The sequence below is a fragment of the Arthrobacter sp. RAF14 genome, from assembly GCF_052114185.1.
In the GTDB taxonomy this organism is placed as follows: Bacteria; Actinomycetota; Actinomycetes; order Actinomycetales; family Micrococcaceae; genus Arthrobacter_E.
In genome coordinates this window covers 1-225,570 of the sequence record NZ_JBFREG010000002.1, presented here as the reverse complement: position 1 = coordinate 225,570, position 225,570 = coordinate 1, and the positions used below count along the sequence as shown (strand labels likewise).

Below are 225,570 nucleotides of genomic sequence, written 5' to 3'. Positions count from 1 at the left end.
CGGGCTCCGTGAGCCGGAGCCGGAGCCCACGGGCCCGAACGATATCGCCCGGATGACGCAGACCATCAAGGCGGCCGCCGATCTGCTGGCGATCGAGCCGCCCCGCAAGCCGTGGCTGCCGGTGCTCCAGTCCGCCTACGACTTCTCGGAGCTGCAGGGCCCGCTCACCGATGAGGAGCTGCTGCTGGGCGTCGGGGACGACGCCGCGCACCAGAACCAGCCGCTCGTGTTCTACCGCCCGGACCGGGACGGCAACATGGCGATCTTCGGCACCGGTGGTTCCGGCAAGTCCTCGGCCCTGCGCAGCATCGCCGTGGCCGCCGCCGTGACGCCCCGCGGCGGCCCCGTGCACGTGTACGGTATCGACTGCGGTTCGGCCGGTCTGACGATGCTGGAGGTCCTGCCCCATGTGGGCGCGGTGATCGACGGCGACGACGAGGAGCGCGTGGGTCGTCTGCTCCGCTGGCTCCGGGACGTGACCGAAGAACGGGCGCGCCGCTACTCCGAGGTCAAGGCCTCCACGATCGTGGAGTACCGGCACCTCGCCGGAAGGCCGGAAGAACCCCGGATCTTCGTGCTGGTGGACGGCATCAGCGCCTTCCGTGACTCGTACGAGTACTCCAGCAGCGCCGGGATCTGGGAGATCTTCCTGCAGCTCGCCACGGACGGCCGTCCGCTCGGCATCCACCTGGTGGTGACCGGCGACCGGCCTGGCTCGGTGCCCACCGCGCTCCTGGCCTCCATTCAGAAGCGCCTGATCCTGCGTTTGTCCGCAGTGGACGACTACATCACCCTGGATGCCCCGAAGGACGTCCTGGACGCCACGTCCCCTCCGGGCCGCGGCATGCTGGACGGACTGGAAGTGCAGCTGGCCGTGCTAGGCGGCACCCCCAACCTGGCGCTTCAGGCCCGCGGGGTGCAGAAGCTCCGCGAGGCCATGCTGCGGCGCGGGATCCCACAGGCCCCCGGGATCCAGCGCCTGCCGGAGTCCGTGGAACTCGGCATCCTGCCGGTGGCGGGCCCGGGCATGGCGGCGTTCGGCGTGGACAACGAGACCCTCACCTCGTCCCAGGTGCCGTGCGAGGGCGCGCTCATGGTGTCCGGCCCTCCCGGTTCCGGCCGCACGACGGCCCTGGTCACCCTGGCCCACGCCTACAAGAAGGCCAATCCCGGCGGCACGGCCGTGTACCTCGGGTCGCGGCGCTCCGCCGTGGGCTCGCTGAAGGTCTGGGACAAGGCCTTCGTGGGGACCGACGACGTCGAGATGGGCGTGGATGAACTGCTCGAGTTCGCGCAGGTACGGCCGGGCAAGGTGGCCTTCTTCATCGAGGGCCTGACGGAGTTCACGGACTCGATGGCCGAGCCCGGCCTGGCCCGTCTGGTCACGGAGTCCGTGAAGTCGGGCCAGTGGGTGGTGGCCGAATCGGAGACCTCGACGTGGTCCTCCGCCTGGCAGCTGGCCCAGCCCTTCAAGTCCGGCCGCCGCGGCCTCCTGCTCAACCCGGGCGACATGGACGGCGACTCGCTCCTGAGCACGAGCCTCGGCCGGATCAAGGACCAGTTCATCCCGGGCCGCGGTTACGTCATCGCCCGCGGCAAGGTCCGCAAGGTCCAGGTGGCGCTGCCCCCGGAGGCCTAGCACCAGAGAACGCCAAGGCGGAGGGGACGGGAGACCCTGACAGCGCCGTTGTTGCGTGAGCACGCCCGCGCCCCATCGCAGACCGGAAGGTCCGCGATGGGGCGCGGGCGTTCGAGCGCAGGCGCCGAAGGGTCTCCCGTCCCCTCCGCACTTCACCCTCCTCCGATGTCAGTGCCGCGTGGCAGGATGGAGGGGTGAGCGAGAATCCCAAGGCACCCGTGATGAAAGACGACGTCGTGGAACCTTCCGAAGGCACCCCGGCGGAGGCCCTCCGCGAGGAGTACCAGATCCTGGCTGATGAGGTCCGCCGGTACCGGCACGCCTATTACCAGGAGGACGAGCCGCTCATCAGCGACGCGGAGTTCGACGAGCTGTATCTGCGCCTGGAGCGTTTCGAGGCGCTGCACCCCGAACTGGTGTCCAATGACTCGCCCACGCAGGAAGTGGGCGGCGAGGTGTCCTCGGCGTTCGCCGCCGTCGAGCATCTGAGCCGCATGTACAGCCTGGAGGACGTCTTCTCCCTGGAGGAGCTGACGGCATGGGTCGAGAAGACGCTAGCCAGCACGCAGACCCTCGGCCTGGCGACGCCGCGCTGGCTCACCGAGCTGAAGATCGACGGCCTGGCCGTGAACCTCCTGTACCGCGATGGCAAGCTGGTCCGTGCGGCCACTCGTGGCGACGGCACGACGGGTGAGGACATCACCCACAATGTGCTGACCATCAAGGAGATCCCGCGGGAGCTGTCCGGAACGGGTCATCCGGCCGAAGTGGAGATCCGGGGCGAGGTGTTCATTCCGTCGAAGGCGTTCGAGGAGTACAACGAGGTCCTGATCGCGGCGGGCAAGGCCCCGCTGGCCAACCCGCGCAACGCCGCTGCGGGATCGCTCCGGCAGAAGGACCCTGCGGAGACGGCCAAGCGTCCGCTGTCCATGTATGTGCACGGCATCGGCCGGCACGAGGGTCTCGACCTGAACTCCCAGTCGGAGTTCTACGCTCTCCTTCAGGAGTGGGGCCTGCCCACCAGCCCGTACTTCAAGGTGCTGGAGACCCTGGAGGAGGTGCTCGCGTTCATCGCCGAATACGGCGAGAAACGGCACAGCCTGATCCACGAGATCGACGGCATCGTGGTGAAGGTCGATCAGCTGGCCGTGCAGCGCCAGCTGGGCCACACGTCGCGGGTGCCGCGCTGGGCGGTGGCGTACAAGTACCCGCCCGAGGAGGTCCACACCAAGCTCCTGGACATCCGGGTCAACGTCGGCCGCACCGGACGAGTCACCCCGTACGGCGTGATGGAGCCGGTCAAGGTCGCCGGGTCCACCGTGGAGATGGCCACGCTGCACAACCAGGATGTGGTGAAGGCCAAGGGCGTCCTGATCGGGGACACCGTGGTGCTCCGGAAGGCCGGAGACGTGATCCCGGAGATCGTCGGACCGGTCCTGGCACTGCGGGATGGCACCGAGCACGCCTTCGTGATGCCGGAGACCTGCCCGTCCTGCGGGACCCCGCTCGCCCCGGGCAAGGAGGGCGACGTCGATCTCCGCTGCCCCAACGCACGGTCCTGCCCTGCCCAGCTCCGCCAGCGGGTGGCGCACCTGGCCGGCCGCGGAGCCTTCGACATCGAGGCCCTGGGCGACGAGGCCGCGCTGGCGCTGACCGCGGGGCCGGGTCCCGATCCGGCGGAGACCGGGGGACTGGTCCAGCCGACCGGGCCGGGGGTTCTGACGGACGAGTCCCGGGTGTTCGACCTGGCGTCGGAGACGGCGGGCGCCGACCTCCGCGCGGCCCTGGGCGAGGTGAAAGTGTGGCGGGAGAAGCGTGTGAAGGGCGCCGGCACCGGGGTGTGGGAGCTCAAGCCGTACTTCTGGACCCAGGGCACGGCGAAGACGCCGGCCGGACCGAGCGCCAACACCAAGAAGCTCTTCACCGAGCTGGAGAAAGCCAAGTCCCAGCCGCTGTGGCGCGTGCTCGTGGCGCTGTCCATCCGTCACGTGGGCCCCACCGCGAGCCGGGCACTGGCCACGGCCTTCGGCACCATGGATGCCATCCGGGCGGCCTCGGAGGAGGAACTGGCCAATGTGGACGGCGTGGGCCCCACCATCGCCGCCGCGGTCAAGGAATGGTTCGCGGAGGACTGGCACGTGAACATCGTGGAGGCCTGGGCCGCTTCCGGCGTCCGCATGGCCGACGAGGTGGACGAGTCCATGCCGAAGACGCTGGAGGGCTTGACCGTGGTGGTCACGGGCACGCTGCCCACCCTCAGCCGGGATCAGGCCAAGGAGGCCATCATCACCCGGGGCGGCAAGGCCGCGGGGTCGGTCTCCAAGAACACCTCGTACGTGGTGGCCGGCGAAGCCGCGGGTTCGAAACTGGAGAAAGCCGAGCAATTGGGCGTCCCCGTCCTCGACGAGGATGCATTCCTGCTCCTCCTGGAGAAGGGGCCCGCCGGACTGCCGGGAGGAGAGACCGAGCCTGAGGCTGCGGTCGCCGACGAAGCCGCGGAGAACGAGGCATGAGCGAGCCGCGGAATCCGGTCGGTGCGTCCGATGAGTCGCCTGCTACGGAAGAACTTCTGGCCATCGCCCTGGAGGCCGCCGCGGCCGGTGCGGCGGTGCTGTCCCGGCGCGCGACGCTGAGCCAGGAGGATGTGGCGAGCGGGGCGGACAACAAGTCGAGCGACAACGACTGGGTGACCGAGTACGACCGTCAGGCCGAAGACGCCGTGCGTGCCGTCATCACTCGGCACCGGCCCCATGACGTCATCACCGGCGAGGAACACGGCACCACGTCACCCGTCGAGGCGAGCGGGTACCGCTGGTCCATCGACCCCCTGGACGGCACCACGAATTTCATCCGCAACATCGTCTACTTCGCCACGAGCGTGGCCGTGGCGGCGCCGGACGGAAGCTGGGTGGCCGGCGTCGTCAATGCTCCCGCACTCCGGCGCGTGTACTGGGCGACGCGCGGCGGGGGTGCCTGGCTCCTGGACGAGGCGAGCGGGAACCCGGAGCCGCGTCGCCTCGCCGGCCCGCCCGAAGGCTCGCGTGGCCGCATCCTGGCCAGCGGATTCTCCTACGACGCCGGGGTGCGCGCCGAGCAGGCCGTGACCCTCGTCGATCTGATGGACGGTCTGGCGGACCTCCGGCGGCTCGGATCCGCCGCGCTGGACCTCTGTCTGGTGGCCGACGGAACGCACGACTGCTACGGCGAACGCGGCCTCAACGAGCACGACTGGGCCGCCGGTGCGCTGGTGGCCGAGGAAGCCGGGTGCTGGGTGCGGCGGCCGAATCTGCGGAGCCCCCTCGACGGCGGACCCGCGGACACCGAACGGCTCGAAGCGTGGACGTGCGCCGGAGCCCTCGAGGACGCGGCGCGGTTCCCTCTGTAGGGACGACGGCGGTCCAGCCCACGGTTCTGTTGTTCACCCACCGATGTTCTTGTGGGTGAACAACAGAACCGTGGGTCCTCAGTGCCGGACCATGCGCGCTTCGGTGATGCCTCCGAAGTCCTCCAGCACGTCCTCCGCGCCGTCCAGGGCGAAGCCGTTGCGGCGGTAGAACGCCTGGGCCCGGGGATTGTCCTTCGCCACCCACAGGAAGGCCCGGCCCGGCGGCAGGACGGAGTCGAACAGCGCCTGACCTGCGCCGCTTCCGTGGAAGTCCCGGCGCAGGTACAGCATCGACAGGTTCTGGCCGAAGGACGCCTCCTCGGGATCGAGGGGTTCGCCGCCTCCCGCGAAGCCGACCACCTCGCCGTCCGACTCGGCCACCATGATGGTCCGGCCCGGCTGCGGCGCGGCGGTCAGCATGGCCCAGAGCCGTCGTCGTCTGTCGAGCCGTTCCTCGGTGAAGAAGTCCTCGGAGAGCAGATGTCCGTAGGCCTCACGCCAGCAGCGCACATGAAGGATCGCGAGGTCCTCGGCGTCGGACGGCCGGGGCGGTCGAAGTGTGAAACTGGGCACCATCGGCCCATGGTAGCCCGAATGTCAAGCGAGCGCTTCACGAGACGACTACCATTGATGGGTGCCGTCCGAGATTCTGATCCGCCCCGCCCAGCCCGCCGACTACGCCGAGATCGCCCGCATCACGCAGGATGCGTATCTTGCCGCCGGGTACTTCACGGACCCCGAATTCCCCTACCTGCAGCACATCCGCAAGGTGGACGTCCGGGCGCAGGAGGCGGAGATCTGGGTCGCGGAGCGCGACGGCTCCGTGATCGGCTCCGTGACGCTCGCGGTGCAGGGCGAGCCGTGGGCGGACATCGCCCGCGAAGGCGAGCTGGAGTTCCGCCTGCTCGTCGTCGACCCGGGGGTGCAGCGCAGCGGTGCCGGCCGGGCCATGGTCCAGGCGATCCTGGACGAGGCACGACGCCGTCCGGGCATCTCCGCAGTCTCGCTCACCACAGGCGAAAGCTGGGAGAGCGCGCACGGCCTGTACCGCGCCTTCGGTTTCGATCGCGTCCCGGAGCGCGATTGGTGGACCCCCAACGGTGAGGTGAAGCTCCTCGTCTACCGGATGGACGTCACCGGCCAGACCGGATCGGAAGCGGACAGCGCGGACCAGGCATTGCAGCCCGGGGCCGCGGCCTCGCTGTAGCGCTCTTCGCCCGTTCCCCGGAGCGCAGGCTCACGCGCGCCGCGCGTAGCGGTGCTCGGGCCGTCCTGTGGTGCCGTACCGCAGCTGGATCTCGACGGCGCCGTCGTCGGCCAGGGATGAAAGGTACCGCTGCGCCGTGGCCCGGGAGACGCCCACCCGCTCCGCGACCTCGAGCGCCGAGAGCGCCTCGCCCGCCGTCTCACCCGTGCCGCCGCCGAGAGCCTCCAGGATCGACTGTTCGGTGGCGCTTCGCGTCCTCGCGGGTGATGTGGCGGCCGGACCGTCCGAGCCGAGCAAGGCACGGCGGGCGCGTTCCACGGCGTCCTGGTCCAGACCGGTGGTCCTCTCCAGCAGCCGGCGGTACCGCGCATAGGCCCTGAGCCGCTGGGCCAGCTCCTCCCCGCCGAACGGCTTGAGCAGATACGCCAGAGCACCCCGCCGGAACGCCATCCGGAGGGAGAGCGGGTCGGCCGCGGCGCTGAGCATCATGACGTCGCAGTCCAGCTGCCGGAGCACATCGAGCCCCGAGCCGTCGGGAAGATAGACATCCAGCAGCACCAGGTCCGGGCGGAGCGAGTGGAACGCCTGCAAGGCCTGCTGGGCGTTTCCGGCGTGGCCCACCACCGTGAAGCCGGGGACCGCCTGGACGTAGTTGGAGTGCAGCGTGGCGACGTGGAAGTCGTCGTCCACGATCAGCACGGTGAGGTCGTGACTCATGTGTCCTCCCCGGACGTGGTGGTGAACAGCATGGCGGTGGGCAGCCGGACGGCGAACACCGCGCCGGAGCCCTGGCCGCCGGAACCCTGACCGCCGGAACCCTGACCGCCGGAACCCCCGGAACTCCCGGGCCCTCCAGCATCCAGGAGCGTCAGCTCGCCGCCGCGGCGCTGCGCGAGCTCCAGGGCCAGCTTGAGGCCGAGCCCCTGCCCCGGGACACGGGAAGCCGTATAGCCTTCCTCGAACAAGCGGCCCGGTTCGGCCACGCCGTCGCCGGAATCGGCGACCACCGCGTGCAGGGTGCCCAGCCGGGCGGAACCGTCCTCGGTCACCGGGCCGGGCTCGTCCAGAAGGTCCACCCTGACCCAGCGCTCGCCGTCCCCACGGGTACCGGAGACGGCGGCATTGATCGCATTGTCGATCAGGTTCCCCAGCACCGTGGTGACGTCGTGCGGAGCCTTGACGGACCCCCGGATGAACGTGTCCTCGCCCACCCGAAGGGTCACGCCGCGCTCGCGGGCCCGGATCCCCTTGGCCCCGATGAAGGCCTGCAGATACGGTTCCGGCAGGCGTTCCAGGCCGTCGACCGGGAACTCCAGCGGGCCCGTCTCCACCAGGCGGTGCGCGTACTCCGCGGCCCGCGCCGTGTCACCGAGGTCGAGGAGACCGGAGATGGTGTGCAGCTGATTGGCGAACTCGTGGCGTTGCGCGCGGAGGGCCGAACTCATGGTGCTGACCGATTCCAATTGCCGGGTGAGCTGCGCCAGCTCCGTCCGGTCCCGGAGGAAGACCACCCAGCCCAGGTCCTCGCCGTCGTGCACGGCCTTCCGCGCGGTGGCGAGCAGGACCCGGGCGCCGGCCACGAGCTCGAGGACATCGTCCTCGGCTGCCTCCCGCCGGGTCAGCTGACGCAGGGGCTCGGGCACGGGGGCGTCGGCCCACGAGGTGCCCTGCAGGTCCGGGAGGCCGAGGAGATCCTGGGCCGTCGCATTCACCACGGTCACCCGGCCGGTGGGGGACACCCCGATCACCCCCTCGTGCGTGGTCTCCAGCACCGCCACCTGGTCCTGCACCAGCGTCGTCAGCTCCTCGGGCTCCATCCCGAGGGTGAGCCGCCGGAGGCGCTTCCGGAGCAGCATGGAGGCCGCCACCCCGACGGCGAGTGCGCCGCAGGCCGTGACGATCACCGGTCCGGAGGCTCCGAGCAGCGCGCTGCCGAGCGGTTCGCGCGCGAAGCCGACGCTCACGACGCCGACGACGGCGCCGCCCGCCGTCGTCGTCGCGCCCGGAGCGTAGACGGGCACCTTGGCACCTGCCGAAGGACCCAGCGTCCCGGTGTTGCGCGTGACGACCTCCTTGCCCGCGAGGGCCTCGGACGGGTCGGTGCTGACCTTTTCGGCGAGGCGCTGCGGGTCGGGGTGGGCCAGGCGGACGCCGGTCTCGTCCGTGATGACGACGAAGAGCGCCGAGGTCCTCTGCCGTGCCGATTCGGCGATGGACTCCAGGGGTCCGCGGTCCAGGACGGTGGACGGGGGAGTGCCGGTGGCCGCGCTGATGCGGGACACCTCCTGCCGGACCTGTGGCTGGGAGGCGATGGTGCGCGCCAGGGTGAGGGCGCGCTGTTCGGCCTCCTGGGTGATCCGTTCCACCATGATCGTGGCGAAGGCCAGGGCGAAGAGGAGCACCGTCAGCAGCACCACCGCGATCTGCAGCAGCAGCGTCTGCGTGGAGAACTTCAGTGTTCGCATGGCACTCCCTTCGGCGGCGAGCCTACCCCAAAAGCGCTCTGAGCTAAATGAGCAGAACGCGCTCAACAAGCACAAGCGGCATCAAGCGGGCTTAAGGCCCTCGAGTGATGCGCGCCACCTTAGCGTCTATGGCGAGCGTCACATCGGTGTGATGCACCCGACACTTTCACCTAAGGAGCGCAGCGATGCTAGTCCTGCTCGGCTTCGCCATGATCGCAGTCTTCATGGTTCTGATCATGACCAAGAAGATGACGCCAGTGCTGGCGCTCATCCTGGTGCCCACCATCTTCGGCCTCTTCGCCGGGGCCGGTCTGGGCATCGGGGACATGGTCATGACGTCCATGAAGTCCATGACCTCCACGGCCGCACTGCTCATGTTCGCCATCATCTACTTCGGCACCATGATCGATGTGGGGCTGTTCGACCCGCTGGTCCGTTTCATCCTCCGCAAGCTGGGCAACGACCCCGCCAAAGTGGTTCTGGGCACCGCGATCCTCGCCATGGCGGTCTCGCTGGACGGCGATGGCTCCACCACCTTCATCCTCACCACGGCCGCCATGCTGCCGGTCTACCTGCGCCTGAAGATGAGCCCCGTGGTCCTGACCTGTGTGGCGGGTCTGGCCAACGGCACCATGAACATCCTGCCCTGGGGCGGTCCGACGGCCCGCGCCGCCTCCGCTCTGAAGATCAACGTCTCCGACGTCTTCGTCCCTATGGTCCCCGGCCTGGTGGCCGGCCTCGTCGTGGTCCTGATCTTCTCCTGGAGCCTGGGTCTCATGGAGCGCAAGCGCCTCATGGTGGCCGAGCCGGAGCGCTGGGGCGCTGCCGCGTCGTACGACGGCGGCACGGCCCTCGATGTGGCCGACGTCAAGAACGGCTCGGCACTGTCCAAGGCGAGCGGTGGCCGCATCGGCACCCGGACCGCGCTGCTGGAGAAGATCACCCCCGGTGGCGGCTCGTCCGACGGCTCCGGCACCCTGGCCGAGACCGCGCTGGATCCGACGCGTGAGACCCTGCGTCCCAAGCTCATCTGGTTCAACTTCGCCCTGACGCTCGCCATCATGGTCCTGCTGGTCATGGATGTCCTGCCGCTGCCGTACATCTTCATGGTCGGCGCGGGAATCGCCCTGCTGGTGAACTTCCCGCACGTCAAGGATCAGGCGAAGGCGCTCGTGGCCCACGGCCAGTCGATCGTGGCCGTGGTCAGCATGGTCATGGCGGCCGCCGTCCTGACGGGCGTGCTGAACGGCACGGGCATGGTGAAGGCCATGTCCGAGTGGCTCGTGGACATCATCCCCTCCAGCATGGGGCCGTTCATGGCGATCATCACCGGTCTCCTGAGCATCCCGATGACGTTCTTCATGAGCAACGACGCCTTCTACTTCGGCGTGCTGCCGATCCTGAGCGAGACCGCCGGTCACTACGGCCTGAGCGCCGCCGACATGGCCCGGGCCTCCATCACCGGTCAGCCGTTCCACATGCAGTCCCCGCTGGTCCCGGCGATCCTGCTGCTGGTCTCCCTGGCGAAGGTGGAGCTCGGCGACCATCACAAGAAGGTCCTGTGGCGTGCCGCCGTCGTGTCCCTGGTGATGCTGCTGGTCGGCGTCCTGACGGGGGCCATCGGCATCGGCCACTAGGCGCCTGCGCGCGTCCCCTCTGAAATGCGGGGTCACATGAGGCCGGATGACGAACGTTCATCCGGCCTCATGTGACCCCGCATTCGTGGGTCCGGGTCCGGCGGGGCGGCAACCGGCACCGCGTTGCTGCGCGGAGACATATTCCGACGGAATCTGGTTACTCACGATAAACATTGGTTTACTAGCCGACGTGACATGCGTCACCGTGATCAAGGAGGGCCCATGGGAATTGAACGCCGGACCATGCTGAAGGGGCTGGGCGCAGGCGGAGTGGCAGGAGGCCTGGCGCTGTTCACCGCCGGTCCCGCCAAGGCCGAAGCGTCGCCGGAAGTGCAGAACATTCTTTCCGCCGCAGTGGCGTGGCGGGTCACCGCGGCCGAGCGCGACATGCTGTACCGGCAGGCTTTCAACATCGCCCGTGACCGTCTCGACGATGTCCTCCGGGGCGTCGGTCAGCGGCGACGGGGCGCCAAGCCGCTGGCGTTCATTTCCGACGTCGATGACACCGTCCTGTCCTCCAACCCCTACTGGGAGATGCTGATCGCCGCCGGCAAGCAGGCGTTCGACGACGAACTGTGGGACGCCTGGGTCCGGGAGAACGGCCCCACCGCAACGCCCGGCGCCGTCGAATTCTCCCGGTACGCGGAAAGCCGCGGCGTCGAAATCTTCTACGTCTCCCAGCGCGATCAGGGCCCGGACACCCAGCAGATCGGCGTCGCAAACCTGCGGCACGCGGGCCTGGCCTTCGCCGATGACAAGCACGCCATTTTCCAGCGAGAATCCTCCAACAAGGAACCGGCCCAGCAGGCCATTGCGGACAAGTATCAGGTCATCGCGTTTCTGGGCGACAACCTGAACGACTTCCGGCGCCGGTACTACGTGAAGTCGGTCCAGGAGCGCCGTACCCTCGCCGCCGAGGACGCCGAGCGCTTCGGACGTGACTTCATCCTCTTCCCGAACAACACGGACGGCCATTGGGTGCGAGCCATCTTCGGCACCAGCGAGCCGGCGGACTCCCCGGAATACCGGGCCCGGATGCTCCTGGCTGCCCAGGGCAAGGTTCTCTGAGGACTTCCGGGAACGCGGCAGGACGGCGGGTGCGAAGAAGCACCCGCCGTCCTGCCGCGTTGAAGGCCCGTCGGATCACATGAGGCCGGTGGGCACCAGGAGGGCCCATGCCAGTGCCGGCCCGGTGAGCACGACGGCGCCCGCGTACATCATGAGCTGGCGGTAGACGCGCTGCCGGTCCTCCTCGCGGGCGTTGGCGACCACGAGTGCGCCGTCGGTCGAGAACGGCGAGACGTCCACCACGGTGGCGGCGATGGCCAGTGCGGCCACCGTGCCCGAGGCGCTCAGGGAACTCGTGGCCAGGAGCGGGCCGGCCAGTGGGATGAACGCGGTCAGCAGGGCGGTGGACGAGGCGAAGGCGGAGCCGACGCCGATCACGTAGCAGAGCACCAGCGCCACCAGGAGCGGGGCTCCCAGCGCGAGGGCCAGGTCGGCCAGGGTGTCGATGACGCCGAGGTGCTGCAGCAGGGAGACGTATGTGATCATCCCGGCCACCAGCAGCACCGTGGACCAGGAGATGCCGCCGATGAAGGTCGTGTGCTCCTTGATGTTGACGAACGCGAGCAGCAGCCCTGCGGACAGCGCGACGAATCCGATGGGCAGGTGGAATCCCAGCGTGCACACCAGGATGACGAAAATCAGCGCGAGCGTGAGGATCTGCTGGCCGTGCGGGCGGGTGCGCCGTGTGGTTTCAAGGCCGGTGTATCCGTTGGCGTGGTGGTCGCGCAGTCTGCCCATCAGGCCGAACGCCACCAGCGTCAGCGCGGACAGGATCACGTTGACGGCGAAGCTCGCCAGGAACAGCGCCTCCTGGGAGACGGGGAATCCGTTCTTCTGCGCGATGTCGTGAACCAGCACCCCGGCCACCGAGAGCGGGGAGAAGCCTCCGGCATGCGCGCCGTTGATGACGAACGCGCCCATGACCACCGGATGGATCCGTGATTCGTAGGCGAGGCCCAGTGCGGCCGGTGCCAGCAGCGCGACGGCGGCGGGGGAGAAGGTGCCCAGCGACGTCAGCGCGGCGGCCATGAGGAAGAAGACCCAGGGCATGAGCATCGTCTTGCCGCGGATCAGCCGTACGCAGGCCTGGACGATGATGTCGATGGTCCCGTTCCGCTGGGCCATGTTGAAGAAGTAGGTGACGCCGATGATGGTCAGGACGATGTTCGCCGGGAACTCGGCCAGGATCTCCTTGTCGCTCATCCCCAGCATGAAATAGCCGACGCCGAAGGAGGCGACGAGCCCCATCACGCCGATGTTCAGGGGCCACTTGGTGGCGACGACGAACATCACCACCAAGATGATGAGCGGGACGATCTGCGTGGCGGTCATGGTCTTCTCCGATCCCGTGGCCGCCGCGGGGCCGGAGAAGACGCCTCCGAACAGGAGGGCGAGCAGGCCTACGGCCGCGATCGCGGCCACCGTCACCAGAAGGATACGGCGGCGCCGGTCGGGGCGGGTCGGCCGGGTGCCCCCGGTGGAGGTGGGTCTGGTCTGTTCTGCGGTGTTGCTCATGGCTTTCTCCTCATTGAGTGGCGCCGGCGAAGGAGGCGTCGACGGCGCTGCCGAGGACCTCCGGAAGGTGGATGACGGTGCTGGCGATGGTGCGGGCGGTGCGGTCGACGCCGATGAGCAGCGAGCCGTTCCGTTCCTCGGACCAGGTTTCGATGACCCCGGCGGGTGTCCTCAGCCGGAGGGTGGCGCCGGGGGCCACGTGGACCGCTTCGGCGGGCAGGGTGCCGGGCGTCCGCGCGGCGAGAGTCAGGGCGATGCTGCCGGTGATGGCCAGCGCCGGGTGGGGCTTGCCCATCGAGAGCATCATGACGCTGAGGTCGCTGTCCGCGTCGGAGGATGCGGGGGGCGCGACGACGGCGAGCTTGGGCACGGCCCGTGCCGCCTCCTCCGGGGTGCGGGCCATGCCCATGCGCACCGCGGCAGCGCGTCGGATGCCGTCCAGAACATCCAGTTGCGGGACGACCGCGTCGCTCCAGCCGTCGTGGCGCTCCGGGTCCAGGCCGAGATCCTCGGCACGGAGGATGACGAGCGGCGCTCCGGCGTCGACCATCGACACGGTCCAGCGGATGCCGGCGACCGTCAGGACATCCGACGGCGATCCGGTGGGAAGCAGTGCGCCGGTGGTCTTGCCCGCGGGATCGCGGAAGCCGAGGCCCACCCGGTAGCCCGGGAAGGGCACGCCCGGCATCTCCGCCTGGGGGACGATCGGCAGCGCCCCGGACGGGGTGGACACGTCCTGGACGATGATCTGCCCGGTGTTGGTGTTGCGGGTGACGATCCGGGTGACGTCCCCGGTGGGCACCACCCACCCCTTTTCGATGGCGTACAGCCCGACGACGGCGGAGCAGTTACCGCAGTTGCTGCCCCAGTCGACCGAGGCCTCTTCGATGCCGACCTGGGCGAAGGTGAACTCGACGTCCACGTCTCCGCCGACGGGGCGATCCAGGATGACCGCTTTGCTGGTGGTCGAGGTGGCGCCGCCGACGCCGTCGATCTGGCGGCTGTCCGGGCTGCCGAACAGTCGTGGAAGCAGCACATCCGGTCCGGCGGAAGCCGCACCGAGCTGCGCGCTCTCGAAGACCCAGCATTTGCTGGTGCCTCCGCGCATCCACTCTGCTTCGATCTTCATGAGATGGTCCTTGCCTTCAGTGATGGTCAGTGAAATCCCGGGTGATTCGAGATTGACGCAGATCACACTTGAAGACAATGTTGGATAGTTGAGGGGTTATGTAGAACTTCTTCATTCACTGGTGGTGTGAGGTGTCCACGTCCTCTTTTCGACGTTCCTTTGTGTAAAACGTCCCCTGACGGAGGTGGACAGTAGGCCGGAATGCATAGAATGAAACGAATCTCGAGGAGGGTGAAGCAATGCTGAACGATCGAAGTGACGACCTGTTCGACATCCGCCGGTTGGCGCTCCTCGTGGAAGTCGTGGAGCAGGGGTCGGTGACGGCCGCGGCGGAGACTCTGATGTACACGCCGTCCGCCGTCTCACAGCAATTGCGCAAGCTGGAGCAGGAGGTCGGTCAGCCCCTGCTCAGCCGGAAGTCCCGGGGCGTGGTGCCCACGGAGGCGGGGCAGCTCCTGGCCGGCCACGCCCGGAAGATCATCGCTCAGATGCAGGCGGCGCACGCGGACCTCGCCGAACTCGCCGGCTTGAAGCGCGGATCCCTGACCATCGGGACGTTTCCCACGCTGGCGGGTTCCTTCCTGCCCGTGGTCATCCGGACCTTCAAGAAGAGGTATCCGGCCATCAGCCTGTCCGTCCGGAGCGCGCGGTTCGACGAGCTGCTGGACGGGCTGCACTCGGGGGCCATGGGGCTGTGCCTCCTGTGGGACTACCCGTGGAACCGGTTCGAGGACGATTCGATCCGGATCACCGAGGTCTTCGACGAGGGGACCGTCCTCCTGGTCTCCCGCAGCCATCCGCTCGCCGACCGGGACGAGGTCTCCATGGAGGAACTCCGCAAGGAGTCCTGGATCGTCCGTGCCGACGCGCATCCCGTGGTCGAGGTGCTGCAGCGTTCGGCTCACGACGCAGGATTCGAGCCGGCCATCGGATTCCTCGCCAATGATTACCAGGAGGCCCAGGCGATGGTCAGCGTCGGCATGGGAGTGGCGATGGTGCCCAGGACTGCCGTGGCCCTCCAGCATCCCGACGTCAAAGTGATCAGCCTGGGACCCTCCGCCCCGAAGCGCAGGGTGTTCCTGGCCCAGCGGCAGGACAAGGTCTACGCGCCTGCGGAGGTGGCCTTCCACTCGACACTGCTCGAGGTCGCCCGCGAGCGGGCCGCGGACTACCGGTAGCCGCATCCTGCACAGCGGCCGCCGTGTCCCGTGATTGACTGGGCGTGCCGGCGGGTGCCGGGTGAACGCCGTCGTCGTGGGCGGCGCAGGATCGTCAGTGGAGCGGGGTGCGGTGTGGCGGGACAGGCGGCGATGAAGCCGTGGCGTCTGGCTGTGGACTCGGTGCTGCTGGTGCTCCTCCTGGCCTCGACCTGGATCCTTGTCGCCCTTACCCTGACGGGGACCTCCGTGGCCGTGGCATCGGCCGGGAGGACGGTCTTCACGGTCGGGGGCCTGGCCCTGCTGAGCGCGCTCGTGACCCGGAGGCAGGGCGCCGGCACGGGTGGTCGCGTGGCCGTCCCGAGAATGCGGCGCGGCACCACCGTCATCCTGGCTCTCACCGGGGTGAGCGCTTACACGATCTTCTCCACCGCGGCGATCCACTTCGCGGGCGCCGCCGTCGCCGCCCTGATCATGGTCGGCACCCCGCTGACCGTCATGGTGGTCGAGGCAGCACTGGACCGGAGGTCTCCCGGCGTGTGGTTCCTGGCCGTGGCGCTGGTCGCGATGGCAGGCGCGGCCCTTTACGTGATCCAGAAGCCACCGGGGGAGAACGGGGAGTCCCTCGGGCTCGGCATCGCCGCGGGTGTCGCGGGAATGGCGTCCATGGCCTGGTACGGCGTGCACTTCGCCCGTGCCAACGCCGGGTACTCCGGCCCGATGGCGCCCCGGATCCTCCCGATCTTCGGGTTCGGTTGCCTGCCGTTGCTCGTATGGGCCGGGGCTGATCTCCTGGGCGGAGGGACGATCACCCCGGGCGCGCTGTTCTCCCTCGTGATTCTCGGGGTGGTGGTCTACGTCCCTGCGTACCTCTTGCAGCATCGGATCCTCGCCGCGGCCGGCGCCACGTACTCGGCCTTGCTGGGCCTGGCGGTCCCGCCCGTCGTGGGGGCCGCTGCGGCGCTCGCGGGACTCGGACCGTGGCCGTCGCCCGGCCAGTGGGCGGCGACGGCGCTCACGCTGTCCGCCGTCGTGCTCGTGGTGCTGCGCACGTCGCTTGCCCGGTTCGGGCGCCCTTGTTGACGTCGGGCGCCCCCATTGAGGAGCCCGACGTCAACAAGGGCGCCCAGCCAAGGCCGTTCAGTGGCCCAGAATGAGCCTCACCTTGGCCGGGTCCAGCGGCCGGTCGGCGTAGAGGAGCCGGACGGCGGATGGGTCCGGGTTGCCGACGTCGAGGCCACGGAACTGGAGCGTGAGCCCTGCGCGGACCGCCACGGCGACCGAAGCGCCGTTGTGTTCGAGGATCGACGCCACCCGCGGAATCCCGGGATCCTTCTCCCACGCCGCCGCCAGCGCCAAGCGAGCTACCCGGGTGGCGATGCCCCTGCCCTGCGCCGCGGGAGCGAACCGGTATCCCAGGTTCCAGTGGGCGCCGTTCCGCAGGGAGCAGCCTGCGTTGCCGAGCAGTTCGCCGGTGACGGCGTCCTCCACCAGCCACGAGCCGAGTCCGTGGTTCTCCCAGTCCGACACCCACCGTTCGACCATGCGTCGTGTGGTCACCACCGCGACGTGCCGTCCGTGGGGCGCATGGCGCCAGACGTCCGGGTCGCTGTAGAGCTCGTGGACACGGCCGACGTCGTCCGAGGTGGGGACATGGAGGGCGATGTCGTCCGGCAGAGGCTGCATGGTCCACATCCTAGGGGTGCGCCGAGCCAGCCCCGGTTGCGAGAACCGGCCGTGCCCACCCCTCCTCACCCGTCTCCCGGTTTCGGCGCCCGAGTTTCCTTTCGGTGCGCCAATGGGGGCACCGAAAGGAAAACAGAGCACCGAAACCGGCAGTCCGGCGTCCCGCCCACCTCGCACCCGCGCCACGGTCGGTCGGGGCGTGGCGGAGTGACTAAACTGGACTGGAAACCTTTTCACCAATTGCAGGGGAGATCCATGGCTGCGATCAATCGTGACGACGTCGCGCATCTGGCGCGTCTCGCTCACATTGAGATGAGCAATGAGGAGCTTGACCGTATGGCCGGCGAACTGGCCGTCATCGTCGACTCCGTCAAGTCCGTCAGTGAGGTCGCCGGTGCCGATGTGCCCGCCACCTCGCACCCCATCCCGCTGAGCAATGTGTTCCGCGAGGACGTGGTGGGGCATGTACTGACCGCTGAGCAGGCACTCTCCGGCGCGCCCGACGCCGACGAGAACCGCTTCAAGGTCCCCGCAATCCTGGATGAGGAGTAAGCCATGACCCAGGAGATCATCCACTCCACCGCCGCGCAGCTCGCTGAGAAGCTCGCCGCCAAGGAACTGTCGGCCGTCGAGGTCACGCAGGCGCACCTGGACCGCATCGCCGAGGTCGACGGTGAGGTGAACGCCTTCCTGCACGTCAACACCCAGGAGGCGCTCGACGTCGCCGCCGAGGTGGACGCCGCCCGTGCCGCAGGCGAGGAGCTCCACGCGCTCGCCGGTGTCCCGATCGCCGTCAAGGACCTGATCGTCACCGTGGGCCAGCCCACCACCGCCGCATCCAAGATCCTCGAGGGCTGGCACAGCCCGTATGACGCCACGGTCGTGAAGAAGCTGCGCGCCGCGAAGATGCCGATCCTCGGCAAGACCAACCTGGACGAGTTCGCCATGGGCTCCTCCACGGAGCACTCGGCCTACGGCCCCACTCGCAACCCGTGGGACCTGGACCGCATCCCCGGTGGTTCCGGCGGCGGTTCCGCTGCCGCCGTCGCCGCGTTCGAGGCGCCGCTGGCCCTCGGCACGGACACCGGTGGCTCCATCCGTCAGCCCGCCTCGGTGACCGGCTCCGTCGGCGTGAAGCCGACGTACGGCGGCGTCTCCCGCTATGGCGCCATCGCCATGGCCTCCTCGCTGGACCAGATCGGCCCGGTGTCCCGCACCGTGCTGGACTCCGCTCTGCTGCACGAGGTGATCGGCGGGCATGACCCGTATGACTCCACCTCCCTCAAGGAGTCCTGGACCGGCCTGGCCGCCGCCGCTGCGAGCGGTGACGTCAAGGGCCTGCGGATCGGCATCATCAAGGAGCTGCACGGCGAGGGCTACCAGGCCGGCGTCGAGAACCGCTTCAACGAGTCCCTGGAGCTGCTCAAGGCTGCGGGCGCCGAGATCGTCGAGGTCTCCTGCCCCAACTTCCAGTACGCCCTGGGCGCCTACTACCTGATCATGCCGTCCGAGGCGTCCTCCAACCTGGCCAAGTTCGACGGCGTGCGCTTCGGTCTGCGGGCTCTCCCGGAGGACGGCCCCATGACCATCGAGCGCGTCATGGGCGCCACCCGCGCCGCCGGCTTCGGTGACGAGGTCAAGCGCCGCATCATCCTGGGCACCTACGCCCTGTCCGCCGGCTACTACGACGCCTACTACGGCTCGGCGCAGAAGGTCCGCACGCTCATCCAGCGTGACTTCGACGCCGCGTTCGCCCAGGCCGACGTGCTGATCTCTCCGACGGCGCCCACCACGGCGTTCAAGCTGGGCGAGAAGGTCGACGACCCGCTGGCCATGTACCTCAACGACGTGGCGACCATCCCGGCGAACATGGCCGGTGTCCCGGGCATCTCCATCCCCGGTGGCCTCGCGGACGAGGACGGCCTGCCCGTGGGCATCCAGTTCCTCGCCCCGGCGCGTCAGGACGTCCGTCTGTACCGTGCCGCCGGTGCCCTGGAGAAGCTGCTGGAAGAGAAGTGGGGCGGCCCGCTGCTGGCGCAGGCCCCTGTACTGGGAGGTGCCAAGTAATGTCCGCCGACGAGATCCTGGACTACGACTCCGTCTTCGAGAAGTACGAGCCCGTGCTCGGCTTCGAGGTGCATGTCGAGCTGAACACCAAGACCAAGATGTTCTCCTCCGCCCCCAACGAGTTCGGGGACGAGCCCAACACGAACGTCAACGAGGTGGACCTGGGCCTGCCCGGCGTCCTGCCCGTGGTCAACAAGGCCGCGGTGGAGTCCTCCATCAAGATCGGCCTGGCCCTGAACTGCCAGATCGCCGAGACGTGCCGCTTCGCCCGGAAGAACTACTTCTACCCGGACACCCCCAAGAACTTCCAGACCTCGCAGTATGACGAGCCCATCGCCTTCGACGGGTACCTCGACATCGAGCTGGAGGATGGCGAGGTGTTCCGCGTGGAGATCGAGCGCGCCCACATGGAGGAGGATGCCGGCAAGCTGACCCACATGGGTGGAGCCGCGGGCCGCATCCAGGGCGCCGACTACTCCCTGGTGGACTACAACCGCGCCGGTGTGCCGCTCGTGGAGATCGTCACCAAGCCGATCGAGGGTGCGGGCAAGCGCGCTCCCGAGCTGGCCAAGGCCTACGTGGCCGCGGTCCGCGAGATCGTGAAGAACCTGGGTGTCTCCGATGCCCGCATGGAGCGCGGCAACGTCCGCTGCGATGCGAACGTCTCCCTCAAGCCGATCGGCCAGGAGAAGTTCGGCACGCGGTCCGAGACCAAGAACGTGAACTCGCTGCGCGCCGTCGAGCACGCGGTCCGCTTCGAGATCCAGCGCCACGGCGCCGTCCTGGAGTCGGGCGAGAAGGTCGTGCAGGAGACGCGCCACTGGCACGAGGACACGCGCACGACGACGTCGGGCCGCCCGAAGAGCGACGCCGACGACTACCGCTACTTCCCGGAGCCCGACCTGGTTCCCGTCGTCGCCTCGCGTGAGTGGGTGGAAGAGCTGCGCGCGACCCTGCCGGAGCCCCCCGCCGAACACCGCAAGCGTCTCAAGGCCGCCTGGGGCTACTCGGATCTGGAGTTCCGTGACGTGGTGAACGCAGGCGTCATGGACCTGATCGAGGAGACCGTGGCCGCAGGTCTGAAGCCGTCGGCCGCCCGCAAGTGGTGGATGGGCGAAGTGGTGGGCCGCGCCAAGGTCGCCGAGGTGGATCCCGGCGAGCTGGGCATCACCCCGGACGTGATCGTGCAGGTCAACGGTCTGGTCGAGGCCGGCAAGATCAACAACAAGATGGCGTCCGAGGTGCTGGACGGCGTCCTGGCGGGCGAGGGCACGCCCGAGGAGATCGTGGCGGCCCGTGGGCTGGCCGTGGTCTCCGATGACGGCCCCCTGCTGGAAGCCATCGATGCAGCCCTGGCCGCTCAGCCGGATGTCGCGGAGAAGATCCGCGGCGGCAAGGTCCAGGCGATCGGCGCGATCGTCGGCGGCGTCATGAAGGCCACGCGTGGCCAGGCGGACGCCGGGCGTGTGCGCGAGCTGATCCTGGAGAAGCTGGGCGTGGAGGGCTAGTCCTTCCCGGAACGACGTGACGGCCGGTGGGCCGGAGATGATCTCCGGCCCACCGGCCGTCGGCGTTCCCGGACCGGCCGCGGCGTTTCGCCGAGGGGAGGTCCCTCAGCCCATCGTGCCGCGGGTGATCCGCACACCGGCGCCGACCGTGGTGACGGTGGTGTTGCCGTAGCCGAGGCAGTCGCCGTACTCCTTGACCCAGGTGGTGCTTCCACTCAGGGCCCCGGACGACGGCGCCCCAAACGTCACGTCATATTTCTGCTGCTTGGAGCAGCTCGGCACGTCGTAATACTCGACGAATCCGGACTGCGTCGGCTTCAGGTTCCCGGAGCCTGCGGGCAAGGTGTAGCTGCCGATGTGGGTGCCCCGGCCCGTGGTGGTGTCCACCGCGGTCCCGCTCCAGGTGTCGGCGCCGGTCTTCTGCACCACCATGTTGTAGGTGTGGCCGTAGACGGCGTTGAATTCCAGCCCGCAGCTCACGCCGGGACCACCGTCGGCGCCGGGCGTGCAGTTGGGGTCGGTCGAGGTGGTGCCGGGGATGAAGGACGAGAAGACCCCGCGGAGACGGCCGGATCCCTGGGAGTCGGGCCGGGGCTGCAGGCCGGTGTAGCCGACGTCGTTCTGGCCTGTGAAGCCGTATTGCATGGCGAAATAGGTGCCCGCCCGGCGTGCCGTCGCCGGTGCCACGGTGATGGGGAAGGTCACGGAGCTCAGGCCCGCGCTGGGGGCGGAACTGACCGTCCAGGACAGCAATTCGTTGCCGCCGAAGGTCTGGGCGTGGGCGGGGATTCCGGGACTGCCGGCGACGGCTGTGAGGCCGAGCGCGATCACTGCACTGAGACGTTTGTGGATGGTCAACCGCATGTCTTCTCCCTGAGTGCTCTCGATGGAACGGTCCGTCGTCGGGCCGTCGAGGAATTATCGTCACGCTCGTCACTCACTTGTCAATCGTTTAACAAGAATGCTCGCAAGCCACCCCTCTTCGCCCCGGCAACTTCATGACCTTCCGTGACGCGGCAATGGGCGGGCCGCCCAAGCGAGCGTAACATTGGAGCCAATACAGGCTTCGGCTTGCAATGTAACGTGAAAAGGATTATGCGGTGGCTCTCGAAACTTTGCCCATCCTCGATTTCTCCCGTCTGAGCGCCGGACCGGAGGAGGCGGCCCGCTTCCGCGACGATCTGCGGGACGCGATGCACGAGGTGGGGTTCCTCTACCTGTCAGGCCACGGCGTTCCTCAGGAGCTCACGGATGCCATCCTGGACATCTCCCGGCGCTTCTTCGAGCTGCCGGAGGAGCAGAAGCTGGCACTGGAGAACATCCACAGCCCGCAGTTCCGCGGCTACACCCGCATGGGTGGCGAACTGACCGCCGGTGAGGTCGACTGGCGCGAGCAGATCGACGTCGGGGTGGACCGCGAGACGGTCCCCGCGGGCGAGGGCGTCGCGGACTACTGGCGGCTCGAAGGCCCGAACCTCTGGCCCGAGGCGCTGCCCGAGATGCGCGGCATCGTCACCGAGTGGATGGACCGGCTCAGCGAGATCTCCCTCGAACTGCTCCGGGCCCTGGCGCTCTCGCTCGGCGCGCCGGAGGACACCTTCGACGAGGCCTTCGCCTCCCGCGCCTTCCCGGTGCTGAAGATCGTCCGGTACCCCGGTGAGTCGGACCCGGACCCCAAGCAGGGCGTCGGTTCCCACCGCGACGGCGGCGTGCTGACCCTGCTGCTCGTGGAGCCGGGGAAGGGCGGTCTCCAGGTGGAGCATGACGGCGCCTGGATCGACGCGCCGCAGGTGCCGGGAAGCTTCGTGGTGAACATCGGCGAGATGCTCGAACTCGCCACCAACGGTTACCTCAAGGCCACGCTGCACCGCGTCATCTCGCCGCTGCGCGGGACCGACCGGATCTCGGTGCCGTTCTTCTACAACCCGGCGCTCGACGCGCGCATGCCGCAGTTGGCCGTCAGCCCGGAGTTCCAGGAGAAGGCACGGGGTCTCTCGGTGGACCCCAATGACAGCCCGATCCTCGAGACCTACGGCGACAACGCCCTGCGTTACCGCGTGCGGGCGCACCCGAATGTGGTCGCCGCTCAGCATCCGGACCTGCTCAAGGGCTGATCGGACCTCGGGCGGCGCGGCACCTCCGGGCGCCGCGCCGCCCGGGCCTTTAATGGAGCCATGAGGCATACCTGGGAAGTCGTGGCCCGCGTCCAGTCGGAGGGCGACGCCCATCCCCAGGAGGACGGCTGCGGATTCGCCGGTCCGGACGCCTGGATCATCGACGGGGCCACCACGCTCCTGGAGCCTCTGGGGCTGCCGGCCGCCACGGATCCTCAATGGCTGACGCAGGCGCTGACGACTTCGCTGTCCCGAGTGGGCACGGGCGAGATGTCCGGTTCCCTGAGCGCCCGGGACCGGCTCGCCGCGGCGCTCCGGAGGATCGACGCCGTGGCCCAGCCGCTCGTGGGTGGTGAGCGGCTGCGGTTCCCGAGCGCCGCCGTCTCCCTGGCGCACCTGAATGACGACGGCGTGGAGATCGCGTCCCTGGCCGATTGCCGCGTGCTCGTCCGCGGCCAGGAAGGCGGCACCACGGTCGTGCTGGCGGAACAGGCCGACCGGAGGGTCGACGCCGAGCTGGCCGCGCAGGATCCGGACCCGGAGGAACGCCGCCGGCTGCTGCGCCGCGACCGCGAGCTGCGCAACACCGAGGGCAATCTCTGGGTGGCCCGCCGCGAACCCGAGGCCGCCCAGCACGCCGAGGTGGTGCGGCTGCCCCGGCCAGCGCTCGTGGCACTCGTCAGCGACGGCGCCTGGCGCGCCGTCGACCTGGCCCTGGTGAGCTCGCCCGAGGAGTTCCTGGACCGCGTCGGCACGCCTGTCGGAGCCCTCGAGACACTGACGGAGCTGCGCCGCGAACAGGCCCGGATCGGAGAGGTGGCGGACGACGCCACCGTGCTCGTCCTGCGGCCCGCGGCCCTGGACTGAGCCTGTGCACCGACCTCCGCGAGGGAACAGCTCGTGCCCTTTCCCGGGGTTTTTACGGGCATCAACTGCTCCTTCGCGGCGGGAGGGGCCCGGCGTAGACTGCCAGCATGGACGCTGACGTCATCGTGGTGGGCCACGGATTGTCCGGGCTGGTCGCCGCCCGCGAGCTCTCCCGGTCCGGAAAACGCGTGATCATCCTCGATCAGCAGGGGCCTCAGGATCTCGGGGGCCAGGCCTGGTGGTCCTTCGGAGGGCTCTTCCTGGTGGACAGTCCCGAGCAGCGCCGTCTGCGCGTCAAGGACTCCTTCGACCTCGCCTGGCGCGATTGGCAGGGGAGCGCCGCCTGGGACCGCACGGACGGTCCGGGTGATCAGGATGCGTGGGCGCAGCGCTGGGGGCGTGCCTACGTCGAATTCGCCACGGGGGAGAAGCGGGCCTGGCTCCGCGAAGCCGGGATCGACCTCACCCCGGTGGTGGGCTGGGCGGAACGCGGTGACGGCCATGTGGGCGGCCACGGTAACTCCGTTCCCCGCTTCCACATCGCCTGGGGGACCGGGACGGGCGTCGTGGCGCCCTTCGCCTCGGCGGCCCGCGCCGCCGCCGAGGACGGGACCACCACGCTGCTGCACCGCCACAAGGTGCGCGGCCTGCTCGTGGAGGGCGGCGCCGTCGTCGGCGTGCAGGGCGATCTCCTGGCCGACGACGCCGGGCCGCGCGGCGCAGCGAGTCCAGCCGGGACGGTGGGGACCTTCGAGCTGCGGGCTCAGGCGGTGGTGCTGGCCAGCGGTGGGATCGGCGGAAATCACCGGCTGGTGCGGCAGTTCTGGCCCGCACGGCTGGGCACGCCGCCGCGGGAGATGATCACCGGAGTTCCCGCCTATGTGGACGGAAGCATGTACGCCCCGGCGGAGGCCGCCGGCGCCCGCCTGGTGAACCGTGACCGGATGTGGCACTACACCGAGGGGATCCGGAACTGGGACCCCGTCTGGCCGTCTCATGGGATCCGGATCCTGCCGGGTCCGTCGCCCCTGTGGCTCGACGCCCTCGGCCGCAGACTGCCCGTGCCGGGGCTCCCGGGGCATGACACGCTCGGCACGCTCCGCCTGCTGCGCAGCACGCCGGAACTCGCGGAGCACGACCATTCCTGGTTCATCGTGAGCCGGAGCATCCTGGCCAAGGAGTTCGCGCTGTCCGGCTCCGAGCAGAACCCTGACATCACGAACCGCGACCGGAAACTGCTGCTGAAGACCCGATTGGGTGGCGGTCTCTCCGGGCCCGTCCAGGCGTTCCTGGACCACGGGCCGGACTTCGTGTCGGCGGATTCGGTGGCGGGCCTCGTACGGGCCATGAACCGGATCGCTCCGGAGGCGCCGGTGCGTGAGGACGCGCTCATGGACGCCATCCGGCAGCGCGACGCGGAGTTCCGCAACCCGTTCTCCAAGGACGCCCAGGCGCAGAGTGTCCATAACGCGCGCCGGTACCTGGGGGACCGGCTGGTCCGGGTGGCCCGGCCGCATCTGTTCCTCGACGAGTCAGGTCATCCGAGGGACGGGCTCGTCGCCGTGAAGCTCCACATCCTGACTCGGAAGAGTCTGGGAGGTCTGCAGACGGATCTCGCCTCCCGCGTGCTGGGCGGGGACGGCCACCCCGTGCCCGGGCTGTACGCCGTGGGGGAGGCGGCCGGATTCGGCGGCGGAGGGGCTCATGGCTACAACGCACTCGAAGGGACCTTCCTGGGCGGTTGCATCTTCACGGGCCTGAAGGCCGGACGGGACCTCGCCGGAAGGCTCTGAGCCGGGCACCCTCCCATCCCGTTGTGTGCTCAGTTGTTGCGGATGTTGTTCCGGAACACCCGCAACAACTGAGCACACAACGGTGACCTCGGCGCCGTTCCCAAACTCCTTCACGTCATCTCTTGCGCCTGAGACCTGCGTCACATACGATCAGTTAATCGATTAAGTAATTAATCGATTAACAACGTTTTGAGAGCGCAGGCTGCATCCCCGGCAGCCCTGGACTCACGAGGAGCCCCATGACACTCGCAGCCCAGCGGAAGGGTCCGCCGCCGTCGTCGTCGACCACGGACCGCGGCGGCAAGAAGCCGTTCCGCGTCCGCCTCCGGCAGGATCGGCAGATGCTGCTGATGATGGTGCCCGGCATCGTCTTCCTGCTGCTGTTCTTCTACATCCCCATCTTCGGCAATGTGATCGCCTTCCAGGACTACCAGCCGTATCTGGGCATCCCGGACAGCGAATGGGTGGGCTGGCAGAACTTCATCGATCTGTTCAACAACCCGGACTTCCTGCACGCGCTCTGGAACACGCTCTACCTCGCCGCCTGGCAACTGGTCTTCCTCTTCCCAGTGCCGCTGGTCCTCGCGCTGATCGTGGACTCGCTCATGAGCATCCGGGTGCGCCGCATCTTCCAGAGCATCGCCTACCTGCCGCACTTCCTCTCGTGGGTCCTGGTGATCGCGCTGTTCCAGCAGATGCTCGGAGGCGCGGGATTCGTGAACAACACGCTGCGCCAGTTCGGGATGGACCCCATCCCCTTCATGACCAACCCGGACACCTTCCCGGTGCTGGTGGTCGCCCAGATGATCTGGAAGGACGCCGGCTGGGCGATGATCATCTTCCTGGCCGCGCTCGCGAGCATCGATGTCTCCCTGTATGAGGCGGCCGCCGCCGACGGCGCCGGACGCTGGCGCCGGATGTGGCACATCACGCTGCCCGGCCTGCGGCCCGTCATCATCCTCCTGCTCATCCTCAGGATCGGCGACATCCTCTCGGTCGGCTTCGAACAGTTCATCCTCCAGCGCGACGCCGTCGGCGCGGGCGCCGCGGAAGTGCTGGACACCTTCACGTACTACACCGGCGTGGTCGGCGGCGGCTGGAGCTCCGGCGCCGCCGCGGGCCTCGCCAAGGGCCTGGTCAGCCTGCTGCTCATCTGGGGAGCCAACTCCCTGGCCCACAAGTTCGGCGAAGACGGGATCTTCGCCAGGAAGGTCGGCTGATGACCACGCTCACTTCGCAGAATACGGAGACGGCTGAGGAGACCGCCCCGCGCGGAAGCCTCGCCGCCCGCCGGGCCGCGCGCTCTCGGGCCGCCGCCGAACGCGACACCCGCCGCCCCGCCTGGAAGGAACGTCCTTCCGTCCTCTACCAGCTCATCAAGGCCGTGGTCCTGGTGCTGTTCAGCGCCTCGATCCTGATCCCCATCCTGCTGGTGGTCGCCACCTCCCTGGCCGATGACCAGCAGCTCGCCCAGGCCGGAGGGTTCGTCCTCTGGCCGGAACGCCCCACCATCAAGGCGTACCAGACGATCTTCGCCGGGCCCATGGTGATCGGTTCCCTCGGGGTGAGCGCCTTCATCACGATCGTGGGCACCGCGCTGGCGCTCTTCGTGACCATCACCATGGCGTACGCCACCAGCCGTCCCGTGCTCTTCGGCCGCCCGGTCATCCTGGGTGTCCTGTTCACCCTGCTCTTCGCTCCGGGCCTGATCCCCAGCTTCCTCATGATCCGGCAGCTCGGGCTCCTGGATTCGTTGTGGTCGCTGATCCTTCCGGGCATCTTCGGCGCCTTCAACTTCGTGGTGATGCGCTCCTTCTTCATGAACATCCCCACGGAGCTCATCGAAAGTGCGCGGATCGACGGCGCCAGCGACTGGCAGATCCTCTGGCGCATCGTGCTGCCGCTCTCCAAGGCCGTGATCGCCGTCGTCGGGCTCTTCTACGCCGTGGCGTTCTGGAACTCCTTCTTCAACGCCCTCCTCTACATCAACGACCACGCCAAGTGGCCCATCCAGCTCCTGCTCCGCAACTTCGTGGTCCAGGGCTCCGGTGCCGCGGACGGACTGGGAGTCTCCTCGGTCCCGCCGAGCCAGTCGATCCAGATGGCCGTGGTGGTCGTGGCGCTCGTCCCGATCCTCCTGGTCTACCCGTTCCTCCAGAAGCACTTCACCAAGGGCGTCCTCACGGGCGCGGTGAAGGGCTGACCGTTCCTCCCTCCCACCCAGCTCACCTGTCAATGAAAGGCACTCCTATGAGCACTCTCGCATCCCCCGGCGTCAGCCGCCGTGGCTTCCTGGGCCTGGCGGGCCTGGCCGTCGCCTCCGTGGGTCTCTCGGCCTGTGGCGGCGGCAGCTCCAGCGGAAGCGGCGGCGCGGCCGCCTCCGCCGGGGTCAAGCTCCCCACCTACAAGGAATTCACCGGGGTCACCCCGGACCTGGCGGGCGACGCCAAGGGCCTGCAGGCCGCCTTCTTCAAGCTGCCCAAGTCGGTGGTCTCCGTGAAGGAGAAGCCGCTCAAGGGCAAGGTCACGGGTCTCACCGAGACCTTCGAGACCATGAGCCCTGGCATGAAGGACAACGCTTTCTGGCAGCGTCTCAACCAGGCGCTCGGCGGTGAGCTGGAGCTGCAGATCGCCGAGGACATCGGCGACGGCTACCCGGCGAAGTTCGCCACCGTCCTCGCCAGCGACGATCTCCCGGACATGATGTGGGTCCCGCCGAACCAGGGCATCCCGAACGTCGGCCCCATGCTGGAGGCGAAGTTCCAGGACCTCACCAAGTACCTCTCCGGTGACGCCGTCCTCGAGTACCCCAACCTCGCGGCCCTCAAGCCCGACTCTTGGAAGACCGCCGTCGTCAACGGCAAGATCTGGGGCGCACCCATCCCGAGCACCCCGTTCGGCCAGATCATGGCCGGCCGTCGGGACGTCTGGGGCAAGGTGGGCGGCCTGACCGCCGCCTCCGCGGACGAATTCCTCGAGAAGGCCAAGGAACTGACGCGGCCCGGGGAGAAGAAGTACGCCCTGGAACCCGCCTACGTGAACGTCCTCCACATGGTCACCGAGTGGTACGGAGCGCCCAACAGCTGGGCCGTGAACAAGGACCGCACCCTGACCCACCTCTACGAGACGGACGAGTACCAGGCCGGCGTGGAGTTCGTGGCGAAGATGTTCTCCGCCGGAGTGTTCTACCCGGACGTCAACGTCCCGGACATCCGTAACCGCGTGGCCAACGGCAGTGTCGCCGCGCAGGTCCTGGTGGGCCCGCACGACCTCAAGGCGTACCGGGCGTTCAACAAGGATCAGGCGTTCGACATCCTGGTGCCGTTCAGCGCGGACGGCAAGGTGAAGCCGACCTACGACATGGGCTACGGCACCGTGGGCTTCACGCCCTTCAAGAAGGCCGACGAAGGCAAGATCCGCGAACTGCTCTCCCTCATCAACTACCTGTCCGCGCCGTTCGGCACGGCCGAGTACATGCAGAAGAACTTCGGCACCGAGGGCCAGGACTTCACCGTGGACTCCGAGGGCAACCCGGTGTTCACCCAGTCCGGCGGCACCAACATCCCCGGTCTGGCCTCGGCCCTGAACATCATGTCCAGCCCGGAGAACGTGGTCTTCAACCCCGGCTTCGATGACGACACCAAGTACATCTACCAGCAGGAGAAGAAGCTGCTGGAGCTGGCCTGGCGCAACCCGACCAACGGCACCTACTCGGACACCAACTCCAAGGTGGGCGCCAAGATCACCAAGCAGCTCCGGGACAAGGTGGTGGACATCATCACGGGCCGCGCCAAGGTGGGCGATCTCAAGGACGCGGTGAAGCGCTGGAAGAACGACGGCGGCGACAAGATCCGGGACGAGTACCAGTCCCAGCTGCCGTCCGACGTGCCGGTCTTCCGGCAGTAGGCATGGCGTGACACCCGTGCGGTGGAGCCTGTGGCTAGAGTTGCCGCAGGTCCACCGCACGGGCGGGGCGAGTCGGTTCCGGGGCATCCGGGGGGAAGAGGTCAGATCATGAGCGAACGCACGGCGACAGGAACGGACACCACGGCCGGGTCCGGGAATGCTCCGCACACGGCGGTCCGGCCCACGATCCGCATGGTGGCCGACCTGGCCGGTGTCTCCACCGCCACGGTCTCCTATGTCCTCTCCGGCCGCGGCTCGGGCGCCAAAGGCCCCGGGGTGAAGGAGGAGACCACCCGGAAGGTGCGGGATGCGGCCGAGGAACTCGGCTACCGCCCCAACCAGGCGGCGCGAGCGGTGCGCACCGGGAAGACCCAGACGGTGCTGCTCTCCATGACGATGCTTCAGGACCCCTGGTCCCTGGAGGTGGTCGACGCGGTCAGCTCCCTGGCACGGCAGCACGGTCTGACCCCGCTGATCATGGCGGACGATGACTGGAACGTCGCCCTGGAACGGACTCAGGCGGACGCCGTGTTCATCGATGCCGTGAAACCGGCGCAGCGCAGCGCACTGGCAGGTCTCGCCAGCCGCGGTCTGAAGCTGCTGGTGTTCGACAGCACGGTGGAACCGGACGGCTACGACGTGGTCCGCTCGGACGATCTGCACGGCTGCCGGGCGCTGGTGGACCACCTGCTGGACGGCTGGGACGACGTCGCGTGCCTGGGGCCGGGCGCCTCCCGGACGGACCGAGGGCGGCCCGGGGTGTTCCACGCCGCACTGGCCGACCGCGGCCGGGTCGCTCCGGTGAACCGCGTGGCGGACATCGACGGATCCCCGGAATCGGCGTATGCCGGGGCTCTGAAGCTCCTGACCCCGGAGGACCGGCCCCGCGCCGTGTACGCCACGAGCGACTACATCGCCATCAGCGCCGTGCACGCGGCCCAGAGTCTGGGCCTCGTGGTCGGCGAGGACATCGCCATCGCCGGGGTGGGCAACACCCTGGCCGGCGAACGGCTCACGCCGGGCCTCACCAGTGTGGGCCCCCGGAATCTTCTGGGCCGGGTGGCCGAGCTCATGGTCGAGCTGGCCACGGAGCGGCGCCCCGTCGGGGAGCTGCATGACTTCCCCTGGGAAGTCTGGGAACGCGCATCAACAGGAAAGCCGGTCTGAACGGACCGGCGACATCACCCGCCTCCGCACCTGGATCGCGGGCCAACAGCAAAGGAACTACCCTCATGGATCTCTCCGTAGCCGTCGTCGGCTTCGGCCTGCGCTCCGGCCTGTGGCGTCACGCCCACAAGCCTGGCGAAGGATCGCGCGTCACCATCATCTGCGACACGAGTGAACGTGGCCGGGCGGACGCCGCCAAGGCGCTCCCCGGTGTCACGGTGACCGGCGACCTTCAGGACGTGCTGGATTCCGGCGTCGACGCCGTCCTGGTCCTGACTCCGGACAGCCAGCACGCCGCCGTCGCGGTCCAGACGCTCAAGGCCGGCATCGCGACGTTCTGCGAGAAGCCGCTGGACATCTCCCTGGAAGCCGCCGATTCCATCCTCACGACGGCGCGCGAGACCGGCACCCGGCTGTATGTGGGCCACAACATGCGGCACATGCCGGTGGTGACCCAGATGCGGGACCTGATCAAACAGGGTCTGATCGGTGAAGTCAAGGCCGTGTGGTGCCGGCACTTCGTGGGCAACGGCGGGGATTACTACTTCAAGGACTGGCACGCCCAGCGCCGCAATGTGAACACCCTCCTGCTCCAGAAGGGCGCCCACGATCTGGATGTGATCCACTGGCTCGCCGGGGGTTACACGGCTCGGGTGTCGGCGATCGGGAAACTGGCGGTCTACGGCGACGTCACGAGCCGCCGGGACAACTCGGACCGCCGCATGGGGGACTGGTTCTCGGTGGACAACTGGCCGCCCGCGGCGCAGACGGACCTGGCCGAGGAGATCGACGTCGAGGACATCTCCATGATGAACATGGTCCTGGACAACGGGGTGCTGGCCTCCTACGAACAGTGCCACTTCACCCCGGACTACTGGCGCAGCTACACCGTGATCGGGACCGAGGGCCGCATGGAGAACTTCGGGGACGGCCCGGGGGAGACCATCAAGGTCTGGAACACGCGGTCCAGTTACGGTTTCGTGGAGCCTGACCTCGAGGTGGAGATCCTCGACGGCGACGGCGGTCACGGCGGCGCGGATCCGCTGCTCATCGGGGAGTTCCTGCGCTTCGTCCGCGACGGCGGCCAGACCCAGACCTCGCCGGTGGCGGCGCGCCAGGCGGTGGCGGCGGGCATCCTCGCGGCCGAATCGCTGCGCGGCGACGGCTCGGCGCTGACGGTCCCGCCGCTGGACCCGGACCTCGTCGAGTACTTCGAGCGGGGCCAGACGGCCTGATCCGTCGGGCTCAGGCGTTGTGTGCTCAGTTGTTGCGGGTGTTGCCGAGAAACACCCGCAACAACTGAGCACGCAAGTTGATGGGGCGGTCTCAGCGCGGGTGGGCTCTGTGCGGGCGTCCTCAGCCCACCAGCGCCCCCATGACCTCGCGGAACGCCTCGGCCACTCGTCGCACGCTGCGGCGTTCGAGCGCCTCCGGACGGGCCAGGAGGTCGATGCAGCGGCGGGTGTCCAGCCCTTGCAAGGGGCGCAGCACGATTCCTTCCGGCAGTGACTGACCCAGCGCCGCACGCGAGGTGTAGCGGGGAAGCAGGCCGAGCACACCGCCGTCGGCGACCAATGCCGCGACGGTGGAGTAGTCGTTGATGCGGTGCACGATCTCCAACGGCCTGCTGGCCAGGGCCGCCACCGCGGTGAGGACGTCGTCCGGCGAGTAGCCGGGGCGGCTCGTCACCCAGGGCTCATCCGCCACGTCCGCGGCGGTGAGTTCCGTGCGCCGTGCCAGGGGATGGTCCGCCGGAAGCGCCACATCCAGCGGCTCACGGGTCAGCTCGATCACCGCGACCCGGTCCCGCGGCCATGGCGGGCTGTGCTCCATGCGATGGGCCAGGACCAGATCGTGCCGCGCCGTCAGGGCGGGGAAGTCCTGCTGCGCCACGTCCTCATCGGTGAAGCGGACGCGCGGCTGCCCCTCGCCGGACAGCGCCCGCGCCAGGGGAGCGAACAGCGCCTGCCCCGCGGAGTGGAAACCGCTCACCGTCACCGACGCGTCCGGCGCCTCCTGGAAGGCGTCGATCGCGGCATGCGCCTGAGCCATGGCGGCGACGACGGCGGCCCCCGCGTCCGCGAGCACCTCACCGGCGTCGGTGAGAACCAGAGTCCGGCCCTCCTTGCGCGTCAGGGGCACCTTCACGCTGCGCTGCAGGAGCATGAGCTGCTGGGAAACCGCGGAGGGCGTGACCATCATGGTCTCCGCCACCGCTTTGACGCTGCCGAGTGCGCCCAGCTCGCGCAGGACCTGAAGCTGTCGGATATCCATGAGCACATCCTAAATCGTTCCAGCGCACGATTTAGGAGAGCTGAAGTGTGGGGTGTCCGTCCGGCCGTCCGTGAGGCCGACCTTTCTCCTTCGCCTCGCCCGCCATTCACCGGCTCGGCCGAGTCCGCTATGGACAGCGCGAATCAGCTACGAGTGGTAGCGGACTCGCGGCGTCCGTAGCGGACTCGGCGACCAAGGGGGCGGGGCCGGCGACCCAAGGGGGCGAGGTCGGCGGGACGGCCGCGCCCGCCGCCGAACCGCCCCCGAACCACCTCAGAGGCCGTTGCGGACCACGACCCCCTGGGCCACCACGGAGTTCACCTTCTCCAGGGCGGTGCCGTCGCTGAGCGGATCGGCGTCCACCACGACCGCGTCGGCGAAGGAGCCCGGGGCGAAGCGGCCGGCCTTGCCTTCCAGACCGAGAAGGCGCGCGGAGTAGGTGGTCGCGGCGCGGAGGGATTCCAGCGTGGACAGTCCCGCCTCGTGCAACCGGCGTACCTCGGTGCCCAGTGGCGTCACCTCGGTGCCGAAGGAGTCGGTGCCGGCCACCACCGTCACGCCGGCTTCGTGGGCGGCGCGGACGGCGGCCTGGTGGATGGGCGTGTATTCCTTGCCGCGGGCCGCGAGGATCGGATTGGGGTCATCCGCCATGCTGTCCACCGCCTGCAGGGTGGGGGTGAAGTAGGTACGACGGCGTACCATCTCGGCGATCGTGGCCTCCGTGAGGTAGACGCCGTGCTCGATGCTCTTGACCCCACCGCGGACCGCGCCGTCGATTCCCTCGGCACTGTAGGCGTGGCAGAGCACGCCCGCGCCACGGGCTGCTTTGACGATCGCGGCGATCTGGTCCCGGCCGTAGACGAGCTCGCGGGGATCCTGCTCGGGGATTCCGGCACGGGGATTCGCGCGGGTCTTGATCACGCGCGCACCACGGGCGAGATTGATCCGGGTGAAGTACGCCAGGTCGTGTACGTCCCGGATGCCGTTCTTGAGTCCGGCCAGGGGCGCCAGATCCGGGTCGGCCAGGATCGAGTCGCCCTGATCCGGGGAGACGAACAGGCCGGCGGCGAGCATGCGCGGGGACAGGCCCGGCGCCCACTCGGGCAGCGCGGCGAGGGCCACGTCCTGGTAGAAGCTGCTGCTGCCGCTCCGGACGCTCGTGGTGCCGTTGTGCAGGTGCAGGCGGACGTCCTCGAGGCCGTTGGCGTGGACGTGCGCGTCGACCAGACCGGGCACCACCCAGCGGCCGTGCGCGTTGAGCCTCTGTGCACGCCGGGCGACGGCGGCCACCGCCTTGCGAGTGGTATCCCGATTTCCGACGGCGGTCACCTCACCGCCGTCGAGGACCAGGACGCCGTCTTCGATCGCGCCGCCCGTGAGCGGGTCCACGATGGTGCCGCCCTCGATGATGATCGCACCCGGGGTGCGGGGGCGTCCGGGGTAGGCGAGGGCGGAGGTTTGCGGGGCGGCTTCGGCCGAGGAGGCTCCCGCCAATTGTGCGGCGATGCCGGCCGCCGTGATGCCCGCGAGGGCGGCGGCTCCGGCGAGGATGCCGCGCCGGGGGAGGTTGCTGGGCGGCTGGACGGTGCTGTTGTGGTCATGGGTGCACATGGGGAGTCTCCTCGGGGAGGTGAGGCTCGTGTGGGTAAGCTCACTTAGTTTGGAATACCAAAGTTACGACATGAGCATGAAGTCGCGCCAGCCCCCGCGAGGACGGTTAAGTAAATCCTTAACTCAGGAGTGAGATACTTGAGCTTGTTCTAAGCCATTTCAGGGCTTGTAATGGGACTCATGAAGGCTCTGTACAAGTCCGGCGCACACCCCGGCTTCGAACTCGTGGACCGCCCCGAACCCGGCACCGGCGCCGGGGACGTGAAGATCCGCGTGCACACCACCGGCATCTGCGGCACCGATCTGCACATCCAGTCCTGGGACGCGTGGGCTGCGAGCACCATCAATGCCCCGCTGATCGCCGGCCACGAGTTCTACGGCGAGGTCGTGGAGGTCGGCGAGGACGTCCGCGACGTCAAGGTGGGGGACCGCGTCTCCGGCGAGGGTCACGTGGTCTGCGGCATCTGCCGCAACTGCCGGGCGGGCCGCCGGCAGATGTGCATCCACACCTCCAGCGTGGGCGTGCAGCGCGACGGCGCGTTCGCCGAGTACGTCGTCATCCCGGAGGAGAACGTCTGGGTCCACCACGACCCCAGCGTGACCCCGGAGCTCGGCGCCATCTTCGACCCGTTCGGCAATGCCGTGCACACCGCCCTGAGCTTTCCCCTGGTGGGCGAGGACGTTCTCATCACCGGCGCCGGCCCCATCGGGCTGATGGCCATCGCGGTGGCCCGCCACGCCGGCGCCCGCAAGATCGCCATCACCGACGTCTCGCCGAGCCGCCTCGAACTGGCCCGGTCCATGGGCGTCGACCTCGCCGTCGACGTCTCCAAGACCCGCATCAGCGAGGCCCAGCGTGAGCTCGGCATGCGGGAGGGCTTCGACATCGGCCTCGAGATGTCCGGTCATCCCACCGCGCTGCCCGAGATGATCGAGAACATGAACCACGGCGGCCGGATCGCCATGCTCGGTCTGCCCAGCCAGTCGATCGACATCGACTGGGGCAAGGTCGTCACCCACATGCTGACCCTCAAGGGCATCTACGGGCGCGAGATGTTCGAGACCTGGTACGCCATGAGCGCCATGCTCTCCTCCAACCCGGTCCTGCACCGCAACATCTCCGCGGTCATCACCGACGTCCTGCCCGCCACCGAATGGGAGAAGGGCTTCGAGGCGGCCCGCGGTGGGCACGGCGGCAAGGTCGTGCTCGACTGGCGGAACATCTAGCAGCCCTTCGCCGACGACGACGGCGCGCGGCCGCCTCCGCGCGCCGTCGTCCTCCGCGGGACGGACCTTCCCGCACGCACCTCATCCTCGTAAGCTCGCAAGGGGGCGCCCACCCCGCGGGCCACCGCCGAAAGGACCATCATGTACGGCCTCATCAAGGACCAGCTCGCCACGGAGCTCGACGACATCCGCAGCGCCGGCCTCTTCAAGGAAGAGCGCAACATCACGTCGGCCCAGTCCAACCGGATCACGGCCGGCCCGCTCGGCCGGCCCACGCGCGAGGTGCTCAACTTCTGCGCCAACAACTACCTGGGCCTGGCCGATCACCCCGAGATCATCGCCGCCGCCAAGGACGCCATGGACAGCCACGGCTTCGGCATGGCGAGCGTCCGGTTCATCTGTGGCACCCAGGACCTCCACCTGGAGCTCGAACGCAAGGTCTCCGAGTTCCTCGGCACCGAGGACACGATCCTCTTCTCCAGCTGCTTCGACGCCAACGGCGGCGTGTTCGAGTCGCTCTTCGGCCCCGAGGACGCGATCGTCTCCGACGCACTGAACCACGCCTCCATCATCGATGGCATCCGGCTCTCCAAGGCCCGCCGCTTCCGGTACGCCAACCAGGACATGACCGATCTCGAGGCCAAGCTCCGCGAAGCCACCACGGACGCGCCGGGTCAGCCCGCCGCGCGCCGCGTGGTGATCGTGACGGACGGCGTGTTCTCCATGGACGGGTACCTCGCACCGCTGCGTGAGATCTGCGATCTGGCGGACAAATACGGCGCCCTGGTCATGGTGGACGACTCCCACGCCGTCGGCTTCATGGGCCCGACGGGAGCCGGCACCCCGGAGCACGCGGGCGTCAGCGACCGCGTGGACATCTACACCGGCACCTTCGGCAAGGCGCTGGGAGGCGCGTCCGGCGGTTACGTGTCGGGCCGCTCCGAGATCGTGGCGATGCTGCGCCAGAAGGCCCGTCCGTACCTCTTCTCCAACTCCCTGGCGCCGGCCATCGTCGCCGCGACGCTCAAGGCGCTGGAACTGGTCCGGGATTCCGGGGAACTCCGCGAGAAGCTCTTCGAGAACGCCGCCCTGTTCCGCCGCCGCATGACGGAGGAGGGCTTCGAACTGCTCGACGGCGAGCACGCGATCATCCCCGTCATGTTCCACGATGCCGTGGTGGCGGCGAAGGTCGCTTCGGCCATGCTGGAGCACGGCGTGTTCGTGACCGCGTTCAGCTTCCCGGTCGTCCCCCGCGGTGCGGCCCGGATCCGCGTCCAGCTCTCCGCACGGCACAGCGCCGAGGACGTGGAGGCGTGTGTCCAGGCGTTCGTGGCGGCCCGCGCCGCGTCCGCCTGACCCTCGCCCTTCCATTCATTGCTCCGTAGGTGTCGTTCTGAGCCCTCAGAACGACACCTACGGAGCAATCGATGGTTAACGAGGGCGGCAGCTGGTCCGGGATCCCGGACACGGGTCCGGGGGAGACCGGGACGGGACCGAGCGGCCCCGGCAGAATGGAGACCATGAGCCTCCTGATCACCAACATCGCCGAACTCATGACCCAGGACGGTGAGCGCCGGGTCCTCAAGGACGCCGCCGTCGTCGTCGAGGGGGAGCGGATCTCCTGGATCGGGCAGGCCTCCGACGCCCCGGCAGCCGACACCGTGAACGACGCCGAGGGCCGCGCGCTGCTTCCGGGCTGGGTGGACTCGCACACGCACCTCGTGTTCGCCGGGGACCGCACGGCCGAGTTCGAGGCCCGCATGGCGGGGGAGAGCTACAGCGCCGGCGGCATCGGCGTGACCATGAACGCCACCCGCGAGGCCTCGGACCAGGAGCTTCTGGACCTCGCCCGCACCCGACGTGCCGAAGCCCTGCGCGGTGGCACCACCTACTTGGAAGCGAAGACCGGCTACGGCCTGAGCACCGAGCACGAGGAGGCCCTGGCCCGGGTCACCGCCCAGGTGGCGGATGAGGTCACCTTCCTCGGAGCACACCTGGTCCCGAAGGGTACGGACCCCGAGGCCTATGTGGACGAAGTGGTCGGGCCGATGCTCGCCGCCGTCGCACCCCACGCGCGCTGGGCCGATGTGTTCTGCGAACGCGGAGCCTTCGATGAGGCCCAGTCGCGCCGCGTGCTGGAGGCCTGCGCCGCGGCCGGTCTGGGGCTGCGCGTGCATGGCAATCAGCTGGGCCCGGGCGCCGGGGTGCGCCTCGCGGTCGAGCTCGGCGCCGCGAGCGTGGACCACGTGAACTATCTGGAGGACGCCGACGTCGCCGCCCTCGCCGCGAGCTGGGAAGCGTACGACGGCGGCCACGGCCCCCGCGGCACGGTCGCCACGTGCCTGCCCGCCTGCGATCTCTCCACCCGGGAGCCCCTCGCCCCGGCACGCCGTCTGTTGGATGCGGGCGTCGAGGTGGCGATCGCCTCCAATCTGAACCCGGGCACGAGCTACACGAGCGCCATGAACTTTTGCGTGACCACCGCGGTGCTGCAGATGGGCCTGAGCGTCCACGAAGCCGTGCGCGCCGCGACCTTCGGCGGGGCGCTCGCCCTGCACCGCGAAGTGGGCGAAGACGTGGAGGGGCGTCGTGCGGTCGGTTCGATAGCCGTCGGGCACCGTGCGGATCTTCATCTGCTCAACGCCCCGAGTGCCACCCACCTCGCCTACCGCCCGGGCATGCCGCTGACGCAGGCCGTCTGGCAGGCGGGCGTCCAGGTGGTCTGACACGCCACGACCCTCGCGAGAGAACAGCTGACGCCCCTAAAACGAGGTTTTAGGGGCGTCAGCTGTTACTTCGCGTGCCGTACAGGGGAGGGACGGGTCAGCAGGTGAAGCGGGCGTTGGCCCAGTCACCCCAGTCGTCGCCGCCGTCGTCCCCGTTGGTCAGGGCCTTCAGCTCGACCCGCGAGGCGCCCGTGATGTCCACGGTGACCGGCGCCGCGGCATCAGGGGCGCTGAGGACTGCACTGCGGAATTTCTCCACGCCGTCCACCAGCACCACGAACACCACGGAGCCCTGCAGCCCCTTGCCGAGCTTCTTGTCATCCACTCCCACCAGGGCGTTGAAGGCCGTGCACTTCTTCTGCACGTCGATCACCACCGACGAGTCAGCGTGGACGCCGATGCCTTTGGCGTACCGGGTCCCGTCCAGGGTCAGGGCGGGGCCGTCGCCAGGGCTGTCCTCGCCGTTGGCGGTGTCCCGCTCGGCGGGGCCCCAGCCGTTCGCTTCACTCACCCAGGGGAGGTCGGAGGCGTAGACGGTGCCGGAGAGCTCGACGGCGGGCGCGTCGTGCCGCTGATCGGAGCAGCTGAAGCGGGCCGCTCCCCAGTCGGCGTGGTCGTTGCCGTTGCCGTCCGCGGTGGGATCCGCCACGAGCTCGACGTACTGGGCCCCGGTCAGGTCGACGTCCAGCTTCGCGGTCGCCGAATCGGGCCGCATCACCGGGGTGACGGTCTTGACCTTGCCGTCCGCCACCACGCTGAAGATGACCGAGCCGCGGCTCTTCTGCACGTCGTCGATCCCGACGTCAGCCGTGAACCGGGTGCAGTAGCCGCCCAGGAAGTACTTGACCGTCGAGGGGGCGTGAGCGCCGAGGCCCTTCGGGTACACGACGCCGTTGAGGGTGATCGGGGTGCCGTCGCCGGCGCCCTGCTCCCCGTTGGACTTGTCCCTCTCCACGGGACCCCAGCCGTTGCTGGAGCTGACCCAGTCATGGTCGCTCGCGTAGACGTCCGCCTGGGGCGGCCTGGGCAGCGTCTTGACCGCGACGGCGGTGCTCGTCCTGCGGGGACCCTTCGGATCCACGGTGGTCCGGTAGCTTCCCGTGACGCCGATCGAGTAGTTGCCGTCCGCGCTGCCGGGCGCCGTCACGGACCAGGTGGTGGTGAACTTCGCGCCGGCGGCGACGCTGCCCGCGGTGGCGGGGGTCTTCGCCTCGGCGGTCCAGCCCTCGGGGAGCTGGAGGCTCACGGACACGTCGCTCACGGCTGCGGGCTCGTTGTTCTGCAGGACCGTGGTGAAGTCACTCGCCTTGCCCTGCTGAAGCACGTCGCCGCCGAGTTCCCCGGACACGGTGGCACAGGCCGGGACCTCCGTGGCGGGACCGAGGTCCTCCATCAGGAAGTCGTCCAGGACGAAGTCCGCCCCGTCCGCGGAGCCGGTGCGGCTCAGACCGGTGAAGTAGCGGCCGCAATCGCCGGCCGTGAACTCCTGGGCGAAACGGGTGGTCTGCGTCTGGGCCGGGAGCGGCTTGCTGTCCACCGTCACGGGCGACTTGGCGTCGTAGCCCCACACCCAGCTGTACTGGCCGGCCAGGGAGTTCTGGTAGTCGAACGACACCCGGTAGCGATGGCCGGGGGTGAGCTTCACGGTGGAGTCCGAGGTCCGGTACACCATGCCGTCGTTCTCTTCGTGTGCCACCAGTGAGAAGTTCCCGTTGAGGGTCTTGTCCACGGCGTTCTGGTACCAGCCCTTCTGCGTGAACGGCGCGTTGCGGATGCTCAGGTGAGTGCGCGGGTCCGTGGAGCCGCCGGCGTCGCCCTTGATGAAGGGCCACCACCCCTGGTCCACGTTCTCAAAGTCCTCCTGGACCACTCCGCCGCCGGGGGCGCGGACGGTCTTCACGGCCCGGAAGTCGTCCACCCGGACCTTGGCGTCGCCGTCGCCCGCGGAGAGCTTCACCGTGGGCTGTCCGCCCTGCGGGACGTCCACCAGGACCCGGACGCGCTGGAAGGAGGTGCCGTTCTTCTCGTCCCCGGCCACGTAGTTGCGGGCGGTGGAGCGGTCCAGTGAGTACTCCTGGGCTTTACCCTGACCCGTGTCCACCGTGAGGCGGGTATCCCGGGTCTTGCCGGGTTCGATCTCCACCCAGGCGCTCACGGAGTAGGTCCCGGCCTCGAGCCGGCCCAGTTTCTGCGAGATCGAGGAGGCTCCGGATCCGAGTTCGGCGTAGCGCCGGCCCTTGGCGTCGCGGATATGCTGGACGGCGCCCTGCGGATTCCAGGCGGCGAGGCCGTCACCGTTGAATCCGGGGTCCTGGAACGGTGTCCCGGAACCGAACTGAGCCTTCGCCGGCAACTGCGTGGCCTTGCCGCGAGGCACCAGGACATACGGCTGGCCCGCCTCGGCGGTGAGCGTGACCTTCCCGTCGACCACCGGGACGGTGGTGACGAGGGTGCGGCCGTTGTCCCCGAGCTTGTAGACGCTCAGCTCGCGGGCGTTGGAGAAGCCCTTGCCCAGGGTCCACGTGCCGGTGCCGCCAGCGGCGCTGTAGTGGTACAGCTTGTCGGCCTTGCCGTTGTCCTTGGAGGACCAGGGCAGCAGGTAGTCGCGGCCCTGGAGGACCGTGACGCCGTCCGCGGTGATCGTGCGGTTCTCGGCCGTGGTTCCCGCGACGGAAACCCCGTCGGTGAGGTCCACGCGGTCCGGGGTCCAGCGCATGATCTCGTGGTGCTGCAGGAACTTGGTGGGCAGATTGGACTCCCAGACGTTCTTGGTGAACGCGTTGTAGTCGTTCTGCCCGGTCCAGCCTTCGAATTCGACGATGTGGCTGCCGCCGAGCCGGACGTCCGGGTTCCAGACGTCGGCCTGGCTGTTGTTCACGAAGCGGAGGATCTGGGAGTTGATGCCCTTGTTGTCCGTGCCGCCGTACTTCTCGTCGTTCGCCCAATGGGACCAGGTGTTGTTCCGGTTCAGCGAGTAGGCCCATTCGGAGCCGACGCGGAAGCCGTTTTTGACGAGTTCGTCCTGGATCTTCTGGGCGACCCAGCCGTACGAGTAGTAGACGTCCACGTAGACGAAGTCGAGGTTCTTGTCCGTGGCGTCGCGGAGTTCCTTGATGCGGGTGGCGAGCTTGCCGGTGTTGACGTCCGCGCGCTGGTTGATCCCGTAGGACTGATCCAGCCAGTTCCAGCCCTTGCTCTTGTCCGCGTTGAGGAGGTCCTCGCTGAAGGATTTGGCCTCGGGGTAGATCTCAGTGGCGTTGACATGCACGCCGAGGTGGGCGTTCCACTTCGCGCTTTCGGAGGCCAGCGTGTTCAGGTCCTTGAGCCCGCCGGCCCGTTCGTTGAAGTTGTTCCCGTAGTCCGTGTTGGCGGAGTCGTGGCCTTCGGAGGTGTAGCCCTTGAGCATGGCGACCTGGCCCAGACCGTCCGTGGCGAGGGAGATGCGCTTCACGTCGTCCAGGGTGCGGAGGAAGGGGTGCGTGGCCTGGGAGGCGAAGTTGAAGGGGATGTGGGTGATGACGTTGTCGGCGGTCTGGTCGCCCTTGTTGGGGCGGACGGCGATGGAGCGGAGGGCGATCGCGGCGTCCTGCCAGTCCACCTGCCGGTCGGCGTTGGCGTCGGCTGTGATGGCGACTTTCGCCCAGGGGAGTTCCTCGGTGGTGCTGGAGCCGGCCGCCCGGTGGAGCCACGCTCCGCTGGCGACGGAGGCCTCGCGTCCGCCGTCCGGCGTGGTGGTGACCTGGCTGAAGAACCGGCTGCCGTCGAGGTTGGCCGGGCCGGAGGAGGCATCGTAGAGGGAATTGCTCTCGACGGCGGCCGCCAGCGTCCCGGTGCTTGCCAACGCATAGGCCGAGCCCTTGGGTTTGGCGTCCGTGAGGGTGGTGGCCGTGATGGGGGTGAAGGTGTCCCCGGTGGCGTTGCGGTCGGTGGAGAGCCGGGTGGTGGACAGCTGGGCGCCGGGCTCCGCGGAGGAGACGGTGACGAGCTTGAGCCCGGGGATCTCCACGGTGGAGACCCTGTTCTCCGCGGTGTCCCGGATGTCCGTGATCCGGAAGGTCACCTGATTGCGGCTCAGGGAGATCGAGGCATCCAGGGCGACGCCGGGCAGCCCCGGTGCCGTGAGCGTGTACGTCATGGAGGTGTCACTGCTCTTGCGGGAGGTGACGCTGACGGCCTGATCCGTGCCGTTGATCTTCACGCTGGTGACGGCCTGGCGCGTGCCCGCGAGGGTGCCGCCGCTGTCCCGGTCCAGGTAGCTGATGACCTGGGGGAACGTGGTGGAGACGATGGCGGCCAGTTTCCCGGTGACCAGGACCTCCTGATCCTTGCCCGGCGTGGGAGGTCTGGTCTTGGTGGCGGGGGAGGCGGTGAGCTGCGCGGGGGCGGACGACGGCGTCGACCCCCAGGCGGGCAGGGCGCCGGTCAGGCCGGCGAGGGGTAGTGCGAGTGCCCCTGCCGTGCACCAGGCCAGGCCGCGCCGCGTTGGTCCGTGAATCCTCAAGGGATGCTCCTCTCTGAGCGAAAAAGTGCGGTATTGGTAACTATTGTTCAATGTGGGTCAGATCACAAGCCCAATGTGACATGTTTTGATTGATTTCCGCTCGGAGTGCTTACATTCCCGCAGAATGACGGGTGTGCTGAGCGCTGCGCTCACTCGCGTCACCCAGGTGCCAGGGGCCGCCCGATCCACCGGCCCGCCCGGACCCTTGGGTGGGATCGGAAGCCGACGCGCCCGCCGATGCCAGGCGTTGCAAGGGGTGTGCCCGTTCTTTCGTGTGCGCCGGACGAAACGTTATGCGTGTTCTGTGGACGTTTGGCCGGTCATGGAGTAGCGTAAAACTGATTGATTGAACCCTGGTCCAAGCATGTTTGATCACTCGTTCGTGATTACCACTCAAGGACCGGGGTTCGTCTCCTCAGACGATCACCACAGAGAAGGAGTCAACGATGACGGAACCCGTCCTCGGCGCCTACATGGACGAAGAACTCAGCTCGCAGCCCCAGGTCTGGGCGCAGGCGCAGGCACAGAGCCGGGAGGAAGAGCTGCTGCCCGCCAAGGGCCAGAAGATCGCCGTCATCGGCTGTGGCACGTCCTGGTTCATGGCCCAGAGTTACGCCGCCGCACGCGAAGCGGCAGGCCACGGCGTGACCGACGCGTTCGCGGCGTCGGAGGCCTTCCTCAACAGCAACAGTCCCGAGCGCGGCTACGACGCCGTCGTCGCCATCACCCGCTCCGGCACCACCACGGAAGTGCTGGAAGTCCTCGCTCAGCTCAAGGGCACCGTGAAGACCATCGCCCTGATCGGCGACATCAACTCGCCGATCGTGGATCTCGCCGACGTCGTCATCGGCCTGCCGTACGCGGACGAGCAGTCCGTGGTGCAGACCCGTTTCGCGACCACCGCCCTGGTGTACCTGCTGGCGAGCCTCGGCGAGAGCTTCGACGTGGCGATCGAGCAGGCGAAGGGCGCCGTGAGCGCACCCGTGGACCAGGAACTCCTCGACGCGGAACAGTTCACCTTCCTCGGACGCGGCTGGACCGTGGGCCTGGCCCACGAGGCCGGCTTGAAGATGCGGGAGGCCGTGCAGGGCTGGACCGAGTCCTACCCGGGCATGGAGTACCGCCACGGTCCCATCTCCATCGCCGCGCCGAACCGTGTCACCTGGCTCTTCGGTGAGGAACCGGACGGCCTGGCCGCCGACGTCGCCAAGACCGGCGCGCTGTACATCAACTCGGGCCTGCACCCCCTGGCCGATCTGGCCCGGGTGCACCGCGTGACGCTGGAACGCGCGCGGGTCCGCGGTCTGAACCCGGATCTTCCGCGTAACCTCACGCGGTCGGTCATCCTCGACGAGGCCTGAGCCGCACGGCCCGCGCAGCACCCTGCGCGGGCCGTCGCCTCACCAGCAGGACAGACCTCACCAGCAAGACAGCGCAGGACAGAACGGTCAGAGGACGGACGGGCAGGAAGCATGGCACTGGGATTCGCGGACGCAGGGGTACTCGCCTTCGACGTGGGCGGCACGGACATGAAGTCCGGAGTCGTCAACGCGGCGGGCTCCGTGCTGGCCTTGCGACGGCATAAGACGCCGCTGGATCCGGACCGTCCGGGGGAGGCCATCCTGGAACGGATCGTCGAGCTGTTCGGCGAATACAGCCGTCAGTACCCTGTGGGGACGTTCGAAGCGGTCGGCATCACGGTGCCCGGGCTAGTGGACGAGGCCCACGGGATCGGCATCTACTCGGCCAATCTGGGCTGGCGGAACTTCCCGTTCCGGGAGCGGGCGGAGCACCTGCTCGGCATGCCGGTGGCATTCGGTCACGACGTCTCCAGTGCCGGGGCGGCCGAGATGGAGCTGGGCGCTGCGCGCGAGTTCCAGGACGCCATGGTCATGGTGGTGGGCACCGGCATCGCCGCCGCGATCTTCACGGGAGGCCGTGCCGTCTCCGCCGGCGGATTCGCCGGGGAGATCGGCCATTCGATGGTGCCGGACCCCGAGGGGCAGGGCAGCGTCATCCTCGAGTCCGTCGGCAGCGCCGGGGCGATCGCCAAGCGCTATGTCCGCCTCACCGGCACCCCCGTGGACGGCGCACGGGAGGTCCTGGAACGCGCCCTCACCGGAGAGCCCGAAGCCCTCCGGATCTGGAACCAGGCCGTGGAGGCGCTGGCCTTCAGCATCTGCCAGTGCGTCTCGATCCTCGGGACCGAAGCCGTGGTGATCGGGGGAGGCCTGTCTGCCGCCGGGGAAGCCCTGCTGGACCCGCTGCGCCACGCCGTGGACCACGCCCTCGACTTCCAGCGCCGCCCCGTGATCCGCGCGGCGGCCCTCGGCCAGGACGCCGGCATGCTCGGCTCGGCGCTCAAGGCCCGCGCCCGGCTGCTGGAGGTGCGGCTGCCGTGAGTGACACGCCGCTGACACGGAACACCGCAGACCGGACGACGCCGGGACGCGTCGTCACCGTGACCCCGAACCCCGCCCTGGACACCAGTTACTTCCTGGAACGGATCGAGCACGGCGCCAGCCACCGGGTGGCCCCGCCGCTGGCCCGCGCGGGCGGCAAGGGACTCAACGTCTCCCGGGTGGCGCACCAGCAGGGCCGCCGCACCCTGGCCGTGGCCCCCGTGGGAGGGTCCACGGGCGAGGTCTTCGCCGCGGAGCTGGAGGCCAGCGGGGTGCCGCACCGTCTGGTCCCGGTGGAAGCCGAGACCCGGCGCAGCATGGCCTTCGTCGAGGAGGCCCTGGGGGACACCACCATCTTCAATGAGAGCGGCCTTCCACTGGCCGCCGCCGACTGGCAGCGGCTCGCGGCCGCCGTCGTCGACTCGCTGCAGGACGCCGCCGTGCTGGTGGGCTCCGGCAGCCTGCCGCCGGGCGCGCCCGCCGACTTCTACCCCGCCCTGGTCACGCTGGCCCATCAGCATGGCGTCCCCGCCATCATCGACACCTCGGGACCCGGCATCCTCGCCGCGGCCCGGGCGGGCGCCGACATCCTCAAGCCCAATCATCACGAACTGCTCGACGCGTTCGGCGGGGACGATCTGCCGGCCGCCGCGCTGCGGCTGCTGGAGCTGGGGGCCCGCACCGTCGTCGTGAGCTCCGGGAGCGACGGCATGCGGCTCTTCTCCGCGGACCACCCCCGGCACAGCTGGCGGGCCCGGCTCGCCGAACCCCTGAGCGGGAACCCGACCGGGGCGGGGGACGCCGCGGTCTCGGCGCTGGCGACGGCGCTCGCCGAGGGCCTCACCGACCCCGAGGGCCTGCTCCGGAGGGCCACCTCCTGGTCGGCCGCCGCGGTCCTGATGCCCGGGGCGGGGGAGATCTCACCCCGGCACACCGAACTGGAACAACACCTGATCATCACCCTGGAGGAACTTGCATGAGCCTGGTCAGCACCCGCACCATCATGGACCGCGCCACCGGGCGGGGCAGCGGTCAGGGAGCCTTCAACGTCATCCATCTGGAAACCGTGGAAGGTCTGATCGCCGGGGCGGAGGAGGCCGGGCTGCCTCTCATCCTGCAGATCTCGGAGAACTGCGCGAAGTACCACCGCGGCCTGGAACCGCTCGCTCTTGCGACGCTGTCCGCGGCGCGCTCCGCCGGGGTGGACATCGCCGTCCACCTGGATCACGCCGAGAGTGAGGATCTGGCCCGGCAGGCCGTGGACCTGGGCTTCGGCTCCATCATGTACGACGGCGCGCATCTGGACTACGCGGAGAACGTCGCCTCGACCGCGCGGGTGCGGGAGTACGCGCACGCCGCAGGCGTCTACGTCGAGGCGGAGCTGGGCAAGGTGGGCGGCAAGGACGGAGCCCATGCCCCCGGCGTCCTGACCGACCCCCAGGAGGCCCGGGACTTCGTCGCCGCCACCGGGGTCGACGCCCTGGCGGTGGCGGTCGGATCCTCTCACGCGATGACCAGCAGGGACGCCCAGCTGAACCTGGAACGCATCGCCGCCTTGCACGCCGCGCTGGAGGTTCCGCTGGTGCTGCACGGCTCGTCGGGGGTCTCCGACGCGAACATCCAGGCGGCGATCCGTTCGGGCATGACGAAGATCAACGTCTCGACACACCTTAACGGTTTCTTCACACGGGCTGTGCGCGAGTACCTTGAAGCTCATCCGGATATTGTGGATTCCCGGAAATACCTGGGGGCAGGGCGGGCCGCGCTGGTTCCAGAAGTGGCCCGGCTTCTGACTCTCTTCAACACTGCGGAGCGTACTTCATGAACCGGACTGACCGATTGACGGCGATCCTCGACCTCCTGGCGGAGCGCGGCCAGATCGAGGTGGAGGACATCGTCACCCAGCTGGGTGTCTCTCCCGCCACGGCACGCCGTGACCTGGACTCCCTGGCGAAGCAGCGCCTCCTGAGCCGTACCCGGGGCGGCGCCACCACGGGCTCCGTCTCCTATGACCTGCCGGGCCGCTACAACCGGGACGACAACGCCGAGGCGAAGCAGCAGATCGCCCTGGCCGCGTCCTCCCTGGTGGAGCCGTACATGGTGGTGGGCCTCGGCGGCGGAACCACGAGCACCGCCCTGGCACAGGTCCTCGCGACGCGGGACGACCTCAACGCCCCGTCCAATCGACCCACCCTGACCGTGGTCACCAACGCGATCAACATCGCCTCCCAGCTGGCCGTGCGCCCCAACATCAAGATCATGGTCACGGGCGGCATCCTGAATCCGCGCTCGTACGAACTGGTGGGCCCGTTCACGGACACCATCATGCAGAAGGTGGCGCTGGACATCGCGTTCATCGGCGTCAACGGGGTGGACCCCGTGCTCGGCCCGACCATCAACGATGAGGGAGAAGCCCAGGTCAACTCCCTGATGGCCAAGCGCGCGCTGGAGGGCTACATCCTGGCCGACTCCTCCAAGATCGGCAAGCGGGCCTTCGCCACCATGCACGGCTTCCAGATGCGCAACCTCATCACGGACGAGGGGATCTCCGCCAAGGACCTCAAGGCGTTCCAGGACCGTGGCACCAAGGTGCTCGTGGCCCGGGAGGGTGTCGCGGACCACCGCCACGCCGCCCCGGTCGCGCCCGAGGAGGACTCGGCGCACTAGGACTGTTGCGCCTGGACAGGCGCACCTGGACTGGTGCGCCGGGACCGGAGCGCGCCGCGGCGCGGCGTCCGGCCTCAGAAATGCAGGGGCGGCGCGTCCAGCACGGTGGCCGCCTCGCCGCACTGTGTCCACTGGCTGAACGGCGTGTCCAGGCGGTACTTGCCGTGGTCCTCGCGGATGAGCGTGCGGATCTCCGCGTTGCCCGGATTGTTGAGGGACTCGAAGTACTCCACTGACCAGTGGAACCAGCGCATGCAGAACAGCCGCATGGTCAGGCCGTGCGTCACCAGCAGGGCGTTCGGGGCGTAGCTGGGCTTGGACCAGTGGCGGTACAGGGTCTCCATGAAGCTGGAGATGCGGTCGTAGACATCCGAGCCGGACTCGCCCTCGCGGAACCGGTAGAAGAAGTGCCCGTAGGCGTTCCGGAGTTCCTTCTGGTCCGCGATGTCCCCGGCGATCTGGAAGTTGGCCCAGTCCTGTTCCCGGAGCCGCGGCTCTTCGATCACCCGCTCCGTCAGGTCCTCCAGCCCCAGGGCCTCCAGCGTCTGGTACGCCCTCAGATACGGGGAGACATAGACACAGACCTGCTGGCCGTCCAGCTGGCGGCGGATCTTCTCACCCGCCTGGCGGGCCTGCTCCACTCCGAGCTCGGTGAGCGGGATCCGGTAGTCCGGGACCCGGTTGTAGATCCCGGTGTCCACATTGGCCGCCGACTGCCCGTGCCGGATCATGATGATTTGCTGCGGCGCACTCATAGGCCCAGCTTAGGCGCACCCCGGGGATGCCGGAGCCCGGGGACCGGCGAAGGGTGCGCGTGTCCACGGCGCGTCACTACAGTGGTGACATGCCACGCCTGAAGCCGCCCGCGCCGTCGTCGTCCCTGGATGGGGAACCCCTGGCCGATGGCGCGCGACGCCGGCGGCTCCGGTGGGAGATCACACTGGTGCTGGCGCTGTCCCTGGGGCAGTCCGCGGTGTACTCGGTGGTGCAGCTGGCCGACAAGCTCAGCCGTGGCCCGCTCTCCTCTGCGACGTCCACCCTGAACCCCTCCCGGAATCAGCGGGAGCTTTTCGACCTGCTGTACCAGCTCCTGGACATCGTGTTCTCCCTGGTGCCCGTCCTGCTCGCCTTCTACCTGCTCGCCACCTTCCTGCCCTGGCACGGTGAAGCCGGGCGGAAGCCGTGGCGCGGGATGGGTTTCGATCTGGCGCGTCCGGTGCGCGACGGCGGGACGGGCCTCGGGCTCGCCTTCGCCCTGGGAGCCGGGACCCTGGGCCTGTATGCGGTGGGCAGGGCGCTCGGCATCACGACGGCGATCATCCCGGCCGCGCTCGACGCCCACTGGTGGACGGTGCCGGTCCTGGTGCTCTCCGGGATCCGGCACGGCGTCCTGGAGGAGACCCTGGTGGTCGGCTACCTGTTCCGTCGACTGGGTCAGCTGGGACTGTCGCCGTGGTGGATCGTCCTGGCGAGTTCCCTGCTGCGGGGCAGCTACCACCTGTATCAGGGTTTCGGGCCGTTCCTGGGGAACGTGGTGATGGGGCTCGTGTTCGGCTGGGTGTACTTGAGGTGGCGGCGGGTGATGCCGCTCGTGGTGGCTCATGCCCTGCTGGATGTGGGCGCGTTCGTGGGCTACGACCTGTTCGGCAAGGCGATCGGGCTGGGCTGAGCCCTGCCCGGCCGCCCCGCCCTGCTCGGCCATCGCAGTCCGACCGCGATGCCGGGTGGCCGCCGTCAGCGCGCTCCCAGCAGCTCCCGGGTCAGGGTGGTGGCCAGGTCGTCGAAGCCGTTGAGCCGTTCACTCACTGCCGGTGAGGTGGTGCCGGTGCCGGTGCCGGTGCTTTGGCCGCGGTCCGGGAAGGCGGACATCTCGATCAGGAGCAGGCCCGGTTTGTCCGCCGTGGTGTCCGCGACCAAGGCCGTCCGCCGGGTGTCAGGAGCGCCCCGGAGTGCTTCCCCGCTGGTCGTCTTCGCGGCATGCCCGGCGAGTTCGGTGTCCTTGGCGTAACGGGTTTCGGTGAGTAGCAGCTTGCTGTTCAGGGGTAGCGCGGCCACCGCTCCGACCCGGACGACCAGGCTGTGAGTCGGTTCCACGAATTCGCACAGCACAGGGAGCACACTGGCGTTGAGCCCGCCGGACCCCTGGGGGACGACCGTGACGGGTTCCAGACCCGATCCCGCGAGCTTGCGGACCGTGGGAGCCGCGGCGGTGCACAGGGTGTTCGCATCCGCGGCGCCGTGAGCCACGGTCTGGCGCTGATCGGATGGCGCCGCGGCGTCCGTGGCGGGAGCGCACTTCCGGAGATCCTGGTCCTGCACGTGGGCGCAGGCGCCGAGGCCGGCGACGTCCGGCTCCGACGCGGCGTACACGAGTGAGGACTTGCCGGGAGCCTGCGGCGTGGCTTTGGCGAGCGCGGGAATGAGCTTCTCCGCCAGCGAGACAGCGCCGTCGCAGTCCGCGGCCTCGGCCTGTGCCTGGACCACGCGGTCAGCCACGGGAGTCTGTTCCGGCCAGGCGTCCCAGAGCAGCGTGCATCCGGCCCCGGAGTCCTTCCAGAAGAGGACGTCGGTCCCGGCGATTTTCCGCACCTCGTCGTCCTGCCATCCGCCGCCTGTGCGCATCTGCGCCAGCGGCTGCCGGTAAGCGAGGGTGAGGGCCTTCCTGGTGTAGACCGGCGCACCGAGGGAAGCTGCGGCGTCCCGCCACACACCGCATTCACTCAGGTTGCTGTCGAAGGTCTTGCGGGGCGCCACGGACTCGCCCGGAGGCAGTTCGCCGAGCGCCGTGGCCAGCACGTCGCATACGGCGACGCCGGGGCGAGAATCCTTCCGGGCGAACGACGCCGGGTCATCCCGCAGGCGCGGCGCGATGGACTTGGCATAGGCCTCGGGCTGGGTGCAGTCGTAGGCGGACAGCGAGTCCTGGGCCAGGGTGATGGCGTGCTCGAAATCGACGGGCAGGCTGATCGTGCAACGACCGGTCGACCGGCTGGAACGGTACGCCACCACACCGCCGAGTTCGACCCGGTCCTGCCAATGCCGCTGGGACGCGCTGCTGTTCCGATAGATCACGGCCTGCACCCCGTCGTCCTGGACCCGGCAGTCGGACGGGGTGGAACTGACGAGCTGGGGCCGCAGGCCGAAACCGGCGGTGATGCGCGGGTCGAGCAAGGCGCACGGGTCGACGGCGGCCAGCCGGCGGCGCACCTCGGCCTGATCACGGTCCGGGTTCCCTGCCGGCACGGACCGCTGCGTCGGAGACGGCTGGGCCGGTCCGGGCTTCCCGCCGTCGGGGGTGCACGCCGTGACCAGTACGGTCAGCGCGGTGAGCAAGGCTGCGAGTGATTTCTTCTTCATGGCCCTCCCTCTGGGCTATGACGCCACACCCGTCGGAGCGGGGTGGCGGGGTCCACGGCGGCACCGCTGTCCGGCACGGCCGGTTCGGACCGTACGGGAAATGGCACCGTCGCCTGTGGACCCATGGTACTGATGCGAGTGGTGACGTTAAGGCTCCCGGCATGGACAGCCCGCACCAGGGGGTCAGACGAAAGAGGCCGCCGCTTCCGAGAGATTCGGAAGCGGCGGCCTGAACCCGGACTGAGCCGGTGGGACTCAGAGGGTCACTGAACCCTTGGCCGTTTCGAAGGTGACGGACATGATGCCGGGGGTGCCGTGCGGAGCGATCCACTCCACGGCGACGTCCTCCAGCGGGTTCTCCACTTCCTCGCCGAGCCATTCGGTCACGCGCTCCGCGGAACCGGCGATGGTGAGGCTGGAGACCCGGACGTCACTCGGGTACACGAGCGACGGATGGAGGGTGGAGTCACCCTCCCACTTGAGCATGTACGGCACCTGCGGGTCCGCGAGGAGACCCAGGATGCCGATCTGCTTCCAGATGAGCTCGCGGCCGTCGGGGAACTTCCGGTTCCCGGGGACGGCTTCGCGGCCCAGACGTGATTCAAAGGGGGCCAGGTCGTCCACGGCGACGCACCAGCCCATCCACCCACCGCCCATCGCGGAGCGCGCACGGACGGCTTGGCCGAAGGGCGCCTTGTCCGATGCGGGGTGGTCCAGGACTTCCACGACCTCAAGGTATTTGTGGTCGGCCAGGGGGAAGATCATGTTGCGGGTGCCGAAACGGGGGTGTACCCCACCGCGCACCGCGTGCAGTCCAAGAGCGGCAGAAATGCGCTCCGCCGTGGCCTGTAGGCCATCGCGTTCACAAGCGTAAGAAACGTGATCCATGCGCATGGCATCATCCTTGCACTTTGTGACAAGGCACTCAGCTTAGGGTTACCTAAGTCACTCGGCGGCAGTGGTTTTCCGGGAGTCCGTGCGGATTTCCCGGGTTCCGGGCTTGGGTGGGCATGGCCGGAAGGGGCGACCAGGGGCCGCAGCGGTGAGGCGACGCACCTGCCGCGGCTCTGGCCACGGCAGAGTCATCGGCTCAGTTGCAGACCGTGACGTGGCGGTAGCCGAGCACCCGGTCGCCCGCCCGGTTGTACACATTCGCGGCGATGCCGACGCACTTGCCTCTCATGTTCGTCAGCTGGACTCCTCCGGCGTAGTACTCGTAGATCCCGTGGTCGTAGGAGTACACCGAGCTGGTGGCGATGTTGAGGCCCAGATTGCTGCTGCCGGCCTTGTTGTCGTACAGCATGGCGCACGCCGTGCCGCCGTTGTTGCTCGAGTACCAGTACTGAATCGTCGCCGTCGTACCCGGAACCGCGTAGGTGTTCTTCTTGATCCCCGCGCACTGTTTCACGATCTGCCCGTGCTGTTCGAGCGGTCCGGCGGATGCCGGAGCGCTCGAGGCCAGCAGGCCCGCGACGGCGAGGCCGGCGGTGGTGACAGCGGCCAGCAAGCGGCGGCCGAAACGTGGTGTGTGGTCTGTCTGAGTGCTCATGATGAAACTCCTCGGTGATGCAGGTGAGTGATGGTTCAGAGTCAACCTCACAGGTCCGCGGAGGGGAATGGGCAGACCTCCCCATTCGCGGGGATCCCGGCGGAGGGAAGCGTGCTCCGGGACGTACTGTGACGCACGCCTTTCCCGCGCCGCTCCCGGCCCTTTACCCTGATTCTCAGGTCATGAGTGCCAGCACTGAGCCCCGGCTTGCTGGCCGGCAACCCTCCGTCCGCGGCGGGGTGCCCCGGGTGAAGACCGGGCGGGTCGGCATGCACGCCGGCACGCAAGCGCGGGCCGTGGGCGCCGTCTACCTCCCTTCCGGGAAGGCTGACGCCGGCGATGGTGGGGGAGACCGTTCCTGGCCCTTGAAATCTAAGGAATGCCATGACCAACAACTGGTCCTTCGAAACCCGCCAGATCCATGTCGGTCAGGAGCCGGACGCCGCCACGGGCGCACGGGCCCTGCCGATCTACCAGACCACGTCCTTCGTGTTCCCGAGTGCCGAGAGTGCGGCCAACCGCTTCGCGCTCGCGGAGCTGGCCCCCATCTACACCAGGATCGGAAATCCCACCCAGGATGCCGTGGAGCAGCGCATCGCCAGCCTCGAAGGTGGCCTGGCCGCCCTGCTGCTCAGCTCGGGTCAGGCCGCGGAGACGTTCGCGATCCTCAACATCGCGGAGGCCGGCGACCATGTGGTGGCCAGCCCCAGCCTGTACGGCGGCACGTACAACCTCCTGGCCAACACCCTGAAGAAGTTCGGCATCCAGGTCACGTTCGTCGAGGACCCGGACAACCTGGACCACTGGCGCGCCGCGGTGCAGCCGAACACCAAGCTGTTCTTCGCCGAGGTGGTCTCCAACCCGCGGCAGGACGTCCTGGACATCGAGGGCGTCGCCTCCGTGGCCCACGAATCCGGTGTCCCGCTGATCGTGGACAACACCCTCGCCACCCCGTACCTCATCCGGCCGCTCGAATGGGGCGCCGACATCGTGGTGCACTCCGCCACCAAGTACCTGGGCGGCCACGGAGCGGCGATCGCCGGCGTGATCGTCGACTCCGGCAAGTTCGACTTCGGAGCGGACCCGGAGAAGTTCCCGGGCTTCAACACCCCGGACGAAAGCTACAACGGCCTCGTCTACGCCCGGGATCTCGGCGCCGACGGCGCTCTGGGCGCCAACCTCAGCTACATCCTCAAGGCGCGTGTGCAGCTGCTGCGTGACCTCGGATCCGCCGTCAGTCCGTTCAACGCCTTCCTCATCGCCCAGGGTCTGGAGACTCTCAGCCTGCGCGTGGAGCGGCATGTGGAGAACGCGCTCAAGGTGGCCGAATTCCTGGAGGCCCGCGACGACGTCGAGCGCGTCGCCTATGCGGGACTGCCGAGCAGCCCGTGGTTCGAGCGGGGGCGCAAGTATGGCCCGAACGGCATCGGCGCCGTGGTGGCGTTCGAGATCGCCGGTGGGCTGGAGGCCGGCAAGGCCTTCGTGGACGCCCTGGAACTCCACTCCCACGTGGCCAACCTGGGCGACGTGCGCTCCCTGGTCATCCACCCCGCCTCCACCACCCACGCCCAGCTGAGCGAGGAGCGCCAGCGCGCCGCGGGCGTCACCCCGGGCCTGGTCCGGCTCGCGGTGGGCATCGAGCACATCGATGACATCCTGGCGGACCTGGACGCCGGCTTCCGGGCGGCCAAGGCTGCCGTCTGAGTCCCTCGGGACATCTGCAGGGCCGCGTATTCTTCGGAATGCGCGGCCTCCTGCGCCCTCCCGGCGAACATAAATCGCGGGGAACCGTCTCATGAGACGTCATCTTCAGAAACGGTCCCAGCGCATCATTTAGACTGGTCCCAGAGTCACGAGTGCCAGTGCCAAACCCCGGTTCGCTGGCCGGCAACCCTCCTCCTGCGGCGGGGTGCCCCGGGTGAAGACTCGGCCCGGCACCAGACGGTGCGGGCAAGCGTCAGGAAACGAGGCCCCATGACCATCGCTGCATCCCGTCCTCTGTCCACCGTGCGGGAGGCCCCCGCCCATGAGCCGGACCGCGACGCCGGCGCACGCCACGGCGTGCAGCGCACCGCCGTCGTCGGGCCGCTGGAGCTCGAAGCCGGTGGCAAGCTGCCGGAGGTCACTCTCGCCTACGAGACGTGGGGAACCCTGGCGCCGGACGCCGGCAATGCCGTCCTCATCCAGCATGCGCTCACGGGAAGCGCCCACGTGGCGCAGGGCGATTCGGACGAGGAAGGGTGGTGGGACGGACTGGTGGGACCGGGCCGTGCTATCGACACGGACCGGTTCTTCGTGGTGTCCGTGAACATCATCGGCGGCTGCAATGGGAGCACCGGGCCGTCGAGCCCCGCGCCGGACGGCAAGCCGTGGGGCTCGCGATTCCCCTTCATCACGCTCCGCGACGCCGCGGCGGCCGAGGCCCGGCTGGCAGACCGGCTGGGGATCCGTCAGTGGTTCGCGGTGGTCGGCGGTTCCATGGGCGGCGCCCGGGCCCTGGAATGGGCTGCGGGATTCCCGGACCGGGTCCGCAAGTGCGCCGTGATCGCCGTCGGCGCCCACAGCACGGCCGAGCAGATCGCGCTGGCCCAGGCCCAGACCCTCGCCATCCGCCAGGACCCGGCTTTCCGGGACGGCGACTACTACGGCGGTCCGGCCCCGGAGGCCGGACTGGCCCTGGCCCGCAGGATCGCGCACATCTCCTACCGCAGTGAGGCGGAGCTGGAAGCCCGGTTCAGCCGGAAACCGCAGGACGGCGAGGAGCCGCTCAGCGCGTCGGCCCTCGCCGAGCGGGGCCGGTACCAGGTGGAGAGTTACCTGGACCACCAGGGCTCCAAGCTGGTCCGCCGCTTCGACGCCAACAGCTACATCGCCCTGACGGAGGCGCTCATGAGCCACGACGTCGGCCGGGGCCGCGGGGGAGTGGAGGCCGCCCTCGCGGACAGCCCGGTCGAGTTCTTCGTGGCTGCGGTCGAGTCGGACCGGCTGTATCTTCCGTCCCAATCCGAGGCCCTCGCCGCAGCCCTGCCCGGCGACGTCGCGGTGCACCGGATCGCCTCGGAGATCGGGCACGACGGGTTCCTCACCGAGGCCGGCCAGTTGGGCGCGCTCCTGGGGACGACCCGCTACATCTGGTAGCGGATTCACCACCTGGATAGCGGACTCAGCGATGATGGATCGGCTGAGGGCACAGGGGCAGGTTCGTCGTGCACAGGGGCAGGCTCGTCTCGGACGGAGACCGTCCGAGGGCGGTGAGTCGCCCGGTGTAGGCTCCGAACATGGCTCTGGAACCACTTCTGCTCCGCCTGGACCGCATCGCCGGAGGACGCCAGGCAGGCGTCCTCATCGAGGAGCATCAGCGGCTCCATCCGAAGACGCGCCGCGCCTTCACCTGGGTGCTGTGGCTCCTGGTGGTCGAGCTCGTCCTGGGGGTGGGGGCCGTCGTCGTCGCACTCGTGCTGGCGAGCAGCGGCGAGCCCGTGCCGTTCGCCGTGTGGATGCGCACCGTGGTGGTGCTGGCCATGACGGCCACCCTGTTCTATTTCGCGTGGCGCGCGACCAAGGGCTGGTACTGGGCGTACCAGCGGCTCCGGCTCTTCGCGCAGATCTTCCCCGTGGTCACGCTGGTCATGGCCGCCATTCCCGGGCTGTACCCGCTCTGGATGGTGACCGAGCAGATCGTGTTCAGCCTGATCATGATCGGCATCGGGGACTTCCTCACGAGCGATCACATGAGGAACGCGTTCCGGAAACCGGCGCCGGCGGAGAACTCCTGAGTCAGAGCTCCTGACCCGGGAGGAACACCGGCCCGGGGACGGGGCGCTTCGGCTGGATGCCGTCGCCGGAGGACTGGTGGCGCAGACGGCGCAGAACCCACGGGAACAGGTGCTCCCGGGCCCAGAGGAAGTCCTCCGTGCGGGCGGTGCGCCAGGTCTTCTCCGGCAGCGGCTTGGGGGAGAGCGGTTCCAGATTGTGCCGGACGTTCAGCGCGTCCAGGACCATGGTGGCGATGGTGTGGTGGCCGAGCGGCGAGAAGTGCAGCCTGTCCTGATCCCAGTACTGCCAGCCGGCCAGCTGGCGCAGGGACCACATGTCCGCGATCACGGCGTCGTGCCGCGCGGCCACCGTCCGCAGGTTCTCGTTGTAGATGGCCACTTTGCCGCGGAGCGGGCTGAGCACCGTGGACACCGTGTCCGGGCCGTTGAAGAGGACCACCGTGGCGCCGTCGGAGGCCAGACGTTCGACGGCGGCATCCAGCGTGTTGGCGAGGGCGTCGGGATCGCCGCCCGGCCGGATCAGGTCGTTGCCGCCTGCGGAGATGGTGATCAGGTCCGGTTTGAGGTCCAGGCAGGGGTCCACCTGCTCGTCGATGATCTGCTGCAGCAGACGGCCCCGGATGGCGAGGTTCGCGTAGGCGAAGTCGGGGTGGCCGGCGCTCAGTTCCTCCGCCACGCGGTCGGCCCAGCCACGGTGACCGCCGGGACTGGCAGGCTCGGGATCGCCGATCCCCTCCGTGAACGAATCGCCGAGGGCGACGTACCGCGTCCACGGATGACCGGGGTCGCCCTGCTCGGGAGCCTGCGAGGATGAAAACTGAGAGGTGTCGCTCATTCTTCCCATCATGCCCCTGGGCCGCCCGGTTACGCCACCGTAGCTTCCGGGTGGCCTGGTTCTGGCGCTCGCCTCTTCGGCGGGACCGTTCGGTTTGTGATGGCAGAATACGAGCCATGACTTCTGACGCTCCCGCCTTCCCCGAGCCCACCGTCCTCTGGTCAGTCCCCGAAGAGCAGCGGCATGGCAGGCCCCTGCTGGTGCTCCTGCACGGTTACGGCGCGAATGAGGCCGATCTGTTCGGCCTGGCGGATCAGCTCCCCGAGGAGTTCGTGGTCGCGAGCGTGCGCGCGCCGCTCGCCATGGGTCCGGGCTTCACCTGGTTCCCGCTCACCGGCTCCCTGGACTACTCCTTCGACGCCGTCAAAGCCGCGACGGAGTACGTCCTCGACTGGCTGGACGGGGTCCAGGAGGACTTCAGCTCTGTGAGCCTGCTCGGCTTCTCCATGGGAATGGCGATGGCCACCAGCATGTGGCGGCGCCGTCCGCAGGACTTCGCGGCGATCGTGGGACTGTCAGGGTTCGCCGTGGAAGGCGGCTCCGAATGGTTCCGGGACGCGGAGCTGGACGGCGCCACGCCGTTCTTCTGGGGCCGTGATCCACAGGACCCGGTGATCACCCGCGACAAGGTGGACTTCACCGCGGCCTGGCTGCTGGGCAAGGCCCGCGCCACCAAGGTGCAGTACAGCGGCGTGTGGCATGGCATCAGCCCTCAGGAAGTGGGGCACGTCGCCGAATTCCTCGGCTTCGAGGTCCTCAGCCCGCAGCGGTGATGCGCACGCTCTGGCCGTTGACGGTCACCACATCGCCCGCCGTCAGCTGACGGCCCCGGCGGTCCTCGATGTCGCCATTGACCTTGACCAGCCCGTTCTTGATCAGCTCGGTGGCCTCCACGCCGTCATCGGCGAGGGAGGCCAGCTTGAGGAGCTGTCCCAGACGGATCATGGAATCCCGGATCTCGATGGTGTCCATGCCGGCCGGTTCAGGAGAAGTCATATCCCCATGATGCCTTACCCCACGGAGGAACGATGAACATCCAGCTCTATCTGGGCAGCTACACCGAGGACGGTTCCGGACAGGGCCCCGGCGTGCAGCGGGTGTCGGTGGATCCGGTGGCGGGCGAGCTGACCGTGCACGCCACCAGTGCGGGCGTGCGCAACCCGTCGTTCCTGCACCGCTCCTTCCTGCGCCGCTCCTTCCTGAACGGCGGGTCCTCGCTGGACGGAGGGTCTGAAGGCCGCCTTTTCGCGGTGGAGGAGCTCGACGCCGGCCAGGTGGTGGAGCTGGATCCCGACACGCTCGCGGTGATGGCCCGGGTGAGCAGCGGCGGGTCGTTCCCGTGCCACCTCGGCGCGGTCGGAGGGCTCCTCCTGGTGTCCAACTACGGTTCGGGGACCGTGTCCGGCCTTCCGCTCGACCGGCCGTGGGGCGCGGAACCGCTCTGGACCGTGGGACAGGAGGGGAACGGGCCGGTGACGGACCGGCAGGAGGGCCCGCACGCCCATTCGACCCTCGCCCTGGGGGAGGACCGCTTCGTCGTGGCGGATCTGGGCCGGGACCGGGTGGACGAGTACTTGCTGGGCGAGGACGACGGTGTGCCGGACCTCGTGGGCGGTCTCGACCTCCCGCCCGGCACGGGGCCGCGGCATCTGCTGCTGGAGCCGCAGGGCGAGGACGGAACCGTGGACCTCTGGATCGTCGGTGAACTCGACGCCGCACTGCACCGGGCACGGCGCACCCCGGACGGGTCCTGGGCCCTGATCGGATCGCCCGTGGCGTTGGCTCCCGGCCAGGAGGCGGCCTTTCCGAGTGAGATCACGGCCCACCCCGGCTCCGGTGAGCGGGCGCTCGTGGTGGGGGTGCGCGGGAGCGACACGCTCGCCGTCGTCGGGCGTGGGGACGGAGAGGAGCGACTGCTCCGGACCATTCCCTGCGGCGGCTCCTGGCCGCGCCACCTCGCCTGGGCGACGGACGACGACGGCGCGCCGCGCCTCTGCGTGGCGGCGGAACGAGGGCACCGGCTGAGCGTGTTCGTCCCCGGCCCGGACGGAATCCCTGTGGCGCAGGCCTCGCTGGAGACATTGAGCCCCACCATGGTGCTCCCGGTAGGCTAGATCGTGTGTCCTCTTTCAGGACATCTACCGCAGTATCCGCACCCGGACCGCACCCAGCGGCCCGCTTCCCCTGGAGTTGTTCATATGGCAGCAAAGTCCACCCTCGATTCGGTCATCTCCCTCGCCAAGCGGCGCGGATTCGTTTTCCAGGCCGGTGAGATCTACGGTGGATCGCGCTCCGCATGGGACTACGGCCCCCTCGGCGCCGAGCTCAAGGAGAACATCAAGCGTCAGTGGTGGCAGACCTTCGTCCGCGGCCGTGCCGACATGGTGGGCCTGGACTCCTCGGTGATCCTGCCCTCCAAGGTGTGGGAGGCCTCCGGTCACGTCGCGACCTTCACCGACCCGCTGGTCGAGTGTCTCTCCTGCCACAAGCGCCACCGCCAGGACCACCTCCTGGAGGCGTACGAGGAGAAGAAGGGCCGTGCCCCGGAGAACGGCATGGGCGACATCGTCTGCCCGGATTGCGGCACGCGCGGCGAGTGGACCGAGCCCCAGAACTTCTCGGGCCTCATGAAGACCTACCTGGGCCCCATCGACGATGAGTCCGGCAAGCACTACCTGCGCCCGGAGACGGCCCAGGGCATCTTCGTGAACTTCGCCAATGTGGTGACCGCCGCCCGCAAGAAGCCGCCGTTCGGCATCGGCCAGGTGGGCAAGGCGTTCCGCAACGAGATCACGCCCGGCAACTTCATCTTCCGCACCCGCGAGTTCGAGCAGATGGAGATCGAGTACTTCACGCCCCCGGCGGAGGCTCCCGCCGCGTTCGACGAGTGGGTCGAGGCCTGCTGGAACTGGTTCGTGGACCTGGGCATCAACCCGGAGAACATGCGCCGCTTCGACGTCCCGGACGGCGAGCGCGCCCACTACTCGGACCGCACCATCGACATCGAGTACAAGTTCGGCTTCGCCGGTTCCGGCTGGGGCGAGCTCATGGGTGTGGCGAACCGCACCGACTTCGACCTCAAGAACCACATCGAGCACTCGAAGCAGGACCTCTCCTACTTCGACCAGGCCTCTGGCGAGCGGTACGTCCCGTACGTGATCGAGCCGTCCTTCGGCCTGACCCGTTCCATGATGGCGTTCCTGGCCGACGCGTACACCGAGGACGAGGCCCCCAACTCGAAGGGCGGCGTGGACAAGCGCACCGTCCTGAAGCTGGACCCGCGCCTGGCGCCGGTCAAGGCCGCCGTGCTGCCGCTGTCCCGCAACGAGCAGCTCTCCCCGCTGGCCCGCGAACTGGGCGACAAGCTGCGCAAGCACTGGAACATCGACTTCGACGACGCCGGCGCCATCGGCCGCCGCTACCGCCGCCAGGACGAGATCGGCACGCCGTTCTGCATCACCGTGGACTTCGACACGCTCGAGGACAACGCCGTGACCATCCGCGAACGCGACACCATGAGCCAGGAGCGTGTCTCCCTGGACCAGCTGGAGGCCTACCTGGCCGGAAAGCTGCTGGGCGCCTAGCATGACCATCCAGTACCGTCCCTGGCGGGAAGGCGATGACCTGGAACTGCTCCAGCTGTGGGGGGATCCCGATTCCCCCGCGGCGGGGCAGTTCCGGGCCTCCTTCGCGCCGTCCGTGGGCAGCATCGACGGGGACACCGCACCCGGTGAGCCCTGGCGGCAGTGCATCGTGGCCGAGGACGTGGTGGACGGTGTGTCCATCCCCGTGGCCGCGGGCGTGGTCTACGAGACCGCACTGCACAGCGAACGGCTCTGGTCCTACATCGAAGTGGCCCGCGATCATCGCGGCCACGGCATCGGGTCCAGCCTGCTCGTGATGCTGCGCCGGGAGGCCGAGCTGTCCCCGTCGGGTGTCCGCGCGCTCCGGTCCAAGGTGGCCGCGGGCACGGACGGCGCCGCGTTCGTGGAGTCCGCCGGCTTGGAGACCATCCAGCGCTCACGTCTGGTGGAGGTCTCCGCCGGCGCTCTGAAGCTCCCGGTCTTCGACGGCGAGGGGGAGGACGCCGGCAGCGACGTCATCATGGACCTCGCCACGGGCTCGGTGGAACTGACCCAGCTGGTGGGCCGGTACTACCGGGAGGTGCACTCCTGGGACGATCCGGGCGAGCTGTCCCTGGGCACGGTCCAGCGGCTCTTCCTCGATGACCTCTCCGGCGCCCACGGCGCGATCGTGCTCCGGGCCAAGCCGGAGTCGGCCTTCGGCAGCACGGTCTCGCCCACCCGCAAGGGGAAGATCCGCGCGTTCGCCATCAGCTACGCCGCGCCGGTGACGGGGGAGGAGATCCCGGAGGGCGCCACCGAGGTGTTCCTGGGCCACGATCCCGCGCTGGAACCCGAGGACGCCGCCGAGGCGGTCCGCGACCTGCTCTCCCTCATCGCCTACCAGCACCCTGTGCTGCTGGAAGTGGACGATTCGATGACAGCCTTGCGTGCCGCCGTCGAGCCCCTCCTGGAGACGGGCGGGGCCCGGCAGCTGGGCGCCGACGTCCTGGTGGTCAGCGACAAGTAACGGCGGAACCGACAGAGCGGAGCGGGCCCATGGGAGCCGGACATTCACACGGCGGGGGCCACTCGCACGACGACGCCGCGCCGCCGTCCGCGGAAGCGGCGGCGGCCAGGCGCCGGGCGGGGTGGATCCTGGCCGCCATCCTGGTGCCGGTCACCTTGCTGACGGTGCTGGGCATGGTGCTCCTGTGGCCTTCGGGCAAGCATGAGGACCTGCGTCTGAGTTCGCCGTACTCGACCGCGCCCGGCGTCAGCTTCGACACGGGCAAGGTCATGAGCGTGACCAAGGGGTCCTGCTCCGGGAACTCGCCGGACGCGCAACAGGGTTCGGGCCAGGAGGGTGCAGGTCAGGGCGGCTCAGGCCAGTCGTCGCCAGGGGCCAGCAGGCTCACGTCCTGCTTCTGGGCCGTCACCCAGCCCGACGCCGGTGGCTCTCCCGTCCAGGTGGTGTTCAACCCGGAGGTGTCCGCCTCGGACTCCGTGCACCCGGGCGACGGCATCCGGTACCTCAACCTCTCGCAGGTCCAGGGAGCCTCGGCCGGCCATTCGCCGTCCTATGTGTTCGTGGACTTCGTCCGGTCCGCACCCATCGCGATCCTCGCCGTGTTGTACGCCGCCGTGGTGATCCTGGTGGCACGCTGGCGGGGATTCCGGGCGCTGCTCGGCCTGGGAGTGGCCTATCTGGTGCTGGCGTTCTTCCTGCTGCCCGGGCTCGTGGACGGCAAACCGGCCATGCCCCTGGCGCTCACCGCGTCCACGGCGATCCTGATCGCGGTGCTGTACTTCGCGCACGGCTTCTCGGCCCGGACGTCCACGGCGCTCCTCGGGACGATCTTCGGCCTGCTCGTCACGGCCGGTCTGGCGATGTGGGCCACCGATGCGGCCAAGCTCCTCGGCATCGGCAGCCACGAGGCATCCACCCTGGTCAACACGAGCGGGACGATTTCGATCTCGAGCGTCGTGCTCTGCGGGCTGATCGTGGCCAGCCTGGGCGCGCTCAACGATGTGACCATCACGCAGGCCTCCGCGGTGTGGGAGCTGTACGAATTCTCGCCGGAGACCTCGGCGCCCAAGCTGTTCGCCTCGGCCATGCGGATCGGGCGGGACCACATCGCCTCCACGGTCTACACGATCGCCTTCGCCTACGCGGGCGCCGCCCTGCCGGTCCTGATCATCGTGATGCTCTACGAGCGGCTCTTCCTGGACACCCTCACCAGTGCCGAACTGGCGGAAGAAGTGGTGAGGACCCTGATCGGCTCGATCGGGCTGGTGCTGGCGATTCCGCTGACCACGCTCGTGGCGGTCCTCGTGGTCAAAGCCACCAATCTGCACCGGCACGCCGTGGAATCCGAGCAGCCCCTGACACGCAGGGAACGGCGCGCACTGGGCCGCTGACCTCCCTGGAGCACACCGCGAGTTCGTTGCGTGCTCAGTTGTTGCGGGTGTTTCCGGAAAACACCCGCAACAACTGAGCACGCAAGGTGGTGCGACCCGGGGGAGGTCCTAGAAGTGGGTGCCGCCGTCGATCCGGATCTCGGTGCCGGTGATGAAGGCTCCGTCCTCACTGGCGAGCATCGCGACCACGCCGGCCACGGTCTCGGGGCCCGCGAAGCCCTGACCCAGTGCGGGGGCGAGCTTCAGGAACAGGCTCATGTCGGCGTCGTCGGGCAGGCCGGGGCCGGTGCTCTGGCGGCTCTGGCCGCTCCCGTCGGTCATGCCGGAGGAGATGGAGCCCGGCTGGACCGCGGTGAAACGGATGCCGGCCTTGGCGTACTCGGCGGCCAGGGCGTGGGTCATGGACTGCACGCCGCCCTTGCTGGCCGCGTAGGCCGCCATATAGGGGTGCGCGAAGCCCGCCGAGGTGGAGCTGAAGTTCACGACGGCGGCGCCGTTGCCCTCCTTCAGGGCCGGGACCGCTTCACGGATCACCAGGAACGTCCCCACCAGGTTGATGCGGATGACCTGTTCGAACGACTCCAGCGTCGTCTGCTCGGTGTGAGACGAGCGGAGGATGCCCGCCGCGTTGACCAGGGCGTCCAGGCCGCCCAGGAAGCCGAGGGCGGCTGCGACACCCTCCTTCACGGAGGTCTCGTCGGCGATGTTCATGACGACGGTCTTCAGGCGCTCGGCGTCGGCGCCGGCCCGGGTGACGGTGTCGGCCAGTCCGGCCTCGCTCACATCGGCGGCCACCACGGAACCCCCTTCGGAGAGGATGCGCAGCACGGTGGCCTGGCCGATCCCGGAGCCGCCGCCCGTGACGAGGGTACGGCGGTCTGCATAGCGAAGCATGATGATCCTTTCGATCCACGGGGCCGGGGGAGGGATCCGGCCGATCCTGGGAAGCCAGGGCCGTTCGGCCCTGGCGATGCCTCCAGCCTACGCTCAATGGCACGGCGTGCCAAGATGGCAAAAAAGGTCATGGTCAAGACGGTTGAGATACCATCACGGAGTGGAAGCAGAACAGCCCAGCCTGAGGGAGCGTCGTCGCGCCCAGACACGGATGGAGCTCGCCGCGGCGGCGGCCGAGCTCTTCACCGCACAGGGGGTGGTCGCCACGACGGCCGAAGAGATCGCGGCGCGCGCCGGCATCTCCCTGCGGACCTTCTACCGGTACTTCCGCACCAAGGAGGAGGCCATCGCGCCCCTCCTGGAGATCGGGGCCGAACAGTGGCAGGCTGCCCTGCGTTCGGCGCCCGCGGACTCGGACGGCAAGGACGCCGTGGCCCAGGCCATCCGTCATGTGCTCAACCCGCAGGACCGGGAGGCCGCGGAGGGGATGGAGCTCGTCCGTGACCTCCTGATCGCCGCGGAGGAGGACCCGGAGCTGGCAGGGGTCTGGGCGGTGGTCAACGCGCGCTCGGAGAATGAGCTGCTGGCCGTCATGGCGGAACGGCTCGGATCCGAGGACTGCCTGCTGGTCCGGCTCCACGCCACCGCCGCCACGGCGGCCATCCGCGTCGCGCTGGAAGCCTGGGCGGCGGGCGTGACCCCCGCCCCGCCCGGCGACGACGGCGAGCCACGCCACCCGGCGTCGTCGCTGGCGGTCGAGGCCTTCCGCAGGCTGTCCGCCGGACTCTGACACCCGTCCCCTGACCAGGGGCCGCGCACGCGATTTGCGCCGGTGCGGGACCGGTGCGGGACAATGGTGGGGTGACCCTTGAAGCGCTTCCCACCAGAATCGAGCTGCCACCCCTCACGCTCGGCGACATCACCGTTGACACCCCGGTGGTGCTCGCACCCATGGCCGGCATCACCAACAAGGCCTTCCGCCGCCTCTGCCGCGAGTTCGGCGGCGGCCTCTACGTCGCGGAGATGGTCACCTCCCGGGCGCTCGTGGAGCGCTCGCCCGAATCGCTGCGGATCATCGAGCATGACGACGACGAGTCGGTCCGCTCCGTGCAGCTGTACGGCGTCGATCCGGTCACGGTCGGCGCGGCCGTCCGCATGCTGGTCGAGGAGGGGCGGGCGGATCACATCGATCTGAACTTCGGCTGCCCCGTCCCCAAGGTCACCCGCCGCGGCGGCGGCTCGGCGCTGCCCTGGAAGATCGACCTCTTCACCGCGATCGTCCAGACCGCCGTGCGCGAGGCCTCCAAGGGCGGCATCCCGCTGACCATCAAGATGCGCAAGGGCATCGACGAGGACCACCTCACCTACCTGGAAGCCGGCCGCATCGCCCGCGACGCCGGGGTGGCGGCGGTCGCGCTGCACGGCCGCACGGCGAGCCAGTTCTACTCCGGCAAGGCCGACTGGGACGCCATCGCCCGTCTGCGCGAGGCCCTTCCGGACATCCCCGTGCTGGGCAACGGCGACATCTGGAGTGCCGAGGACGCCGAGCGCATGGTGCGCCAGACCGGCGTCGACGGCGTGGTGGTCGGCCGTGGCTGCCAGGGCCGTCCGTGGCTCTTCGGCGACCTGCAGGCCGCCTTCGACGGGCGCGACGACCGCATCCGCCCCGGGCTCCGGGAAGTGTCGGAAGCCGTGTACCGGCACGCCGAGCTGCTGATCGACACCTTCGGGGAGGAAGGCAAGGCACTGCGGGACATCCGCAAGCACATGGCCTGGTACTTCAAGGGCTATGTGGTGGGCGGGGACCTGCGCGCCAAGCTAGCTGCCGTCCCGGACCTGGCGACGCTGCGCGAACTGCTCGATCAGCTGGACCTGGAATCCCCGTACCCGGGCGTCGACGCCGAGGGCCCCCGCGGCCGCGCCGGCACCCCGAAGCGGACCGCGCTTCCCGACAAGTGGCTGGAGAGCCGCAGCCTGAACGACGAGCAGCGCGCCACCATCAAGGCCGCCGAGCTGGACGTCTCGGGCGGCTGACCGCTGTTCTCACTCGGCCGGGGCCGCCGCGGCCATGACGGATGTCATGCCCCGGTCGTGACGCACGGCCGGGGTCCTCGCACCCGGTCCGAGGTCGAATGGATCTCAGGAAGAGCACTCGCTCTTCGGATCCATCCGGCAGACGCGGAATGCGAGGACATGATGAGCCAGTTACTGGCTGTGGACGCCCAGGGCCTTCACAAGAGTTTCGGGACGGTGCACGCCGTCCGCGGCCTGGATCTCCAGGTGAAGCCCGGCGAGGTGGTGGCCTTCCTGGGTCCCAACGGCGCCGGCAAGACCACCACCATCGACATGATCCTCGGGCTCTCTGAGCCGACGAAGGGCAGCGTCAAGGTGTACGGCGGGACACCGCGTCAGGCCATCGCCCGCGGTCAGGTCGCCGCGGTCATGCAGACCGGTGGTCTGCTCCGGGACATCACCGTCAAGGAGACCGTCCAGCTCACGGCCGCCATGTTCGACTCGGCCCGGCCCGTGGCGGAGGTCCTGGAGCGTGCCGGGATCGCGGATCTCGCCGACCGCCGGGTGGAGAAGTGCTCGGGAGGCCAGCAGCAGCGCCTGCGCTTCGCCATGGCGCTGGTCTCCGACCCCGGCCTCATGATCCTGGACGAACCGACCACCGGCATGGACGTGACCGGTCGCCGCGAGTTCTGGCACGCCATCCGGCAGGACGCGCAGCGCGGCCGGACGGTGGTGTTCGCCACCCACTACCTCGATGAGGCGGACGCCTACGCGGACCGCATCGTCCTGGTCCGTCAGGGCCGTGTGGTCGCCGATGGCACCGCCGCCGAGATCAAGAATCTGGCCGCCGGACGCACCATCCGTGCGGCGCTGAGTCACGAGGACCCGCGGCTGGTCCGGCTGCCCCAGGTGGACTCCGTGGAGTACGACGGCGCCCGGGTCACCATCCGCTCCCAGGATTCGGACGCCGTGCTCCGCTTCCTCCTGGCCGAGACCGACGCGCATGACGTCGAGGTCAGCGCGAACAACCTCGAGGACGCCTTCGTGGCCCTCACCAGCGACGATGCCGAACCCGCCGTCGTCGGCCAGCACCACACCGGAAGCGAGGCCCAGGCATGAGCGTTCCCAGCAGCACCGCGGCAGACCCTCTGGCGGAGATCCAGCTGGTGGACCGCAAGCCCGCCGCCGGCGGGATCAACGGCACCTTCCTCTGGATCGAGATCAAGCGGCTCCTGCGCAACCGCCGGACCCTAATCTTCACCATCGCCATCCCGGCCCTCTTCTTCGCCATCTTCGGTCTGTCCAACAAGAACCAGATGCTCCCGGGCGGCACGCACAGTTACGGCGAGTACATCCTCATCAGCCTCACCGTGTACGCGGCGATGACCTCGGCCACGGCGTCCGGCTCCCAGGTGGCGGTCGAACGGGCACAGGGCTGGTCGCGGCAGCTCCGTCTGACGCCGCTGCGCCCCGGAGCCTACATCATGGTCAAGGCCGCGGCGGCTCTGGCCATGAGCCTGATCGCCGTGGTGGCGCAGTTCGTGATCGGATCCCTGTTCGGCGTGCACCTGGACGCCGGGACCCTGGTGGTGGCCGGCCTGGCCGCCTGGCTGGGCTCGCTCGTCTTCGCGGCTCTCGGCCTCATGGTCGGCTACCTCATGCCGAGCCAGAACGTCATGCAGCTCCTGGGTCCGGTGCTGGCCATCATGGCGATGCTCGGCGGGCTGTTCATGCCGGTGGAGATCATGGGGGACACGTTCGTGGGGATCGCCAAGTGGACCCCGGCGTACGGCATCGGGCAGATCGCCCGGAGCCCTCTGACCGGGAACTGGGACTGGCTCTGGGTCCTGAACGCGGTGGTATGGCTCGCTGTCTTCGTGACCGGTGCGGCCCTGGCCTTCCGCAAAGACACCCAGCGCGTCTGAGCCCTAGATTGGTTCTCATGGAAAAGACTCGGGGGAAGCCCGGCGGACTGGTGACCTGGCGTTCGGGGGCGGGGCCCCGGAACTGGCTCATCGGCGCCGGGTTCTCCCTGGTCCTGTGGACCTGGCCCACGTACACCACGGTCTGGGCCGATCCCACGCACTCCTTCGGCGACAAGATCCTGATCACCGGGCTGACGGTGCTGTTCTTCGCCTGCTATGCCGTGGGACCGCTGTACGCCTGGTCCCGGAAGACGACCGAGGACCGGGTCAGAGCGGCCGTCCTGGTGGTGCTCGCTCTGCTGCTCAGCAACGGACTGGTGGCGGTCGCTCTGGGGCTGGCCGCCCTGTGGACCTGGACCTTCCTGGCGTGTGCCGTGGCCATGATGCCGTTGCCGGTGCGCTGGAGGTTCCTGATGATCGCAGGCCTGGCCGTCGGTTCGCTGCTGGTCCAAGGGCTGAACGGCCAGGCCGAGGCCGGGTTCTTCCAGGCATCGCTCGTCCTGTCCCTCGGCTTCATGATGATGGCGTTCGCCCGGCAGATCGAACTCCGTCAGCAGCTCGAGGCCACCCGGAAGGACCTGGCCGTCGCTGCCGTGGCCGCAGAGCGGGACCGGATGGCACGGGACATGCATGACATCCTGGGGCACTCCCTGACCGTGGTGGCCGTGAAGGCCGAACTGGCGGGCCGGCTCCTGGACGCCGACCCCGGCCGTGCCGCCCGGGAACTGGAGGAGATCGAGGACCTGGCCCGCGGCGCCCTCGCCGATGTGCGGGCCACCGTGGCCGGGTACCGGGGAGTGAACGTCGTGGCCGAGCTGGCCCAGGCGCGCGGCGCGCTCGCATCCGCCGGGATCGACGCGGAACTGCCGGGCTCGGTGGACCAGGTGCCGGCCGCCCACCGCGAGCTCTTCGGCTGGGTGGTGCGCGAGGGCGTCACCAATGTGGTCCGCCACTCCCAGGCGGCGCGCTGCCGCATCACCCTCTCCCCGGACGGCGTGCAGGTGGACGACGACGGCGCGTGGCGCCCTGCGGTCCCGGCGGGCTCCGCGGAACCGGAGCCGGCGCCCGGAACCTCACCGTGGAGCGGCCAGTGGAGTGGACGGGGCACGGGATTGGACGGCCTGGCCGAACGGGTCAGGCAAGCGGGCGGGACCCTCAGCACGGGTCCCTCGGAACTGGGCGGATTCCGCCTCACGGTGGTGATGTAGACGATGACGCAGGACGGTGCGATCCGCCTGGTGATCGCGGACGACCAGGCCCTCGTGCGGGGTGCGCTCGCCGCCCTCCTGGGACTGGAACACGACATCGAGGTGGTGGCCGAGGCGGAGGACGGCGAAGCGGCGCTGGTGGCCGTGCGGGAGCACAGCGCCGACGTCGCGCTCCTCGATGTGCAGATGCCGGGCCTGGACGGGCTGGCCACGGCGGAGCGGCTGCGGAGGGAGGTGCCGGGCTGCCGGGTGCTCATGGTGACCACCTTCGGCCGGCCCGGTTACGTGCGCCGTGCGCTGCAGGCCGGCGCCGCCGGATTCGTCGTCAAGGACACCCCGGCCCGGCAGCTCGCCGAGGCCGTCCGCAAGGTGCGCGCCGGACTGCGGGTGATCGACCCTTCCCTGGCGGCGGAGTCCCTCGTGGCGGGTGAGTCCCCGCTGACCGCCCGCGAGGTCGACGTGCTCCGGGTGTCCGCCGGGGGCGGGACGGTGGCCGACATCGCCCGCGAGGTGTTCCTGTCGGAGGGGACGGTGCGGAATCACCTGTCGTCGGCCATGGCGAAGACCGGGGGCCGGACCCGCAGCGACGCGGCGCGGATCGCCTCGGAGAACGGTTGGTTGATCTAGCCGAACGACCCTGGCTCCGCCGGTGCGGCTCATGGCATGATGTCGGCACCCGGGCGACGACGCCGGCGAAGGAGCTGATGACCATGACCACGTGGAAGATCCGTGATTTCCATGCCTCCGATGTCGAGGGGATCCTGCACCTCTGGGAGTCCCTCAAGGCGTCCGGCATCGAGTCCGTCTACGACCTCGCCGAGGTGCTCGCGTCCTGCGAGAAGGACCATGCCGTGGTCGCAGTGCACGGCGAGACGGTGGTGGGGGCCGCCGTCGGGCGCGCGGCTCATGATCAGGGCTGGATCGTCTTCCTGGCCACACTGGATTCCTGGCATGGACAGGGCATCGGGACCTCGCTGCTCGCCGCCGTCGAACAGCGCATGGCGTCCCTCGGCCTGAATAAGCTCTCCGCCCTCATGCCCACGCAGGAGACGCGCGTGGAGGCGTTCCTCAATCGCGGTTTCGAGGTGAAAGCCGATCTGCGGTACTACGAGCGGAGGATCCCCATCCAGCGGGCCGAACTCGGGGCGCTGGAGCAGCTCGGCGGCCGGATCCTGCCCCGCGATCTCTGGGAGAAAGTGGCGGGCATGACCCGGGAGAAGCAGCTCCTGGAGCGGCGGCTGGTGCTGCCGCTGGCGGAAGGCGAGCTGGCGGAGGAGTTCGGCGTGGTGCCGCCGCGCGCCGTCGTGCTCTTCGGCCCGCCGGGAACCGGCAAGACCACCTTCGCCAAGGCCATCGCCTCCCGGCTGGAGTGGCCGTTCGTGGAGGTGTTCCCGTCGCGGCTCGCCGCCGATCCGGCCGGTCTGGCCGGTGCCCTGCGGGAGACGTTCCTGGAGATCGCCGAGCTGGAGCACGCCGTGGTGTTCATCGACGAGGTGGAGGAGATCGCCGCGCAGCGTTCGGGGGAGCCGCCGTCGCCTTTGCAGGGGGTGACGAATGAACTGCTCAAGATCATTCCGGCATTCCGTGATCAGCCCGGCCGTCTCCTGGTGTGCGCCACGAACTTCATCAGGTCTCTCGACTCCGCCTTCCTGAGGCACGGCCGCTTCGACTACGTGATCCCCATCGGTCTTCCCGATGAAGAGGCCCGGACCGCCATGTGGCAGCGGTTCATCCCGTCCAGCGTGCTGCCGGAGGTGGACGTCCAGGCCGTGGTGGACCGCAGCGAGGGCTTCTCCCCGGCGGACATCGAGTTCGCGGCGCGCAGCGCGTCCCAGCGTGCGCTGGAGAAGGCGGTGTACGACGGCGGCGCCACGCCCGGCGCCACGTCCGCCGGTGGCGCGGGGCGGCGCGGTCCCACCACGCGGGACTATCTGGAGACCATCGCGGACACCCGCGCCACGGTCAGCGAAGAGGTCCGTGAGGCGTTCCTGGAGGACATCGGGACGCTCGCCCGGACCTGAGCACCCCGGGTCCGTTCCGCTCAGAGGTGAAGTCCGCGGAAAATCCGCGCGTTGCCGCGTCACAGGCCGGGGGAGAAGGCCCTGCTCTGACTAGACTGAGGGCGTGAGTGACGCACAGTACCCGGCCCACGCTTCCGAACGCTGGGTCGCGGAGCCTGCCAAGAACACCTACCGCTCCGATTTCGAACGGGACCGGGCCCGGGTGCTCCATTCCTCCGCCCTGCGCCGTCTCGGGGCGAAGACCCAGGTGGTGGCCCCCGACACGGATGATTTCGTGCGGACCCGGCTGACCCACAGCCTGGAGGTGGCCCAGGTGGGCCGTGAACTCGGCCGGGCCCTGGGCTGCGATCCGGACGTGGTGGACACCGCCTGCCTCTCGCACGATCTGGGGCACCCGCCGTTCGGCCACAACGGCGAGTCGGCCCTGAACGACATCGCCCACGACATCGGCGGCTTCGAAGGCAACGCGCAGACCCTTCGGCTGCTCACCCGCCTGGAGCCGAAGGTCGTGGCGCCGGACGGAACGCCTGCCGGGCTGAACCTGACGCGCGCCAGCCTGGACGCCTCCTGCAAGTACCCCTGGCAGGCCGTGGACGCTCCTGTGATCAACGGACGGCGGACCAGCAAATTCGGCGCCTACGAGGACGATCTCCCCATCTTCGACTGGGTGCGGGACAACGCCCCCGCGGGCCAGACCTGCATCGAGGCGCAGGTCATGGACCTGGCCGACGACATCTCCTATTCCGTGCACGACGTGGAGGACGCCGTGGTGGCGGGCCATTTCCAGCTGCGCTGGATGGACAATCCCGATCATCGGGCCCGCGTGGTGGGGTACACGCGTCAGTGGTACCTCCCGCAGGCCGACCCGGCGGAGGTGGACGAAGCCCTGAGCCGTCTCGAGAAGACCGCCGTCTGGGTGCGGGAGGCCGACGGCAGCCGGAAGTCGATGGCCGCCCTGAAGAACATGACGAGTCAGCTGATCGGACGGTTCTGCCAGAGCGCGCTCGAGGCCACGCGGTCCGTCTACGGCCCGGACCCCCTGACCCGGTACAACGGACAGCTGATGGTGCCCGAGGAGACGGTCATGGAGATCGCCGTCATGAAGGGCCTGGCCACCACGTTCGTCATGACCACGGACCACCGTCAGCCGATCTACGAGCGGCAGCAGGAGGTGCTCCGGGCTCTCGTGAGCGCGCTGACCGCCACGGGGGACAAGCATCTGGAGCCCATGTTCGCCGCCGACTGGCGCGCCGCGGACAGCGACGACGCGCGCTTCCGAGTCGTCATCGACCAGGTGGCGTCGCTGACGGACGGATCGGCGCTGAGCCTGCACGAACGCCTGGTGGGCAGCCTGCCGTCGCTCTGGTGATCCCGCGGGCGGCCGTCCCCGGGCCGCCCCACCCCCCGCGGCCATCCCGGCTTGCCAGCCGGACTAGGATGGAACCGTGGCTGGACTGATCAAAAGGGAAGACATCGAGGCGGTCCGCCAGCGCACCGACATCAAAGAGGTGGTGGACGGGTACGTCACCCTCCGCAGCGCGGGCATCGGCTCTTTCAAGGGGCTCTGTCCTTTCCATGACGAGCGGAGCCCGAGCTTCCACGTCCGCCCTCAAGTGGGCACGTACCACTGCTTCGGATGCGGTGAGAGCGGCGACGTCATCTCCTTCGTGCAGAAGATGGACCACCTCTCCTTCAGCGAGACGGTGGAGAAGCTCGCGGCCAAGGTCGGCATCGAGCTCCGTTACGAGGACGGCGGCACCGGGCCGCGCCGCGAGGATGTGGGCAAGCGCCAGAAGCTCCTGGACGCCCACAAGATCGCCGCGGAGTTCTTCGCCGCCCAGCTCCTGACGCCCGGCGCCATCGAGGGCCGACGGTTCCTCGCCGAACGCGGTTTCGACCGCGCCGCCGCCGGGTCCTTCGGTGTGGGGTTCGCCCCGCAGGGCTGGGACGGGCTGCTCGGCCACCTGCGCACCAAGGGCTTCCGCGACGACGAACTGGTGCAGACCGGCATGTTCTCCACGGGCCGCGAAGGGTCTGGACGGCTGTACGACCGCTTCCGGGGGCGCCTGATCTGGCCCATCCGGGACATCACGGGCGACGTCATCGGCTTCGGCGCGCGCAAGCTCTTCGAGGACGACAAGGGCCCCAAGTACCTCAACACCCCGGAGACCCCGCTCTACAAGAAATCCCAGGTCCTGTACGGGATCGACAAGGCCAAGCGGGACATCGTGCGCGGTCGGCAGCTCGTGGTGGTCGAGGGCTACACGGACGTCATGGCCTGTCACCTCGCGGGTGTCACCACCGCCGTCGCGACCTGTGGCACGGCCTTCGGCGGGGACCACATCAAGATCGTCCGCCGTCTCCTCTCGGACGACGGCACGGGCGGCGAAGTGGTCTTCACCTTCGACGGCGACGCCGCGGGCCAGAAGGCGGCCCTGCGCGCTTTCGAGGAGGACCAGCGATTCGTGGCGCAGACCTACGTGGCGGTCGAGCCGTCCGGCGCGGACCCCTGTGAACTCCGGCAGCACCGGGGCGACCAGGCTGTGAAGGATCTCATCGACAGCCGCAGGCCGCTGTTCGAGTTCGCCATCCGAGTGGGCCTGAAGAAGCACAATCTCAACACCGTGGAGGGACGGGTCCAGGCCCTGCGGGAGGCCGCGCCGATCGTGGCCCGGATCCGGGACGGGTCGTTGCGTCCCGCGTACACCCGCGAACTGGCCGGCTGGCTGGGCATGTCCATGGAGGAGGTGTCCCGCGCGGTGCAGACGGCCGCGCGGCGGGCCTCGGCGGCGCCGTCGTCGTCCGATCACGGGGGAGCGGCGGCACAGGAACCGGCGGAGAGTTCGTCGCTGTACGGCCGTCCGGATCCGCGGGACCCGGCGGCGGCCATGGAGCGTCAGTCGCTGGAGGTCGCCCTGCAGCAGCCCCAGGTGCTGGACGAGCGTCACTGGCGGATGTTCTCCGAGGCTCATTTCGTGGTGCCCGCCTACCAGGCCGTCCACACGGCCATCCGGGCCGTCGGCTCCGCACGCGGCGCCGATCCGGTGACGTGGGTGGAGACGGTCCGTGAAGAGGTGCCGGAGCCGCTGCGGGGCCTGGTGTCGGAGCTGGCGGTCGCGATGATCCCGGCGCCCGACGAGGACGCCCTGCTGCGGGCCTGCCGGGACATCCTGGCCCGCCTGTTCGAGCTCGGCATCACGCGGCAGAAGGCCGACCTGCTGGGTCAGTTGCAGCGCATGGGCGCCGACGCCGACGCGGCCACCGTCCAGGATCTGAACCGGCAATTGCTCACCCTGGAGATGCAGCGCCGGTCACTGCGCCAGAACGCCTGAGGTACGGCGCCGGTCCGGTCGGATGAGGAGTTCCGATTTCATGTTCGGGCCCCGGCTCTGGTAATGTCTTACTCGCTTCGATCCTCCTTAGCTCAATTGGCAGAGCATTCGACTGTTAATCGAAGGGTTGCTGGTTCAAGTCCAGCAGGAGGAGCTTTCGCCCCGGGTGGGCGGCCTGAAAACGGCCGCTGACCCGGGGTTTTTCTTTGCCCGCACCACGGGTGGGGCCGGCGCCTCAGCGGTCCGCCGGCCTCTGCCCCGGAGCCTCCGACGGCTTCCTCGCGTCCTGTGCGGCCCGTAGAGCCCCGACCAGGCGTTCGGTGCAGCCCACGACCACCAGGAGCCCTCCGAGGATGGAGACGCGGAATCCACCGGTCACGAAAGCATCCATCGCCACCAGCAGCAGCCCGACGCCGACCAGCAGTGGGCCGAAGGTCCCGTCGCCTTTCGGCCGGTGGGTAGGTTCGTGCGTGGTGTCCGTCTCATGTCCCGTCATGGGCGTCAGACTACCCGCCCGGTTCAGCGGCCGCTTGTCACGCGTTCTTCGAAAGCCGACCAGCCCGGCTCCAGGAGCTCGAACGTCGCCTTGAGGGATGCCGCCGGGTCGTCCGTGCGGTCCAGGAAGGCCCAGGTCTCCAGGGCGTAGTGGGAGAACACCTGGATGAACGGATCGGCGGCGGGCCGGCCCAGCTCGTCGGCGATGGTCTGCACCAGGGCCTTCTCGTGCCGCATCCACATGGACCGCTCATACTCCCGGAGCGACGGCGCGGCCTGGACCATCGCGTCGAAGGCGGCCACGTGGGCCGCGTACTTCTCGTGTTCCTCCATGACCTCGCGGAGCCACTGGTGGATCGCCGCGCAGATGGTCATCCCCGGCTTCCGGTTCCTGACCGCGGCCAGCAGGGCGTCCCGGATCTCGTCGTCCTCGTCGTAGACCAGGGCTTCCTTCTGGGGGAAGTGGGCGTAGACCGTGGCGAGGGAGACGTCGGCCCGTTCCGCCACCTCTTTGATCGTGACGGAATCGAAGCCTCGGTCCAGGAAGAGCTCGAGTGCCGCGTCTGAGATCGCTTTGCGGGTTGCCGCCTTCTTGCGTTCCCGGCGTCCGGGGACTGATGTTCCGACCATGAATACAGCATAGTTGCTCTAAAACTAGAATGACTCTAGTTTCAGTGTTACTCTGACTTCATGCCCTCGGAATCCTCACTCCCCGCCTCGCCCCCGCCCTCACCGCAGGCGTCGCGGCGCGCCTGGTTCATGCTCGTGACGCTGACCATGCTCTCCGTCATCGGCTTCACCGTCGTCCTGCCCGTCATGCCGTTCATCGTGCAGGACTATCTGCCGCACGGCGATCCGAACCTCGCCATCTGGGTGGGTGTACTTGAAGGTGTGAACGCTCTGTGCGCTTTCCTGGCAGCCCCCTTCCTCGGGGCGCTCTCGGACCGGGTGGGCCGCAGGCAGGTCATCATCATCGCGTCCCTCGGCGCGGTGGTCGGTTACCTGGTCTTCGGCTTCGGGGGAGCCCTGTGGATCCTCCTGCTCGGACGCATCATCCAGGGCATCACCGCGGGTGACATGCCCGCGCTGTTCGCCTACACGGCGGACATCACCCCGGCGAAGGACCGCGCCAAACGCTTCGGGCTCCTCGGCGCGCTCAACGGCGTCGGCTTCATGATCGGCCCGGCCCTCGGCGGCCTGCTCTCCGCGATCGACATCCGCCTGCCGGTCTTCGCCACGGCCGCCGTCGCCCTGCTGGTGGCGATCCTCTCGATCTTCCTGCTGCCCGAATCGCTGACCCCGGAGAGCCGCTCGCCGAAGCTGACCCTGGAGGAGCTGCACCCCGTGAAGGTCATGTCCGATGCCTTCCGCCGCCCCGGCCTGCGCGGACTGTTGCTGGTGTTCGCGCTGATGATGATCCCGTTCGCGTTCTTCACGAACAACTTCAGCGTGCTGGCCATCGACTCGGTCGGCTGGAGCGCGGCGCAGATCGGTTTCCTGGTTGCCGTCATCGGCGTCCTGGACATCGCGGTCCAGGGCGGACTGCTGGCTGTGCTGCTGCCCAGGATCGGCGAGAAGAAGACCATCGTGATCGGCATCCTGGGGCAGGCCGTCGGCTGCGCGTCCCTCGTCATCCTCGCCTCGGTGCTGGCGCAGCCTTGGCTGCTCATCGTCGGCGTGCTGATGTTCGGCGCCTCCCAGGGCCTGACGCAGGCGCCCTTGGACGGGCTGATCTCCAGCTCAGTGGGCGACGACGAACAGGGCCGGGTGGCCGGAGCGCTCCAGGCGGTGGGGTTCGCCATTCAGATGGTCGCGCCGATCGTCGCCGGTCTGCTGTACAGCGGGATCGCGCATGTGGCGCCCTATCTGCTCGGGGTGATCTTCATCCTGGCCGCCGCGGTGCTCTTCTCCCGCCTGACGTTGCCACGGCGGGCCTCGGAGATTCCTGTGGGTGAAAGTGCAGTGTTGTGAGTGAGGGCCCCGCGGGGGAGTGAGTACGTGGTGGAGGGCTCCCGATTTCATGTTCGGGCCGAAGCTCTGGTAACGTCTTACTCGCTTCGATCCTCCTTAGCTCAATTGGCAGAGCATTCGACTGTTAATCGAAGGGTTGCTGGTTCAAGTCCAGCAGGAGGAGCTTTCGCCCCGGGTGGGCGGCCTGAAAACGGCCGCTGACCCGGGGTTTTTCTTTGCCCTGGGACGTCAGTGGGAAGCGGTGAGGGCTGAGGACCCACGTGGACGGCGGCGGTCACCCGAGGGTGCGTTGCTTCTCCCAGTCGCGGCGCAGCAGCCCGTAGACCCAGGAGTCGGAGACGACGCCGTTGACGATGCAGTCCTCGCGCAGCGTGCCCTCCCGGACGAACCCGAGTTTTTCGAGCACCCGGGCCGAGGCTCCGTTCCGGGTGTCGGCCTCCGCCTGCACGCGGTTGAGGTCCAGAGCCCCGAACGCCCATCCCAGGAGAGCGCCGGCGGCCTCGGTCGCGTATCCCTGGCCCCAGGCGGTGCGGCTCAAGCAGTAGCCGAGGGAGGCGCTGCGGAAGGTGGGATTCCAGCCGTTGAACGTGCACCAGCCGAGGAATGCCTGGTCGGAGCCCCGTTCGATCACGAGGCGGGCACCTGTGCCGTCCTCCGCCATGCGGCGCGATCCTGCGAGGAAGCGCTCGACGGCGGACCGGTCCGTCCAGGGTGGGGAGTCCCAGTAGCGCAGCACCTCGGCGTCGCTGTTCAGGGCGAAGAGGTCGTCCGCGTCGGTGTCCGCGACGGGCCGCAGACGGAGCCGTGCGGTGTCCAGCGTGGGGGTGGGAAGAGCCATGCCGTCATCCTGCCACGGCGTCGGCGCGTCAGGGCTGAGGCGGTCCGCCGGGGTCCACGCTCGGGTCCATCCCTCGGTCCACGTGCGGGTTCACTTCCGGTTCCCGCCCCGCGGGCCCGGGTTGAGCCGGTAGAGGACCGCGGCGCCGATGAGCGCGCCGAAGACGATCCCGAGGGCGCCCTGGCCGATCGCCCGGCCCGCGAAGTAGCCCAGCGCGCCGCCGATCACCGCGCCGACGAAGAGGCCACGTCCGTTGCGGTGGGGTTTCTTCCGGGCCGTGGAGTCGGTGGGGTCGCGACGCCAGGGGGCCGCCACCCGGGCTCCCGACGCACGCAAGGCCCGCGCACGCTCCCTCGCCCCGCGCAAGGGGGAGGGGCGGCGCCGGCGGGGTGCGTCGTCGTCGGTCATGTGGCCAGCCTAGGCGATCGCCGGGACCGAACGGGGCCGGATGACCAGCCAGAGACTCAGAATGCCGACGCCGATGCAGGCGATCATGATCGCGGCCATCGGCACGGCCGAATCGGTGCCGAGCAGCCCGACCGCGGGGGAGAGGAGACCCGCCGTGAGGAAGGTGCTGGCGCCCAGCAGCGAGGCCGCGGTCCCGGCGCGGTCGCCATGGCTGGCCAGCCCCAGCACCTGGACGCACGGGAAGCAGAAACCGGTGCACATGATGTAGAACCACAGCGGGATCGCCAGGCCGAGCAGCCCCGCATGGGAGACGTCCGACACGATGATCAGCAGAGCGGAGACGATCTGGCCCACCGTGGCGAACGCCAGGATCCACTGGGGCCCCACCTTCTTGATGAGCCGCGAACTGATCTGCACGCCGGCCACGATGCCCAGCGAGTTGATGCCGAAGAGGTAGCCGTACTGCTGCGGGGTGAAGCCGTAGATCTTCTCCAGCAGGAACGGGGAAGCGGAGAGGTAGGAGAACAGGCCCGCGAAGTTCATGCCGGCCATGATGAGCACGCCCACGAAGATCCGGTCGGTGAACAGCACGCGGTAGTGACTCAGCACGCTGGTGCCGGTCGCGCGACGGCGTTCCGCGGGCAGTGTTTCACGCACCAGGAACAGACAGCCCAGGAGCACCAGGGCGCCGTAACCGGCCAGGAAAACGAAGATGCCCGGCCACGGGGTGATCAGGAGCAGCTGCGAGCCGATCACCGGCGCGAGGATGGGCGCCAGTCCGTTGACCAGCGACATGGCGGCGAACATCCGCACCATGGAGTATCCGGCGAAGAGGTCGCGGACCATCGCCATGGAGACCACGCCTCCGCCGGCCGCGCCGATGCCCATGAGGACGCGGAAGATGCCCAGCGGCACGATGTCGTGGGAGAAGGATGCGCCGACCGAAGCCAGGATGTGGAGGGCGGTGGCACAGAGCAATGGGACCCGCCGGCCCACCTTGTCACTGAGGGGACCCACCAGCAGCTGTCCCAGGGCGAATCCGACGGTGGTGCCCGTCAGCGTCAGCTGCACGGCCGCCTGGCTCACGCCGAGGTCCCGTTCGATCGCGGGGAAGGCCGGAAGGTAGAGATCGATGGTGAACGGACCCAGCGCGGTCAGGGCGCCGAGAATCAGGACGTAGGTGATCTTCTGGCGTCGGGACATGGCGGAGCCAAGGGAAAGGGTGGGGGTGGTCACCCCCACTATCTTAAGCGGCTGATGCGGGCCTGAAAGGTGTGAGGGAAGGCTGCGGCGCAGGTGAACGCAGATGAACATGCCCACGGCGGAACTGCCGCCACCGTGGCGCAATGATAGTTTTGTCCAAGGCGGGGCCGTCCTCCAGCGGTCGGCATCCCGCCCCCGTGATCACGGTCACGGCCCTTTCTATCCGTCGAGTCGATGTGAGGCGAAACTGATGAGCGGACGCCATGCGAGCACCGTACGGCCCCAGACAAGCCTCAAGGCGCTTCCGGCGACGGCCAGGAGCGCGGCCCAGCTGCTGCCCCGCCAGATCCAGGACGAGATCACGCTGGCCCAGCTGGAGCTCAAGGACAAGGGCGTCAAGGTAGGCATCGCCTCCGCCGGCTTCGTCGCAGCCCTCCTGTTCGTGGGCCTGCTGGTGATCGCACTGGTGGTCGCCGCGATCATGGGGCTTGCCACCATCATGCAGGCGTGGCTCGCGGCTCTCATCGTGTCCGCCGCATTCCTGATCATCGCCGGGATCGGCGGGCTGTTCGGGTTCCTCAAGCTCAAGTCCGCCATGCCGCTGATGCCGGCCGAGGCCATCCGTGGCATCAAGCACGATCTCGGGATCGTCAAGGAAGGCAGCGCCTACGACGCCAGCATCCTCGATCCGGAGTCGCCCGCCGCCAAGGCCGCCGCCGCGGCGAAGGCGGAAGCCAAGGCCAAGGCCCGCGAAGAAGCGGAGGCCAAGGCGAAGCAGAAGCTGGCGGAAGAGGGTCCCGCCCCCACCCAGCAGCAGATCCTGGCACGGCTGGACGAGCGCCGTGCCCACCTGACCGGCATCCGCGACGACCTGGGCGCCCAGCTCGATGTCAAGACCCAGGCACAGGGCCTGGTGGCCGATGTCAAGGAACGGGCCGAGTCGGTCCGCGAGTCCGCACAGCAGCGCTTCGCCGGCGCCACCAGTGGGGAGAACGGCGGAATCGCGGGTGAGCTGGCCCAGCGCTGGAAGCCCATCGCCGTGGCCGTGGCCGCCGGAACCGCCTTCGTGGTCCTCCTGCGCAAGCTCATCAAGTCCTGACGCCTTCCCGGCTGAGGCCGGGCTGGTTCATCGGATTCGCACTGAGGAAGGGGGAGGATGAAGCTCATCGGCGCTGGCGCACGCCCTGGCGTGCCGCAAGTCGACCATGACCGCATCCTCACGGTGCCCAACATCCTCACGGTGGTGCGATTCCTGGGTGTGCCGCTCTTCATGTGGCTGGTCCTGGGAGTCCACGAATACGGCTGGGCCGTGGCGGTCCTGGCCATCATGGGCTCCACCGACTGGGTGGACGGTTATGTGGCCCGCCGCTTCGACCAGACCTCGAGACTGGGCCGGATCCTGGACCCGGCCGCCGACCGCCTGGCACTGATCGCCGTCGCCGTGACCCTGGTGCTGGCTGGCGTGGTGGCCTGGTGGTACCTGGCCGCGCTGCTGGTTCCTGATCTGATTCTGGGCACGGCGTCCCTTCTGTACTTCCGCAGCCACCCCGACCTTCCCGTCAGCGTGGTGGGCAAGGTCCGGACTGCGCTGCTCCTGGTCGGCACCCCGCTGCTGGTCCTCTCCGAACTCACGGGTGGGCCCGCGCTCGCGGTCACCGCGTGGATCCTGCTCGGTCTGGGTCTGGTGGGTCACTGGATCGCGGCCATCGGCTACTTCTCGGCGATCATCCGCAAAGGCCGCCCCGTGCGGGAGGCGCGCGTCGCCGGCCACCGGGACGCGGCTGACTCCGGCACCACGGCACCTGACGACGACGGCGGTGTGTCCGGCGGCGTCGTCGGGCGCCCTGAGACGGGGGAGAAGGACGGTGAGGGCCGGTGATCTGGTTCGCAGTCATCCTGGCGATCCTGGGCGCCTTCTGCCTGGCGATCGGCGCCCAGCGCCAGGGAAGCGCGGTCAAGGCCGACACCGGTGGCCTGGCCCTCGGGTCCAGCAGTTTCGTGCGGCTTCTGCGCAATCCCCGCTGGCTTCTGGGCCTGGCGCTGCTGGCCGGCGGCATGATCATGAACTGCATCGCCTTGATCTCCGCGCCGTTGACGGTGATCCAGCCGATCGGGGCGATCGCGCTGGTCATCACCACGATCGTCAACTCCAAGGATCAGGGCCTCAAGATCAACCGCGCCACCGTGGTGGCCATCTCGGCCTGCGTCACCGGCTCCGCCCTGTTCGTCCTGCTGGCCGTCAACGCCACGCAAGAGAACCACCATGTGGCGGCGTCGGACGAACTGGCGGTCGTGCTGCTGCTGGTCCTGGCCGTGGGAGTGTTCGGATCCCTGGCAGTGGGATTCCGGCATCGGCTGAACGCGTTCGTCTACATTCTCGGCGCCGGCGTGCTGTTCGGTTTCGTGGCGGTGCTGACCCGCATCATCGGCCGCCATCTGCTGGATCCGAACGGACAGTTCCTGCTCAACGTGCCGTGGTACACGGTGGTGGCCATCGCCGCCGCGGGTGGCCTGGGGTCCTGGTTCGTGCAGAGCGCGTACTCCGGGGGACCGCCGGACCTGGTGATCGCCGGCCTGACCGTGATCGATCCCATCGTGGGCATTGCGATCGGCGTCACCATTCTCGGTGAGCTGCGTCCCGATGTGCAGCCGGTCATCGGGATATCCATGATCGCGGCGGCCTGCCTTGCTATCGTTGGGGTGATCGCCTTGTCCCGTCACCATCCCGAGGTGACCAAGCGCAAGAAGGAAGCTGCACGGAAATCGGCCGGTAAATCGGCTTAGGGCCACAGCCCGCGACCCACCAACGCCAGGAGAACCTCACCCATGACGTCCACCGACGGCAGTAAGCCCCTGACCATCCTGATCGCCGCGGACACCTATCCGCCGCATGTGAACGGGGCCGCGCAGTTCGGCTACCGTCTGGCCAAGGGCATGACCGCTCGTGGGCACCAGGTGCACGTCCTGGCCGCTCGCGCGGACAAGGGCAAGAGCTACACCGAATTCCGTCCGGAGGGCACGGTGCACCGGATCCGCTCCCACGCGGTTCCTACGCACGACTCGTTCCGCATCACCTTCCCCTGGGAGATCAAGAAGGAGATCGCGCTCCTCTTCGACAAGGTGCAGCCGGATGTGGTCCACATTCAGAGCCACTACATGATCGGCGAGCACGTGCTGTACGAGGCGGTGAAGCGCGGCATCCGCGTGGTGGCCACCAACCACTTCATGCCGGAGAATCTGAACCCGTTCCTGCCGTTCCCGCAGTGGTTCAAGGACATCGTGGGGCGCATCTCCTGGAAGGACATGGGCAAGGTCATGGGGCAGGCCAATGTGGTCACCACCCCGACGCCGCTCGCGGCCAAGGCCATGCACCAGCACGCCTTCCTGCGTCAGGTGCTGCCGCTCTCCAACGGCATCGACACCCCGGCGTACGAGCTGCAGCCCGGCGAAGTGGTGGAGAAGAACCCGTACCCCACCATCCTGTTCGCAGGCCGCCTGGCCGAAGAGAAGAACATCGACGTCCTCATCAAGGCGGTCGCCCGGCTCCCGAAGGAGCTGAACGTCCACCTGGAGATCGTGGGCGGCGGCGAGGTCCGTCCGGCGCTCGAGCAGCTCGTGGCCTCGCTGGGCCTGGGGGACCGTGTCCGGTTCCTCGGACTGGCGCCCGACGACGAGCTGCGCCGCGCCTACATCCGCGCCGATCTCTTCTGCATGCCGGGCACCGCCGAGCTCCAGTCCCTGGTGACGCTCGAGGCCATGAGCGCCTCCACGCCCGTCGTGCTGGCGAATGCCATGGCGCTGCCGCACCTGGCCGAGGACGGCGTGAACGGCTACCTGTTCGAGCCGAACAACGTGGTGGACCTGACGGAGAAGATCCGCCTGGTCTTGGACCAGCCGGAAGAGGCCCGCAAGGCCATGGGCGACGCCAGCCACGAGATGGTCCAGAAGCACAGCCTGGAGAACACGCTGCAGACCTTCGAGGACATCTACCGCGGTGCCGCTTACGAGGACCTCCAGGTCTGAGTCTGTGCGCCCTTCGGGGCGCGTCTCCGTGACAGGTACGACGGCGGCTGCCGGGTAGACTGTCCGGGTGCCGTTTCGGGGTCTGCGACTCTGTGGCGGCGCCCCGAGGGGGTATAGCTCAGCCGGTTAGAGCAGGGGACTCATAATCCCTTGGTCCTGGGTTCAAGTCCCAGTGCCCCTACCTTCAACGGCCCCGGAATCACGGCGATTCCGGGGCTGTTGCGCGTTTCGGGTGTTCGCGGACCCCGTTCGACTCGCCCTGTGACAAGCCCCGGTCCTACCCTTGCCCCAAGCCGTCGCGATCACGCGCGGCCCGGCCGGGGTCCGGTCCGCTGAACCGTCACGAGAGGGAGCCGATATGCCGGAGAGAATCCAGTACGGACCGGGAAAAGACCAGTGGGGAGACCTGTACCTTCCCGCCGGGGAACCGCGCGGTGTAGTGGTCGCGATCCATGGCGGTTTCTGGCGTGAGCGTTACACCGCGCTGGACACCGTGGACGAATCGGAGGACCTGGCGGCCCGCGGGTTCGCCGTGTTCAACCTGGAGTACCGCCGTGTCGGTGACTCCGAGAGCGAGGGCGACGGCGGCTGGCCCGCGACGGGCGAAGACATCGTCGCCGGGATCCGCGCCCTGGAGGGCACCTCGGTGAGCGGGCTCCCCGTGGTCCTTCTCGGTCACTCGGCGGGAGGACAGCTGGCCGCCTGGGCTGCGGGACACGTCGAGGTGGCGGGGGTGGTCAGCCAGGCTGGTCCCCTGGCCCTGACGGAGAGCGCACGTCTGGGGATCGGCGACGGCGCCACCGTGAACTTCCTCGGCGCCACGCCAGAGGAGAACCCGGCGGTGTACGAACAGGCGGACCCGCTGAAGAACCTCCCCTTGAGCGTGCCGCTCATCGCCCTGCACTCCGGCCTGGACAAGATCGTTCCCTTCTCCCTGTCCCAGCAATACGTCACAGCAGCGCAGACGGCAGGTGCCGATGCCCGGCTGATTCAGGTCGAGGGAGACCATCTCGCCATCATCCGGCCGGGTTCAGAGGCCTATCAAGTCAGTGTCGACGCGATTCAGGCGATCCTCGGCCATTGAACCCGGCAACCTAGGGCGAACACGCCCTGTACCCCGCCCTGCCGTCATGCCATGCTGGCTTCATGGAACGCGTGACAGGCATCGGCGGGCACTTCGTGCGATCGGCCGGCCCCGAGACATTGACCGCTTGGTACCGGGACGTCCTGGGTCTGGACTTCGACCAGTACGGTCTCTGGCGGCAGGAAGCGGGTCCCACGGTGTTCGCCGCCTTCCCCGCGGACACCGAGTACTTCGGCTCCGCGACCCAGCAGACCATGCTGAACTTCCGTGTCCGGGATCTGGACGCCATGATCGCACAGCTCAAGGAGCAGGGCGCGAACGTCGCGGACGAGGTCCAGGAGATGGAGGGGGTCGGCCGCTTCGCCTGGGTCACGGACCCGGAGGGCAACCGCATCGAGCTGTGGCAGGCGGAGTGAACCCCGCACGCCCACACCGGCCACGGCACTGAACGCCACTCACTGCACTGACGACGACGGCGCCGCTCACCTTGAAGGTGAGCGGCGCCGTCGTCGTTCGCAGAGAAAGCGCGGAGGAGTGTGATGAGCCCCTCACGAGTAAAAGATTGCACCAGGCAACCAATAGTGCAAAAATTTACTTTGTGAGTAATAGTGCAAATTCTGACGGAGGCCTGCGGGAGCGCAAGCGCGCGGCCACACGGCAGGCGATCACCGCCGCCGCCCGGTCCCTCACGGCAGCCCGAGGCCTGAACGGTTTCACCGTGGAGGAAGTCTGCGAACAGGCCGACATCTCCCGGCGCACCTTCTTCAACTACTTCCACACCAAGGAGGACGCCGTGATCGGCGCCTTCTCGGACGAACTGCCCCACGATGCGCTGGAAACCTTCGCGGCCAACCCTCGCCGCGAGGAGGGCCGGATCTCCGGGACTCTGCTGCAAGCCCTTTTCCGCTTCACGGTGGACATCGTGACCCGTTCCGCCGTCAGCCCGACGGAGATCCGGCAGCTGATCGCGGCCATCGCCGCCGAACCTCAGCTCCTGAGCCGCCTGACCGCGGAGGGGGAGTCCCGCGAACGGCAGTTCACGGAGCTCGTCGCCGCCCGGGAGGGCCTTCCTGCGGACCATCCAGAGATCGTCATGGCCGTCACGGTCTTCAGCGCCGTCTGCAAGAAGACCAATCAGAGCTTCTTCTCCGAGGACAACACCACTCCGTACGGCGAGCTCCTGGAGCGGAATCTCCGGGCGGCCCGCGCACTCTTCGACCAATCCTTCGACACCACGTCTTCTGACACCCCCTCTCCTGACACCACCGAGGAACGCCCATGAGCACCATCACCAAGGCAGCGCAACCCCTGCTGCTGACCCAACGAAGAATCTGGATCATCTTCTCGGCCCTGATCGCCGGGATGCTGCTGTCCAGCCTCGACCAGACGATCGTCTCCACCGCGATGCCGACCATCGTCGGCAAGCTCGGCGGCGTGGAGAACCAGGCGTGGATCACCACCGCCTACCTGCTCGCGACCACCATCGTCATGCCCATCTACGGCAAGTTCGGTGACGTCCTGGGCCGTCGCAACCTCTTCCTCGTGGCCATCGGCCTGTTCACCGCGGCATCAGTCGGCTGTGCCTTCGCCACCGATTTCTGGATGTTCGTGGTCTTCCGCGCCATCCAGGGCCTGGGCGGCGGCGGTCTCATGATCCTCTCGCAGGCGATCATCGCGGACATCGTCCCGGCCAAGGACCGCGGCAAGTACATGGGCCCGCTGGGCGCCATCTTCGGCCTGTCCGCCGTCGCCGGTCCGCTCCTGGGCGGCTTCTTCGTGGACCACCTCACCTGGGAGTGGGCCTTCTACATCAACATCCCGATCGGCATCGCCGCCTTCGCCATCGCCTGGTTCACGCTGACCCTGCCGAACAAGAAGGCGGAGAAGCGCATCGACATCCTGGGCGTGCTGCTGCTCTCCGCCGCCACCGCCTGCCTCATCTTCTTCACCGACTTCGGCGGCAAGAAGGACGAGGGCTGGGATTCGCCGACCACGTGGCTGTTCGGCGCGGGTCTGCTCGTGGCCGCGGTCCTCTTCGTGCTCGTCGAGCGCAAGGCCGAGGATCCGATCATCCCGCTGAGCCTGTTCAAGAACCGCATCTTCATCAACGCCACGGCCATCGGCTTCACCCTCGGCCTCGGCATGTTCGCGGCCATCGCCTTCGTGCCGACCTTCCTGCAGATGTCCTCCGGGACCTCCGCGGCGGTCTCCGGTCTCCTGATGCTGCCGATGATGGTGGGCCTGATGGGCACGTCCATCTACTCCGGCATCCGGATCTCCAAGACCGGGAAGTACAAGATGTTCCCGATCCTCGGCGCCGCGCTCACCATCGCCGCGATGCTGTGGTTCACCACCCTGACCGCGGCGACCCCCATCTGGGTCATCTGCATCCAGCTGTTCATCTTCGGCGCGGGCCTCGGTCTGATCATGCAGGTGATCGTCCTGGTGGTGCAGAACGCGGTGCCCGCGGAACAGATCGGCACCGCGACCAGCACGAACAACTACTTCCGCGAAGTGGGCGCCTCCCTCGGCGTCGCCGTGTTCGGTTCGCTGTTCACCACGCGCCTGGCGGATTCACTGACCAAGGCCTTCACCGGCGCCGGCGCCTCGACCGAGCAGGCGTCGCACGCCACGAGCACGCTGGATCCGCAGACGCTCTCCCAGCTGCCCTCGGCCGTCCGGGATGCGATCGTGAACGCCTACGCCGACTCCCTGGCACCGGTCTTCTGGTACCTCATCCCGTTCATCGCCGTGGCGCTGCTTCTGGCCATCACGCTGAAGCAGATCCCGCTCTCCGACACGGCCGGCATGGTCGCCCGCGGTGAGGCCGTGGGCGGCGAGGAGGCCGAGCGTCTGGAGGCCGAACGCCTCGGCGGCGCTCCGGCGTCGGACGCTCCGGTCCCGCTGGTGGAGGACGGCCACGAGAAGGACGACGACGCCGAGCTCGCCTCTCCGCGCAGCTGACGTCGTGCTCGTGACGCGCAGCCCGCGTCACGTCGGAAGGGCCGCCGCACCGTGGGTGCGGCGGCCCTTCCGTATTTCCCGGGGGAGTGCGGACCCGCCGTCGAGCCGGTCGTGGAGGTCCTGCGGTCAGAGCACGATCGACATCTCCGGGCGATCCGACCCAGGAGTGTCCTGTGAGGCGAACCCCACGCCGTACGGCAGTGTTCCGGAGGGGTCCTTGGGGTGGTCGTCGCCGGCCAGGCGCGTGGTGACGTCGCCGATGAGGGCCGGTTCCCGCCGTGTCTCCTTGAGCAGCAGCGGCCCGGTCAGCGGATGCGCATCGTCCTGATGGGCCCGCGCCGTCTTGCGTTCCTCATGGCGCTTCTCCACGAAGTCCCGGAACCGCTCGAGATCCTCGCGCACGCTCGCCGGTTCCAGCCGGAACAACGAGACGGTGTGTTCCGACGGTTCCCGCGGATCCCAGATGACGTCCACGGTGATCCGCGTGAGCTCCGGCTCCAAGGAGTCGAAGAGCAACTGACCATGACTTTCGAGGCCATCACTGCAGTCCCAGCGGATCAGGCGATCCGGGCGCTGTTCCTCGATGGTCGTGTTGACGGTCCGGTGCTTGCCGTCGACCTCGGCGGTGAGGAGGACTGGCGCCTCGTCCTGCCGCTCGACCGACACCAGGTGCTTCAGGAACCGTGGAAGGAGTTCGAACTCGGCCCATTGCTCATAGCTGAGCCATAACGGGGCTCTGACGTCGATCTCTTCCTGTATCTGTGCCAACTGCATCATCTCCTTGAAAACTGTGGAGTGCGCTCCGCTCGGCCGGGCAAGGTGTTTCGGCCGGACCCGACGGAGTGCCGGGGTGAACGGATCAGGCGCTCAGGGACATCTCCCGCTCGGGCCGGGGAAGACGCAGTTCCTCCGCCATGGACCGCGAGGTGATGTCGATCCGCAGATGCCGGTGGTGGGCGTCCCGGATCGCGGACAGGTAGAAGGACCTTCTTTCAAGCCGGGAGCAGGCAGGACTGGTCTGGCAGAGCATGAACACGATGCGGTCTCCTCGCATCTGGTATCGGGCCACGCCGATGACCGTGCCATTGCGGTACATCTCGAATTGAGACTGCACGATGTTGTCGAACACGTGGTCATTCCGGTTGATAAGGCGCATGATCTCTACTGACTTTCTGTGCTCGTTGATCGGGTGGGTTGAAGAGGTCACATGCCGGTGGCGATGTCCGAGAGACCGTCGTCGGACACGTCGGGACCCAGGCCCTTGACGGTGTGCATCAGGCCGTGCGGCAGGGATCCCTGCTCAGTCTCACCGCCGTGGGATGAAGAGTCCCGTGAAGGCGTGGTCATGATGTGCCTCCTTGACGTTGAATACCGTGGGCGGGCGTACGGCGGTGATCAGGTGGACGAGGTGCGCATTTCCGGCTGTTCGGCCATCGGCGCCCATTCACACGGCAACGGCGCATTCTCCTGCGCCTCACGGCGCTGAATTCCCCGAGCGATGAGATCGGCCGATACCGCGTGGACGTGACGTCCGCATTCGGGTGATGCCTTCATGCTCCGATCCCTCCTTTAAGAATCAAGCCGACTGTTGGAAGGTAACGTAACTGGCACAACGGTAGCTTGACAAGCTAGTAAAAAACAAGGATTCGACATAGGCTCGCATCATGGGACACCACGAGAAGGAAACCGACCGAGATCCCCGCCCTCAGGACGAGGGGCATGACGTGGGGAAACACTCCTGGGACCGCGCGAACGGCAGCATCCAGCCGGAAACCGGGGCGGATCGTGACCCAGAGGACGTGCCGGATGGTTCCGGGACGGACCTGGATGAGTGCCGCGAGCCGGAGTCAGACCGATTCGACGCCGGCTGAGCCGTCGGCCCCGGCGCGGGTCAAGCGCGGGCCGTTCCGCGACTCCCGAACTTTCAGGAAGGAGAAATCATGCCTGATAAGAAGAATCCATCATTGAAGGACCCGGAGCTGTATGAAAAGCTCCGGGATGACGGGGCGTCCAAAACGAAGGCCGCCCGGATATCCAACGCCGCCGCCGCGAAGGGGCGCAGTGCCGTGGGCCGCAAAGGCGGACAGTCAGGGGATTACGAGGACTGGACGGTGAAAGAGCTCAAGTCCAAGGCCAAGGAAATCGGTCTGAAAGGCTATTCCGACAAACGTAAAGCGGAATTGATCGACGCGCTCCGCAACTCCTGATCGTCTCTCACGGCAGACGGTGCGGAAGGGCCCCGAATATTTCAGTTCGGGGGCCGTTCCGCGCCGTCCTCGTCAATGGCCAGTTGCGCCGTCGTCTTCCTCCTTCACGTCTTCGACGGCGGCGTGCACGCGAGGGCCGATGAATGCCACCGCCAGAAAGAGGAGCGCCAGCACCCCGCCCGCGACCACGGCACACACGGTGGCCGCCGTCCTGCCGGCCACCACATCGACCGTGAACGTCAGCGCACCCGCCACCAGCAAGTGGAGCAGCACCAGGACGGTCTTGCTCGCGCGGTCCGCCAGGCCCACCAGCGAGCCCCGCTGGTGGTGGCGGAACACCCGACGGTGTACAGCCACCGGGAGGAGCGTGATGATCGTGATGGCGGCGGCCAGCAGGACCAGAGCAAGGTACAGCCCCTTGTCCCAGTCGTCGAGAGAACTGAAACGCTGCTGGAATGGCAGCGTGAACAGGAAGCCGCCGATGATCTGAGCAGCCGTCTGCGTGACGCGAAGCTCTTGAAGCAGCTCACTCCAGTGCCGGTCCAGACGATGAGTCTCGGACTCGCGGCGCCGGTAGTCGTCGTCGCTGTCGTTCATGATGCACCTCCTCGAGGCCGCGGCCGCGGCCCATCTCCCTGGCCCCCATCTCCCTGCCCCGGCGCTATGGGCTCGGGATGCCACCGTTCGCATTGAGGGTCTCGCCCACCACGAAGCTGGACTCCGAGGATGCCAGGAACACGTAACACGGAGCCATCTCGGCCGGGTGTCCGGCCCGGCCGAGCGCGGTGTCCTTACCGAACTCCGGCAGACTCTCCTTCAACTGGCCGCCGCTGACCTGCAAAGCCGTCCACACCGGGCCGGGCGCCACAGCATTCACCCTGATGCCCTGGGGGGCGAGCTGCTGCGCCAGGCCTTTCGTGAGGTTGTTGATGGCCGCTTTGGTCGAGGCGTAGTCCAGCAGATCGGACGAGGGCTTGTACGCCTGAATCGACGTGCTTGCGACGATGCTCGACCCGGGTGGCATATGGGGCACCGCCGCCCGGATGAGCCGGATCATCGCGAAGACATTGATCTGAAACGTCTCCTCGAATTGCCTGTCGTCGATCTCCTCGAGTTGCGCGGTGGCCACCTGCCGGCCGGCGTTGCTGACCAGGATGTCCAGGCCGCCCAGGCCATCGACGACGTCGGCGACGAGCGCCGCTGGAGCGTCAGGGTCGCGGAGGTCTGCAGGCAGCTTGAGGGCTTTGCCCCCGGCTTTCTCGATCAGCTCGATGATCCTGCTCGCATCGTCCTCCTCCTCCGGGAGATACGAGATCGCCACATCGGCGCCCTCCCGCGCGAAAGCGATCGCGACTGCGGCTCCGATGCCGGAGTCCCCGCCCGTGATGAGGGCCTTGCGGTTCTGGAGACGGCCGAGCCCTCGGTAGTACTCGGCGCCCAGATCGGGCCCAGGGGTCGTGAGCACGTCAAGGCCGGGCGGCTCCTGGTGCTGGATGGGCGGGGTCACTTCCGGGAAGAGTGTGACGGGATCGCGGAAGGTGTACTGATCACTCATGAGTCATTTCCTCCATACTGAGTTCGGATGATCGTCGGGTCGGGCCGGGCTGGGTCGCAGAAACCTCGGAAAAAGGCGAGAAAAATACAGAACCGTCCGTTCGCCAGGCCGTCCGGAGCATAGAATTGCGAGCAGGGGCGACTTGTCTAGATTGACTAGTAACTAGTAGGCGGAGAACGGAAGGGACATGGTGTCTCATGGCACTGGAACTCATCAACAGAAGCTGGCTTGAAGCGAACGATGAGGACCGTGTCCTCTCCGCGCTCCACTTGCTGAGGGAGTTCGTGGTGGTGGAAGCCGAGACCCGGACCAGCCTGATGGCCGACCTGAAGATCAAGAGCAATGACCTCGCGGCCCTGCGCTTCGTCCTCGACGGCTCCGACAAGGGTGTGGTCAGCCCGCGGGCGCTCGGGCACCATCTGGGCATCACCTCGGCCTCGACCACAGCGCTCGTCAACCGGCTCGAGCACGCCGGGTATCTGCGCCGTGAGCCCGATCCGAACGACCGTCGGGCCCTGGTGCTCCACACGACGCAGGCGGCAAAGGTCCTGCTCGAGTCGAGCCTCCAGCGGCAGGTCTCGTCCCTCCTGAATGCCGCCGGATCCTTCACGACGGATGAACTCACGGTGGTCGAGGATTTCCTCACTGCGGTCACCGACGCCCTTCGTAGCTGATACCGTCGCTCCGGTCCGCCTGAGCCGGGCCGGAGCGCCCTTCCCTGTCTCGTCAGTCGTCATTCGGCCAGTCGGTGCGGTCGCCCCGGTGGCTCTTCTCCCCACCGCGGACCTTGGCCTCATGCGGTTGGGCTTCGGCACCCTTGCGGCCTGCTTCGCGAGGATCCGCACCGTGCTCTGAACCGAACTTCCCGGTACTTGCCTGCCCACCGCGGCGTGCCTGTTCTTCCGTGTCCGCGCGGTTCCCGAACCGTCCGGGGTTCTGTGTGTCAGCCATGCTGTTCTCCTTTCGAATGCCGTGCCGGTGGCCGCGTGCTGCGACCATGATTCCAGCCAAACAGTCACCCGGGGCTGGACGGAACCCCTGTGGTTCCAGGCGTCTCAGCGGTACACTATGGTGCTCGGTTTTCGGCCCTCCGGACGGCGTCTCGACCGTGTCCGGGCTGCTCCTGGAGCGCGGCCGGGCGCTGGTCCACGGGTAGGTTCCCGGCGGCGAAGTGGCAGAATGCGTCCATGACGGAACACCCGATTCCCCGGGCGCTGGACGCGCCGCTCGCTGCGGTGCGTGCCTCGTGCAACGCCCGGAAAGACATCGAGGCAGCCTGGCTGGAAGGATCGATAGCCCGTGGTGAAGCGGACGAGTGGAGTGACATCGACCTTCATCTCGTGGTCACCGACGAGGACTTCGATGTCCGGGCCTGGGCGGCTGAATTGTTCGACGTCGTGCTGGCGGATGCCATTCCCGGCACGCGGCGAGGGCACATCTTCCTGTCCTCGGAGTGGGTCCACCTCGATGTGATCCTTCATTCTCCGCAAGATGCAGCCACCGGCAGTGCGGAACGTCTCTACCTCTTGGACCGTGGCATTCCGCACGGGGCGTCCGCGGACATCCGCGCCGATCAACCGGACCCTCCGAGTGCCGATGACGGCGTGAGCAGTGTGCCCTACTTCCCGGACCAGGATTGCCGGGTGGTCCTGTACCTTCTGGGAAATGCAGTCGGCCTGGCCGCGCGGGACGATCTTCTGGCGTTGTCCACGACAGTTTCGGGGCTCCGTGACGCCTACCTGCCCAGGCTGATGCTGGCTGAGCGAGGAATGCGCCCCGGGCGCGGAGCCAAGCGGATGCTGGAGCAAGTGAGCCGGGACCAGCGGAGCTCACTGCAGTCTCTGCCCGCTGTGGGTTTGGACCGGAGATCTCTGTTGGGTGCGCTGACGGCGGTGGCTGCCCAGTATGTGCCCCGGGCGCGATCGCTTGCTCACGCGACGGGGGCCGAGTGGCCGCAGGGCCTCGAGGAAGCACTGCGTTCGCTGTGGGCCCGGGAGATGGGACATGAGCTTCCATGAGCGATGTCAAGGCGCTCCGTGACCACATCCTGGGTGCTCTGCACCCCGGTGACGGGTCGGCGCCGTTGTTCTCCGCCGTCGTCGTGCTGGTGAGTGAGGCGGGGGAGCGGATCGCCACCGAGGCCCACGGACTGATCGCGGACTATGCGGATGAGCACGGCATCCGACGACGGGGTGTTCCGGTCACGCCGGACACCCTCTTCGATCTCGCCTCGATCACCAAGGCGTTCGTCACCGCGACGGCGCTGGCAGAATTCTCGGACCGGGGATTCCTGGACGACGGTGTCGAGGGGCTGCGGATCCCCGTGGCGGAGTGGCTGCCGGAGTACCGTGGATTTCCCGAGGTGACACTCCTTGACCTGCTGACGCATCGGGCGGGGCTGCCCGGCGAATGGATCGACAACCGACCCGGAGCGGACGCTCTGGAGCGATTCCGAGCGGTCGTCCCGGAGAGGCCCGTCGGGTCGGAGCACGCCTATTCCTGCGTGGGATTCATCTGGCTGGGCCTGTGCCTGGAGGCGATGACGGGGCGGTCACTGGAGAGGTTGTTGGACACACGGATCCTGCGGCCACTGGGTCTTTCCGATACGGGCTATCGGCCCACACGGACCTTGGAGTCCATCGCCGCCACGGAGATTCAGCCGGGGCGGGGACTGGTCCATGGAGAGGCGCACGATGAGACCGCCTGGGCGCTGGGTGGAGTGAGCGGCAACGCCGGCCTCTTCAGCACCGCTGGGGATCTCCTGACATTCGCGGAGATGCTGCGGAACGACGGCCGGCATGACGGGGAACAGGTGCTTGCCCCGGAGACCGTCAGGCTCATGACCACGCCCGTACCCGGACCCGTTTCGGGGACGTACGAGCAGGCGGTCGGCCTGCGAGTGGGCGAACCCTGGCTGCGGGCGCTGGCCCCGGACGGTGCGCGGATCCCTGCAGGTCACGGTGGTTACACCGGCACGGCCTTCGGTTTCGAACCGGGCGGTCTCAGAACCGTCGTCCTCCTGAGCAACCGGGTGCACCCGCACCGCGGCAATGACGAGCGGTTCGCCGCCTTCCGTCAGGAGCTGATGGAGCTGGCCGGAAGGCTGTGACCGCGGATCAGGAGGACGTGCCGCTGATGACCGGCAAGGCGCGTGAGAAGTCGCCCGACTCGAGCAGCTGCACGACGGCGGCGGCCACCCGTGCGCGCGGCGTGAACAGTTCCGCGGGGCCGTGGGGAGTGAGGTCCACCCGGCCGTGGTGGCTTCCTGCGGTCAGCTTCAGGACGCGGATGATCGTGTAGTCCACGGGGCTCTTCTGGAGGATCCGCACGTGCTCCTTCCCATCGGCGATGCGCTTCGGATCCACGACGCCGATGGCGAAGTTGGCCGCCCGGTCGACCAAGGAGATGCGGTCTCCTGGGAGACGCACGCCGGTGCCGGTGAGGGAGATGAGCCGGGTCTTCGGCTGGCGAACGGCGATGATGTCCACGCAGTGCCGAATCGCCACGGACTGCACGTCCGCGCTGGAGCGCCGGTTGTGGCCGATCATGCTGACCACCGCGGAGACCCCCTCGAGGAGTGCGCTCACGTCTTCCCTGTTCCTGGCGTCGCAGCGCACGACCTCCAGATTCGGGTGGGCGTCAAGGGTCGACTCGGACCGGACCCCTGCCCGGACGCGGAAGCCGGCCTCCAGCAGCGCGGCCAGGCAGGCCTGACCGGAACGTCCTTGGGCGGCGAGTACAGCGATCAAAGGCTTCATCGTCCCAGCGTATCGGTGCCGGGCCTGCTCCGGGCAAGGGGTGTTCCGGGGCTCGGCGTGCTGTCGACGGCACAGAGGCCGGCCCCGGGTGTCCGGGGCCGGCCTCTGTGCAAGGGGCGGAAGAGTCTCAGCGGGTGAGGACCCAGGAGACCGCGTCGAAGGCGTTCACGGTCCAGAGCAGCTTCTCGCCGTCCTGGGGCGTGGGCCAGCTGGAGAGCTTTGCGGCCACGACGCCGGCGGACCGGTTCACGTAGACCATCTGGCCGTGGATCCCGAGAGCGAGGAGCGGATTGGAACCTTCACGCGGGAACCAGAAGCCGTTCCGGTACATGCCGCCCGGCATGAGCGTCGGCTCCGGGGCGTTCGCGAAGGCCTCCCGGCTGTCCGGTCCGCCACCGAAGGTGTCGGCCACCCACCACGACGGGAGCACCGGGGTGTCGTCCAGGGCGAAGCCGTCCCGCAGGAACAGGTTGCCGAAGCGTGCCAGATCCCGCAGCCCGGCGGAGACGCCGCCGTCGAACATTCCTTCGCCCGCGCTGTCCACGCCGACGTGCGCACCCAGCTCGGCGCCCATGGGCTGCCAGAGCCGCTCGGACATGAGGTCCGCGGCGTGGCGGCCGGTCGCGCCTTCCAGGACGAAGCCCAGAGCATCGGTTTCACACGACTTGTAGTCGAAGGCCCCGCCGTGATCACGGTCCTTGCCGAGGCCCGCCAGGAAATCCAGGAGGGTCGCAGGTGCGTTCGGATGACGACGCGGCGCCCAGCCGATCGCCTGTTCCAGGAGGCGTACCTCGGCATCAGGGTCGAGGTACTTCTCCGAGAAGTGGACGCCGGTCCGCATGTCCATGAGGTGGCGGACGGTTGCCCCTTCGTAGCCGGAACCGGCCAGCGCGGGGACATAGCTGGTCACGAGTGCGTCGGCATCCAGCTCGCCGCTGCCCTGAAGAGAGCCCGCCACCGAGGTGGTGAGGGACTTGCTCACGGACATGAGGAGATGCACGCTGGCAGGCGTCATGGTGTTGAAGTAGCCCTCGCCCACCAGGGCGCCGTCCTTGGTGACCACCCAGCCGTCGGTGAAGGTGTTCTCCAGAACCTCGGCGAACGTCGCGGTCCGGTCCTCCCACGGATGGGGGACGGACACAGCGGACAGATCAACCGGTGCTGGAGGGAGAACAGTGGCGCGAACGCCCCGGGGGATGGACCGCACCGGAAGGAAAGTGGCGATGTTCTGCATCGACCAATTCAGGTGCGGAGCCAGCTGCCACTGGTCCAGAGGAGGGGCTGCCGGAGGGCTCGGTTGACCGGTGCTCATGCCGTAGCTCTCGTCTGCAAACATTCCACCAAGTATGGCATGGGTAATTTAATTCCCTTTCGCGGGAGCGGGCCATTTCACCGGCTCGGACTCCGGCAGAGGAGTGGCGCGGTACATGGACCGGATCGACTCGATGAGGTGGCGCGCGTGGATGGTCAACCCGCCGTGAGAACCCTGGAGGCGGCCCTTGGTGACGAGGATTCCGAGGTCCGCGCCCTTCCACCGGTAATCACCCGGACCGTAAATCCGCAGGTAGAACGCTTCCGACTCGTTATTGACCAGGTGCCAGTCCAATTCGCGGTGTGCGAAGACGAAACGGCCCTGTCCGTCCAGCACGTAGAGGCCTGTGGTGGGTGCCGCGTCGATGTGCTCCACGGCCTTGTCCGTGTGTTTGATCACCATGTGGCTCCACTCGTCCTCCGAGGCGAGTTCCTCCCACCGCGCATTGATCTCATCCACATCCAGGGTGAACTCGACCCCCGAGTATTCGAGAAGGTGGAAGACGAAGAGCGGCACATCGGCGTAGGCGCCCGCCGTGACGTTGGTGATGGCGGACGCGCCACTGATGCGGGGATTCAGTTCGCCCAGGTAGACCTCGTCCGTATCCGTGTCCAGGAGGACGTCGACTTCGAAGAAGCCGCGGTAGCCCTCCTCGGCGAGCCGGTCTCCGAGCTTCCGGACCAGCTCCGTGGTGGCGTGACGGGCCTTTTCGGCCAGCACGTCCGGGTACATCTCATTGCCGGCCCAGCCTCCGCGATACGGGGTGAGGGCCTTGTGACCGGTGATCTCAGTCATGCACGGGCCCACGATGGTGCCGTGGTGGGTGATGACGGCCTCGACGGCGATGGGCCGGTTGTTGATCCGCTTCATGATCTTCACCTCCTCGCCCCGGAGGTGCTCCGCCACGGAGTTGAACTCCTCTTCCGACGTGACGAAATAGGTGGTCTTGCCCGAATCGCCATAGGCGGTCTGAATCACCAGATCAGTGCCCAGCTTGGCCGATTTGGTGACCTTGAGGACGTCGGCCCAGCTGTCCACCGTGGTCATCACGTTCGGGACGCTGTCGACGCCGGCCGAGCTGGCGATGCGGGTGGTCTCCATCTTGGAGTCGAGGCGCTCGCGCAGTGCAGCCGGAGGAAGGATCAGCTCGTAACCGAGCTCCTGGCAGATGTGCTCGGTCTCCTCGTTGAAGAACACCATGACGATCTTCGGGTGCACTCCGGCCGGTGTCCGCTGCTCGATATGCGCCCGGACCTCGTGGTTGGTGAGGAGCCAGTTGTTGATCTCCTCGCCGCTCTCGAACTCGATGTACGGCTTGTCGGCAGGGGTGAACACGCGAGGATGAGTGCCCTCCCAGCTGTCGTAGTACGTGATGTAGGAGAAACCGCGGACCCAGCGGTCGAGTCCCAGGAGGTTGAAGGCCGAAGCGCCGACGAAGAAGATGGGGGACGGGTCCGTGCGGAAGAAGTGCCGGATCTCCGACATGTTGTTCAGATGCCGGCCGTCGCCTGCGTTGCGGCTCCTATTGCGCGGAGCGGGCTTACTGGTCCGTGAGCGGCGTGGCGCAGGGATGCGTTTGGTGAGGGAACCCCGTGCGCTGGATGACTTGGTGGCGCCGGTCTTGACGGCCGGGGTCGCGGCGACGCTGATCGCCGGTTCGAGGGTGGGCTCCACAGGCTCAAGAGTGGGTGTGGCCACGGGCGGGACGGCCTTGGCAGAGGCTTTCCTGACGCGTGTCGGCACGGTGGCCGCCGTGGGGTCCTGCTGGCTGACTGCGCCGCTGGATGCTGCTTTCCGGACCATTGCGAATTCCTTCCCTCGGGGGGTTCGTAGCGTCATCTTGGCATGTGACGCAAGTCGCACCAAGAATGTTCCTTTCCCGTCCGGTTTATGTCGGCGGCCCGGCGATTCTTACGGTGCGACAAGGGATTCCTTCGCCCTTTACCAGGCTCGCAAAGTGGGATAAGTTACTCATGAGTAACATCAATTCCTGTGGAGGGATCATGGCCAAGGCCGAGCTGGACATCAACAATCTGCCGTATGCGGATGGCGACTTCTTCGCCTTCGAGCAACTGCTCTCCGACAAGGAGCGGGACCGTCTGAGTGAGATCAGGACGTGGCTCGACCGCGAGGTCCGGCCTATCGCCGTGGACTGCTGGAACCGCGGCGAATTCCCCATGGAACTCATTCCGAAGCTGGCCGAACTGGACGTGATGAGCCCGGTGCGGCGCCAGGGGTATTCGAACCTCTTCGCAGGCATCGTCCACGCGGAGTTCACGCGTGCGGACACCTCGATCGCCACCTTCATGGGTGTGCATGACGGCCTCTTCACCGGGTCGATCGAAGCCCTCGCCTCGGAAGAGCAGAAGGAGGCGTGGCTTCCTGACATCTATGCCATGAAGAAGATCGGTGCTTTCGGTCTGACCGAACCTCTGGGTGGCTCCGATGTGGCGGGTGGCACCAGGACCACCGCGCAGAAGGATGGCGACACCTGGATTCTCAACGGCGCCAAGCGGTGGATCGGCAATGCCACGTTCTCGGACTACGTGGTCATTTACGCCCGTGATGTGGCGGACAACCAGGTGAAGGCGTTCCTGGTCGACACCACGCTTCCGGGCTACCGTGCCACCAAGATCGAGAACAAGATCTCCCTGCGCACCGTGCAGAACGCAGACATCGTGCTGGAGAACGTGGTGGTCCCCGACAGCCACAAGCTGGCCGGCGGCAACAGCTTCCGCGACACGAACAAGGTCCTCAAAGTGACTCGCCTGGCGGTCGCGTGGCAGGCCGTGGGGCAGCAGCTCGCCGCGTTCGATGTCGCCCGCCGCTACGCCGTGGAGCGTCATCAGTTCGGGCGCCCCCTCGCCTCGTTCCAGCTCGTTCAGGAGCAGCTGGTCAAGATTCTGGGCAACGCCGTCAGCTCCATGGGCATGATGGTCCGCCTCGCCCAACTGGAGGACGCCGGGGTGGCGAAGGATGAGCAGTCCGCTCTGGCCAAGGCTTTCACCACCGCGCGGATGCGGGAGTCCGTGGCGATCGGACGCAGTCTCCTGGGCGGCAATGGCATCGTGACCGATTACGAGATCGCCAAGATCTTCGCGGACGCCGAAGCCATCTACTCCTACGAAGGCACCTACGAGATCAACACCCTCGTGACGGGCCGCGCGATCACCGGTATCTCCGCCATCGTCTGAAATCCGGGCGCCTCTGAGCCCCACAGGCTGGATGCGCGTGCGTGTGAAGTCCAGGTGCTCGAAGGCGCGGGGCGGCCGTGTCGATCCGCTCCTCCGAAAGGCCGGTCCCTTCTCGTGGGACCGGCGTTTCGGCTGCCCGGGCGGCACCTCCGGCTCGACCGGCCGTGATCGGGTCGGGTGCCCCATCGCCGGGTCACGACCAGGGCAGGAGGATCGACGGGCGGAGGTCCTGAATGAATCGGAGAGGATCCACATAGTCACCGTCCTGGCGCACTCCCCAGTGGACGCAGACTGAGATGGCGCAGTGACCGGGGCGGAGTGAGCCGATGCGCTGGCCGCGGCGGACGGACTGCCCCACCTTCAGATCGCTCTCCACCGGCTCGAAGCTGCTCTTGACGTCATCGCCATGGTCGATGGTGATGACGGGGCGGTCCACCACGGTGCCCCGGAAACTCACCACGCCATCGGTGGGGGAGAGGATGGCGGCTCCGTCGCCGTCGGAAGCGCGGAGGTCCACGCCGCGGTGCCCGCTCAGCCACGGCTGGTCCGGCGGATCGAAGGATCGCAGGACGTCCCGGCGCAGCGGCCTGGAGGGATGCGTCAGCGGCCAGCTCCAGTGCTCGATGGTTCTGGGTTGAGCACCCCGGCTTCCCGCGCCGTCTGTTCCCGCGGCGGTGCCGGGCGCTCCTCCCGCGGCCGCGCCGGGCGCCTGGGCGGGGGTCGCCGTCCGGGCCGACGGTGGCTCCGCCTGGGCGGATGCCGGCACTGCGATCAGCAGCAGTGCGGCCAGGGTGGCGCATCGCGCTGCTGGACGCATGGTGACGCCTCGCCGTCGTGGAGGGTGGATGGTCCGTAGGGTCGTCATTCCTCCACCCTCACCGGGTCGGGGCGGCGCGGGAACAGGGCGTGCGATGTATGTGGATGGCCGCCGCGCCGCACCGTGTGGAGAGCCGCGCGGACAACGGGACGGGTAGTGCCCGTGTAGTACACTGGGAACTGCAGTCTTCTGTGCCCTGCGCCCATTGGGCGGAGGTCGCGCCGACTGACTTCGCGTGTCCATCCTCGCAGCCCCCTCAATCCGTTCGCGGAGTGATCGCTGTGGGCTGGAACCGCTCACGGTCCACGATTCCGGGTTCACCGGAACCGCGGCGAGTGGTTTCTGGGGCACCAGGAGCCCGGATGCACGTCCGGACTGATAACCGACAAAACACTATGGCAGGGTAAGAGCGGCCTCTCGAAAGGCCCTCTCACGAGAATGCGTGACCTGCCGGAAGGAGCGATGGCATGCCCGTCGTAACCATGCGCCAGCTGCTCGACAGCGGTGTCCACTTCGGCCACCAGACCCGCCGTTGGAACCCGAAGATGAAGCGCTTCATCCTCACCGAGCGCAACGGCATCTACATCATCGACCTGCAGCAGGCTCTGTCCTACATCGACCGTGCTTACGAGCACGTCAAGGCCACTGTCGCCCACGGCGGCACCGTGCTCTTCGTCGGCACCAAGAAGCAGGCTCAGGAAGCAATCGCCGAGCAGGCCACCCGCGTGGGCCAGCCCTACGTGAACCAGCGCTGGCTGGGCGGTATGCTCACCAACTTCCAGACCGTCGCCAAACGTATCCAGCGCATGAAGGAGCTCGAAGAGCTCAACTTCGACGACGTCGCCGGCTCCGGCTACACCAAGAAGGAGCTCCTGCTCCTCAAGCGCGAGCTGACCAAGCTCGAGGCCAACCTCGGTGGTATCCGTAACCTCACCAAGACCCCTTCCCTCCTCTGGGTGGTTGACACCAAGAAGGAGCACCTGGCGGTTGACGAGGCGAAGAAGCTGGGTATCCCGGTCGTCGCGATCCTCGACACCAACTGCGATCCGGATGAGGTCGACTTCCCGATCCCGGGCAACGATGACGCCATCCGCTCCGTGAACCTGCTGACCCGCGTTGTTGCCGACGCTGTCGCCGAGGGTTTGATCGCTCGTAACAACCGCGCAAACGGCACCGCCGAGACTGCTGAAGAGCCCCTGGCCGCCTGGGAGCGCGAGCTCCTGGAAGGCGAGAAGGCCGCTGAGGCTCCCGCTGCTGAAGCTGCTGCCGAGGCTCCCGCTGCTGAAGCTACTGAGGCTCCCGCTGCTGAGGCTCCGGCCGCCGAGTAAGTCCCTGACTGCGACCGTTCCGGGCTCACCGCCCGGAACGGCTGGTGACAGGATGGCTGCCTTCGGGCGGCCATCCTGTCACGCATGTCATACCCAGATCTTTAGACGCAACAACACATTTGAGGGGTTCCCATGGCGAACTACACTGCTGCTGACATCAAGGCCCTGCGTGAGCGCACCGGCGCCGGCATGATGGACGTCAAGAAGGCTCTTGACGAGGCCAACGGTGATGCCGAGAAGGCCATTGAAATCATCCGTATCAAGGGCCTGAAGGGCGCCACCAAGCGCGAAGGCCGTTCCACTGCCGAGGGCCTGGTCGCCGCCAAGGTCGTGGGCAACGTGGGCTACATGGTCGAGGTCAACTGCGAGACCGACTTCGTCGCCAAGAGCGACAAGTTCATCTCCATCGCTGACAAGGTGCTTGCAGCCGCCGTGGCCGCCAACACCGGTGACCTGGAGACCCTGCTCGCCGCCGACGTCGACGGCAAGCCGCTGTCCGAGGTCGTCGTCGAAGAGGGCGCCGTGCTCGGCGAGAAGGTCGCCGTTCGTCGCGTGGCCCGTGTCGAGGGTGGCACCGTCGACGCTTACCTGCACAAGACCTCCAAGGACCTCCCGGCTCAGGTCGGCGTGCTGTTCGCCGTCTCCGGCACCGGTGAGGCCGCCGAGACCGCCGCTCACGACGTCGCCGTTCACGTGGCCGCCATGGCCCCGAACTACCTGACCCGTGAAGACGTTCCGGCCGAGCTGGTCGACAACGAGCGCCGCATCGCCGAGGAGACCGCCAAGGCTGAGGGCAAGCCCGAGGCCGCGCTGCCGAAGATCGTCGAAGGCCGCGTGACCGGTTTCTTCAAGGGCGAGGTTCTCGTGGACCAGGCATTCGCCAAGGATGCCAAGAAGTCCGTGGGCGCAGTGCTCGAAGAGGCAGGCGTCCAGGCTGTCGCCGTCGCACGCTTCCGCGTCGGCTCCTAGTCAGACATTCAGAAGGGGTGGCTACTTCGGTAGCCGCCCCTTTTGTGTGCGCTCCGGCAACCGGATTTCGCCGTCCGGAGCAGGGCACACAGGCGGCGCCGCTGGCGCCGGGCTCCGCAACATATAGTGAAGACAGAACCGAGCCAGGGAGGCCCCATGGAAAACACCACCATCGCCAACGATCCGTCGCCGCGCCGCCGTCGAGTGCTGCTGAAGCTCTCCGGTGAGGTCTTCGGGGGCGGCAAGCTCGGCGTCGATCCCGAGACGGTGCGGGGCATCGCCACCCAGATCGCCGAGGCGGTCAAGAACGAGGTCGAGGTGGCAGTCGTGGTGGGCGGCGGCAACTTCTTCCGTGGAGCCGAACTTTCCCAGAGTGGCATGGACCGTTCCCGCGCCGACTACATGGGCATGCTCGGCACCGTCATGAACAGCCTGGCTCTGCAGGACTTCCTGGAACAGGCCGGAGTGGACACCCGGGTGCAGTCGGCGATCTCCATGGCCCAGGTGGCCGAGGTCTACATCCCGCGCCGTGCCATCCGCCACATGGAGAAGAACCGCGTGGTGATCTTCGGGGCCGGCGCCGGTCTGCCGTACTTCTCCACGGACACCGTGGCCGCTCAGCGTGCCCTGGAGATCCATGCCGACGAGGTCCTCATGGCCAAGAGCGGCGTGGACGGTGTGTACACCGCGGACCCCAAGACCAACCCCGACGCCGAGAAGCTGGACGTCCTCAGCTACGACGAGGCCCTGCGCCGCGACATCCGTGTCATGGACCAGACCGCGATGACGATGTGCAAGGACAACAAGCTCCCCATGCTGGTGTTCGGTATGGAGGGCGAAGGCAACGTCACCCGGGCCATCCTCGGCGAGGACCTGGGCACCCGCGTCACCCCGTAGCACCTGCATCATCCCGCGCAGCACCTCGGCCGGAGCGTTCCGGTTCCGGACGGACGGCCGGGTGCTGCGGCTGCGGCTAGGATACTTGTAGTTGTGCCTGGATCTCAGGCACGTTTCACCCATGAGTTCACAGGAGTAACCGTGATCGAAGAGACCCTGCTCGAAGCGGGCGAAAAGATGGACAAGGCCATTGAGGTGGCCAAGGAAGATTTCGCCTCGGTGCGCACGGGTCGCGCGAACCCGGCTCTCTACAGCAAGGTGATCGTGGAGTACTACGGCACTCCCACCCCGCTGCAGCAGCTGGCGTCCTTCGCCGTCCCGGAAGCCCGCACCATCCTCATCACGCCGTACGACAAGACCGCGCTGCGTGACATCGAGAAGGCCCTGAGCGATTCCGAAGTGGGCGCCAACCCGTCCAACGACGGCAATGTGATCCGCGTGGTCCTGCCGGAGCTGACCCAGGAACGCCGCAAGGAGTACGTCAAGATCGTCAAGGGCAAGGCTGAAGACGCCAAGGTCTCGGTCCGTTCCATCCGCCGCAAGGCCAAGGACACCCTGGACAAGCTCGTGAAGGACGGCGAAGCCGGCGAGGACGACGGCGCCCGCGGCGAGAAGGAGCTCGACGCCCTGACCAAGCAGCACGTCGACGCGATCGACGAGCTGCTCAAGCGCAAGGAAGCTGAGCTCCTCGAAGTCTGATGACTGAGCACGCCGGGCGGCGCCGTCCCCCGCGAACAGCGCGTCCCAACCCCACTCCGAAGGCAGGCCGGGATCTCCCGGCCGCCATCGGCGTGGGACTCGGGCTGCTGGTCGTGGTGCTGGGCACGCTGTTCTTCCTCCCACTCGGCTTCGTGGCCGTCGTGACGGGATTCGCCTGTCTCGGCGTCTGGGAAGTCTCCCGCGCCCTGGAGAGCTACGGCATCCGGGTGACGATCGCGCCGCTCATGCTGGCCTCGGTCGCCTTGCCGTTCGTCTCCTACTTCGGGGGACTGGAAGCCTTGCTCTACGGAGTGGTGGCCGGAGCGTTCGCGATCCTCGTGTGGCGCAGCGCCGAATCGGCGGAAGGCGCCGCGCCCAGCATCTACGCCGGCATCTTCATCCTGGCCTGGGTGCCGTTCTTCATCAGTTTCGCGGTCCTGGCCCTGCACACCGGCGTGGGGCAGGCCAGCCTGGGGCTCTGGCCGGGTGGTGAAGCGCCGCAGGGTGTCTTCCAGCTGATGACCATGCTGCTCCTGGTGGTGGCCAATGACACCTTCGGCTATCTGGTGGGCGCCTCGCTGGGCAAACACCCCATGGCGCCGAAGATCAGCCCGAAGAAGTCCTGGGAGGGCTTCGCGGGTTCCGTCGCGGGTGCGGTCCTCATCGGCGTCTTGGCCTGCGTGTTCGTTCTGGACAAGCCCTGGTGGCTCGGCGTGGTGCTCGCCATCGGCATGGTCGGAGCCGCCACGGCCGGTGATCTGGCGGAGTCCATGGTCAAGCGCGAACTGGGGGTCAAGGACATGAGTTCCATCCTGCCCGGGCACGGAGGCGTGATGGACCGGCTGGACTCGGTTCTCTTCGCCTCACCGGTGGCCTTTATCCTGTTCCATGTCTTTGAAAACGCACATTGATGCCGGATGAAGACACCGCATCACGTACTTTCCGTAAGGGGAAATCCATGACAGAAGCGAGCAGCGGCAAGATCCCCGCGACCTTCCGCCGTGTAGAACGCTCCGGCTATGGCTACAGCGTGGCGCAGGTGGACGACTTCATGGAGCGCGGACGCGCCGTGTTTGAGGACCCCGCGCATGATCGCCCCCTCACCAGCACCGATGTGCGCAAGGTGGCGTTCGACCCGGCCCGCGGAGGCTACGAGGCCGCGCAGGTCGACCACGCTCTGGACATCCTCGAGGACGCCCTGGCCCGCCGCGAGCGGGACCGGCTGATCTCGGACCGGGGCGAGGAAGCCTGGCTGGGTGAGGTGGGGCGGCTCTCAGCCCTCCTGCGCCAGCGTCTCTACCGGCCCGACGGCGAGAAGTTCCGTCACCCGTCCAAGTCCCGCACGCAGGGGTACGCGGTGCCCGAGGTGGACGCGCTCTGCAAGGACATCGTGGACTACCTCGAACACGACCACGCCCTGAGCGTCGACGACGTGCGCCGTGTCTCGTTCCCGCCCGCGAAGGGCCCGGAGGCCTATGAAGAGGCACAGGTGGATGCGTTTCTCGACCGGGTGGTCGAGCTGATGGCTGCCATCGACTGACACGGGTTCGGCGCTCAACGACGTCCGGAGCGTGGCGTCACGCTGCTGCCGGTCGCAGACCGAGCCCGGGCGGCAGGAAGTCAGCGGTTCCGGCGTCGCATGACAGTCCTGAACGACTGGACTGGATAGACCAGCGCGGCCGCTGCCAGCACGACGCCGGCGACGAGCATGGCGATCCGGTAGCCGTTCGCTCCAGCGGCCAGCGCGATCGTCCCGAAGACCGCCACTCCGATGCCGTTGCCCAGGGCGAAGCTGACCTCCTGGACAGCGCCCACCTGACCCGCCTGGGGCGGCGTCGTGTAGTCGAAAAGCGCGGCCGCGGCCAGGGTCCCCACCGCGCCGAAGCCCGCGCCGATCAGGCCCAGCGCCACGGGAATCCCCGGGAGCCCGGAAGCCAGCCACAGCTGGCCGAGAAGCGCCACGGTGAGTGCGAGCGTAGTGATGGTCTTCCGGCCCCACCATCTGAGGGCGAGCGGTGCGGCTGCGCCGACGATCCCGGTGAGCGCGGCCAGCGGAAGCAGCACGAGCCCGGACTCCGCAGGGCTCAGGCCCTGTCCGGACTGGACGTGGAGACCGACCAGGTAGAGCGTCGCCGCCGTCGTGCCGGTGATCAGGAGGATGTGGCCGTACGCGATGCTGAACTCGCGGATGCGGAAGATCCCGACGTCGATCAGCGGGTTGTCGAGCCGCTCCTGCCGTCTCACGAAGAAGATCCCCGACACGATGGCGACGGCGGCCAGTGCGGCCGCGGTCACCGGTTCCGCCAGCGCGTGCTGGAGGGCGTAGACGAGGCCTCCGATGGCGAGCACCGACGTGCCGATGCTCAGAGGATCCCAGCGGGGACGGACGGGGGCGCGGCCTTCCGGGACGAACCGGAGGGCGGCGAGAACAGCCAGCGCGGACAGCGGCACACAGCCCAGGAACACCCATCGCCAGCCCGGTCCCTCGGTGAGCAGGCCGCCCAGGATCGGGCCGAACGCGCTCCCGGCCCCGAACGCCGCCGTCCAGAAGCCATAGGCGAGAACCCTTTCGCGTGCATGGAACTGGGTTCCGATGGTCGAGACGACACTCGAGATGACCATGGCCTCGGACACGCCCAGGAGAGTCCGCAGCGCGATCAGGGTGAACCCGTCCGACGCCAGTCCGGCGAGGAGATTGAAGACGGCGAATCCGCTGAGCCCCAGAAGCATGATGCGCCTGCGTCCCCAGTGGTCGCCCGCGCGGGCCGCCAGCACCAGGGTCACCCCAAGCGTGAGCGGGTAGATGTCGATGATCCAGACGCCGGCCGCAGGCTCCAGCCGCAGTTCGGCCAGCAGCGCGGGGAGGGCGGTGATGATCGAACTCAAGCTCAGGCTGCCGATCAGCACGCCGAGCAGCATGGGGATCAAGGCCAGCCATCGGCGGGGGGACAGTGCTGTGATGGGTTCGGTCGGGCAAAGCGTCATGGTTTTAGGCTTGTTGCTACGCATTGGAAGAGCAAGTACTGACTTTTTCTGCCCGTACTGACAAATATGTAAGTGATGAAACACCCCGGGAGGAACCATCATGCGTGAGCGTACGGAGAAAGTGATCCGTCAATGGCCTGCCGAATGCGCCGCCGAAGTGGCGGTGGTGGTGCTCGGCGGCACCTGGAAACCGGCCATCCTGGGGCTGCTGCACCGGGACGGCGCCATCCGGTTCGGCGAGCTGGGCCGCCGCCTGGGCGAGCCGCCGGCCCGGGTCCTGACGCGTCAGCTCCGCGAGCTGGAGCAGGACGGACTCGTCCTGAGGACGGTCTACCCGCAGGTGCCGCCGAAGGTCGAATACTCCCTGACCGAACTGGGCCTCAGTGCGATGCCGATCATCGACCAGCTCGCCAACTGGGGAGCGGACTACGCCGACAGGATCGGCGACGAGGCTTGAGCAGAATGCCCAGTGACGCGGCACTTGACTGGGCATTCGACATGCTGTGGCGAGAGTCTGGGAGTTCGAACACCGCATTCCGCGCAATTGCCGGGGAAGTGCTTGTTCGGGCTTTTCAATGTGAGTAGCCTCACAGTAAGAGCTGCATGTGACGATGGCGTCCGGTAGGGCTCCGGGTGATCCCCGGAGTGACTCGGCCGCAGCGAAGGGAAGTTGAATATCGTGCCTGACGTGAATCCCCACAACCCGGGGGAAGAATTGCTCCAGGTTCTCGCTCCGGATGGAGAGCGGGTCCCGGAACCGCACCTGGACCTCTGGCTCCAGGACCTGGACGGCGGCGACGGCGCCGCTGTTCTGGCCGGACTCTATGAGGACATGGTGGTGATCCGGCGGATCGACGCCGAGGCCACCGCCCTCCAGCGTCAGGGTGAACTGGCGCTCTGGCCGCCACTGCTCGGTCAGGAGGCCTCCCAGATCGGCTCTGGCCGGGCGCTGCGCCAGGACGATTTCGTCTTCTCCAGCTACCGCGAGAACGGGGTGGCCTACTGCCGCGGCGTCGACCTCAGCCAGGTCCTGCGGGTCTGGCGGGGCAACGCCTCGTCCGGCTGGGACCCCTTCGCCATCAACATGGCCACGCCGCAGATCATCATCGGGGCGCAGACGCTGCACGCCGTCGGCTATGCGATGGGCATCCAGTTCGACGGCGCGGACGCCGCTGCGGTGGCCTACTTCGGCGACGGCGCCACGAGCGAGGGCGACGTCAACGAGGCGATGGTGTTCGCCGCGAGCTATCAGGCGCCGGTGATCTTCTTCTGCCAGAACAACCATTGGGCCATTTCCGAACCGGTGAGCCTGCAGAGCCACATCACGCTCGCCGAGCGCGCGGGCGGCTTCGGCATCCCGCACCTGCGGGTGGACGGCAATGACGTGCTGGCGGTCCTCGCCGCCACCCGGATCGCGCTGGACCGCGCCCGGCAGGGCGGTGGCCCGAGCTTCATCGAGGCGGTGACCTACCGTATGGGACCGCACACGACGGCGGATGACCCCACCCGTTACCGTGACGCCAATGAGCTGGAGGACTGGGCGGCCAAGGACCCGATCGTGCGGCTGGAGCGTCACCTGGCCTCGCGGGGCCTCCTGGACGACGCCTTGCGGCAGCGGGTGGCCGATAAAGCAGACGAGGTGGCCGCCGTCGTCCGCGCCGGAGTCATCGCCATGCCGGAACCCGAGCCGATGGACGTGTTCAAGCACGTCTACGCCGCGCCGAACCCCTGGCTGGAACGCCAGGAGGACCACTACCGGCGGTATCTGAGCCAGTTCGAGCATTCCGCCGCGGCAGCCGGCGGCACCACTGAGGGAGGGCAGCGCTGATGGCGACCATGACCTTCGCCCGTGCGATCAACGCGGGGCTCCGGCGGGCCATGGAGGCCGATCCCAAAGTGCTCCTGATGGGCGAGGACATCGGGGCCCTGGGCGGCGTCTTCCGGATCACCGACGGGCTGCAGAAGGACTTCGGAGCGCACCGCGTCCTGGACACGCCGCTGGCCGAGTCCGGGATCATCGGCACCGCGGTCGGCCTGGCCTATCGCGGCTATCGCCCGGTGTGCGAGATCCAGTTCGACGGCTTCATCTACCCGGCCTTCGACCAGATCGTCTCCCAGGTGGCCAAGCTGCACTACCGGACACAGGGGCTGGTGAAGGTCCCGCTGACCATCCGGGTGCCGTTCGGCGGCGGCATCGGCTCGCCGGAGCATCACTCCGAATCGCCCGAGGCCTACTTCACGCACACCTCCGGTCTCCGGGTGATCTCGGTGTCCAATCCGCAGGACGCGTACACGATGATCCAGCAGGCGATCGCGAGCGACGACCCCGTGCTCTACTTCGAACCGAAGCGCCGCTACCACGACCGCGGCGAAGTGGACGAGTCCGTGGACCCGGCCGCGGCCCTGCCGCTGGGATCGGCCCGGGTTCTGACGGAAGGCCGGGATGTCACTCTCGTCGCCTACGGGCCCCTGGTGAAGACCGCGCTGGACGTGGCGGTCGCCGCCGGTGACGAAGGCGTCTCCGTGGAGGTCATCGACCTGCGCTCGCTGTCACCGGTGGACTATCCGGTGGTGGAGGCCTCCGTCCGCAAGACGGGCCGTCTGGTGATCACGCACGAGGCGGGCCAGAACGGCGGCCTGGGCGCGGAGATCGCCGCGAGCATCACGGAGCGGTGTTTCCACTACCTGGAGCACGCGCCGGTCCGGGTGACGGGCTTCGACATCCCATACCCGTACTCCAAGCTCGAGTCCCATCATCTGCCGGACCTGGACCGCATCCTGGACGGCGTGGACCGGGCCATGGGGCGCGCCAATTCCCTCTCGAACCTCCCAGGAGCGGACGACTGACATGATCAAGGTTTTCAACCTGCCGGACCTGGGCGAAGGACTCACGGAATCCGAAGTGGTGGCGTGGAAGGTCACCCCAGGCCAGGCTGTCGCGCTCAACGAGATCATCGCCGAGGTGGAGACCGCCAAGGCCGTGGTGGAACTGCCGTCCCCGTTCACCGGCACCATCTCGGCTCTGCACGCGGACCCCGGCACGGTCGTGGAGGTCGGGCGTCCGCTGGTCTCCTTCGAGGTGGCCGGCGCGGACGACGACGGCGCGCAGCAGCCGCGGCGCGAAGCGAACCTGGTCGGCTACGGCGCCCTCGTGGAGACGGGCGGGCGACCGGCCCGTCGGGCGCGGGTCACGGCAGCGTCTCCCGTGGAATCCCGGGTGGCCACCACCGCCACCGACCCGGCCACAGCCGCCGCCTCGTTGGCAGCCCCGGCCGCCGCTCCGGTGGCGGCTCCGGACGAGGACGCCGCCGCGGCGCCCACGCCCCGGGAGGAGCGGCCCCGCTCCACGCCGCCGGTGCGCAAGCTGGCCAAGGACCTGGGGGTGGACCTGGAACTCGTGGCGGGCACGGGGGAACGTGGACTCATCACGCGCGAGGATGTTCTGGCGTTCTCCGGGGCGGGCACGAGTGCCGGCGCCGACGCCGCGGGAGGGCCCACGGACGGTCCCGGCCCCGTGCCTGCTGGGGCGGGCGCGACCGAGGCGGAGGGCGGCGTCGTCGGTCGGGAGACCCGAAGCCCCATCAAGGGGGTCCGCAAGCACACGGCGGCGGCCATGGTGGCGAGCGCTTTCACGGCGCCGCAGGTCACCGAGTTCCTCACCGTCGATGTCACGCCCACCATGGAGCTGCTGACCCGGCTCAAGGCCGACCGGTCCTTCGCCGGGCTCAGGTTCACGCCGCTGACCCTCGTGTCCAAGGCCGTGCTGGTGGCGCTCGCGAACAACCCGACGCTCAACAGTCATTGGGATGAGGCCGCCCAGGAGATCGTCCAGTACCACTACGTGAATCTGGGCATCGCGGCCGCGACGCCGCGCGGTCTGACGGTGCCGAACATCAAGGACGCCCACCGGCTCAGCCTGCGGGAACTCGCCGTGGCGCTCGCGGAACTGGCGGAGAAGGCCCGGGCCGCCCGGACGACGCCCGCCGAGCTGAGCGGCGGGACGTTCACCATCACGAACATCGGGGTGTTCGGGATCGATGCCGGAACGCCGATGCTGTACCCCGGCGAGGCCGGGATCTTGGCCGTCGGCGCGGTGCGCCGGCAGCCGTGGGAGCACGAGGGCGAGGTGGCGCTGCGTCAGGTGCTGACCCTCAGCCTGTCCTTCGACCACCGCTTGGTGGACGGCGAGCAGGGTTCCCGGTTCCTGGCCGACGTGGGCCGGATCCTGGCGGATCCGGGCATGGTCCTCACCATGATTTGAGGCGCCGGGCTGACGCGGAGCACGGCGCCTGGAGGAGCGGGCGGAACCTGCGTCAGTCCGCGTCGCCGGGTGCCGTGAGCGCGGCGTAGGCCATGGCCTCCAGCACGGGGCGCGCGGTCCGGGCGGGCACGGTCCGGCCGCGCTCGCGGAGGGAATGCGGGGTGGAGTTGATCAGGCCGAAGCAGGCGTGGACCCGCAACCGGCGTTCGCTGGGTCCCACCCCGGGCAGCGCCGTGCCCAGTGCCTGGACCCACAGTTCCACATAGGCGCGCTGCAGTTCCCTGACCTGCTTGCGGCTGTCCTCGGGGAGCGACTGGAAGTCCCGGTCCTGGATCCGGATCACCTCCGGCTGGGAGAGGGCGAAGTCCGTGTGGAACCGCACCAGACTGCGGAGCGCGTCGCCGCCGTCCTGATCCTGGGCCGCCATCACCTCCCGCCCGCCGTCCAGCAGACGCCGGCTCACACCCAGCAGGAGTTCCTCCAGGACGGCCTGTTTGGAAGGGAAGTGCCGGTACACGGCCGGCCCGCTCATCCCGACCGCCGCTCCCAGCGTTTCCAGGGACACCTTGGCGAATCCGGCGTCGGCGAAGAGCCGGGCGGCCTGGGACACCAGCGCCTTCCGGCGTTCCTCCTTGGCCACGGATCGCGCCGTGGCGGGACTTTCGCTCACCTGTTCCTCCCGAGTGGTGGACATCACGCTCATTCGAGACTAACCTCAAACTCAGTTATACGTCACTAACTGAAATGTGACGTACCCGCTTCGGAAAGAGCAGGTCAATGGAGATTCTGTCCACCACCGTGGAACCGGCCTCCGCGTCGTTTGAAGCCAATGTGTCAGCGCAACGGGCGCTGGTGGCGGAGCTCCGGGAGAAACTGGCCACCGCCGCTCTGGGAGGCCCGGAGAAGTCGCGCGAACGCCATGTGGCGCGCGGCAAGCTGTTGCCCCGTGAGCGCGTGGACCTGCTCCTGGATGAGGGAAGCCCCTTCCTGGAGGTCGCGCCGCTGGCCGCCCACGAGATGTACGACGGCGCGTCCCCGGCGGCCGGTGTGATCGCCGGGATCGGCGTCGTGCAGGGCCGGCTGGTGATGGTGGTCTGCAACGACGCCACCGTGAAGGGCGGCACGTACTATCCCCTCACGGTGCGCAAGCACCTGCGCGCGCAGGAGATCGCGCTCGAGAACGGCCTGCCCTGCGTCTACCTGGTCGATTCCGGCGGCGCCTTCCTTCCGATGCAGGACGAGGTCTTCCCGTCCAAGGATCACTTCGGGCGGATCTTCTACAACCAGGCACAGCTCTCCGCGCGGAAGATCCCGCAGATCGCGGCGGTCATGGGTTCCTGTACCGCCGGTGGCGCGTACGTCCCGGCCATGAGCGATGAGACCGTCATCGTCAAGAACCAGGGCACCATCTTCCTGGGCGGGCCGCCCCTCGTGAAGGCGGCCATCGGCGAGGTCGTCACGGCCGAGGAACTGGGCGGGGGAGAGGTCCACGCCAGGATCTCCGGTGTGGCCGACCATCTGGCCGAGAACGACGAACACGCCTTGCAGATCGTACGGGACATCGTCTCGACCTTGCCGGAGACCCCGGCCCGCGCCTGGGACGTGCTGCCCGTCCGGGAGCCCGTGGTGGATCCAGCCGAACTGTATGGAGCCGTTCCTGTTGATGTGAACGCCTCCTACGATGTCCGTGAGGTCATCGCCCGCCTGGTGGACGGGAGCGAGTTCCACGAATTCAAGAGGGAGTACGGGGACACGCTGGTCACAGGCTTCGCGCATGTGATGGGCCACCCGGTGGGCATCGTCGCCAACAACGGTGTCCTCTTCTCCGAATCAGCCCGCAAGGGCGCCCACTTCATCGAACTCTGCGATCAGCGCGGTGTGCCGCTCCTGTTCCTGCAGAACATCACGGGCTTCATGGTCGGCAAGGATGCGGAGCACGGGGGCATCGCCCGCGACGGCGCCAAGATGGTCACGGCCGTCGCCACCGCCCGGGTGCCGAAGTTCACCGTGGTGATCGGCGGTTCCTTCGGCGCCGGGAACTACTCGATGTGTGGCCGCGCCTACAGCCCGCGGTTCCTCTGGATGTGGCCCGCGGCCCGGATCTCCGTCATGGGCGGCGCCCAGGCGTCGAGCGTCCTGGCCACCGTCAAGCGCGATCAGCTCGAGGCTGCCGGCCAGGAATGGAACGCCGAGGATGAGGAGGCCTTCAAGGCCCCCATCCGCGAGCAGTACGAGACGCAGGGCAGCCCCTACTACTCCACAGCACGGTTGTGGGACGACGGCATCATCGACCCTGCGGACACCCGCCGGGTCCTGGGGTTCGCCCTCGACGCGGCATCACGGGTTCCTCTGCCCGAGACCTCCTTCGGCCTTTTCAGGATGTGATCATGGACTTCGCTTTCCGTCTCGGGAGCCATTCCGGCCCGCCGGCCGCCCCGGAATCCGCCCCACCGCCCTTCGGCTCGGTGCTCATCGCCAACCGCGGCGAGATCGCAGTGCGCATCATCCGCACCCTCCAGCGCCTGGGCATCCGGTCCATCGCCGTGTACAGCGACGCCGATGCGGACGCCCTGCACGTCCAGCTGGCCGATGAAGCGGTCCGCATCGGTCCGGCTGCCGCCACCGAGAGTTACCTGAACATCGACGCCGTCGTGCGGGCCGCCGTGGAGAGCGGCGCCGACGCCGTGCATCCGGGGTACGGCTTCCTCAGCGAGAACGCACGCTTCGCTGAAGCGCTCGCCGCTGCCGGGGTCACCTTCATCGGCCCCGGGGTGGACGCGCTCGCCGTGATGGGCGACAAGATCACCGCCAAGAACCACGTGGCCGGCTCCGGCGTGCCCACCGTTCCCGGCTATGCCGGCTCGCCGGGCCGTCCGCCCAGCGACGACGAACTGCGGGAGCACGCCGCCGACGTCGGCTACCCCCTGCTCATCAAGCCGTCCGCGGGCGGCGGCGGCAAGGGCATGGTCGTGGTGGAAGCGCCGGAAGACCTCGACGCCGGCCTGGCCACCGCGCGCCGCGTGGCCGCGAGCGCCTTCGGCGACGACACCCTGTTCATCGAACGCCTCGTGCGGAATCCCCGCCACATCGAGGTCCAGGTGCTGGCCGACATTCACGGGAACGTCATCCACCTGGGGGAGCGCGAGTGCTCCTTGCAGCGCCGTCATCAGAAGGTCATCGAAGAGGCTCCGTCGGCCCTGCTTGAGAGTCTGCCGAACGGTGCCGAGATCCGGGAGCGGATGGGGCAGGCGGCCTGCGACGCCGCCCGGAGCGTCGACTACGTGGGCGCGGGCACCGTCGAGTTCCTGGTCTCGGATGACAACCCGGACGAGTTCTTCTTCATGGAGATGAACACCCGGCTGCAGGTGGAGCACCCCGTCACCGAGGAGGTGACCGGCATCGATCTGGTGGAGCAGCAGCTGCGGGCGGCGGCGGGGGAGACCCTGTCACTGGCGCAGGACGACGTCCGGCTGAACGGCCACGCCATCGAGGCCCGGGTGTACGCGGAGGATCCGCGCAACGGCTTCCTCCCGGCGACGGGCACGGTGCTGTTCCTCGACGAGTATCACCGGCGGGGTCCGGCCCCGCGGTTCCTCGGCGTGCACAACTCTGCCCCCGAATGGCCCCGACGCCTGAGGATCGACTCCTCGCTGTATGAAGGCCAGACCATCGGCTCGGACTACGACCCCATGCTGGCGAAGGTCATCGTGCACGGGGAGGACCGCGCGGACGCCCTGCGGCAGCTCGATCTGGCTCTGGCGAACTACCGGTTGCTCGGGCTGTCCACGAATGTCGAGTACCTGCGGCTCCTTCTGGCGGACGAGGATGTCCAGGCCGGGCGCCTGGACACGGGTCTGATCGAACGGAAGCTGGACGGCTTCCCCTTCCACGAGGTGGACGACGCCGATCTGGCCTTCGTCGCCGTGCTCGCCGACCACGTGGGAACGGCGGCCCGACGCGCACAGTCCGACGGCAACGGCCGTGGGCTGGGACCGGAGTGGGGCACGACCGATGGCTGGCGTCTCGGCGTCCCCAGGCCACGCCGGGTCCACGCGACCGTCGACGGCGTGGAGCTGGAAGCGTTCGTGACCGGCGACCGACAGGACCAGGCCATCTTCCACCGCGCGGAACGCGGTGACAATGTGGTCACCCTTGCGGGAGGCCGGGTGGTGCGGATCGAGACGTCGCAGATCTTCCACGGTCCGGTGGAGGCCACCGTGGAGGGCGAACGGCGTGAGTACGTCCTCGGCCAGCCGCGGTTCCTCAGCCCCGAAGGTCCGGTGCCCCGCGAGTTCACTGTCTGGATCGGCCGGGACGGCTGGTCCGCCGAGGTCGAGCTCCTGGGCCGCGAAGAAGTCCTGACCCGCAGGCTGGCCCGGCTCGACCGGGTGGACGGCGAGGCGGATCCGCGCGTCGTGACGCCCATGCCGGGGACCGTCGTCGCGGTCATGGTGCAGGACGGCGAGCGGGTGGAGGCCGGCCGCCATCTGCTCAGCGTCGAAGCCATGAAGATGGAGCACCAGTTGACCGCACCCCTCGGGGGCATCGTGCACCTGAACGTCGCACCCGGCGATCAGGTCAAAGCCAAGGCCGCAGTGGCCACCATCCATCCCGAAGATCCGGGACACGAGAACTAGGACAGCACATGCCTGATTTTGAACTCAGCGACGAGTACCAGGACCTCAGTGACACGGTCCGCGAGTTCGCGGACGAGGTCGTGGCTCCGGTCGCGCAGAAGCACGACGAGGAGCACAGCTTCCCCTACGAGGTGGTGGCCGGCATGGCTGAGCTGGGACTCTTCGGCCTGCCGTTCCCGGAGGAGTACGGCGGCATGGGCGGCGACTACTTCGCCCTGGCCCTGGCCCTGGAGCAGCTCGGCCGGGTGGACCAGTCGGTGGCGATCACCCTGGAGGCGGGCGTTTCGCTGGGCGCGATGCCGGTGTACCGCTTCGGGACCGACGCCCAGAAGGAGGAATGGCTGCCGTCGCTGGCGTCAGGCCAGGCTCTCGCAGGCTTCGGCCTGACCGAACGTGAAGCGGGTTCCGACGCCGGCGGCACGCAGACCAAGGCGCGTCGCGAGGACGGCCAGTGGGTCATCAACGGCAGCAAGGAGTTCATCACGAACTCGGGGACGGACATCACCCGCCTGGTCACCGTCACGGCCGTTACAGGCAGCACCGAACGCCCCGACGGCACCGTGAAGAAGGAGATCTCCACGATCCTGGTCCCCACGGACACCCCCGGCTTCACCGCGGAGAGGCCGTATAACAAGGTCGGCTGGAACGCTTCGGACACCCACCCTCTCACCCTGAAGGACGTCCGTGTCCCGGAGGAGAACCTCCTGGGTGTCGAGGGCCGCGGCTATGCGAACTTCCTCTCGATCCTCGACGAGGGCCGGATCGCCATCGCGGCGCTCGCCACGGGTGCCGCCCAGGGCTGCGTGGACGCCTCCGTCCGCTATGCCCGCGAGCGGAGCGCCTTCGGGAACATGATCGGCAAGTACCAGGCGATCCAGTTCAAGATCGCCCGGATGCAGGCTCGCGCCCACACCGCCCGGCTCGCCTACTACGACGCTGCGGCCCGTATGCTGGCCGGCAAGCCGTTCAAGTCCCAGGCGGCCATCGCCAAGATGGTGGCAGGCGAGGCCGCGATGGACAACGCCCGGGACGCCACCCAGGTGTTCGGCGGCTACGGCTTCATCAACGAGTTCCCCGTGGCCCGGCATTACCGTGATTCCAAGATCCTGGAGATCGGGGAGGGCACCACCGAGGTGCAGCTCATGCTGATCGCCCGCGAGCTCGGCCTGTAGCGCGCCCCTGGAAATCGACGACTCCACAGGAGAGGATCAGAGCATGATCGACAAAGTGGTCGGCAGCGTGGAGCGTGCCGTGGCTGACATTCATGAGGGAGCGTCCCTGGCGGTGGGAGGATTCGGGCTGTGCGGGATCCCCGTCGGCCTGATCGATGCCCTGCACCGCCAGGGGACCGGCAACCTGGAGACCATCAGCAACAACTGCGGGGTGGACGACTGGGGCCTGGGCATCCTGCTGTCCGATGGCCGGATCCGCCGCACGATCAGCTCCTATGTGGGCGAGAACAAGGAGTTCGCCCGCCAGTACCTGGCCGGTGAGCTCGAAGTGGTCCTCACTCCGCAGGGCACGCTCGCGGAGAAGCTCCGCGCCGGCGGCGCAGGCATCCCCGCCTTCTACACGGCGGCCGGTGTGGGCACCCAGGTGGCCGAGGGTGGATTGCCGCAGAAGTACGACGACGCCGGCGGGATCGCGCTCGGTTCGGCGCCGAAGGAGGTGCGTGCGTTCAACGGTGCGGACTACGTGCTGGAGGAGTCCCTCACGCCGGACTTCGCTCTGGTGCATGCCGCGAAGGGCGACCGTCACGGGAACCTCGTGTTCCACGCCACCGCCCTGAACTTCAACTCCCTGTGCGCCATGGCCGGCCGGATCACGATCGCCGAGGTGGAGGAACTCGTGGAACCGGGAGAGCTGGATCCGGAGCACATCCACGTGCCGGGCATCTTCGTCCAACGGGTCGTCCATGTGCCCGCGGGAAGCCCCCTGGCGGAGAAGCGGATCGAGAAGCGGACCGTCCGGAAGGACCAGGCCCCCGAGGCTGAGGGGACCGGCGCGACGCCGGCGTCGCAGGCCACGGAATCCGCGGCCGCCCCAGCGGCGCCCGGGCTCGACCGTAACCAGCTCGCGGCCAGGGTGGCCCGCGAACTGCGCAACGGGCAGTACGTCAATCTCGGGATCGGCATGCCCACGCTCATTCCGAACCACATCCCGGACGGCGTCGAGGTGGTCCTCCACTCGGAGAACGGGATCCTGGGCACCGGTCCGTACCCCACTGAGGACGCAGTGGATCCGGACCTCATCAACGCCGGAAAGGAGACCGTGACGGTCAACCCCGGTGCGGCGTTCTTCGATTCGGCACTCTCCTTCGGCATGGTCCGTGGCGGGCACGTCGATGTGGCGGTCCTCGGTGCGATGGAGGTCGCGGAGAACGGCGACCTGGCCAATTGGATGATCCCCGGCAAGATGGTCAAGGGGATGGGTGGCGCCATGGACCTCGTGTTCGGCGCCAAGCGGCTGATCGTCATGATGGAGCACCTGGACCGCAACGGACGGCCCAAGATCGTGAAGAGCTGCACCCTCCCGGTCACCGGGAAAGGTTGCGTGGACCGGATCATCACGGACCTGGCGGTCATCGACGTCACGGACGGCGGTCTGGTCCTGCGAGAGACCGCCCCCGGAGTCTCGGTGGACGACGTCATCGCTGCGACGGGTGCGGAACTCCGCGTGGAGATGCACGATCCGGACACGGTATGAGCAGGGAGGAGCTGAGCACGGAGGAGAACACGGTGAGCGAGCAGGGGGAACCACGCCGGATCGTCCAGCGGGGTCTGTATTTCGACGAACTCGAAGAGGGTGCGGTCTACGTCCACCGGCCCGGACGGACTCTGACGGAAGCGGACAACGTCCTGTTCACCACCCTGACCATGAACACGCAGGCCCTGCACCTGGACGCCGCGTGGAGCGAATCGCAGCCGTTCGGGCAGCGCCTCGTCAACTCGATGCTGACCCTCGCCACGCTGGTGGGGCAGTCGGTGCCGCAGCTCACGGCGGGGACCATCATCGCCCAGCTGGGCCTGGACGGGATCAGCTTCCCGAAACCGATGTTCCACGGCGACACCCTCTACACGGAGACCACCGTGCTGGAACGCCGTCCCTCGGCGTCCCGCCCGGGCCAGGGCGTGGTGACCTTCCAGCACACCGGCTACAACCAGCGGGGTGAGGTGGTGGCTCTCGCCCGGCGGACCACGTTGATGTGGACGCGCGAAGCCCACGAGGCGGCCGGACGGGGGACACTGGAGGCATGAGCTTCTCGATGGGACCCAGCCTCCTGTTCTGCCCGGCCGACCGGCCCGAACGCTACGCCAAGGCGGCCGACCGCGCCGACGCGGTGATCCTCGATCTGGAGGACGCCGTGTCCGCCGAGGCGAAGGCCTCAGCTCGTCTGGCGCTCGCCGATCCCGCGAACGCCCTCGACCCCGAACGGACCATCGTCCGGGTCAATCCGGTGGGTACCCCCGAGATCCGGCTGGACCTGGAGGCCGTGGCGAAGACCCCATACCGGACCCTCATGCTGGCCAAAGCCGAGAGCGGCCAGCAACTCGACGCCCTGGCCGGGTACCAGGTGCTGGCCTTGTGCGAGACGGCCCGGGGCGTGCTGAACGCCGCCGAGATCGCCGCGCGGCCCAACGTCGTGGGACTCATGTGGGGCGCCGAGGACCTGCTGGCGTCCCTCGGCGGCACCTCGAGCCGGGATGCCGACGGCGCCTACCGCGCTGTCGCACTGCACGCCCGGTCTCAGGTGCTGCTGGCAGCCGGGGGGTTCGGGAAGGCCGCGATCGACGCCGTCTACGTGAACATCCCGGACCTGGATGGCCTCGCGGCGGAATCCGCGGACGCGGTGGCGTCCGGGTTCACCGCGAAGGCGTGCATCCATCCGAACCAGGTGGCCGTGGTGCGGGAGGCCTATCTTCCCGACGACGCCGCGGTGCAGGCGGCGCGCGAGCTCCTGGCAGCCGCCTCCTCCGCGGGCAACGGGGTGTTCAGCTACCAGGGCCGCATGATCGACGGGCCCATCCTCCGTCACGCCGAGGCCGTGCTGCGCCGCGCGGGTGCGGCCTGCTGAGTATCCTCCCGCTGAGCCGGGTTCTGTGCGCTCCGCAACCTGACGATGCCTCTGGATCGCCTGGCCACCACCGCTGAGTACGCTGCGGAGGGTGTGAGTCCGCTGCCACTGGTAGCGAACTCACACCCTCGGTAGCGGATTCGGCGGTCGCCGCTACCGAGGGTGTCTCTTAGGTGCGGTGGCCCTCGGGTGCCGCCCGGGCTCCGTGCAGCGGACGCACAGGTTCTCCGGGATACTGGAACCATGCGTTCTGTGACCCTGCTCGGCTCCACCGGTTCCATCGGCACCCAGGCGATCGACGTCGTCGACGGCGCCCCGCACCGCTTCAGCGTCACCGCGCTGAGCGCGGGTGGCGGGAACCTCGCCCTCCTTGCGCGGCAGGCGGTCCACGTCCGCGCGGAAGCCGTGGGCGTGGCCTCCGGAAGCGAGAGCGAGTTCCGCGCGCTCCTGGCGGATGAAGCGGCCCGTGAAGGACTGCGGGACTACGCTCCGGAGCTGTATTTCGGCCCCGACGCCTCCACCCGCATCGCCGAGATCCCGGTGGACGTGGTGCTCAACGGCATCACGGGTTCCATCGGCCTGGCGCCCACCCTCGCCGCCCTCGAATCCGGGGCGACCCTGGCCCTGGCCAACAAGGAATCCCTGATCGTGGGCGGCGCCCTGGTCAAGGACCTCGCCCGTCCCGGCCAGATCGTGCCGGTCGATTCCGAGCACTCAGCCATCGCGCAATGCCTCCGCTCCGGCTCCGAGATCGAAGTGGACCGCCTGGTCCTGACGGCATCCGGCGGACCGTTCCGCGGCAAGACCCGCGCGGAACTCCAGCACGTCACGCCCGCCGAGGCGCTCGCCCACCCCACCTGGGACATGGGCCTCATGGTCACCACCAACTCCGCCAGCCTCGTGAACAAGGGCCTGGAGGTCATCGAGGCCCATCTGCTCTTCGACGTGCCGCTGGACCGGATCGACGTCGTCGTCCACCCGCAGTCCGTGGTGCATTCGATGGTGCAGTTCGTGGACGGCTCCTCGATCGCCCAGGCGTCGCCGCCGGACATGCGCCTGCCCATCGCGCTGGGCATGGCCTGGCCTGAGCGCGTGGCGCACGCCGCGACCCCGTGCGACTGGACCCAGGCGACCCAGTGGACGTTCGAACCTCTCGACGCCGTGGCGTTCCCCGCCGTCGACCTCGCCAAGGACGCGGCCAAGCAGGGTGGCACGCACCCCGCCGTGTTCAACGCCGCGAATGAGGAGGCCGTGCTGGCGTTCCACCGCGGTGAGATCGGCTTCACCGACATCGTGGACACGGTGGAGGCGGTCCTGGCCGAGCACTCCGATCATGCGGCGCTCAGCCTTGATTCCGTGCTCGCCGCGGAAGAGTGGGCACGAAAGCGCGCCCACGAACGTTTGTCCTCGTGATGAACCCTTCGACGAGAAAGACCACTGAGATGACGAGGCTGTGGGCATGAGCGGGCCGCTGCTGTTCCTGGGCGGGGTGCTGTTCGTGGCGATAGGCATCGCCGTGTCGATCGCCCTGCACGAGGTGGGCCACCTCGTGCCCGCCAAATTGTTCAAGGTCCGCGTGACCCGTTACATGATCGGCTTCGGGCCCACCGTCTTCTCCCGGAAGAAGGGGGAGACCGAGTACGGCGTCAAGGCGCTGCCGCTGGGCGGCTACGTCCAGATGATCGGCATGTATCCGCCCAACCCGGAGGACGGCACCATGCGCTCCTCCAGCACCGGCATGTTCCAGAGCCTGGCGCGCGAAGCCCGCCAGCAGGCCAGCGAGGAAGTGGGTCCCGAGGACGGGAACCGCGTCTTCTACAAACTCCCGGTCTGGAAGAAGATCGTGGTGATGCTCGGCGGCCCGGCCATGAACATCGTGCTGGGCATCCTCTTCACCGCCATCCTCCTGATGGGCTTCGGCAGCGCCCAGGCCACCACCACGCTCTCCTCGGTGTCGGCCTGCCAGGTGGTCCAGGGTGAGAAGGAACCGGCGCCGGGGGAGAAGTGCACCCCGGCTCCCGCGGCCGCCGCCGGGCTCAAACCCGGTGACCGGATCGTGAGTTTCGACGGCAAGCCCGCCACCGACTGGACCAGTCTCACCGAGCAGATCCGTCAATCGGCCGGCCGGAAGGTCCCGGTGGTCATTCAGCGAGGCGACCAAACGGTCGACACCACGGTCACCCCCGTGCTGACGGCCCGGCCGATCGTCGGGGCGGACGGTCAGCCGAAGAAGGACGCCTCCGGCAAAGTCATGACGCAGGATGTGGGCTTCATCGGCGTCGGGCCCCGTCAGGCGCTCGTTCCGCAGGGGCCCGAGACCGTCCTCCCTGCGGTGGGCACCCAGATCACCCAGGTGAGCCACGTCGTCCTGGACCTTCCGGCGCGCGTGATCGGCGTGGCCAAGGCCGCGTTCAGCTCGGAACCCCGCGACCCCAACGGACCCATCAGCGTGGTGGGTGTGGGGCGCGTGGCCGGTGAGGTGTCCGCCATGGAGGAGATTCCGCTCGAGGCCCGCGTCGCCAGCCTGATCGGGATCCTGGCCGGCCTCAATTTCGCTCTGGCCATCTTCAACCTGATTCCGCTGCCGCCCCTGGACGGCGGCCACGTGGCCGGTGCCCTCTACGAGGCGGTCCGGCGCGGTATCGCCCGCCTGTTCCGCCGTCCCGACCCGGGGCCCTTCGATCTCGCCAAACTGCTGCCCGTGACCTACACGGTGGCGGGGCTGCTCCTGGTGATGAGCGTGGTCCTGATCTACGCGGACATCGTCAAGCCCGTGAAGCTGTTCGGATGACGACGGCGGCGAAGGGCCTGTGCCGACCAGGGGTCGGAGGCGGGCCGGGGATGTCCCTCGGCGCCTGCGCTCGTTCCTCACGCAACAACGGCGCTGTCGGGACATCCCCGGCCCGCGTCCGTCCAGATGAGTGTGCGGCCCGGCGTCGAGCGCTCAGTGTCACATGGCTCACGCCGCACGGTTCCGGGGCTGAGGGATAGAGTGAACCCATGACTGTTTTCGCCGTGGAGTACGTGTACGACGCCGCAACGGCGGCCGTGCGCGACGAGTTCCGTCCCGCCCACCGCGCCTGGCTCGGATCGCTCGCCGAGGAGGGCACCGTGCTGGCCTCCGGACCCGTCGATTCCGGGGCGGGAGCCCTGCTGATCCTGGTCGCGGAAGACCAGCCGGCGCTGGACGCGCTCCTCCGGGAAGACCCGTTCCAGATCAACGGCGCCGTCGCCCAGACCAGCGCCCGTGAGTGGAGCCCCGTGATCGGCCGCTTCAGCGAATTCGTCTCCTGACCGGGGCCGGACTCACCAGAACCACCAGAGCAACAGAACTGAGGAATCAGAAGTGACATCGGTCAGCCTTGGAATGCCGTCCGCCCCGCCGCCCGTGCTCGCACCGCGGCGCAAGACCCGCCAGATCAAGGTGGGCTCGGTGGGCGTCGGATCCGACTCGCCCATCAGCGTGCAGTCCATGACCACCACCCCCACCACGGACATCAACGCGACCCTGCAGCAGATTGCGGAGCTGACCGCGTCGGGCTGCGACATCGTGCGTGTCGCCTGCCCGTCGGCGGATGACGCGGCTGCGCTGCCCATCATCGCCAAGAAGTCCCAGATCCCGGTGATCGCGGACATCCACTTCCAGCCGAAGTACGTGTTCGCCGCCATCGAGGCAGGATGCGCCGCCGTGCGTGTGAACCCGGGCAACATCCGGAAGTTCGACGACCAGGTCAAGGAGATCGCCCAGGCGGCCAAGGACCACGGCACCAGCATCCGGATCGGCGTCAACGCCGGTTCCCTGGAGCCGAGCCTGCTGAAGAAGTACGGCAAGGCCACGCCGGAGGCCCTCGTGGAATCGGCCGTCTGGGAGGCGAGCCTCTTCGAGGAGCACGGCTTCCACGACTTCAAGATCTCGGTGAAGCACAACGACCCCGTGGTCATGGTGGCCGCCTACGAGATGCTCGCCGAAAAGGGCGACTGGCCCCTGCACCTCGGTGTCACCGAGGCCGGTCCCGCCTTCCAGGGCACCATCAAGTCGGCCACCGCCTTCGGCGCCCTGCTCTCCCGGGGCATCGGCGACACCATCCGTGTCTCCCTCTCGGCCCCGCCGGTCGAGGAGGTCAAGGTGGGCAACCAGATCCTCCAGTCCCTGAACCTGCGCCCGCGCAAGCTGGAGATCGTCTCCTGCCCGTCCTGCGGCCGTGCCCAGGTGGACGTCTACACGCTGGCCGAACAGGTGACCGCAGGCCTGGAAGGCATGGAGATCCCGCTGCGCGTGGCCGTCATGGGCTGCGTGGTGAACGGACCCGGCGAGGCGCGCGAGGCGGACCTCGGCGTCGCCTCCGGCAACGGTAAGGGCCAGATCTTCGTGAAGGGGCAGGTCATCAAGACTGTGCCGGAACACGAGATCGTTGAGACACTGATCGAAGAAGCCATGCGCATTGCCGACGAAATGGAGTCCGATGATCCGAGCGCTCCCTCCGGCAGTCCAGTGGTCACCGTCTCCTAGCAAAGTCGCGGGAGGGCCCATGATCCGTGAACTCGTGGATGAGGACCTTCCCGCGCTCCGGGATCTGGCCCTGCGGGACGAAGCGGTCAACGCCTTCGTCCTGGCCCAGACCGTCAGGCCGTGGCGCTCCCTGGGCGCCACGGTCTTCGGCGTGTTCGACGACGGCGCCCTGGTCGCCGCCTGCTGGGCGGGCGCCAATGTGGTGCCCGTCGCTCTCGAGCCGTCTCTCGCGCCCCTCTTCGCCTACGCGCTGCACACCCGCTCCCACCGTTACGCGTCGATCTTCGGGCCGCGTGACGCCGTGCTCGCGCTGCTTCCCGCGCTGGAGGCCTTCGGGCACGTCCCGCTGGAAGTCCGATCCTCCCAGCCCTTCCTCCTGCACGACGGGGAGCTCGGCGTCGACGCCGATACGTCCGTCCGTGCGGCCTCGATGGACGACTTCGACCGGGTTCTTCCCGCGTCCGTGGCGATGTTCGAGGAGGAAGTGGGCTATTCGCCGTTCCTGGGCGGACAGGAGAACTACCGGCGCCGCGTGCTGAACCTCCTCCGCCAGGGTCATACACTCGCGCGTTTCAGTCCCACGGGCCAGGTGCTGTTCAAGGCGGATCTGGGGGTGGTCACCCGCGGGGTGTGCCAGATCCAGGGTGTCTGGATGGAGCCGGGCCAGCGCGGGAGGGGGATGGCGGCCGCCCGGGTGGCCGCCGTCGTCGAGTACTCCCGGAAAGTGGCCGGCATCGCCTCGCTGTACGTCAACGATTACAACACCGCGGCGCGGAAGGTCTACGAGAAGGTCGGCTTCCGCGAGCACGGCGAGTTCGCGACCGTGCTGTACTAGGTGCCATGAGATCAGGCGCTCCGAGGAGATCCCTGACGGCCGTGCTGTGTGCGGCGCTGGTGGCCCTGCTGGTGAGCGGATGTTCCGTCTCCATCCCGACTCCTGGGAAGGCCTGGAACGCCGCGGAGCTGGAGGAGGTGGTGGCCCGTCTCACGGGCCCCAACGACGGCCGGTTCACCCCCGTTCCGGTGGAGAAGATCCGGAAGACCGTCGAGGCGAATGAACGGATCGAGGCCAGGACCGAGGTGGCGCCGGCGGCGTGTCAGGACGTTGCTTTTTCCAACAACCGCGTCTCCACGAAACTCCTGGACCGCGCCCGTGTGGCCCTGGGCCTCAATGACTCGGGGCGGAATGCGGCGGTGGCCGTCGCACTCAGCAGTGGCCCGCCTGAACTGCTGCAACCGGGGTTCGACGGGGAGACTCTCCAGAGGTGCTCCACCATCAAGCTGATCCGCGGCGTCCAGGTGGCCACCGTGTCCGCTGCCGCCGCGAAGGCGCCGGACGTCCGGAGCGGTTCCGCCTGGACGCTGACCATCACCGGCTCCGACGGCACCGTCGAGGTGGCGTTGTCCACGGTCACGGTGGGCCGGGTGAACATCTTCGTGAGCGTGGCCGGGCAGAAGGGCGGAGCAGACACGACGGCGGTGGCCAACGCCGTGGTCGAGCAGGCCGCCGCCCTGGTCGAGTGAGGTCCATCTGTCGCACTCGCGTCATGGGGAGGGCTGCCCATCGCGCATTTCCGCATCGAATGGAATAATCGCTTTCGAGTTCAGTCTCACCAATCGAATCGCTTTCTGATCGGGGAAAACATCATGAAGAACGCACGTCGGGCCCTCCTGGCTCTCTCCGCGGCCTCGCTGCTGGCCGTCACGGCCTGTTCCGGCCCGGCACAGCAGCAGTCCGGTGGGACCTCAGGAGGCGGCGGACAGTCCGCAGCACCGGTCGCCGCGAAGAAGTACAGCGAGGCCGAGCTGGAGGCCGTGCTCAAGGCATCCAAGGGCGCCGATGGCAAGGAGCTCAAGGTGCTCCCCTCCACGGACCTGAAGAAGTCCCTGGAAGCGTCCAAGGAACTGCTCGCGAAGACGAAGATCACCCCGGCCGAGTGCGGCGGAGGTGATGTCACCGCCGGTCTCCAGATGCTTGAAGGCGCCACCACGGCGGTAGGCACCTCGACCGGTGCCGACGGCATCCCGAGCCAGGCCGTCAGCCTGATCTCCGGTGTCGACGCTTCGGCGCTGGAGAGCGCCCTCTCGAAGTCCAAGGAACGCCTCGAGAAGTGCAAGACCATGACAGTCGAGATCGCGGGACAGAAGGCCGAGGCGACCACCGAGACGCTCCAGATCTCGGCAAAGACCCCGGGTGCCACCGCGTTCGAAACCACGACCGGTCTGCCGGGCGGCGCCTCCACGATGAAGCAGGTGAGTGTCATGGCCGTGAAGAACGGCGTCGCGATCACCAGCGTCTCCCTGGCCGGCGGTGCGGGCACTGCCGATGTGGAGAAGGCCGTCGCCACCCTGGACGCCGTCGCGGACCAGATCAAGTAGACAGCAGCATCTGCCACGGGCCGCGTCCATTTCGGACGCGGCCCGTTCCTGTCCGTCAAGCTGTCAGGTCGTCAGCTCTCCGGAACTCTGGAGTCCTGTGCGCCGTCCACCTCGCCCGTGAGATATCTCCGGATGGTCGGGGCCACCTGCCGGACCACTTCCTCGGGCGTCGCCGAGGCCAGCGGTTCCAGCCGCACCACGTAGCGGGTCAGCATGAGTCCCACCATCTGGGAGGCGACCAGATCGCCACGCAGCGCGAGCTCCTCCGGAGTTCCTGGCAGCCCGCCCGTGATGCGGGACAGGATCGTCCGGCTGACCATCTCGCGGAGCATCGCGGTCTTGGTGCGGGACCCGATGGTTCCCCGGATGAAGGCCACCAGGCTGTGCTGGGCCGGACTCTCCCACAGCCGCAGCACCGCACGCACGATCTCCTCCGACCGCTGCCGGGGGTCCAGGGAGGTGACTCCTCCGAGCACCTCCGCGGGGTCGGCGGGCAGTTCGACGCTGAGCGCGAAGAGCTCGTCCTTTCCCTGGAAGAAGTGATGGACCATGGCTGGGTCCACCCCGGCTTCCCGTCCTACCTGGCGTAGGCTGGTGCCCTCGAATCCGTGCTCGGCGAAGAGGCGGCGGGCTGACGCCAGGATACGCTCCCGGCTGTCTCCCTGACCGCCTCGGCGACCACGACGGCGCCCGGGAGGGCGCCCGGGAGGGGGCCCGGGAGGGGGCCCGGGAGGGGGCCCGGGAGGGGGCCCGGGAGGGGGCCCGGGTTCCACGCCGGGGCCGCGGGGGTCGCCGTCGTCGTCCGCGCCGGCGGCGTCCACCCCGCTCATGCCGTCCGCCGGCGGAGCGTGGCCGAGGCGAGGACCAGAAGCCCGAAGGCGATCACGGCCAGCGCTATGAGGTCATGACGGAGAGTGTCAGTCGGGTCGCTGTACCGCCCGATCTCCTGCAAGGCCTCCACCGAGTAACTCAGCGGAAGCACATTGGAGATGGCCTCCAGGACCGAGTTCATGGAGTCACGCGCCACGAACAGCCCGCAGAGCAGGATCTGCGGGACCACCACCACGGGCATGAATTGCACGGCCTGGAACTCGGTGCGGGCGAACGCCGAGCAGAGGAGTCCCAGAGCCACACCGAGCACCGAGTTCAGGACGCACACCAGTCCGACCAGCAGCGGGCTGCCCTGCACGTCAAGCTGGAACACCCAGTAGGCGACGGCGAGGGTGACCAGGGCCTGCACGGCGGCCAGGACCGAGAACGCCAGGGCGTAACCGAACAGCAGATCGGCCTTGCCCAGGGGAGTGGTGAGCAGCCGTTCCAGGGTGCCGCTGGTCCGCTCCCGCAGCATGGTGACCGAGGTGATGAGGAACATGATGAGGAACGGGAAGATCGCCAGCATGACCAGGCCCACCCTGTCGAAGGTGCGGGGCAGCCCGGGCGGGAGGGTCTCGTTCTCGAAAAGGAAATAGACCGCGGCCAGCAGGAAGGACGGCACCACCAGGATCATGGCGACGCTGCGATGGTCGTGCCGGATCTGCGTGAGCACGCGCGCCGTGGTGGCGCCGAGGAGCCGGGGGTTCATGACGCCACCTCGTCCTGTCCCGGGCCGCCGATCGCGGATTCCTGGATCATGGCCAGGAACGCCTGTTCCAGGTCCGGATTGTGACCCCGTTCGGCCAGTTCATCGGGCGTCAGCTGCGCCAGAAGCCGCCCCTCGCGGAGCAGCAGGAGTTCCTGGCAGTGGCGTGCCTCCTCCATGACGTGACTGGACACCAGGAGGGTGGCTCCCGCGTCGGCGAGGCGGCGGAAATGCGCCCAGAGCTCCGCGCGGAGCACGGGGTCCAGGCCCACGGTGGGCTCGTCCATCACGAGCAGTTCCGGTTCACCGACCAGCGCACAGGCCAGGGAGACGCGGTTGAACTGGCCGCCGGAGAGGTCAGCGGTGAGCCGCCGGGATTCGCTCGCCAACCCCACGGCGTCGACGGCCTCGCGGGCCTCCGCAGCCGACTTGCCGTGCAGGGTGGCGAAGTAGCGCACATTGTCCAGCACGCTCAGATCCCGGTAGACGCTGGGGGACTGGGTCATGTAGCCGAGTTTTCGGCGCAGGACCGCCGCCCCCGCAGGTGAACTCAGGACGGTCACGGTGCCCGACCCGAACCGCTGGAGTCCCATGATGACCCGCATGAGGGTGGTCTTGCCGCTGCCCGAGGGACCCAGCAGTCCGGTGATGCTGCCGGAGGGGACGGCGAAGTCGAGGTTCCTCAGCACGTGCAGTCTGCCTCTCCGGACGTGGAGCCCTCGCACGGAGATGGCCGGGCTCCCCTCGGGCGGAGAAGACCCGTGGTTGTGGGTCGTGTCCATGACGCCTCCCGTCTCCCGGGGCCCGGGGCGGACACCGAGAATAATTCACCGCCTGATGAATTAAAAGTAAGTTCACCGAAAAGGTGCGTCAAGATGCTTGAAGGATGAACTCTGGTGAACTACGTTCGGCTCAGATGTGTCGTCACTGTTCGCGGTGACCAACAGGGCATGTCACCGACGTAAAGGAGCTATGAGCATGGCAGTAAGCGTCAACCTCGGTAAGGGTCTGGACAAGGAGTTCGAGGACAAGAGCCTCAAGGAGATCCTGGACGCACCCGTGTCCGCTCTGGCGGGCATCACGGACGCCAAGGGTGAATTCCTGGCCAAGGAACTCGGGATCAAGACCGTCCGCGATCTCGGCTCCAATAAGTACTTCGCTCTGGCCGGCGTCCTGGTGGCCCTGGAGGGCAAGGAGGGCTGAAGCCCTTCCGCGGAGACCCTCGGGGAAACCGCAGCAAGGGCCCGGAGCGCGGTCGCTCCGGGCCCTTCGCCGTGCCTGCTGTCGGAGGCTCCGTGCCCGGGTGACGGCCCGCACCGGATAAACTCGGGGTACGGTCCGGTCATCCCGGACCGCAGCCCTGTCCCGGCACGCCCGGAAGGGCTCCAGTCCCGACTGCGCCAGAAACGGAATTTCAGTGATCACACGCCTTTCCTCGCTCTTCCTGCGAACCCTGCGTGAAGACCCGGTGGACGCCGAGGTCGCCAGCCACAAGCTCCTGGTCCGGGCCGGTTACATCCGGCGTGCCGCCCCAGGCATCTACACGTGGCTGCCGCTCGGTCTGAGCGTGCTGCGCAAGGTGGAGCGGATCATCCGCGAGGAGATGGCCGCGATCGGCGCGCAGGAAGTGCACTTCCCGGCGCTGCTGCCCAAGGAACCGTATGAGGTGACCAACCGCTGGACCGAATACGGCGAGGGGCTCTTCCGCCTGCAGGACCGCAAGGGCGCCGACTACCTTCTGGCCCCCACCCACGAGGAGATGTTCACCCTCCTGGTGAAGGACCTGTACTCCTCGTACAAGGACCTCCCCCTGGCCATCTACCAGATCCAGAACAAGTACCGGGACGAGGCGCGCCCGCGTGCCGGTCTGCTCCGTGGCCGCGAGTTCATCATGAAGGACTCCTACTCCTTCGATATCGACGACGCCGGCCTGGATGCCAGCTACTCCGCTCACCGCGGCGCCTACCTGCGCATCTTCGAGCGCCTCGGCCTCGAAGTGGTCCCCGTGAAGGCCACGGCCGGCGCCATGGGCGGGTCCCGGAGCGAGGAGTTCCTGCACCCCACCGCGATCGGTGAGGACACCTTCGTGCGCTCCGCGGGCGGCTACGCCGCCAACGTCGAGGCCGTGACCACGGTGGCTCCCGAGTCCATCGACTACACGTCGCTGCCGGCCGCCGTCGTGCGTGACACGCCGGACACGCCCACCATCGAAACGCTCGTGAACGCGGCCAATCAGGTCGAGCCGCGCGCCGATCGTCCCTGGACCGCCGCCGACACCCTCAAGAACGTGGTCCTGGCCGTCACGCTGCCCACCGGTGAGCGTCAGCTCGTGGTCATCGGTGTGCCCGGCGACCGCGCCGTGGACCTCAAACGGGTCGAGGCGAACATCGGCGCCTTCCTGCCCGTGGGTGGGGAGATCGGGCTCGAGGCCGCCACCGAGGAGGACCTCAAGAAGAACACGGCCCTGGTCAAGGGGTACATCGGCCCGGGTCTGACCACCGACGAGCCCGTGCTCGGTTCCGAGGGCACCGCCAAGATTCTGTTCCTGGTGGATCCCCGGGTGGTGCCCGGTTCCAGCTGGATCACCGGCGCCAACGCCGCAGGCAAGCACGTCTTCGGTCTCGTGGCTGAGCGGGACTTCGGTTGGGACGGCGTCATCGAGGCCACCGAGGTGCGCGCAGGTGACCTCGCCCCCGACGGCAGCGGCCCGCTCGAACTGGCTCGCGGCATCGAAATGGGCCACATCTTCCAGCTGGGGCGCAAGTACGCCGAAGCGCTGGATCTGAAGGTGCTGGACCAGAACGGCAAGCAGGTCGTGGTGACCATGGGTTCCTACGGCGTGGGCGTCACCCGCGCGGTGGCGGCGCTGGCCGAGTCCAACCACGACGACCGCGGCCTGATCTGGCCCCGCAACGTCGCCCCGGCCGATGTGCACGTGGTGGCCGTGGGCCGTGGCGAGGAGATCTTCTCCGCCGCCGCCCAGCTCGCGGAGGAACTCTCCGCCGCCGGCCTGGACGTCATCTACGACGACCGCCCCAAGGTCTCTCCCGGCGTGAAGTTCGGCGATGCCGAGCTGCTCGGCGTCCCCACCATCCTCGCGGTCGGCAAGGGCCTGGCAGACGGAGTGGTCGAGCTCAAGGACCGCCGCAGCGGAGAAGCACAGAACGTGCCGGTGGCCGAGGCGGTCGCCGCCGTGCGCGCCGCCGTCGCACACTGACCGCATGACGCGATCACCGGCGGGCGTGCCATGCTGAGCGGCTTCGAACTGCTCGACGGCGGCACGCTCGCCGTGATCGTCCTGGCCGGCTTCTGCGCGGGCTGGGTGGACGCCGTGGTGGGCGGCGGCGGTCTCATCCAGCTGCCCGCTCTCTTGCTGGTGCCCGGCATCACGCCGGTGCAGGCACTGGCCACCAACAAGATGGGGTCCATCTTCGGGACGACCACGAGCTCGATCACGTTCTACCGGCGCGTGCATCCGGACCTGAGAACGGCCGTGCCGATGGCGCTCATCGCGCTGGCTGGCAGCTTCGGGGGCGCCGTGATCGCCACGCAACTGCCCGGCAAGGCGTTCAAACCGATCATCGTGGTGGCACTCGTGGCCGTCCTGCTGTTCACGGCGTTCCGGCCCGCGGTGGGCGGGGAGACGGCCCTGCGGCACCAGGGCAGGAAACACTATGTCCTGGCCTGCCTGATCGGCGCCGTGATCGGCTGTTATGACGGGCTGATCGGGCCCGGCACGGGGTCGTTCCTGGTGATCGCGCTGGTGTCCCTCATGGGGTACGCGTTCACGGAGGCCAGCGCCAAGGCGAAGATCGTGAACATGGCCACGAACGCCGGCGCGCTGCTGTTCTTCCTGCCGCACGGTTCACTCCTCTGGGGAGTGGGCCTGCTGCTCGGGGCGGCCAACACCGCGGGCGGCTACCTCGGAGCGCGCATGGCCGTGGCCCGCGGGAACTCCTTCATCCGCTGGGTCTTCCTGAGTGTGGTGGCGGTGCTGATCGTCAAGCTCGGGTTCGACGTCTGGCAGGACAACGTCCGCTAGATCCTGGAATCGCCAGGGCGCTCAGTCCACCTGGTTTCAGCCGACTTGGCCTGGATCGTGCAGGCGCCGGGGGTCGATGGTGTCGTCCAGGACATTCCCGGCAAGCGCGGAGGCCAGCCAGAGCGAACGCTCCGTCTCGCCCTCGTGCCCGTCCTTCGCGGCGAACCACAGTGCGTCCTCCACGAAACTGACCATGCTCCACTGCCGGGCGAGTTCCGGGTCCAGCCCGCCGGCCGCGCAGTAGTCCTCCAGGCGGCGCAGCACGCCGTCGGCCGGACGCACCACCGGGTACTCGGCCAGCCGGTTCCGCAGCACCGGCGGGAGGGCGAACTCCGCATCGCCCAGCACGGCCTGTGGATCGATGGCCACCCATTCGGGGGCCGCCGACGCCGGACCGCCGGGCCGCGCCAGGATGTTCAGGAAGTGGAGGTCCTGATGCACCAGAACCTCCCGTGATTCGCGTCGTCCCACTGTGCCGTGCACCTGACACACCTCCAGGGCGGCTTCCAGCAGCCAGCGGGGGAAGGGTTCCCCGGCCTCCTGCCAGCTCTGGGGCAGTTCGTCGCACCAGCGTTCGGCGGTGTCGGAGAGCCGGGGGATGGCAGCCAGCGCAGGGGTGTCACCGAGCACGCGGTTGACGGCCGCCGCGGGCACGCTCAGACGCCGGACGATCCCGCCCCAGACATCCGCGGCCTGGTCGAGATCCATGCTGATGAGGGTCCGGTGAGGGTCGAGCCTTTCCAGCAGCAGGGCGCACCGACCGGCGTCATCCTGAAGGACTCGGACCGCCCCCTTGCCTCCCCACACGCGGAGAGAGGGCCCTTCAGACAGGGTCTCCTCCACCGGCAGCGACACTTTGAGCACTGCTGCGCCGTCCGGCCCGTGAACCGGGATGACCAGTCCGCTGTAACCGTGCAGCACCGTGAAATCGGGCGAGAGGTCCAGCCGGAGCTCCCACGTGGCGAAGCATTCTTCGACCAGACGGGGCAAGGCGGCGATCCACCGGGCGCCTTCGGCACTCCGGGTCATTCTCCTGGCCAGGCCGGGCGGTATGGTCACGGGGGAGCTCACGGTCCCAGCTTAGTCTCGCGGGATCGGCGGGGACTGCCGGATGCTCAGAGTCACCGAACGCGGGAGCGCGGCGTTCTGGGGTCCTTCCCGGGATCAGATCACTCCCGACTGTCCCAGCAGGCTGCCCACCAGGAAGGTGGCGGTGAGGGCGAGGGCTCCGCCGATCACCACTCGCACGGCCGCCCGGGAAACGCTCGCGCCTCCGATCCAGGCGCCCACCGCGCCCGTTGCGGCGAGAGCCGTGAGCACCACCCCGAAGGTCACGGGGATCCGGATCCCGGCTGGCAGGAGGAGCACCGCGAGGAGGGGCAGGATCGCCCCGGCGGTGAAGGCCAGCGCCGAGGCGAGGGCGGCGTGCCACGGACTGACGATTTCCTCTTCATCGATATTGAATTCGCTTTTCAGATGAGCTCCCAGCGCATCTTTGGCGCTCAATTCCTCGGCGACGAGCGCTGCCGTGGCCGGGGAAATCCCCTGGGCGATATAACCCTGTTTCAGCCGTGTGAGTTCCGCCGCGGGATTCTCCCGCAGGGCGTGGCGTTTCTGCCGCACGATCGCGCGCTGGCTGTCACTCTGGCTGCTGACCGAGACGTACTCGCCGAGCGCCATGGAGATGGCGCCTCCGATGAGGCCTGCCGCACCGGCCGCCAGGAGAGGGCCCTGCTGGGTGGTGGCGCCGGCGACGCCGACCACGATGGCGGCCACCGAGACGATGCCGTCGTTGGCGCCGAGAACGCCCGCGCGCAGCCAGTTGAGCCGCTGTGCAAGATTGCCCCGGGCGCTCTTTTTCACGGCCCCGGCCTTGATGTCCACTGTCGTCATGTCTTCAGGAAATCACTCCGGGAAAAACATTTCCAGCAATGTTTGCCTTCACTAATTTAGCGAAGGCTCGGCTTGGTGAAGTAAGCCTTGGCTCAGTGAATTCGGGAAACGGCGGCCCGGTGAAGCGGTGCGGTGACCCTGGATTTCCGGGTGGCGCCCCCGGGTTCAGCGGGAGGCGGGTGAAGGCGTCGCGGACGGCGCAGGAGTTCCGGATGGCGCTGGAGTTCCGGATGGCGCCGGAGTCACGGCGGCCGGAATCCCGGGGAGGGCCTGACCGGAGCCGGTGTCGGGAACCCAATGGCGTGCTCGCGCCCCGGATTCCAGATACTGGGACATGGCCCAGGCCCTGAGCCCACCGTCGGAGACCGCCACCAGATCGAGCGAGGCGTTCGCCCGCTCCTCTTCGACGGCGCCGAGCCCCGTGGCGGGGTCCTTGAGGAAGGACGTCGGCAGCTCGTACCCGGCCTCGGGAACGGACGGCGTGGCGCAGGTGGCCCTCAGCCAGGCGGTCGCTTCCGAGCCGCCCTTCCGGACGGCCGCGTCGAACCGGTCGGCTGCGGCGCGGGCGTCGCGGTCCAGTCGGACTTCCGCCACCTGGTAAAGGTAGGCGAGGTGCCTGCCGGCACGCAGGACCGCCTGCGTGCCGTCGACCGCCTCGGGGGAGGCCGTGGGCACGGCCGCGGAGGACGACGCCGGGCCGCTGGGCGCGTCGCTCGTCTGCGGGGCGGCGCCCGCCGTCGTCGGGGCCGCCGAGGCGACGCCGGCGAGAGTGGGGGTGCCGGACGCACAGGACACCGGGGGAGCGGGAGGAGCCGGCTTCAGCAGATCGGTGGGGGAGGGCCCGCCCGACGGGATCAGGGGGCGCAGCGCCTCCAGCCGTCCTTGCGCGGCGGCGGTGTACAGCCGCGCGAGTCCGCCGTCCGTCTCCCGCTGAGCCTGCCGGAGAAGGTCCGCGACGCTGGCCTGGGCGTCCTCCACGAGGTGTGGCAGGCCCGTGCTGCTTGAGCTGGCGGACGGCGAGGCCGGTCGTGCCACGGGCGGGTGGGCGCCGGCGGGGGTCAGAGCGGTGTTCTGCTGCTCCAGCACCGTGGCCAGAGCGGCCACTTTGGCTCCGGCGGCCGGGGCGAGAAGCCGTGCGCGGGATGCGAGATCGCCGGTGGCCGCGGCGAGGACCGTCTGGGGGGCTTGAGCGGTCGCCTCGACAGGGTCGGGCGAGAGCACCTGGTTCACGGCCGCGCTCAGCCCCAGAACTGTGGCCAGCACCACGGCCGAGGCTCCCACCCGTCGGAGGACCGTGCCCGTCCGTCCCGTCTTCTCCGCGTTTTTCATCACCACGATCTTGCCACGGCCGCGCGATTCCCGGCGTCGAGGCCCGCTCCGGGCAGAGGGATACGGCGTCCGTAAGCCGCAGAAGGCAAAAAGTCGATACTCTATAGTCTGAAAACTTCAATCAGGGAGGCCTTGCGGACCATGAGCGGTGCCGGACATTCGACTACGCCAGACCGGGGCGGTCAGGACTCCGAAGCAGCACGGCTGCATGGACTCCTGGAACCCGTGGTGGCCGGACAGGGCCTCTTCCTCGAAGAGGTGGAGATCCACCGTGCCGGGACCCAGCGCACCGTTCAGGTGCTGGTGGACCTCCCGGAGGATCAGCAGGGCGGGGTGAGCCTGGATCGCATCGCAGCCGTCTCCACCGAGATTTCGGCGGCGCTGGACGCGGATCCCCTGGACGGATCCCAGCCCTACGAGCTGGAGGTCTCGTCGCCGGGCGTCTCCCGCCCCCTGACCCTGCCACGCCACTGGCGCCGGAACCTCGGCCGCCTGGTGCGCGTGAAGGCGGCCGATACTGAACCGCTCACCGGACGGATCCGCGAAGTCCACGAGGACGCAGTGACCCTGATCCCGCAGCTCGAAGCGAAGAAGGGCGTCAAAGCCAAGGAAGGCGCACCGGTCACGGTGCCCTTCAGCACGATCCGCCAGGCCAAGGTGGAGATCGAATTCACACATCTGGACCATGCGGCGCTGGACGAAGCATTGGACCCCGAAGAAACTGAGGAGGCCTAAATGGATATCGACATGAGCGCGCTGCGACTCCTGGAACGGGAACGCGAGATCCCCCTGGACAAGCTCATCCCCACCATTGAGCAGGCACTGCTGGTGGCCTATCACAAGACGCCGGGCGCGATCGACCAGGCCCGCGCCGAGCTGGACCGTAAGAGCGGTCACGTGACCATCTGGGCGAGCGAGATCGACGACGACGGCAACGTCGTCGGCGAATTCGATGACACCCCGGACGGATTCGGCCGCATCGCCGCGAGCACCGCCCGCCAGATCATCCTCCAGCGTCTGCGTGACGTCGAGGATGACAACGTGCTGGGCGAGTTCAAGGGCCGTGAAGGCGAGCTCGTGGCCGGTCAGATCCAGCAGGGACACTCGGCCCACATGGTCCAGGTCAACCTGGGCAGTGTGGAGGCCCTCATGCCTCCGCCCGAGCAGGTTCCCGGCGAGAAGTACCTGCACGGCAACCGCATCCGCGCGTTCGTGGTCAGCGTGCAGCGCGGCCAGAAGGGCCCCAGCATCACGCTGTCCCGGACGCACCCCGGTCTGGTCCGCAAGCTCTTCGAACTCGAGGTCCCGGAGATCGCCGACGGCTCCGTGGAGATCGTCGCTCTGGCCCGCGAAGCAGGCCACCGGACCAAGATGGCCGTGCGTGCCAACCGTCCCGGCATCAACGCCAAGGGCGCCTGCATCGGTGAGATGGGCTCGCGAGTGCGCGCCGTCATGACCGAACTGAACGACGAGAAGATCGACATCGTCGACTTCTCCGACACCCCGGAGACGTTCATCGCGAACGCTCTCTCGCCGTCGAGCGTCACGAGCGTCACCATCGCGGACCCCGCGACCCGGTCCGCCCGCGTGGTGGTGCCGGATTACCAGCTCTCCCTGGCCATCGGCAAGGAGGGGCAGAATGCCCGTCTGGCCGCCAAGCTCACGGGCTGGCGGATCGACATCGTCTCCGACGCGGCCGGCGAGTAAAGCCCCAGGCGGACCCCGACGCGCCGTCGCGCACGGAGGGGTCCGCCAGAAGGCGTAGAATGGATAACGCCGGTTCCCCGGCATGGCATTTGCGTGTCCGCCCCTGGGCGGCGCACGCACCTTAGGCGAGGCAGGCGCATGTGGCAGCACCGACAAGTGCACCTCTGCGGACCTGTGTCGGATGCCGTCGCCGGGAAACCCAGGATCAGCTCATCCGGCTGGCGACCGTGACCTCTCACACAGGTGAAAGCCTTGTGGTGGTGGACGCGCGACGTCGGGTGGGCGGCCGGGGTGCATGGCTGCACCCCACCACTGAGTGCCTTGCCCTCGCCCAGCGGAAGCGTGCGTTCGCGCGTGCCTTCCGGAGCGCCGTCGTCAGCGACGGCCTGGAGGAGAAGCTGGCGCCGCACAGTGTCCCCACCGGGGCGGAAACGCCTCAGGGGACGACCGTCCTAACCGAAAGCGGGTCAGAAATCTGATGGAAACCCGATGAGTTCCCTGCGATGAGCGCGTAACCATGACCAATCTGTTGCGCGCTGCACAGCGCCCCGAGCCGCTTTCCATGGCTCAGGGCAGGAAGAAGTATTAGACGGTTCGTGCCAAGGCTGATGCGCGGACCGAGACAGGAGAAATGTGGCCAAGGTCCGCGTACACGAGCTCGCCAAGGAGCTCGGTATCACCTCCAAGGATGCGCTTGCAAAGCTGCAGAGCCTCGGAGAGTTCGTCCGTTCCGCATCGTCGACCATCGAACCCCCGGTGGCGAAGAAACTGCGTGACGCATTCCCGGGTGGGGCTTCCGCTCCCGCCCCGTCCGCTGCACCCGCAGCGAAGGCCGCCGCCCCGGCGGCCCCGAAAGCACCTGCGGCGGCTTCCGCCCCCGCAGCACCTCAGACTCCCGCGGCACCTGCCGCGCCGTCGGCGTCCTCCGCTCCGGAAGCCTCCTCGGCTGCTCGTCCGGGTGGCATGAAGCCGGGTGGAGCACCCAAGCCGGGTTCCCGTGCAGCAGCCGAAGCGGAAGCGGCCCGTGTGGCTGCGGCCCGCGCGGCCAAGCCGGCTTCCCAGCAGCGCCAGTCCGGTCCTCGTGCCGGTGGCCCCCGTCCGGGCAACAACCCGTTCGCCAGCTCGCAGGGCATGCCCCGTGGGCGCGACGGCGAGCGTGCTCCCCGTCCGGGTAACAACCCGTTCGCCAGTTCCCAGGGCATGCCCCGTCCGGGTGGACCCCGCCCCGCCGCAGGTGCGGGCGGTCCGCGCCCGGCAGCCGGCGCCGGTGGGCCCCGTCCCGCCGCAGGTGCGGGCGGTCCCCGTCCGGGTGCTCCGCGTCCTGGCGCTCCCCGTCCGGGTGCTCCGCGCCCCGGCGGTCCCCGTCCGACCCCGGGCATGATGCCCAGCCGCATCGAGCGTCCCGCTCCCGGTGCGGCGGCCCGTCCGGGCGCTCGTCCCGGTGGCGGCCCCGGCCGTCCGGGTGGCGGAACCGGTGGCGGCGCCCCCGCCGGCGGTGGCTTCGGCAAGGGCGGCCGCGGACGCGGCGGCACGCAGGGCGCCTTCGGCAAGGGCGGCGCCGGTCGTGGCAAGCAGCGCAAGTCGAAGCGTGCCAAGCGCCAGGAACTGGAGCAGATGAGCGCACCGTCGCTGGGCGGCGTGAGCGTGCCCCGTGGCGATGGCGAGACGATCGTGCGCCTGCGCCGTGGTTCCTCCATCACGGACTTCGCCGAGAAGATCGATGCCAACCCGGCGTCGCTCGTCACGGTGCTGTTCCACCTCGGCGAGATGGCCACGGCCACCCAGTCGCTGGACGAGGAGACCTTCGAACTCCTGGGCGCCGAGCTGGGCTACAAGCTCCAGATCGTGTCCCCGGAGGACGAGGAGCGCGAACTGCTGAGCAGCTTCGACATCGACTTCGACGCCGAGCTTGAGGCCGAGGGCGACGACGAGCTGCAGGCCCGTCCGCCGGTCGTCACCGTCATGGGTCACGTCGACCACGGTAAGACCCGCCTGCTGGACGCCATCCGCAGCTCGGATGTGGTGGCCGGTGAGCACGGTGGCATCACCCAGCACATCGGTGCCTACCAGATCACCCATGAGCACGAGGGCGTCGAGCGCGACATCACCTTCATCGACACCCCCGGTCACGAGGCCTTCACGGCCATGCGTGCCCGTGGCGCCAAGGTCACCGACATCGCGATCCTCGTGGTCGCCGCCGACGACGGCGTCATGCCGCAGACGGTGGAGGCCCTCAACCACGCTCAGGCGGCCAATGTGCCGATCGTGGTGGCCGTGAACAAGATCGACAAGGAAGGCGCCAACCCGGAGAAGATCCGTGGCCAGCTGACCGAGTACGGCCTGGTTCCCGAGGAATACGGTGGCGACACCATGTTCGTGGATGTCTCCGCACGTCAGAACCTGCACATCGATGACCTCCTCGAGGCCGTGCTGCTGACCGCCGACGCCGCGCTGGACCTGCGTGCCAACCCGGACAAGGACGCTCGAGGCATCGCCATCGAAGCGAACCTGGACCGTGGCCGTGGTTCCGTGGCCACCGTGCTGGTGCAGTCCGGCACGCTGAACATCGGTGACACGATCGTGGCGGGCACGGCTCACGGCCGCGTCCGTGCCATGTTCGACGAAGACGGCGAATCCCTCACCGAGGCGGGTCCGTCCCGTCCGGTGCAGGTGCTGGGTCTGTCCAGCGTGCCGCGCGCCGGTGACACCTTCTTCGTGACAGCTGACGAGCGCACCGCCCGTCAGATCGCGGAGAAGCGTGAAGCCGCCGACCGTAACGCCGCCCTGGCCAAGCGCCGCAAGCGCATCAGCCTGGAGGACTTCGACCAGGCCGTGGCCGAAGGCAAGATCGACACCCTCAACCTCATCCTCAAGGGTGACGTGTCCGGTGCCGTCGAAGCCCTCGAGGACGCCCTGCTCAAGATCAACGTGGGCGACGACGTCCAGCTGCGCGTCATCCACCGCGGTGTGGGTGCCATCACGCAGAACGACGTCAACCTGGCCACCGTGGACAGCGCCATCATCATCGGCTTCAACGTCAAGCCCGCCGAGCGCGTGGCCGAACTGGCCGAGCGTGAAGGTGTCGACATGCGCTTCTACTCGGTCATCTACGCGGCAATCGACGACATCGAACTCGCGCTCAAGGGCATGCTCAAGCCCGAGTACGAGGAAGTCCAGCTGGGCACGGCCGAGGTCCGCGAAGTGTTCCGTTCGTCCAAGTTCGGCAACATCGCGGGTTCGATCGTCCGTTCCGGCCTCATCCGCCGTAACGCGAAGGCCCGTGTGCTGCGCGATGGCAAGGTCATTGGGCAGAACCTGTCCATCGATTCGCTGAAGCGCTTCAAGGACGACGCCACCGAGGTCCGCGAGGGCTTCGAGTGTGGCATCGGCCTCGGCTCGTACAACGACCTCACCGAGGGCGACATCATTGAGACCTTCGAGATGCGCGAGAAGCCGCGCGTCTAGGAGTGTCGGGAAGGCCGGGCCCAGGGGAGACCGTGGGCCCGGCCTTCCGTTCACCGTCACACGACGTTTGAGGAGGAGAACATGGCAGATCCAGCACGCGCCGGCAGGTTGGCGCAGCGCATCAAGGTCCTGGTGGCCGAGGCGCTCAGGAAAGCCGTCAAGGACGAGCGGGCGCTCGACATCACCGTGACCGATGCACGCGTCACGAATGATCTCCAGCACGCCACCGTCTACTACACGGTGCTCGGCGACGCCGCCGCCCGGGCCGGGGCAGAAGAGGTACTGGCCCAGAACAAGGGGATCCTGCGCCGGGAGGTCGGACGCAATCTGACCATCCGCCTGACCCCGACCCTGGAATTCGTCGCCGACGAGATCCCGGAGAACGCCTCGAACCTCGAGGAGCTGATCCGCAAGGCCAAGGAACGGGACGCCGAAGTGGCGGCCCTGGCCGAGGGGGCCGTCTTCGCAGGCGAGTCCGATCCGTACAAGAAGGACGACGAGGACCAGGAAGCCTGATCCTGCGCCCGGCCCGATGCCGTGAGGCACCGGGTACGACTGAGGCCCACCGGGATGTCCCGGTGGGCCTCAGTCGTACCCGCTCACATCCGCGGCCCCTCCGGGGAGGGCCCGCCCGGCCTCACTTGGCCCAGACGAGGGGCTTGTCGCGGTACGGGTTCAGGTCGTAGCTGAGGTAGTTGCTGGAGTTGCCGGTGTAGGCCACCCCGGTCACCGCGGTGCCCGTGGGAGCAAGTGCGATCTGGCAGTCCACCTGGGTGTCGCCGATGGCCCGGAAGCTCTTGGAGTACGGGCACTTGTCGAAGCCGCCGAAGATGATCAGGCTGCCGGCCGGGGCGCCGCCGGCGAGGGTGCCCTTGAAGGACGAGTGCGTCCAGGAGACCGAGGTCTTGATCGGGTTCAGCGTCTGCTTGAGGGTGACCTCGCTGTGGATGTAGTAGGGCACGTAGCCCTTGTACTTGTCCGAGTTCTTGAGGCCGGACAAATCCGCGAAGGAGCCCTTCTCGATGCTCGTGACCTTCACATCGAAGAGCTGCTTGTCGTAGTAGTCCTTGCCGGGCTTGCCGGTCTGGACGAAGATCTTGCCGGTCTGGCCGATCTTGAGCGTGGTGCCCGCGGGGGTCATCTGGTCTACGGACGGGCCGCCCTGGGGGTCCGCTGCAGGAGCGGCGCTGGTTTCCGACGGCGTCTCAGACGGGGTGTCCGAGGGGGACGCCTCCGTGGACGGAGTCTCTTCCGGGGTCTGCGACGGAGTGCTCGAGGAGCTCTCCACCGGCGCCGGATCCTTCTTGGTGTCCACGGTGATGGTGCAGGCGCTCAAGCCCAGGGCCAGAGCGGCCAGGGCTGCGACGGTGCCCGCGCTGCGGGTGCGAGAGGTGAAGAATGACATGGTTCCCTGATCCTTGCTACTGCGTCAGATGACACTTTTTAGTGCAATCATTGGAGCAATTGTGGCATGGCTCAGGCCGCGAAGGCGATGGGTACCCCTCCCCATGACGACGGCTGCCGGGGGAGTCCGTATGACCTGTCGGCCGGCTCGTGCAACCGCCCGTGACAGTTCCGGGTGTGGACGGCGGGGCGAGAGGCCGGGTGCGACCTCTTATACTGGAAGGCGTGCTTTCGGGACTGGTGATCGTGGACAAACCACAGGGTTGGACGAGCCACGATGTCGTGGCGCGTATGCGTCGGCTGGCGGGGACCCGCAAGGTGGGCCATGCCGGCACACTGGACCCCATGGCCACCGGTGTCCTGGTGGTGGGGGTGAACAAGGCCACGCGTCTGCTGACGTACATCGTGGGCACCGGGAAGCGCTACACCGCCACCATCCGCCTCGGCCAATCCACGGTGACCGACGACGCCGAGGGCGAGGTCACCGCCGAACAGGACGCCTCGGCCGTCGAGGACCGGGCCATCCGTGACGCGGTGTTGCAGTTTCTCGGCGACATCCAGCAGGTGCCCAGCAGCGTCAGCGCGATCAAGGTCAACGGGGAACGCTCCTACGCGCGGGTGCGCGCCGGGGAGGACGTGGCCCTGGCCGCCCGGCCGGTCACGATCCGCCGCTTCGACATCCTGGACATCCGCCGGGACGGTTCCCTGGTGGATGTTGATGTGGACGTGGAGTGCTCCTCCGGGACCTACATCCGTGCGCTCGCCCGTGACCTCGGAGCCGTACTCGGCGTCGGAGGTCACCTCACCGTCCTCCGCCGGCACGAAGTCGGGCCGTTCACCCTGGACGCCGCCAGGACCCTGGAGCAGCTCGCCGAGGACTTTCAGGTCCTGGACCTGGCCCAGGCCGCCCGCGATCTGATGCCGGTGCGGGAGCTCAGTGCCGAGGAAGCCGCCGACCTGTCCCACGGGCGCCGCATCTCGCGCGACGAGGCACAGCCCGGCACCGCGGAGAACCCCGTGGCGGCCTTCGCCCCGGACGGGACACTCGTGGCTCTTCTGGCCGACGCGGGACGCCATGCCAAGCCCGTGCTCGTCTTCCCGCCGGACGCTCCGGAGGCTCCCGCCGGACCGGGCGCGGGGGAGCGGTGATGGACGCCTACTTCTGGATCATCGCGGTGGTGGGCATCGCGTCCACCCTGATCTGCGCGGTGGCCGGCGTCCTGGGCAAGAAGCCCAATGACGTCACCATCCTGTCGGTCGGCGCCGTGTGGCTCGCGCTCGTGGTCTACCTGGTGGGCTCGATCATCCGCGTGAGCCTGGGGGAGCGGATCCGCGGGGAGACCTGGGAGTTCTGGGGTTACATGACCACGGCCCTGGTCCTGCCCCTGGGCGCGGTCTACTGGTCCGTGGTGGAACGCACGCGCTGGAGCAATTTCGTCATGGCGGTGGTGGGCGTGACGGCCCTCGTGATGGCCGCCCGCATGAACCAGATCTGGTACTAGATGGAGAACACGGTGAAGACCCCCCCAAGCAACGCGGAACAGAGTGACACGGCTCAGGGCAACACCCGGAACACGGGCCCGGGCCGCCTCCTGATCGCCGTCTACGGCATCTTCGCGCTCGCGGCCACCGCACGCGCCGGCTATCAGATCGCCACCAAGTTCCACACCGCGCCGCTGGCCTACCTCCTCTCGGCACTGGCCGCCGTGGTGTACATCGTTGCGACCGTGTCTCTGGCGCGCCGCGGCACCGCGTCCTTCCGGGTCTCCGTGGTGGCCGTCAGCCTCGAACTTCTGGGTGTCCTGGTGGTCGGAGCCCTGAGTGTTTTCGACTCCCAGGCGTTCCCGGCGGACACGGTCTGGTCCGGCTTCGGGAAGGGCTACGGTTTCGTGCCGCTGCTCCTGCCCCTGCTCGGGCTCTGGTGGCTGTACAAGCGGCGTCCGTCCACGTCCTGACCGCCGGCGGGATCACCGCCCGCGCACCCGGTATTCTTGACAGGCCGCTAGCCGCGGCACACCGCTCTTGTAGGGGATGGCTCATGGTTGACATTTGGCGGGACCTCACGGAGGTTCCGGAAGCTTACGGTCCCGCCGTGGTGACGATCGGGAACTTCGACGGCGTGCACCGGGGCCACCGCCGAGTCCTGAGCCGCCTGGTCGCCGCTGCCCGCGAAGGTGGCGCACGCGCCGTCGTCGTGACCTTCGATCCGCATCCCGCGCAGGTCCACCGCCCCGAGCACGCCCCCGAGCTGATCATGGGCCTGCAGGACCGGATGGAGGCCCTGGGCGCCGAGGGCGTCGACGCCGTGCTGGTCATGCACTACACCCCGGAGCTGGCCGCCATGAGTGCGCGCGCCTTCGTGCAGGACGTCCTGGTGGACGGGCTGCGCGCCGCCGGAGCCGTGATCGGCCACGACACCCGCTTCGGCGCGGGCAACAGCGGCGATGTGGACACCATGCGGGAGCTGGGCGCGGAGCTCGGCTTCCAGGTGGAGGTCATCGACGAATTCGGCAGCGACGACGACGGCGGCCTCTCGCGCCGCTGCTCGTCCACCTGGGTGCGTGAGGCCCTCGCCGCGGGGAACGTGGAGCAGGCCGCCGAGGTGCTGGGCCGTCCGCACCGCATGCGTGGCGAAGTGGTCCACGGCGCCGCCCGTGGACGTGAGCTCGGCTTCCCCACGGCCAATCTGGCCCCGGACTCCTCAGGCTTCGTGCCCGCGGACGGCATCTACGCCGGCTGGCTGGTCGATGAGGCCGGAACCCGCTGGCCGGCGGCGATCTCGGTGGGCTCCAATCCGACGTTCGAGGGCGTCGAGCGCCAGGTGGAAGCCCATGTGATCGGGCGGCCGGATGAGCGCGTCGAGGACTTCAACCTCTACGGGCAGTGCGTCGTGGTCGAGTTCGTCTCCCATCTGCGCGGCATGGTCGCGTACCGGGGCCCCGAGGCCCTCGTGGAGCAGATGTGCCTCGACGTCGCGCAGACGCGGGAGATCCTGGGCGTCCCGGCGCCCCGAACCTGACGGATCCGAAGCCCCGACGGGCTCACGGCCCGGCTGTCCCTGGGGCGCGTGCCCCAGGCGTCACACCGGTGGAGCAGTGAGTGCCGTCGCGTGGTCCGCGGAGGAGAGCCGTGCCGCGAAGGCCCGGTGATCGGCCGCGTTGACCTCTTCATACGCCAGCGCCCAGTCCAGGAGCGCCGACCCCACCTTCCGGCCCCGGCCCAGGTACCCGGCGATCCGCGTGGCGGCGGGCGATTGGGAGTGCGCCCGGGACAGCAGCAAGGCGCAGGCCTGGGCGTAGCCGTGGAAGGGGCCGTCCTCCAGAGCCGAGGCATCGATCCCGCCCTTCATGTCGCGGAACTGGCGCAGGTAGAAATCGCCCTCGGGTGCTTTCAGATGGCCCAGGAACGGGTCCGAGCAGGCCTGGAGGATCTTCTGGATCCTCACCACGCGCGCGCCTTCACCGCGCTGGGCCACGCCCTCGAGCAGCTGACGCGGCTGGGCGATCCCTCCGTATTCGGCCAGCACGCTGCGGCGGGCCTCCTTCGCCTGGAGGATGAGGACGTCATCCGCGGAGTCCTGCAGCGCGATCACGAAACACTGCGTGCCCACACTTCCCACGCCCACCACCCGGCGGGCGAAGTCCGCCAGGGAGTAGTGCTGGACCAGGAACGCGATGTCGATCGCGGCGTTGCGCTGATACTCCTTGAAGAGGGCGTTGAGATCCCGCGTGAGGGACGGCTCCACATGTTCCATGACCGGAGGATCGTCCACGAAACGGATGCGGCCGTCGTCGCCCTTCCGGGTCAATTTCCGCGCCGCCTGCCCGGTGGTCCGCCTCCTCGCCTTGGCGATCGCGTCCTGCAGGGCTTTCCGCGACGGCCCGGACAGTCTGCTGAGTGTCTCCTCGGCGTCGACGTTCGCGTAGTACCGTTCCACGGGGCTCAGCCGGAGTGCGGCGTCGAGACCCAGGCGGTAGCCGTCCACCGCTGCGAGCGCCGCGTTCTCGATGACCTCGGTGCTGCGCCCGCTGTCCCGCCCTGCGATGACGAGGCTGGTGACCAGGCGCTTGAGGTCCCATTCCCACGGCGCCCAGGCGGCCTCGTCGAAGTCGTTGAGATCGAACACGAGGCTCCGCTCCGGGGACGCGTAGAACCCGAAGTTGGCGAGGTGGGCGTCCCCGCAGGAGGCCACCAGGATGCCGCTGTGCCGGTCCCTTGCCAGGTCCGCGGCCATGACGGCGGCCGCGCCACGGTAGAACGCGAAGGGCGACGCGGCCATGCGCTCCTCCCTCAGCGGGACCAGGAACGGGACGCGCGTGGCGTTCTGACGGTCCAGGATCCCCAGTGGGTCGCGCCCGTCGGTGCTGAGCCGCGCCAGCTCCCGCCGGGGATGCGTTGAGCGGGCGGCCCGGCCGGCCGTGAGCTGGTCCGTGAGAGTGACGCGTGCAGACTCCATGAGGACAGTCTGGGGGCCGCCGCCGCTCCGGACAAGCGAGGCCGCGGCCCGGGCCACCCCGCTTTTCGACAAGCTGCGGCGTGTGCCGATAGAATGACAGGTGGGTTCGGCTGCAGTCCGTGGTTGCCGAGTCTGTTGCCTGTCCGCTTCGGCGGGAGGCGGCTACCCGGCAGTGAGTTTCTGTCCGGGCCGCACGGCACAACTCATTAGGAGTTCACTGTGGCACTTGACGCCGCCGTAAAGACGCAGATCATCCAGGAATTCGCCACCCACGAGGGTGACACCGGTTCCCCCGAGGTTCAGATCGCTGTGCTGTCCAAGCGCATCTCTGACCTGACGGAGCACCTGAAGTTCCACAAGCACGACCACCACACCCGCCGTGGCCTCATGGCTCTGGTCGGTCGCCGCAAGCGCATGCTGCGTTACCTGCACGACACCGACATCAGCCGCTACCGTTCGCTCATCGAGCGCCTCGGCCTGCGCCGCTAGTTGGTCCGGAAGCGGCCCGCTCATCGAGTGGGCCGCTTCCTGCAGCAACAGCGAAAGCTGAGTTCGACGGAAGTGCCTCACCAGAGGCGCTTCAGCACAAGTAGGTCAGCACATCAGTAAGTAGATCAGCAGAAGACCTTCCGGATCCGCGCATTCGCGGTCCTCGGTAGTGACTCGCGGGACGGCCGGACAGGCCCTGGCCCGAGGGTCTCGATCGAAGACCGGGTGACGTACAGGACGGCGACGCCGCCCCTGGGCTGGAACGGACGGTCTTCACACACGAAACGGAGGTGACCCTTGGAGGGTCCCGAAATCCAGTTCTCCGAAGCGATCATCGACAACGGCCGGTTCGGCCAGCGCGTGATCCGATTTGAAACCGGCCGTCTGGCCAAGCAGGCCGCAGGCGCGGCCATGGTGTACATCGACGATGACACCGCACTGCTCTCCGCCACCACCGCGGGCAAGCACCCGCGTGAGGGCTTCGACTTCTTCCCGCTCACCGTGGACGTGGAAGAGCGCATGTACGCCGCCGGCCGCATCCCCGGCAGCTTCTTCCGCCGCGAAGGCCGTCCGTCCACCGAGGCCATCCTGGCCTGCCGCCTCATGGACCGCCCGCTGCGTCCGGCCTTCGTGAAGGGTCTGCGCAACGAGGTCCAGATCGTGGTGACCGTCCTGGCGATCAACCCGGACGAGCTCTACGACGTGGTCGCCATCAACGCGTCCTCCATGTCCACCCAGCTCTCCGGTCTGCCGTTCTCCGGCCCGATCGGCGGCGTCCGTGTCGCACTGATCGCCGACGAGCAGGGCACCCAGTGGGTCGCCTTCCCGAAGCACTCCCAGCTCGAGAACGCCGTGTTCGACATGGTCGTGGCCGGCCGTGTCGCCGGTGACGACGTCGCGATCATGATGGTCGAGGCCGAGGCCACCGACAACTCCTGGAACCTCATCAAGGAACAGGGCGCCACCGCCCCGACCGAAGAGGTCGTGGCCGAGGGCCTCGAGGCCGCCAAGCCGTTCATCAAGGCCCTGTGCGAGGCTCAGTCCGACCTGGCCGCCCGTGCCGCCAAGCCCACGGTCGAGTTCCCGGTCTTCCTGGACTACCAGGACGACGTGTTCTCCGCCGTCGAGGCCGCCGCTGCGACCCGCCTGGCCGAGGTCTTCCAGATCGCGGACAAGCAGGAGCGTGACGCCGCCTCCGATGCCCTGAAGGACGAAGTGGTCGCCTCTCTGGCCGAGCAGTTCGAAGGCCGCGAGAAGGAGCTCTCCGCAGCCTTCCGCTCCGTCACCAAGCAGGTCGTGCGCCAGCGCATCCTCAAGGACCAGGTCCGCATCGACGGCCGTGGCCTGACGGACATCCGTCAGCTCACCGCCGAGGTCGAGGTCCTGCCCCGCGTGCACGGCTCCGCCATCTTCGAGCGCGGCGAGACCCAGATCATGGGTGTCACCACGCTGAACATGCTCAAGATGGAGCAGCAGATCGACTCCCTGTCGCCGGAGAAGACCAAGCGCTACATGCACAACTACAACTTCCCGCCGTACTCGACCGGTGAGACCGGCCGCGTCGGCTCCCCGAAGCGCCGCGAAATCGGCCACGGTGCTCTCGCCGAGCGCGCCCTGGTGCCGGTGCTGCCGAGCCGCGAGGAGTTCCCGTACGCGATCCGCCAGGTGTCCGAGGCTCTCGGCTCCAACGGTTCGACGTCGATGGGTTCCGTCTGCGCCTCCACCCTGTCCCTGCTGAACGCCGGTGTGCCGCTGAAGGCCCCCGTCGCCGGCATCGCCATGGGCCTGGTGTCCGACGAGGTCGACGGTCAGACCCGCTACGCGGCCCTGACCGACATCCTCGGCGCCGAAGACGCCTTCGGTGACATGGACTTCAAGGTCGCCGGTACCCGTGAGTTCGTCACGGCCATCCAGCTCGACACCAAGCTGGACGGCATCCCCGCCTCCGTGCTGGCCGCCGCGCTGAAGCAGGCCCGCGAAGCCCGCCTCCACATCCTCGACGTGCTCAACGCCGCGATCGACACCCCGGATGAGCTCTCCGAGTTCGCTCCGCGCGTCATCGCCGTGAAGATCCCCGTGGACAAGATCGGCGAGGTCATCGGCCCCAAGGGCAAGATGATCAACCAGATCCAGGAGGACACCGGCGCGGACATCTCCATCGAGGACGACGGCACCGTGTACATCGGCGCCACCAACGGCCCGTCCGCCGAGGCCGCCCGCTCCGCGATCAACGCCATCGCCAACCCGCAGATCCCCGAGGTCGGTGAGCGTTACCTGGGCACCGTGGTCAAGACCACCACGTTCGGCGCGTTCGTCTCCCTGACCCCGGGCAAGGACGGCCTCCTGCACGTCACCGAGCTGCGCAAGCTCGCCGGTGGCAAGCGCGTGGACAACGTCGAGGACGTCGTCTCCGTGGGCCAGAAGGTCCAGGTGGAGATCACCAAGATCGACGACCGCGGCAAGCTCTCCCTCTCCCCGGTGGTTGAGGACGAGGCTGAAGCCCCGGCTGGCGAGTAGTACATGGCAGCCACTGAGCTGCCTCTGAGCGTGGAGCAGGGCCGTCCGGTCCTGCTCCACGCCCATGATGGGGCAGAAGTCCGCCGGACCGTCCTCCCGGGCGGCGTCCGGGTCCTCACCGAATCGATGCCGGGGCAGCGCTCCGCCACCATCGGGTTCTGGGTGGGCGTGGGCTCCCGCGACGAGGTCGGAGGCCAGCACGGCTCCACGCACTTCCTGGAACACCTGCTCTTCAAAGGCACCCGACGCCGGACCGCCCTGGAGATCGCCTCGGCCTTCGACGAGGTGGGCGGCGAGTCCAACGCGGCCACCGCGAAGGAGAGCACCTGCTACTACGCGCGGGTGCTGGACCGTGACCTGCCGATGGCGATCGACGTCATCGCGGACATGATCACGGGAGCCGTCCTGGATCCCGAGGAGCTCGAGCAGGAGCGCGAAGTCATCCTCGAAGAGATCGCCATGGACGCGGATGATCCCACCGACGTGGCGCACGAGCACTTCGTCTCCGCCGTGCTGGGCGATCACCCGCTGGGCCGCCCGATCGGCGGCACCCCCGAAGCCATCCGCGCCGTGGCGCGCGACTCGGTCTGGGAGCACTACCGGCAGCACTACCGTCCCCAGGAACTGGTGGTCACCGCCGCCGGCGGCCTGGATCACGACGTCGTCTGCTCGCTCGTGGAGGAGGCCCTCCGGTCCGCCGGCTGGCCGATGACCGAGGGCACCGCTCCGAAGCCCCGCAGGTCCTCCGACGCCGCCGCCATCAGCGGCAGGCCCGGTCTCGCCGTGGTGAAGCGCCAGGTGGAACAGGCCAACATCATCCTGGGCTGCCCGGGACTGGTGGCCGGTGACTCGCGCCGCTACGTCATGAGCGTGCTGAATTCGGTGCTCGGCGGAGGCATGTCCTCGCGGCTCTTCCAGGAGATCCGCGAGAAGAAGGGGCTGGTCTACTCCACGTACTCCTTCTCCTCGAGCTACGCGGACGCGGGCTACTTCGGTCTGTATGCGGGATGCAGCCCGGCCAAGGTGGGGCAGGTCATCACCCTGCTCCAGGCCGAGCTGGAGAAGCTCGCGGAACACGGCATCACGGAGTCGGAACTGAGCAAGGCCAAGGGCCAGCTCTCCGGCGGGATCGTGCTGGCCCTGGAGGACACCGGCTCCCGGATGTCCCGCCTGGGCCGGGCCGAACTGGTGTCCGGCGAGTTCCAGAGCATCGACGACACCCTGGCTCAGATCGAATCGGTCACGGCGGAGCAGGTGCTGGAGCTGGCGCGGGACATGGCCGGCCGGCCTCGGACGATCACCGTCGTGGGGCCGTTCGACGAGTCGGAGACGTTCGGGCTCTAATCGAAAACTGACAGAGGATCTGCTCTGACGGCTATCCCCATGCTCCGTGCGCGGCGACCGCTGTGCTCAGGGCATGGGGCCCCTTGACGCCGTCGGCCGCAGATCCTCTGTCAGTTTTCAGCACTGGCGAACGTCTCGGGTTCGTCTGGTGGTGCTCAGCCGCCGGCGAAGGGCGGGAGGACGTCCACCGTGTCGCCGGGGGAGAGCGGTTTGGCGTGGTCCTTGGCGGCCACGCCGTTGATGAGGAATGAGCTCCGCGAGAGGACCCGGGACAGTTCGGGGGCGTCTGCGGCGGCGCCCGGCCGCTCGGCCGCCTGGACCGCTTCCAGCAGCGCGCCCAGGGTGAACGGGCCCGCGGAGGGGGCCGCGCCGTCGTCGGTCGCGAGGGTGGACGGCGGCGCGTCGAAGCGTTCCTCGTCCACGCCGGCCGCCGCTTTGGCCGCGGCGAAGTACCGTACCGTGATCATCTGTTCTGTTCTCCTGGGTGACTCTGCGTGACTCAGCCGCCGATGGCGCTCATGGAGCGGTCCGGCTGCACGAAATCGGGGGCGTCCAGGCCGACATGGCCCATGCCGTGTGCCTTCGGCTTGACCCACATGGCCTCCTGCCATCGACGCACGAGTTCTGCGTCGTCCGCGCCGGAACGGAGCGGCCCCAGAAGGTCGAACTCCTCCCGCGAGAAGAGGCAGCTCATGACCTTGCCCTCCGCGGTGAGGCGGGTGCGACGGCAGTCCGAGCAGAACGGCTCCGTGACGGAGGCGATGATGCCCACCGTGCCCAGCACCTCGCCGGTCTCCCGTGACCGCACGGTGAACCGTTCGGCAGGGGCGCCGTCACGCTGACGGGGATCCGGACCCAGCTCGAAGCGCTCTTCGATGATCTCCCGGGTCTGGGCGGCGGTGATGAGCTGTTCGCGCTGCCAGATGTGGTCCGCGTCCAGGGGCATCTGCTCGATGAACCGCAGCTCGTAGCCGTGCTCCAGGGCCCAGGCCAGGAGGTCCGGAGCCTGGTGGTCATTGAGACCGCGCATCAGGACCGCGTTGAGCTTCAGGGGCGTGAGCCCGGCCCGGGCCGCAGCCTCGACGCCGCGCAGCACCTGTTCCAGGAAGTTCCGGCGCGTGAGCGTGGCGAAGGTCTCGGGGTGGATGGAATCGAGCGAGACGTTGATCCGGGTCAGGCCCGCGTCCCTGAGCGCCTGAGCCCGCGACTCCAGCCCGACGGCGTTGGTGGTCATCGAGATGGGCAGTTCCGGATGATCCTCGCGGAGCCCGGCGATGATCTCCACCAGATCGGCTCGGACGAGAGGTTCGCCGCCGGTGAGCCGCAGTTCCCGGACACCCAGCCGGTCCACGGCCAGGCGCACCAGGCGGCGGATCTCCTCCTGGGTCATGAGGCGGTCCTTCGCCATCCAGTCGAGGCCGTTGGCGGGCATGCAGTAGGTGCAGCGCAGATTGCACTTGTCGATCAATGAGACCCGGAGGTCGGTGGCGAGGCGGCCGAAGCGGTCCAGGAGACCGCTGTGTTCCGGCATCGGCGTCGGGTCGCCTTCCCGCGCGGCAGGGGGCAGCCCGGGCATGCCGAGGGCTACGCGCACGCCCGCATCATGTGCGGTCTTCTCCATGTCTTTCACCCTACGCCAGCCTGAAGCCCGCGGGATGTTTCAGTCTTGTCATAACTGGTGAATCCGAACGCTCGATCGGTGGCACCGGCTTAATCTGGACGTATGAACGGTGCCTCGCTTTCCCGGGACGTCCCGACGGCCCCACGGCACAGGCCGGTCGGAGCCTGGCGGGTGACGGCGCTGGCCGGGGTCTGCGGCCTGCTGGCCGTGGTGACCGGCGTGCTGCTGGGAGAGTTCCTCAGTGTCTGGCTGAGCCCGTCGCTGACTCCGCTGAACGCCGTAGGCGGAGTGGTGATCGACGCCGTGCCCGGCCCGGTCAAGGAATGGGCCATCGCCAGCTTCGGGACCTCGGACAAGCTGGTCTTCGGTATCGCCATGCGCGTGATCGCGGCCGTGCTGGCCGTGCTGGCCGGGATACTCGAATCCCGGCGCCGCCGCACGGGCCTGGTGCTCGTCTCCCTCATCGGGGTGCTGGCCGCCTGGGCCGGCGCGGTCCGGCCCGACGGCGGTGCCGTGCCCGCGGTGCTCGGGCTGCTCTCCGGCGTGGTGGCCGCCGTCGTGCTGTCCGTCCTGATCACGCGGCTCGGCGTCTGGGCGCGTCCGGAGGCCGACGCGGAGGCCGACGCCCCGACTCCCGCCGAGGCGGGGTCGGGGGCGTCCGCCCCGAGCAGCCGCAGGCGGTTTCTCGGTGCGATCGGTGCGAGCGCCGTGGGGATCGCCGTCCTCGCGGCCGGCACGGCCGTGGCCCGCGGCGCCCGGAGCGGATACCAGACGGCGCGCGCCGCGCTGAAGCTTCCCGCCCCGGCGAAGGCCGCGCCGCCCGCCCCGCCGGACGTTCCCGTGCCCGGCATCTCGCCCTGGTCCACACCCAACGGCGAGTTCTACCGCATCGACACCGCCCTGGTGGTCCCGTTCGTCGACCCGGCCTCCTGGAGTCTCAAGGTCACCGGCCTGGTGGAGCGGGAAGTCACCCTGACCTTCGAGGATCTGCTGGCCAAGCCTCTGCGCGAACTGGACGTCACCCTGGCCTGCGTGTCCAACGAGGTCGGCGGCGATCTGGTGGGCAACGCCCGCTGGCTCGGCTGGCCCGTCCGGGAACTGCTCGCTCAGGCGGGCGTCCGGCAGGGCGCAGACATGGTGCTCTCCAGCAGCGTGGACGGCTTCACGGCCAGCACACCGCTGGAGGCCCTGACGGACGCCAGGGGTGCCCTTCTCGCGATCGGGATGAACGGTCAGCCGCTGCCGCCCGAACACGGTTTCCCGGTCCGGCTCGTCGTTCCGGGGCTGTACGGATACGTCTCCGCCACCAAGTGGGTCACGGAACTGAAGGTGACCACGTTCGCGCAGGACATGGCGTACTGGACGTCCCGCGGCTGGTCCGACCACGGTCCCATCAAGCGCTCCAGCCGGATCGACACACCCCGCAGGAACGCCACCGTCGCACAGGACGGCGTCCTGGGCGGCGTGGCCTGGGCTCAGGGCGTGGGCGTCGCCTCGGTCGAGGTGAAGCTCGACGACGGCGCCTGGCAGCCCGCGCGATTGGGCGGCGACGGCGGCACGGACTCCTGGCGGCAGTGGTGGCTGCCGCTCGCGGCACTGAGTGGGGGAGCGCCGGGGCCGGGTGAACACCGGCTGACGGTCCGGACGACCGGCCGGGACGGACAGCCCCAGTCCACGGACGTGGCCCCGCCGGCGCCGAACGGTTCCAGCGGCCTGCATTCGGTCGATTTCCGGATCGGGTGATCTTCCCGGCGGCCCGGCCCCTGCGGCCCGGCCCCAGTGCACTGCGCGGGGGAGCAGCCCCGGCTCGCCCGATCCGTGCGGTGACACCGGACCATCGCCGCCGCGTCGTCCGCGCCCGCTCGCCGGGCGGCACCCGGAGACCGTCCTCACCTGCCAGAATGGGGCCATGACTTCGCATTCCGAGACGCCCTCCGCGGGGGCGCGCCGGGCGCGCCGGAGCGTCGATGACCATGCGGCCGCCGTCCGTGCGCTCCTGGAGCCGGTGCTGGAACGGCTGGCACGTGACCCCCGCTCCGTGCCCTTGGCGGAGGCCCGCGGCAGGGTCCTGGCCCGCGACGTGGTCGCACCCCTGGACCTTCCGCCATTCGCCAACTCGCAGATGGACGGGTACGCCGTCCGGTCCGCCGAGGTCCCCGGTGCCGTGACCGTCGTGGCGACCATCGCAGCCGGCCACGCCGAAGCGGCGCTGGCTCCCGCGCCGGGGCCTGGCTCCGCGGCCCCCATCATGACCGGCGCCATGCTGCCCGCCTGGGCCGACGCCGTCGTGCCCGTGGAGGCCGCCGATCCGCCGCGCTTCGTGTCCACGGGGGAGGCGGTGACGCTGCCGGCGGCGCCCGCGGGGCAGTTCGTCAGAGCGCAGGGAAGCGACGTCCAGCGGGGGACCGTGGTCCTGGACGCCGGGGTGCGCCTCGGTGCGGCCCGGATCGCCCTTCTGGCCGCCCTGGGCCTGGCGGAGGTTCCCGTCCGGGAGCCGCTGCGCGTGGCGGTCCTCAGCACGGGTGATGAACTGGTGCAGCCCGGCGTCGCCCTTTCTCCCGGCCGGATCTACGATTCCAACGGCCCCATGCTCGCGGCCGCGCTGGAAGACGCCGGAGCGGCGGTGCTCGCGGTGCAGGCTCAGGAGGACAGCCCGGAAGGGCTGCGAGAGGCACTGTCCCGGCTGGACGGGGTCGACCTGGTGGTCAGCACGGGAGGCATCAGCCAGGGTGCCTTCGAAGTCGTCAAGCAGGGCCTGGCCGACGGCGTGGAGTTCGTCTCGGTCGCCCTGCAGCCGGGAGGCCCCCAGGCCCTGGGAACCGTGGAACTCGCCGGTGGAGCCGTGCCGTTCCTGGGATTCCCGGGGAACCCCGTGAGCTCCCTGATCTCGTTCGAGATGTTCCTCCGCCCGCTGCTGGCCGGGGCTCGGCCCCGGGTCCGGGCCATTCTGGATCAGGGCGCGGACAGTCCCGCGGACAAACACCAGGTGCGGCGCGGCGTTCACGGTGACGGCCGTGTCCGCCTGGAGGGCGGGGCCGGTTCCCACCTCCTGCACGCCCTGGCGCAGGCCGATTGTCTGGTCCACCTCCCGGTGGGCCTCGAGCGCGCTGACGATGGCGCGGAAGTGGAAGTATGGATCCTATGACGGAATCGCAGGCCGGAGACGGCCCCCAGCTGACCCATGTCCGGGCCGACGGCAGTGCCCACATGGTCGATGTCTCGGCCAAGGAGGAGACCACGCGCGTCGCCACGGCGCAGGCGGTTCTGCGGACCACGCCCGAGGTGCTCCGTCTCCTGGGCGAAGGTGGGCTGCCCAAGGGTGACGCGCTCGCCGTGGCCCGCGTGGCCGGGATCATGGCCGCGAAGAAGACCCCGGAGCTCGTGCCCCTGTGTCACCCGTTGCCGCTGTCCAAGGTGACCGTGGACTTCGAGCTCCGGGAGGACTCCGTCCGCATCGAAGCGCTCGTCAAGACCCGTGGCGTGACCGGTGTGGAGATGGAAGCGCTGACCGCGGCGAGCGTCGCAGCGCTCGGCGTGTACGACATGATCAAGGCCGTGGACAAGCACGCGGTCATCACGGACATCCAGGTGCTTGCCAAGAGCGGCGGCAAGAGCGGGGACTGGACACGATGAGCCACGGACTGAGGAAGAACCGGGCCGGAGTGGTGGTGGCCTCCACGAGCGCCGCCGCCGGACTCGCCGAGGACCTGACCGGTCCCGTCCTGGTGGACTGGCTGCGCGAGCACGGCTTCGACGTGGGGGAGCCGCTCGTGGTGCCCGACGGCGCCGCCGTGGGCGCCGCCCTCCGCGCACTCGTGCAGGTGGGTTCCGCCGTCGTGATCACCACCGGGGGCACCGGACTCACCCCCGACGACCTCACCCCGGAGGAGACGCTTCCATTGCTGGACCGCCAGGTGCCCGGCCTCATGGAGGCGATCCGCGCCGTGGGACTCGCGAAGACGCCCTTCGCCGCCCTGAGCAGGGGCTACGCCGGTCTGGCCGGCGACTGCCTCGTGGTCAACCTTCCGGGGTCCCCCCAAGGGGTCATGGACGGCCTCGGCGTCCTCGACCCGCTCATCAGCCATATCTGCGCCCAGGCCCAGGGAGAACACCATGACCATTGAGAACGCACAGCCCACTGAGAATGCACAGCCCACTGAGAATAGCCAGCCCGCACCGCACGCCCGCGTCCTGTTCGCGGAGCTGAGTCCCGCGCCGATCTCGGCGGAGATGGCGCTGGACGCCGTCTCCCACGACCGGGCCGGCGCCGTCGTGACGTTCTGCGGCGTGGTCCGGGACCACGACGGCGGCCGCTCGGTGGACCGCCTCAACTATTCGGCCCATCCGAGCGCCCAGGAGGCCCTGGACCGGATCGTGGCGGAGCTCGGGGACGCGCACGGGGAGGCGACGCTGTGGGTGTCGCACCGGGTGGGAGCGCTCTCGATCGGGGACGCGGCGCTGGTCTGCGCCGTGGCCACCCCGCACCGACGCGAGGCGTTCGCCTTGTGCTCGGACATCGTCGAGCGTGTCAAGGCGGAAGTGCCCATCTGGAAGGAGCAGTTCTTCTCGGACGGCACCGTCGAATGGGTGGGTGTCTGACGGCTGCCGTGGGCCGCACGCGGACCCGTTTTCAGTGCCTGCCCGGCCCCCGGATACGCTTGGTGCATGAGCATCAGAGTGGCAGTGATCGGCGCGGGCGGGCGCATGGGCAGCGAGGCCGTGAAGGCCGTGGAGGCGGCGTCCGACCTGGAGCTCGTCGCCGCGCTGCGTCGCGATGACGCGCTGGAGGGGATCCTCGACGCCGGGGCCACCCACGTGGTGGACCTCAGCGTGCCGGACTCCACGGAGCGGAACGTGCGCTTCGCCGTCGAGCACGGCCTGCATGCCGTGGTGGGCACCACCGGCTGGACGCCGGAGCGGCTCGAATCCCTGCGTGAACTGCTCGCCACGCAGCCCGGCGTCGGCGTCCTGATCGCGCCCAACTTCGCCCTCGGCTCCGTGCTTGCCAGCGCCTTCGCGGCCAAGGCCTCCCGGTACTTCGAATCCGTCGAGATCGTGGAACTGCATCACCCGGACAAGGTGGACGCCCCGTCCGGAACCGCTGCGCGCACCGCCGAACTGATCGCCGCCGCGCGAGAGGCGGCGGGCGTGTCCGCGAGCCCCGACGCGACGCAGAGCGATCCGCTGGGAGCGCGGGGCGCCGTCGTCGACGGTGTCCACGTCCACAGCGTCCGCCTCCGCGGCCTGGTGGCGCACCAGGAGGTGCTGCTGGGAGGTCCCGGCGAGCAGCTGACCATCCGCCATGACTCCTACGACCGTGCGTCCTTCATGCCCGGTGTCCTGCTGGGTCTGCGTGAGGTGGCGGGGCACCCGGGCCTCACGCACGGCCTGGACGGCTACCTGGATCTGGGGCTGTAGGTGAAAGAGTTCTGGGCAGCCTACAAGACCAAGATCTGGGTGGGTGCCATCACCCTGCTGCTGGTGTTCTATCTGGTGGTGACGTTCAACCGGGCCGTGCTGCTGCTCGTGGATCCGCAGCCCGTGGCCAAGGCGATGGGTCTCGCTTATCTCGTGCTGCCCGTGGTGGGCGCCTGGGCCCTGGCCCGGGAACTGATGTTCGGAGCCCGCACCGAACGGATGGCGAAGATCCTGGAGGAGGAAGGCGGACTGCCGCCGGACAACCTTCCGCGCACCCCGGCCGGCCGGATCGTCCGCGAGGCTGCCGACGCCGAGTTCGTGAAGTACCAGCGGGAGGCGGAGGCCGCGCCGGAGGACTGGCGCGTCTGGTTCCGCCTGAGCTGCGCGTACGACGCCGCCGGGGACCGCCGTCGTGCCCGCGCCGCCATGCGTGACGCCGTGGGTCTCTTCCGCCGCGGCTGAGAAGCGGCCGCGAGGCGTCCCGCACCGTGCCGAACGCTCTGTGAAGTGCCGCCATACGGGACCGTGTTGCAGAGGTATGACGGATTCGCGATAACCTTCATGCATGGCTGTTTCTGGTACGCGCACCCCCAACCTCGGAACTCTTCTGACCGCGATGGTCACACCGTTCACCGATGAGGGAGTGGTCGACTACCAGAAGGCGGCCGAGCTGGCCGTGCACTTGGTGGACAACGGCTGCGACGGTCTGGTCGTCACCGGCACCACCGGGGAGACCTCCACGCTCACCGACGACGAGAACGTGGGCATGTTCCGTGCCGTCAAGGAAGCCGTCGGGGACCGTGCCGTGATCATCGCGGGCACGGGCACCAATGACACCGCCCACTCGATCCAGCTGTCCCGCCGGGCAGAGGAGGTCGGGGTGGACGGCCTGCTGATCGTGACTCCGTACTACAACAAGCCCAGCCAGGCCGGAGTCCAGGCGCATTTCGAAGCCGTCGCGAACTCCACCGGCCTGCCCGTCATGCTGTATGACATCCCTGGCCGCTCCTCGATCGAGATCGCCCCGGACACCATGATCCGGCTGGCCGAGCACCCGAACATCGTCGCCGTGAAGGACGCCAAGGCGGACTTCGCCAAGGCCACCCGCGTCATGCGGGAGACGGACCTGGTGTTCTACTCGGGCGATGACGGTCTCACCCTGGAATGGATGGCGCTCGGCGCCGTCGGACTGGTGGGTGTGACCACCCATGTCGCCACGGCGAAGTTCCGCGCACTCGTGGACGCCGTCAACGCAGGCGATCTGGTCACCGCCCGCACCCTCAACTTCGACCTCGAACCCGTGGTCCGTGCCACCATGACCCGCGCCCAGGGCGCCGTGGCGGCCAAGCAGATTCTTCAGTGGCAGAACGTCCTGCCCAACTCGCGCGTCCGTCTGCCCCTGGTGGAACTGGACGATGCCGAGAAAGCCATCATCCGTGAAGATTTGGCGGAGGCCGCATGGGTCCTGGGCTAAACATCCAGGTACCCGTACGGCTGCTGCCGGAAAGTAGCCAGATATGACCCAACTCGCGTTTCCCCACCTCACCACGCCTCCGAAGCTGGCCAAGGACACGCTCCGCATCGTCCCCCTGGGTGGCCTCGGGGAGGTGGGGCGCAACATGGCGGTCTTCGAGATCGCCGGAAAGCTCCTCATCGTCGACTGCGGCGTGCTCTTCCCCGAGGAGACCCAGCCGGGCGTGGACCTGATCCTGCCGGACTTCTCGTACATCGAGGACCGCGTCAATGACATCGTGGCCGTCATCCTGACGCACGGCCACGAGGACCACATCGGCGCCGTGCCGTACCTGCTGCGCCTCCGCAAGGACATCCCCCTGGTGGGTTCCCAGCTGACGCTCGCTCTCGTGGAGGCGAAGCTCGTGGAGCACCGCATCCGCCCGAAGACCATGGTGGTCGAAGAGGGCCAGGTGGAGCAGTTCGGCCCGTTCAACTGCGAATTCGTCGCCGTGAACCACTCGATCCCGGACGCCCTGGCCGTGTTCATCCGCACCGCGGGCGGAACCGTCCTGCACACCGGTGACTTCAAGATGGACCAGCTCCCGCTGGACGGCCGCATCACGGACCTCCGCCACTTCGCCCGCCTGGGCGAGGAGGGCGTGGACCTGTTCATGTCCGATTCCACCAACGCCGATGTGCCCGGCTTCACCACGGCGGAGAAGGAGATCGGCCCCACGCTGGACCGTCTCTTCGGCCAGGCCAAGAAGCGCATCATCGTGGCCTCCTTCTCCTCGCACGTGCACCGCGTGCAGCAGGTGCTCGACGCCGCCGCCAAGCACGGCCGGAAGGTCGCCTTCGTGGGCCGCTCCATGGTCCGCAACATGCAGATCGCCGCGAAGCTCGGCTACCTCGAAGTGCCGGACGGCATCCTGGTGGATCTGAAGAACGTGGACAAGCTTCCGGACGAGAAGGTCGTCCTCATGTCCACCGGTTCGCAGGGTGAGCCGATGGCCGCCCTGTCCCGCATGGCCAACGGCGACCACCGGGTCCAGGTGGGCCCAGGCGACACCGTCATCCTGGCCTCCAGCCTGATCCCGGGCAACGAGAACGCCGTCTTCCGCATCATCAACGGCCTGCTCAAGCTGGGCGCCGACGTGATCCACAAGGGCAACGCCAAGGTGCACGTCTCCGGCCACGCCGCCGCGGGCGAGCTCCTGTACTGCTACAACATCCTCGAACCGCTCAACGCCATGCCGGTGCACGGCGAGACGCGGCACCTGATCGCCAACGGCAAGATCGCCGAAGAGTCCGGCGTCCCCGGCGACAACATCGTGCTGGCGGACAACGGCACCGTGGTCGATCTCCACGACGGCCTCGCGAACATCGTCGGCCAGGTCGAGGTGGGCTTCGTCTACGTGGACGGCTCCAGCGTCGGTGAGATCACGGACGCCGATCTGAAGGATCGCCGCATCCTGGGCGACGAGGGCTTCATCTCGATCGTCACGGTCATCAACCGCACCACCGGAAAGGTGGTCTCCGGTCCGGAGATCCACGCCCGCGGTGTCGCGGAGGACGACGATGTCTTCGATGAGATCATCCCCAAGATCAACGCCGCCCTCGAGGAGGCCGTCGCGGAGCGCAAGGATCACACCACTCACCAGCTCCAGCAGGTGGTGCGCCGCGTGATCGGCACCTGGGTGAACCGCCGTCTGCGCCGCAAGCCGATGATCATCCCGGTGGTCCTGGAGGCCTCCGTAGAACCCCGGAAATCCGGGGTTCTACGGCGCTTCTGGGCTAGGGTGGGACTATGGCGACCCGCACCCCTTCCGCGCCAAAAGGCACCACGAAAAGCAAAACCGGCACCTCCACCTCGCGTGGGGGCTCTGGCCGGGCGACTGCTTCCAAGGCTGCGGCCGCCCGGCACCAGAATGCCGGAGCCGCCGAACAGCCGTGGATCGTCCGCGCCCTGGCCGGGGCCTACCTCGGCGTGGCGCATGCCGTCGGCGCGGGGGTGCGCAGGATCGGACGTGATGTCAGTGGGCTGGATCCCGAAGCCCGGCGCGACGGCGCGGCGCTGTTCAACCTGCTGCTGGCCGTCTTCATCGCCACCTTCGCGTGGTGGGGCCTGAGCGGCTGGCTGCCCGCCGTCGTCGGCTCCGTGGTCAACGGCACCTTCGGCTGGATGACCTATCTGCTGCCCCTCATGCTGGCCGTCTGCGGCGTCCGGCTCTTCCGCCACCCGGAGGACACCCGCGGGAACAACCGGATCGGCATCGGTTTCATCATCATGACGATCGCCGGCTCCGGTCTGGCGCACGTCATCGGCAGGCAGCCGAGTCCCTTCGACGGATTCGACGGCGTCCGCCGCGCCGGCGGGATGGTCGGTTTCCTGGTCGGCTCGCCGCTGGCGGCGGTCCACGTGGCCCTGCCGATCGCGCTGTACTCGTTCCTGGCCTTCACGTCGGTGCTGATCGTGACCGCGACCCCGTTCACGGCCATTCCCCGCAGGATCCGCGACGCGTACGAGCACCTCATGGGCATGGATCTTCAGGACCCTCTGTCCGCGGACGGCCACGACCGCAGCTATCTCTACGAGCATGACCGTCCCGCCAGGCCGGCCCGGAAGCGCCGGCTCTTCGGCCGTGACAAGGGCGGGGATGACCGCGCGGTGGAAGGCTACGCGGGCGATGAGGCCTTCGAACATGCCGTGATCGACGACGACGCGGACCGACTCGCGGCCGGCGCGGCTCCGGCGCCACGGACCAGCGCTCCTGCCGCCCCGGCGGTGCCGGCCGGCGTCCGCCGTCCCACGCAGTCCGAGCTGGCGCGCGAGAAGATCAAGGAACGGCAGGCGGCCCCCGAGACCGCGGGTCCGGACGACACCGCCACCCAGGCGCTGCCCGCCGTCGCGGCCACCACCGTGTTCAACGTGGAGCCGCAGAAGCCGCCGGTTCCGGCGCCGATTCCCCAGAGGACCGAGCAGCTCTCGCTGGCCGGTGACGTGACCTACACGCTGCCCAACGCCGACGCTCTGGTGGCCGGCAGCGTGCCGAAGGAACGCACCGAGGCCAACGACGCCGTCGTGGCCGCCCTGACCGACACCCTGCAGCAGTTCAACGTGGACGCCGCCGTGACCGGGTTCAGCCGTGGCCCGACGGTGACGCGGTACGAGATCGAGCTGGCGCCGGGCACCAAGGTGGAGCGCGTCACCGCGCTGTCCAAGAACATCTCCTACGCGGTGGCGAGTTCGGACGTCCGCATCCTGAGCCCCATCCCCGGCAAGAGCGCCATCGGCATCGAGATCCCGAACACGGACCGCGAGACCGTGTCCCTGGGCGACGTGCTGCGCAGCCAGAACGCGCGCCGGACCGAGCACCCCATGGTGATGGGCGTCGGCAAGGACGTGGAGGGCGGGTTCGTCGTGGCGAACCTCGCCAAGATGCCTCACATGCTCGTGGCCGGCGCCACCGGCGCGGGTAAGTCCTCGTTCGTGAACTCCATGATCACCTCGATCCTCATGCGCGCCACACCGGACGAGGTGCGGATGGTCATGGTCGACCCGAAGCGTGTGGAACTCACCGCCTACGAGGGCGTCCCGCATCTCATCACGCCGATCATCACCAACCCCAAGAAGGCCGCCGAGGCGCTTCAGTGGGTGGTCCGTGAGATGGACGCCCGGTACGACGATCTGGCGAACTACGGCTACAAGCACATCGACGACTTCAACAAGGCCGTCCGCGCAGGCAAGGTGGTCCCGCCGCCGGATTCCAAGCGCATCATCAAGCCGTACCCGTATCTGCTGGTGATCGTGGACGAGCTCGCGGACCTCATGATGGTCGCCCCGCGCGACGTCGAGGATTCGATCGTCCGCATCACCCAGCTGGCCCGTGCCGCCGGCATCCACCTGGTGCTCGCCACCCAGCGGCCCTCCGTGGACGTGGTGACCGGTCTGATCAAGGCCAACGTCCCGTCCCGCATGGCGTTCGCCACGTCCTCCGTCACCGACTCCCGCGTGGTCCTGGACCAGCCGGGCGCCGAGAAGCTCATCGGCCAGGGCGACGCGCTGTTCCTGCCCATGGGAGCCTCCAAGCCGATGCGTGTCCAGGGCGCCTGGGTCAGTGAGTCCGAGATCCACAAGGTCGTGGAGCACGTCAAGGGCCAGCTCCAGGTGACCTACCGGGACGATGTGGCCGCCGAGGCGCCCAAGAAGCAGATCGACGACGACATCGGGGACGATCTGGACCTCCTGCTGCAGGCCACCGAACTGGTGGTCACCACGCAGTTCGGTTCCACGTCCATGCTGCAGCGCAAGCTCCGCGTGGGCTTCGCCAAGGCCGGCCGCTTGATGGACCTCATGGAGTCCCGGGGCGTCGTCGGGCCGTCCGAGGGCTCCAAGGCCCGCGACGTCCTGGTCAAGCCGGACGATCTGGGCGCCGTCCTCGCCACGATCCGCGGGGACGATGTCCCGGCCGCGCCGGACAGCACCACCGAGGCGCTGGCGGACAACGCCAATGCGAACCACCAGATGGGCGACTACGGCGTGGACCTGGTCCAGCAGGACCTCGACGCCCGCAAGCAGGCGGGTGACTACGGCGGCGACGACGATGATGACGAGGGCGAAGACGCGTGGCAGCTGACCGGACGGTAGCCTGAGAACGTGAGCGGAACCCCGACGTCGCAGGTCTGGAACCTGCCCAACATCCTGACCATGCTGCGGATCGCCCTGGTCCCGTTTTTCGCTTGGTTCCTGCTCGCGGACGCGGGGGAGCACGGCCTGTGGCGCTGGGCGGCCCTGGTGGTGTTCGCCGTCGCGATGTACACCGACAAGCTGGATGGCGACATCGCGCGCGCCCGCGGGCTGATCACGGATTTCGGCAAGATCGCCGATCCGATCGCGGACAAGCTCCTGACCGGAGCGGCCTTCGTGATCCTGTCCGTCCTCGGGGAGATCCCCTGGTGGGCCACGGTGATCATCCTGGTGCGGGAGTGGGGCATCACCCTGCTGCGCCTGGTGGTCATCCGGTATGGTGTCATCCCGGCCTCCAGCGGCGGCAAGATCAAGACCGTGCTCCAGACGGCCGTGCTGTTCCTGTATCTCCTGCCGTTCACGGCGCAGTGGGCCTGGCTGGGCGTGGTCGCCTTCGTGCTGCTCCTGGCCACCGTGGCCGTCACACTGGTGACCGGCCTGCAGTATGTCTTCCTGTCGGCACGGCTCATCCGAGGCGGAACCCGTGCCTGATGCCTTTTCCGCGACGGTCCGCGAGACCGTGGAGCTCGCGATCTCCCGTGGAATCACCGTCGCCACCGCGGAGTCCCTGACAGCGGGGCTCGTGGCGGCCCGGCTGGCCGACGTGCCCGGGGCCTCGGCCGCCTTGCACGGGGGAGTCGTGTCGTATCACAACGAGGTGAAGGAACAGGTGCTGGGCGTCAGCGGCGAGCTGCTGGCCGAGCGTGGTTCGGTGGACCCGGACGTGGCGCGGCAGATGGCGGAGGGAGCGCGCCGTTCCTGCGGTGCGGACCTGGCCGTGAGCACCACCGGTGTGGCCGGTCCGGATTCCCACGACGGCAAAGCGGTGGGCACCGTGTTCATCGGCATCGCGGACGCGCAGGGGTCCCGGGCGTTCGCCCATCATTTCGTCGGTGGCCGGGAGCAGATCCGTGAAGCGGCATTACGCGGCGCGATCGGTCATTTGCTGGAGGCACTCCGTGAGTTCCCTGGGAAACAGCCCCCGGGGAACAAAAGCTGAGAGCCGGGAGTTACTTTAGTGTCGCCATCACAAGGGTGATGGTCATAGGATGAAATTCAGGCCGAGGCCTGAACGAAGGAGCAAGCGATACACATGGTCAAGCAGCCCGTATCCGTGAACGGCGTGGTCCGCTGGAAGGATGTGGGCCTACTCGATCCGGCACAGCACGAAGCGAAGGAGCGCAAGATGGTGATCCTACGTCACGAGATCGGTGACGTCCTCCGCGATGTCCGTCAGCGCCAGGGACGCACACTGCGGGAAGTCTCCCACAGCGCGCGGGTTTCGCTCGGATATCTGAGTGAGGTCGAGCGCGGCCAGAAGGAGGCCTCCTCCGAGCTGCTCTCCTCGATCTGCTCGGCATTGGACGTTCCGCTGTCCAGCATGCTCCGTGAGGTCAGTGACCGTGTGGCCGTGGCCGAGGGCGTCGCCGTCCCGGACACCGTCCCGCAGGACTTCACCCAGCGCTACGGACGCGGCCTGGGAGACGAGCTGGAGCTCGTCGGGAGCCGCTGAGAGCGGCAGAACTGAATACGGGAAGGCCCCGGCGCACTTCGTGTGCCGGGGCCTTCCCGTGGGCGCTCACAGCCCGTCGCGCTCGTAGATGGTGTTGAGGCGTTCCAGGTTCTCCGCCAGCGCGTCCAGAGCCGGGGTGTCCCATTCGCCCAGCCGCTGCCGGAAGATCTCCCGCCGGGCGTCCTGCACGCGGGCCATGGTGGCTTCGCCGTGGTCGGTGAGATGCAGCAGCTGTGCCCGGCCGTCCAGGGGATCGGCGTCCTTCGCCACCAGACCCAGCTGCATCAGGAAGGTGACCTGCCGGCTCACGGTGGGTTTCCCGACCCCGATCAGCCCCGCCAGCTCGGTCAGGCGGATGGGTCCCTGCCGGCGGAGGATGGACAGCAGGCCGTACGCCGAAGGGTCCATGTCCGGGTGGACCTGCCGTGACAGGCGCAGCGAGACGGCGCGGCCGCGCCTCCACAACAGGCTGAGCTGGTGCTCGACGGCGTGGATCGCCTCGTCCAGGCGCTCACCTTCCGGCGTGCCCGGCGGCGGAGCCGCCGTGTCTCGGGGGTCGTCACCGGGGGCGGGGGCGCCGGTGCTCTCGGCTGGGGTCATGGGTCCATTCTAGTTTGGCCGCCGGTGCCGCCTGGCCCGACGGCGTCCGGGTCCGGCACGTGAGAAGCTGGTCCGATGCGACGTTCCCAGTTCTGGCAGTTGATGGAAGACGAGTTCGGTGCGTCCTATGCGCGCCATCTGGCCGCGAACCTCGCACTGCGTGAGCTGGGAAGCCGGACACCGGACCAGGCCGTCCGCGACGGCCAGGACCTGAGGTCGATCTGGCTGGCGGTCTGCGAAGCCCAGGATGTCCCGGAGGAGCGGCGGCTGGGCAAGGACCCCAAGGCGGCCAGAAAAGGCTGAAGGGCGGGATTCTTCCGACGGGTTCCTCCAACACGCCGTGAAATCATTCGAATAGTTGTTCGAATGGCGCTAGGCTGAGAAGCAGATAAACACACGGCTGAGTTGTCCACATGAGCAAGGTCGCGGGAATTAATGTCAGTCCTGCTGCCTAGTCTCGTCAGTAAGGGTTCCCGGAGAGGGAACTGACGATTCAAGTCATCACCTTCGCCGGGCCGTACGGGTCCGCGAACCAGACAAGGGGTATGTCATGGCGGCAGCAACACCGGACCGCGCCAAAGCTCTTGAAGCGGCACTGGCCCAGATCGACAAGCAATTCGGCAAGGGATCCATCATGCGGCTCGGGGATGACACCCGTGCTCCCATCGAAGTGATCCCCACGGGTTCCATCGCCATGGACGTGGCTCTGGGTATCGGGGGCCTGCCGCGCGGACGCGTGGTGGAGATCTACGGTCCGGAATCCTCCGGTAAGACCACGGTCGCCCTGCACGCCGTCGCCAACGCCCAGCGCAATGGCGGCCTGGCGGCCTTCATCGACGCCGAGCACGCTCTGGACCCTGAGTACGCGGGCAAGCTGGGTGTGGACACGGACGCCCTGCTGGTCTCTCAGCCGGACACCGGTGAGCAGGCCCTGGAGATCATGGACATGCTGGTCTCCTCCGGTGCTCTGGACATCATCGTCATCGACTCCGTGGCGGCTCTGGTGCCTCGCGCGGAAATCGAAGGCGAGATGGGTGACAGCCACGTGGGTCTCCAGGCCCGCTTGATGAGCCAGGCGCTCCGTAAGATCACGGGCCGTCTGAACCAGACCAAGACCACGGCCATCTTCATCAACCAGCTGCGTGAGAAGATCGGTGTCTTCTTCGGCTCCCCGGAGACCACCACCGGTGGTAAGGCGCTGAAGTTCTACGCATCGGTCCGCATCGATGTGCGCCGTATCCAGACCCTCAAGGAGGGTGCTGACTCGGTGGGTAACCGCACCAAGGTCAAGATCGTCAAGAACAAGATGGCTCCGCCCTTCAAAACCGCTGAGTTCGACATCATCTACGGCCAGGGCATCTCCCGTGAGGGCGGCATCATCGACATGGGCGTGGAGCACGGCATCATCAAGAAGTCCGGTTCCTGGTACACCTACGACGGTGACCAGCTCGGTCAGGGCATGGAGAACTCCCGTCGTTTCCTCCGGGACAATCCCGATCTCGCCGATGAGCTGGAGCGCCTCATCAAGGAGAAACTCGGCGTGGGCCAGGCTGCCCTGGTCGAGGAGGAGAACCCGAAGCTGAAGGCCGTCGACGGGTACTGAGTTGGGGCGTTCTGAGCAGCATTCCGCTGAACACGAGGGCGCAGAGAACGCACGCGCAGAAATCACGGGCGCTGAACACGAGAGCCCGCACCGCTGGAGCCCTGGCATGTCGATGCCGGGGCTCCAGCCCGCTTCGGCGCTCTCCAAGCCGACGGGCCCGCCCCAGGAACTTCCGTGGAGCCAGGATGAGGCGAGCCCCGGGAACGGGCCTGGCTCGGCACGGCGTTGGGTGGGCGGCGGTGGCCGTGGTTCGAGTTCCGGCTCCCGGGCAGTGGGTCGTGGCCGGGCTCGACGAGCGGGATCGTCCGAAACCACGGAGTCTCCCGAAGCCGTGGAGACCGTGCCCCCGGCGCCCGAACTGGACCGTGACGCCGATCCGGAATCTGTCGCCCGCACCATCGTCCTGCGTCAGTTGAGTGCCGGGCCGAGGACCCGTCATCAGCTCGCCACCAAACTCAAGGACCGTGACGTGCCGGAGACGGCCGCGACGGCCGTGCTGGACCGCTTCGAGGAACTCCGGCTCATCAACGACGCCGAATTCGCCGATCTCTGGGTGCGGAGCAGGGCCGAGAACCGGCACCTGGGGTCTGCCACTCTGCGGAGGGAACTCCGCGAGAAAGGCGTGGCGGACCACTTGATCGAGTCCGCGCTGCAGCAGCTCTCCGCCGACGACGAGCGGGAATCGGCCCGGCACCTCGTGGCCAGGAAGCTTGCGCGCGTGGACCGGGCGTCGCTGGACCGGACCGAGAAGGACAAGCACACCCGCAGGCTCGTGGCGATGCTGGTCCGCAAGGGGCATTCGCCGGGGGCGGCCTTCGCCGTCGTGGCCGAGGAGCTGAACCGCGAGGACGAATCCTGGGACTGAGCGCCTTCCGTTCCTGAGCCCGGACGGGTGAACGCGATCGTTTCCAGGAGGCGAAAGGGGACCTGCCGGTCCCGGTACCCTTGAAAGGTGAGCGTGAGCATTCCTTCTTCGACTTCTTCCGTCTCTCCGGACTCCCTCGGTTCTCCCTCGGTGGGACAGGACGTTCCGGAAGGCGCAGCTCCCCGCACCTACCAGGTGCGCACCTTCGGCTGCCAGATGAACGTCCACGATTCCGAGCGGATGTCCGGTCTGCTGGAGGACGCCGGTCTGGTTCCCGCCACCGGGGAACTGGCGGACGTCATCGTCTTCAACACCTGCGCCGTTCGCGAGAACGCGGACAACAAGCTGTACGGGCACCTCGGGCAATTGCGTCCCGTGAAGGAGAAACACCCCGGGATGCAGATCGCCGTGGGCGGCTGCCTGGCCCAGAAGGACCGCGAGACCATCCTGCAGAAGGCGCCCTGGGTGGACGCCGTGTTCGGCACCCACAATGTGGGAGCGCTGCCCGCACTCCTCGAGCGCGCCCGGCACAACGCCAAGGCCGAACTGGAGATCCTGGAGTCCCTCGAAGTCTTCCCCTCCACGCTGCCCACCAAACGCGATTCGGTGTACTCCGGCTGGGTCTCCATCAGTGTCGGCTGCAACAACACCTGCACCTTCTGCATCGTCCCCTCACTGCGTGGCAAGGAGCGTGACCGCCGGCCGGGCGAGATCCTCGCCGAGATCCAGGCCCTGGTGGACGACGGCGCCATCGAAGTCACCCTGCTCGGGCAGAACGTGAATTCCTACGGCGTCGAATTCGGGGACCGTCAGGCCTTCAGCAAGCTCCTGCGCGCCTGCGGGGACATCGAAGGGCTCGAGCGGGTCCGGTTCACGAGTCCTCACCCGGCGGCCTTCACGGATGACGTCATCGCCGCCATGGCGGAGACCCCCAACGTCATGCCGCAATTGCACATGCCGCTGCAGTCGGGCTCGGACAAGGTCCTCAAGGACATGCGCCGCTCCTACCGGTCCACGCGATTCCTCGGCATCCTCGACAAGGTGCGGGAGCGGATCCCGCACGCCGCCATCTCCACGGACATCATCGTCGGATTCCCCGGCGAGACCGAGGAGGACTTCCAGGCCACTCTGGACGTGGTGGAGAAGTCCCGATTCGCCACGGCCTTCACCTTCCAGTACTCCAAGCGCCCGGGTACCCCCGCCGCGGAGCTTGAAGGGCAGCTGCCGAAGGCCGTGGTCCAGGAGCGTTACGAGCGGCTGATCGCTCTGCAGGACCGGATCGCCGCCGAGGAGAACGCCAAGCAGGTGGGCCGCGAAGTCGAGATCCTGGTCGCAGCCCAGAGCGGCCGCAAGGCGGACCGGACGCATCGCCTCAGCGGTCGCGCCAAGGACCAGCGCCTGGTCCATTTCACCGTGCCGGAGGGCGCGGAGACCCCCCGTCCCGGAGACCTGGTCACCGTGACCATCACCGAGGCCGCTCCGTTCCACCTCATCGCCGATCCCCGTGACGCCTCGGAGTACCAGCTCCGGAGGTCCCGTTCCGGGGACGCCTGGGACCGTGCACAGGCCGACTCCTGCGGTGTCCCGTCCGGCGGAACCGCCGGAACGGCGCCGGGCAAGGGCGTCCTCCTCGGCATGCCGAAGCTGCCCACCCCGGTTCGATGACGGCCTTCTCCAACCGGGTTCCTCGCTCAACGGCCGCGGTCCTGGGGCGGGCGACGGCGGAGGTCCCCGGAACAGCGCTTCGTCCGGGTGAGGGCGCCTCTCCCGTCGCGACCGTCCACCGAAGCACCGGCGCACCACGGACTGCGGAGCTGCCCGCATGACCCAGCCAACCCGCCCGCTGCCGCTCCTCGCCGTCGTCGGGGCCACCGGAACGGGCAAATCCGAACTGGGCCTCCGCCTCGCCGAACGCCTGGGCGGGGAGATCATCAACGCGGATGCGATGCAGTTCTACCGCGGCATGGATATCGGCACCGCAAAACTCAGCGTCGCCGAGCGCGAAGGAGTGCCTCACCATCTGCTGGACGTGCTGGACGTGGTCGAGGAGGCCAGCGTCAGCGACTTTCAGACTCAGGCCCGTGCGCTGATCGAGGAGATCCGCGGCAGGGGAGCGGTGCCCATCCTGGTCGGAGGGTCCGGGCTGTACGTCCGGGCCGCGCTGGACGTGCTGGAGTTCCCCGGCACCGACCCGGAGCTGCGCGCCGCTCTCGAAGCGGAGGCGGCCACCCGTGGCCTGGCACCGCTGCGGGAGCGTCTCCGGGCGGTCGATCCCGTGAGCGCCGAACGCCTGCAGGACGAACGCCGGGTCATCCGTGCGCTTGAAGTGCATCAGCTCACCGGGCGGCCCTTCAGCTCGTTCATGCCGACGCGCGAATACGCTCAGCCCGCGCTCCAGCTCGGGTTGGAGGCGGACCGTGAGGTGCTCAAGGAACGCCTGGCGCTGCGGGTCCACCGCATGGTCGACCAGGGTCTGGAGGACGAGGTCCGTGCGCTCGACGCCCATGACCTGCGTCAGGGCAGGACGGCCGGCCGGGCGATCGGATACGCCCAGTTCCTCGCGGCGCAGGACGGTATTCTGAGCGTGGCGGAAGCGATCGAGGACACGATCGTGGCCACTCGGAAGTTCGCCCGGCGCCAGCTGACCTGGTTCCGCGCCGATCCCCGGATCCACTGGCTGGACTGGACCGCACCGGACCTCGTGGACCAGGCACTGCGCCGGGTGGAGGACGAGTTCCCGGGTTCGGTCGCTTAGGTGAACATCTGTACGCTGGACGTATGACTGAGACGCTTCCCGCACCCGCCGCCGTCGTCCTCGCCGGACTCAGCGGTCTGGAGTTCGCCAAGGGCCATGGGACCGGCAATGACTTCGTGCTGATCGCCGACCCCGAAGGGCAGCGGCACCTCAGCGCCGAGCAGGTCGCCGTGCTGTGTGACCGGCACCAGGGCATCGGCGGGGACGGCCTCATCCGGGCGGTTCCGTCCCGGTTCCTGGCCGAGGGCCAGGAGCTTCTCGCAGTCGAGCCGGACGCCGAATGGTTCATGGATTACCGCAACAACGACGGCTCCATCGCCGAGATGTGCGGCAACGGAGTACGGGTCTTCGTCCACTTCCTGCTGGATTCCGGGCTGGCCCGTCTGGAGGAGGGGGCCCTCCTCAAGATCGGCACGCGGGCCGGCGTCAAGGTGGTCACCTTGGTTTCCGAGGGATACGCGGTGGACATGGGGCCGTGGGCCTTCATCCATCCCGAAGAGGCCGCCGAACGGGCCGTCGATTCGCTCGTGACCGCCCGGGGTCTCGACGGCGAGCGTCCTGCGCTCTCCATCACCATGGGCAATCCCCACACGGTCCTGGCGCTTGCCGGGCTCGAGGAACTGGAAGCACTGCCCCTCACCGAGATCCCGACCGTGCATCCCACCCCGCCGAACGGCACGAATGTCGAGTTCGTGGTGCCCGCGGAGCCGCTCGTCCAGAACGGCAAGGGCCATGTGAGCATGCGGGTGCACGAGCGCGGAGTGGGGGAGACCCAGTCCTGTGGCACGGGTGCGTGCGCGGCCGCTGCAGCCATCCGTTACTGGGCCGGGTCGAGCGCCCCCGCGACGTGGGACGTCCGGGTGCCCGGCGGTGTGGTCGGGGTCGAATTCCTGCCCGCCGCCGCGGACGGGGAGCACGTGGTCCTCAGCGGTCCCGCGACCATCGTGGCACGCGGCCGCCTCTCCTGAGCGGGCCGCCACGGCGGCGTGATCGACGCTTGAAACGCGCGACGACGGCGGGGCCTCCCGCCGTCGTCGTCGCATCTGAGCGACCGGCGGCCGCGCCGGCCGGAGCCGGGAGCCGGACGTCAGCCCTTCCGGACCACTTTGAGGACGCGGAACGACTTGGAGGTCGAGAAACGGGACACGGCGAATCCGCCCGGGAGCGTCTCAGCCAGCCACTTCTGCAGGGAATCCGAGCCGAGGTTCTTCTGGACCACCAGGAAGGCTTCGCCGCCGGGGTTCAGGCGGGGGAGCCAGAGCAGCAGGAGCTCGTGGAGCTCGGCTTTGCCGATCCGGATGGGCGGATTGGACCAGATGAGGTCGAACCCGAGCTGCGGGTCGACCTCCTGGGGCAGCGAAGCCGCGACGTTCTCCAGGCCGAGCGTGGCCGCGTTCTCAGTGGTCAGCGCGATGCACCGCTGATTGACGTCCACCGCGGTGACCCGCGCAGCCGGGGACTTGAGGGCGAGCGTCAGGGCGATGGGCCCCCAGCCGCAGCCGATGTCGAGGAACGAGCCCTCGGCCGGAGGTTCGGGCACCTCGTCCAGGAGGATCGTGGTGCCCTTGTCGATGGCGTCAGGACTGAAGATCCCGGTCGAGGTGTGCAGGGAGCGTTCCCGGCCGTCCAGAACGGCGGTGAGGGGCTTGCGGATGAACTCGCCGGCCGGCTCGCTGCTGAAGTAGTGTGCGGACTCCATGCGTGCAACCTTAGTGGGCCGGGAGCAGGCGCGGGAGCTGGTAGAATGGTCCAATGCTGTTGTTCCTGTAATGAGTCCCGGCCCCGCGCCCCGCTTCCCGATATGTATCCGAGTGAAGCCGGCTTCCGCGTGGCACCGGTCGACCCCGTGACCCTGACCCCAGTGGTGCGGTACTGCAGGAATCCCTTTCGTGTGACCCTCCGGTTTCCGGAAGACGAGCTTTTTCCTTTCCGCACCTCAATTCACCATTAGCCCCTGTTGTCGGAGCCTCCGGCTAGCATGGGACCGAACGCTTTGAGGGAGACCATGACTGAACAGACTCATTCTGGTTCTGAACTGAGCCCGGAGGAGATGCAGGCCGTCATCGACCGCATCCTCGCCACCGATTCCGAGTCGGTGCAACCGGAAGCGGGGGCCGGCTCCGGCACCCCCCGCAAGACCGTGCTGGGCTCCAGGGCCCAGGCGCTGTCCACCCTGGACAAGGAACACAGCGAGTTCGACGGCCTGCAGCAGGACCTCGCCGAACGGCGCGCACTGCGCCGTGTGGCCGGCCTCTCGACCGAACTCGAGGACGTGACCGAGGTCGAGTACCGGCAGCTCCGTCTGGAGCGCGTGGTGCTGGCCGGTCTGTGGACCGAGGGCACGCTCGCCGACGCGGAGAACTCCCTGCGGGAGCTGGCCGCACTCGCCGAGACCGCCGGTTCCGAGGTGCTCGACGGGCTCGTGCAGAAGCGTCTCAAGCCGGACCCCGGGACCTTCCTCGGTTCCGGCAAGGCGCTGGAACTGCGCGACATCGTCATGGCCACCGGCGCCGACACCGTGGTGGTGGACTCCGAGCTCGCCCCGTCTCAGAGGCGCTCCCTGGAGGACATCGTCAAGGTGAAGGTCATCGACCGCACCGGCCTCATCCTGGACATCTTCGCCCAGCACGCCAAGAGCCGCGAGGGCAAGGCCCAGGTGGAGCTGGCGCAGCTCGAGTACCTGCTTCCGCGCCTGCGTGGCTGGGGTGAATCCATGTCCCGTCAGGCCGGTGGCCAGGTGGGCAGCGGTGGCGCCGGCATGGGTTCGCGTGGTCCCGGTGAGACCAAGATCGAGCTGGACCGCCGGAAGATCCGCAACCGCATGGCCAAGCTGCGCCGGGAGATCGACGCCATGAAGCCGGCCCGCGAGGCCAAGCGGGCCAACCGCAAGCGTCACGAGGTCCCCTCGGTCGCGATCGCCGGATACACCAACGCCGGCAAGTCCTCGCTGCTGAACCGGCTCACGGACGCCGGGGTCCTGGTGGAGAACGCCCTGTTCGCCACGCTGGATCCCACCGTGCGCCGCGCTCAGACGCCGGACGGTATCACCTACACGCTGGCGGACACGGTGGGCTTCGTGCGCTCCCTGCCCACACAGCTGGTGGAGGCGTTCCGCTCCACGCTGGAGGAAGTGGCCGATTCCGACCTCATCCTGCATGTGGTGGACGCGTCGCATCCGGATCCGGAAGGGCAGATCGCGGCCGTCCGCCAGGTGTTCACCGAGGTGGATGCACGGAAGGTCCCCGAGATCATCGTGCTCAACAAGGTGGACGCCGCGGATCCGTTCGTGGTGGAACGCCTCAAGCAGCGGGAACCGCGGTGCCTGGAGGTGTCCGCCCGTACCGGCGCCGGCATTCCGGAGCTGCTCGCGGAGATCAGCCGCTCCATCCCACGTCCCGATGTGCGGATGGAGCTCCTCGTGCCGTACCAGCGGGGTGACCTGCTGAACAAGCTGCACGAAGGTGAGTCGGAGATCCTCAGCATCGAGCACACCGGGGAGGGCACCCGCGTCACCGTGGTGGTCCGGGAATCCCTGGCCGCGGAACTGGAGCAATTCGCCATCCATGAGTGAGACGCCCGCGGCCCCGCAGGAGCCGGAGGAGGAGACCAGGAGGGACAGCCCCGCCATCCGGCGCGCGCTGTCCCTCCTGGACACCGCCGTCGGCAGCCTGGGAGGCCAGAACCGCCCCGGCCAGCATGAAATGGTGCGGCAGGTCGCCGCGTCCCTTGAGGAACAGCGGCACCTGCTGGTCCAGGCCGGCACCGGCACGGGAAAGTCGCTGGGGTATCTGGTGCCCGTCATCGATGATGCGGTGCGCAACGGCCACCGCGCGGTGATCTCCACCGCGACCCTCGCCCTGCAGGCCCAGATCATGGGACGTGACCTTCCCCGCTTGCTGGAGACGGTCACGCCCGAACTGCCGCGCCCCGTGAAGACCGCGCTCGTGAAGGGACGCTCCAACTACTTGTGCCTGCACAAGGTGGGCGGCGGTTTCCCGGACGAGGACGCTTCGGACGATCAGCTCTTCGGCGTGGGGGCCGACGGCGCGCTGTTCAGCTCGAACAACGGGCCAAGCCTCGGCAACGGGCCCGGAACCCAGCTGGGCCGGGAGATCCTGCGTCTGCGGGAGTGGGCGCAGGAGACGGACACCGGCGACCGGGACGATCTGACTCCCGGAGTCTCCGAGCGGGCGTGGCGGCAGGTGTCCGTCACGGCGCTGGAATGCCTGGGGCCGTCCAGGTGCCCCATGTCCGAGGAGTGCTTCAGCGAACGTGCCCGGGCCACGGCCGCGGAGTCCGATGTGATCGTCACCAACCACGCCATGCTCGCGATCAACGCGTTCGAAGGTGTGGCGGTGCTTCCGGAGTACGACGTGGTGGTCGTGGACGAGGCCCATGAGTTGCAGGATCGCGTCACCAGCGCGGTCACCGGCCAGCTCTCGGAGGCCATGGTGACGGCGGCCGCGAGGGCGGCCCGTCGTCACGCCCGTGTGAATGTCGAGGCGCTGGATGCGGCCGCCGGCGGCCTGGAGTCCGAACTGGCGCAGCTGTCCACCGGTCTGCTGCCCCGCGGCCCGGAGGAGCCGCTGGGGCGGGCCATCGACGCCGTGCGCGAAGCCTGCCGTGCCGCGCTGTCCGATTCGAAACCCGAACAGGGACAGCCCGTCGACGGAGCCCTGCAGGCGGCCCGCTCACGCCTGACGCAGCTCCTCGAAGTCTGCGAACGGCTCCTCGTGGCCGCTGAACGCAAAGAGGTCGTCTGGCTGACCCGCAGCGGCACCTTCGAGCCGGGCGCCGGGTATCGCCCCGCCGACGACGACGCCCCCGCCACGGTGACGGTGGCGCCTCTCAGCGTGGCCATGAAGCTGCGCGACGGGCTGTTCGACGGGCACACCGCGATCCTCACCTCCGCGACGCTCGCGATCGGAGCCGCCTTCGAACAGGCCGCCGGCGACGTCGGTCTGCAAGGCCCGGGCGCTCCCGACTGGGTGGGCGTGGACGTCGGTTCACCGTTCGATTACCCGCGCCAGGGCATGCTGTACGTGGCGCGGCATCTCCCCAAGCCGGGACGCGGCATCTCGCCGGAAGCGCTCGACGAGGTGGTGGAACTCATCAAGGCCTCGGGTGGAGGCGCCCTGGGGCTCTTCTCCTCCCGGCGTGCCGCGGAGGAGGCGGCCGACTACGTCCGTGAACGGGTGGACGTGCCGATCCTCTGTCAGGGGGAGGCGACCATGAGCTCCCTCATCCAGGAGTTCTCCGAGGACAGGGACACCTGTCTCTTCGGCACGCTGACCCTGTGGCAAGGCGTCGACGTCCCGGGCGACTCCTGCCGCCTGGTGATCATGGACCGGATCCCGTTCCCCCGGCCGGACGACCCGCTCAACACGGCCAGGTCCCGCGCTGTCGCCCAGAACGGCGGCAACGGCTTCATGGCGATCTCCGCGAGCAGTGCTGCCATCAAGATGGCGCAGGGCGCGGGCCGCCTGATCCGTTCCACCGGCGATAAGGGTGTCGTGGCGGTCCTGGACTCCCGGCTCGCGACCGAACGCTACGGCGGATTCATCCGTTCCACCCTGCCGCCGTTCTGGCCCACCACCGACCGGCAAGTGGTGCTTGGCGCCCTTCAGCGGCTCTCCGGGAGCGAAGAGGCTGCTGCTGCGAACACGTGAGACGGAAAACGATACGGCAGGGGCCCGAGCGGTGATCCGCTCGGGCCCCTGCCGTATCCCCGTCTGCCGGACACGGCGCCTGTCTGCAGTGCGCGCGCCTACAGGGAACGCAGCACGGACACCACTTTGCCCATGACCGTGGCGTGGTCTCCGAGGATGGGCTCATAGCGCGTGTTCTGAGGAAGCAGCCAGGTGTGGCCGTCCCGCTGGCGGAAGGTCTTCACGGTGGCCTCGTCGTCCAGAAGGGCCGCGACGATGTCGCCGTTCTCCGCGTTGTTCTGACGGCGGACCACCACCCAGTCGCCGTCGCAGATCGCCGCGTCGATCATCGAGTCACCCGCCACCTGAAGCATGAACAGCTCACCGTGACCCACCAGCTGGCGGGGGAGCGGCATGACGTCCTCGACCTGCTGATCCGCCAGGATGGGACCGCCGGCCGCGATACGTCCGACGAGCGGCACCATGGCCGCGTCGGACGAGGTGCTGAGCTCCGCCACGACGGACCGCGGCGCCGGCAGCTCGGTGACCTGGGGCCTCTCCCGGGTGTCCAGGGTCAGCGGGATGAGGATCTCCATCGCGCGGGGGCGCTTCGGATCACGGCGGATGTAACCGAGCCGCTCCAGCTGGCTCAGCTGGTGGGTGACGCTGGAGAGGCTCGCGAGACCCACCGTGTCCCCGATCTCCCGCATCGACGGCGGATAACCCTTCGCCTCCACCGACCGCTGGATGGTCTCCAGGATCTTCTTCTGGCGTGGAGTGAGGCCGCGGTTGCCCGGCGTCCTGCCGGGCCCGGCTTCGTTCGATGAACTCCTGGCCATCTGTCACTCCCTGGATCTGGTGTGCGGATCCCGGCCTCCGGGGGAGGACGGGTGCTGCCTGTCGCATCGCCGTTTCGGTGGGACCCGGCGAAATTTTTGTCAGTGCCTCCTGGTGAGCTGTTCACCAAGGGGACCCTTCTTGCCTCCAACGCTAGGCCAGGAGGATGCCCGAATCAAACATTTGTTCTAGCGAGTCTTGACAGTGTTCGTAGGTATGTCCTAAAAATAGTAGTAACAAGATTCGAATACATGTTCGAATCAAGCTGGATGTACGGCGTATTGCCATCGAACGTAGATGCCAAGCGGCGTGATGGAAGCGAGGAATCGAAATGTCAGCACAGGCTGTTGCGATCATCGGAACGCACACTGCTCCGCGTATGCGGTTGACCCGGCGCGGGCGGTTCGTCTTCTTCGGCCTACCGGCCGCGCTGCTGCTCGCCGCGATCATCACCTTCGCGCTGGGCACCTTGCTCACCCCGGCGATCGCGAGCGACGCGCACAGCGTCAGTTCCGTCACCCAGACGGTCGTGGTGCAGCCCGGGGACACGGTCTGGGACATCGCTCAGCGGGTCGCCCCTGGACGCGACACCCGCGAGGTCGTCGGTGAGATCGCCCGTCTGAATGACATGAAGGCGTCGGAGCTGGTGGCCGGTCAGGAACTGTTCGTCCCGGCCCAGCGCTGAATCCTACGCAGCGCTGAATCCAACCCGGCGTTGAGTTCAACCCGTCGCTGAATCGGGCCATCGGTGCGGACCGTGTGGCCTGGAGCAACAATTCAAGGCGGGGGAGCCGGGCAAACTAGACTGTACGGGTGAGCGAACAAATGCAGCGCTTGGCGAAGCTTCCCCTGCGAGACAATCTCCGGGGAATCAGCCCCTACGGTGCCCCTCAGATCGATGTCCCGGTGCTTCTGAACGTCAATGAGAACACCCATGGCGTCCCCGCTCCGGTGGTTCAGGCCATCACGGAAGCCGTGACGCATGCTGCCACCACCCTCAACCGTTACCCGGACCGCGAGTTCACGGAACTGCGGACCGCATTGGCCGAGTACCTCGGTCACGGATTGAGCGCTGAGAACATCTGGGCCGCGAACGGCTCCAACGAAGTGCTGCAGCAGATCCTCCAGGCTTTCGGCGGCCCCGGACGCACCGCACTGGGTTTCCCCCCGACGTACTCCATGTACCCCCTGCTGGCCAGCGGCACGGACACCGCCTATGTGAAGGGTGTCCGCGACGCCGACTTCGAGCTGTCCGCGGAATCCGCTGCGCGTCAGGTGCGCGAACTCGGCCCCGACGTCGTGTTCCTCTGTTCCCCGAACAACCCCACCGGCACCAGGCTCGGGCTGGACGTCGTCGAAGCCGTGTATGAGGCCGGCGAGGCGAGCCGGACCATCGTGATCGTCGACGAGGCGTACCATGAGTTCGCTCACGAAGGCACCCCGAGCGCCCTGACACTGCTGCCCGGACGGGAACGCCTGATCGTCAGCCGCACCATGAGCAAGGCCTTCGCCCTGGCCGGCGCCCGGCTGGGCTATCTGGCGGCGGCTCCCGAAATCGCCGACGCCCTGCGGCTGGTCCGTCTGCCGTATCACCTCTCGGCCATCACCCAGGCGACCGCCCTCGCCGCGCTCAACCATCGCGAACTCCTCATGGCCGACGTGGAGGACATCAAGGTCCAGCGCGACCGGATCGTGACGGAGCTCGAGGACATGGGGCTGAAGCCGGCCTCCTCGGACTCCAACTACGTGTTCTTCGGCGGCCTCGAGGATCCCGCGGCCATCTGGCAGGGCCTGCTGGACGCTGGAGTCCTGATCCGCGACGTCGGCATCCCGGGACATCTCCGGGTGACCGCCGGCACGGAGGCGGAGACGACGGCATTCCTGAACCGGCTCCGGGAACTGCTCGGGCGCACCGCCTAGCCCTCGTGGCGCACAGACTTGTCCGGGAGACCGGAACCGGCGGGCGGCCCGGAGCCGCCGCCGACCAACGACATTCACACAGCACGCGACCTGAAGGAGTCTCCCGCATGAGCGCAGCGAGCACGCCCCGCACCGCCAGCATGGAACGCAGCACCAGCGAGTCGAGCGTATTCGTCAGCATCGACCTCGACGGGACCGGTGTCGCTGAGATCAGCACCACCGTCCCGTTCTACGATCACATGCTCAACGCGCTCTGCAAGCATTCCCTGATCGACCTGACGGTCCGGGCGACCGGTGACACGCACATCGACGCCCACCACACGGTGGAGGACGTGGCCATCACCTTCGGCGAGGTGCTCAAGAAGGCCCTTGGCGACAAGGCGGGCATCCGGCGCTTCGGTGACGCGACGGTTCCTCTGGACGAAGCGCTGGCGCGCGCCGTCGTCGACGTGTCCGGGCGTCCTTACCTGGTGCACGAGGGTGAGCCCGCCGGTCAGGAATACCACCTGATCGGGGGCCACTTCACCGGCTCGCTGACCCGGCACATCTTCGAGGCGATCACGCTCCATGCGGGCATCTGCCTCCACATGGACGTGCTGCGGGGCCGCGATCCGCACCACATCGTCGAGGCGCAGTTCAAGGCGTTCGCCCGCGCCCTCCGGGCGGCCATCGAACCCGATCCGCGGGTGGAGGGCATCCCGTCCACGAAGGGAGCCCTGTGAGCGAGCAGCAGAACGGCCCATCGGTCCCCGCGCAGTCCCTGCAGGACGGCGCGGTCCGTGACGCACACACCGGCCGGACCCCGGAGAGCCCGGAGGGCAAGCCGACCGTCACCGTGCTGGACTACGGGTCCGGCAACGTGCGTTCGGCCGTGCGCGCCCTGGAGGCGGCCGGCGCCCAGGTGACCCTGAGTGCCCGGCCCGAGGACGTCCTGAACGCCGACGGACTGGTCGTCCCCGGCGTCGGCGCGTTCGCGACCGTCATGAAGGAACTCAAGGACGTCGACGCGATCCGTCTGATCGGCCGCCGGGTGGCCGGAGGCCGTCCGGTGCTGGCCATCTGCGTGGGTCTCCAGGTGCTCTTCGAAAAGGGCGTCGAGCACGGTGTCGAAGCCGAAGGCATGGGCGAGTGGCCCGGCACGGTGGAGCTGCTGCCGGCCTCCGTGGTGCCGCACATGGGCTGGAACACCGTCAAGGCCCCCGAGGGAAGCCTGCTGTTCGACGGTGTGGAGGACGAGCGGTTCTACTTCGTGCACTCCTACGGCGTGCAGAACTGGGACTTCGACGTCACCCAGCCGCACATGGCCCCGCCGCAGGTCACCTGGTCGGAGCACGGCGCCCCGTTCATCGCCGCCGTCGAGAACGGCCCGCTGAGCGCAACCCAGTTCCACCCCGAGAAGTCCGGAGAAGCCGGAGCGCGCCTGCTCCGCAACTGGGTCGGCTCGCTGCGCAAGGGCCGCAAACCCTCCTCCCCGGAGGCGGGTGCGGATTCCTGATGTGGTCCATTCTCCTGATGGGCCTGGGCGGCCTGCTGATCGGCGGAGGCATCTCCTTCGTCCAGCAGAAGAAACCGCGCTGGCTCAGCATCGCCTTCTTCGTCCTGGCCGCCATGGCCCTGGTCGCCGCATACCTGTTCACCCTTGACTCGAAATAGGCGCCCCGCGCGCCGCCCGGAGGGATCATGACCCAGACCCAGCTTCCCGTTCTCGAACTGCTGCCCGCCGTCGACGTCGTCGACGGCCAGGCGGTCCGCCTCGTCCAGGGCGAGGCCGGCAGCGAGACCAGCTATGGCACCCCGCTGGAAGCCGCCCTCAACTGGCAGCAGAGCGGGGCCGAATGGGTCCATCTGGTGGATCTCGACGCCGCGTTCGGCCGGGGCGACAACGCGGAGATCCTGCGCGAAGTCGTGAACTCGCTGGAGCTCAAGGTCGAACTCTCCGGCGGACTTCGCGACGACGCCAGCCTGGAACGCGCACTCGTGGACCTCGGCGTCGCCCGGGTGAACCTCGGCACCGCCGCGCTGGAGAACCCCGAGTGGACCGCCAGGGCGATCGAGCGCTTCGGTGACCGGATCGCCGTGGGGCTGGACGTCCGCGGGACCACCCTCGCCGGCCGCGGCTGGACCCAGGAGGGCGGTGACCTCTGGGAGGTCCTCGCCCGGCTCGAGGATGCCGGGTGCGCCCGGTACGTCGTCACCGATGTGACGAAGGACGGCACGCTGCAGGGCCCCAACGTCGAGCTGCTGAAGCAGATGGTGGAGAAGACCGGTAAGCCCGTGGTGGCCTCCGGCGGCATCTCCAGCCTCGCCGATCTGGAAGCTCTGCGCGCTCTGGTGCCGCTCGGCGTCGAAGGCGCGATCATCGGCAAGGCGCTGTACTCGGGCGCGTTCACGCTTCCCGAGGCGCTCGACGTCGCCGGTCGCCGCTGAGGCCGTCATGACGGAGCGACGCGAACTTCCCGGTCACATCGCCGCAGCCCTCGCCGGGGCCGGTGGACCGACCGACTCGGCCGGGCGTCCCTGGGCGGGCCGCTCGCTGGCCGGCGAGGACTCCCACATCCACAACTTCGAGAACGACGACGGCGAGGCGAACCCGGGGCTGGCCGCGGCCCTGAGCGCTTTGCGCTCCGGAACCGGGGGAGAGGACGGCGTCCTGTCCGCGCTGGCGACCTCCAGGGTGTTCATCCCGATCGTGGCGCAGCTGGCCGAGGAAGGCGAGGGCCACGAGGGCCTGCACGCCGACAAGCAGGCGGACATGGCCATGGTCACCATGCAGGCGCCGGACGGCCGGATCGCCATGCCGGTCTTCAGCTCCGTCGGGGCTCTGGAGAAGTGGCATCCGGAGGCCCGTCCGGTGGCCGCCTACGCCGCACGTGCAGCCCTGTCCGCGGTCTCGGAGAAGGCACAGCTGCTCGTGCTCGACCCCGGTGGCGACTTCACGTTCGTGGTGCGCCGCGCCCCGCTGTGGGCCCTGGCCCAGCAGAAGCCGTGGATGCCGTCCTACCAGGACCCGGATGTCGCGGAAGCCTTCCGGGAGAGTGCCGTGGGGCACCCGGAGGTGGGGGAGATCCTGCTGCGCCGCGGTTCCGGAGTGGCCTCCCGCGACGCACAGGGCGAGGAGGTCCCCGGCGGCGGGCTGGGGCCGGAACTCTGCGTGGTGCTGGCGCTCAAGCCCGGCTTGGAGTCGGCCCAGGTCAGTGCACTGGTGTCCGCTTTACAGCAGAGCTGGGCAGGAAATGAAACACTTGCTGAGGGTGTTGATTCGATCGAGGTCAAAGTCACCCTTCATCACAGCTGATCCTCCGTGCCGGGAAGCGCGGGGCGGTCACGACTCGCGCAAAGGAATAAGCTCACGTGAACTTCGCACGGTACAAGGAACTCCTGGCTGAACGGGATGTCCGCTGGCTGCTGCTGGTGGGGATGATCGCCAGGATTCCGCATTCCGCGTCGGGGATCCTGCTCACCCTCCACATCGTGCTGACGTTGGGGAAGGGTTTCGCCGAGGCGGGCGCCGCGGCTGCGCTGTTCACCATCGGCATCGCAGTCGGCGCTCCGTGGCGCGGACGCCGGGTGGACGTGGCGGGTCTCCGTGTGGCGCTGATCCCGTCGATCATCTCGGAAGCGATCATCTGGACGGTCATCCCGCACGTGTCCTATGAGTGGATCCTGCCGCTCGCCCTGGTGGGCGGGGTCTTCAGCCTGCCGATCTTCAGCGTGATCCGTCAATCGCTGGGCGTGCTGGTCCACGGCGAGAAGATGCGCACCGCGTATGCGCTCGACTCGATCGCCACGGAACTGGTCTTCATGATCGGCCCTGCCGTCGCGGCGGTTCTGGCCACCAACTGGTCCACGGTCTGGGGCCTGACCCTGGTCGGCTGGCTCACCGCTCTGGCCGGCCTGTTCCTGGTCTGGATGAATCCGCCGACCCGCCGCGAAGGGGTGGCCACGGCCGACGAGGAGCAGGAGCAGCGCACCGCCGAATGCGCCGCGGCCGAGCACGCGGTGGCCGACACCGCGGCCGGCAATCCGCAGGGCGCCGCGGGCGAGCTGCTGGAAGTGGCCACCCGTCCGCCCGGACCCGCGGTGGCGGAACGCGAGAACGCCCGGCACCGCCTGGTGAAGTCGTTCTCCTGGATCAGTGGCGCGCTCGTGGCGGTGTTCCTGACGGCGGCCGGCGCCGGTCTGGTGCTCAGCGGCACGGACGTTTCGATCGTCGGACTGCTGCGCCAGCACGGCAATGAGGCCGAGCTGGGCATCGTGTTCTTCTTCTGGTGCGCGTCCTCCATGGTGGGCGGCATCATCTACGGCGCCATGAAGTGCAAGATCTCACCGATGCCGCTTCTGCTGGCGATGGCCGTGCTGACGATTCCCATGGGCTTCGCACAGGACACGTGGTCGCTGGCGCTGCTGTCGAATCTGCCCGGACTCCTCTGCGCCCCGGTGCTCTCCTCCGCCTCAGAACACGTGGCGGATCTGGTGGACGAGGACCGCCGCGGCGAGGCGATGGGCTGGTACGGCTCCTTCCTCACCGCCGGAACCGCGCTCGGTTCGCCGATGACCGGCCTCTTCATCGACCGGATCGGCCCGTGGTCCGGTTTCGTCGCCATCGGCGTGGCCGGTGTGCTCCTGGTCGCGGTGGCGATGGGCGCCCGGGCGATCAGGCGCAAGCTCGCGTCGGTCTGATCCACCACCACATCCCCGGGCGGCCGGCCTGCGGGAGCCGGCCCTCACTCCGCGAACGACGACGGCGGGGCGCCACCTTCTCCGGGTGGTGCCCCGCCGTCGTCGGGTGCTGGAGGTTCCGCGTCAGCTGACGGGGCCGGTGAACTTCTCGCCGGGGCCCTTGCCGGGCTCGTCCTTGATGAGGGAGGCCTCGCGGAAGGCGAGCTGCAGGGTGCGCAGGCCGTCACGCAACGGACCGGCGTGCTGGGAGCCGACCTCCGGGGCGGCGGCCGTGATGAAACCGGCCAGCGCGGTGATGAGCTTGCGGGCTTCGTCCAGGTCCTTGAGGTCTTCGGCCTGCGGATCGTCAGCGAGGCCCAGCTTCACGGCGGCCGCGCTCATGAGGTGGACGGCGGCGGTGGAGATGACCTCGACCGCGGGGACTTCGGCGATGTCCCGGGTGTGCCCGGCGGCTGCGTCGCTGCCAGCAGCGGTGCCGTGGTCTTCGTGTTCAAAAGTGCTCATTTGATAAGCTTGGCACAGACCAACTGGGAGTCGTTACCCGACGCGGACACTGTGTGAGCGCGCCGTTCGCATACCTGCGCCGATGTCGTGTAAGATTTACTCTTAGTTTGCAAGTGGAGATTTCTCCCACCCGCGTCGACCGCCGTTCGGACAGGGGCTCAGGCCTCTGGAATCGGACACTGAAGGTCGCCGGGTCAGAATAGGACGGCAGTCCTGCGTCTGGTCATCACTCCGGTGGTGTTCCGCACGCTGTGATCTTTGTCCGACTCAGTTTCCTGAGGCCTCCGCTTGCACTGGCAAGAGGAGGCCTTTCTCATTGCCAGTGGAACAAGGCAACGAGCAACAGGAGCTACACATTAGCGATCCACGTATCAATGAGCGTATCCGCGTCCCCGAGGTGCGGTTGGTCGGCCCAGCCGGTGAGCAGGTGGGTATCGTCCGCATCGAGGACGCCCTCCGTCTGGCCGCAGAAGCAGACCTTGATCTCGTTGAGGTTGCGCCTCAGGCCAAGCCGCCTGTCTGCAAGCTGATGGACTTCGGCAAGTACAAGTACGAAGCCGCGGTGAAGGCACGCGAGGCCCGGAAGAACCAGACCAACACGGTCCTGAAGGAAATCCGGTTCCGCCTGAAGATCGACAAGCACGACTACGAGACCAAGCGCGGTCACGCACTGCGTTTCCTCGGCGCCGGTGACAAGGTCAAGGCCATGATTCAGTTCCGCGGCCGTGAGCAGCAGCGTCCGGAGATGGGCATCCGCCTCCTCCAGCGCTTCGCCGAAGACGTGGCCGAGGTCGGCGTGATCGAGTCCACCCCGCGCATCGATGGCCGCAACATGGTCATGGTGATCGGACCGCTCAAGAACAAGGCCGAAGCCAAGGCGGAAGCCCGGCGTGCCGCGCAGCGTGCCGAGGCCAAGGCCCAGAACGAGGCCAAGGCTCTCGCCGAGTCCGGCCGAGTGGACACGGACAGCGCGACCCCGCTGAGCAACAACCTGGGCGAGCAGCTCGCCGAGGCTCTGAAGGCCAGCGAAGCGACCGCCGTGGAGGCGCCGCTTGAGGACGTCGCGGTGGACGAGACGGTCGTCGCCGAGGTTCCCGCTGAGGAAGCCGTGGCCGAGGTCGTCGAGGAAGCTCCCGTCGAGGAGGCTCCCGCTGAGGAAGCCGCCGTCGAGGTCATCGAGGAGGCTCCTGCTGAGGAAGCCGCCGTCGAGGTCATCGAGGAGGCTCCCGTGAAGGAAGCGGCGCCTGCGAAGGCCGCCAAGCCTGCTGCTGCGAAGCCCGCGGCGGCGCCGAAGCCGGCTGCGAAGCCCGCTGCGGCACCGAAGCCTTCGATGCCGAAGCCGGGTGTTCCGAAGCCCGGGGCCCGCAAGGCCAACTAGACGTCAGTCCTTCGCTCCGAAGGCCCTCCGATGACGAGGGCCGCCGGGGCGGAAAGCCCATCGGCATCCGTCAGGATTGCCGGAATGTGATTCGCAGGTCCGTCAGGGCCTGTGGCAACGTAAGGAGATCGGTCCCCATGCCGAAGATGAAGACCCACAGTGGTGCCAAGAAGCGCTTCAAGCTGACCGGTAGCGGCAAGCTCAAGCGCCAGCAGGCCAACCGCCGCCACTACCTGGAGCACAAGCCCAGCACCCTGACCCGCCGCCTGGCCGGCGACCGCATCGTCGCCAAGGGCGATGCCAAGGTCATCAAGAAGATGCTGGGCATCTAAGTTCCATTTCCCGGCCGGATGGCCAACCACTTAAGGCCCTGCGCCGCCTGACATGGCGAGCCGAGCAGGCCAATGATTGAAGGAGTACGCACGTGGCACGTGTGAAGCGGGCGGTCAACGCCCACAAGAAGCGTCGGGTTGTTCTTGAGCGCGCCAAGGGTTACCGCGGCCAGCGTTCGCGCCTGTACCGCAAGGCCAAGGAGCAGCTGCTCCACTCGTTCGTTTACAGCTACGGCGACCGCCGCAAGCGCAAGGGTGACTTCCGCCGCCTGTGGATCCAGCGCATCAACGCTGCATCCCGCGCCAACGGCCTCACCTACAACCGTCTGATCCAGGGCCTCAAGGCCGCTGAGGTCGAGGTTGACCGCCGCATGCTCGCCGAGCTGGCCGTGTCCGACGCCGGCACCTTCGCCGCACTGGTGAAGCTCGCCAAGGACGCCCTGCCGGCCGACACCTCCGCCCCGAAGAACTAAGTAAGTCCTTCTCAGCGTGAGCTTTTCCGAGCGCCCCCAAGCCGCCTCCATGTCCAACCCCCGGGCTGACCGGGTCAGAGACGTGGCACGGCTTGCGGGGCGCTCGGCGCGTTCCCGGCGGGGTCAGTTCCTCGCAGAGGGTCCGCAATCCGTCCGTGAAGCCCTCGTGGCTCATCGTGAACGGCTGTCCCGCGGCGACGAGGGGCTGGTCACGGAGCTGTACGCCAGCCAGGCCTGCCTGGACCGGCACCCCGAGCTCGCCGCCGGCGCGCAGGGGGTCCAGACCCGGATCGCCACGGACGAGGTGCTGGCCGCCATGGCCGACACCGTCAACCCCCAGGGCATCGTGGCCGTGTGCCGCTTCCTGGATCGCCCCCTGGATGAAGTGCTCGACGCCGGCCCGCGCCTGCTCGCGGTGCTGTGCCAGGTCCGTGACCCCGGCAACGCCGGAACGGTGCTGCGGGCCGCGGACGCCGCGGGCGCCGATGCCGTGATCTACTCCGGCTCCAGCGTCGACATCTACAACCCGAAGGCCGTGCGTTCCACGGCCGGATCGCTCTTCCACCTCCCCGTGGTGACCGGCGTCGACGTCGCGGACCTCGCGGCACGGTGCGCCGAGCGCGGTATCGGGATTCTCGCGGCGGACGGTTACGGCTCGCTCGACCTGGACGAACTCCAGGACGCCAGCGCGGCACGCCGTCTGCTGGCCTCCACGGCGGGCGACGGCCCGGTTGCGACCCCGGATGGGGAGCAGCCGCCGTCGTACGATCTGGCTTCCCCCACCGCTTGGTTCTTCGGCAATGAGGCTCAGGGCCTCGCCCCGGAGGAGATCGCCCTGAGCGATCACCGTGTGGCCGTCCCGGTCTACGGTTCGGCTGAGAGCCTGAATCTCGGCACCGCTGCGACGGTCTGCCTCTACGCCAGCGCCCGCGCCCAGCGCCGCTGAAGCCCCTTCTCCTGGCCCTCCGGCGTAAAACTGCCGGTCCCGCACTCGGGATCCGTCCGGGACGACTAGCCTTGGAATGAATTGTCACTCCAAGTCTCACAAGGGGAATCATGTCCGCAAGTGGCGGAAACAAGGCCGTCGTGGCCGCCCTGTCCGCGAACCTCGCCATCGCCGCGATGAAGTTCGTGGCCTACGCCTTCACTCTCAGCAGTTCCATGCTCGCCGAGGCGATCCACTCCGTGGCCGACTCCGGGAACCAGGTCCTCCTGCTCCTGGGCGGGAAGCGGGCCAAGCGCGCCGCCGATTCGGAACATCCGTTCGGCTACGGGCGTGAGCGGTACATCTACGCCTTCATCGTCTCGATCGTGCTGTTCAGCGTCGGCGGCCTGTTCGCACTGTACGAGGCCTATGAGAAGTTCCACGACCCGCACGGCATCGAGGGGCCCTTCTGGTGGGTCCCGCTCGCCGTCCTGGTGGGCGCCATCGTGGCGGAGGGATTCTCCTTCCGCACCGCCATCCGCGAGGCGAACCACATCCGTGGCCGTCAGGGATGGATTCCGTTCGTCCGCAACGCCAAACAGCCGGAACTGCCCGTGGTCCTTCTGGAGGACTTCGGAGCGCTCATCGGTCTGGTGTTCGCACTGTTCGGCGTCTCCATGACTCTCGTGACCGGCAACGGCATCTGGGACGCGTTCGGCACCGCCATGATCGGCCTCCTGCTCGTGGCGATCGCCATCATCCTGGCACTGGAGACCAAGTCGCTGCTGATCGGTGAATCCGCCAGCGCGAACGATGTCGCCGCCATCGAAAAGGCCATCCAGGAGGACGGCACCCGGATCATCCACCTCAAGACCCTGCACCTGGGTCCGGAGGAGCTGCTGGTGGCTGCGAAGTTCAGTGTGCCGGAGGGCGCCAGCGGCGCGTCCATCGCCCAGGCGATCGACGACGCCGAGTCCCGCATCCGCGCCTCGGTTCCTTCAGCGCGGGTGATCTACCTCGAGCCGGACATCTACCGGCCCGGGAACTGATCAGTCCCGGGTTCGCGGAACCGGGATACGGCGAGGGCCGGGCCACATGGCCCGGCCCTCGCCGTATCTCCGGTTGATGTCCCGGCCTGCTCGGATTCCCAGCCCGGGCGCTCGGCCCGGTTACTCAGTCCGGTTACTCGGCCCGTTACTCAGTCCGATTACTCAGCCCGGGTGCCGGGCTGAGGGCCGTCGTCCTCTGCAGCCGTTCAGCTGAGAGGCCTGCTCCTCAGTGTTCGATGTCGTGGTGAACCGACTGCACCGGGAAACGACGTTCGAGGCGGCCGCTCGTGAGGGCGACTCCCAGGCCCAGAAGGGCCAGGACTGCGCCCACGAGGGCCGGTGCGGTGTAGCCGTAGCCGAGGGCGATCACCACGCCGCCGAGGAAGGCGCCTGCCGCGTTCGCCAGGTTGAGCGCGGCGTGATTGAGCGACGACGCCAGGCTGGGAGCGTCCGGCGAGGCATCCAGCAGGCGGGTCTGCAGGGGAGTGGTGAGCAGGGAGCCGATGCCGCCGACCACGAACACCATGATCAGCGCCGCAGGCGCCCAGGGAGCGGCCAGTGTGTACAGCACCAGAGCGATCGCGATGGCGATCAGCGCGCGGTAGATGGAACCCATGACGGACTTGTCCGCCAGGCGCCCGCCCACGATGGTGCCGATGACCATGCCCAGGCCGTAAATCGCCACCACCAGCGGGATCAGGCTCTCCGGAAGGTGGCTCACCTCCGTCATGGTGTGCGAGATGTAGGTGTACGTCGCGAAGAATCCGCCGAAGCCGATGGTGCCGATCAGAAGAGCCATCCAGACCTGGACCCGTTTGAGGGCACCCAGTTCCCGGCGGATGCTGGCACCCGGGATGCTGGCTTCGAAGGGGACGAACAAGGCGATGGCCCCCGCCGTGAGGAGGGCGATCACGGAGACGAGGGCGAAGAGCAGCTGCCAGCCGAAGTTCTGGCCCAGCCAGGTGGCGAACGGGACGCCGATGACATTCGCGACGGTCAGGCCGGTCATGACCATGGAGATGGCCCAGCCGCGCTTGGTGGCCGGGACCAGCGACGCCGCGATCACCGCGGCGATGCCGAAGTACGCGCCGTGGGGCAGACCGGAGATGAAGCGGGAGAGGGCCATGGCGCCGTAACTGTCGGCGAGCATGCTGGACGCGTTGGCGACGGCGTAGAACAGCATGAGGCCGATCGCGAGACGTTTGCGAGGCAATCGTGCCCCGAACGCCGCCAGGAGCGGGGCGCCCACGCAGACGCCCAGGGCGTAGGCGGAGATGAGCGTGCCGGCCTGGGGCGTGGTCAGATGCAGTCCATGCTCGACTTCCCGGAGCAGGCCCATCATGGCGAACTCGACGGTGCCGATCGCGAAACCGCCCATGGCGAGTGCGACGATGGCCCGGGTCAGGGCGGCGGAGGACAGGCGGGGACGTGTGATGGTCCCGGCCGGGGGAGAGGTGGTCACGGAGAATCCTTGACTGGGGGTGGGCTGGTCTGTGATCACGACGTCGGGACCAACGTCTCCATTGTCGCAACGGACGGGTTCAGACGCCATTTGTACGCGCCCCGCGCGCCGCGGGGGTGGACCTAGACTGGTCCGCGATGACTACTGCACCGCGTCTGGTGGTCGGCGCCGCCGTCCTGGACTCTCTCGTTCAGCCCCGATCCCTGCTCTGCGCCCGGCGCAGCGCTCCCGAGAGCCTGGCCGGGCTCTGGGAGTTCCCGGGTGGAAAAGTGGAACCCGGCGAGCATCCCGAGGCGGCTCTGCATCGAGAGCTTCGGGAAGAACTCGGCATTTCGGTGCACCTGGGTGGGGAAGTCCTCTCCGGCGCCCCGCACGGCTGGGTGCTCCACGGGAAGGCCACCATGAGGGTGTGGCTCGCCGAGGTGAGCGACGGCGCGCCCCAGCCGCTTGAAGATCACGACGAGCTGCGCTGGGTTCCCCTAGAAGAGGGCGCCCTGCACGCCTTGCCGTGGATTCCGGCGGACTTCCCGATCGTGGACGCCGTCCTGCGTCGGGCGACTGCTTCCTGACGGACCCCGCCCCGGCAGGCGGTGACCGCTTTCGGAACCCGGCGACGGAAGCATGTCCTGTCCGCTGACCAGGGCGGGCTCCCGGGTGGTGTGCCAGGACGGTGCTCCGCCGGAGAACCGCGACGTGGCATCCGGGAGGGACAACGCGGTGGTCAGCCGTGAGGCCGGGGTCCAGCCCTCCAGACTCGCCATGCTGCCTTCGGGGTACCGGGCTTCCTCGACCCGTGGATCGGGGTGGAATTCCGTCACGGCCCCGTCCCGGCTTCCCGGTCCGGCGGCTGTTCCTGGTCTGGCTGCTCCTGGTTTGGCAGCTCTTGGTTTGGCAGCTCCTCCTCCGGCTGTTCCCGGTCCGGCAGGGGCTCCGTCCAGACCCGCGGGGACGTCCGCGGTCACGGCCGGACCAGCCCCGGAGGCCGCGTCCAGGAGCTCGGAATGCGCGAAACCCTGGGACGTGGGGAAGCCGTGCTTTCTCTTGAAGAACGCCACCCGCTGGGCCAGCCACTTGCGGTACCCGGGATCGGCATAGGAACCCTGCCCCTTCGGCCCGGCGTACAGCCGACGGTACTTGCCCACCAGGGCGGGGTGCTCCCGAGCCAGCCACGACATGAACCACTCACGGGTGCCCGGCCTCAGGTACAGAGCACCGGCCGTCACGCCGGTGGCTCCCGCGGCTGCGAGTGACGAGAACAGGGAGTCCAGCGCGTCATCCGAGTCGCTCAGGTACGGCAGGATCGGCATGGCCATGACGCCGCACGGCAATCCGGCCTCGCGCAGCCGGGAGACCAGGCGCAGGCGGGCCCGCGGGCCCGGGGTGCCCGGTTCGATGGCTGCCTGGAGCTCCTCGTCCATCATGGCCAGGGAGATCCCCAGCCCGATCGGCACCGCCTGCCCGGCCTCGCGGAGCAACGGGATGTCCCGGGACAGCAGCGTGCCCTTGGTCAGGATGGAGAACGGTGTCCCGGATTCGGCCAGCGCCTCGATGATGCCCGGCATGAGCTGATACCGGCCTTCGGCGCGTTGATAGGGATCCGTGTTGGTGCCGAGCGCCACATGCTCATGCTTCCAGGACTTCCGGGCCAGTTCGGCACGCAGCACCTGTGCGGCATTGACCTTGACCACCACCTGGGAATCGAAGTCGAGGCCCGAGTCGAAGTCCAGGTATGTGTGGCTCTTCCTCGCGAAGCAGTACACGCACGCATGGCTGCAACCCCGGTAAGGGTTGATGGTCCAGGAGAACGGCATGGTCGACTGAGTCGGGACCTTGTTGAGCACCGATTTCGCGGTGACCTCATGGAAGGTGATTCCCGCGAACTCGGGCGTTGAGATGGAACGCAGCAGGCCCGCCATCGGCAACAGCGGGGCGGCCGTCGGGGCAGTGGCGGTGTCCACCAGTGCCGGCTGGAGTGCCTGTGCGTCCCATCTCATGCAAGTATTCGAACATATGTTCGAACGGAGTTCAAGGGGGTGGGAAGAGCTTTCCCGTGGTCCGTGTGCTCAGTCCACGGACCACGACACGGAGAGGGACACCTGGATCTCCTGCTCGCCCGCCTGGATGGCGCCATCCGCCTGAGGCGCGGAGGCCACCCGGGCGAAGGCGATGGGCGGCAGCCCGCCTCCGGCGGCGCCCTCGTCGATGCGCAGGACGTTGCCGAGGGTGACGCCCGCGGCGGACGCCAGCTGGGACGCCCGGGAGTGCGCGTCCCGCCAGGCCGCCTCGCGGGCCTGCGCCCGGACCGAGGTGGGGTCGGAGACCTCGAGTGAGAAGCCTTCGAGGCGGGCCTGCTCCCCACCGGCCGCGATGGCGCTCTGCAGGACGCCGGCGGCGTCCGGCAGCGAACGGAGCGTCACGCGCACCGTGCCACGCGCCACGTAACCCAGCAGACCGTCGTCGTGCCCGTCACGCCACTTCCGCTCCGCGCGGAGCGAGCGGTCGGTGGTGGCGATGTCGCGCGGCTCCACGCCCGCGGCGTGCAGCGCGTCCCGGAGGGAGTCGAGGGTGCGCCCGGACCGGGCGAAAGCCTCCTCAACGGTTCCGGCCAGCGTCTCGATGCTCAGCTGCGCGGTGGCGATGTCCGGCACCGCGGGGGCGCTCGCGTGCCCGGTGACGGAGATGGTGCGTGTCTGTGATTCCATGCCGTTCCTCTCGCCAGGTCCCCGGAGGGAGTGGTCAGAACCGATCCTGGTCCTGCCGCCCAATATAGCCACCCGCTTCGAGTCCCGCGGCACGCTCGAAGGGGTTCGCGAGGGCCGGGCTTCCCGTCCTCCAGAAGGAATAGGCGGCGCAGAGGCCGTAGAGCGGGAGGAACGGCAGGCCCAGACAGGCGGCGTACTGCCCGGCGTGACGGGATTCGTGGGCCAGCAGCTCCGGATCGTTCTCCACCGTGAGTCCTGGGCGACTCAGGATCACGGAGCCGATCGTGAAGGCGCCGCCGGAGGGAAAGCTCCAGGGGTAGTCGCGGGCGAGCCGCAGTCCCTGCGGTCCACGCTCGACGGTGCAGCGCGCGACCCGTGCGACGGCGAGGCCGAGCGGCGTGCTCAGGTTCAGCCAGTTGAGCGCCGCCCGCGTTTTCCACATGCCAGACATGCGCCCAGCCTACGACGGCCCGCGTACTAGACTTGTTCAGGGCCGCAGATGGCCCGTCACCACCCCTTCGACCCGAAAACACGGTACATGTCAGAGACCACTAAGGAAGTCATGGCCCCCAGCCCGTTGGATGAGGCCGCTCTCCAGAATGCTGTCGCAGAAGCCCTGGCAGCCTTTGAGGCGGCCGCCGATCTTGAGGAACTCAAGACGGCACGGCTGGCGCACACCGGTGAGAAATCGCCCCTGAGCCAGGCGAACGCGGCCATCCGTGATCTGCCCAAGGACCAGAAGAGCGCCGCCGGCAAGCTCATCGGCGGTGCCCGCGGCCAGGTCAACAAGGCGCTCGCCGCCCGCGCCGTGGTGCTGGAAGAGGAGAACGACGCGCGGATCCTCCTGGAGGAGACGGTCGACGTGACGGCCGCTCCGCGCCGTCGTCGTGCCGGTGCCCGGCATCCTCTCTCCGTGCTCCAGGAGCAGGTCTGCGACATCTTCGTGGGCATGGGCTGGGAGATCGCCGAAGGACCCGAGCTCGAGTCCGAGTGGTTCAACTTCGACGCCCTGAACTTCCAGCCGGACCACCCGGCCCGCGAGATGCAGGACACCTTCTTCGTGGAGCCTCCGGAGGCCCACCTCCTGCTGCGCACCCACACCTCGCCCGTCCAGGTCCGTTCCATGCTGGAGCGCGAACTTCCGGTCTACGTGCTGTGCCCCGGCAAGGTGTTCCGCACCGACGAGCTGGACGCCACCCACACCCCCGTGTTCCACCAGTTCGAGGGTCTGGCGATCGACAAGGGCCTGTCCATGGCCGATCTGCGCGGCACGCTGGAGCACTTCGCCCGCCAGATGTTCGGTGCGGAGGCCAAGATCCGGCTGCGCCCCAACTACTTCCCCTTCACCGAGCCGAGCGCCGAACTCGACATCTGGCACCCGGGCGCCAAGGGCGGCCCGCAGTGGATCGAGTGGGGCGGCTGCGGCATGGTCAACCCGAACGTGCTCCGCGCTGCGGGGATCGACCCGGAGGAGTATTCCGGCTTCGCGTTCGGCATGGGCATCGAGCGCACCCTCATGTTCCGCAATGAGGTTGCCGACATGCGGGACATGATCGAGGGCGACATTCGTTTCAGCGAGCACTTCGGGATGGAGATCTAAGCGTGCGCATTCCACTTTCCTGGCTCCGTGAGTACACGGAGCTCCCTGCAGGCGCGTCCTCCGAGGACCTGATGGCGGACCTGGTCCGCGTCGGCTTCGAAGAGGAGGACGTGCACCGTCCCGCCGACACGATCTCCGGTCCCGTCGTGGTGGGCCAGGTCCTGTCCCTGGTCAAGGAGCCGCAGAGCAACGGCAAGACCATCAACTGGTGCCAGGTCCGCGTGGTTCCGGAAGGCCAGCAGCAGACCCTGGAAGGCAAGGGCATCGAGCCCTCCGGCATCCAGGGAATCGTCTGCGGCGCCCACAACTTCGTGGAGGGTGACAAGGTGGTGGTGACCCTCCCGGGCGCCGTCCTGCCCGGTGACTTCCACATCTCGCCCCGGAAGACGTACGGTCACGTCTCCGCCGGCATGATCGCATCCGCCCGCGAGCTGGGGCTGGGCGACGAGCACGACGGCATCATCGTGCTGTCCACGCTCGGCCTGGATCCGGAGCTTGGCACCGATGCCCTGGAGCTGTTCGGCCTGAAGGACGAGGCCGCCGAGATCAACGTGACCCCGGACCGGAGCTACGCCTTCAGCATCCGTGGCGTCGCCCGTGAATACGCCCATGCCACCGGCACGGCGTTCACCGATCCGGCGTCGCAGGTCACCGTCCCGGCGGCCCTCGGCGAAGGCTACCCGGTGACGCTGTCCGATCAGGCGCCCATTTACGGCGTACCCGGCTGCGACCGCTTCGTGGCCCGCGTGGTCCGCGGAGTGGACACGAGCCGTCCCACGCCGCAGTGGATGGTCTCCCGGCTGCGTCTCGCCGGCATCCGCTCCATCAGCCTGCCCGTGGACATCTCCAACTACGTCATGCTGGAACTCGGTCAGCCGAACCACTGCTACGACCTGGACACCCTCGACGGCGGCATCGTGGTCCGTCGTGCCCTCCCGGGCGAGCGGATCTTCACGCTGGATGAGAAGGACCGGGCGCTCGACGCCGAGGACCTGGTCATCGCGGACGGCTCCGGAGCGATCGGGATCGCCGGTGTGATGGGCGGCGCCCGCACGGAGGTGTCCGCGAACACCAAGGACATCCTGGTGGAGGCGGCCCACTTCGACACGATCTCGATCGCGCGTGCCCGCCGTCGCCACAAGCTGCCGAGCGAAGCGTCCAAGAGGTTCGAGCGTGGCGTCGACTGGTACCTGGCTCCTCTCGCCGCGCAGCGCGTGGTTGACCTCCTCGTGGAGCTCGCCGGCGGAACAGCCGACGAGGCGGGCACCGATGTGGGCACGGTTCCGGAGACGGTGAACATCTTCCTCCCGACCGGCTTCGTGTCCGCACGGATCGGCGTGGAGTACACGCCCGAGCAGATCGAGAGCAGCCTGACGGACCTGGGCGCGACCGTGACCGGGACCGAGGGCGGCTGGACCGTCACGGCTCCGAGCTGGCGCAACGACCTGGAGACCAAGGAGGACCTCTCCGAGGAGATCGCCCGCCTGGTCGGCTACGACAAGATCCCGGCCACCCTCCCGGTGGCGCCTCCCGGACGTGGCCTGAGCCGTGTCCAGAAGCAGCGCCGTCGGGTGATGCAGGCGCTCGCCGACTCCGGTCTGGTGGAGGTGCTGGCCTACCCGTTCGTGACCAGGGCCTCCAACGACGTGTTCGGCACGCCCGAGGCCGGCGCCACCGTGCAGGCGGTCAAGCTGGCGAACCCGCTGAGCGAGGAATTCGGCTGGCTGCGGACCTCCGTGCTGCCGGGTCTGCTCGAGACGGCCAAGCGCAACATCTCGCGCGGCTTCCGTGATCTGGCGCTGTTCGAGGCCGGTCTGGTGTTCCTGCCGGACGGCGAGCTGGGCACGCCCGGCATCCCTCCGCTGGGTGCCAAGCCCTCGGATGAGGTGCTGGACGGCCTGTACGGCGGGATCCCGGCGCAGCCGCAGCACATCGCCGGCGTCTTCACGGGCAAGGACAGCCCCGCCGCGCCGGGTCACACGCCGCGTGCGTGGGACTGGGCCGACGCGGTCGACGCAGCCCGGCTCGTGGCCGACGTGCTCGGCGTCGAGATCGTGGTGGAGCAGGGTGCGCATCAGGCCTTCCATCCGGGCCGCACCGCTGTGCTGCGTCTGCGCTCCGGTGAGCTCGTGGGCTACGCGGGCGAACTGCACCCCAAGCTGGTGAAGTCGCAGGATCTGCCGGCCCGGACGGTCGCGTTCGAGATCGATGCCGACGTGCTCTTCGAGGCCGCGGCCGACGTCGTGGTGGCCAAGGCGATCTCCACCTTCCCGGTGGCGACGCAGGACGTGGCACTGATCGTCGACGGCGACCAGCCGGCCGCCGCCGTGCAGGAAACCCTGCGCGAGGGCGCCGGAGAGCTGCTGGAGGACGTCGCGCTGTTCGACGTCTACGTCGGCACCGGCATCCCGGAGGGCAAGAAGTCGCTGGCTTTCGGTCTGCGGTTCCGTGCGGATGACCGCACGCTGACGGCCGACGAGGCCTCCGAGGCACGCGCCTCGGCCGTCGCACTCGCGGCGGAGCGTTTCGGGGCCGTCCAGCGCTGACCGTTTCCTGACGCCGTCTCATCGACTGTTCCACAGGACGCCGTTTTCCCTGATTTCCGGGGGATCTCGGCATCCTGTGGAACAGTCGATGTGGTTAAAGCGGCTGGACGGTCATGCGCACGCACACGATCGGGGTGTCATCGGTGACCCGGAAGTCCAGATCGCCCAGTGATTCGCGGAAGTCGGCTGAATGCCAGAACTCCTCATGAGCGGTGCGCCATTCCGCGACGGAACTGAAGCCTTCGCCCTCGGCCAGCGCATGGTCGAGAGGGACGTCTTTGAGGCGGCGCACCTCCACCCCGGTCACGGTCTCCACGGCGACCGGTTCACCCTGTGAGTCCACGACGACGGCCCGGTCGCCCACGCGCGGCAACGGCTCCCGCTCGGTGTACTCGAGCAGCAGGGAGGACGTTGACATCTTCGTCCCGTCGAGCAGGGCGGCCACGAGTCGATCCCGCAGGGGGCCGGGGAACGCGTACTCCGAAACGGGCAGGGAGGGGTCGGTCGTGGTCATCCGGCCAGTCTAAGAGGCTGGGGTTCCTCGGCGGGCCCCTCGCCATCGATTGCTCGGTAGGTGTCGTTCTGACCGCTCAAAACGACACCTACGGAGCAATCGATGGGGGGGAGAACGTGAGGGAGAGGGCGAGGGAAGGTGTGGGAGACGGCGGGGGATCGGGCTCAGAGCCCTGGGTGCTCGCCGTCCTCGAAGATCCGGGACGCCGGTCCCACGATGAGAGGGTCCGGGGCGGTGGCGAGCTCGGGGTCCTTGCCGTCGTAGTCGAAGAGATTCAGGACGTGGCGCATGGCCTCAAGGCGGGCGCGCTTCTTGTCGTTGCTCTTCACGACCGTCCAGGGCGCGTGGTCACGGTCGGTGGCCAGGAACATGGCCTCCTTGGCGCCGGTGTAGGAATCCCACTTGTCCAGCGAGGCGAGGTCCATGGGGGAGAGCTTCCATTGGCGCACCGGGTCCACCTGGCGGATGGTGAAACGGGTCAGCTGCTCGGACCGGGACACCGAGAACCAGAACTTCACCACGTCGATGCCGTCCTGGACCAGCAGCTCCTCGAACAACGGCACCTGGCGCAGGAACACCTGGTACTGCTCGTCGGTGCAGAAGCCCATGACCCGCTCCACGCCCGCACGGTTGTACCAGGAGCGGTCGAACAGGACCATCTCGCCGGCAGCAGGAAGATGCTTCACGTAGCGCTGGAAGTACCACTGGCTCTGCTCGGTACTGCTGGGCTTCTCCAGCGCGACCACTCGGGCGCCGCGCGGGTTCAGATGTTCCGTGAACCGCTTGATGGTCCCGCCCTTGCCTGCGGCGTCCCGGCCTTCGAAGACCAGGAGCAGACGGCGGCCGTTTCCCTTGATCCACTTCTGCAGTTTCAGCAGCTCGATTTGCAGGAGCCGCTTCTCCAGCTCGTACTGCGGGCGGTCCATGCGCTCGGCGTACGGGTACCCCTCGCGCCAGGTGTCGACCGGCATGCCCCGGGCGTCCAGCAGGACCGGATCGTCATCGTCATTGTCCAGCACGGTGAAGCCGGGAGGCGGCTGGATCTCCGCGAGCGAGTGGTTCAGAAAGCTCATGGCGTCACCGTAGACGTGCCCGATGAACGGCTGTTGAACGGGTGCAGGCGGGAATCCCGCCAGGGACAATGGACCCATGCGTGTGATCACCTGGCTGGGCTCCCTGGACGAGGCCTCTCGACTCGACGGGCTTCCGCCTCTCGACGCCGCCGAACAGGAGCGGGCCAGGGCCTTCACCTCGGACGTCGCCAGGGAGCGCTTCGGCACGCTGCGCCGGATCCAGCGGGGTCTCCTCGCGGAGGCGCTGGGGACGGAACCGGGACGGCTCCTCAGTTCCTACGACTGTCCGGACTGCGGCTTCGGGGCGGGACACGGCAGGCCGGGCTACCTGCTGGCGGGACCTGTCACGGAGCCACAGCGCGCGTCGGCGGCGGGATCGGCCGCCCTGTCCGGCACCGGGGCGAGCGAGGCCGGTGAGCCGCTGCGGCTGAGCGGTGTGGCGCTTTCGGCCAGCCGCGCGGGGGAGTGGGGCGCCGTCGTCGTCGTGGCCGGCGTGGAACGCGGCTTCTGGATCGGACTGGACCTCACCCTGCACGAGGAGATCTTCGACGGCTTCGACGACGTTGCGCTCAGCGGGCCGGAGAAGTCCTGGCTGGACGGACAGCCGCCCGCCCGGCGGAATGCCGGACGGGCCGCGCTGTGGGCCGCCAAGGAGGCTGCGGCGAAAAGGGACGGACACGGACTGCGGAAGGACCCGGCGCGCATCGCGGTCCTGGCCGCGGCAGAGGACAGGGGAAGCGAAGCAGGCTACGCGCCCGGAGTGGTGCGCCTGGAAACCCGTGCGGAGGGGCTGCCCCCGCACGCGCTCATGGCAGCGGTGCCGGCAGCGGCGGAAGACGCTTTTCGTAGAGCCACGGCCTGAGCAGCCCGGCCGCGTCGATCCCAGGCACGAGCGAATCCGCCAGGGCGAACAGCTCCTGGGGGGTGACGGTGGCATGCCGGTGCTTCCGGGTCCACTCACGCAGCAGCGTGAAGAACGCTTCGTCGCCCATGGCGGTCCGCAGCACGTGCAGCGCCAGGGCGCCCCGCTTGTAGACACGGTCATCGAACATGTCCCGCGGACCCGGATCGCCCACGGCCAGATCCTGGGCCTGATCCGCCAGTTTGCGCCAGGCGGCCAGCACTCGCAGCTGCGTGCTGAGCGTCCCGCTGGCCTCGCTCCACAGCCATTCCGCGTAGCAGGCGAAGCCCTCATGCAGCCAGATGTCCTTCCAGCTGCCGACCGTCAGGGAGTTGCCGAACCACTGATGGCTCAGCTCGTGCGCCACGAGCCGCTGCGCCTCCCACTCCGTGTTCAGGTGGTTGCGCCCGATGATCGAGAGTGCCTGGGCCTCCAGCGGGATCTCCAGCTCGTCCTCCGTGACCACCACGGTGTACTCCCCGAACGGGTAGGACCCGAACAGCTCCTCGAAGAGGTCCATCATGTCCCGCTGCCGGGCCAGGCCGGTCTCGGCGTGTGCACGGAGCGATGGAGGCACGGCCACGTGGATCGGGACGGCGGCGGACGGCCCGGCGACGTCGAACGTGGTGTAGCGGCCGATCTGCAGGGTCGCCAGGTAGCTCGCCATCGGCTCCTTCTGCTCGAACACCCAGGTCTCGCGGCTGGACTTCCTCCGGTGCTCCACCAGTCGGCCGTTGCACACCACGCGGTAATCGGCGTCGGTGGTCACCGTGAAGCGGTAGGACGCCTTCTGACTCGGGTGGTCATTGCACGGGAACCACGACGGCGCGCCGTCCGGCTGGCCGGCGACCAGGACGCCGTCGCGCAGCTCCTCCCAGCCGACCTCACCCCAGGTGCCCCGGCGCGGTCGCGGATTGCCCTCGTAACGCACCTCCAGGAGGAATTCCTCGCCCTTGGGGATGCTGTGCGGGACGTTGATGACGAGCTTCTCGCCACGATGGGAGAACTTGGCCACCCGAGAGCCGTTGAGCTGGATCTTGGTGGGCTTGAGGCCGGCCAGATCCAGGGAGATCTGGCTCAGCTTGACGTTCGCCTTGCCCCGGATCGCCGCCACTCCCTGGAGCCGGTTGCTCGCCAGGCGGCAATCGAGTTCCAGATCGTAGTGCCGGACGCTGTAGTCCGCACTTCCGTGCCCGGGGGTGTACGGGTCCGGGATCAGGGAGGCCGGGTGCTTCTTGCCGTGATGCTCTGACATGAGGGAGAGGGTCATCCAGGGTCGGGGACGGGGACAGGGCGGGAGATGCTACGGTCCGCGCCAGGGGCTGACCGGATTGCCCATCCAGTAACTGCCCGCCGGGACCGCTTCGCCCCGCATCACGAGGGATGCGGGACCGACCGTGGCACCACTGCCCAGGGAGGCCTGAGGCAGGATCACGCCGTGCGGCCCCATGGTGGAACCAGCCTCCAACGTTACGGTATCGATCGCCATGATGCGGTCGTGGAAGAGGTGAGTCTGGACCACACAGCCGCGGTTCACGGTGGAACCGTCGCCCAGGGTCACGAGGTCGGCCTCCGGTAGCCAGTAGCTCTCGCACCACACGCCGTGCCCGATCTTCGCCCCGAGCGCCCGGAGCCACCAGACCAGGGCGGGAGTCCCCGCCGCGGCACGGGCGAACCAGGGTGCGGCCGCCATCTCGATGAACGTGTCGACCACCTCGTTCCGCCAGATGAACGAGCTCCAGAGAGGGTGCTCGCCTTCGCGGATGCGCCCCACCAGGACCCACTTGGCGACGACGGCGATCGTCGCCGCGACCGCTCCGGCCACCAGAACCACGAGGCCCCCCAGCAGTGCGGCGAGCCAGTAGCCGGCGCCGCGGGCGATGGCGTCCAGCAGCACCATGACGCCCACCGCCAGGTAACCGGTCAGGAGGACCGGGAAGACCCGGCACAGCTCCCAGAGCGCACGCGCCACCTTGAGACGGGTGGGCGGTTCGAAGGTGCGGCTCGCGTCGGAGCTCTGCGCCACACGGCGCAGCCGGACCGGAGGGCTGCCGAGCCAGGAGCTGCCGGACTTGGCCTTGCGCGGGGTGGCGGAGAGGACCGCCACGAGGGAGTTCTTGGGCACGCTGCGGCCGGCCGCCGTCATGCCGGAGTTGCCGAGGAACGCGCGCTTGCCCACCTTCGCCGGGGCGATCTTCAGCCAGCCGCCGCCGAGCTCGTAGGAGGCCACCATCGTGTCGTCGGCGAGGAAGGCGCCGTCGCCCACGGTGGTCATGCTCGGCACCAGGAGCACGGTGGAGGCCTCCACGTTCTTGCCGATCGTGGCGCCCAGCAGGCGCAGCCACACCGGAGTGAAGAGGCTCGCGTAGATCGGGAAGAGGAGGTCGCGTGCCATGTCCAGCACACGCTCCGTGGCCCAGACCTGCCAGCCGATGCGGCTGCGGACCCGGTAATGGCCCTCCGCGAGGCCCACGGACAGTGCGCGCGTGGTACCGAGGATCAGGAGCGCGTTGCACAGGAACCAGACCACGGAGGCCACGGGCACCGACCACGCCAGCGCGCCGAGGGACTCCAAGAGGGAGGACGCGCCGTGCAGGGCGCCCACGACCACGAGCCCGGCGACCGCAGCGGACAGGAACGGGATGCAGGCCAGCAGACCGGACGCGGCCGCGAAGGCGGAGAGCCAGCTGAACTCCCGGAGACCTTCGCTCGGATTGCTCTGTTCCGGCCAGGACGGCTTCGCCTTGCCGGTCCGCTCGGCCGGGGAACCGGCCACCGTGGTGCCGGCCTTGACCTTGCCGGTGACGGCCGAGCCGGGCTCCACGATCGCGTCCGCGCCGACCTTCGCCCCGGGCATGAGCGTGCTGCGGGCGCCGACGGTGGCGCCCGGCCCGATGGAGACCGAGCCGATGTGGACCTTGTCCCCATCCACCCACCAGCCGGAGAGGTCCACTTCGGGCTCCACGTTGGCCCCACGGCCCACCGTGAGCAGCCCGGTCACCGGCGGCACGGAATGCAGGATCACGTCACGGCCCAGCTTGGCGCCGAGGGCGCGGGCGTAATACGGGACCCACGGAGCGCTGGCCAGGCTCACCGCGCTCGCGGCGTCCTGGATCTGTTCCGCGAGCCAGAGCTTCAGGTGGACCCGGCCGGAGCGGGGGTACACCCCGGGGGTGACGCCGCGCAGGAGCACGCGGGCCGCCACCACGGCGATGCCCATCCGGCCCAGCGGGCTGACGAACACGGCCCAGGACAGGAGGACCCACCACCAGGAGACGGTGGGGGCGGCGAGCAGGACGCCCCAGGCGGACAGCAGATTGTTGACGGCCATGAGGTATGTCAGCCAGCGCATGCCCACCAGGATGAACAGGGGCACGCCCATGAGGGTCTGGAACACCTGCGTCTTCCGGGCGGTCCGGCGGACCAGGCGTTCCTTCGCGACGACGGCCTCACCGTCGGGGACCGACGCGCGGCAGGCCTCCACGAGGGCCCCGACGCGCGGATTGGCGTAGATGTCCGCCACGGTCACCGTGGGATAGCGGCGCCGCAGGGCGGACACGAGCTGAGCGGCGGCGAGGGAGCCGCCGCCGTGTGCGAAGAAGTCGGCGTCGAGGCTGCCCGCCGGCGCGCCGAGCACGGCGCTCCAGGAGTCCACGATCCACTGCGCGTCGTCCGGGAGGTTCAGGGGCGCGGCGTCCGCGGCATCGGCGGAACCACCGGCCAGCGGCCAGGGCAGGGCCTTGCGGTCCACCTTGCCGCTCGTCTTGGTGGGCAGGTGGTCCGTGGTGGTGAGGAGGGGGATGAGCGGCGCGGGCAGGGTGGCGCCCAGCAGTTCGCGCAGGGTTCCCAGGTCCGGCTCGGTCTCCCCGGCGGGCACCAGATAGCCCACGAGCACCTGGTTCCCGGCCGCCGTCGTCTGCACGGCAGCCGCGGCTCCGGCGATGTCCGGGAGCGCCTGGAGGGCCGCGTCCACTTCGCCGAGCTCGATGCGGCGTCCGCCGAGCTTCACCTGTTCGTCCGCGCGGCCCTGGAAGATGAGGCCCTCGGCTTCGTAGCGGACCAGGTCGCCGGAGCGGTAGGCGCGCTCCCAGCCGAGGCTGGGCATGGGCGCGTACTTCTCGGCGTCCTTCGCGGGGTCCAGGTAGCGGGCCAGGCCGACGCCGCCGATGATCAGCTCGCCGACCGCTCCTTCCGTCACCGGAACGCCCTCGGCGTCGACGACGGCGAGATCCCAGCCGTCCAGCGGCAGGCCGATGCGCACGGGGCCGGGTCCGCCGAGCGGGGCGGCGCAGGCCACGACGGTGGCCTCGGTGGGCCCGTAGGTGTTCCAGACCTCGCGCTCGTCCACGGCGAGGCGTTCGGCGAGCTCAGGAGGGCAGGCCTCGCCGCCGAAGATGAGCAGCCGGACGTTCTCCAGTGCCTCGGCGGGCCACAGCGCGGCGAGCGTCGGAACGGTGGAGACCACGGTGATCCCGTGGTTGATGAGCCAGGGCCCCAGGTCCATGCCGGTGCGGACCAGGGCGCGCGGCGCGGGGACCAGGCAGGCGCCATGCCGCCAGGCGAGCCACATCTCTTCGCAGGAGGCGTCGAACGCGACTGAGAGCCCGGCGAGGACCCGGTCGTCGGTGCCGATCGGCTCGCCCTGGAGGAACAGCCGTGCTTCCGCATCCACGAAGGCGGCCGAGTTGCGGTGCCGCACGGCGACGCCCTTGGGCGTGCCCGTGGAGCCGGAGGTGAAGATGACCCAGGAGTCGTCGTCGGGGCCGGGCATGCGCGGGGAGGGGAACGGCTTGGGCCGCTTCTTGTCCACCACGATCTCGCCCTTGGCCTTCAGGATCCCCGCGACCTTGGCCTCACTGAACACGAGACGGGCGCGTTCGTCGGGGTCGTCGGCGTCCACCGGGACGTAGGCGGCGCCCACCAGCAGGATGGCCAGGATGGCGATGTAGAGCTCATTGGTGCCGGAGGGGATGCGGATGCCGATCTTGTCCCCGGCGCCGAGTCCGGCACGGTGGAGCTTGCGGGCGTAGCCGCGCACCTCGTCGGCCAGTTCGGCGTAACTCAGGGACTTCTTGCCGTCATCCAGGGCGGAGGCCTCCGGATGAGCCTCGACGGTGGCGAGGAAGATGTCCACCAGGGTGCGTTCCGGCGGTGCGAGGACGCCGCCGGGCATCTGAGGTTCGTACACGGTCCCCGCGGACGACGACGGCGCGTCGCCGCCCGTCGCCGCCGCTCCGGGGTCTGGGCTCTCCGGAGCGGGGGACGGGTCGTGCGGGGAGGATTCGGGATGCTCGGTCACACCAGCATTCTTTCTGTCGTGAATGAACCAATGATGAAGTTCTGCTGAAGGAGCCGGTGTCCGGACCTCGGAAGGCCGTATCCTGGCCCGTCGCGGGAAACTCGCCGAGGGACTGGTGCGGCCCGGTTTCAGGAGGTCCGGTTTCAGGAGCTCCGGATCCCCGGAGGCCGGCTTCGGGACGCCGGATTTCAGGAACCGCCGGGCGCCGGGGCGTCGTCGGGGATCAGCAGCACCTTGCCGGTCGTGCGCCGTGCGGCGAGGTCACGGTGGGCGTCCGCGGCCCGGGAGAGCGGATAGCGGGCGCCGATGCGCACGGCCAGGGTTCCGTCCGCGGCGGGGCCGAAGACCTCGCCGGAACGCCAACGCCGTTCTTCGGCGTCGAGCAGGTGGTCGCCCAGGGTGGGCCGGGTGAGGAAGAGCGAGCCGCCCTGGTTGAGCCGCTGGGGATCGACCGGGGGGACGGGCCCGGACGCCGCGCCGAAGAGCACGAGCGTGCCGCGGACGCGCAGGCTCTCCAGGGAGCGGTCGAAGGTGTCCTTGCCCACGCCGTCGTACACCACGTCCACGCCGCGGCCGTCGGTGAACTGGCGGGCCTGCGTGGCGAAGTCCGCGTAGTCGATCACCAGATCGGCGCCCGCCGCGCGGGCGAGGTCGGCTTTCTCCGGTGTGGACACCGTGGTGATGACCCGCGCGCCGCGTGCCTTGAGGAGCTGGATGAGGAGCAGTCCCACCCCGCCTGCGCCGGCGTGGAGCAGGGCGGTGGTCCCCTCGCCGGCCGGGAAGCTGGACGTGGCGAGGTAATGGGCCGTCATGCCCTGGAGCGGGAGGGCGGCGGCGGTCTCGAGGTCCAGTCCGTCCGGGACCGGCAGGGCCTTGTCGGCGTCGACCACGGCGAACTCGGCGTAGCAGGCCGAGGCTTCGGCGGTGGCGATGCGGTCGCCGATGGCGAAGCCCGTGACCCCCTCGCCGAGGGCGTCCACCACTCCCGAGGCCTCCGCGCCTGGGGTCCAGGGGAAGGGGAGGGGATAGATGCCTTGCCGCTGGTAGGTCTCGATGAAGTTCACTCCGGTGGCCGCGACGCGGAACCGGAGCTGGCCGGGGCCGGGTTCGGGGACGTCCGTCGCGGTGTATTCGAGAACGTCTGGTCCGCCGGTCTCCCGGGCGATGATGGCGTGCATGGTCAGTGCCTCCCTTGTCCTTCTCGAATGCCGTCAGGGACATCTTATGCATCGGGTTGAGAGCGGTCACCGCGCCATGCCGTTGCATAAATATTTACAACAGTGCATATTCTTGCTCTGAGTTGTATAGTGAGGCCATGAGCATATCCGTCGCCGTTTCCGGAGCCAGTGGTTACGCAGGGGGAGAGGTGCTGCGCCTGCTCGCCACCCATCCCGGAGTGACCATCGGCGCCATCACCGCCCACAGCAACGCCGGAGCCCGGTTGGGGAGTGTCCAGCCTCAGCTTCACACCCTCGGCGACCGCATCCTCGAAGAGACCAGCGTGGAGAATCTCGCGGGGCATGACGTGGTGTTCCTCGCCCTGCCGCACGGCGCCTCCGCCGCGATCGCCGCACAGCTGCCCGAGGGCACGCTGGTGATCGACGCCGGCGCGGACCACCGCCTCGAGGACGCCGCGGCCTGGGAGAAGTTCTACGGCTCGCCGCACGCGGGCACCTGGCCGTACGGCCTGCCCGAGCTCCCCGGTCAGCGGGAGAAGCTCCGCGGGAGCAAGCGCATCGCCGTGCCCGGCTGCTACCCCACCTCGGCTCTGCTCGCCCTGACCCCCGGCTTCGCGGCCGGCCTGCTCGAGCCCCAGGACGTGGTGATCGTCTCCGCGTCCGGCACCTCCGGCGCCGGGAAGGCCGCCAAGGTGAATCTCCTCGGCTCCGAGGTCATGGGCTCCATGTCCCCGTACGGCGTGGGCGGCGGTCACCGGCACACCCCCGAGATCGAGCAGGGCCTGGGCAACGCCGCCGGGGAGCCCGTCACGGTCTCCTTCACCCCGACGCTCGCCCCCATGAGCCGCGGCATCCTGACCACCGCGACGGCGCGGGTCAAGCCGGGCGTCAGCGCGGAGGACCTGCGCGCGGCCTGGCAGGACGCCTACGAGAACGAGACGTTCGTCCACTTCCTGCCCGAGGGCCAGTGGCCGACCACCAAGTCCGTGCAGGGATCCAACCACGCGGTCATCCAGCTGGCGTACGACGCGCACACGGGAAGGGTGATTGTCAGTGCGGCAATCGATAACCTGACCAAGGGCACCGCAGGCGGTGCCGTGCAGTCCATGAACATCGCCCTGGGTCTCGACGAATCCCTGGGGCTCGCCCAGCTAGGAGTCGCCCCGTGAGTGTCACCCTTCCCCTCGGTTTCCGTGCAGCAGGCATCACCGCAGGCCTGAAAGCCAGCGGCAAGCCGGACATGGCCCTGGTCATCAACGACGGGCCCACCAAGCACGCGGCCGGGGTGTTCACCTCGAACAGGGTGGCCGCGGCCCCCGTGCACTGGTCCCGCCAGGTCCTTGCGGACGGCCGGGTGGACGCGGTGGTCCTCAACTCGGGCGGCGCCAACGCGTGCACGGGTCCCCAGGGCTTCCAGAACACGCATGCGACGGCGGAGCGGCTGGCCGCGCTGCTCGGCGTCTCCGCCGGGGACGTGGCCGTGTGCTCCACGGGGCTGATCGGCGAACAGCTGCCCATGGACAAGATCCTGCCGGGGCTGGAGCTGCTGGTGGACAACGCGGGCCCGGACGCGGGTTCGGCCGCCGCCGAGGCCATCATGACCACGGACACCGTGAGCAAGGAAGCCAGCTACATCGGGTTCGATCCGCTCGGCACCGGCTTCACCATCGGCGGCATGGCCAAGGGCGCCGGCATGCTCGCGCCGGGCCTGGCCACCATGCTCGTGGTCATCACCACGGATGCGATCGTCAGCCCGGAGCTCCTGGACGCGGAGCTGCGCGAGGCCGTGCGCCTGAGCTTCAACCGCGCCGACTCGGACGGCTGCATGTCCACCAATGACACCGTGCTGCTGCTCGCGTCCGGCGCCTCCGGCTCCTACCCGGCCGGCGAGGAGTTCGGCAAGGGACTGCAGGAGGTCTGCAAGAACCTCGCCCGCCAGCTCATCGGTGACGCCGAGGGCGCGGCGCACGACATCGCCATCCGCACCTTCAACGCCGCCAGCGAGCTCGACGCAGAGACCGTGAGCCGCGCCGTCGCGCGTTCGAACCTCTTCAAGACCGCGATCTTCGGCAAGGACCCGAACTGGGGCCGCGTGCTCTCCGCCGTCGGCACCACGGACGCCGTCTTCGAGCCGGACCGCCTCAACGTGGCCATCAACGGCGTGCAGATCTGCCGCAACGGCGGGATCGGCGAGGACCGTTCGCTGGTCAGCCTGGAGGACCGCGAAGTCCTCGTCGAGATCGACCTGAACGCCGGCGAGGACGAGGCGACCATCTGGACCAACGACCTCACCCACGACTACGTGCACGAAAACAGCGCTTACTCCAGCTGAGCAGCGCCACCACCCACGCCCTAGGAGAGACATGACCTCCAGCATGACGAGGGACCTCAGCCAGGCCCAGGCCAAGGCCGAGACCCTCATCGAAGCCCTGCCCTGGATCCAGCGCTTCGCCGGCAACACCATGGTGATCAAGTACGGCGGCAACGCCATGATCAACGACGAGCTGCGACGGGCCTTCGCCGAGGACATCGTCTTCCTGCACCACGTGGGCGTGCGTCCCGTGGTGGTCCACGGCGGCGGACCGCAGATCAACTCCATGCTGGCGCGGCTGGGCATCGAGAGCGAGTTCAAGGGCGGGCTGCGCGTGACCACGCCGGAGGCCATGGATGTGGTGCGCATGGTCCTCACGGGCCAGGTGGGCCGCGAGCTGGTGGGCCTCATCAACAACCATGGCGCTTATGCCGTGGGCCTCTCCGGAGAGGACGGCGCCCTGCTCCAGGCCATCCGCACCGGGACCGAGGTCGACGGCGAGGCCGTGGACCTCGGCCTGGTGGGTGAAGTGGTGGGCGTGAACCCGCGGGCCATCCACGACCTCCTGGAGGCCGGCCGGATCCCGGTCATCTCCACGGTCGCCCCGGAGATCACCCCGGACGGCGCGCCCACCGGTGACGTGCTGAACGTCAACGCGGACACCGCCGCGGCGGCCCTGGCCGAAGCACTGGGCGCCAGCAAGCTGGTGATCCTGACCGACGTCGAGGGTCTGTACGCGAATTGGCCGGACAAGGACTCGCTCATCTCCTCGCTGAGCGCCACCCAGCTCCGGGCGATGCTGCCCAGCCTGCAGTCCGGCATGATCCCCAAGATGGAAGCCTGCCTCAAAGCGGTGGACGGGGGAGTGCCTCAGGCCCACATCGTGGACGGCAGGCTTCCGCACTCCATGCTGCTGGAGGTCTTCACGACGGCGGGCATCGGCACGCAGGTGGTCCAGGACTCGGACGCCGCACTCACCACGGAAGGGCTGTGACGCGCATGGCGAAGCACGCTGACATCACCCCGGCGCAGGAGGAAGGCCTCCTGGACGCCCGCACTGCCAGCGGCGCCGAGTGGCTCTCCCGCTACTCCGGCGCCCTGCTCAACGTCTTCGGGACCCCGCAGCGCGTGCTGGTCCGTGGCGCGGGCGCCGTGGTCTGGGACGCGGACGGCAAGGAGTACCTGGACCTGCTGGGCGGGATCGCGGTGAACGCGCTGGGCCACGCGCACCCGTTCGTCACCTCGGTCATCTCGAGCCAGCTGGCGACTCTGGGCCACGTCTCCAACTTCTTCGCGTCGCCGCCTCAGATCGCGCTCGCGGAGAAGCTCCTGGAACTCGCGGGCGCCCCCGAGGGCTCCAAGGTGTTCTTCTCGAACTCGGGCACCGAGGCCAATGAGGCGGCCTTCAAGCTCGCCCGTCGCAACGCGGACGGGCCGGAAGGGCCCCGCCGGAAGATCATCGCCCTCGAAGGCGCCTTCCACGGCCGCACCATGGGCGCGCTCGCCCTCACCGCCAAGCAGGCGTACCGCGAGCCCTTCGAGCCGCTGCCGGGCGGCGTCGTCCACCTGCCGTTCAACGATCAGCAGGCGCTCCGCGATGCCGTCGACGGCCAGACCGCCGCTGTGGTCCTGGAGCCCATCCAGGGCGAGGCCGGCGTCCGCCCGCTGGACGCCGAGTACCTGCGGCTCGCCCGCGAGTTGTGCACCGAGCACGGCGCCCTGCTCATCCTGGACGAGGTCCAGACCGGCGTGGGCCGCACCGGCCAGTGGTTCGCCTTCCAGGACAGCGGCGTGCTGCCGGACGCCATGACCCTGGCCAAGGGCCTCGGCGGCGGCTTCCCGATCGGCGCGCTCGTGACGTTCGGGGAGAAGGTCTCCGCGCTGCTGAACCCGGGCCAGCACGGAACCACGTTCGGCGGCAATCCCGTGGCGACCGCCGCGGCGCTCGCCACCCTCCACGTGATCGAGCAGCAGGGGCTGCTGGCTCAGGTCCGCGCCACGGGCGAGCGCCTGGCGCGCGGCCTGACCGCCGTGCCGGGCGTGACGGAGGTCCGCCAGCGCGGTCTGCTGATCGGGATCGACCTGGACGCCGACGTCGCGCCCGCCTTCATCACCGCGGCGCTCGACGCAGGCTTCATCCTCAACGCGCCCGGCCCGCACACGCTGCGCCTGGCGCCGCCCCTCATCCTCAGCGACGCCCAGGCGGACGCCTTCCTCGGCGCGTTCCCCGGCATCCTTTCCACGGCCAAGGCCGCCTCGGCGGCAGAGTAGGTTCCCATGACTTCCGTACGTCACTTCCTCAAAGACACCGACCTCAGCCCCGCCGAGCTGACCGAGGTCCTGGACCTCGCGGAGCGGCTCAAGGCCGCGCCGGACTCGCTGGCCGTTTACGCGGGTGAGGGACGCGCCCGCAAGACCGTCGCTGTCATCTTCGACAAGACGTCCACCCGGACCCGGGTCTCGTTCAGCGCCGGCGTGTCCGAACTGGGCGGCAGCCCGCTCATCATCAACCCCGGCGAGGCCCAGATCGGCCACAAGGAGTCCGTCGCGGACACCGCACGGGTGCTGGAGCGCATGGTCTCCACGATCGTGTGGCGGACCGGTGCGCACCAGGGCCTGGTGGAGATGGCGGAGAACTCCCGGGTGCCCGTCATCAACGCCCTGTGCGACGAGTACCACCCGTGCCAGCTGCTGGCCGATCTTCTCACCATCCGCGAGCACAAGGGCACGCTCGCCGGGCTCACCCTGGCCTACCTGGGGGATTCCGCCAACAACATGGCGAATTCGTATCTGCTGGCCGCGGTGAATGCCGGGATGCACGTGCGGATCGCAGGTCCGGAAGGTTATCTGCCGGCGCCGGAGATCGTCGCCGCCGGTGAGGAACTCGCCGCCCGGACCGGCGGCAGCGTCCTCGTCACGACCGATGCGGCGGAGGCCCTGGCGGGCGTCGACGTCGTCGCCACGGACACCTGGGTGTCCATGGGCCAGGAGGACGAGAAGGAAGTACGGATGACCCTCTTCCGGGACTACTCCGTCACCGAGGAGGCCATGGCACAGGCCGCGCCGGACGCCATCGTGCTGCATTGCCTGCCCGCCTACCGTGGCTACGAGATCGCGGCGGACGTCATCGACGGCCCGCAGTCCGTGGTGTGGGACGAGGCGGAGAACCGCCTGCACGCGCAGAAGGCCGTGATGGCCTGGCTCATGCACCGCTCCGGCCTGGCCGTGGTGCCCGGGCTGGACTGATGACCACCGGCTCCGGGGCCACGAGCCCCGCCACCAAGACCGCCCGTCAGGCGCGCATCAGCGCGATCCTGCGGGGTGAGAGCGTGCGCTCGCAGGCTGAGCTGGCCGCTCTCCTGGCCGACGACGGCGTGCAGGTCACCCAGGCGACGCTGTCCCGGGACCTCGTGGAGATCGGCGCGGTCCGGGTCAGGGGGAGCGACGGCGGCCTGGTCTACGCCGTGCCCGGCGAGGGTGGCGACCGTGGGCCGACGAGCGCCGTGGCGCAGGAGATCCTGGATGCCCGGCTGGAGAAGCTCTGCGGTGAACTGCTGGTCACGGCGGAGGCGTCCGCAAACCTCGTGGTGCTGCGGACCCCGCCCGGCGCCGCGAACTTCCTGGCCCTGGCCATCGACCACTCCGTGATGCCGTCCGTGCTGGGCACGATCGCGGGGGACGACACCGTGCTCCTGGTGGCTCGCGACCCCCAGGGTGGGGAAGCCCTGGCCGCCCGGTTCCTGGCCATGGCGGACAGCAACCCGAATTGATCCAGACGGCTATGAATACTTACTCATAGTCATGTATAGTTTTACATACACCACTTCCTGAAGGAGATACTCACGTGACTGAGCGCATCGTCCTGGCCTACTCCGGCGGCCTTGACACGTCTGTGGCCATCGGCTGGATCGGCGAAGCCACCGGCGCCGAAGTGATCGCCGTGGCGGTCGACGTCGGACAGGGTGGAGAGTCCCTGGAGACCATCCGCCAGCGCGCCCTCGGCTGCGGCGCCGTGGAGGCCTACGTGGCCGACGCCCGCGATGAGTTCGCCAACGAGTACGCCATGCCCACCCTGAAGGCCAACGCCCTCTACCAGGGCCACTACCCGCTGGTGTCCGCGATCTCCCGTCCGGTGATCGTCAAGCACCTGGTCAAGGCCGCCCGCGAGTTCGGCGCCACCACGGTCGCCCACGGCTGCACCGGCAAGGGCAACGACCAGGTCCGCTTCGAGGTCGGCATCCAGACCCTGGGCCCGGACCTGAAGTGCATCGCCCCGGTCCGCGACCTCGCGCTCACCCGTGACAAGGCCATCGCCTTCGCCGAGGAGAAGGGCCTGCCGATCGAGACCACCAAGAAGAACCCCTACTCGATCGACCAGAACGTCTGGGGCCGCGCCGTGGAGACGGGCTACCTGGAGGACATCTGGAACGCCCCCACCAAGGACATCTACGACTACACCGCCACCCCGGAGTTCCCGCCGGCGCCGGACGAGGTCGTCGTGACCTTCCACCAGGGCGTCCCCGTGGCGATCGACGGCGTGGCCGTCACCCCGCTGCAGGCCATCCAGGAGCTCAACCGCCGTGCCGGTGCGCAGGGCGTGGGTCGGATCGACGTCGTCGAGGACCGCCTGGTGGGCATCAAGTCCCGCGAGATCTACGAGGCCCCGGGCGCCATGGCCCTCATCACGGCCCACAAGCACCTCGAGGACGTCACCATCGAACGCGAGCAGGCCCGTTTCAAGGCCACGGTCGGCCAGCGCTGGTCCGAGCTGGTCTACGACGGTCAGTGGTTCTCCCCGCTCAAGCGCTCCCTGGACGCCTTCATCGAGGACACCCAGAAGTACGTCTCCGGCGACATCCGCATGACCCTGCACGGCGGCCAGGCCATTGTGAACGGCCGCCGCTCGGACACCGGTCTCTACGACTTCTCGCTGGCCACCTACGACACCGGCGACACCTTCGACCAGTCCCAGGCCAAGGGCTTCATCGAGCTCTGGGGCATGTCCTCCAAGGTCGCCTCCACCCGCGACCAGCGGGTCGCGGGAGCCTGAGCATGAGCTCCGAGACCCACGGCACGAACGAGGGCGCCCTCTGGGGTGCGCGCTTCGCCGGCGCCCCGGCGGACGCGCTCGCCGCGCTGAGCAAGTCCACGCACTTCGACTGGCGCCTGGCGCGGTACGACATCGCCGGCTCCATGGCGCACGCCCGCGTGCTCCACAAGGCGGGTCTGCTCGACGACGCCGAGCTGGACGGCATGCTGGCCGCTCTCACGCAGCTGGATGAGGACGTCGCGAGCGGCGCCTACGTGGCGGCCGAAAGTGACGAGGATGTGCACGGTTCCCTGGAGCGCGGCCTGCTGGAGCGCGCCGGGACGCACCTGGGCGGCAAGCTCCGCGCCGGACGCTCCCGGAACGACCAGATCGCCACCCTGGGACGCATGTTCCTGCGCGATCATGCCCGGATCATCGCCGCGCGCGTGCTGGACGTGGTGGACGCCCTCGTGGCGCAGTCCAAGGCTCACCCCGAGGTCGCCATGCCGGGCCGCACGCACCTGCAGCACGCGCAGCCGGTCCTGCTGAGTCACCATCTCCTGGCGCACGCCTGGGCGCTGTTGCGCGATGTGCAGCGGCTCCAGGACTGGGACAAGCGCGCGGGTGTCTCGCCGTACGGCTCGGGCGCCCTGGCGGGCTCCTCGCTGGGCCTGGACCCGGAGGCCGTCGCGGCGGACCTCGGCTTCTTCTCGGCGGTGCACAACTCGATCGACGGCACGGCCTCCCGTGACGTCTTCGCGGAGTTCGCCTGGGTCGGGGCCATGATCGGCGTGGACATCTCCCGGATCTCGGAGGAGGTCATCCTGTGGGCCACGAAGGAGTTCTCCTTCGTCACGCTGGATGACTCCTACTCCACGGGCTCGTCCATCATGCCGCAGAAGAAGAACCCGGACGTCGCCGAGCTGGCGCGTGGCAAGGCGGGCCGCCTGATCGGTGACCTGACCGGGCTGCTCGCCACGCTCAAGGGCCTGCCCCTCGCGTACAACCGGGACCTGCAGGAGGACAAGGAGCCCGTGTTCGACGCGGCCGACACCCTCGAACTGCTGCTCCCGGCGGTCTCCGGCATGATCGCGACGCTCGGCTTCAACACCGAGCGCATGCAGTCGCTGGCCCCGCAGGGCTTCGCTCTGGCCACCGATGTGGCCGAGTGGCTGGTCCGCCAGGGCGTGCCGTTCCGCGAGGCCCACGAACTCTCCGGTGCTGCCGTCAAGCAGGCGGAGAGCCGTGGCGTCGAGCTGTGGGACCTGACGGATGAGGAGTATGCGGCCATCTCCCCGCAGCTGACTCCCGAGGTCCGCACGGTGCTGTCCACGGAGGGCTCCCTGGCCAGCCGCAGCGCTCAGGGCGGCACCGCGCCGTCCGCCGTCGCACGTCAGCTTGAGGCGCTTGAAGCCGAGCTGTCGGAGGCGCGGACGTTCGTGGCCTGACCGGCCCGCTCTGATCCACCCCGGAGGGCCGGGTTCCGCAGCACCGCGGAACCCGGCCCTTTCGTGTCGGTGGCGGATTCCGGTTCATGGCCACTCACTGAAACGGCGGTCTCTGACCTAGGATGGCGGCATGAGCCAGATCACTCCCGGGTCCCCGGACCACGCCTCTGCTGACGACGCCCTGCTTCGTGACCTCCGGTCCGCCGCGGAACTGGTGAACAAGCTGGCGGCCTCGCTGGACGATGACGCCGTGAAGGCGCCCTCCGTGCTGCCGGGCTGGACCCGCGGCCATGTCCTGGCCCATGTGATGGGCATCAGCGAGGCGATGGCCCGGCAGGCGGAATACGCGAAGCGCGGCGAGCGGATCGACCTGTACGACGGCGGCTACGAGGGCCGCGCGGCGCGCATCGAACTCGCCGCGGGGCACACTGCGGAAGAGCATCGTCAAGACGTCCAGGCCGCGACCGACCGGGCCCTGAAAGCCCTCGGCGACCTGGCCCCGGGGGAATGGGACGCCTCCATCAGCTACCGGGACGGGGTGGTGCGGGACGGCGCTTTCGCGCTTTGGCGCGAGCTCACCATCCACGGCACCGATCTGGGTCTGGACTACGGTCCGGAGACCTGGTCCAAGGCCTTCTGCCTGCACCTTCTGGACTTCCTGGCCGCCCGGGTCCCCGCGGGCCGCCACCTGGTGCTACAGCCCCTCGGCCTGCCGCCCCGTACCCTCGGTCACGGGGGCGACGGCGTGGTGGTCAGCGGCATGCTCACGGACATCGCCGCGTGGCTGGCGGGGCGCGAGCCGAGCCTGTCCACGCTCCGCGCCTCGGCGGCCGCCGATGACGTGGACCTGCCCGAGTTGCTGCCCTGGCCGTCCCCCGTCCCCACGACGAAGTAGCGTCCCGGCCACGGAAGAGCGTTGCGGGGTCAGATGATGTCCCTTCCGGAGTGACCGGGGGACATCATCTGACCCCTCATTCGTCAGGAAGCCGCGGCCTCGCGGGCCAGCAGACTCTCCTTGACCGGCAGTCCCCAGCGGAAGCCGCCCAGCGAGCCGTCGGTGCGGACGATCCGGTGGCATGGCACGAACAGCGCCGCGGCGTTGAAGGCACACGCACTGGCGGCGGCGCGCACGGCCTTGGGGTTTCCGGCGGCCAGGGCGTAGTCCGCGTAGCTGAGCGGGCGGCCCGCCGCGACCTCCCGGAGGACGTCCCACGCGTGTTCGCGGAACGGCCCTGACTTCTGGTGCACCGGCACGGTCATGGGCGCGGCGAGGTCGCCGTCGTAGTAGGCCGTCACCGCGTCGGTCAGCGCGCCGAGTGAAGCCACCGGATGCAACGCTGCGGGACGGAGGGCGGCATGCACCTGGGGAAGGAGTACCTCCAGGTCAGCGGTCCAGCCCGAGGCCAGAACAGCACCGTCCTGGGCGATGACGGTGAACGGCCCGTCGGGGGTGGTGAGGGTGGTGTGGTCAGCCATGATGCGGTGCTTTCCTCTCGGGGTTCGCGGACGTGGTGGCGGCGCGCGGCAGAGCGGCCAGGCGCCAGAGGTGCATGGTGGCGTAGGAACGCCAGGGGGAGACGGCGGTGAAGGCGGGATCCCCGGCGTCGCCGCCCAGGGCGCGGATGCCGTTGCGGACCGCGGCGTCGCCCGCCAGGAAGACATCCGGGGCTCCGAGCACCCGCATCGACAGGTACCCGACCGTCCAGGGGCCGATTCCCGGCTGGGGCAGGAGCGCCGCGCCGAGCGTTTCCGGTGTGTCGCCGAATCCGAAATCCAGCTCGCCGGAGGCCATGGCCGCGGCGGCCGACTGGAGCGCGGCCGTCCGGCGGGCCGGCCCGCGCAACAGCTCCGGAAGATGTTCGGCCAGCGACGACGGCGCCGGGAACAGCCGGGTGATCCGCTGCTCGGCGTGGGGGAGCGGCATCGCCGTGGCCGGCTCGGGCGCGGAGGCCTCGAAGGGCGCGCCGCAGGCGGAGAGTCCCGCCAGTGCGGTCCGTGCGGCGGCGACCGTGATCTGCTGACCGACCATGGCACGGACCAGCATCTCCTGAGGGTCCAGAGCGCCGGGCAGCCGGAGGCCCGGAACGTCGGCCACGGGCGCCGCCAAACGGGGGTCGGCGGCGAGGGCCGTGTCGATGGCCTGCGGATCCGAGTCCAGGTCGAAGAGCCGCCGCACCCGGGTGATGAGCCGGTGCAGATCCTTGAGGTCGACGGAGAGGATCAGCAGCTCCAGGTAGCCGCGGCCCGTGGCGGAGACCCGGAAATGGGCCACACCGTGCGGCAGGACCAGGGCCCGCTCGTACGACGTGGCGTCGGCGATCTCCACGCCCGGGATGGCGCGGACCGCCAGGAAGCTGAAGATCCCGGGGTCGAAGGGCTCGCGGTAGGGAAGCCGCAGCGTCAGGGTTCCCGCTGGGCCGTGGACCGGATCCCACCGGGCGGACGCCGTGGCGCGGAGCTGGCCCGGGGTCTTGTCGAACACCGCCGAGATCGTCTCGTTGAACTGGCGGACGCTGTTGAACCCGGCCGCGAAGGCGACGTCGGCCAGGCTCATGCCCGTCGAGACGAGCAGCTGACGGGCCGTCTGAGCGCGGGCCGCGCGGGCCAGCGCCAGAGGCCCGGCTCCGAGTTCCTGGCTGAGGATGCGGCCCAGCTGCCGCGTGGAGTAGCCGAGGCGTCCGGCCAGGGCGGGGACTCCGCCGTCGTTCACCAGGCCGTCGTTGATGAGGCGCATGGCGCGTGCGGCCACATCGGAGCGGACGTTCCACGCGGGGGTGCCCGGCACTGCTTCGGGAAGGCAGCGCTTGCAGGCGCGGTAACCCGATTCGTGGGCGGCGGCCGAGGTCTCGAAGAACTCGACGTTCTCCGGCTTGGGGGTGCGGGCCGGGCACGACGGGCGGCAGTAGATGCCGGTGCTTTTGACGGCCGTGTAGAACTGCCCGTCGAAGCGGGCGTCCCTCGTGTCGATCGCCCGGTAGCGCTGCCAGAAGTCCATGTGTTCATTCTGGCAGTTTCCGGACATCCCTACTGGCGGTTTTCGGACATGGCAGTGAGCGGGGATGCCGGCGCCGGGTGTTAGCGTCGTGGCCATGAACGGCATGGGAGGCGACGAGGACCGGCTGGGACCCGAGGAGGTCCGCGAGCTGCTGAGCGGTGATCCCGTGGAGCTGGCGCCCCGCCTGCTGGGTTCGGTGATCAGCCACAGCACTCCGGAGGGCACGGTCGCCGTCCGGCTGACCGAGCTGGAGGCGTACCGGGGTCCCCGGGATTCGGCGTTCCCCGATCCGGGAGCGCACAGCTACCGTGGCAGGACCGCCCGGAACGCCGCGATGTTCGGTCCTCCGGCCCACCTTTATTGCTACTTCACCTACGGGATGCACTACTGTGCCAACCTCGTCTGCGGCCCGGAGGAACGTGCCGGCGGGATCCTGATGCGGGCGGGTGAAGTGGTGGAGGGCGTGGCGCTCGCGTGGAGCCGTCGGCCCGCCGCCCGCAAGGAGGCCGACCTCGCGCGGGGCCCGGCCCGGCTGGCCACCTGTCTGGCCCTGACCACTGCCGACACGGGCGCGGACCTCCTGACACCACCCTTGGGCCTCCGCGTTCCGCGCAGTGCACTCTCGGGTCGGAACCCGGATGCCCAGACCGTGCTTTCGGGGCCGCGCGTGGGGGTGTCCGGGGCGGGCGGCAGTCTGGAGTATCCGTGGCGGTTCTGGCTCGACGGCGAACCGAGCGTCTCCGTATACCGCCCGGCGAAGCCACGCTGAGCGTGGCGCGGAACACCCGTTCCGGGTCCGGCCCAGGTCCTCACGGCCGGACACCCGGGCCTAAAATGGAAGGCGTGCCTGAAACAGCCCATGAATCCGCCATCACCCTTCTCGACCGGCTCTGCGCCGTCATCCCGGATTACCCGGAACCCGGCATCGTCTTCCGTGATCTGACGCCCGTCTTCGCCGATGGTGAGGGCTTCCGCACCGTGGTGGACGCCCTGATCGAGCCGTACACGGGGCTCTTCGACGTGGTGGCGGGCGTGGAAGCCCGCGGGTTCCTGCTGGCCGCGGCCGCCGCCTACGCCTCCGGGAAGGGCGTGGTGGCCGTGCGCAAGGCGGGCAAGCTGCCGCGCGAGACGTTCGCGCAGGAGTACGCGCTGGAATACGGCACCGCCACGCTGGAGATCCACCGCGATGATCTGGCGCCCGGCACCCGGGTCCTGCTGCTCGACGACGTGCTGGCCACCGGCGGCACCCTCGCCGCCGCGCATGAGCTCTTCTCCCGGGCCGGCGCCGAGGTCACGGGCATCGGCGTGGTCCTGGAACTGGACGGCCTCCCAGGACGCGAGCGGCTGGCCGGCGCCGGCATCGATCTGGACCTGGTGCACGCCCTCCAGAAGGTCTGAGCGGGCGCTCCTATGCACGGGCCGCACCCCGCCTGCGCCGTTCCGCGCGATGCCCGCCGTGGGGCCGCTGCGACGTTCCCTTCCGTTCACCCGAATGGCTGTAGAATGGACGGTCCGTTATCGACAATGGCGGGGAACCTTGGCGAAGAGGAGTTGCTTGATGCTCGAAGCTGAGCTGGCGCGTGAACGGGACTACGTGCACGGCCTGTACCACCGGCTGGATGAGCTCCGTGAGGAGAAGCGTGGGCAGCTGGCCCGGGTGCGCCGGGGCGGACCCGTCGGGAGCATGCAGAACGTCTCGGAGCGCGATGCTTTCGCCGCGCTGTACGAGGACCGTTTGGCGCAGCTTGACGCGGTCGAGGAGCGGCTCGTGTTCGGGCGTCTCGACCTGGACGACGGCGAAGCGCAGTACATCGGGCGCATCGGGCTGTCCACGGAGGACCTCCAGCGCCTCATGGTGGACTGGCGAGCCCCGGAAGCCGGTCACTTCTACCAGGCCACCGCCTTCGACCGGCAGGGTGTGCGCCGCCGTCGTCATCTGATCCTGTCGGGCCGTGAGCTGAAGGCCATGGAGGATGACGTCCTGGACCCGGGCATGCTGACCGAGGGGAGCGGGCACCAGGGTGAAGGCGCCCTGCTGGCGGCGCTGAACTCCAAGCGCACGGGACAGATGTCCGACATCGTCAGCACCATCCAGGCCGAGCAGGACCGCATCATCCGCAGTTCCATGTCCGGCGCACTGGTGGTGCAGGGCGGTCCCGGCACCGGCAAGACCGCCGTGGCCCTGCACCGCGCGGCCTACCTGCTGTACACCCACCGTGAGCGGCTCAAGTCGGCGGGCGTGCTGCTCGTGGGCCCCAGCACCTCTTTCATGAAGTACATCGAACGCGTCCTGCCCTCCCTGGGCGAGACCGGCGTCGTGATGGCGAGCCTCGGCCGGCTCATGCCCGGCATCGACGCCGTTCCCGAGGCCGATCCCCAGGTCGCGGCGCTCAAGGGGCGTCTGGCCATGGCTGTCGTCGTGGCGAACGCGGTGGCGCAGCGTCAGCGCACCTTCCGCTCGCCGCGCACCCTCGACGTGGAGGGCTACCGCCTCACCCTGAGCCCCAAACAGGTCTCGCGCGCCCGGGAGAGGGCCCGTCAGACCGGGAAACCCCACAACGAGGCGCGGGCCACGTTCGTCAAGATCCTGCTGCGCGAGCTCACCGAGCAGCTCACGGAGAAGGTCCTGGCCGCCAACCCCGGCAACAGCGCCGACCGCTCGTATCTCGCGGAGGACGTCCGCTCCTCCCGCGATGTGCGCGTGGCACTGAACCTCGCCTGGATGCCGATCACGCCGGAGAAGCTGATCTCGGAGCTCTTCTCCCGTCCGGAGATCCTGAAGGCGTGCACGCCCGGCTTCAGCGAGGCCGAACGGCGCCTGCTGCGCCGCCCGGCAGACGCGCCCTGGACGGAGGCCGATGTGCCCCTCCTGGACGAGGCCGCAGAACTCCTCGGCGAGTACGACGCTCACGCCGGCCGCAACGCCGCCCAGGCCGAGCAGGACCGCCAGCGGGACGTGGAGAATGCCAAGGCGACCCTGCGGAACATGGAGCACATGGGCATCGACCCGCTCTTCACCGCCGAGGAACTCGCCGAACGCAACGCCGAGCAGCACCACCGGCTGAGTGCCGCGGACCGGGCGCGGGGGGACCGTAACTGGGCTTACGGCCACGTGGTGGTGGATGAGGCGCAGGAGCTGTCGCACATGCAGTGGCGGCTCCTGGCCCGGCGCTGCCCGCTCAAGTCCTTCACGATCGTGGGGGACATCGCCCAGACCAGCTCGGCCGCGGGCGCCCTGTCGTGGGCGTCGGCGCTGAACCCCGAATTCGGTGACCACTGGCGGCTGGAGGAGCTGACGGTCAACTACCGCACGCCGTCGCAGATCGCCGAGGCCGCAGTCAGGATGGCGAATGCCGCCGGCCAGATCGTCTCCGCTCCCAAGGCGGTGCGGGAGGGACGCTGGGCGCCGCAGATCGACCGGGTGGCCGCGGGCGACGTCGTGCCTCAGCTGGTGCGTGCCGTCCCGGAAGAGCTGCAGATGCTCGACGGCGGCCTCCTCGCCGTGATCAGCGGCCCCCGCCACCGGGCGGCGGCCGAAGCGGCCCTCCGCGCCGAGTACGGCGGCCGCGTGGGCACGGGCTCCGGGAGCTACGACCAGGACATCGTGGTGATCAGTCCGCAGGAGGCCAAGGGCCTGGAGTTCGACGGCGTCATCATCCTGGAACCCCAGGAACTCCTGGATGAGGCGGCCGGACGTGTCGGCGATCTGTATGTCGCCATGACCCGGCCCACCCAGCGTCTCCGGCTCATCGCCGCGGGGCGCATCCCGGAGGGCATCGAGAAGGTCTGAACCCGTGGGAAATGCTAGTTTGGAAGGGTGTCACAGCTGAGCGAAACCATCGAGGACTCCGTCCTCGCCAAGCAGAAGAACGATTCCTCCTTTGCCAACGTCTGGCAGGAGCTGAAGTGGCGTGGCCTGGTCCACGTGTCCACGGATGAGGCGGAACTGGAGAAACTCCTCGCCGGCGAGCCTGTGACCTACTATTGCGGTTTCGACCCCACGGCGCCGTCTCTGCACCTGGGCAATCTGGTGCAGCTGCTCGTCATGCGCCGTCTCCAGCTGGCCGGCCACAAGCCGCTGGCCCTGGTGGGCGGTTCCACGGGTCTGATCGGCGACCCCCGGCAGACGGCCGAGCGGGTGCTCAACACCCGGGAGACCGTGGCCGAGTGGGTGGGGAAGCTCCAGACGCAGGTCTCGAGTTTCCTCTCCTTCGAGGGGGAGAGCGCCGTGCGCCTGGTGAACAACCTGGACTGGACCGCTCCACTGTCCGCGATCGACTTCCTGCGTGAGGTGGGCAAGCACTTCCGCGTGGGCACGATGATCAAGAAGGACATCGTGGCCAGCCGTCTCAACTCCGATGAGGGCATCAGCTACACGGAGTTCAGCTACCAGATCCTCCAGGGCATGGATTACCTCGAGCTGAACCGCGCCTACGGCTGTGTCCTGCAGACCGGCGGCAGCGACCAGTGGGGCAATCTGACCAGCGGCACCGAGCTGATCCGCAAGGTGGAGGGCCGCAGCGTGCACGCGCTCGGCACCCCGCTGATCACCAACTCGGACGGCACCAAGTTCGGCAAGAGCGAAGGCAACGCCATCTGGCTGGACGGCGAGATGTGCTCGCCGTACACCTTCTACCAGTTCTGGCTGAACACGGCCGACGCAGACGTGATCGATCGGCTGAAGGTGTTCACCTTCCTGAGCCGTGCGGAGATCGAGGAGCTGGCCGCGTCCGTCGCCGAGCGTCCCTTCGCCCGCGAGGCGCAGCGCCGCCTGGCGTGGGAGGTCACCTCGCTGGTGCACGGTGTCGAGGCCACGGAGAAGGTCATCGCCGCGTCCGCCGCGGTGTTCGGCAACGGCGATCTCGCGGTGCTGGACGAGCCGACGCTTCTGGCGGTCTCCGCCGAGCTGGCCTCCGCCACGGTGCCCGCAGACGGCCTGGCCGTGGTGGACCTGCTGCTGGCGACCGAGCTGGTGAAGTCCAAGTCGGATGCCCGCCGGACCATCACCGAGGGCGGTGCCTACGTCAACAATGTCAAGGTGACGGATGTGGACTTCGTTGTCCCGGCCGAGGACCTGCTGCATGGCAAGTACCTGCTGCTGCGCCGCGGCAAGAAGAACCTTGCGAGCGTGACGGTCGCCTGACCGGCGCCTCCACCGAACCGACGACGGCGGCGGCCCGCCTGTCCCTGTCTCCCACCGTGCGGTGGGATGACGGGGGAGGGGGCCGCCGCCGTCGTCGTGTCCTGGATGATCATCGTCCTGGATGGCCAGAGCGCTGGGCCGTCAGAGCGTCACACGATTGGCCAGCACCGGCAGGGCGGCCCGGGCCCGGCGGACCACTTCGGGGTCCAGGTCGGCGAACAGGAGCTGCACCGAACCGTCGGCGCGGGTCACGTCTTCGCCGAACGGATTCACGACGCCGGAGTGCCCCACGCCGGTGGGGAGCCGGTCCGGATTCCCGACGCCGAGGGTGCCCGGGTCGGCCTGGCCACAGGCCAGGAGGTGACTGGTGGTGTCGATCGCGCGGGCCCGGGTGAGGAGTTCCCACTGCTCCACCTTCCCCGGGCCGGGTCCCCAGGAGGCGCAGACGATCTGCACGGTCGCGCCGGCCAGGGCGTTGGCGGTGAAGAGCGCGGGGAACCGCACGTCGTAGCAGGTGGCCAGACCGAACGTCACCCCGTCGAGTTCGAAGGTGGCGGGGGTGTCTCCCGGCTCCACGGTGTCCGATTCCGCGAAACCGAACGCGTCATACAGGTGGATCTTGGTATAGGACGCCGACACCTCCGGCCCGGTGACCAGCAGGGTGTTGCGGACTCTGGGCTTCCCCGTGGTCCGGTCATCACGCCCGTCAGCTCCGGCCGGCTCGGATCCCGGAGTGAACATGCCCGCCACCACGGTGATGCCGTGTTCCAGGGCGATCTCTCGCACCGCGGTGGCCCAGGGTCCGTCCAGGGGTTCCGCGATGTCCCGGAGGGGATTGCCGAAAGCACGCATGGTGGCCTCGGGGAAGACGATCAGCCGGGCGCCGGCTTCCGCCGCGCGGGCCGTGAATTCTCGGATGGTCCCGAGGTTCTCGGCGAGGTCCGATCCACTGTGGATCTGGGCGAGGGCGATGCGCATGCGTGCTCCTGGTCCGGGGGGTTGAGCCGGGTGGACCCGGCGCTGACTTCTCCAGCATCTGCCGCCGACTGCTCTGAGTCCAGCCCTGGGACGGTCCCGGTGCCGCTGCCGATCGACACCGTTTCGGGGACGGTGCGGCTTCGGTCGGCGGTCTGCGGGAGCGGGAGGCCCTGGATGTGGTGGGCTTCACAGCATCGGCCTTCCGTCCGAGAGGCGCCCGGGCGGCTTGAGGAACACTCCAAAACCCCGGAATCCCGCGGAAGTGAGGGGTGCTGAAGCACCTCTTCGGGTGGAATTTGCGCTGACGCAGGAAGATGCGTATAGTTGATCAGGTCGCCGCGACGGAGACGGAAAGGGTCCTGAAGGATCCGGAGCCGCCCGGGAGGCGACAAACAACCTTCCTCATCGTCCTGGAACTTTCGTGTCCGGGATAGACGGTTGGATGTCTGTTGTTTGAGAACTCAATAGTGTGTCATGTTTTTTTGATACCAATGTTTTTTGGTAATCATCGGTCATCACCCCGTGGTGGTTGGTGTTTGCTGGGTTTTGAATTTCTTTTTGGAGAGTTTGATCCTGGCTCAGGATGAACGCTGGCGGCGTGCTTAACACATGCAAGTCGAACGATGAAGCGGTGCTTGCACCGTGGATTAGTGGCGAACGGG

The 225,570-nt window shown here is 68.6% G+C and carries 204 protein-coding genes, 3 tRNA genes, 1 rRNA gene, 6 pseudogenes and 2 riboswitches (1 of these 216 only partly in view); of the genes and pseudogenes, 153 read left to right on the top strand and 61 right to left on the bottom strand.

Features of this window, described 5'->3' with window-relative positions:
• From AB4Y75_RS08665 to AB4Y75_RS08655, 3 genes are all read left to right on the top strand, one after another.
• Positions 1–1,639: the end of an FtsK/SpoIIIE domain-containing protein gene (locus AB4Y75_RS08665; RefSeq protein ID WP_441435467.1), read on the top strand. The gene continues 2,801 nt to the left of window position 1, outside the view; only the last 1,639 of its 4,440 coding nucleotides appear in the window; its start codon lies off the left edge, out of view; the stop codon is at positions 1,637–1,639.
• Between the two features lie 221 nt (positions 1,640–1,860).
• On the top strand, positions 1,861–4,152 hold the full coding sequence (ligA, locus tag AB4Y75_RS08660; protein ID WP_441435769.1) for an NAD-dependent DNA ligase LigA: 2,292 nt from the start codon (positions 1,861–1,863) through the stop codon (positions 4,150–4,152).
• Positions 4,149–5,024, top strand: a complete 876-nt coding sequence (locus AB4Y75_RS08655; protein ID WP_441435466.1) for an inositol monophosphatase family protein — start codon at positions 4,149–4,151, stop codon at positions 5,022–5,024. Before ligA ends, AB4Y75_RS08655 begins: the two co-directional genes overlap by 4 nt.
• A 78-nt stretch (positions 5,025–5,102) precedes the next feature.
• On the opposite strand, the gene AB4Y75_RS08650 is transcribed toward AB4Y75_RS08655, so the two are convergent.
• On the bottom strand, positions 5,103–5,600 hold the full coding sequence (locus tag AB4Y75_RS08650; protein WP_441435465.1) for a GNAT family N-acetyltransferase: 498 nt from the start codon (positions 5,598–5,600) through the stop codon (positions 5,103–5,105).
• Between the two features lie 58 nt (positions 5,601–5,658).
• On the opposite strand from AB4Y75_RS08650, the gene AB4Y75_RS08645 reads away from it, so the two are divergent.
• Positions 5,659–6,231: a GNAT family N-acetyltransferase gene (locus AB4Y75_RS08645; RefSeq protein ID WP_441435464.1), complete on the top strand. Its 573-nt coding sequence runs from the start codon at positions 5,659–5,661 to the stop codon at positions 6,229–6,231.
• Positions 6,232–6,261: 30 nt separating this feature from the next.
• Here AB4Y75_RS08645 and AB4Y75_RS08640 read toward each other — a convergent pair whose 3' ends face one another.
• Together AB4Y75_RS08640 and AB4Y75_RS08635 are read right to left on the bottom strand one after the other, a co-directional pair.
• Entirely contained in the window at positions 6,262–6,948 is a 687-nt protein-coding gene (locus AB4Y75_RS08640; protein WP_441435463.1) for a response regulator transcription factor, read from the bottom strand.
• On the bottom strand, positions 6,945–8,696 hold the full coding sequence (locus AB4Y75_RS08635; RefSeq protein WP_441435462.1) for a Spo0B domain-containing protein: 1,752 nt from the start codon (positions 8,694–8,696) through the stop codon (positions 6,945–6,947). Before AB4Y75_RS08635 ends, AB4Y75_RS08640 begins: the two co-directional genes overlap by 4 nt.
• 185 nt (positions 8,697–8,881) lie before the next feature.
• Between AB4Y75_RS08635 and AB4Y75_RS08630 the strand changes: the two genes are divergently transcribed.
• Both AB4Y75_RS08630 and AB4Y75_RS08625 read left to right on the top strand, forming a co-directional pair.
• The gene (locus AB4Y75_RS08630; RefSeq protein WP_441435461.1) at positions 8,882–10,333 is read left to right on the top strand and encodes a CitMHS family transporter; all 1,452 of its coding nucleotides are present in this window, start codon (positions 8,882–8,884) and stop codon (positions 10,331–10,333) included.
• Between the two features lie 195 nt (positions 10,334–10,528).
• Positions 10,529–11,239: pseudogene (locus AB4Y75_RS08625) on the top strand (HAD family acid phosphatase); the annotation flags it as partial.
• A gap of 237 nt (positions 11,240–11,476) precedes the next feature.
• Here AB4Y75_RS08625 and AB4Y75_RS08620 read toward each other — a convergent pair.
• Entirely contained in the window at positions 11,477–12,916 is a 1,440-nt protein-coding gene (locus AB4Y75_RS08620; RefSeq protein ID WP_441435460.1) for an SLC13 family permease, read from the bottom strand.
• Positions 12,917–12,926: 10 nt separating this feature from the next.
• Positions 12,927–14,045 carry a PrpF domain-containing protein gene (locus AB4Y75_RS08615; RefSeq protein ID WP_441435459.1) on the bottom strand — a complete coding sequence of 373 codons (1,119 nt, stop codon included), beginning with the start codon at positions 14,043–14,045 and terminating at the stop codon, positions 12,927–12,929.
• Between the two features lie 239 nt (positions 14,046–14,284).
• Here AB4Y75_RS08615 and AB4Y75_RS08610 point away from each other — a divergent pair, with 239 nt between their 5' ends.
• A complete protein-coding gene (locus AB4Y75_RS08610) occupies positions 14,285–15,223 on the top strand; it encodes a LysR family transcriptional regulator (protein WP_441435458.1) in 939 nt (312 codons plus the stop codon).
• A gap of 114 nt (positions 15,224–15,337) precedes the next feature.
• Complete coding sequence (locus AB4Y75_RS08605; protein WP_441435457.1) at positions 15,338–16,285, top strand: DMT family transporter; 948 nt, start codon at positions 15,338–15,340, stop codon at positions 16,283–16,285.
• Positions 16,286–16,342: 57 nt separating this feature from the next.
• Here AB4Y75_RS08605 and AB4Y75_RS08600 read toward each other — a convergent pair whose 3' ends face one another.
• Complete coding sequence (locus tag AB4Y75_RS08600) at positions 16,343–16,888, bottom strand: GNAT family N-acetyltransferase (protein ID WP_441435456.1); 546 nt, start codon at positions 16,886–16,888, stop codon at positions 16,343–16,345.
• A 255-nt stretch (positions 16,889–17,143) separates the two neighbouring features.
• Here AB4Y75_RS08600 and gatC point away from each other — a divergent pair, with 255 nt between their 5' ends.
• Genes gatC through gatB form a run of 3 tightly spaced genes read left to right on the top strand, consistent with a single transcriptional unit; the run spans position 17,144 to position 20,463 of the window.
• Positions 17,144–17,440: an Asp-tRNA(Asn)/Glu-tRNA(Gln) amidotransferase subunit GatC gene (gene gatC / locus AB4Y75_RS08595; RefSeq protein ID WP_107002106.1), complete on the top strand. Its 297-nt coding sequence runs from the start codon at positions 17,144–17,146 to the stop codon at positions 17,438–17,440.
• A 3-nt stretch (positions 17,441–17,443) separates the two neighbouring features.
• Positions 17,444–18,955 carry an Asp-tRNA(Asn)/Glu-tRNA(Gln) amidotransferase subunit GatA gene (gatA, locus tag AB4Y75_RS08590; protein WP_441435455.1) on the top strand — a complete coding sequence of 504 codons (1,512 nt, stop codon included), beginning with the start codon at positions 17,444–17,446 and terminating at the stop codon, positions 18,953–18,955.
• On the top strand, positions 18,955–20,463 hold the full coding sequence (gene gatB, locus AB4Y75_RS08585; RefSeq protein ID WP_441435454.1) for an Asp-tRNA(Asn)/Glu-tRNA(Gln) amidotransferase subunit GatB: 1,509 nt from the start codon (positions 18,955–18,957) through the stop codon (positions 20,461–20,463). The genes gatA and gatB overlap by 1 nt, the downstream gene beginning before the upstream one ends.
• A 105-nt stretch (positions 20,464–20,568) precedes the next feature.
• Here gatB and AB4Y75_RS08580 read toward each other — a convergent pair whose 3' ends face one another.
• Positions 20,569–21,327, bottom strand: a complete 759-nt coding sequence (locus AB4Y75_RS08580; protein ID WP_441435453.1) for a DUF3472 domain-containing protein — start codon at positions 21,325–21,327, stop codon at positions 20,569–20,571.
• A gap of 236 nt (positions 21,328–21,563) precedes the next feature.
• Here AB4Y75_RS08580 and AB4Y75_RS08575 point away from each other — a divergent pair, with 236 nt between their 5' ends.
• From AB4Y75_RS08575 to AB4Y75_RS08540, 8 genes are all read left to right on the top strand, one after another.
• Positions 21,564–22,577 (top strand): isopenicillin N synthase family dioxygenase, encoded by a 1,014-nt coding sequence (locus AB4Y75_RS08575; RefSeq protein WP_441435452.1) that lies wholly within the window; start codon positions 21,564–21,566, stop codon positions 22,575–22,577.
• Between the two features lie 60 nt (positions 22,578–22,637).
• Positions 22,638–23,444: a hypothetical protein gene (locus AB4Y75_RS08570; RefSeq protein WP_441435451.1), complete on the top strand. Its 807-nt coding sequence runs from the start codon at positions 22,638–22,640 to the stop codon at positions 23,442–23,444.
• A 107-nt stretch (positions 23,445–23,551) separates the two neighbouring features.
• Positions 23,552–25,237: an FAD-binding dehydrogenase gene (locus AB4Y75_RS08565; RefSeq protein ID WP_441435450.1), complete on the top strand. Its 1,686-nt coding sequence runs from the start codon at positions 23,552–23,554 to the stop codon at positions 25,235–25,237.
• 239 nt (positions 25,238–25,476) lie between these two features.
• Entirely contained in the window at positions 25,477–26,457 is a 981-nt protein-coding gene (locus tag AB4Y75_RS08560) for an ABC transporter permease (RefSeq protein WP_441435449.1), read from the top strand.
• Positions 26,457–27,440 carry a carbohydrate ABC transporter permease gene (locus tag AB4Y75_RS08555; protein WP_441435448.1) on the top strand — a complete coding sequence of 328 codons (984 nt, stop codon included), beginning with the start codon at positions 26,457–26,459 and terminating at the stop codon, positions 27,438–27,440. Before AB4Y75_RS08560 ends, AB4Y75_RS08555 begins: the two co-directional genes overlap by 1 nt.
• A gap of 47 nt (positions 27,441–27,487) precedes the next feature.
• The gene (locus AB4Y75_RS08550; protein WP_441435447.1) at positions 27,488–29,143 is read left to right on the top strand and encodes a sugar ABC transporter substrate-binding protein; all 1,656 of its coding nucleotides are present in this window, start codon (positions 27,488–27,490) and stop codon (positions 29,141–29,143) included.
• Between the two features lie 108 nt (positions 29,144–29,251).
• Positions 29,252–30,310 carry a LacI family DNA-binding transcriptional regulator gene (locus AB4Y75_RS08545; protein WP_441435446.1) on the top strand — a complete coding sequence of 353 codons (1,059 nt, stop codon included), beginning with the start codon at positions 29,252–29,254 and terminating at the stop codon, positions 30,308–30,310.
• A gap of 65 nt (positions 30,311–30,375) precedes the next feature.
• Complete coding sequence (locus AB4Y75_RS08540) at positions 30,376–31,545, top strand: Gfo/Idh/MocA family protein (RefSeq protein ID WP_441435445.1); 1,170 nt, start codon at positions 30,376–30,378, stop codon at positions 31,543–31,545.
• Positions 31,546–31,666: 121 nt separating this feature from the next.
• Here the strand turns inward: AB4Y75_RS08540 and AB4Y75_RS08535 are convergent, their stop codons facing one another.
• Both AB4Y75_RS08535 and AB4Y75_RS08530 read right to left on the bottom strand, forming a co-directional pair.
• Positions 31,667–32,584 carry a LysR family transcriptional regulator gene (locus AB4Y75_RS08535; RefSeq protein WP_441435444.1) on the bottom strand — a complete coding sequence of 306 codons (918 nt, stop codon included), beginning with the start codon at positions 32,582–32,584 and terminating at the stop codon, positions 31,667–31,669.
• 273 nt (positions 32,585–32,857) lie between these two features.
• Positions 32,858–34,195, bottom strand: coding sequence for an amidohydrolase family protein (locus AB4Y75_RS08530; RefSeq protein ID WP_441435443.1), 1,338 nt, complete (start codon positions 34,193–34,195; stop codon positions 32,858–32,860).
• 180 nt (positions 34,196–34,375) lie between these two features.
• On the opposite strand from AB4Y75_RS08530, the gene tdh reads away from it, so the two are divergent.
• The 3 genes from tdh (at position 34,376) to hutI (ending at position 38,148) form a co-directional block, all read left to right on the top strand.
• A complete protein-coding gene (gene tdh / locus AB4Y75_RS08525) occupies positions 34,376–35,422 on the top strand; it encodes an L-threonine 3-dehydrogenase (protein WP_441435442.1) in 1,047 nt (348 codons plus the stop codon).
• A 141-nt stretch (positions 35,423–35,563) separates the two neighbouring features.
• A complete protein-coding gene (locus AB4Y75_RS08520; RefSeq protein WP_441435441.1) occupies positions 35,564–36,778 on the top strand; it encodes a glycine C-acetyltransferase in 1,215 nt (404 codons plus the stop codon).
• Between the two features lie 164 nt (positions 36,779–36,942).
• Complete coding sequence (hutI, locus tag AB4Y75_RS08515) at positions 36,943–38,148, top strand: imidazolonepropionase (protein ID WP_441435440.1); 1,206 nt, start codon at positions 36,943–36,945, stop codon at positions 38,146–38,148.
• A gap of 97 nt (positions 38,149–38,245) precedes the next feature.
• Here the strand turns inward: hutI and AB4Y75_RS08510 are convergent, their stop codons facing one another.
• Entirely contained in the window at positions 38,246–42,649 is a 4,404-nt protein-coding gene (locus tag AB4Y75_RS08510; RefSeq protein ID WP_441435439.1) for an endo-alpha-N-acetylgalactosaminidase family protein, read from the bottom strand.
• A 446-nt stretch (positions 42,650–43,095) separates the two neighbouring features.
• Here AB4Y75_RS08510 and AB4Y75_RS08505 point away from each other — a divergent pair, with 446 nt between their 5' ends.
• The 5 genes from AB4Y75_RS08505 (at position 43,096) to AB4Y75_RS08485 (ending at position 47,718) form a co-directional block, all read left to right on the top strand.
• Positions 43,096–44,010 (top strand): SIS domain-containing protein, encoded by a 915-nt coding sequence (locus AB4Y75_RS08505; protein ID WP_441435438.1) that lies wholly within the window; start codon positions 43,096–43,098, stop codon positions 44,008–44,010.
• Between the two features lie 111 nt (positions 44,011–44,121).
• The gene (locus AB4Y75_RS08500; protein WP_441435437.1) at positions 44,122–45,051 is read left to right on the top strand and encodes an ROK family protein; all 930 of its coding nucleotides are present in this window, start codon (positions 44,122–44,124) and stop codon (positions 45,049–45,051) included.
• Positions 45,048–46,031 (top strand): 1-phosphofructokinase family hexose kinase, encoded by a 984-nt coding sequence (locus AB4Y75_RS08495; RefSeq protein WP_441435436.1) that lies wholly within the window; start codon positions 45,048–45,050, stop codon positions 46,029–46,031. Before AB4Y75_RS08500 ends, AB4Y75_RS08495 begins: the two co-directional genes overlap by 4 nt.
• On the top strand, positions 46,028–46,876 hold the full coding sequence (locus AB4Y75_RS08490; RefSeq protein WP_441435435.1) for a class II fructose-bisphosphate aldolase: 849 nt from the start codon (positions 46,028–46,030) through the stop codon (positions 46,874–46,876). Before AB4Y75_RS08495 ends, AB4Y75_RS08490 begins: the two co-directional genes overlap by 4 nt.
• Positions 46,873–47,718: a DeoR/GlpR family DNA-binding transcription regulator gene (locus AB4Y75_RS08485; protein ID WP_441435434.1), complete on the top strand. Its 846-nt coding sequence runs from the start codon at positions 46,873–46,875 to the stop codon at positions 47,716–47,718. Before AB4Y75_RS08490 ends, AB4Y75_RS08485 begins: the two co-directional genes overlap by 4 nt.
• 74 nt (positions 47,719–47,792) lie before the next feature.
• On the opposite strand, the gene AB4Y75_RS08480 is transcribed toward AB4Y75_RS08485, so the two are convergent.
• Entirely contained in the window at positions 47,793–48,473 is a 681-nt protein-coding gene (locus tag AB4Y75_RS08480; RefSeq protein WP_441435433.1) for a histidine phosphatase family protein, read from the bottom strand.
• 89 nt (positions 48,474–48,562) lie between these two features.
• Here AB4Y75_RS08480 and AB4Y75_RS08475 point away from each other — a divergent pair, with 89 nt between their 5' ends.
• Positions 48,563–49,387 carry a CPBP family intramembrane glutamic endopeptidase gene (locus AB4Y75_RS08475; protein WP_441435432.1) on the top strand — a complete coding sequence of 275 codons (825 nt, stop codon included), beginning with the start codon at positions 48,563–48,565 and terminating at the stop codon, positions 49,385–49,387.
• A 65-nt stretch (positions 49,388–49,452) separates the two neighbouring features.
• On the opposite strand, the gene AB4Y75_RS08470 is transcribed toward AB4Y75_RS08475, so the two are convergent.
• The 3 genes from AB4Y75_RS08470 to AB4Y75_RS08460 form a co-directional block, all read right to left on the bottom strand.
• On the bottom strand, positions 49,453–51,075 hold the full coding sequence (locus AB4Y75_RS08470) for a hypothetical protein (protein WP_441435431.1): 1,623 nt from the start codon (positions 51,073–51,075) through the stop codon (positions 49,453–49,455).
• A gap of 255 nt (positions 51,076–51,330) precedes the next feature.
• On the bottom strand, positions 51,331–51,969 hold the full coding sequence (locus tag AB4Y75_RS08465; RefSeq protein WP_441435430.1) for a VOC family protein: 639 nt from the start codon (positions 51,967–51,969) through the stop codon (positions 51,331–51,333).
• A 196-nt stretch (positions 51,970–52,165) separates the two neighbouring features.
• Positions 52,166–52,624, bottom strand: coding sequence for a hypothetical protein (locus AB4Y75_RS08460; RefSeq protein ID WP_441435429.1), 459 nt, complete (start codon positions 52,622–52,624; stop codon positions 52,166–52,168).
• A gap of 178 nt (positions 52,625–52,802) precedes the next feature.
• A riboswitch (SAM riboswitch) is annotated at positions 52,803–52,920 on the top strand.
• 88 nt (positions 52,921–53,008) lie between these two features.
• Here AB4Y75_RS08460 and AB4Y75_RS08455 point away from each other — a divergent pair.
• The 3 genes from AB4Y75_RS08455 to AB4Y75_RS08445 all read left to right on the top strand — a co-directional run bounded on the left by AB4Y75_RS08455 (position 53,009) and on the right by AB4Y75_RS08445 (position 56,400).
• Positions 53,009–54,328, top strand: coding sequence for a bifunctional o-acetylhomoserine/o-acetylserine sulfhydrylase (locus AB4Y75_RS08455; protein ID WP_441435428.1), 1,320 nt, complete (start codon positions 53,009–53,011; stop codon positions 54,326–54,328).
• A gap of 144 nt (positions 54,329–54,472) precedes the next feature.
• Positions 54,473–54,587, top strand: a riboswitch (SAM riboswitch).
• An 11-nt stretch (positions 54,588–54,598) separates the two neighbouring features.
• Positions 54,599–55,762: a homoserine O-acetyltransferase MetX gene (gene metX, locus AB4Y75_RS08450; RefSeq protein ID WP_441435427.1), complete on the top strand. Its 1,164-nt coding sequence runs from the start codon at positions 54,599–54,601 to the stop codon at positions 55,760–55,762.
• 140 nt (positions 55,763–55,902) lie between these two features.
• Positions 55,903–56,400, top strand: a complete 498-nt coding sequence (locus AB4Y75_RS08445) for a hypothetical protein (protein WP_441435426.1) — start codon at positions 55,903–55,905, stop codon at positions 56,398–56,400.
• Between the two features lies 1 nt (position 56,401).
• Here AB4Y75_RS08445 and AB4Y75_RS08440 read toward each other — a convergent pair whose 3' ends face one another.
• The gene (locus AB4Y75_RS08440) at positions 56,402–57,235 is read right to left on the bottom strand and encodes an SGNH/GDSL hydrolase family protein (RefSeq protein WP_441435425.1); all 834 of its coding nucleotides are present in this window, start codon (positions 57,233–57,235) and stop codon (positions 56,402–56,404) included.
• Between the two features lie 116 nt (positions 57,236–57,351).
• Here AB4Y75_RS08440 and AB4Y75_RS08435 point away from each other — a divergent pair, with 116 nt between their 5' ends.
• Positions 57,352–58,008 (top strand): alpha/beta hydrolase, encoded by a 657-nt coding sequence (locus tag AB4Y75_RS08435; RefSeq protein WP_441435424.1) that lies wholly within the window; start codon positions 57,352–57,354, stop codon positions 58,006–58,008.
• Here AB4Y75_RS08435 and AB4Y75_RS08430 read toward each other — a convergent pair.
• Positions 57,992–58,231, bottom strand: a complete 240-nt coding sequence (locus AB4Y75_RS08430; RefSeq protein WP_441435423.1) for an RNA-binding S4 domain-containing protein — start codon at positions 58,229–58,231, stop codon at positions 57,992–57,994. The two genes, AB4Y75_RS08435 and AB4Y75_RS08430, sit on opposite strands and share 17 nt — an antisense overlap.
• A gap of 32 nt (positions 58,232–58,263) precedes the next feature.
• Here AB4Y75_RS08430 and AB4Y75_RS08425 point away from each other — a divergent pair, with 32 nt between their 5' ends.
• The 4 genes from AB4Y75_RS08425 (at position 58,264) to AB4Y75_RS08410 (ending at position 63,219) form a co-directional block, all read left to right on the top strand.
• Positions 58,264–59,349: a lactonase family protein gene (locus AB4Y75_RS08425; protein ID WP_441435422.1), complete on the top strand. Its 1,086-nt coding sequence runs from the start codon at positions 58,264–58,266 to the stop codon at positions 59,347–59,349.
• A gap of 84 nt (positions 59,350–59,433) precedes the next feature.
• A complete protein-coding gene (locus tag AB4Y75_RS08420; protein ID WP_441435421.1) occupies positions 59,434–60,819 on the top strand; it encodes a glycine--tRNA ligase in 1,386 nt (461 codons plus the stop codon).
• Between the two features lies 1 nt (position 60,820).
• Complete coding sequence (locus tag AB4Y75_RS08415; protein WP_441435420.1) at positions 60,821–61,828, top strand: GNAT family N-acetyltransferase; 1,008 nt, start codon at positions 60,821–60,823, stop codon at positions 61,826–61,828.
• A 29-nt stretch (positions 61,829–61,857) separates the two neighbouring features.
• Complete coding sequence (locus AB4Y75_RS08410; RefSeq protein WP_441435419.1) at positions 61,858–63,219, top strand: YibE/F family protein; 1,362 nt, start codon at positions 61,858–61,860, stop codon at positions 63,217–63,219.
• A 108-nt stretch (positions 63,220–63,327) separates the two neighbouring features.
• Here AB4Y75_RS08410 and AB4Y75_RS08405 read toward each other — a convergent pair whose 3' ends face one another.
• The gene (locus tag AB4Y75_RS08405; RefSeq protein ID WP_441435418.1) at positions 63,328–64,113 is read right to left on the bottom strand and encodes an SDR family NAD(P)-dependent oxidoreductase; all 786 of its coding nucleotides are present in this window, start codon (positions 64,111–64,113) and stop codon (positions 63,328–63,330) included.
• 160 nt (positions 64,114–64,273) lie between these two features.
• On the opposite strand from AB4Y75_RS08405, the gene AB4Y75_RS08400 reads away from it, so the two are divergent.
• The 10 genes from AB4Y75_RS08400 (at position 64,274) to AB4Y75_RS08355 (ending at position 74,766) form a co-directional block, all read left to right on the top strand.
• A complete protein-coding gene (locus AB4Y75_RS08400; RefSeq protein WP_441435417.1) occupies positions 64,274–64,903 on the top strand; it encodes a TetR family transcriptional regulator in 630 nt (209 codons plus the stop codon).
• A 71-nt stretch (positions 64,904–64,974) separates the two neighbouring features.
• Positions 64,975–66,147: a tRNA dihydrouridine synthase DusB gene (dusB, locus tag AB4Y75_RS08395; RefSeq protein WP_441435416.1), complete on the top strand. Its 1,173-nt coding sequence runs from the start codon at positions 64,975–64,977 to the stop codon at positions 66,145–66,147.
• 159 nt (positions 66,148–66,306) lie between these two features.
• Entirely contained in the window at positions 66,307–67,245 is a 939-nt protein-coding gene (locus tag AB4Y75_RS08390) for an ABC transporter ATP-binding protein (protein WP_441435415.1), read from the top strand.
• Positions 67,242–68,051 (top strand): ABC transporter permease, encoded by an 810-nt coding sequence (locus tag AB4Y75_RS08385; protein WP_441435414.1) that lies wholly within the window; start codon positions 67,242–67,244, stop codon positions 68,049–68,051. The genes AB4Y75_RS08390 and AB4Y75_RS08385 overlap by 4 nt, the downstream gene beginning before the upstream one ends.
• 17 nt (positions 68,052–68,068) lie before the next feature.
• On the top strand, positions 68,069–69,259 hold the full coding sequence (locus AB4Y75_RS08380) for a sensor histidine kinase (RefSeq protein ID WP_441435413.1): 1,191 nt from the start codon (positions 68,069–68,071) through the stop codon (positions 69,257–69,259).
• Positions 69,260–69,262: 3 nt separating this feature from the next.
• Positions 69,263–69,886, top strand: coding sequence for a response regulator (locus AB4Y75_RS08375; protein WP_441435412.1), 624 nt, complete (start codon positions 69,263–69,265; stop codon positions 69,884–69,886).
• 83 nt (positions 69,887–69,969) lie between these two features.
• Complete coding sequence (locus AB4Y75_RS08370; protein WP_441435768.1) at positions 69,970–71,280, top strand: ATP-binding protein; 1,311 nt, start codon at positions 69,970–69,972, stop codon at positions 71,278–71,280.
• Between the two features lie 103 nt (positions 71,281–71,383).
• Positions 71,384–72,649, top strand: coding sequence for a deoxyguanosinetriphosphate triphosphohydrolase (locus AB4Y75_RS08365; RefSeq protein ID WP_441435411.1), 1,266 nt, complete (start codon positions 71,384–71,386; stop codon positions 72,647–72,649).
• A gap of 76 nt (positions 72,650–72,725) precedes the next feature.
• Positions 72,726–74,612 (top strand): DNA primase, encoded by a 1,887-nt coding sequence (gene dnaG, locus AB4Y75_RS08360; protein ID WP_441435410.1) that lies wholly within the window; start codon positions 72,726–72,728, stop codon positions 74,610–74,612.
• A gap of 81 nt (positions 74,613–74,693) precedes the next feature.
• Positions 74,694–74,766 (top strand) — tRNA-Asn (locus AB4Y75_RS08355).
• Positions 74,767–74,847: 81 nt separating this feature from the next.
• On the opposite strand, the gene AB4Y75_RS08350 is transcribed toward AB4Y75_RS08355, so the two are convergent.
• A complete protein-coding gene (locus AB4Y75_RS08350; RefSeq protein WP_441435409.1) occupies positions 74,848–75,108 on the bottom strand; it encodes a hypothetical protein in 261 nt (86 codons plus the stop codon).
• 23 nt (positions 75,109–75,131) lie between these two features.
• Positions 75,132–75,737 carry a TetR/AcrR family transcriptional regulator gene (locus tag AB4Y75_RS08345; RefSeq protein ID WP_441435408.1) on the bottom strand — a complete coding sequence of 202 codons (606 nt, stop codon included), beginning with the start codon at positions 75,735–75,737 and terminating at the stop codon, positions 75,132–75,134.
• 60 nt (positions 75,738–75,797) lie between these two features.
• Between AB4Y75_RS08345 and AB4Y75_RS08340 the strand changes: the two genes are divergently transcribed.
• Positions 75,798–77,078: an MFS transporter gene (locus tag AB4Y75_RS08340; RefSeq protein WP_441435407.1), complete on the top strand. Its 1,281-nt coding sequence runs from the start codon at positions 75,798–75,800 to the stop codon at positions 77,076–77,078.
• A gap of 90 nt (positions 77,079–77,168) precedes the next feature.
• A tRNA-Asn gene (locus AB4Y75_RS08335) sits at positions 77,169–77,241 on the top strand.
• Positions 77,242–77,352: 111 nt separating this feature from the next.
• Here the strand turns inward: AB4Y75_RS08335 and AB4Y75_RS08330 are convergent.
• From AB4Y75_RS08330 to AB4Y75_RS08320, 3 genes are all read right to left on the bottom strand, one after another.
• Positions 77,353–77,916 carry a GNAT family N-acetyltransferase gene (locus AB4Y75_RS08330; RefSeq protein WP_441435406.1) on the bottom strand — a complete coding sequence of 188 codons (564 nt, stop codon included), beginning with the start codon at positions 77,914–77,916 and terminating at the stop codon, positions 77,353–77,355.
• A gap of 90 nt (positions 77,917–78,006) precedes the next feature.
• Positions 78,007–78,324, bottom strand: coding sequence for a GlsB/YeaQ/YmgE family stress response membrane protein (locus AB4Y75_RS08325; protein ID WP_441435405.1), 318 nt, complete (start codon positions 78,322–78,324; stop codon positions 78,007–78,009).
• Between the two features lie 9 nt (positions 78,325–78,333).
• The gene (locus tag AB4Y75_RS08320; RefSeq protein ID WP_441435767.1) at positions 78,334–79,527 is read right to left on the bottom strand and encodes a multidrug effflux MFS transporter; all 1,194 of its coding nucleotides are present in this window, start codon (positions 79,525–79,527) and stop codon (positions 78,334–78,336) included.
• 250 nt (positions 79,528–79,777) lie between these two features.
• On the opposite strand from AB4Y75_RS08320, the gene AB4Y75_RS08315 reads away from it, so the two are divergent.
• The 9 genes and pseudogenes from AB4Y75_RS08315 (at position 79,778) to AB4Y75_RS08275 (ending at position 87,598) form a co-directional block, all read left to right on the top strand.
• On the top strand, positions 79,778–80,626 hold the full coding sequence (locus AB4Y75_RS08315) for a phage holin family protein (protein WP_441435404.1): 849 nt from the start codon (positions 79,778–79,780) through the stop codon (positions 80,624–80,626).
• A gap of 57 nt (positions 80,627–80,683) precedes the next feature.
• Positions 80,684–81,277, top strand: a pseudogene (locus tag AB4Y75_RS08310) (CDP-alcohol phosphatidyltransferase family protein); the annotation flags it as partial.
• A gap of 125 nt (positions 81,278–81,402) precedes the next feature.
• Positions 81,403–82,311: a DMT family transporter gene (locus AB4Y75_RS08305; RefSeq protein ID WP_307496384.1), complete on the top strand. Its 909-nt coding sequence runs from the start codon at positions 81,403–81,405 to the stop codon at positions 82,309–82,311.
• Between the two features lie 42 nt (positions 82,312–82,353).
• On the top strand, positions 82,354–83,550 hold the full coding sequence (locus AB4Y75_RS08300; protein WP_441435403.1) for a glycosyltransferase: 1,197 nt from the start codon (positions 82,354–82,356) through the stop codon (positions 83,548–83,550).
• Positions 83,551–83,657: 107 nt separating this feature from the next.
• A tRNA-Ile gene (locus AB4Y75_RS08295) sits at positions 83,658–83,731 on the top strand.
• Between the two features lie 177 nt (positions 83,732–83,908).
• Complete coding sequence (locus tag AB4Y75_RS08290) at positions 83,909–84,634, top strand: alpha/beta hydrolase family protein (RefSeq protein ID WP_441435402.1); 726 nt, start codon at positions 83,909–83,911, stop codon at positions 84,632–84,634.
• A gap of 62 nt (positions 84,635–84,696) precedes the next feature.
• A complete protein-coding gene (locus AB4Y75_RS08285) occupies positions 84,697–85,050 on the top strand; it encodes a VOC family protein (RefSeq protein WP_441435401.1) in 354 nt (117 codons plus the stop codon).
• Between the two features lie 182 nt (positions 85,051–85,232).
• A complete protein-coding gene (locus AB4Y75_RS08280; protein ID WP_441435400.1) occupies positions 85,233–85,916 on the top strand; it encodes a TetR/AcrR family transcriptional regulator in 684 nt (227 codons plus the stop codon).
• Positions 85,913–87,598 carry an MDR family MFS transporter gene (locus AB4Y75_RS08275; RefSeq protein WP_441435399.1) on the top strand — a complete coding sequence of 562 codons (1,686 nt, stop codon included), beginning with the start codon at positions 85,913–85,915 and terminating at the stop codon, positions 87,596–87,598. The genes AB4Y75_RS08280 and AB4Y75_RS08275 overlap by 4 nt, the downstream gene beginning before the upstream one ends.
• A gap of 126 nt (positions 87,599–87,724) precedes the next feature.
• On the opposite strand, the gene AB4Y75_RS08270 is transcribed toward AB4Y75_RS08275, so the two are convergent.
• The 4 genes from AB4Y75_RS08270 to AB4Y75_RS08255 all read right to left on the bottom strand — a co-directional run bounded on the left by AB4Y75_RS08270 (position 87,725) and on the right by AB4Y75_RS08255 (position 89,152).
• On the bottom strand, positions 87,725–88,366 hold the full coding sequence (locus tag AB4Y75_RS08270; protein ID WP_441435398.1) for an SRPBCC family protein: 642 nt from the start codon (positions 88,364–88,366) through the stop codon (positions 87,725–87,727).
• Positions 88,367–88,457: 91 nt separating this feature from the next.
• Complete coding sequence (locus AB4Y75_RS08265; RefSeq protein ID WP_441435397.1) at positions 88,458–88,754, bottom strand: hypothetical protein; 297 nt, start codon at positions 88,752–88,754, stop codon at positions 88,458–88,460.
• A gap of 47 nt (positions 88,755–88,801) precedes the next feature.
• Positions 88,802–88,945 carry a hypothetical protein gene (locus AB4Y75_RS08260; RefSeq protein ID WP_441435396.1) on the bottom strand — a complete coding sequence of 48 codons (144 nt, stop codon included), beginning with the start codon at positions 88,943–88,945 and terminating at the stop codon, positions 88,802–88,804.
• Positions 88,946–88,993: 48 nt separating this feature from the next.
• Positions 88,994–89,152 carry a hypothetical protein gene (locus AB4Y75_RS08255; RefSeq protein ID WP_441435395.1) on the bottom strand — a complete coding sequence of 53 codons (159 nt, stop codon included), beginning with the start codon at positions 89,150–89,152 and terminating at the stop codon, positions 88,994–88,996.
• 386 nt (positions 89,153–89,538) lie between these two features.
• Between AB4Y75_RS08255 and AB4Y75_RS08250 the strand changes: the two genes are divergently transcribed.
• The gene (locus tag AB4Y75_RS08250; RefSeq protein ID WP_441435394.1) at positions 89,539–89,805 is read left to right on the top strand and encodes a DUF7218 family protein; all 267 of its coding nucleotides are present in this window, start codon (positions 89,539–89,541) and stop codon (positions 89,803–89,805) included.
• A gap of 72 nt (positions 89,806–89,877) precedes the next feature.
• Here AB4Y75_RS08250 and AB4Y75_RS08245 read toward each other — a convergent pair whose 3' ends face one another.
• Positions 89,878–90,402 (bottom strand): DUF6328 family protein, encoded by a 525-nt coding sequence (locus AB4Y75_RS08245; RefSeq protein WP_441435393.1) that lies wholly within the window; start codon positions 90,400–90,402, stop codon positions 89,878–89,880.
• A 64-nt stretch (positions 90,403–90,466) separates the two neighbouring features.
• Positions 90,467–91,360 carry an SDR family oxidoreductase gene (locus AB4Y75_RS08240; protein ID WP_441435392.1) on the bottom strand — a complete coding sequence of 298 codons (894 nt, stop codon included), beginning with the start codon at positions 91,358–91,360 and terminating at the stop codon, positions 90,467–90,469.
• 197 nt (positions 91,361–91,557) lie between these two features.
• Between AB4Y75_RS08240 and AB4Y75_RS08235 the strand changes: the two genes are divergently transcribed.
• Positions 91,558–92,034 (top strand): MarR family winged helix-turn-helix transcriptional regulator, encoded by a 477-nt coding sequence (locus AB4Y75_RS08235; protein ID WP_441435391.1) that lies wholly within the window; start codon positions 91,558–91,560, stop codon positions 92,032–92,034.
• Between the two features lie 52 nt (positions 92,035–92,086).
• Here the strand turns inward: AB4Y75_RS08235 and AB4Y75_RS08230 are convergent, their stop codons facing one another.
• Positions 92,087–92,311: a stress protein gene (locus AB4Y75_RS08230; protein ID WP_441435390.1), complete on the bottom strand. Its 225-nt coding sequence runs from the start codon at positions 92,309–92,311 to the stop codon at positions 92,087–92,089.
• Between the two features lie 236 nt (positions 92,312–92,547).
• Between AB4Y75_RS08230 and AB4Y75_RS08225 the strand changes: the two genes are divergently transcribed.
• Both AB4Y75_RS08225 and AB4Y75_RS08220 read left to right on the top strand, forming a co-directional pair.
• Entirely contained in the window at positions 92,548–93,378 is an 831-nt protein-coding gene (locus tag AB4Y75_RS08225) for a nucleotidyltransferase family protein (RefSeq protein ID WP_441435389.1), read from the top strand.
• On the top strand, positions 93,375–94,469 hold the full coding sequence (locus AB4Y75_RS08220) for a serine hydrolase domain-containing protein (protein WP_441435388.1): 1,095 nt from the start codon (positions 93,375–93,377) through the stop codon (positions 94,467–94,469). Before AB4Y75_RS08225 ends, AB4Y75_RS08220 begins: the two co-directional genes overlap by 4 nt.
• 7 nt (positions 94,470–94,476) lie before the next feature.
• Here the strand turns inward: AB4Y75_RS08220 and AB4Y75_RS08215 are convergent, their stop codons facing one another.
• The 3 genes from AB4Y75_RS08215 to AB4Y75_RS08205 all read right to left on the bottom strand — a co-directional run bounded on the left by AB4Y75_RS08215 (position 94,477) and on the right by AB4Y75_RS08205 (position 98,233).
• Complete coding sequence (locus AB4Y75_RS08215; protein WP_441435387.1) at positions 94,477–95,118, bottom strand: NAD(P)-dependent oxidoreductase; 642 nt, start codon at positions 95,116–95,118, stop codon at positions 94,477–94,479.
• 127 nt (positions 95,119–95,245) lie between these two features.
• Entirely contained in the window at positions 95,246–96,259 is a 1,014-nt protein-coding gene (locus tag AB4Y75_RS08210) for a serine hydrolase domain-containing protein (protein ID WP_441435386.1), read from the bottom strand.
• A 219-nt stretch (positions 96,260–96,478) separates the two neighbouring features.
• Positions 96,479–98,233: a biotin carboxylase gene (locus AB4Y75_RS08205; protein WP_441435385.1), complete on the bottom strand. Its 1,755-nt coding sequence runs from the start codon at positions 98,231–98,233 to the stop codon at positions 96,479–96,481.
• Positions 98,234–98,433: 200 nt separating this feature from the next.
• On the opposite strand from AB4Y75_RS08205, the gene AB4Y75_RS08200 reads away from it, so the two are divergent.
• On the top strand, positions 98,434–99,624 hold the full coding sequence (locus AB4Y75_RS08200) for an acyl-CoA dehydrogenase family protein (protein WP_441435766.1): 1,191 nt from the start codon (positions 98,434–98,436) through the stop codon (positions 99,622–99,624).
• Between the two features lie 193 nt (positions 99,625–99,817).
• Here AB4Y75_RS08200 and AB4Y75_RS08195 read toward each other — a convergent pair whose 3' ends face one another.
• The gene (locus tag AB4Y75_RS08195; RefSeq protein WP_441435384.1) at positions 99,818–100,441 is read right to left on the bottom strand and encodes a M23 family metallopeptidase; all 624 of its coding nucleotides are present in this window, start codon (positions 100,439–100,441) and stop codon (positions 99,818–99,820) included.
• A 467-nt stretch (positions 100,442–100,908) separates the two neighbouring features.
• On the opposite strand from AB4Y75_RS08195, the gene rpsB reads away from it, so the two are divergent.
• The 6 genes from rpsB to AB4Y75_RS08165 all read left to right on the top strand — a co-directional run bounded on the left by rpsB (position 100,909) and on the right by AB4Y75_RS08165 (position 105,874).
• Positions 100,909–101,769, top strand: a complete 861-nt coding sequence (rpsB, locus tag AB4Y75_RS08190) for a 30S ribosomal protein S2 (RefSeq protein ID WP_441435383.1) — start codon at positions 100,909–100,911, stop codon at positions 101,767–101,769.
• Positions 101,770–101,901: 132 nt separating this feature from the next.
• Positions 101,902–102,738, top strand: coding sequence for a translation elongation factor Ts (gene tsf, locus AB4Y75_RS08185; RefSeq protein ID WP_370959727.1), 837 nt, complete (start codon positions 101,902–101,904; stop codon positions 102,736–102,738).
• A 156-nt stretch (positions 102,739–102,894) separates the two neighbouring features.
• The gene (gene pyrH, locus AB4Y75_RS08180; RefSeq protein ID WP_278268628.1) at positions 102,895–103,635 is read left to right on the top strand and encodes a UMP kinase; all 741 of its coding nucleotides are present in this window, start codon (positions 102,895–102,897) and stop codon (positions 103,633–103,635) included.
• A gap of 141 nt (positions 103,636–103,776) precedes the next feature.
• On the top strand, positions 103,777–104,334 hold the full coding sequence (gene frr, locus AB4Y75_RS08175; RefSeq protein WP_066215217.1) for a ribosome recycling factor: 558 nt from the start codon (positions 103,777–103,779) through the stop codon (positions 104,332–104,334).
• The gene (locus tag AB4Y75_RS08170) at positions 104,334–105,245 is read left to right on the top strand and encodes a phosphatidate cytidylyltransferase (RefSeq protein ID WP_441435382.1); all 912 of its coding nucleotides are present in this window, start codon (positions 104,334–104,336) and stop codon (positions 105,243–105,245) included. Before frr ends, AB4Y75_RS08170 begins: the two co-directional genes overlap by 1 nt.
• A gap of 47 nt (positions 105,246–105,292) precedes the next feature.
• Positions 105,293–105,874: a DivIVA domain-containing protein gene (locus AB4Y75_RS08165; RefSeq protein ID WP_441435381.1), complete on the top strand. Its 582-nt coding sequence runs from the start codon at positions 105,293–105,295 to the stop codon at positions 105,872–105,874.
• A gap of 80 nt (positions 105,875–105,954) precedes the next feature.
• On the opposite strand, the gene AB4Y75_RS08160 is transcribed toward AB4Y75_RS08165, so the two are convergent.
• Entirely contained in the window at positions 105,955–107,319 is a 1,365-nt protein-coding gene (locus tag AB4Y75_RS08160) for an MFS transporter (RefSeq protein ID WP_441435380.1), read from the bottom strand.
• A 100-nt stretch (positions 107,320–107,419) separates the two neighbouring features.
• On the opposite strand from AB4Y75_RS08160, the gene AB4Y75_RS08155 reads away from it, so the two are divergent.
• The 4 genes from AB4Y75_RS08155 (at position 107,420) to AB4Y75_RS08140 (ending at position 111,580) form a co-directional block, all read left to right on the top strand.
• Entirely contained in the window at positions 107,420–107,776 is a 357-nt protein-coding gene (locus AB4Y75_RS08155; RefSeq protein WP_441435379.1) for a winged helix-turn-helix transcriptional regulator, read from the top strand.
• A 231-nt stretch (positions 107,777–108,007) separates the two neighbouring features.
• Positions 108,008–109,147 (top strand): pyruvate dehydrogenase (acetyl-transferring) E1 component subunit alpha, encoded by a 1,140-nt coding sequence (pdhA, locus tag AB4Y75_RS08150; RefSeq protein WP_441435378.1) that lies wholly within the window; start codon positions 108,008–108,010, stop codon positions 109,145–109,147.
• Positions 109,147–110,166, top strand: a complete 1,020-nt coding sequence (locus AB4Y75_RS08145; RefSeq protein WP_441435377.1) for an alpha-ketoacid dehydrogenase subunit beta — start codon at positions 109,147–109,149, stop codon at positions 110,164–110,166. Before pdhA ends, AB4Y75_RS08145 begins: the two co-directional genes overlap by 1 nt.
• Before the next feature lies 1 nt (position 110,167).
• Positions 110,168–111,580 (top strand): dihydrolipoamide acetyltransferase family protein, encoded by a 1,413-nt coding sequence (locus AB4Y75_RS08140; protein WP_441435376.1) that lies wholly within the window; start codon positions 110,168–110,170, stop codon positions 111,578–111,580.
• 52 nt (positions 111,581–111,632) lie between these two features.
• On the opposite strand, the gene AB4Y75_RS08135 is transcribed toward AB4Y75_RS08140, so the two are convergent.
• Entirely contained in the window at positions 111,633–112,274 is a 642-nt protein-coding gene (locus AB4Y75_RS08135; protein ID WP_441435375.1) for a TetR/AcrR family transcriptional regulator, read from the bottom strand.
• 83 nt (positions 112,275–112,357) lie between these two features.
• Between AB4Y75_RS08135 and AB4Y75_RS08130 the strand changes: the two genes are divergently transcribed.
• The 14 genes and pseudogenes from AB4Y75_RS08130 to AB4Y75_RS08065 all read left to right on the top strand — a co-directional run bounded on the left by AB4Y75_RS08130 (position 112,358) and on the right by AB4Y75_RS08065 (position 127,181).
• Entirely contained in the window at positions 112,358–113,965 is a 1,608-nt protein-coding gene (locus AB4Y75_RS08130) for a carboxyl transferase domain-containing protein (RefSeq protein ID WP_441435374.1), read from the top strand.
• A 2-nt stretch (positions 113,966–113,967) separates the two neighbouring features.
• Positions 113,968–116,217: an ATP-binding protein gene (locus AB4Y75_RS08125; protein ID WP_441435373.1), complete on the top strand. Its 2,250-nt coding sequence runs from the start codon at positions 113,968–113,970 to the stop codon at positions 116,215–116,217.
• A gap of 8 nt (positions 116,218–116,225) precedes the next feature.
• Positions 116,226–117,389 carry an acyl-CoA dehydrogenase family protein gene (locus AB4Y75_RS08120; RefSeq protein WP_441435372.1) on the top strand — a complete coding sequence of 388 codons (1,164 nt, stop codon included), beginning with the start codon at positions 116,226–116,228 and terminating at the stop codon, positions 117,387–117,389.
• A gap of 43 nt (positions 117,390–117,432) precedes the next feature.
• Positions 117,433–118,227, top strand: a pseudogene (locus AB4Y75_RS08115) (CoA transferase subunit A); the annotation flags it as partial.
• 75 nt (positions 118,228–118,302) lie between these two features.
• The gene (locus AB4Y75_RS08110) at positions 118,303–118,923 is read left to right on the top strand and encodes a CoA transferase subunit B (protein WP_441435765.1); all 621 of its coding nucleotides are present in this window, start codon (positions 118,303–118,305) and stop codon (positions 118,921–118,923) included.
• On the top strand, positions 118,920–119,474 hold the full coding sequence (locus AB4Y75_RS08105) for a MaoC family dehydratase (protein WP_441435371.1): 555 nt from the start codon (positions 118,920–118,922) through the stop codon (positions 119,472–119,474). Before AB4Y75_RS08110 ends, AB4Y75_RS08105 begins: the two co-directional genes overlap by 4 nt.
• On the top strand, positions 119,471–120,292 hold the full coding sequence (locus AB4Y75_RS08100) for an HpcH/HpaI aldolase/citrate lyase family protein (RefSeq protein WP_441435370.1): 822 nt from the start codon (positions 119,471–119,473) through the stop codon (positions 120,290–120,292). The genes AB4Y75_RS08105 and AB4Y75_RS08100 overlap by 4 nt, the downstream gene beginning before the upstream one ends.
• Positions 120,293–120,535: 243 nt before the next feature.
• Entirely contained in the window at positions 120,536–121,705 is a 1,170-nt protein-coding gene (dxr, locus tag AB4Y75_RS08095) for a 1-deoxy-D-xylulose-5-phosphate reductoisomerase (protein WP_441435369.1), read from the top strand.
• A 46-nt stretch (positions 121,706–121,751) separates the two neighbouring features.
• On the top strand, positions 121,752–123,083 hold the full coding sequence (locus AB4Y75_RS08090; RefSeq protein WP_441435368.1) for a M50 family metallopeptidase: 1,332 nt from the start codon (positions 121,752–121,754) through the stop codon (positions 123,081–123,083).
• Between the two features lie 209 nt (positions 123,084–123,292).
• Entirely contained in the window at positions 123,293–123,586 is a 294-nt protein-coding gene (locus AB4Y75_RS08085) for a YciI family protein (RefSeq protein WP_441435367.1), read from the top strand.
• A 52-nt stretch (positions 123,587–123,638) separates the two neighbouring features.
• The gene (ispG, locus tag AB4Y75_RS08080) at positions 123,639–124,802 is read left to right on the top strand and encodes a flavodoxin-dependent (E)-4-hydroxy-3-methylbut-2-enyl-diphosphate synthase (RefSeq protein WP_066215257.1); all 1,164 of its coding nucleotides are present in this window, start codon (positions 123,639–123,641) and stop codon (positions 124,800–124,802) included.
• 19 nt (positions 124,803–124,821) lie between these two features.
• Entirely contained in the window at positions 124,822–125,637 is an 816-nt protein-coding gene (locus AB4Y75_RS08075) for a GNAT family N-acetyltransferase (protein WP_441435366.1), read from the top strand.
• A 5-nt stretch (positions 125,638–125,642) separates the two neighbouring features.
• Complete coding sequence (locus tag AB4Y75_RS08070; protein ID WP_441435365.1) at positions 125,643–126,326, top strand: hypothetical protein; 684 nt, start codon at positions 125,643–125,645, stop codon at positions 126,324–126,326.
• Positions 126,327–126,449: 123 nt separating this feature from the next.
• Positions 126,450–127,181 (top strand): hypothetical protein, encoded by a 732-nt coding sequence (locus AB4Y75_RS08065; protein ID WP_441435364.1) that lies wholly within the window; start codon positions 126,450–126,452, stop codon positions 127,179–127,181.
• A gap of 71 nt (positions 127,182–127,252) precedes the next feature.
• Here the strand turns inward: AB4Y75_RS08065 and AB4Y75_RS08060 are convergent, their stop codons facing one another.
• Genes AB4Y75_RS08060 through AB4Y75_RS08050 form a run of 3 tightly spaced genes read right to left on the bottom strand, consistent with a single transcriptional unit; the run spans position 127,253 to position 129,542 of the window.
• Entirely contained in the window at positions 127,253–128,011 is a 759-nt protein-coding gene (locus tag AB4Y75_RS08060) for a TetR/AcrR family transcriptional regulator (RefSeq protein ID WP_441435363.1), read from the bottom strand.
• Positions 128,008–128,763, bottom strand: a complete 756-nt coding sequence (locus tag AB4Y75_RS08055; protein WP_441435362.1) for an ABC transporter permease — start codon at positions 128,761–128,763, stop codon at positions 128,008–128,010. The genes AB4Y75_RS08060 and AB4Y75_RS08055 overlap by 4 nt, the downstream gene beginning before the upstream one ends.
• Positions 128,760–129,542: an ABC transporter ATP-binding protein gene (locus tag AB4Y75_RS08050; RefSeq protein ID WP_441435361.1), complete on the bottom strand. Its 783-nt coding sequence runs from the start codon at positions 129,540–129,542 to the stop codon at positions 128,760–128,762. The genes AB4Y75_RS08055 and AB4Y75_RS08050 overlap by 4 nt, the downstream gene beginning before the upstream one ends.
• 190 nt (positions 129,543–129,732) lie before the next feature.
• On the opposite strand from AB4Y75_RS08050, the gene AB4Y75_RS08045 reads away from it, so the two are divergent.
• The 3 genes from AB4Y75_RS08045 to AB4Y75_RS08035 all read left to right on the top strand — a co-directional run bounded on the left by AB4Y75_RS08045 (position 129,733) and on the right by AB4Y75_RS08035 (position 132,802).
• Positions 129,733–129,963 carry a hypothetical protein gene (locus tag AB4Y75_RS08045; protein ID WP_441435360.1) on the top strand — a complete coding sequence of 77 codons (231 nt, stop codon included), beginning with the start codon at positions 129,733–129,735 and terminating at the stop codon, positions 129,961–129,963.
• A gap of 214 nt (positions 129,964–130,177) precedes the next feature.
• Positions 130,178–131,977, top strand: coding sequence for a proline--tRNA ligase (locus AB4Y75_RS08040; protein ID WP_441435359.1), 1,800 nt, complete (start codon positions 130,178–130,180; stop codon positions 131,975–131,977).
• A 30-nt stretch (positions 131,978–132,007) separates the two neighbouring features.
• The gene (locus tag AB4Y75_RS08035; RefSeq protein ID WP_441435358.1) at positions 132,008–132,802 is read left to right on the top strand and encodes a sulfite exporter TauE/SafE family protein; all 795 of its coding nucleotides are present in this window, start codon (positions 132,008–132,010) and stop codon (positions 132,800–132,802) included.
• 36 nt (positions 132,803–132,838) lie between these two features.
• Here AB4Y75_RS08035 and AB4Y75_RS08030 read toward each other — a convergent pair whose 3' ends face one another.
• The 3 genes from AB4Y75_RS08030 to AB4Y75_RS08020 form a co-directional block, all read right to left on the bottom strand.
• Positions 132,839–133,873: an aminoglycoside phosphotransferase family protein gene (locus AB4Y75_RS08030; RefSeq protein WP_441435357.1), complete on the bottom strand. Its 1,035-nt coding sequence runs from the start codon at positions 133,871–133,873 to the stop codon at positions 132,839–132,841.
• Between the two features lie 93 nt (positions 133,874–133,966).
• Positions 133,967–134,695, bottom strand: a complete 729-nt coding sequence (locus AB4Y75_RS08025; RefSeq protein ID WP_441435356.1) for a VIT1/CCC1 transporter family protein — start codon at positions 134,693–134,695, stop codon at positions 133,967–133,969.
• 165 nt (positions 134,696–134,860) lie between these two features.
• Entirely contained in the window at positions 134,861–136,024 is a 1,164-nt protein-coding gene (locus AB4Y75_RS08020) for a DUF4439 domain-containing protein (RefSeq protein ID WP_441435355.1), read from the bottom strand.
• 141 nt (positions 136,025–136,165) lie between these two features.
• On the opposite strand from AB4Y75_RS08020, the gene rimP reads away from it, so the two are divergent.
• The 5 genes from rimP to rbfA all read left to right on the top strand — a co-directional run bounded on the left by rimP (position 136,166) and on the right by rbfA (position 141,712).
• Positions 136,166–136,759: a ribosome maturation factor RimP gene (gene rimP, locus AB4Y75_RS08015; protein WP_441435354.1), complete on the top strand. Its 594-nt coding sequence runs from the start codon at positions 136,166–136,168 to the stop codon at positions 136,757–136,759.
• Positions 136,760–137,731 carry a transcription termination factor NusA gene (gene nusA, locus AB4Y75_RS08010; protein WP_441435353.1) on the top strand — a complete coding sequence of 324 codons (972 nt, stop codon included), beginning with the start codon at positions 136,760–136,762 and terminating at the stop codon, positions 137,729–137,731.
• A 140-nt stretch (positions 137,732–137,871) separates the two neighbouring features.
• Entirely contained in the window at positions 137,872–138,210 is a 339-nt protein-coding gene (locus AB4Y75_RS08005; RefSeq protein ID WP_441435352.1) for a YlxR family protein, read from the top strand.
• A gap of 154 nt (positions 138,211–138,364) precedes the next feature.
• Positions 138,365–141,196 carry a translation initiation factor IF-2 gene (infB, locus tag AB4Y75_RS08000; RefSeq protein WP_441435351.1) on the top strand — a complete coding sequence of 944 codons (2,832 nt, stop codon included), beginning with the start codon at positions 138,365–138,367 and terminating at the stop codon, positions 141,194–141,196.
• A gap of 81 nt (positions 141,197–141,277) precedes the next feature.
• Complete coding sequence (gene rbfA, locus AB4Y75_RS07995) at positions 141,278–141,712, top strand: 30S ribosome-binding factor RbfA (protein WP_441435350.1); 435 nt, start codon at positions 141,278–141,280, stop codon at positions 141,710–141,712.
• Positions 141,713–141,833: 121 nt separating this feature from the next.
• Here rbfA and AB4Y75_RS07990 read toward each other — a convergent pair whose 3' ends face one another.
• Positions 141,834–142,601, bottom strand: coding sequence for a hypothetical protein (locus tag AB4Y75_RS07990; RefSeq protein WP_441435349.1), 768 nt, complete (start codon positions 142,599–142,601; stop codon positions 141,834–141,836).
• A gap of 224 nt (positions 142,602–142,825) precedes the next feature.
• On the opposite strand from AB4Y75_RS07990, the gene truB reads away from it, so the two are divergent.
• The 4 genes from truB to AB4Y75_RS07970 all read left to right on the top strand — a co-directional run bounded on the left by truB (position 142,826) and on the right by AB4Y75_RS07970 (position 145,619).
• Positions 142,826–143,749 (top strand): tRNA pseudouridine(55) synthase TruB, encoded by a 924-nt coding sequence (gene truB / locus AB4Y75_RS07985; protein ID WP_441435348.1) that lies wholly within the window; start codon positions 142,826–142,828, stop codon positions 143,747–143,749.
• A complete protein-coding gene (locus tag AB4Y75_RS07980) occupies positions 143,749–144,102 on the top strand; it encodes a hypothetical protein (protein WP_441435347.1) in 354 nt (117 codons plus the stop codon). Before truB ends, AB4Y75_RS07980 begins: the two co-directional genes overlap by 1 nt.
• A gap of 12 nt (positions 144,103–144,114) precedes the next feature.
• On the top strand, positions 144,115–144,555 hold the full coding sequence (locus tag AB4Y75_RS07975) for a hypothetical protein (protein ID WP_441435346.1): 441 nt from the start codon (positions 144,115–144,117) through the stop codon (positions 144,553–144,555).
• A gap of 83 nt (positions 144,556–144,638) precedes the next feature.
• Entirely contained in the window at positions 144,639–145,619 is a 981-nt protein-coding gene (locus AB4Y75_RS07970; RefSeq protein ID WP_441435345.1) for a bifunctional riboflavin kinase/FAD synthetase, read from the top strand.
• A gap of 60 nt (positions 145,620–145,679) precedes the next feature.
• Here the strand turns inward: AB4Y75_RS07970 and AB4Y75_RS07965 are convergent, their stop codons facing one another.
• Positions 145,680–147,056 carry a DUF2252 domain-containing protein gene (locus AB4Y75_RS07965; protein ID WP_441435344.1) on the bottom strand — a complete coding sequence of 459 codons (1,377 nt, stop codon included), beginning with the start codon at positions 147,054–147,056 and terminating at the stop codon, positions 145,680–145,682.
• Positions 147,057–147,275: 219 nt separating this feature from the next.
• Between AB4Y75_RS07965 and rpsO the strand changes: the two genes are divergently transcribed.
• The 3 genes from rpsO to AB4Y75_RS07950 all read left to right on the top strand — a co-directional run bounded on the left by rpsO (position 147,276) and on the right by AB4Y75_RS07950 (position 151,406).
• Positions 147,276–147,545, top strand: coding sequence for a 30S ribosomal protein S15 (gene rpsO, locus AB4Y75_RS07960; protein ID WP_441435343.1), 270 nt, complete (start codon positions 147,276–147,278; stop codon positions 147,543–147,545).
• A gap of 297 nt (positions 147,546–147,842) precedes the next feature.
• Positions 147,843–150,062 carry a polyribonucleotide nucleotidyltransferase gene (locus AB4Y75_RS07955; protein ID WP_441435342.1) on the top strand — a complete coding sequence of 740 codons (2,220 nt, stop codon included), beginning with the start codon at positions 147,843–147,845 and terminating at the stop codon, positions 150,060–150,062.
• Between the two features lie 3 nt (positions 150,063–150,065).
• Entirely contained in the window at positions 150,066–151,406 is a 1,341-nt protein-coding gene (locus AB4Y75_RS07950; protein ID WP_441435341.1) for a M16 family metallopeptidase, read from the top strand.
• A gap of 155 nt (positions 151,407–151,561) precedes the next feature.
• Here the strand turns inward: AB4Y75_RS07950 and AB4Y75_RS07945 are convergent, their stop codons facing one another.
• Both AB4Y75_RS07945 and moaA read right to left on the bottom strand, forming a co-directional pair.
• A complete protein-coding gene (locus tag AB4Y75_RS07945) occupies positions 151,562–151,873 on the bottom strand; it encodes a MoaD/ThiS family protein (protein ID WP_441435340.1) in 312 nt (103 codons plus the stop codon).
• A gap of 32 nt (positions 151,874–151,905) precedes the next feature.
• Entirely contained in the window at positions 151,906–152,982 is a 1,077-nt protein-coding gene (gene moaA, locus AB4Y75_RS07940; protein WP_441435764.1) for a GTP 3',8-cyclase MoaA, read from the bottom strand.
• A gap of 147 nt (positions 152,983–153,129) precedes the next feature.
• On the opposite strand from moaA, the gene AB4Y75_RS07935 reads away from it, so the two are divergent.
• The 13 genes and pseudogenes from AB4Y75_RS07935 to AB4Y75_RS07875 all read left to right on the top strand — a co-directional run bounded on the left by AB4Y75_RS07935 (position 153,130) and on the right by AB4Y75_RS07875 (position 166,160).
• The gene (locus tag AB4Y75_RS07935; RefSeq protein ID WP_441435339.1) at positions 153,130–154,770 is read left to right on the top strand and encodes a molybdopterin-dependent oxidoreductase; all 1,641 of its coding nucleotides are present in this window, start codon (positions 153,130–153,132) and stop codon (positions 154,768–154,770) included.
• 166 nt (positions 154,771–154,936) lie between these two features.
• Positions 154,937–156,172 (top strand): molybdopterin molybdotransferase MoeA, encoded by a 1,236-nt coding sequence (locus tag AB4Y75_RS07930; protein WP_441435338.1) that lies wholly within the window; start codon positions 154,937–154,939, stop codon positions 156,170–156,172.
• Positions 156,169–156,660 carry a cyclic pyranopterin monophosphate synthase MoaC gene (gene moaC, locus AB4Y75_RS07925; RefSeq protein WP_441435337.1) on the top strand — a complete coding sequence of 164 codons (492 nt, stop codon included), beginning with the start codon at positions 156,169–156,171 and terminating at the stop codon, positions 156,658–156,660. Before AB4Y75_RS07930 ends, moaC begins: the two co-directional genes overlap by 4 nt.
• Positions 156,657–157,151, top strand: a complete 495-nt coding sequence (locus tag AB4Y75_RS07920) for a MogA/MoaB family molybdenum cofactor biosynthesis protein (RefSeq protein WP_441435336.1) — start codon at positions 156,657–156,659, stop codon at positions 157,149–157,151. The genes moaC and AB4Y75_RS07920 overlap by 4 nt, the downstream gene beginning before the upstream one ends.
• Before the next feature lie 106 nt (positions 157,152–157,257).
• Positions 157,258–157,626: a molybdenum cofactor biosynthesis protein MoaE gene (locus tag AB4Y75_RS07915; RefSeq protein WP_307498658.1), complete on the top strand. Its 369-nt coding sequence runs from the start codon at positions 157,258–157,260 to the stop codon at positions 157,624–157,626.
• Between the two features lie 66 nt (positions 157,627–157,692).
• Positions 157,693–158,445, top strand: a complete 753-nt coding sequence (gene dapB, locus AB4Y75_RS07910) for a 4-hydroxy-tetrahydrodipicolinate reductase (RefSeq protein WP_441435335.1) — start codon at positions 157,693–157,695, stop codon at positions 158,443–158,445.
• A complete protein-coding gene (locus tag AB4Y75_RS07905; protein ID WP_441435334.1) occupies positions 158,446–158,907 on the top strand; it encodes a hypothetical protein in 462 nt (153 codons plus the stop codon).
• A 103-nt stretch (positions 158,908–159,010) separates the two neighbouring features.
• Positions 159,011–159,919, top strand: coding sequence for a 4-hydroxy-tetrahydrodipicolinate synthase (dapA, locus tag AB4Y75_RS07900; RefSeq protein ID WP_441435333.1), 909 nt, complete (start codon positions 159,011–159,013; stop codon positions 159,917–159,919).
• 43 nt (positions 159,920–159,962) lie between these two features.
• Positions 159,963–161,651 (top strand): annotated as a pseudogene (locus AB4Y75_RS07895) (ribonuclease J); the annotation flags it as partial.
• A 56-nt stretch (positions 161,652–161,707) separates the two neighbouring features.
• A complete protein-coding gene (locus AB4Y75_RS07890; RefSeq protein ID WP_441435332.1) occupies positions 161,708–164,548 on the top strand; it encodes a DNA translocase FtsK 4TM domain-containing protein in 2,841 nt (946 codons plus the stop codon).
• 9 nt (positions 164,549–164,557) lie between these two features.
• A complete protein-coding gene (gene pgsA / locus AB4Y75_RS07885) occupies positions 164,558–165,139 on the top strand; it encodes a CDP-diacylglycerol--glycerol-3-phosphate 3-phosphatidyltransferase (protein ID WP_441435331.1) in 582 nt (193 codons plus the stop codon).
• The gene (locus AB4Y75_RS07880; protein WP_441435330.1) at positions 165,132–165,647 is read left to right on the top strand and encodes a CinA family protein; all 516 of its coding nucleotides are present in this window, start codon (positions 165,132–165,134) and stop codon (positions 165,645–165,647) included. Before pgsA ends, AB4Y75_RS07880 begins: the two co-directional genes overlap by 8 nt.
• 93 nt (positions 165,648–165,740) lie before the next feature.
• Positions 165,741–166,160, top strand: coding sequence for a helix-turn-helix domain-containing protein (locus AB4Y75_RS07875; RefSeq protein WP_066215327.1), 420 nt, complete (start codon positions 165,741–165,743; stop codon positions 166,158–166,160).
• 66 nt (positions 166,161–166,226) lie between these two features.
• Here AB4Y75_RS07875 and AB4Y75_RS07870 read toward each other — a convergent pair whose 3' ends face one another.
• Positions 166,227–166,760: a MarR family winged helix-turn-helix transcriptional regulator gene (locus tag AB4Y75_RS07870; RefSeq protein ID WP_441435329.1), complete on the bottom strand. Its 534-nt coding sequence runs from the start codon at positions 166,758–166,760 to the stop codon at positions 166,227–166,229.
• 75 nt (positions 166,761–166,835) lie between these two features.
• On the opposite strand from AB4Y75_RS07870, the gene AB4Y75_RS07865 reads away from it, so the two are divergent.
• The 6 genes from AB4Y75_RS07865 to dapF all read left to right on the top strand — a co-directional run bounded on the left by AB4Y75_RS07865 (position 166,836) and on the right by dapF (position 172,951).
• The gene (locus tag AB4Y75_RS07865; protein ID WP_441435328.1) at positions 166,836–167,063 is read left to right on the top strand and encodes a DUF3046 domain-containing protein; all 228 of its coding nucleotides are present in this window, start codon (positions 166,836–166,838) and stop codon (positions 167,061–167,063) included.
• 247 nt (positions 167,064–167,310) lie between these two features.
• Positions 167,311–168,363: a recombinase RecA gene (gene recA / locus AB4Y75_RS07860; RefSeq protein WP_441435327.1), complete on the top strand. Its 1,053-nt coding sequence runs from the start codon at positions 167,311–167,313 to the stop codon at positions 168,361–168,363.
• Between the two features lie 331 nt (positions 168,364–168,694).
• Positions 168,695–169,228 (top strand): regulatory protein RecX, encoded by a 534-nt coding sequence (locus AB4Y75_RS07855; protein ID WP_441435326.1) that lies wholly within the window; start codon positions 168,695–168,697, stop codon positions 169,226–169,228.
• Between the two features lie 150 nt (positions 169,229–169,378).
• Positions 169,379–170,893: a tRNA (N6-isopentenyl adenosine(37)-C2)-methylthiotransferase MiaB gene (gene miaB / locus AB4Y75_RS07850; protein ID WP_441435763.1), complete on the top strand. Its 1,515-nt coding sequence runs from the start codon at positions 169,379–169,381 to the stop codon at positions 170,891–170,893.
• A gap of 157 nt (positions 170,894–171,050) precedes the next feature.
• Positions 171,051–171,983, top strand: coding sequence for a tRNA (adenosine(37)-N6)-dimethylallyltransferase MiaA (gene miaA / locus AB4Y75_RS07845; protein ID WP_441435325.1), 933 nt, complete (start codon positions 171,051–171,053; stop codon positions 171,981–171,983).
• 23 nt (positions 171,984–172,006) lie between these two features.
• Positions 172,007–172,951 (top strand): diaminopimelate epimerase, encoded by a 945-nt coding sequence (dapF, locus tag AB4Y75_RS07840; protein WP_441435324.1) that lies wholly within the window; start codon positions 172,007–172,009, stop codon positions 172,949–172,951.
• Between the two features lie 119 nt (positions 172,952–173,070).
• On the opposite strand, the gene AB4Y75_RS07835 is transcribed toward dapF, so the two are convergent.
• Positions 173,071–173,682: a class I SAM-dependent methyltransferase gene (locus AB4Y75_RS07835; protein WP_441435323.1), complete on the bottom strand. Its 612-nt coding sequence runs from the start codon at positions 173,680–173,682 to the stop codon at positions 173,071–173,073.
• A gap of 306 nt (positions 173,683–173,988) precedes the next feature.
• Here AB4Y75_RS07835 and hflX point away from each other — a divergent pair, with 306 nt between their 5' ends.
• Both hflX and AB4Y75_RS07825 read left to right on the top strand, forming a co-directional pair.
• Positions 173,989–175,554, top strand: a complete 1,566-nt coding sequence (hflX, locus tag AB4Y75_RS07830; RefSeq protein WP_441435322.1) for a GTPase HflX — start codon at positions 173,989–173,991, stop codon at positions 175,552–175,554.
• On the top strand, positions 175,547–177,652 hold the full coding sequence (locus AB4Y75_RS07825) for an ATP-dependent DNA helicase (protein ID WP_441435321.1): 2,106 nt from the start codon (positions 175,547–175,549) through the stop codon (positions 177,650–177,652). The genes hflX and AB4Y75_RS07825 overlap by 8 nt, the downstream gene beginning before the upstream one ends.
• A gap of 98 nt (positions 177,653–177,750) precedes the next feature.
• Here the strand turns inward: AB4Y75_RS07825 and lexA are convergent.
• Positions 177,751–178,413, bottom strand: a pseudogene (gene lexA, locus AB4Y75_RS07820) (transcriptional repressor LexA); the annotation flags it as partial.
• 386 nt (positions 178,414–178,799) lie between these two features.
• Between lexA and AB4Y75_RS07815 the strand changes: the two are divergent.
• The 8 genes from AB4Y75_RS07815 to AB4Y75_RS07780 all read left to right on the top strand — a co-directional run bounded on the left by AB4Y75_RS07815 (position 178,800) and on the right by AB4Y75_RS07780 (position 185,068).
• Positions 178,800–179,153: a LysM peptidoglycan-binding domain-containing protein gene (locus AB4Y75_RS07815; protein ID WP_441435320.1), complete on the top strand. Its 354-nt coding sequence runs from the start codon at positions 178,800–178,802 to the stop codon at positions 179,151–179,153.
• A 128-nt stretch (positions 179,154–179,281) separates the two neighbouring features.
• Positions 179,282–180,388 carry a histidinol-phosphate transaminase gene (locus AB4Y75_RS07810; protein WP_441435319.1) on the top strand — a complete coding sequence of 369 codons (1,107 nt, stop codon included), beginning with the start codon at positions 179,282–179,284 and terminating at the stop codon, positions 180,386–180,388.
• 107 nt (positions 180,389–180,495) lie between these two features.
• On the top strand, positions 180,496–181,110 hold the full coding sequence (hisB, locus tag AB4Y75_RS07805; protein WP_441435318.1) for an imidazoleglycerol-phosphate dehydratase HisB: 615 nt from the start codon (positions 180,496–180,498) through the stop codon (positions 181,108–181,110).
• The gene (gene hisH / locus AB4Y75_RS07800; RefSeq protein WP_441435317.1) at positions 181,107–181,883 is read left to right on the top strand and encodes an imidazole glycerol phosphate synthase subunit HisH; all 777 of its coding nucleotides are present in this window, start codon (positions 181,107–181,109) and stop codon (positions 181,881–181,883) included. The genes hisB and hisH overlap by 4 nt, the downstream gene beginning before the upstream one ends.
• Positions 181,883–182,041 carry a hypothetical protein gene (locus tag AB4Y75_RS07795; RefSeq protein WP_441435316.1) on the top strand — a complete coding sequence of 53 codons (159 nt, stop codon included), beginning with the start codon at positions 181,883–181,885 and terminating at the stop codon, positions 182,039–182,041. The genes hisH and AB4Y75_RS07795 overlap by 1 nt, the downstream gene beginning before the upstream one ends.
• 27 nt (positions 182,042–182,068) lie before the next feature.
• Positions 182,069–182,815 (top strand): bifunctional 1-(5-phosphoribosyl)-5-((5-phosphoribosylamino)methylideneamino)imidazole-4-carboxamide isomerase/phosphoribosylanthranilate isomerase PriA, encoded by a 747-nt coding sequence (gene priA, locus AB4Y75_RS07790; protein WP_441435315.1) that lies wholly within the window; start codon positions 182,069–182,071, stop codon positions 182,813–182,815.
• A 7-nt stretch (positions 182,816–182,822) separates the two neighbouring features.
• Positions 182,823–183,683, top strand: coding sequence for an SseB family protein (locus AB4Y75_RS07785; RefSeq protein ID WP_441435314.1), 861 nt, complete (start codon positions 182,823–182,825; stop codon positions 183,681–183,683).
• 56 nt (positions 183,684–183,739) lie between these two features.
• Positions 183,740–185,068, top strand: a complete 1,329-nt coding sequence (locus tag AB4Y75_RS07780) for an MFS transporter (RefSeq protein WP_441435313.1) — start codon at positions 183,740–183,742, stop codon at positions 185,066–185,068.
• Between the two features lie 123 nt (positions 185,069–185,191).
• Here AB4Y75_RS07780 and AB4Y75_RS07775 read toward each other — a convergent pair whose 3' ends face one another.
• Entirely contained in the window at positions 185,192–185,572 is a 381-nt protein-coding gene (locus AB4Y75_RS07775; protein WP_441435312.1) for a DUF1844 domain-containing protein, read from the bottom strand.
• Positions 185,573–185,969: 397 nt separating this feature from the next.
• On the opposite strand from AB4Y75_RS07775, the gene infC reads away from it, so the two are divergent.
• The 5 genes from infC to AB4Y75_RS07750 all read left to right on the top strand — a co-directional run bounded on the left by infC (position 185,970) and on the right by AB4Y75_RS07750 (position 189,729).
• Positions 185,970–186,950, top strand: a complete 981-nt coding sequence (gene infC, locus AB4Y75_RS07770; RefSeq protein ID WP_441435311.1) for a translation initiation factor IF-3 — start codon at positions 185,970–185,972, stop codon at positions 186,948–186,950.
• A gap of 137 nt (positions 186,951–187,087) precedes the next feature.
• Positions 187,088–187,282, top strand: coding sequence for a 50S ribosomal protein L35 (rpmI, locus tag AB4Y75_RS07765; RefSeq protein WP_441435310.1), 195 nt, complete (start codon positions 187,088–187,090; stop codon positions 187,280–187,282).
• A 92-nt stretch (positions 187,283–187,374) separates the two neighbouring features.
• Positions 187,375–187,755 (top strand): 50S ribosomal protein L20, encoded by a 381-nt coding sequence (rplT, locus tag AB4Y75_RS07760; protein ID WP_441435309.1) that lies wholly within the window; start codon positions 187,375–187,377, stop codon positions 187,753–187,755.
• Positions 187,756–187,771: 16 nt separating this feature from the next.
• Complete coding sequence (locus AB4Y75_RS07755) at positions 187,772–188,701, top strand: TrmH family RNA methyltransferase (protein ID WP_441435308.1); 930 nt, start codon at positions 187,772–187,774, stop codon at positions 188,699–188,701.
• 110 nt (positions 188,702–188,811) lie between these two features.
• Complete coding sequence (locus AB4Y75_RS07750) at positions 188,812–189,729, top strand: cation diffusion facilitator family transporter (protein ID WP_441435307.1); 918 nt, start codon at positions 188,812–188,814, stop codon at positions 189,727–189,729.
• A gap of 226 nt (positions 189,730–189,955) precedes the next feature.
• Here AB4Y75_RS07750 and AB4Y75_RS07745 read toward each other — a convergent pair whose 3' ends face one another.
• Positions 189,956–191,191, bottom strand: a complete 1,236-nt coding sequence (locus AB4Y75_RS07745; RefSeq protein WP_441435306.1) for an MFS transporter — start codon at positions 191,189–191,191, stop codon at positions 189,956–189,958.
• A 137-nt stretch (positions 191,192–191,328) separates the two neighbouring features.
• On the opposite strand from AB4Y75_RS07745, the gene AB4Y75_RS07740 reads away from it, so the two are divergent.
• Complete coding sequence (locus AB4Y75_RS07740) at positions 191,329–191,760, top strand: (deoxy)nucleoside triphosphate pyrophosphohydrolase (RefSeq protein WP_441435305.1); 432 nt, start codon at positions 191,329–191,331, stop codon at positions 191,758–191,760.
• Positions 191,761–192,102: 342 nt separating this feature from the next.
• Here AB4Y75_RS07740 and AB4Y75_RS07735 read toward each other — a convergent pair.
• The 3 genes and pseudogenes from AB4Y75_RS07735 to AB4Y75_RS07725 all read right to left on the bottom strand — a co-directional run.
• Positions 192,103–193,185, bottom strand: a pseudogene (locus AB4Y75_RS07735) (Rv2578c family radical SAM protein); the annotation flags it as partial.
• Positions 193,186–193,254: 69 nt separating this feature from the next.
• On the bottom strand, positions 193,255–193,893 hold the full coding sequence (locus AB4Y75_RS07730) for an SIMPL domain-containing protein (protein WP_441435304.1): 639 nt from the start codon (positions 193,891–193,893) through the stop codon (positions 193,255–193,257).
• 34 nt (positions 193,894–193,927) lie between these two features.
• Positions 193,928–194,344, bottom strand: coding sequence for a hypothetical protein (locus AB4Y75_RS07725; protein WP_441435303.1), 417 nt, complete (start codon positions 194,342–194,344; stop codon positions 193,928–193,930).
• An 87-nt stretch (positions 194,345–194,431) separates the two neighbouring features.
• Here AB4Y75_RS07725 and pheS point away from each other — a divergent pair, with 87 nt between their 5' ends.
• Positions 194,432–195,493 carry a phenylalanine--tRNA ligase subunit alpha gene (gene pheS, locus AB4Y75_RS07720; RefSeq protein WP_370959648.1) on the top strand — a complete coding sequence of 354 codons (1,062 nt, stop codon included), beginning with the start codon at positions 194,432–194,434 and terminating at the stop codon, positions 195,491–195,493.
• A 2-nt stretch (positions 195,494–195,495) separates the two neighbouring features.
• Positions 195,496–198,039, top strand: coding sequence for a phenylalanine--tRNA ligase subunit beta (gene pheT, locus AB4Y75_RS07715; protein ID WP_441435302.1), 2,544 nt, complete (start codon positions 195,496–195,498; stop codon positions 198,037–198,039).
• Positions 198,040–198,133: 94 nt separating this feature from the next.
• Here the strand turns inward: pheT and AB4Y75_RS07710 are convergent, their stop codons facing one another.
• Together AB4Y75_RS07710 and ppk2 are read right to left on the bottom strand one after the other, a co-directional pair.
• Complete coding sequence (locus AB4Y75_RS07710; RefSeq protein ID WP_441435301.1) at positions 198,134–198,553, bottom strand: ASCH domain-containing protein; 420 nt, start codon at positions 198,551–198,553, stop codon at positions 198,134–198,136.
• 164 nt (positions 198,554–198,717) lie between these two features.
• Entirely contained in the window at positions 198,718–199,626 is a 909-nt protein-coding gene (gene ppk2, locus AB4Y75_RS07705; protein WP_441435300.1) for a polyphosphate kinase 2, read from the bottom strand.
• 76 nt (positions 199,627–199,702) lie between these two features.
• On the opposite strand from ppk2, the gene AB4Y75_RS07700 reads away from it, so the two are divergent.
• Entirely contained in the window at positions 199,703–200,488 is a 786-nt protein-coding gene (locus AB4Y75_RS07700) for a 4'-phosphopantetheinyl transferase superfamily protein (RefSeq protein WP_441435299.1), read from the top strand.
• Here AB4Y75_RS07700 and AB4Y75_RS07695 read toward each other — a convergent pair.
• The 3 genes from AB4Y75_RS07695 to AB4Y75_RS07685 all read right to left on the bottom strand — a co-directional run bounded on the left by AB4Y75_RS07695 (position 200,433) and on the right by AB4Y75_RS07685 (position 207,004).
• The gene (locus tag AB4Y75_RS07695) at positions 200,433–201,782 is read right to left on the bottom strand and encodes a M1 family metallopeptidase (protein ID WP_441435298.1); all 1,350 of its coding nucleotides are present in this window, start codon (positions 201,780–201,782) and stop codon (positions 200,433–200,435) included. The two genes, AB4Y75_RS07700 and AB4Y75_RS07695, sit on opposite strands and share 56 nt — an antisense overlap.
• 48 nt (positions 201,783–201,830) lie before the next feature.
• On the bottom strand, positions 201,831–205,700 hold the full coding sequence (locus tag AB4Y75_RS07690; RefSeq protein WP_441435762.1) for a Pls/PosA family non-ribosomal peptide synthetase: 3,870 nt from the start codon (positions 205,698–205,700) through the stop codon (positions 201,831–201,833).
• 314 nt (positions 205,701–206,014) lie between these two features.
• Positions 206,015–207,004, bottom strand: a complete 990-nt coding sequence (locus tag AB4Y75_RS07685) for a quinone oxidoreductase family protein (protein WP_441435297.1) — start codon at positions 207,002–207,004, stop codon at positions 206,015–206,017.
• A 137-nt stretch (positions 207,005–207,141) separates the two neighbouring features.
• On the opposite strand from AB4Y75_RS07685, the gene argC reads away from it, so the two are divergent.
• The 9 genes from argC to AB4Y75_RS07640 all read left to right on the top strand — a co-directional run bounded on the left by argC (position 207,142) and on the right by AB4Y75_RS07640 (position 216,687).
• Positions 207,142–208,173 (top strand): N-acetyl-gamma-glutamyl-phosphate reductase, encoded by a 1,032-nt coding sequence (argC, locus tag AB4Y75_RS07680; RefSeq protein ID WP_441435296.1) that lies wholly within the window; start codon positions 207,142–207,144, stop codon positions 208,171–208,173.
• Complete coding sequence (gene argJ / locus AB4Y75_RS07675) at positions 208,170–209,336, top strand: bifunctional glutamate N-acetyltransferase/amino-acid acetyltransferase ArgJ (RefSeq protein ID WP_441435295.1); 1,167 nt, start codon at positions 208,170–208,172, stop codon at positions 209,334–209,336. The genes argC and argJ overlap by 4 nt, the downstream gene beginning before the upstream one ends.
• A 31-nt stretch (positions 209,337–209,367) precedes the next feature.
• Positions 209,368–210,309, top strand: a complete 942-nt coding sequence (gene argB, locus AB4Y75_RS07670; protein ID WP_441435294.1) for an acetylglutamate kinase — start codon at positions 209,368–209,370, stop codon at positions 210,307–210,309.
• 5 nt (positions 210,310–210,314) lie between these two features.
• The gene (locus tag AB4Y75_RS07665) at positions 210,315–211,586 is read left to right on the top strand and encodes an acetylornithine transaminase (RefSeq protein ID WP_441435293.1); all 1,272 of its coding nucleotides are present in this window, start codon (positions 210,315–210,317) and stop codon (positions 211,584–211,586) included.
• A 6-nt stretch (positions 211,587–211,592) separates the two neighbouring features.
• Complete coding sequence (gene argF / locus AB4Y75_RS07660; RefSeq protein WP_441435292.1) at positions 211,593–212,561, top strand: ornithine carbamoyltransferase; 969 nt, start codon at positions 211,593–211,595, stop codon at positions 212,559–212,561.
• Positions 212,561–213,085 (top strand): arginine repressor, encoded by a 525-nt coding sequence (locus tag AB4Y75_RS07655; protein WP_441435291.1) that lies wholly within the window; start codon positions 212,561–212,563, stop codon positions 213,083–213,085. Before argF ends, AB4Y75_RS07655 begins: the two co-directional genes overlap by 1 nt.
• Before the next feature lie 74 nt (positions 213,086–213,159).
• Positions 213,160–214,365, top strand: a complete 1,206-nt coding sequence (locus AB4Y75_RS07650) for an argininosuccinate synthase (protein ID WP_066217344.1) — start codon at positions 213,160–213,162, stop codon at positions 214,363–214,365.
• Positions 214,366–214,367: 2 nt separating this feature from the next.
• Complete coding sequence (gene argH / locus AB4Y75_RS07645) at positions 214,368–215,792, top strand: argininosuccinate lyase (protein ID WP_441435290.1); 1,425 nt, start codon at positions 214,368–214,370, stop codon at positions 215,790–215,792.
• Positions 215,793–215,922: 130 nt separating this feature from the next.
• A complete protein-coding gene (locus AB4Y75_RS07640) occupies positions 215,923–216,687 on the top strand; it encodes a maleylpyruvate isomerase family mycothiol-dependent enzyme (RefSeq protein WP_441435289.1) in 765 nt (254 codons plus the stop codon).
• Positions 216,688–216,770: 83 nt separating this feature from the next.
• On the opposite strand, the gene AB4Y75_RS07635 is transcribed toward AB4Y75_RS07640, so the two are convergent.
• Both AB4Y75_RS07635 and AB4Y75_RS07630 read right to left on the bottom strand, forming a co-directional pair.
• On the bottom strand, positions 216,771–217,271 hold the full coding sequence (locus tag AB4Y75_RS07635; protein WP_441435761.1) for a methylated-DNA--[protein]-cysteine S-methyltransferase: 501 nt from the start codon (positions 217,269–217,271) through the stop codon (positions 216,771–216,773).
• Positions 217,261–218,787, bottom strand: coding sequence for an AlkA N-terminal domain-containing protein (locus tag AB4Y75_RS07630; RefSeq protein ID WP_441435288.1), 1,527 nt, complete (start codon positions 218,785–218,787; stop codon positions 217,261–217,263). Before AB4Y75_RS07630 ends, AB4Y75_RS07635 begins: the two co-directional genes overlap by 11 nt.
• A gap of 94 nt (positions 218,788–218,881) precedes the next feature.
• Between AB4Y75_RS07630 and AB4Y75_RS07625 the strand changes: the two genes are divergently transcribed.
• The 4 genes from AB4Y75_RS07625 (at position 218,882) to tyrS (ending at position 223,930) form a co-directional block, all read left to right on the top strand.
• A complete protein-coding gene (locus AB4Y75_RS07625) occupies positions 218,882–219,556 on the top strand; it encodes a DNA-3-methyladenine glycosylase (protein ID WP_441435287.1) in 675 nt (224 codons plus the stop codon).
• A 65-nt stretch (positions 219,557–219,621) separates the two neighbouring features.
• On the top strand, positions 219,622–220,185 hold the full coding sequence (locus tag AB4Y75_RS07620; RefSeq protein ID WP_441435286.1) for an adenine phosphoribosyltransferase: 564 nt from the start codon (positions 219,622–219,624) through the stop codon (positions 220,183–220,185).
• 160 nt (positions 220,186–220,345) lie between these two features.
• On the top strand, positions 220,346–222,577 hold the full coding sequence (locus tag AB4Y75_RS07615; RefSeq protein ID WP_441435285.1) for a HelD family protein: 2,232 nt from the start codon (positions 220,346–220,348) through the stop codon (positions 222,575–222,577).
• 36 nt (positions 222,578–222,613) lie between these two features.
• Positions 222,614–223,930 (top strand): tyrosine--tRNA ligase, encoded by a 1,317-nt coding sequence (gene tyrS / locus AB4Y75_RS07610; RefSeq protein WP_441435760.1) that lies wholly within the window; start codon positions 222,614–222,616, stop codon positions 223,928–223,930.
• A gap of 141 nt (positions 223,931–224,071) precedes the next feature.
• Here tyrS and AB4Y75_RS07605 read toward each other — a convergent pair whose 3' ends face one another.
• Positions 224,072–224,908 carry a carbon-nitrogen hydrolase family protein gene (locus tag AB4Y75_RS07605; protein ID WP_441435284.1) on the bottom strand — a complete coding sequence of 279 codons (837 nt, stop codon included), beginning with the start codon at positions 224,906–224,908 and terminating at the stop codon, positions 224,072–224,074.
• 555 nt (positions 224,909–225,463) lie between these two features.
• Between AB4Y75_RS07605 and AB4Y75_RS07600 the strand changes: the two genes are divergently transcribed.
• A 16S ribosomal RNA gene (locus AB4Y75_RS07600) occupies positions 225,464–225,570 on the top strand; the annotation flags it as partial.

Excerpts from the sequence above, each read along its gene's own strand:
- AB4Y75_RS07695 (WP_441435298.1), bottom strand. The coding sequence starts at position 201,782 with ATGTCAGAGCATCACGGCAAGAAGCACCCGGCCTCCCTGATCCCGGAC.
- AB4Y75_RS08560 (WP_441435449.1), top strand. The coding sequence starts at position 25,477 with ATGACACTCGCAGCCCAGCGGAAGGGTCCGCCGCCGTCGTCGTCGACC.
- AB4Y75_RS08035 (WP_441435358.1), top strand. The coding sequence starts at position 132,008 with ATGCTGAGCGGCTTCGAACTGCTCGACGGCGGCACGCTCGCCGTGATC.
- AB4Y75_RS08385 (WP_441435414.1), top strand. The coding sequence starts at position 67,242 with ATGAGCGTTCCCAGCAGCACCGCGGCAGACCCTCTGGCGGAGATCCAG.
- AB4Y75_RS08555 (WP_441435448.1), top strand. The coding sequence starts at position 26,457 with ATGACCACGCTCACTTCGCAGAATACGGAGACGGCTGAGGAGACCGCC.
- AB4Y75_RS07710 (WP_441435301.1), bottom strand. The coding sequence starts at position 198,553 with ATGACCACGACCGACCCCTCCCTGCCCGTTTCGGAGTACGCGTTCCCC.
- AB4Y75_RS08410 (WP_441435419.1), top strand. The coding sequence starts at position 61,858 with ATGGGAGCCGGACATTCACACGGCGGGGGCCACTCGCACGACGACGCC.
- AB4Y75_RS08460 (WP_441435429.1), bottom strand. The coding sequence starts at position 52,624 with ATGAGCACTCAGACAGACCACACACCACGTTTCGGCCGCCGCTTGCTG.
- AB4Y75_RS08455 (WP_441435428.1), top strand. The coding sequence starts at position 53,009 with ATGACCAACAACTGGTCCTTCGAAACCCGCCAGATCCATGTCGGTCAG.
- miaA (WP_441435325.1), top strand. The coding sequence starts at position 171,051 with ATGACCCAGCCAACCCGCCCGCTGCCGCTCCTCGCCGTCGTCGGGGCC.
- AB4Y75_RS08230 (WP_441435390.1), bottom strand. The coding sequence starts at position 92,311 with ATGGCTGACACACAGAACCCCGGACGGTTCGGGAACCGCGCGGACACG.
- gatA (WP_441435455.1), top strand. The coding sequence starts at position 17,444 with ATGACCCAGGAGATCATCCACTCCACCGCCGCGCAGCTCGCTGAGAAG.
- AB4Y75_RS08505 (WP_441435438.1), top strand. The coding sequence starts at position 43,096 with ATGACGGAACCCGTCCTCGGCGCCTACATGGACGAAGAACTCAGCTCG.
- AB4Y75_RS08550 (WP_441435447.1), top strand. The coding sequence starts at position 27,488 with ATGAGCACTCTCGCATCCCCCGGCGTCAGCCGCCGTGGCTTCCTGGGC.
- AB4Y75_RS08165 (WP_441435381.1), top strand. The coding sequence starts at position 105,293 with ATGACAGAAGCGAGCAGCGGCAAGATCCCCGCGACCTTCCGCCGTGTA.
- AB4Y75_RS07690 (WP_441435762.1), bottom strand. The coding sequence starts at position 205,700 with ATGCCCGGCGGCGTCCTCGCACCGCCGGAACGCACCCTGGTGGACATC.
- AB4Y75_RS07655 (WP_441435291.1), top strand. The coding sequence starts at position 212,561 with ATGACCACCGGCTCCGGGGCCACGAGCCCCGCCACCAAGACCGCCCGT.
- moaC (WP_441435337.1), top strand. The coding sequence starts at position 156,169 with ATGACGGAATCGCAGGCCGGAGACGGCCCCCAGCTGACCCATGTCCGG.
- ppk2 (WP_441435300.1), bottom strand. The coding sequence starts at position 199,626 with ATGAGCTTTCTGAACCACTCGCTCGCGGAGATCCAGCCGCCTCCCGGC.
- pyrH (WP_278268628.1), top strand. The coding sequence starts at position 102,895 with ATGGAAAACACCACCATCGCCAACGATCCGTCGCCGCGCCGCCGTCGA.
- AB4Y75_RS07920 (WP_441435336.1), top strand. The coding sequence starts at position 156,657 with ATGAGCCACGGACTGAGGAAGAACCGGGCCGGAGTGGTGGTGGCCTCC.
- AB4Y75_RS08330 (WP_441435406.1), bottom strand. The coding sequence starts at position 77,916 with ATGGCTCTTCCCACCCCCACGCTGGACACCGCACGGCTCCGTCTGCGG.
- AB4Y75_RS08235 (WP_441435391.1), top strand. The coding sequence starts at position 91,558 with ATGGCACTGGAACTCATCAACAGAAGCTGGCTTGAAGCGAACGATGAG.
- AB4Y75_RS08630 (WP_441435461.1), top strand. The coding sequence starts at position 8,882 with ATGCTAGTCCTGCTCGGCTTCGCCATGATCGCAGTCTTCATGGTTCTG.
- AB4Y75_RS08105 (WP_441435371.1), top strand. The coding sequence starts at position 118,920 with ATGAGCAGGGAGGAGCTGAGCACGGAGGAGAACACGGTGAGCGAGCAG.
- AB4Y75_RS08435 (WP_441435424.1), top strand. The coding sequence starts at position 57,352 with ATGACTTCTGACGCTCCCGCCTTCCCCGAGCCCACCGTCCTCTGGTCA.
- nusA (WP_441435353.1), top strand. The coding sequence starts at position 136,760 with ATGGATATCGACATGAGCGCGCTGCGACTCCTGGAACGGGAACGCGAG.
- AB4Y75_RS08100 (WP_441435370.1), top strand. The coding sequence starts at position 119,471 with ATGAGCTTCTCGATGGGACCCAGCCTCCTGTTCTGCCCGGCCGACCGG.
- AB4Y75_RS08535 (WP_441435444.1), bottom strand. The coding sequence starts at position 32,584 with ATGGATATCCGACAGCTTCAGGTCCTGCGCGAGCTGGGCGCACTCGGC.
- rpmI (WP_441435310.1), top strand. The coding sequence starts at position 187,088 with ATGCCGAAGATGAAGACCCACAGTGGTGCCAAGAAGCGCTTCAAGCTG.
- AB4Y75_RS08260 (WP_441435396.1), bottom strand. The coding sequence starts at position 88,945 with ATGACCACGCCTTCACGGGACTCTTCATCCCACGGCGGTGAGACTGAG.
- AB4Y75_RS08570 (WP_441435451.1), top strand. The coding sequence starts at position 22,638 with ATGAGGCATACCTGGGAAGTCGTGGCCCGCGTCCAGTCGGAGGGCGAC.
- AB4Y75_RS08635 (WP_441435462.1), bottom strand. The coding sequence starts at position 8,696 with ATGCGAACACTGAAGTTCTCCACGCAGACGCTGCTGCTGCAGATCGCG.
- AB4Y75_RS08420 (WP_441435421.1), top strand. The coding sequence starts at position 59,434 with ATGGCAGCAAAGTCCACCCTCGATTCGGTCATCTCCCTCGCCAAGCGG.
- AB4Y75_RS08375 (WP_441435412.1), top strand. The coding sequence starts at position 69,263 with ATGACGCAGGACGGTGCGATCCGCCTGGTGATCGCGGACGACCAGGCC.
- AB4Y75_RS08265 (WP_441435397.1), bottom strand. The coding sequence starts at position 88,754 with ATGCGCCTTATCAACCGGAATGACCACGTGTTCGACAACATCGTGCAG.
- AB4Y75_RS08250 (WP_441435394.1), top strand. The coding sequence starts at position 89,539 with ATGCCTGATAAGAAGAATCCATCATTGAAGGACCCGGAGCTGTATGAA.
- AB4Y75_RS07965 (WP_441435344.1), bottom strand. The coding sequence starts at position 147,056 with ATGGAGTCTGCACGCGTCACTCTCACGGACCAGCTCACGGCCGGCCGG.
- AB4Y75_RS08475 (WP_441435432.1), top strand. The coding sequence starts at position 48,563 with ATGCCACGCCTGAAGCCGCCCGCGCCGTCGTCGTCCCTGGATGGGGAA.
- AB4Y75_RS08195 (WP_441435384.1), bottom strand. The coding sequence starts at position 100,441 with ATGCGTCCAGCAGCGCGATGCGCCACCCTGGCCGCACTGCTGCTGATC.
- AB4Y75_RS07870 (WP_441435329.1), bottom strand. The coding sequence starts at position 166,760 with ATGACCCCAGCCGAGAGCACCGGCGCCCCCGCCCCCGGTGACGACCCC.
- AB4Y75_RS08345 (WP_441435408.1), bottom strand. The coding sequence starts at position 75,737 with ATGGTCGGAACATCAGTCCCCGGACGCCGGGAACGCAAGAAGGCGGCA.
- hutI (WP_441435440.1), top strand. The coding sequence starts at position 36,943 with ATGAGCCTCCTGATCACCAACATCGCCGAACTCATGACCCAGGACGGT.
- rbfA (WP_441435350.1), top strand. The coding sequence starts at position 141,278 with ATGGCAGATCCAGCACGCGCCGGCAGGTTGGCGCAGCGCATCAAGGTC.
- AB4Y75_RS08125 (WP_441435373.1), top strand. The coding sequence starts at position 113,968 with ATGGACTTCGCTTTCCGTCTCGGGAGCCATTCCGGCCCGCCGGCCGCC.
- AB4Y75_RS07865 (WP_441435328.1), top strand. The coding sequence starts at position 166,836 with ATGCGACGTTCCCAGTTCTGGCAGTTGATGGAAGACGAGTTCGGTGCG.
- AB4Y75_RS07795 (WP_441435316.1), top strand. The coding sequence starts at position 181,883 with ATGTGGTCCATTCTCCTGATGGGCCTGGGCGGCCTGCTGATCGGCGGA.
- AB4Y75_RS08130 (WP_441435374.1), top strand. The coding sequence starts at position 112,358 with ATGGAGATTCTGTCCACCACCGTGGAACCGGCCTCCGCGTCGTTTGAA.
- AB4Y75_RS07990 (WP_441435349.1), bottom strand. The coding sequence starts at position 142,601 with ATGTCATTCTTCACCTCTCGCACCCGCAGCGCGGGCACCGTCGCAGCC.
- AB4Y75_RS08020 (WP_441435355.1), bottom strand. The coding sequence starts at position 136,024 with ATGAAAAACGCGGAGAAGACGGGACGGACGGGCACGGTCCTCCGACGG.
- AB4Y75_RS07605 (WP_441435284.1), bottom strand. The coding sequence starts at position 224,908 with ATGCGCATCGCCCTCGCCCAGATCCACAGTGGATCGGACCTCGCCGAG.
- tsf (WP_370959727.1), top strand. The coding sequence starts at position 101,902 with ATGGCGAACTACACTGCTGCTGACATCAAGGCCCTGCGTGAGCGCACC.
- AB4Y75_RS07775 (WP_441435312.1), bottom strand. The coding sequence starts at position 185,572 with ATGAGCACTTTTGAACACGAAGACCACGGCACCGCTGCTGGCAGCGAC.
- AB4Y75_RS08470 (WP_441435431.1), bottom strand. The coding sequence starts at position 51,075 with ATGAAGAAGAAATCACTCGCAGCCTTGCTCACCGCGCTGACCGTACTG.
- AB4Y75_RS08480 (WP_441435433.1), bottom strand. The coding sequence starts at position 48,473 with ATGAGTGCGCCGCAGCAAATCATCATGATCCGGCACGGGCAGTCGGCG.
- AB4Y75_RS08255 (WP_441435395.1), bottom strand. The coding sequence starts at position 89,152 with ATGAAGGCATCACCCGAATGCGGACGTCACGTCCACGCGGTATCGGCC.
- AB4Y75_RS08615 (WP_441435459.1), bottom strand. The coding sequence starts at position 14,045 with ATGAAGATCGAAGCAGAGTGGATGCGCGGAGGCACCAGCAAATGCTGG.
- AB4Y75_RS08650 (WP_441435465.1), bottom strand. The coding sequence starts at position 5,600 with ATGGTGCCCAGTTTCACACTTCGACCGCCCCGGCCGTCCGACGCCGAG.
- argF (WP_441435292.1), top strand. The coding sequence starts at position 211,593 with ATGACTTCCGTACGTCACTTCCTCAAAGACACCGACCTCAGCCCCGCC.
- argC (WP_441435296.1), top strand. The coding sequence starts at position 207,142 with ATGAGCATATCCGTCGCCGTTTCCGGAGCCAGTGGTTACGCAGGGGGA.
- AB4Y75_RS08620 (WP_441435460.1), bottom strand. The coding sequence starts at position 12,916 with ATGAGCAACACCGCAGAACAGACCAGACCCACCTCCACCGGGGGCACC.
- AB4Y75_RS07640 (WP_441435289.1), top strand. The coding sequence starts at position 215,923 with ATGAGCCAGATCACTCCCGGGTCCCCGGACCACGCCTCTGCTGACGAC.
- AB4Y75_RS08045 (WP_441435360.1), top strand. The coding sequence starts at position 129,733 with ATGAGCATGGCAGTAAGCGTCAACCTCGGTAAGGGTCTGGACAAGGAG.
- AB4Y75_RS08240 (WP_441435392.1), bottom strand. The coding sequence starts at position 91,360 with ATGAGTGATCAGTACACCTTCCGCGATCCCGTCACACTCTTCCCGGAA.
- AB4Y75_RS07665 (WP_441435293.1), top strand. The coding sequence starts at position 210,315 with ATGGCGAAGCACGCTGACATCACCCCGGCGCAGGAGGAAGGCCTCCTG.
- AB4Y75_RS07750 (WP_441435307.1), top strand. The coding sequence starts at position 188,812 with ATGTCCGCAAGTGGCGGAAACAAGGCCGTCGTGGCCGCCCTGTCCGCG.
- AB4Y75_RS08200 (WP_441435766.1), top strand. The coding sequence starts at position 98,434 with ATGGCCAAGGCCGAGCTGGACATCAACAATCTGCCGTATGCGGATGGC.
- AB4Y75_RS08320 (WP_441435767.1), bottom strand. The coding sequence starts at position 79,527 with ATGTCCCGACGCCAGAAGATCACCTACGTCCTGATTCTCGGCGCCCTG.
- AB4Y75_RS08390 (WP_441435415.1), top strand. The coding sequence starts at position 66,307 with ATGATGAGCCAGTTACTGGCTGTGGACGCCCAGGGCCTTCACAAGAGT.
- AB4Y75_RS07785 (WP_441435314.1), top strand. The coding sequence starts at position 182,823 with ATGACGGAGCGACGCGAACTTCCCGGTCACATCGCCGCAGCCCTCGCC.
- gatC (WP_107002106.1), top strand. The coding sequence starts at position 17,144 with ATGGCTGCGATCAATCGTGACGACGTCGCGCATCTGGCGCGTCTCGCT.
- AB4Y75_RS08445 (WP_441435426.1), top strand. The coding sequence starts at position 55,903 with ATGGCTCTGGAACCACTTCTGCTCCGCCTGGACCGCATCGCCGGAGGA.
- AB4Y75_RS08380 (WP_441435413.1), top strand. The coding sequence starts at position 68,069 with ATGGAAAAGACTCGGGGGAAGCCCGGCGGACTGGTGACCTGGCGTTCG.
- AB4Y75_RS07980 (WP_441435347.1), top strand. The coding sequence starts at position 143,749 with ATGGACGCCTACTTCTGGATCATCGCGGTGGTGGGCATCGCGTCCACC.
- AB4Y75_RS08170 (WP_441435382.1), top strand. The coding sequence starts at position 104,334 with ATGACTGAGCACGCCGGGCGGCGCCGTCCCCCGCGAACAGCGCGTCCC.
- rpsB (WP_441435383.1), top strand. The coding sequence starts at position 100,909 with ATGCCCGTCGTAACCATGCGCCAGCTGCTCGACAGCGGTGTCCACTTC.
- AB4Y75_RS08540 (WP_441435445.1), top strand. The coding sequence starts at position 30,376 with ATGGATCTCTCCGTAGCCGTCGTCGGCTTCGGCCTGCGCTCCGGCCTG.
- AB4Y75_RS08245 (WP_441435393.1), bottom strand. The coding sequence starts at position 90,402 with ATGAACGACAGCGACGACGACTACCGGCGCCGCGAGTCCGAGACTCAT.
- AB4Y75_RS07915 (WP_307498658.1), top strand. The coding sequence starts at position 157,258 with ATGGCGCTGGACGCCGTCTCCCACGACCGGGCCGGCGCCGTCGTGACG.
- AB4Y75_RS08425 (WP_441435422.1), top strand. The coding sequence starts at position 58,264 with ATGAACATCCAGCTCTATCTGGGCAGCTACACCGAGGACGGTTCCGGA.
- pheS (WP_370959648.1), top strand. The coding sequence starts at position 194,432 with ATGTCAGAGACCACTAAGGAAGTCATGGCCCCCAGCCCGTTGGATGAG.
- AB4Y75_RS08290 (WP_441435402.1), top strand. The coding sequence starts at position 83,909 with ATGCCGGAGAGAATCCAGTACGGACCGGGAAAAGACCAGTGGGGAGAC.
- AB4Y75_RS08060 (WP_441435363.1), bottom strand. The coding sequence starts at position 128,011 with ATGAGCGGGGTGGACGCCGCCGGCGCGGACGACGACGGCGACCCCCGC.
- AB4Y75_RS08580 (WP_441435453.1), bottom strand. The coding sequence starts at position 21,327 with ATGCGGTTGACCATCCACAAACGTCTCAGTGCAGTGATCGCGCTCGGC.
- AB4Y75_RS08285 (WP_441435401.1), top strand. The coding sequence starts at position 84,697 with ATGGAACGCGTGACAGGCATCGGCGGGCACTTCGTGCGATCGGCCGGC.
- AB4Y75_RS08065 (WP_441435364.1), top strand. The coding sequence starts at position 126,450 with ATGAAGAACGCACGTCGGGCCCTCCTGGCTCTCTCCGCGGCCTCGCTG.
- AB4Y75_RS07945 (WP_441435340.1), bottom strand. The coding sequence starts at position 151,873 with ATGATCACGGTACGGTACTTCGCCGCGGCCAAAGCGGCGGCCGGCGTG.
- AB4Y75_RS08075 (WP_441435366.1), top strand. The coding sequence starts at position 124,822 with ATGATCCGTGAACTCGTGGATGAGGACCTTCCCGCGCTCCGGGATCTG.
- AB4Y75_RS08640 (WP_441435463.1), bottom strand. The coding sequence starts at position 6,948 with ATGAGTCACGACCTCACCGTGCTGATCGTGGACGACGACTTCCACGTC.
- AB4Y75_RS07875 (WP_066215327.1), top strand. The coding sequence starts at position 165,741 with ATGGTCAAGCAGCCCGTATCCGTGAACGGCGTGGTCCGCTGGAAGGAT.
- AB4Y75_RS07825 (WP_441435321.1), top strand. The coding sequence starts at position 175,547 with ATGAGTGAGACGCCCGCGGCCCCGCAGGAGCCGGAGGAGGAGACCAGG.
- AB4Y75_RS08405 (WP_441435418.1), bottom strand. The coding sequence starts at position 64,113 with ATGCTTCGCTATGCAGACCGCCGTACCCTCGTCACGGGCGGCGGCTCC.
- AB4Y75_RS08205 (WP_441435385.1), bottom strand. The coding sequence starts at position 98,233 with ATGGTCCGGAAAGCAGCATCCAGCGGCGCAGTCAGCCAGCAGGACCCC.
- hisB (WP_441435318.1), top strand. The coding sequence starts at position 180,496 with ATGAGCGCAGCGAGCACGCCCCGCACCGCCAGCATGGAACGCAGCACC.
- AB4Y75_RS07835 (WP_441435323.1), bottom strand. The coding sequence starts at position 173,682 with ATGGAGTCCGCACACTACTTCAGCAGCGAGCCGGCCGGCGAGTTCATC.
- dapA (WP_441435333.1), top strand. The coding sequence starts at position 159,011 with ATGGCTGTTTCTGGTACGCGCACCCCCAACCTCGGAACTCTTCTGACC.
- AB4Y75_RS07630 (WP_441435288.1), bottom strand. The coding sequence starts at position 218,787 with ATGGACTTCTGGCAGCGCTACCGGGCGATCGACACGAGGGACGCCCGC.
- dapB (WP_441435335.1), top strand. The coding sequence starts at position 157,693 with ATGAGCATCAGAGTGGCAGTGATCGGCGCGGGCGGGCGCATGGGCAGC.
- AB4Y75_RS08275 (WP_441435399.1), top strand. The coding sequence starts at position 85,913 with ATGAGCACCATCACCAAGGCAGCGCAACCCCTGCTGCTGACCCAACGA.
- AB4Y75_RS07620 (WP_441435286.1), top strand. The coding sequence starts at position 219,622 with ATGGAAGGCGTGCCTGAAACAGCCCATGAATCCGCCATCACCCTTCTC.
- AB4Y75_RS07890 (WP_441435332.1), top strand. The coding sequence starts at position 161,708 with ATGGCGACCCGCACCCCTTCCGCGCCAAAAGGCACCACGAAAAGCAAA.
- AB4Y75_RS08500 (WP_441435437.1), top strand. The coding sequence starts at position 44,122 with ATGGCACTGGGATTCGCGGACGCAGGGGTACTCGCCTTCGACGTGGGC.
- argB (WP_441435294.1), top strand. The coding sequence starts at position 209,368 with ATGACCTCCAGCATGACGAGGGACCTCAGCCAGGCCCAGGCCAAGGCC.
- priA (WP_441435315.1), top strand. The coding sequence starts at position 182,069 with ATGACCCAGACCCAGCTTCCCGTTCTCGAACTGCTGCCCGCCGTCGAC.
- tdh (WP_441435442.1), top strand. The coding sequence starts at position 34,376 with ATGAAGGCTCTGTACAAGTCCGGCGCACACCCCGGCTTCGAACTCGTG.
- AB4Y75_RS08440 (WP_441435425.1), bottom strand. The coding sequence starts at position 57,235 with ATGAGCGACACCTCTCAGTTTTCATCCTCGCAGGCTCCCGAGCAGGGC.
- AB4Y75_RS08530 (WP_441435443.1), bottom strand. The coding sequence starts at position 34,195 with ATGTGCACCCATGACCACAACAGCACCGTCCAGCCGCCCAGCAACCTC.
- AB4Y75_RS08145 (WP_441435377.1), top strand. The coding sequence starts at position 109,147 with ATGGCGACCATGACCTTCGCCCGTGCGATCAACGCGGGGCTCCGGCGG.
- AB4Y75_RS08055 (WP_441435362.1), bottom strand. The coding sequence starts at position 128,763 with ATGAACCCCCGGCTCCTCGGCGCCACCACGGCGCGCGTGCTCACGCAG.
- AB4Y75_RS08155 (WP_441435379.1), top strand. The coding sequence starts at position 107,420 with ATGCGTGAGCGTACGGAGAAAGTGATCCGTCAATGGCCTGCCGAATGC.
- AB4Y75_RS08430 (WP_441435423.1), bottom strand. The coding sequence starts at position 58,231 with ATGACTTCTCCTGAACCGGCCGGCATGGACACCATCGAGATCCGGGAT.
- AB4Y75_RS08315 (WP_441435404.1), top strand. The coding sequence starts at position 79,778 with ATGAGCGGACGCCATGCGAGCACCGTACGGCCCCAGACAAGCCTCAAG.
- moaA (WP_441435764.1), bottom strand. The coding sequence starts at position 152,982 with ATGCCCGGGCTGCCCCCTGCCGCGCGGGAAGGCGACCCGACGCCGATG.
- hflX (WP_441435322.1), top strand. The coding sequence starts at position 173,989 with ATGACTGAACAGACTCATTCTGGTTCTGAACTGAGCCCGGAGGAGATG.
- AB4Y75_RS08465 (WP_441435430.1), bottom strand. The coding sequence starts at position 51,969 with ATGCGCATGGATCACGTTTCTTACGCTTGTGAACGCGATGGCCTACAG.
- AB4Y75_RS08655 (WP_441435466.1), top strand. The coding sequence starts at position 4,149 with ATGAGCGAGCCGCGGAATCCGGTCGGTGCGTCCGATGAGTCGCCTGCT.
- AB4Y75_RS07970 (WP_441435345.1), top strand. The coding sequence starts at position 144,639 with ATGGTTGACATTTGGCGGGACCTCACGGAGGTTCCGGAAGCTTACGGT.
- AB4Y75_RS08415 (WP_441435420.1), top strand. The coding sequence starts at position 60,821 with ATGACCATCCAGTACCGTCCCTGGCGGGAAGGCGATGACCTGGAACTG.
- rimP (WP_441435354.1), top strand. The coding sequence starts at position 136,166 with ATGAGCGGTGCCGGACATTCGACTACGCCAGACCGGGGCGGTCAGGAC.
- AB4Y75_RS08350 (WP_441435409.1), bottom strand. The coding sequence starts at position 75,108 with ATGACGGGACATGAGACGGACACCACGCACGAACCTACCCACCGGCCG.
- AB4Y75_RS08370 (WP_441435768.1), top strand. The coding sequence starts at position 69,970 with ATGACCACGTGGAAGATCCGTGATTTCCATGCCTCCGATGTCGAGGGG.
- AB4Y75_RS07930 (WP_441435338.1), top strand. The coding sequence starts at position 154,937 with ATGACTTCGCATTCCGAGACGCCCTCCGCGGGGGCGCGCCGGGCGCGC.
- AB4Y75_RS08565 (WP_441435450.1), top strand. The coding sequence starts at position 23,552 with ATGGACGCTGACGTCATCGTGGTGGGCCACGGATTGTCCGGGCTGGTC.
- AB4Y75_RS08600 (WP_441435456.1), bottom strand. The coding sequence starts at position 16,888 with ATGCAGCCTCTGCCGGACGACATCGCCCTCCATGTCCCCACCTCGGAC.
- AB4Y75_RS08520 (WP_441435441.1), top strand. The coding sequence starts at position 35,564 with ATGTACGGCCTCATCAAGGACCAGCTCGCCACGGAGCTCGACGACATC.
- recA (WP_441435327.1), top strand. The coding sequence starts at position 167,311 with ATGGCGGCAGCAACACCGGACCGCGCCAAAGCTCTTGAAGCGGCACTG.
- AB4Y75_RS07700 (WP_441435299.1), top strand. The coding sequence starts at position 199,703 with ATGCGTGTGATCACCTGGCTGGGCTCCCTGGACGAGGCCTCTCGACTC.
- AB4Y75_RS07725 (WP_441435303.1), bottom strand. The coding sequence starts at position 194,344 with ATGTCTGGCATGTGGAAAACGCGGGCGGCGCTCAACTGGCTGAACCTG.
- AB4Y75_RS08545 (WP_441435446.1), top strand. The coding sequence starts at position 29,252 with ATGAGCGAACGCACGGCGACAGGAACGGACACCACGGCCGGGTCCGGG.
- AB4Y75_RS08025 (WP_441435356.1), bottom strand. The coding sequence starts at position 134,695 with ATGACGACAGTGGACATCAAGGCCGGGGCCGTGAAAAAGAGCGCCCGG.
- AB4Y75_RS07740 (WP_441435305.1), top strand. The coding sequence starts at position 191,329 with ATGACTACTGCACCGCGTCTGGTGGTCGGCGCCGCCGTCCTGGACTCT.
- AB4Y75_RS07730 (WP_441435304.1), bottom strand. The coding sequence starts at position 193,893 with ATGGAATCACAGACACGCACCATCTCCGTCACCGGGCACGCGAGCGCC.
- dxr (WP_441435369.1), top strand. The coding sequence starts at position 120,536 with ATGCGTTCTGTGACCCTGCTCGGCTCCACCGGTTCCATCGGCACCCAG.
- AB4Y75_RS08300 (WP_441435403.1), top strand. The coding sequence starts at position 82,354 with ATGACGTCCACCGACGGCAGTAAGCCCCTGACCATCCTGATCGCCGCG.
- AB4Y75_RS08120 (WP_441435372.1), top strand. The coding sequence starts at position 116,226 with ATGCCTGATTTTGAACTCAGCGACGAGTACCAGGACCTCAGTGACACG.
- AB4Y75_RS08225 (WP_441435389.1), top strand. The coding sequence starts at position 92,548 with ATGACGGAACACCCGATTCCCCGGGCGCTGGACGCGCCGCTCGCTGCG.
- AB4Y75_RS07935 (WP_441435339.1), top strand. The coding sequence starts at position 153,130 with ATGAACGGTGCCTCGCTTTCCCGGGACGTCCCGACGGCCCCACGGCAC.
- gatB (WP_441435454.1), top strand. The coding sequence starts at position 18,955 with ATGTCCGCCGACGAGATCCTGGACTACGACTCCGTCTTCGAGAAGTAC.
- AB4Y75_RS08340 (WP_441435407.1), top strand. The coding sequence starts at position 75,798 with ATGCCCTCGGAATCCTCACTCCCCGCCTCGCCCCCGCCCTCACCGCAG.
- AB4Y75_RS08610 (WP_441435458.1), top strand. The coding sequence starts at position 14,285 with ATGCTGAACGATCGAAGTGACGACCTGTTCGACATCCGCCGGTTGGCG.
- dapF (WP_441435324.1), top strand. The coding sequence starts at position 172,007 with ATGACTGAGACGCTTCCCGCACCCGCCGCCGTCGTCCTCGCCGGACTC.
- AB4Y75_RS07615 (WP_441435285.1), top strand. The coding sequence starts at position 220,346 with ATGCTCGAAGCTGAGCTGGCGCGTGAACGGGACTACGTGCACGGCCTG.
- argH (WP_441435290.1), top strand. The coding sequence starts at position 214,368 with ATGAGCTCCGAGACCCACGGCACGAACGAGGGCGCCCTCTGGGGTGCG.
- AB4Y75_RS08220 (WP_441435388.1), top strand. The coding sequence starts at position 93,375 with ATGAGCGATGTCAAGGCGCTCCGTGACCACATCCTGGGTGCTCTGCAC.
- AB4Y75_RS08090 (WP_441435368.1), top strand. The coding sequence starts at position 121,752 with ATGAGCGGGCCGCTGCTGTTCCTGGGCGGGGTGCTGTTCGTGGCGATA.
- AB4Y75_RS08135 (WP_441435375.1), bottom strand. The coding sequence starts at position 112,274 with ATGTCCACCACTCGGGAGGAACAGGTGAGCGAAAGTCCCGCCACGGCG.
- AB4Y75_RS08215 (WP_441435387.1), bottom strand. The coding sequence starts at position 95,118 with ATGAAGCCTTTGATCGCTGTACTCGCCGCCCAAGGACGTTCCGGTCAG.
- AB4Y75_RS08050 (WP_441435361.1), bottom strand. The coding sequence starts at position 129,542 with ATGGACACGACCCACAACCACGGGTCTTCTCCGCCCGAGGGGAGCCCG.
- AB4Y75_RS07685 (WP_441435297.1), bottom strand. The coding sequence starts at position 207,004 with ATGCACGCCATCATCGCCCGGGAGACCGGCGGACCAGACGTTCTCGAA.
- AB4Y75_RS08160 (WP_441435380.1), bottom strand. The coding sequence starts at position 107,319 with ATGACGCTTTGCCCGACCGAACCCATCACAGCACTGTCCCCCCGCCGA.
- AB4Y75_RS07625 (WP_441435287.1), top strand. The coding sequence starts at position 218,882 with ATGAACGGCATGGGAGGCGACGAGGACCGGCTGGGACCCGAGGAGGTC.
- metX (WP_441435427.1), top strand. The coding sequence starts at position 54,599 with ATGACCATCGCTGCATCCCGTCCTCTGTCCACCGTGCGGGAGGCCCCC.
- AB4Y75_RS08140 (WP_441435376.1), top strand. The coding sequence starts at position 110,168 with ATGATCAAGGTTTTCAACCTGCCGGACCTGGGCGAAGGACTCACGGAA.
- AB4Y75_RS07815 (WP_441435320.1), top strand. The coding sequence starts at position 178,800 with ATGTCAGCACAGGCTGTTGCGATCATCGGAACGCACACTGCTCCGCGT.
- ligA (WP_441435769.1), top strand. The coding sequence starts at position 1,861 with ATGAAAGACGACGTCGTGGAACCTTCCGAAGGCACCCCGGCGGAGGCC.
- AB4Y75_RS07950 (WP_441435341.1), top strand. The coding sequence starts at position 150,066 with ATGGCAGCCACTGAGCTGCCTCTGAGCGTGGAGCAGGGCCGTCCGGTC.
- AB4Y75_RS08485 (WP_441435434.1), top strand. The coding sequence starts at position 46,873 with ATGAACCGGACTGACCGATTGACGGCGATCCTCGACCTCCTGGCGGAG.
- AB4Y75_RS08070 (WP_441435365.1), top strand. The coding sequence starts at position 125,643 with ATGAGATCAGGCGCTCCGAGGAGATCCCTGACGGCCGTGCTGTGTGCG.
- AB4Y75_RS08085 (WP_441435367.1), top strand. The coding sequence starts at position 123,293 with ATGACTGTTTTCGCCGTGGAGTACGTGTACGACGCCGCAACGGCGGCC.
- AB4Y75_RS08490 (WP_441435435.1), top strand. The coding sequence starts at position 46,028 with ATGAGCCTGGTCAGCACCCGCACCATCATGGACCGCGCCACCGGGCGG.
- AB4Y75_RS08325 (WP_441435405.1), bottom strand. The coding sequence starts at position 78,324 with ATGACCGACGACGACGCACCCCGCCGGCGCCGCCCCTCCCCCTTGCGC.